The organism is Leptospira kirschneri serovar Cynopteri str. 3522 CT (assembly GCF_000243695.2).
GTDB lineage: Bacteria > Spirochaetota > Leptospiria > Leptospirales > Leptospiraceae > Leptospira > Leptospira kirschneri.
On record NZ_AHMN02000010.1, the window covers coordinates 1 to 230,686 of the forward strand.

A 230,686-nucleotide genomic window follows, 5' to 3' on the forward strand; every position below is an offset into this window, starting at 1 on the left:
ATTTAGATTTCAATATTAAATCTGTGGGAATTACGACAAATCCTCTGTAAAACTGAGTTCCCGCCTTATTTTTGGGTGGGGGCGGAGGTGGAGAAATTCGGAAGACTTTTCTCTATCAGAAAAACATGCTTTTTGCAAGTAAAAAGACTCATTCTTGTCGGAACACTTGAAAAATGTGCGTTTTTGAGCCTTCTTATTCTAAAATCCTATTCAACTTGTGGGTAAGGTTATGGCTCTCTATGGATCGCGTTTGAAACTCAGTAAAACGCTCTCTATGGATCGCGTTTGAAACTCAGTAAAACGCTCTCTATGGATCGCGTTTTAGGATTTAGATAAGAATTGTTTTATACGTTATATCAGTTATAGTTAAAGATTATTAATTTTGATTTCATTGTCAGGGATGTTATCACTACAACAAACATTCAGATGTGATGTTTTTATGAGAACTCCATATTTGATTAGAAATTTCTAAAGGATTATCGTTTATGTTTTTCGAGGTTTTGAGACATAGCTTTATTATAAAATATTAAATGAAGACTTGAAAAGAAGAGATAACTCCTACAAATTACGTCGCATTACACATTTTTAAATATTCAATCTTAGTGATTAGAGTTCCTGCATTTTTAAAATTTATCTGTAAAATTTAAATTTGTGAAAAAAAGTCGTTACGGATTCAGTCTTTCAAACGAATCCTTTTATCATCGAAATTTTTTATAGTAGTTCCCACATTTTAGTGCTTATGCGAAAAAATTAAGTTTTATAAAGCGGATTTCTTATACTCGAACAAGTTATTTGAACCTAAATTAACGTGAGCAGGGTGTAAGAAAATAAGAAAGAATTTTCTAAAAGTAGTAGTTCCCACATTTTAGAAAAAAATCTGCAGGTTCAGATTCCAATTTTTTTTCAGAAAAATGAATCATGGATTTCTTTACGAACTCACGTTAAAATATAAATTTGTGGTAGATTAAGTCGCATTACAGATCTTTAAACATTCATTTTTTGTGACTCGAGTTGGGGAGTTCCTCATTTTATTTTTTATGGAAAGATCAGGTTTTTATAAAACGAATCTCTTACGCCCTGCTCACGTTAAATTAGAAGACTCCACGTTCGTTGTGTTTTCAGACTTGAAACAATAGATCGGTTTGTTCTTATTTTTAGTTCTTCTGAAATAAAACTGGATTCTAAGTTTTCTAAATCTTAGTAATTGAATCACTTCTGGCGGTAATGTATTTTTAAAAAATGTGATTCTTTTTTATCCTGAAAAGTTTCTCGAATCAATCGTGTGGATTGTTGACCTGGGTCATTGTATCGAGTATTCTCTCATACAAAAATTTCCAGAAGGATGTTTGTATTCTTTTTTAAGAGTTGTACTTTTACCTACGGCTGCAGAACGAATTCCAAACTTATCCATCATTTCTTTTTGACCACAAGTGGGGGTAATTACAAGTGCGGACGAAAATTCTTCCCAGGATTTCCATTTGTGTCTTGAATCGTTTCTATATTTACCTTTTGAGAGAGTTTTCATTCTCATCAACAAATCGATTTCGGATGCAAGTAATCTGCCTTTTTTATCGAAGTTAAATTCTTCATGAAACCCATTGAATACGATGTATCTTCCATCTGGCGAAATTTTTTCTGTTAAATCTTTTGCGGGTTGAAATAGATCCGTCCTAAAACCTTTCAGACAAAAGTATTGAACCTTTTCAAAACTGTCGCTTAACAATCCGCCTTCTCTTACATACAAACTGCTGCTCCAAACGAACACTATGGTTCCGAACACGATCGCTGCGTATTTTAGTTTTTTAGAATCTTCTTCTATAAAACGGAAAACCCAAAGTGAAAAAATCGTAAACAAAGCGGGTAAAGGAGCAAATACGTGGCGTAACTGTTTATTACCAGTGGTGGCGTCTATAACCAAGTATTGCAAAAATAAAATACTAGTAACCGCGACTAATGGATCTTTCAATGTCTGAGAGATCGAATAAAAAAAGTTTCCTTTGTTTTTTATTCGGAAGAATATTAAAATTAAAGCAAATACTCCGAAAAAGAAAATTCGAAAAACCCAAGGTTCCTGGAAAACGTGGCTGACTGGGATTGTGGAAGAAGGAGAGGAAAATAAGGCTAAGATAAAACTTTTTACAAACTCGTTTACGATCATCTGAGCGTTGATCAGACTCATTACTCTGTCCGGATTACTAAAAATCCAAGCTAAAGAAGGAGCGATCGCATACAGATAAAATACTCGGATGGAAGATGGAGTGATCTTTCTCCATTCTTCCCTTTTGGAGTAGAGAAAAAGATTAAAATCGATGAATAATAACACAGTGCAGTAGTAGATTACGAGTTTGAATTTTCTTTGATCCAGGTTGATGTTTGTCGTGACCCTTAAAACGGGAAGGGAAAGGACGAGCAGAACGACAAATACTATAAAAACCCTTCTGGCACCTTTGTATCTTTCATTTAATAAAAATTTTAGAATATTATAATATTCTTTGTTTTTTGAAAGGAGTTCGTAGAAAAAAATTGCGATGAATAATAAAAGCCCGTATGGATATTTGGTAAAAAACAAACCAAAAAGGGAAAGGAAAACGGACAATTCGATTTTTTCCTTTTTTTCAAATGGATAACGAAACGGATCTGGATAGGTATAAGAATACACCTTATAAAGAGTATAATAAGTCCATAATAGAAAAAACATTCCTTGAGTTTCCAACATAGAGGATAAACTATAGGAAGGGGTTTCCGTAGTATGAAGAGTCAACGCCAAGGTTAAGATGGAAGTTAAGCCCGCTTTCCACAAGGAACCGGTGATTCTATAAACGATATAAAGAATGGAAGGAAAACAAAGTCCGTAAAAGACGAGGCCCAACAAAGAATCTTTTTCTGTGATCGACATATCTCCAGGGATGATTAAAAGAATCAGAGAGAATAAAGAACGAAGAGGGGGCCAAGTAGGGGATTCTAAAAATGGAAAAAAAGCCCTCCAAATTCTGAATTCTCTAAAATCTTGATACTGATCTAAAACTACGTTTAGGCGAATGTTTTCGTCCCAAGTCAAGATGTCCTTCAGAGTGCAGGTTCTGATGAAAATTTCCCAATGACGAAATCCCATATAAAATGTAAGACCCAAGGCAAACAAACACAACAAAATGCCCGGAATTAGGAATTTGTATTTTTTCATATTCAGCTCCAGAGTGGGAAAATCCGGAAATGTCTAGGATTTTCTCTTCTTAGTCTTTCGTTTTTGAGAATCGGAAGAATAGACGTCTTCGATCACGTATAAAGGTCTGTTTTTAGATTCGTCGTTTACTCTACTTAAATATTCGCCGATCATACCTAACGCGAGAAGTTGTATTCCACCTAATATGAGTACTACGATCATCATGGAACTCCAACCAGTGATCGTTTCGGAAGTGAAAATTTTCAGATAAATGACGTATAACGCGTATATTGCTCCGCAAAAAGCGGTAAAAAAACCTAGATACGAGGAAAGTTTAAGGGGTGCCGAGGAAAAGGAAGTAATTCCGTCTAACGCGAACTTGAGCATTTTAGCCACGGAAAATTTGGTGCTACCTTCGAAACGTTCTTCTCTTTCGTATTCAAGTCCTATCTGTTTGAATCCGATCCAAGAGATAAGTCCTCGGATATAACGGTGTTGTTCCCTCATGGAAGAAAGAACGTCCGTAACCCTGCGGCTCATGATTCTGAAATCTCCCGTATCGATCGGAATGTCGAACCGAGTGATTCCCTTTAGGATTCTATAAAATATGTGAGCGGTTAAAAGTTTAAACCAAGATTCTCCCTGTCTTTTTTTTCGTTTTGCATAAACTACGTCATATCCTTCGAGTAACTTAGAATATAGATCGCATACAAATTCAGGGGGATCTTGTAGATCTCCATCCATCACTGCTACGGAAGTTCCTAAAGCGGTGTCGATTCCTGCAGTAATCGCAGTTTGGTGGCCGTAGTTTCTGGAAAGATTGACTAGTTTATATCCTTGTGTTTGAGAGCAGAATTTTTTCAGAACTCCGAAACTTTCATCTCTCGAACCGTCGTTTACAAAAAGAATTTCTAGATCTTCTTTGCGAAAAGAATGTTTAGATGATAAAAGATTTTTTAAGATCTCAAGTCTTTTAGTAAGTTCCGGAATTGTTTTTTCTTCGTTGTAGATTGGAATGACTACGGAAAGGAGAGGAGGTCTTTCGGCCATAATATGTAACCGTAAGAATCACAGGAGTGGACTTTTTGTCCAGAAATATTCCCAGCGTTTCTAACAAACTATTGATTCAAAGGTTTTTGTCGTCATTTTTAGTGCTCCGCGAAAAATTCTCTTTACAAATTGTCAGGAAATTAAACTATATTTGCATCCAATATCCAAGTCAGGGTTATGAAAATTAAAGTCACCACTAAAAACGACGTCCACATCATCAAGATTGAAGGGCCGATAAAAGCGGGAAATGAGTTCGAGTTAGGTCAGAAGATAGAAGAATATATTTCCAAAGGTGACGTTCCTAAATTTATCATCGATCTGAAAAAAGTTCCTTTTATCAACTCAGCCGGTTTAGGTATGTTTTTGAATATATACAAACATATAGACGGCTTAAAAGGTAGAATGGTTTTTACCAATTTAAATTCCGATATTGAAAATCTAATGGAGATTACAAAACTTGCGAGCATCTTCGAAATTTATAAGACGCTCGAAGAAGCACTTGAATCCTTCGAATACTAATTGATCCTCTTTAAAAAAGTAAGTGGAAATATTTAAACTTCATTTTCAAAAACATAAAAAAGTTTATTTTTTCCTACTGAGTCTATTTATTATTTACAAACTTGTCTTTAACCGTTATGCGGGACAGTTCTTACTTTCTAAAGTATTGCAGGGTTCTATACGAGGCACCGCTAACTTTACGGTAACTCAATTTTCTCTTTTTTATGGAATTGCGTTTGAAGACTTAGTATTAAAATCGGATTCAACTTTTGAAGAACGTCCGGTTCTTTCCATAAAAGAGTTGGAACTTTCCTACAATCTACCTTTAATTTTATTGGGAAGAGCTAAGTTATCTAAAATCGCTATTGTAGGACTTAAGATAGATCTCAGACAAAAAGGTGGAGAATGGAATCTGTCAAAATTATTTCCTACCTCTTCTCAACCTTCCGAGGAAGAGGACAAGTCATCCTCTCCTTTAGAGGAAATATCTACGATCCTTCCTGTTAGCGCTTATCTCAATTTAGAACTAAAGGATATATTTGTACACGTTTCGTCCGAATCGGGTTTGTCTTCTTACAAAGCAGGATTGGAAGGATTTTTTCTTGCTTTCGAGTTGGATACGGTTCGGTTTCGAAAAATTCCTTTGAATGTTCGAATTTTTCAACTAATCGATGTTATACGATTTAGAATGAATCCTGAAAAAACGGTTCGAATCTATTTTGAAGACAATTCCAAGTCGTTAGATCAGCCTTTTAGACTTGGATTAGAATTATCCCGGAAGGTTCCAGGAGGAGTATTCGTATCCCAAGCGGATATAGGTGCGGATTCAATTCCTATAAAAGTACAAAATAAATTACTCGCTCCTTTTGGTTTTGGTTTCAGATATAAACTAGGTTATTTGGAAAAAGAAGACAAACTCAAACTGGAAACCTTAGAATTCAAGGTAAACGAAGACGTTTGGTTATCTGGTGCGGGAGAAATGACCGGGGTTTCCTCCAAAGAAAGAAACGTTCAATTTGGGATCCAAAAGTCTTTGATCCGTTTAAAACCACTTTCCGATTTTTTATCTACGGTTCCGGGGATTCCTAAGATGAAGTTGGACGGAGAGTTGAGTCTGGCTCCAATTACCATTTCCGGAAAGGACACTCGGTTGAAAGTGGAAGCGGATATTGGAGCAAAGGATCTTTTGATTTCTATCGGTGGGAAAAATCACAAAATTCCTAAGTTCAAACTTTTAGCTGATTTTATACTTCATCCGTTTACTCAAGAAACACCTAACGCTAGTAAACCGATTCCTATACTTGAAAGTCTTACGTTGAAGGAACTGTCGGTAGATTATAATGGAATTCAACTGGCGGCGACCGGAAACATACTGAAAGGTTCCCGGTTGGATTTGGATCTTACGGTTCAAAATCTAAATCTATCAGATTACGTAAAGACTCTAAACGGAGTTTTGGGTTTAAAAATGAATGTGGCTGGAATATTCAATTCTTTGAATGTAGTTGGAGCCGTTCAACTTTCTGGTTTTCGTTTCCCGATGGGAAGAGGAAAATCGTCTCCGATTCCGGTAAATCTGGATCTAATATCCAGAATTCAATTTTCAAAACCGTTTGTTCCGGATTTGGTTCGTTTAGATTCTATTTCTATTTCTACCAAAGGTCTGGAAGGAAAGGAATCTCTTAAAATTTCATCCGTAGGAAATTTGAGTTTGGAAAAAGGATTTAGGATGAATCTAAATTCTTTGATAATCAAAACGGAGTTGGATCGCCTAACGCCTACACTTCCGTTTTCTCTTAGGGAAAGTCTGGTCCCTGTCAGAAATAATTTAGGAAATCAGATCATTTTAACCGGAGGGATGGACTATTCCATTTTGGACGGCACTCAGTCTGTATCCGGTAAACTTCTATTTGATCTACCTGGAATTCAGGTAAGAGATCTTAGAATGGATTTAAATCTGAAGATAGCAAAAGATTCTTCCATTACTCTTTCTAATTTTGATCTTACCGCTTTTCAATCTAAGTTTAGAATCGTGACCAAAGGAGTTTTGAAAAAGGTTTCGGAAGGAGGAGAACTGATTCCCGACTTGGAGGGAAATATACAATTAGGATCGGATAAACCGACGTATCTTTTTAAGGGAATCAATTTCGAAGGGCTTTTTGCAATTCGTTTCCGGCTTAAAAATTCGATTGCAAGTGGAACTTTGATTTCTAAAAACTCTAACTTCGGTTATGCGAACGAGTTTTGTCCTGGAGAAGATTGTAAATTGTATCGGATTGAAGGTTTGGACGCGGAGTTTTCGTTTGTTCACGATCTTTCTGTTAAAACGACCCGCAATCTTATCGATGGAAACAAGGAAAAGTTTATTCGCACTTATGGAAGAATTCCCCCTTCTAACTTTACGATCAAACAAATCATCGGAACCCATCCTTCTATCAGTGGAATCCCTTTCGACTACGTAAAACCTAAAAACGGTCAACCCGGTTTGTCTGCCAGAATCGATTATTCCGAGAACTTTCTTAAATTAGAATATTTGAAAGTGTTTACTTTGGACGGTCTTGTCAACGGAAAAGACATACTCGTAAACGTAGGAGGAGGAGATCCGGAAAAGATGGAGTATAGCGCTGTCGTTCAGATAAAGGACATCGATTTAAAACAACTTCTTCCGGCTAAAAGGAGATCCAAGATAGACGACGGAAAGATCAAGGCGGATTTAAACGTCTCCGGTCGAAATTTGGCGGACCCAATTCCGAATGTAAATCTATTCTTCAGCGTTTTTCAAATAGGTCAGGATTTTGCAAAAAGTGCGGTAAATATTTTTACACCTTCGAATATATTCACCGATTTTATCTATAACAGTTATGCCGTGGACAAGATCGAAGTGGAGTTGTCAAAGGGACTAGTCTACGCGGTTATCGGTTTTAAACGTTCCGTTTTAAACACGATCATCAATTTAGAAAACAGCCAAATTTCTCAACAGAGAATGCCTCTCGCCAATTTTCTTAAAAGAGCAAGGTCCGAAGTGGATACGTATCGATGAGAAGGGGATAAAATTGAAAAATCAAAATATTCTAATATTATTATTTTTTATTTCTGGGATTTTTTTGACGGATTGTGTCATTAAATCTCCTTTGATTACGTTTACTCAGACTCAGACGGCCGCGGAAAAACAGATGATCGGAGAGGATCGTATCTTGGAAAAAGACGGTTGGCTCATTTCTTCCGTCAAAAATTCCTCTGCTGGCGCCGAAGTTTGGAAAAAGGATTTTTCGGGTGAGAATTACGCTTTAGGGGATAAGAATATTCTAATGTCCTTAAAAGCCCTCGCTTATTTGGCTCCGGAAATTAGAACCTGGAAAGAGGAAGGTTTTTTGGCGGAAGGATTGGACGGTAAACTTAGAATCAATCCGGCCGCTTCCGAAGCGGGAATTAAAAACGAACTTTCTAAGGCGGATATTAAGTCCAGACTTGAATCTTTGATTTCTCTTACCAATGAACATAGAAATAAAGTGGTTTTTGGTCGTTTTGAAAACGACTCTAAAGCCGTTTCTAAGGAAAAGTCGGAACATTTAAAACTGACTTGGTATCGACTTGTGGAAAAAGGGGAATTTTACGAAAAGTCTCCTGGCAAGTGGACTCGTAAGGAGTAGATTATGATTCGATTTGGAATCTGCTTCTTTAGTTTTTTCTTTTTTTATCATTGTTCTGTCTTTCGAGCGGCTTCCAGAATTAAACCTTTGGAATTCAATTATACTTCCATCGCCGTAAATTATTTTACTCCTGAAAACGAGAAGCCATTTCCTCTTACTGTGCAAAGGGGAAATAATTTATACAATTCTACCACGGCAGACGGAAGTTATCTTTTTTATACAACTGGTCAAAAGGGGAACTACGATATTTGGTTTAGAGATTTGAAAAGTTCGATTACGGTTCCGGTTACCACTCATCCCGCTCCTGAATATAAACCTGCAATCAGTCCGGACGGAAAAAAGTTGGTTTTCGTGTCAGAACAATACGATTCTTCTGGAGATTTGATTTTACTCGAGATGAATCCTAGTTTGTGGGCGGAAAAAATTCTTCAGGGAAAAAGGTTTATAAATTCAAACTTTATAATATTAACAAATTCTAATTATTCTGATGCCGGTAAAAGGGATTCTTACGTAGATACGGACCCTTTTTTTGCGCCGGATGGACGTCATTTGGTGTTTTCTACTGATCGCCTAACACCGGGAATACAGAATTTAGTCGTTTTGGATACGGAAGGTAAGGAACCAATGAAATTGCTGACTCAAAAAGGGGGAGCTTCTCCGTTTTGGTCCAGAGACGGTAAATCGATCGTTTATATTTCGTATCAGGATGGGGTTTTTGGAGACGTGTATCTTCTGGATCTTTCTTCCGGTAAAAACGAAAGACTCACCAAGGATTCTTACTTAAATTTTTCTCCGTCTCTTTCGGAGGATAAACGGTATTTGTATTATACTTCGATTCAAAACGATACAAATCGAAATAGCCGTTTGGACGAAAGAGACAATAGTCTGATTGTAAGAAAGGATCTGGAAACTGGCGCGGTTCGCAGGTTGACGTCTGGTAACGACTCTTTGTTCGATTCTAGATTTTCTTCGTTTAACGGCGGTTCTATTTTATTTACTGCAGCATATTATAATACTCTAAATATTTATTTTATTCCAGCGTCAGGTTCCGTATCCAAGGAGAAAGACATCATTTCCCAATACGAACTCGCATTGAAATACAAGGAAAAACAGAGTTTTGAGGATTTTCTTTTGGCGATAGACGCGATCGAATTTTATTTTTCGCAAGATCCGATTTATCCTTTGATTGCCTCCAAAGCCCTACTTTTAAAATATGAAGAGGCAAAAAACTCCGGAAGAACTACAATTGCAGAAAACGCAAAAAAAGAAATTTTGTCTTCCCGTTTAAACCCGGTTTATGGATTGGCCTACGGTTTATTTCTTTCCAATGAAAAAAAACTTACCGTTTCCATTCAAGAGTTGAGGAAATACTACGAACAAATTCGAACCGTTTCAGATACCGGAAAAAATTTATTGGCTTCTCTTTTAGAGGAAGAGGGGGATCTGGTTCGAAAATCGGGGGATTTTCAACATTCTTTAAAAGTATATGATGAAATTATAATTCATTATCCGGATTATTATCGGATTCGGGACGTTTATCGAAAGTCGGGAGATCTACAGTATAAAAATACCCATCTACATCGTTATAAAATTCCAGAACCGTTTTTCAGTGTGGCAAACGATCCTAACGCGCGAAAAGAGGACTTAAAACTTTTATACGAACGGATTGATGAGGAAGTGGTTGTTGGAAAAAGTTTTTCGGAAAAAATAAATGCCGCAGAAATTTCGATCGAATCTAATTCCCTTGAAAATAAATCTCCTAGGTTGTTTCAATATTTCTTATATATTAAATCTCTAGGTCTAAACGGAAAAGGTTCTTTCGAAGAAAGTAATTCTTTATTGAATACGTTTTTATCCAAGGTTGTAACAAGTGATCCTCTTTTTTTAAAAGTACATCTTCTAAAATCAAATAATTTTAAAGGACTAGGAGAGGTTCAAAAATCTTTTGATGAACTTAGGATCTACTTAGAAAAATACGATCCTCTTTTAGGCGTAGACTTGGAAGAAAAAGAAATAGAACGTTCTTTTATCTATTTTGAAAACAAAGCTAGGGATCACGATCGAAGAGGAAACCTTCAAGACGCTGCGTTTCATTATTTTTACAATACCGAAAATATGTTTTTAGTAAAAAGCAGAAACCTATTTCTGGAAAGTCTTTATAAGGAATTTGCGGTTTATTATCAAAGGATGATGGTGGACGCGGTATTTAAGTTGTCCGGTTCCTTAAGCGAAGAAAGAAAAAAAGCCGTTTTGAATCAACTAGACGTGATTGATATTGCTAAGGTCGATCCGCTTGCGGAGGAAGGACTTGTTTATATCAATCAATACTATAAAGAGGCCGTTCCTAGGGCCAGACCCGTTTTGGATCTGGCTACGTTATACGGTTATTCGTATTATCTGATCAACCGAAGTGTGATTCGTGAAACGTATTACAATTCTACTAAATCGATGACCTCTTCTAAAAAAGAAGAGATCCTCAGAGATTTTAAACAAGCTGAATATGAATTACGATGGATTATCTTTGCGGACCCGAGATATTACGAGGCTTATCAACTTTTAGGTTGGATGTATCAGTATGTGGATATATTAAAAAATAGGAAATCCGAGGAAGATCAACCCAATGACGAAGAAAAGTATATAAACGTTTATGAAAAATATTTTCCTGAAAAAAACTTCGAAGAAAACATAGAATTATACAGCCAGGTTCTGGAACTTTTAGGAGATAATTTCGAAAATAAAAAAGCCCTTTCCGATCTTAGATTGAATCTTGGAAATAATTATTTTCTACTGAAAAATTATCCTAAAGCGAACGAACAGTATTCCAAAGTAGATTCACTTTCAGATTATATTATTTCCAAAACACAGTTCGAAGATTATCGTCAAAAGGCGATCTTTCTTTTTAACTCTGCTAGGTCTTCCATTTATGTGGCCGATTATAAATCCGCGATTCAAAAATTAAAAGCGGCTTCTGATATCTACTTTAGAAACGAATCTAAAAAAACAATCGTTGGCAAAGATAGCGCGGAAAAACTAGAACAGTATAAATTCAAACTCGCTCTTTTATTCACGTTAACCGGTCTTTCACATATGGAAGCGGGGGAATATTTTAATGCGGTTCCTTATTACAAGGATGCGCTTTCTTTGAACGGAGAAAATGGATGGATCGATCCGGTTAATCTTCACAACGGATTGGCGCTTTGTTACCAAAAATTAGGAAAGTATAAATTATCAGAATTGCATTTAACCAAAGCGGACAAAATCGTCGCTGATAGGATTGGAACTGGTTGGATTCCAAAAGGAGTTAAACTCGCTTTTTGGGATTATTTTTGGGACTGGGTCTGGGAAGTCGCTCTGCCGGATGGAGTTCGTATTTCTGGAGAAGGAAGATTTCCGGAAGCTATTTCTCCTAAGTTTCAACCTTTGATGACCAGTGGAATCCGAGTAAATAATTTAATCGCGTCGATGGAAATAGAAGGAGCTATTGAAGAAATTAATTCCAGGCTTGCTTATGTGAAATCTAAGGGCCTGGGGGCCACGTTAGCCGGTTCTTTGATTGGAGCCAATTCTTTAAACGATTTAGGGTATTTACATTTTAAAAGGGACGAATTTCAAACCGCCATCGATGTTTATGAACAGGCCGAAAAATTTGAAACCGAAAAAGGATTTGCGGCTAAAGCTAGAACTTCTTTTAAAAGAAGACTTTATTCCTACTTTGGTCATTTAGAAAATACAAACGAAGATCCGGAACTTGAATTGAAAACTTTACGTTCCGCCGCGGAACGTCTTCTTTCCTCTAAATCTGATTTTATAAAAGTTTGTTTGGGAGATGTACGGTATCAAGAAGAGTTGATACATTCCGAGACTAAAAAATGTATATTAAAGTTTTATAATTCTTTTTCGGATCACGATCCTACTTTGGCCCTGATCTATTACTATCAGGGGGAACAATTTTCTAGAATGGGGGACGTAGTTTCCGCTTTTGAATTTTTTGGAAGGTCCGCGGGACTTTTGGAAAATCCGTCCTTGGTTCCTAAGGAAGTAGTGGGGCTGGCGGATGATCCGTATTCTCGAAAAGAGAGACTTTCCTATTCGATCAGCAGAGCTAATCTTTACGTTCGATTGGAGGATTCACAAAAAGCGATCTCTGCTTTAGAACTCGCATCCGAAACCGCAAACGAATTTTATTATATTCAAGAATGGATCGAGGCATTGGTGACTCAAGCGGAGATTTTTAGAAAGGAAAAAAACGATTCCAAAGCCAAGGAAAAAATCGACAGGGCTAGTGCTCTTTTATTGTCTCATCCTCATTTAATAAACGAGATTAAGTATTTTATAATATATAAACTTTTTAAAATTCAATCCGAGCTCAACTTTCAATCCGGAAAATTTTTGGACGGATTTAAGAGTTTGGACCGACTCCATAAATTAAAACTCTATCGTCAGTTTATTAAAATTCCGCACGAATCGGAAGATCCAAATTTTACGGAAAACATAACAAAATTACAGAACTTAGTCAGAAAACAGAAATTTTACTATTCGGCGATTCAAAACGTTTTGGAAAAAAAGGAAAAGTCTGAAAGTTTACTTAAAAACTACGTTCAACTTTCTAAGGATTTAGAAAAAGAACTGGGGACTATCAGTCGTACAAACCAGGACTTGGATGGTTATTTGGGAATATTTATCGAGGAACCTTCTACAACTTCTTTGTTAAATGTAAATGAAGGTTATCTTAGAATCGAGTCCTCGGAAGATAAGATAAGAATCTATCGAGCAACCTCGTCCTCGGAAGAATACTTAGATCACACCGGAAAGTTGGAAGACGTTTTGAGTCGGATTTCCAACTCTGGAAAAATTCCTTTTGTTTCCAAAAAAGTTTGGTTTGTTCAGCTCGGAGATCATATAGACTTCGAGAAAATTCGAAACTTTCTTCCGAAAAAATTTTCTTTGGTTTTTAGACCTTCTCATTTGAAACCGATCCGAGAAAAAGACCGGAGAAAGGCGCGTAACGTTGCGATTGTAGAAGGATCACCTAATTTTAAATCTTCTCTTTCTGTAAAAAAGATCGCTCCGAACCAGGTATTTTCTATACATTTAGATACGGATATGCTCGTATCTCCGTTTCCAAATATAAATGAAGATAATTCTTTCGGTGAGAGTTTATCCGAAAAAAAACTTGCGGTTCGGGATCTTTTTCACAATCAAAATGAAATTTCTTCGGCGCTTTTTTACGAACAAACAAAACCGCATCTTGGAAAAATTTCAGAACTGTACGAGGTGCTAAGCGCATCAGGAATTCGTAATGTTATAATTTGTAATGTGAATGACTCTTGTGGCACCGTCTTTCCCGAGAACGTGTTTTTAGGGGAAAATTCTGGAAGTTTATTTTTGGGTTCCAGTATATTAAGAAAAAAAGATGCACCTGTGTCTTTGGAAAATCTGCGTTTGTTGGCGAGGGAAAACGAAAGGAAAAACAACGTAAGAGAGGCATATACACACGCTTTTTCGTATCGGTCCTTTTTAAAAACGGAGGATGTATTTTTGTCCGGGGAATTGGATGTTCTTCGTCTCAAGTGGAAACTTTCTCCGGAAACTACGATGGAAGAAATTTACGGCGATCTTTTACAGGATACAAAGTCGAAAACCGTAAAAGATTCGATTTTATTTTCGGCGCTTTTGAACTGTTATTTAGATAAAAATCTTTCCGATTGTAGTTCTTATTCTTTCGAAGATATAATCGATCTTCAGAAAAAAAATCTTTTAAAAACTTTACATTTATTGAAGAGCGGTGTTTCCGTAGAACCTTTATCTTTAAAAGTTTCCGATAAAACTATTTTTTCTTTTTACGATCCTTATTTATATTATAAGAATATTCTAAAAATTGCAAGAATCAATTACGAGCCAGAAGTGGGTGAATTTGCCGGTAAACTCGCGCTTGAATTTACTAACGATCCGGACGAAATAAGAACTGTGGAAGAAATCCTTCAAGGATTGTACGCTCAAAAATATTTTTTACAAGGAAACGCACTTTCTAAAAATCAGATCCGCAGAAAAGAAGAATTATATTTGATTCTTTCGGGAAACTGGAAGGAAGCACTTAGAATTCTAAAGGAAAAAGAAGCCGAAGAAGACACTGGAAAATTTAGAGAAAGGTTATTCCAAAATTGGAGAAGGGAAATTACGGGAGCTTGGTTTTCTCCATATTCTCTTTATTCGGAGGTTTACGGAAATTCTTCTAAGTTGTTCGAGTCTTTGGATGCGGAAGAAAGAAGTCTTTTGTATCATTTGATTTTATATTCCGTTCCGTTTCAAGAAAACGAAGAATTGGATTTACTCGCCGAATCCTTGGTGGAATACGAGTGGAATACCGGAGCAAAGTCCAGGGCTCTGCGTATGGTACTTGGTTATTCTCAAGCCTTGTTTTCCAGGGGGGAGTTATCTAAAAGTAAGGATTGGATGGATAAAATTGGTTCCCGCTATAAAACGGAGTCCAAAAGTATATTCAAAGATAAGAATATTCTAAATAGTAAATTGTTATTTCATTTGGGTAAGATTGCAGAAGGAGGCGAAAAAAACGAATGGCTTTTGCTCTACGAAAGTGCGGCTTCTAAGTCTCCGAACGAGTTTATCGAATTTCTAAATTCTACGATCAGATCCAAACGTGGAAATCGTTTTAGTTCTAAGGAGAGAATGGAACTTTTGGATTGGATCGTATATTTGCAAAAACTTTGTTTTAAGAAAAACAATTCAGAAGTATTCTTTGATTTAGTTTTGGCAAAAGATCTTTTATCTCTTACTCGACCCGTGGTATTAAATTCCGTTCCCGATTATAAGGACATTCCTGTTTTTGTTTCCGTCTCTGATAAACTCAAAGAAAAACTTCCAGTGGATCAGGAATTTCTTGCCGTGATGGATTTAGGACTTGAGACCTTTTATATCCGTTTTTTAAAAGGAAAATCCAAAGGAGATCTTGCGTTTAAGGATAATCGTAAACTCAGGGCATCTTTGTTTCAATATTTAGAAGAGGCGGCGAAAGGTGGTTACGAGGTTCTACTTAGAGAAGAACTTGAAAACGAATATAGAAGAAACGTTAAACTTGCAAAAAATAAACTTACTTATCTTTATCTGAGTTCGTATCATTTTAGGATTCCTTTGGTTCCAAGAACCGAAGATAAATTTTATCTGGTAAATGATCCTCAGTCTTTAGTTTCCAATCCAGTCGTTTCCACAAAGGAAGAATTTAATCCGGAGTATCGAATTCAATTTTTAGAAAATTCTAAACTTTCAGAAAGTTGGAAGAAGTCTCTAAAAGAACTCGAGGTTTTTGAGGCGGGTTCCGGTAAGTTAGGTTCCGATTCTAAAAGTCGTCTTTATATTTTACAGGACCCTTTAGAAATCGTTGATCAGGTACATTTAAGTTTAGGCGGAAAGGCGCTCTCTGATTCTTATGACTCTCCGAAAAAAGGGAATTGGATTTTTACCTCTTCTTTTTTAGATGATGAATATTATGATATTCTAAATTATAGGGACTCTTTTTATTGGATCTCTCAGAATTTTCAAAGTCCTGGTGTGATTTTTATTGGAGAGCAGACAGATACGGCCCACGTTGACTTTTTGAAACGTTTTACAAAACGGAGCGTGGCCAAGGTTCCTCTTTATATCCGTTTTCAAGAGGCATTAGACGCAGTTAAAGAAGCATATCCTTTGGATCGGATTTGGAACGGTTATAGGCTTTATACGAATAGTCTTATATTAGAGGAATAAGTTTTAGATAGGGCTGGATAATATATCTGTTAGGTGTTGTTTTTATTATGCGTTTGCCCCAAAACCGCAAAATGTGGTAACTAACTACGGAAATTTAATGACATTAGAACTGCTTGAAAGTTCGCAAATTGCCAAATGTGACCTGTCGAGCGCCCATAGAAGCGAGACGCTGAGTTTCCACCGACCATAGAAGCGATGCATTGAGTTCCACAAAAATGTAGTAGCTACTACATTTGATTAAAAATTCCTAAAGAATTATTGTGTGAAATTTTCTTTGAGGTTTTGGAACAAGCTCTGATATAATTCGTGGCTCATGAAAAAATCAAAAACCAAGTTGAATATATTACTCATAACTATATAATAAAGTACCTAATATTTTACATAGAATCAGCGTTTTGTGATAGAATTAACGGTACTTAATTTTATAGAGATCAGTAACGTGAGCTCAGTATGACGCGAAAGGGATCGATGCGGGGTCAATAAATTGAAAGTAAAGATGAATATGTTATATAAAGTTTCCTATATACAATTTATTGACCAGAGCGAGAGCCCGGTCCGGCTGCCTGTGGCAAGCCGGATTCGCCCAGATCTCCTTACATGGAATTCACGTTATATTAGTCTTTTTTAATAATGTTTTCTGGGGATTATCTCTCACAAGGATTTGGCGCTACCTGATGTCCTACAATATCCACGAAATTGGATTTAATTTATTTTTTAGGCTCAATTTGCGAAATCCAGTTTTAACATATTTTGATTTTATATAAAGCTGTTTAGAATTTTAGGATTAAATGAGGATATGAAATATTTAACGGATTATTTTACTCTTATCTCATACAACGATTTAAACATTCGATACTTTTCACTTTTGTTGGTAAACAATTCTTAAAGAATGATAGTTTGGCAGTGTTCTAATTTTGTGTGAATTATGTTTTCTGAATATTAGAGATATTAGAGTTGTTGAAAAATTAATTCTTGATTTGTTTCTGTTGAATTGAAATGGACAATTGAAGCAATTTTGCGAATCTTCATTATGGAATTTTCAACAACTCTATTGTAAATTTAAAGAACGACCCTTCTCGTTTTAGAAAGGTCGTCTTATTGATATTAGTATCGCCTAATACTTATTAATCGCAAGGATTTGAAGCCAAAGAATATCCAGATATATCTATGGTTCCGTAAGGTCCCGGTCTGTATATATCAACTCCTTTTGGGAAATATTGTGAGGCTTCATAAGTCGGAGGATTGTGATCCAATTTGATATTTTGCGCATAAAGCCGTCTGTTTGTATCAAATAGAAACGTTAAGTCCATTTCCAAACTACAAGAGATAGTATTATTTCCAACGCTTTTTTGAGAACCTCCACCTAAATCCGCTTTACCTAATGGACGAATCACAACTCCGTACCGATTTCGATAAATTACATTATTTTCTATTTTATTTTCGTAAGTAGTTGTATCTACAAAGATACCTACCCCATAGTTATAGTTAGGTGCATTTTTGGAGCCGATAAAATTTCCGCTTATGGTATGTCCTCCTGATGGCACGTTAGATATATTTGCAGGAAAGATTCCAATTCCTTGAGAGATCGTATTGTTTCTAACTTTAGAACCGTATGCTCTCAAAGCGATTGGGTTCTGTAAATTGAATCCGGCTATGGTAGAGTTTTCTCCGAGTAGGATTATTTCTTTAAGATCATCTGCATGAAATTGAATTGTAGTCGGTTTTGGAACTGGATGGTTTCCTGATTTATCATAAAATAGGACGAAACCTAATCCTTTTCCTAATTCATCCCCAATCAGAGTGGCTCCATCCGGAATTCGAATTGGAAATTTTTCTCCAGTTTGTTCAGAGTATTCACCTGGTGCAACATGGACGTCGTGTCTATTTCCTGCCAAAGCAATCGCTTTGGTAAGTGTTCGAAGTGGTGCATCCTTAGATCCAGGCCAGCTATCATTTCCGACAACCTTATCTACATAGAGAGGTATTCGAATGGTTAGACTCAGAGAATCATTTTTATTTGGATTAGATATATTCAAATTCGTTGGGTCGATAACTCCGGATAGAAGTGCTAAGTCGGATTCTCCACCTTCTTTTTCGTTTGTACAACCGCCTAACAGTAAAATGATGCTAAGCCATAGCAATAAAAATCGTGTCATTGATTTCTCCTAATTGGGCGACGATAAAATTTTATGTTTCATCGTCAAATTAGCTCAATTAACAGAATTTGTTTGGATATTTTTCACAAAAGTGTAAAAAGTTCTGCTTTTAAGTTGTAAGACTATAAAAGAATTTATAAAATTATAAATATAAAATTTGTTTCTATCTTAAATAACGTGAGTTCGGTTGAGAAAGACTTCTCTAAAAGTATGAGTTCCTACAATTTTAGAATTTGTTTGTAACATCGTGATTTTGTGAGAGTTCCTACATCCATTTTTTCGCGGTAAAACAAAATTTTAGGGAACAGATTCCTTATGCCGAGCTCACGTTATTTAACTTGAGTTTGGTTGAGAAAGACTTTTCTAAAAGTATGAGTTCCTACAGTTTTGAATTTGCTTGTAACATCGTGATTTTGTGAGAGTTCCCACATCATTTTACAGACAAACCTAAATTTTGTGGTAGTTCCTGGCTTGAATACGACAGAACTACTCGGACTCATGAAAATAGTACCAAGTTATTAACCATAACCAACCCCACAAGTATTTAGATTTCAATATTAAATCTTGTGGGAATTACGACAAATCCTCTGTAAAACTGAGTTCCCACCCTTATTTTTGGGTGGGGGTAACTCAATGAATTGCTTCCCATGGGTCGCAATTCAGGTGGAGAAATTCGGAAGACTTTTCTCTATCAGAAAAACATGCTTTTTGCAAGTAAAAAGACTCATTCTTGTCGGAACACTTGAAAAATGTGCGTTTTTGAGCCTTCTGATTCTAAAATCCTATTCAACTTGTGGGGTTGGTTATGGTTATTAACGACTGAATTTGCGAAAAAAATAGCGGTACTTAGAAAATACTGCAAATTCGGGATTTACGGCATTTTAGAGTAAGACCCAAAACATTCAAATTTTTGAAACAATCTAACACAAGTATTCTATTTATGCGTCGGAGTAGTATAAACTTCTATTCTCTAAATTGTAATAGTTCCCACATTTAAATACTACAATTCTAATCATAAGAATCGAGTCTCTCCTGGCTTAATTTAACGGAATTTCAAACCGAATAAGAAGAATCGGATCTGGGTTTCAGATATTACTTTTTAAGATTTTTCTTTGGTTGGATTTACCTTTGTGTAATACTGGATTTTTATTCTCGGAAAGTAGTCGATTTTATATTCTAAGTCAGTATGAATTTGGTATATAACCAATGCGAAAGGGATCGGTGAATGAACTAAAGCACAACGCTTTCCTTAAACTCAATGCATCGCTCCCTGAATGCCGATCCTTAGAGAGGTATTCGCTGAGCTTCCTGGGTTGCTCGAAGTAACTCAGCGTCTCACTCCCTGAACTCAGCAAAACGCTTTTTACGAAAGCGTTGGAAACTCAGCGTCTCGCTTCTACGGTCGCTCGACAGGATCAAGTATTGGTATTTTATAAAAACTGAATCTAGTTCTGGAATTTCACAATAACTTGACCAGAGCTAAGAGCCTGGTCCAGCCTTTGCTTGCAAAGGTTGGATTCGCCCCCATTTTACATTATGGAAAATTTACAGTAGTCGGAGAAATGGTAAAAGTTTACTACTTTAGACACATGAAAATAATATTATTCTGAGTTTATTTCAAAACTTAAAATGTGGGATCTCACACAAAAAAGCTAATAATTTTGGATCAGACTTAATTTTTGAGAATTTCTGTATCTTTGGTAAAATTTCTTGTAGGTAAAACAAAGATCTTTAGACGGACTATTTGTTTGAATGTATTCTGTAAGAGTATATATAATTTTTATTATATAGGAAATGAAAGCCGATTCGATGAACGATTTCAGGATACGATCTAAAAATACTGACTCACGTTTTAAAATGTTGATTCGATTTCTCCGATTAACAAACCGATTTTTTCTTTGCCTTTGGTCCGGTGCCAGTCGTTTCTAGCATTGAAGTATAGAAACCATTTTTTTTCTATTGGATGAAACTTAACATCCATAGCATAAATATGGCTCTTCATCCAACCGCTTGAAGGAGAAAGGATCGGTTCTTGAGAAAGAAAATCCCATTCAATTCCATCGAAAGAATTTAAAAGATAAATCGAAGAACCGGAACGACCGTTAGTATCTTGATAGATACAGTTTTCAAAGCCTACAAAACCATTTTCTGTTTTTAAAACTTTAATGGATCCAGAGGCTAAGTTGCGATTGGAAGTATCAGGAAAGATTAAAGGGTTCTTTAAAGATATGTAGGGCCCCAAAATTTCATTCGATTCAGCAACGCCGATATAAGTAGGTTCACAAAATCCACAATCTGGAATTAAACTGAGAGACGCGCTGTAATAAAGTCTATATTTGTTTTCTATTTTCACGATACAAGGATTTCCGATCGATTTACCGTAACGTGTATGCACGTGCCAATTTAAGGAAGGTTCTAAAATCTTTTTTGGGGAGGACCAGGTTTTTAGATCCTTTGAAGTGCGTATTTCGATATGTGAGTTCCATTTCCAAAATGAAAACCAAGAAAAGATGATTTGGAACGGGGTATAGCGTTCATACAATAAATAGAATATATTATTTTCTTTATATATAAAAGATCTCATTCCGTGTCGGAATAAAAGTCTACCCGAATCCCACTTAAACCCATCTTCGGATTCATATCTATGTATTCCAAAAAGAGTATGACAAAAAAGATGAAATTTCCCATCCGGAGATTCGGTGTTTAAAAGTAACGAAGGATCTGCGATTAAAGGTGTAAAACGCGGGCTTTTGAGAATTGGGTTTTGGGGATATAATTTCCAATTGATCTTTTTGAAGTCTGATGTTTTCATAAAGTAGAGTTTTGAACTTTCAACATCTCATTGAAGAAAGGATTTCCATTTTTTTAATGCAGGATCTTTTTTACAGGACTTCAGTGGTTTTGTTCTTAACGTCTGAATTGTAATCACTGTATAATCTTTATGATTTACAACTGCATCCATACAAATACATCCATATCCGTAATGTATATTTGTGCTGACCCATTCTGAGGGTTTAAATTTGGGCCATTCCCAATCATCTTTTAACTGGTAACCACCTTGAACGCCAAGAATCCATTCGCCGTCACGATCGTATAAAGTAATGTTAGCTGGAGAGGGATTGTGAAACCATCCACAGCGTGTTTCTAATAAATCTTGTTTTGAGAAAAGTGGAAAGATGGAGATTGAAATGAATAAGATTAAAAATTTGTTTAACATACTACCTTTCCTAACTTATACTTTCATTACTGATGACTGTATAACAAAATATTTAATATTTTTACTTAAATAGGTTTTTAAAGACTGTGATATTCTATATTTCTAAGTAAAAATTCTTTAGAAATACTAACTTTTCATTGTGCCATAATAGAACCATAACTTTATTATGCGTTTATAATGCGAATGGTAGAGAATTTATTTGTATAGTTCAAAATTAAAAACACTCTAAAATCTAAGTAACGTGAGTTTGGCGTTAGAAAATTGAAGCCCGCTTGGGCTCTGGTCAATAAATTGTATGCAGGAAACGTTAGCCGCGCATATGTTGGATCAGGCTTTGAACGGATAGGGTCTGTATACGAACAGTTTTATATTAGAAGAATAGAATTTACTCGGTCGGTCCATTTTTCTGGATGGAATATTCCATGACGCGTAAGCTTTTTTATTAAAAAATCGATTGTCGGAACAAAGGAAACGGGCGGTTCCGCTTCGCGGACCGGGCTTTCCGCTCCAGTCAAGTTATTGGGAAATTTTCAAAAAAAGTTCTATTTTTCTTTGTTTTCAATAACTTGACTCCGCATCAATCCCTACCGCGCAGTGAATTCTAAATCTCGCAGGAGTTTCCACAGTTTGCAGTGAATTCCAAACTTCGTAGGAAGTTCCCGCAGTTTGCAATTTCTTCCGTGTCCACTCTTCGGGGGAAGTTCACCGTTCCTCGCTAGAACCTACGCGACGGACCTTGTCGTATCGCCCTAAGGATTTTTTTCCAGGATTTTCACCGCGTCTTGATTCAAAAGTTTTCTTGCGTGTTCTAAAGGAGTATGTCCCCATCGGTTCTTCAAGTTTCTATCGGCGCCATGTTTGAGAAGATATTGGATGGTCTCAATACTATTCCATCTGATTGCTTCAAATAAGGGAGTTTGTCCGTTGTCGTCTTTAGAGTTTATATCTGCACCTTGTTTGAGAAGATATTCGATGGTCTCAATCTCATTCCATTTCATTGCTAGATGCAAGGGAGTCTGCCCGTTGTTATCTTTAGAGTTTATATCTGCGCCGTGTTTGAGAAGATATTGGATGGTCTTAATCTCATTCCATTTCGTTGTTATATGCAAGGGAGTTTGTCCGTTGTCATCTTTAGAGTTTAAATTTGCACCGTGATGTACTAGGAATTTTACTACATCCAAATTCCATCCAATCGCGGCTTTGTGTAAAGGGGTTTGATCGTTTTCATCTTTGGCGTTTATATCCGCCCCGTGTTCCACAAAAGACTGAACCAGTTTTAAATTCCCATATCCCGCTGCTATATGTAGAGGAGTCTCTCCTTCGGAAGAGGAAATATCAAGATCCGCTTTCCCCTTTTCTACGAGTAGTCGAGTGATTTCGAATTTTTGAGTCTTATCCGTTTTGATTTCCTGATTTATGGCAAAGATTAACAGAGAGTGATTGTCAAACTCTGTGTTTGGGTCCGCACCTTTTTCTAACAGTAGATTTACGATTTCCACGTTTCCTTCTTGGACTGCGTAACCCAAGGGCGTTTTGTCATAGTATGGAAGATTTATATCCGCCCCCAAATCGATCAGTTTACGAACTCCGGCTATGTCGTTTTTTTTGATCTTTACGATCAATCGACCCGATCTCCAAGTACTCGGTAGTTTCCAGTAATAGTTTGCGGTCAACGGAATGGTAATCGGGAGTAAGACCGTATCCGCTACGATACAAAGTGGAAGATCAATGATTATAAATATAAGAGCTATTTCATTGGTAAAAGGAGCATCGAGCCAAAGTTGTACTCCTCCATAAATTAATTTCGGAAATTTTCGAGCGTCTCGGTTCGATGGAGAATCTAGATTGCTATTCATCGCTTTCGATACGAGTGTCTTATACGAAGTTTCGTATAACGAAGCGAATGAGAAGCAGTTCCAGGAACCCGTTATAGCTAAGATGAACATCGATCGTAAAAAGACTTTTAACATAGATTGATTATTCATTTCTGAGCGGGTTTTGTTTGAAGCAGTGTCTTACGTTCTTCGATGGAAAGATCGATGAGATTTTTCATCCTTTCCTGAAATTTTGAGAAATTACGGTCTGCTTTTTCAAACTCTTTATAAAAAAAATCTGAACCGGAATGATAACGAAGATAACCTACAAAATCTTCGTTGTTCCAATTTTTAGAGGCTAATTTTTCTATACGAATCGTTTTGAATTCTTCTTTGGAAACAAGTAGAGAGTTTTTGAATTCCTCCAGGATTCTTTTTTTACCTTCAAATTTTTTTTCGTCGTTTAGATTCGAATCGTATAACGTGCGTAATTTGTTTGCCGTGGAAACCAAAAGTTTTTTTAATTTTTGAGATTCTTCTTTTTTTAAAAGGATTTCTTTTTTGATCGGACTATCTTTACCTTCTACAGATTCCAAAAAATGAAAGGTTCCTTCTTCTTCTACAAAACTCGCATAACTCTCGTTAAAGATAGAATCTCCCGGAAAATAAACGGTGGCGTGCGCCATTTCGTGAAATACAAGTGAGGCGACTTCATAAGGTTTTGTGTCCTCAAGCTGAGAAGAAAAAATAGGATCTTCAAACCAGCCCAAAGTGGAATACCCCGCCGTGATTCGGATTCTAGTATCCAATCCTTTTTTTTGTAGTTCTTTTTCTTCTTCCTTTGTTTTGTCCAAATCAAAGTAACCTTTATAAGGAACGGTTCCGGCAATCGGAAACCACCAAGTATAAGATTCCAATTTAAGAGGATAACAAGCGGTTACGTGCCAACCGATTTCTTTTCGATCCAATTGAACAAAAGATTTAAAACCAGCAGAAGGATTGAGGGATAGTTCTTTGATTCCGTATTCTCGGAATGTTTCTACTTCTTGTAATTTGATTTTTAATTCTTCTTTTGTATTGGGATCTTGTAGAACGGATTGAATGGATTTTCGTTTTAATAAAATGTCTAGTTGTCCGGTTCCTAAATGCCAAAGATAACTTACACAATTTTCGAACGTGAAACAAAGTAAAGTTAAGAATAAGATATTATAGAATCGAATTGTAGTTTTAGATTTACGTTTGTTTATAGAAGTAAAAAAATTGAATTTAGGTTCTAACATGGAATGGATACGTTCTCTCCCCGTCTTTAACGGAATTCTTTTAGCCGTTCTGATTTTGATTCTGATTTTTCCAAAGGATTGTTCGTTGTCTTCTATTTTCTATGGTAAAAAACCGATCAGCCCTAGAGAACAGAAGAGCGCGATCGAAATTCAAAATTCTTTTAGAAATGTTTATCGTCTTGCAAAGGATTCCGTGGTTTCCATTCGAACAAAAAAAAGTGAATCGATTACAAGTCCTTATCACTATTTTGATTTTAGAAACGAAAGACTCGCTTCTTTTGGGAGCGGATTTTTTGTTCATGAAAAAGGTTATATAGTCACGAACTATCACGTGATCGAAGACGCGGAAAGTATAGAAGTAATTACTTCCAACGGAAGCGTTCATCCCGCAAAATATATAGGAAGTCACGAAAGGGCAGACATCGCACTTTTAAAAATCAGGGAAGGTTCTGGATTGCGCGCGGTTGTATTTGGAGATTCGGATCGGATTGAAGTAGGAGACTGGGCGATAGCGATTGGTTCTCCTTTTGGTTTAGAACGTTCCTTTAGCGTAGGAGTTGTTTCGGCCAAATATAGGGAGGATTTAGATGAGACCGGACAGACTCATATTCAAACCGATAGTATGATCAATCCGGGTAGCAGTGGCGGACCTCTTTTGAATATCTACGGAGAAGTTATCGGAATCAACCGATTGATTCGAAGTGAAACTGGTCGTAACTCCGGTATCGGTTTTGCAATTCCAAGCAACTATGCTTTGAAGATTATACGAATGATAGAGTCCAATCAAGGCAGACATATTCGTTCCGCGATTTTAGGAGTGATGGCAACTGTTCCACTTCCGGATCATAGAATTGCTCTTGGAATTCCAGAGTCTTGGAATGGGGTTCTCGTTTATGATATGGATCCACAGTCTTCTGCTGAATTAGGTGGAATTAAACGTTACGATTTTATTCTAGAAGCGAATGGAATACAGATCAAAAATATTAATGATTTACGAGAACAGGTTGGAATAGTAGGACTTGGGGGCAAGATCAAGCTACGTATCTACCGGGAAAAATCGATGCAGGAACTTTCGGTAAAGTTGATTCAGAAATAAATGGATAAGAATTTTTTAGAGGAAAAAGAGAAGACTGGATGAGAAGAAACATCGTTCACAGCGGAGCAGACGCTCTGATCTATGAAATCAGACAGATCGTAGCCGTCGCAAAAAAATTAGAAGCACTGGGGCTTCAGATTACTTACGAAAACATAGGAGATCCCATCTTAAAAGGAGAATCGATTCCAGATTGGATGAAAGAAATAGTTTCCAATCTGATCTTAAAAGACAAATCCTGGGCTTATACGGCCACACAAGGATATGAACCAACTCGTAAGTTCTTAGCAGAAAAAGTGAACGAAAGGAGAGGCGCTCAGATTACAGCGGACGATCTTTTGTTTTTTAATGGACTGGGAGACGCGGTCGCAAAAATTTTCGGTTTTATGAGAAGAGAGGCGAGGGTATTAGGACCAAGCCCGGCGTATTCTACGATTTCTTCTGCGGAAGCGGCGCATAGCGGATATGAACACCTAACGTATAACTTACTTCCGGAGCACAATTGGATGCCGGATCTAGAGGATATGGAAAACAAGGTGAAATACAATGATTCTATAGCTGGAATTTTACTAATCAATCCAGATAATCCTACCGGTGCAGTATATGATAAAAGTTTAATGAAAAAGATAGTGGCGATCTGCGAAAAATACGATCTGATGCTTATCTGTGACGAAACTTATGCACACGTAAATTATTCCGATCATGGTCCACTTCATCTTTCGGAAGTAATCGGAGATAAAGTCCCCGGAATGGCGCTTAGATCCATTTCCAAGGAATTTCCCTGGCCTGGAGGACGTTGCGGATGGTTGGAAATATTTAACAAAGAGAAAGATCCGGTTTTTAGTCGTTACGTAAAATCGCTGTTAGACGCAAAGATGCTCGAAGTATGTTCTACTACTTTGCCGCAGATGGCAATTCCAGAAGTGTATTCTCATCCTGGTTTTATTCCTCATTTAAAAAGAAGAAACGAAAAATTCAAAAAACGTGCACACGTCGCAACCGAATATTTTGCAGGATTAAAAGGGGTCAAGGTAGTAGAGCCAAAAGGAGCTTTTTATCTTACGGTCGCTTTTGACGACGGCGTCTTAAATTCTTTTATGAAGTTGAACGTTGAAAATAAAAAGGCGGACCAATTTATCCAACCTCTATTGGCTTCTGCGGCAAACGACAGAAGGTTTGTATATTATTTACTTGCGTCTACGGGTATTTGTGTGGTTCCTTTATCTGCGTTTTGTACTTTAAAGGACGGATTTCGCGTAACGTTGTTGGAGGAAAACGAGGAAAAATTCAACTGGATTTACAAAACGCTTCGGGATAAAATCGGCGAGTATATCGCTTCCGCCTAACGTATAACTGAAACCAAAATGGGGACTCGAGTTTGAAAGAGCCGCTCAAGATCGGTCTGATGGATTCTGGAATGGGCGGTTTGTCCGTTTTAAAGGAACTTCTAAAATATGATTCTGAATTGGAAATCGTATATTACGGAGATCTAAAGAACAGTCCTTATGGAGAAAAGGACGCTTCTAAAATTTTAGAACTTGTCAGAGGTGTTTGTAATCTTCTACAAAAGGAAAACGTAAGTGCGATTCTGCTCGCCTGTAATACCGCAACTTCCGCGGCCGCACAAACTCTCAGAAAGGAGTTTTCAATTCCTATTTTCGGAATGGAACCTGCAATTAAACCTGCAATCTTACAAAATCCAGGAAAGAAGGTGGCTCTACTTGCCACTCCGGTTACACAAAGAGAAGAAAAATTACAAAGGCTAAAATCCGAATTAAAGGCAGAAGAATTGGTTCTGTCTATTTCTTGTCCCGGTTTGGCCGGACTTGTGGATCAGGGAAATTTTGACGAAGCCGAAAAATATCTCCGACCCATATTAAAAGATCTGCAGGAGCGGAATGTGGAGAACTTGGTACTAGGTTGTACACATTACGTTTTTCTAAAACAGATTATTCTAAAAAACTTTCCGAATGTAAAAATTTACGACGGAAATTCAGGAACTATCAAACATTTATTAAATTCGTTGCAAGTTCCAGAAATTGTTTTAAATGGAAGTCAAAATACTCGGTCTATCTATAAATTGGTTCTGAACAGCGAGGAAGAGTTTCATTTTAGGTTGGCTTGCGAACTTTTATCTTTGAAAGAATAGAGTTGTTGAAAGTTCAGATTAACAGAACTGTTTCAATCGACCGTTAGAAACAGATGGAAAATGGATTTTTCAACAATTCTAATAAAAAAGTTTACTCTACAGCACAAAGGGAAATTTAATCTTAAATTCTATCATTATTTCCGACTTTTATTTGAATTATATTTTAACGTAGTTTCACGTAAAAAGTCTTGATTCTGAACAAAGTTGGAATCTGAACTTTACAGATTGATTCTTTAAATGTGGGAACTCTCACAAAATCACAATTTTACCAACCAATTCTAAAATTGTAGGAACTCATACTTTTAAAAAATTCTTTCTCTAACGAAATTACATTAAAATGAGATTTAAATTTTGATGATGAACGTAAAAACAGAGGTTTTGTGCAAAAAATCGGATTGGACGATGATTTTTTTACTGATCTTTATAAAATTGAGTACCGTTAATTTTATCACAAAACACTGATTCTATGCAAAATATTAGGTACTTCTATTATATAGTTATGAGTAGTATTTCATAGTAGTTCCTACAATTATCAAAGTTTAACTGGTAAGTCCACGATTTATAGTAGTTCCACATCTATTTTTTTACGAAAAAAGATAAAACGGATTTCTCCAAAAATTCACGTTATTGAAGTATAAACGATTTAGTATATTAAATTTTTGTTAATATAGGGTATTTTAACCTAACCTGATTCTATTATCTTTTTCGAATTATATGTTACGATATATAAAAATTTTGAATGGAGATATATGAAAATGATACAAAATATTTTGCGAAAGAAAAAATCTGAAAAATGGAACCAATTAAAAAACTCTAAATTTTTCAGAGGTTATTACCTGTTTGTTTTTTTGTTTCTATTTGATTGTTTGCCTGATCCACAATCTTCTGAAAATAATTTATTTCTATCTTTGCTTTCTCTTTCCAAGGACCAAAGTATAACACTAACAAACGATAAATCTACTGGAAAGTCTAAAGCGACACGGAAATATGGCTGGGTTACTTTTACATCCCAAGTAACCGGAAAAAAAATCCAAGCAGACCCTGAACGACCTGACGGATGGTTAAGAGTGAATGCTTCGAGTAACACGGATTTTACGACGTTCACTTTATATCAGGATGAAGGAAATCCAGATTGTATCCAAGGCGGCCCTATCCGGATCGAACCTACCGCGTATCGAAATTATTATTGGAATTGGTGGCTTGGAGGAGGTGCGGGTAATTACGCCTATTATCCTAAATATAAAGATGGTTCTAACAAACTTCAAATTTATGTTTTAAAAGTCAGCGGCTGTTTGGAATCAGGAGATAGAGTCTTATTTTCGGATTATGATACTATCACTCAGGATGATTATTTCGTCATAGATTGGGATGGAGGCAGCTGGAATGAATATCTTTTTCTTTGGAATAAATTTCCTAAGATTCAGAGAGGGTATTTTTATGTTCAATTGAACGGAGGTCCTGAGGAATAGAGAGAATAAGAATTCTAGAATATTATGAAATAAAGAAGAGGTGAATAATTTCGTCTCTTCTTTATTTTCTATTTTAATATACTGGCGAAAAAGGGAATGTATGTTTTATTTAGTTTTTTGAATCCACAGGTTTTAAACTATATAGAAATCCAATCATAGATACATAAACCGTCATAATAATCGGGCTAAACCACCAACCGAAACTTTCGAAATAAGAACCATCCGCGGTTATGATATAATACACGTGACCAGGAATACTTACCGTTACATAAGTCGTAATAAACCAATAGCCAATTTTATGACCTAATTTATTCGTAAATCCATATACTTTAAAAAATATCTTATGTTCCCAAATAAGAGCGAATGCACTGTAAAGCATTACTGCAAATAATCCTATATCAACAATTGGAGTCATAACTTGACCCGGATCGGCTTTTCCGTCGCGCAGATAATGAGCGAAGTTAATTAAATGAAGTGTAAAACCCATCGTAAACAAAAGTGGAAGAGATTTTTCGGCGTGAAATTTCAACATAGATTTCCTCATAGTTGATCACTCATTTTTTAAGAAAGGTAAGTGATCGTTACTTTTTTTAAAAAAAACACTTAGATTCGCTTGCTGTCAAAACTTTTAATCTACTTTTATAAAAGCATCAGTTGATTCTAAGTATAAAATATAAAAGTAGAACTCACTTATTATGACTTAATAAAGTGAGTATTGCTTACTGTTCTATAAATTAAAACGTTCGTTTTTAAGATAAATCTAGCGGAAATTTTACGGTTTGATTGCGGCTGTATCTACTAAAAATTCAAGAAAGAAACTTTTTGATAAGGCAGTTTTGATATTCAGTTGATTTAAGACAGTGATAGAAAATGTAAAAATAGTTGATTTCGTATTTTATTAGGGGATTGGTTTTAAAAATAAAAGTTTATACTGCGCTAAGAAAATTTAAAATTAATTATAATTTTATAATATTCTTTAAATATAAATTTAAAAGGATCAAAAATGACTCTTTAAATTTGTATTGAGTCGGGTTTAAATTTTTTTATCTCACAAAATTCAATTATTGAAGTATAAAAATTAATCTATCAAAAAGATTTGGCCGTCGTGATTTCCGACTAAAATCGGTATTAATTCTTTGTCTAGGATGATTATATCCTTTCCTTCCATTCGATCTATATTGAAGTTTTCTGTTATAAAACTTTGAATTTCTTTTTGATGAACATCGAATATTTTATTTTTAAAAGTTAAAATTGGATGTACTGATAAAAGATAATACCCTGGTTTTTCCAAAAATTGAATTGCGAGTTTTTTATCAATTTCGGTTCTACCTAAGTTTTTATTAATGTTTTCTATTATCGAGTCTATTTTTTTATAAAGTGGATGTTTTAGATTTACTTCATATCCTGGAAAATGTGGTTCTGTCATATTCGAATTCAATTATATACTTTTATTGACTTGTAGATATAGATTTTTAAACAACTCTAATATAAATTTGATAAGTACAGAAATTTTTTCTATAAAACACAGAACACTTGCAAGATTTTATGAACTCACGGCGTTTACAAGTTTCTTTTGATTGATATCTTCATACAAAATCTAAGTTTTATCCAATTTAAATCTTTAAAAGATCTGAAATCTATTTAGGAAAACAATCAAAACATTCTATTTTTTAAATCCTCAAATAAAATTAAATCGGACTATCGCTTTGGTATAAAAGTGTTTGATTTTTTACATTAGAGTTGTTGAAAAATTCCATAGTGAAGATTCGTAAAATTGCTTCAATTGTCCATTCAATCCAATACAAACAGATCAAGAATTAATTTTTCAACAACTCTATTCAAAAAAGACTTTGTAATAAAGATTCAAGATATTCTATTTTATAGGGATCAGTAGAATCTCTAAACCAAATAAAAAAATACTAAAATACTATAATAAATTTAAATTCTATAAAATAATATTTAATGAATATGTTCTAAAAACAAATATTTGAAATTTACAATTTTATTGAGTTTATCAAAAATGCCTCTTTGATTCAAATTATCTAATATTTGATTGAATAAATCTGGGCTTATCTCTCCTGCCTCGTAGGAGTCTAAGTCAAAAGCTTCTTCCGGAAATTCATAAAAACCTTGATACTTCCAAGAACCTGAATTATTCGGATCTTCTCCTTCTAGTCCAAAAGATAAAGTTCCGTCTTCAATTGCAAAAACGGCTACGGTTTTATCTCCGTGTTCGATGGAAAACTTTTGAATTCCTTCCTCAATTGCTTTTACAAGTTTTGGTGAAAATACTTTGTCTCTTTTTTTCAAATAAGCTACAATTTTTCCACAACCGTTCCCTTTAGCCCTACCTAAAGCGGTGTATCCTTCCTGATTTGGGGTATTAGGATTAGCGCCACATTCTAAAATAAAAGAGAAAGGTTCTAAATATTCGTTTTCGGATGCCAAATTTACAAGACATTCGCCTATAATGACGTTAGGCGTTCTTTGGATAATCTTTTGCATCATATCAATCGAATGCGAATCCGATTTTTGATACAAATACCAAGCCGCGGCTTGCGGTAAAAAAGCGGCAGAACCTTTGGGAGTTAAAATCTGCATGGATAAAAAAGAAGGAATCAAAGAAAGTATAGTTTCAAAAGTTTGAATATCTACGGTTTCTATCGCTTTTTGGACCTCGTTATTGATTACATGATATTTCTCCAGAGTTTCTATAAAATTAGAATCTTGAACCAAAGGTTGGAAGTTTTCATCTTGTAAAAAGCGATTTTTTGACGAACCCATGATTAAACAATCTCGGATTGAATTCAACATTTCCTCTTTATGATCGGTTACTGCGTAATAACGTGCTTTCTGAAAAAATATATTAGAATTTATGCAATTATCATCCTTTAAAAATGACATCGTTTCCATAATTTCATGATCTTTTAAAATTGCGGCCAAGGAAAACGAATCTGCAACAAATTCTTCGGCTCTTGTATCTTTTTTTCCCGCTTTTAATACTTTGATAAAATCATCTTTGCGAGAAATAAAAACTTCTCTCCAAATCTCTTTTGCTTTTTTCAAATTTCCAGAATTAAGAAATTGTGTAAATTTACCGTATTCTTTTTTACACCAGCTCGAAAGGATCGAGAATTCTCGACCTAAAGAATTTTGAATTTCATCGTAGCTGATTGCTAAAATTTGGTCTGGAAAATGGTTTTTAGATCTTTTTAGGCTCATATTTTTTAGAATCCTTATATTTTATTCTTTGTAAATTTATAATGTACTAAACTAAAGATTTGTTTTTTGCATTTTAAAAATCTAATCTTGAAACCACTTAAGTCTAAGTTTACAAATTTTTTTGTTTTTGCAATTATGCCAGAGTGATAAAAAGTTTTATTTTTTTCTGGTTCCATAAATAACCCGATTAAATGTATTTAGGAAAGATTGAATTATAATTTTTGAATGTGATTTTTTTAAAAAAATATCGTTTATTTCTTTTTCAATTTCAATTGGTTCTATACAAGTGGAATAAAACCATTTTTCATCTTTAACGGATGCACTGACGGTTATGAGTTTTTCCTCGGTTATATCTTGTATAAAATGGACCGCTTCTTGATACATTTCGTCGTAATCTCCGTAAAAGTGCGTATGGAAAAAGTCCATAAAAACGGATAATTCATCCCCTTCTGTAGTTAATAAAAATGTTTGGAAACCTTTTGATAAAAATTTTAGGTTTATAAAATACGAATCTTCGTACTGATTTTTTTTAAAGTTAATTTCTGAAAACCAGTCTGGTTTTTCTTCGGATAATTTCTGAATCAGATATTTGGATAAGTTATCATTTTTAAATTTTTCGATATTCATAATAATGATAGTAGCAATGTGTTAAAAAATCAATTCCATGAAACAAAATAGATGGAGAATTCGTTCTTCAACAATTTTATTATCTTAATTCAATAATGCAAAATCGATGTTATGCGATTGAGCGGTACCGAACTCAGATTTTAACCCTTCTAAAAAATACATCAGAATTTCTCCTTTGTTTTTTGCGGCAATTTTACCTCTGGATGTGAAGATAAAAAATGGACTTAGAAGTTTATAGCTTTCTTCCGAAACGTTGATTTTTCCCGCTTCTCCGGATGATTCCATTCGGCTTGCAATGTTTACCGTATCTCCCCAAATATCGTAGCTGAATTTATTTTTACCGATTACTCCTGCTGCAACCGGACCTGTATGAAATCCGATACGAACGTCCCAATAGGGAATTCCATTTTTCTTTTTTTCTTCTTTGAGTTTTTGAATTGCGTCGCACATTTTGAGAGCCGCAAGCGCTACGTCAAAAACGTGAGTCTGATTTACTTCCGGAACTCCTCCTACACACATAAAACTGTCTCCGATCGTTTTGATTTTTTCGAGACCGTGATCCGCACAAATCTGATCGAATAACGAGAAACATTCGTCTAGATTGGAAATCAATTCTTCGGGAGACATACTTTCTGAAATTTGTGTAAAACCTTTAAAATCGGTAAATAAAACAGTCGCTGAATTTATGGATACGGGCGCCACTCGATTGTTCTTTTTGAGTTCGGCTGCAATGGAAACCGGAAGAATATTGTGTAATAATCGGTCGGATTCGTCTCGCGCGTCTTGAAGCCTTTTTTCAAAAATCTCGTTTACGTTTTCTTGATAGTCTTTACTTTGTTCGAATATGATTTGCCAGGCTTCATTGCGATCTATATTAGGAATTGTAAAAATGATTTCTCGCATCAATTCGCGCATATTATTTTCTACTCGGATCAAAAAGGAAATGGAAAATCCAGTTCTATTATAATCAAATTGTCTAAAATTATTTAAAGTCGCTTCTTTAAAACGGGAATTGATTTCGGTCGTATTATTACGAAGTGCTAATATGCGTTCTATATAAAGTCGATTATAACGGTCAAAATTATATTCGTCGTAGTGAAATAAAAATCGATTTCTTTTTGCCCATTCTCGAATTAAATTAAAAGGAGGCTCTTCGGTTTGTTCTATTTTTGGAAATTCAATAGAAAGTCTGGATAGGATTTCACGATTGGCTTCTCCCGACGTTTTACCGTCGTAACCAATCTGAATTTGAAGTGGTTCCGGTTTGGAAAGCTCTTCAATTAGATGATGATAAAAGTAACGAGCTATTTCGTATGAGATTAAATTACGTAACGTTTCCATTTGTATTACCGAGTAAATAATTTTCTTTTAGACTTCCAGCCTTTTAATTTGACAAAAAAACTTTAAATAGATTCTGATCATTGTATTTATAGATTTAGTGTTTAGAAAAAATTTTTAGATGATTTTATTTACAATTTTATATTTTGATTTTTTGAGAATAGAGTTGTTAAAAAGTTAATTGTTTCCATTGCATTGAAATAGACGATTGAATCAGTTTTGTTAAACTGCGCTATGAAAATTTCAACAACTTTAATTGAATTTTAAATAAATCATCATTTATATACATAATTTTACTCAATTTACGGAGAGTCTCCATGAATATCGTTACTAGGTATCGGTTAACGCAAGTTCGGTAGAATCCAATGCGAAAGCGATTGAGGCGGGATGAACAAATTGAATTTAGGAAGAGATTTTGTCATTCCTCAATTTGTTCATCGGAGCTGAAAGCGCGGTCCGGCGAACGCCGGATTCGCCCAATTTTTTACGTAGAATCCTACGTTTCAAAGTGAAGTGATACTCATTATGAATTCTTTTTTTGTAAAACGTAAAATTATTCGTGAGAACACTTGTTTGAGAAAAGTTCTTTCTATTTTTTCAATTTCAAATTACGTTGAATGAAATCGATAGGAAAGATTAAATTAAAGGTAGAAAAATTTACATGGATTTTGTGATAAGAACCGAAAAAATTTCCGTTATGGAAACAAAACTAAAACTTCAAAAAAATAAAATGAATTCAGATTTTTATAAAATTATAATATTCGTATTGTTTTTTTCTACTTTTTTTAGCCCGGGGGTGGCGGAACAAAAACAAATCAAGAAATATGTTCTTATCTCGGAAGGTAAGTTGAACGTAAGAGATAAACCTAAAAATGGAAAAGTGCTGTTTCAATTGCAAAAAGGTGAATCCGTTTTTGTAAAAGAAAATTCGAGTTCCGATGGTTGGGTGGAAATATTTACAAAATCGGAAACGAAGGGGTTCGTAACTACTGAATTTTTAGGTAAAAAATCTCCGGAAGAATTAGAAAACGCAAAACTTTTCGGCTCGGTTTATACGGATACACAAGGTTCTAGATTTCGATCTTTGGCAATTCGAACAAAAGACGGATGGATTCCTGCTGGACCTGGAGAATACAAAGCGGAAACTCTCTTTTTAGAAAAAAAGATTCTTAAAACAAAAGAGAATGCAACCGTATACGAACAAACGAACGTGGCTGGAGAATTTGTCCCTGAAAAAAACGACAAAGCCGGTTGCGAAGAATATGACGTTTTAAAGGGGAATTTAAATTCTTATAAGAAAATTAATACTTTAAAATATTCTATATTTGGAATGTTTGGTTCTAAAATAGGAGATCAGGTCCGTTCTGAAAAATGGATTCCTTCTGAAAAAATTTCTAAGTTTTTAGAATCAACTGAAGGTTCGTTTTTTAAAAAACAACATCCTAAGTCGGAAGAGTTAAAATTTTTGAAACAAGGTGATTTGTATAAGATTGTTTCTCCAAAAAAAGAATACGTCGTAGTTCGATACTCTATTCAAATCGAAACGGAAGAAAAATCTTATCATTCCTCAATTTACGAATTAGAAAACGAAAGTCTGGGAAAAAAGATATTCGAAAAATTTGAAGTGTTGCCCAAGGATCAGTCAGTTTACGGTGGAAAATTTCATTTGATAGATGTTTTTGACTTAGACGAAGACGGTACTCCGATTTTGATTTGGCATCACAATGGATTTGACGGTTTTGTAAACGAGTTTTCTAAAATCAAAAACGGCAAAGTGGAACCTATGTTTTTGGCGGGTGGGGACGCTTGTTGAATTAAATATTGTGTTTGGATCTATAGTAATTTATTCTTAAGTTTACTCGATCCAAGTGCAACTAACGTTCACTTGGATCTTAGATCGTTTAATCTTCGTCGTCTTCTTCTTCCAGTTTTCCAAAAACCAAACCTTCTGGGTCCATAGAACAAGCCCAACCGTCGTGTTCACATACATATACTCTAAAGTTTTTTACGGTTTTTAATTTTTTAAATGACTTATCTTTTACCGCAAGAGAAACGGCACGTCCCATCGTCCTAGCCACTAAATTCCAAATATAGTTTTTAAGTAGCCCATATCCTTTGTCTTGATAACCTAACGAGTCGTAGGCGTCTGCCATAATTTTTCCAGGTTCGTGTAGACAAAATTCTCCTAAGGTTGGTCCTTCTTCGAAGTATTCGTCGTCATCTCCAATTCCGAAATAAAATTCGCTGCAACCGATTCCATATTCTCTAAAGTTTTGATTATTACATTCCGCTACAAAACCAGTTAGTCTTTCTTCTTCATCCTCCATTTCTTCTTTTGCGCTTTCAAACGATTCTACAACATTATGAAATAGTTGTTTTTCGTATTCGTCCCAAGGAAGTGCAGATAATTTTTCTAAAAACGGAGCTAATTCTGGCAACTGAGAAACTGCGGTTTTTAATTCCTCTACGTTTTTTTCGATTTCTTCTCTGGCTCTACCTTGAGGTGGAGCGGGAGCGTCTGCTTCTATATAACCTTTTTTTAATTTTTCAGAGAGTAATTTTTTGGCTTCTTTGAGACAGGTTTCTTCGTCGTCAAAGTTTTTAGTTTGTGTTTGCCCGGAAGAACCTGTTTTTCCATAGATTACGGTAAATGAATCTCCGGAAACTTCTATCTGCCAGAATTTATCCGAACCGCCGTCTTTGAATGTTAGGTAGTGTTTCATGATTTTTTCCTGTTAAAGATGTACGAATATATATACTTGTTATCTTTTAATTGAGACTTGTCTTACTGTAAAAAAAAAATGTATGGTGATTGATACTTTCTCACAAAGTTTTTATTTTTATTCGAACTGAATTTTCCAGGCTCGTGTTCTAAATTGAATTGTGGATCGATTTGAAAAGTATATCGACGTTAAGTATCACCAACGGCTCAAAATTTCTATTTTTGTTATAGGATTTCGATCTCCTCTGGGGTCTATAACTGTATCTGCATCCACTTCTACTGACTTTGGAATTCCTTGTTCGGAGACACACAGATCAATATTATTATCATTGTCGTCTATGTCCGCGATTTTAAACGGAGATACTGTAAAGGTTTCACTTCCGGAGATCATTTCGATTTTGAATTTGTTCAGATCTCTATCACCTAATTCTTGACCGTCGATTGCCCGAACTCCTCCGGCCCACACGGTTCTTACTACTACAGTTGTCTCTGATAGAGGACAATCCGCGCCGTATCCAGAAGCGTTATAAGGATATGAATCTTCGAATCTAAAGTATTCCGCATAACTGATAAAAGGTCCGGCGATCAAAGGAATGACTTGGATTTTTTGTCCGATTAAATTTTGTCCATCTCGGCTTTTGAGTTCACCTACGATTGCGACTTCATTAGGTTCGTTATCCGGATGGTCGCCGAATTGGCCGATCAACAAAATGGTACGCAACTCGAACTGCTCTAATGAAGGTACAAATGTAGTGAATAGAGGATATAAAATTTCTCCTTTTTTAGTAGTGATCTGAAAGTCGGAAAGGTCCACTGTTGTAGGATCGATTTCGTGTGAGAAAACGAGTGGCATTCCATCCTTTCCAGGTGCACTTCTCCACAGTAAGAACGAGCGCCATGGCAAAGAGTTATCTAAACCGAAAAAAGCCGAAATTAACCTTGCTTCGCGGTTTTTCTCAATTTGTGGTACATTCGAAGACAATTGATATTTCGGGATCGAAACGCAGTAGTTCAAAAGTAAAATAACGGTAACGAAGACGATTCTTTTTTTCATAAGCAACTCAGTTTTTAAACGATTGGATTCCTATTTTTTACAAAGTGAGATTGGGATTATTTGTTCGGATTCGAACGTAGAAGTTAACTTCAAATTCCATTAGAATATTTGCATACTCTAAACGATCTCCGAATTCTGCAATTCGTTTTTCTTTAAGAAAAACGGATGCGAACCTGTTTCCTAATTTAATATGAATTCGGTTTAAGAAAGAATTTTCTCAAAGTATGAGTTCCTACAATTTTAAGATTTGTTCGTAAAGCCGTGGTTTGTGAGAGCTCCCACAGATTAAGTCGCATTACAAATTTTTAATCATTAGAGTTGTTGAAAAATTTTGTAGTTTAATTAACAAAACTGATTCAATCGACCGTTTTCCATGAAATAGAAATAGATGGAGAATTTATTTTTCAACAATTCTATTTATTTTTTATAGAAAAATCAGGTTTTTATAAAACAAATCTCTTACGCAGAATTCACTTTAATTTAAAAGGAACGGTTTTTAGTTCGTTTTAAAATTATCAGGGAGAGGGTAAGTTTCACTTACTTTTTATATCAAAACACTGCCACTAAAATATCCGTTTCGGACCTATAAAAAATAAAGCTGCCGAATTGTAGTTTCTTTTTAATGGGTGATCATTAAAAGAGAGCGAAAGTAAATCAAAAACAAAATTCTCAAAAGAATTTAATTTGAAAGGAGAATTAAACAGAAATATGGATACGGCTGTATTATTCGAAGCGATTAGAAAGAAAAATTTAACTGCAATGAAAAAACTTTTAGACGAAGGTTGTGATCCTTCTTCTTACGAAGAAAATGGATATAATAACGCTCTGAGTCTTGCCGCTTATATGAGACAACCAGAAATGATAGAGTATCTTATTCAAAAAGGAGCTCGTATTAACGATAGAACCAAAGGAGGGCGTATCGCTTTGCACAATGCGGTTTGGCAATACAATAGAAGTTCTGTAGAACTACTTTTAGAGGCGGGTGCAGACGTTCACGCAGCCGATCAAGCCAACTGGACTCCTATTTGGTTAGCGTCTAAATGGGAACCGTTTATCTCTCTCATAGAACGAGGCGCTCTTGTAGAAGGTATAGATAAAGAAGGAGAAACTCTACTCAACAAAATAGCTTTAGCAACTGCATCTTTTAGTCAAGAAGACGGAATGAAAATGCTGACTAAACTTGTAGAGTTAGGTTTAAAAGTCTCTGATGAAAAGCCGGACTCCGATGGAGAAACTCTATTGATGAAAACGATAGAACGTACTTCAGATAGAAACAAAAATCAGATTGCTTACTGGTTGATCGAACAAGGAATGAATCCTTTACAAGTAAGCCATGCTGGATGTACTGCGCTCCATTATGCGTGTAAATCCGGGGATCTGGATATGGTTAAGACGTTAGTCTCTCTTGGGGCGGACGTAAATGCAGTCATAACGCAAGATGGATCCGGTTTTGAAGCGGGTATGAGTCCGCTTGATTGTGTGACGGAATATGGATCCAAGCGTAAGGCCATCTTATCAGAGCTGAAAAAGAACGGAGCGAGCAAGAAGCCTGCTATGAATCTGGAAATAGAGGATAATATAATACGACTGAAAGGTAAGGATCGCAAAACGATTTTAGAAAATATGCTGGAGATAACAAAAAACCTGCAAGAAAACGTATTTTCGCATTCCGATTATGAAAACCCGGATCACTGGCTCGAATGGGAATTTCCGGGAGAAGAAGTAGACGAAGCGGACTTCTTTTTAAAATGTATAAACGAACCGGAATTACGTCTACTCGTTGCACGTTATGTGTCACAGATATTGATCGCAAATGAAAGAGAAGGGGACACGATCTACGTGCATGAAGAGTTGGAGGCGGGAGGTTATGCGATGCAGGCGCTCGTTACGACCGGAGAGGCGGAATATTTGGAGGTACTTACTCAGTATATTCTTTCCATCGATATAGATCATACGGTTCATCTACACGAACTTATGGATGTAGCTCGCTCCAAGTATTCTCAGGAACAACTCGGTCCGATTGAAGATACTCTGGATGAATTGGGATTGGCTCGTTAGATTGCTTTTAATCCTGTAGAATCTTAACGTCGATACGAGGACCGAACGGTTTTTTCGCTTTACCGTTCGATCTACACTTTCCGAAAAAATGAATTTCGTTCTACGCTCAAAATTTGTGTCAAATCCATAAACCGGTGAGTTTTGCCAAAAAAGAAACGAGCAAAAATTTCAAAAAAGTAGAATATTCAAGAAAAATAAAGTGTTATTTTGGGGTTAATCACTTTTATCTTGGCTTCTACGCTTTCTGGGTTTTGTGCAATTGGATTGTTTCCGATCTTTAATTCTTTCAACTCCGTCATTTCCGAAAAAAATTCAGGTAACTCTGAAATTTGGTTTCCACTCAAAGATATGTCTTTAAGTTTTTTCAGCTCCTTTAAAATTTCAGGGATTTGTACGAACCGATTGTTTTTCAAGTATATGTTTTTTAAAGATTCTAATCGAGCAATAGATTTAGGAAGATCGGATAGTTGATTGTTACTTAATGAAAGAGTGTCCAATTTTGGAAAGGTTTCAAATAGATCGGCAGGTATTTCTTCAAGTTGATTGTCACTTAAACCTAAAGATTTTAGATTTGGAAATAATCGAGTTAATCCTTCCGGTATTTGAGTCAATTGATTTTTGTTCAGACTCAAACTGGTCACGGATTCGAAAGCAATTTCTATATTAGGAAAATTTGAAATTTTATTTCTCTCCGCGCTGATACGAGTTAGATTTTTTAAACTGGAAATTTCAGGTGAAATTGTTTCTAATTCGTTACCCCAAATCAAAAGCTCCTTCAGCTTGGGAAAACACCTAATTCCATCCAAAGAGACAAGTCGGTTATCATAAAGACCGAGCTCTCTGACTTCACTGAACTCACGGTTCAGATTGGAAATTTGAGCGATTTTGTTACCGGACAAATTCAAGTTTCGAAGAAATTTTAGATCCGCCAATCGATCCGGTAACTCCGTCAATTGGTTATCCATCAATAGTAATTCTTTTAGCCGCGGAAGTTGGAATACAAATTCTGGAATTGTGGTTAAGGAATTAGCATTTAGACAAAGTGATTCTAATTGCGAAGAATTGAATATACTAGTTTTATTTTCTATAGATAGGCTGCTATTTGTGAGATACAAAGATTTAAGAGATGGAAGATTCAGTAAAAAATCGGGGAACTCGGATAATTTTGCTCCTTTTATGGAAATACTTTGGATATTTTTTAATTCACTTAAACTTTTGAGAGAAATTATATTTTCACAATCGGAAATGTTGAAATTTCTTAAGTTTTCGAAAAGACTTATATCGGTAAGATCTATTTCCGAAACATTAGAAATGATTAAAGATTGCTCCCCGCTTAAAAAATATTTAAATAGCGGAGACTGACCGATTTTTAGTATTGAATAAAGATCTTTTTGTTCCTTTACGTTTGAATCGAAAAATACGGAAGCGTCTTCGTCGTGGTAATAGGAGAACATTAAAAAATACGGTTGTTGTTTTGGAATTTGTTTAAAAACTTCCACTTTTAAAGTTTGTAGGATTACTTCCTGAGTTAGTTTGCATAGTATGTCTTTTATCACCGAAAAGTCTTCGTCCTCCAATACTTCCCGGATTTTTTCTGGTTTTTGTTTGAGTTGATTTTTAATAAAATTAGAAAAATCGACTACAGGAACATTTCGAATAGCACCTTCTTCCATCGCATTTTTAGGATTGTTACTTTCTAAATCATAATCAAACTCTATGCAGTAATCCGTACTCGCGTCGTCCCATCTTATGTCAAAAATTCCTATCGGAGATTTTTCCTTTTTGCTTAGTTCTTCCCAATATTTATAAACGGAATCGAAAATATCTTCCGCTAAATTTTCCCAATCTATATTTTTAAGTATTTTAGAATATTTTGAAGAAGAAATGTCTTTGGATTTAATTTTTAAAAATTGATGGAATGTTTCCGAAGTCAGAGGGGCCGGTTTGTCTATCTTTGATTTTGTTTCGGCAGTTGTGGTTTTTGCGGAAGCCGAGGCTTTTTTATCGGAAGAACTTGGATTTATAGAAGAAGTAGGCGTTTCTACTTCTATATAACCTTTTTTTAATTTTTCAGAGAATAATTTTTTTACTTCTTTGAGACAGGTTTCTTCGTCGTTGAACGTTTTTGTTTGTGTTTGTCCGGAAGAGCCGATCTTTCCGTAGGTCACCGTAAATGAATTTCCGGAAACTTCGATTTGCCAGAATTTATCCGATTTATCGTCTTGAAAAGTTAGATAGTGTTTCATATTTTCCTGCTGGATTGGAGATTATATTAAAAATGATTCAGTAGTTCAAAACGACCCTAAAAAATAAAATGTTTCTGAGATTATATTTATATATATAGTGCGTTGTGATTGAGACATATTTAGGATAAATTTTTCGAATAGGATTGAATCTTTTTAGAAGCATTTGTTTTCCGTATTTTGTAAAGAACATACTTTTTTATATTTTGTAGATTTTTAATTTTTAGAGTTTATATGAACTTTTTAACGAAATATGATTCAACCTAAGAAAATCGGGGCGAATCCAGCTTGGTTATGGTAGCCGGGACTGGACTCTTCAGCTCTGATCAATCAAGTGCATGCAAGAAACGTAATACAATATATCGTCTTTAGATTCAATTTAAAACACGATCCGTAGAGAGCCATGACCAACCTCACAAGTATTTAGATTTCAATATAGATCTGTCGGAATCACGACAAATCCTCTGTAAAACTGAGTTCAAACGCGACCTGTCGAACGACCCATGGGGAGTGAGACACTGAGTTTCCAGAGCGACCCATGGGGAGTGAGACACTGAGTTTCCAGAGCGACCCATGGGGAGTGAGACACTGAGTTTCCAGAGCGCGACCCAGGAAGCTCAGCGAATGCCTCTCTAAGGATCGGCATTCAGGAAAGCGTTTTGCTTTAGTTCAATTTGATTCTAAAATCCTGTGGGGTTGGTTATGGTAGAGCGTTTTGCTGAGTTCAGGGAGTGAGACGCTGAGTTTGAGCATTTTGCTAAAGTTTCCTCACATCGATCCCTTTTCGCGTTATACCGAACGCACGTTTATATAGGTTTTAATTCTATTCATTTTAGTGCGAAATTTAACTTTTTAAAATGAAGTTCGGTTTGCAAAACTGAAGTTTTTCCGTAAAAAATGTGGGAACTCATATAAAATCTCAAAATTACAGTTTTAATTCTTATCTGATAAATGTGGGAACTACCACAAATCGCGATTTTACGAATAAATTCTTTCTCATTTCTTATACCGAACTCACGTTACTGACCTTAGAATTCACATTTTTAAGCTCAAAAAACGTGAAACTCCTCTTTAAAAGTGGGTTTTCTGCTCAATTGTGTGTCTATGTTATAACTTGAATCATTTTAGTTGTCCCAGTTTGTGATCAGGATTCGTTTATTTAGATAACAAAAATGCCTGAGGTATTTTTGAGGAGATTCAAATGAAAGAGTTTTTACAAAAGACGATGAGAGGGGCGAGCGTATTCCTAATAATGTATATGATTTGGAATTGCGGAGGAGAAAAACAAAACGATTCTTCCACTTTGTTAATGCTTTTGGGGCCTGGACAGTCTTTACAGACTGAGACTTATTCTATGGCTTCAGGTGATGAATTTCAAAATGTAGGTGTAAATCAAAATCAACCGGAATTCAATCCTGGATCTGAAATAGTCGGATATAATAATTCCTCGGAACCCGATCTTATGGTTTATGTTTATTTTCCTGGCTCGAGACAAATGAAACCGGGAGAAGATATCTCTCGAAAACTAAGTCTTCAAGTTGCCAATTTCGGAGGAAGTTTAGCGGCAGGAAGTGGTCCCGATCAAGAAGGTTATATGGTAGATTTGATTCTTTCCAAAGATAAAGAGATACCCGAAGGTTATGCTACTTACTCTTCCGATTTTAAAGAAGATGTATTGTTAGGCGGAGGAAGAATTAGTAATACTCCGGACCTATTATCAGGTGCTCTCAAATATGTAAGTGAAGGATCGAATATACTTCCTAAAAACATACCAACTGGAGATTATTATGTATGTGCGAGAATCGATATAGGATCTAAAATTGCCGAGTCGAATGAGGGCAATAATACGAATTGTTTTCCGATCTCGATTCAAATGGAAGAACTACTACCTGATTTAATCATTCCCCGCGCCTCTATTTATCCTAGTGGAATGAAATGTAGAGCTTATAAACCGATGATGTATGTGACTGCCGAGATCAAGAATATCGGACAGGGTGCAAGTCCTGCACTGCCAAACGTGGGCATTATAAACGCACTAGAACCAGATGGAATTCATGGAAATGGAATAGGATATGAATCTATAATCCAACCTGGAGAAACTGTCACGGTTACTTTTCCGATTTATTTTCCAATCAATGAATCTTTAGAAGTGGATATTTCTTTGATTGAAAAGAAGCATACATTTGATCTAAGGCTGAATCGTGGAAATTGGATACCCGAACTGAATGTTCAAAATAACGCATATACTAGAAAACCAATAGAGCTTACAATTCCAGAAGGTTATTGTAAAAGTCATTCTGGTTGATCTTTAATCCTTTGAAAAATTAAATTTGAAATATCCTCTTCGTCGGGCTGATTACAGCCCGGCGGAAATAAATCTTCACTCGCGAATTAGAAAATAAATATATTCTAAAAATTTTAAGTACTAAAGAAGCGACAGAATTGAGTTTTTATCGCCTAGATTTTCTTACGCCGAATTTGTGTTAGAATAACCCTGAAATCTGATTATAATTTCTCTTAAGAAATTCCTATCCGCCAAGTTTTATCCTATCTGTTTTCTTTCAGCATAAGTATTAGAGTTTTAAAATTTCAGAACAGGTTTTAAATCTCATTTTCGAGGTTTGCGTTTTTATGAAACTACGATTCGAGTGGGATCACTTTGAGGTTTTTATGATTGCTTGTGTAAGAATTGAGTAAAAGTTGGAAAGAGGTATGAGCAGCATTGCGGAAGTTCAGAAAGAAATTATATCCGAATTTTCGGAATGTACGGATTGGCAAGAAAGGTATCAACTTTTAATTGAAATGGGAGATCAACTTGGATCAATTTCCGATTCTGAAAAAACTATGGAACGTTTAGTTCCGGGTTGCCAGTCTCGGGTTTGGATCATATCCGAGGAAAAAAACGGTAAGATAGAGTTTCAAGCGGATAGCGATTCTGCGATCACTCGAGGAATGATTGCTCTTCTTATCCGTGTATTTTCGGGACGCACTCGGGAGGAAATTAAGAACGCTTCCCTTGAATTTTTAAAAGAAATTGGACTAGACAAACATCTATCTATGTCCAGGAGAAACGGCCTTTATTCTATGGTAAATATTTTGAGGAATAGTTGATTATTATATTCTATTTTTCTAAATACTACTCATAACTATATAATAAAATACCTAATATTTTGCATGACATCAGTGTTTTGTGATAAAATTAACGGTACTCAATTTTATAGAGATCAGTAATAGGAAAAAGCGTTTTCTGAGTTTCACAAAAATGTGGGAACTCATACGAAAATTTAACGATATTCAAACTGCTTGAAAGTTTGCAAATATGAGGGTTTTTGAAAGAATTTACTGCATCTAAGCAAAAATCCGGAAAAGTTATTTTTACTTCTTCAACTTTGCATAAAAGAACTGAGTCATTGATTCACTTTCTTTAATTTTGCGGGCAGTTTATCCCAAACGAGTTGATAAGAATTTTGAATTCTTTTTTGAAGCTCTTGGAATGGAAGCGTTTTTAAATTTTCACATTGAACCCAGTCGTATCTTGCGAGATAAGGAGCGGGTATAATTCCTTTTTTTTGAATTAAAAATTCTGCGTCCTGCGGACTACATTTAAAACTGATTGTAAATGGTTCTTCGATCATAGTGACACAAAACATTTTGTTATGAACAGAAAATACTAGATCCTTATCCCATTTAATATCTTCGGTCGTAACAGGAAGAGAAATACAAAACTTACGTATTGGTTCAAAAAGAGGGTTGTTTGTATGAATTTGAATCATCTTTTAAATTACTTCCGGTTTATCCGGTAGTTCGTTTGAATTTTGTTTTCCGGAAGGAAAGTATTTTTGAAGAAGGGAACTAAATTCTTCGATTGCAAAAAGAATACTTTTCAGGTAATGTTCTGAACGAAATCCGTTCTGCATTTCTTTACATATTTCGTCTAACGTGTTTTGGCCTATTTTTTTGTAAATTCCCCGATCCGCCAATAGTTCGATTTTACGGTCTATCAATTGAATGTATATTAAAATTCCTGTATTTTCTTCCGTGTCCCAAATTCTTTTTTGTGAAAATAATTCTTCGGCTCTTTGTTTTGCAGTAAGTCCTTGGATTATTCTGGAAACCGGAAGATTCAGTTCTAAAATGACTTTGATTTCACCTTTGTGTAGAACTTCCGATTTAGAAACCTCGGATTCTATTTTTTCTAAATCCTCTGTGCTAAAATATTTTTTAAAACGATAGGATTTGGATTTATCTTGTGAAAAATGGAAAAAAAACAAAAAGGATTCTAAAGTATGATTCCAAATTCTTAGGATGGCGGCTTTTTTGTTTGTATATTGATTTATCATAATATTAGATATTCTTTACCAACTTCCCGAAGCTCCTCCGCCTCCGGAACGACCCCCGCCGCCGCTCCAGGAGCTTGAACTGCTATTGGAGGAACTGCTCCAAGCCGAGGAGTTGTGCTTGTAACCGAACAGAATTTTGTAATTGTAACCGAACAAAATAATTCTCCAGAACGACTTGCTGGAGGTCTTTGACTTACGGATGTTCTTTGATTTATTGGAGGTTTTTGATTTATTGAAGATTTTTAAATATATCTCGTCCATGATTAGCTTGAATACAGTGAAAAAAATCCCAATACAAAAGTTGATGGGGAATGTTGAACGATAAGAAAAGAATACGAAGACTCCGATTAGCATAATCAAGCCTACGATTCCCGATACTACCAGAGTAGCTATTGCAAAGATTGCAACTATTACATACGGCACGAAGGCAACATATTTATCAAAATCGTTTTTTTGTTCTACAACCGGAAATTTTTCCTCTGCAATCTGGGATATATTTGTTTTAGGTAATTCTTCCTCATTGATTTTGGTTATAATTGTATCAATTCCATCTGCAATTCCTTGAAAATAATTTCCTTCTCGAAACTTAGGAATCATAAACTCTTCTATGATTTTTTTTGCAGTTGCGTCGGGTATAGTTCCTTCCAGTCCGTAGCCGACTTCTATTTTTGTTTTATGGTTTTGGATGGCTACTACGATCAATACTCCGTCGTCGATTCCTTTACGACCTAATTTAGTTTTTTCGAATACTTTGACCGCGTATTCTTCTATGGTCCATTCACCCGTAGAGCCTACGATCAATACTGCGATTTGATTTCCTTTTTCCGTTTCAAATGAAATTAACCTATTTGTGAGTTGAGTCTTTTGTTCTTTCGTTAGAGTAGAAGTAGTATCCGTAACCGGAGAGCGGAGTAGGGGAATATTCTGATCTTCTGTTTTCCATTCTTCTATGATAAAAATGGAATGTGAGTTTCCAATTTTTAAATGAGTTCCGGCTGTACATACTAAAAGAGATACAAAGAATAAGATTTTTGTAGTTACCGATTGAATCATTTGAGTTTTTAAAAGATTCATTTTTTACGCTTGTCATATTGGATCTAGATGAACTATCTAGATTGAATTCTGTTAATAGATTTATTAATCATTTTATTGGAAATGGAATAAAATTTAAATTTTTTGATGTTTCGGAAAATAGAAAGTGAAAAAGATGAATGTTTAATCATATTCAATTTTTTTAAAATTTAATCTCAGGCGGTTTGGAAATTTCTTTTTCGTTTTCTACACTAAAAGAAGGTTTGGTTTCAAATCCGAAAAACTTTGCAGTTAAATTATTTGGAAATTTTCGAATTGTGACGTTGTATTTTTGTATCGCTTGAATATATCTGTTTCTGGCTACGGTGATTCTGTTTTCGGTTCCTTCGAGTTGGGCTTGTAGATCTCTAAAGTTTTCGTTGGATTTTAATTCGGGATAGTTTTCTGTGATCACAAGCAGTCTAGAAAGTGCGGAAGTCATCTGTGTTTGTGCCTGTGAATATTTTCTAAAAAGTTCGGGGTTATTTAAGGTTTTTTCATCCGCTTGAATAGAACCTACTCCTGCTCTGGCTTTTGTTACTTCGATCAATACTTTTTCTTCTTGGGCTGCATAACCTTTTACTGTGTTGACTAAATTTGGAATCAGATCCGATCTTCTCTGATATTGATTGAGTATTTCCGCCCAAGATGCGTTGATCGCTTCATCTTCTTCTTGAATCGTATTATAACCACAATTGAAGAAAACTAAAAACGAAAGAACCAGAGCCATCATCAAAAAAAATTTAAAATCAAGTTTAATTCTCAAAAAATTCCTCTCTCTTAATTGGAATGGATTTTTTTATTTTTATACTGGGATGTAAATCGAATTTTTCAAAAAGGAAAATCCTCTTCTATATCCGTAAAATCGTTTCCGTCCGTTGCCGTTACGACTGAACTTCCTTCTGACTTTTTTTCAAGATTTGGTTCTGAAAGACTTAGGGAAAGATAGTTTTTTCCCGTTGCCGATTTGCGGATCCATCCGGCAAGTCGATATGTTTTACCTTCGAGAAGCACCTTACCGGTGTAATCTGGTTGAGTTTCTTTTTCCTTGGTTGCGTTGCTAAAGAGACTTCCTTTTTTTTCTTTCAGTGTGTATTCTGCCATTTTTTTATCCTCCTATCGTTTGGGTTTGAGATACGACTTGTTTTAAGCTGCTTCCGGTTGGTTTGGAAATTTTTCTTTTTCTAAGGTTCTTTTACGAATTTCTTCGATCAGTTGATCAGCGAGTATCTCCGCGATAATTTCGATTCTTTCGTTCATCCATTCTGTAGTTATGGTTTGCATGTTGTTTTACCTCTCAATTTGAGTTTTAGAATACTGCTTACCCTGGACAAAAAAACATAAGTGAGAGTATTTTTTTAAGTAATGCGAACTAGGCGTAAAAAAAATGAGAAAGAATTTTTTAAAAGTATGAGTTCCTACAGTTTAGGATTTGTTCGTAAAATCGTGATTTGTGGTAGTTCCCACAGTTTTCTGATTCTACGATTTTTATTGCTATAAAGTTCCTGTATGAGTTCCCACATTTTAAGATTTTGAATACAGTATTGGCAGGTTTCGTAAGTCTTTTGAAATTTTAAAATTAGGTCGTAAGACCGGCAGGTTATTGTTAATTATTCAAGCAATATTGTTTTATGAATCACTGCGTCCGATTGGAATTATACTCGTATATTTTGCGCGGGAAAGTTTTTCTAACCTTTTGTAATTTCAGATAAATGTGGGAACTCATACTTTTATTAGAGTTTGAGAAATTTTAATGTGGGAACTCATACTTTTATTCGAGCTTGAGAAATTTCTAATGTAGGAACTCTCACAGATTTTTCCGAATTAGAGATCCAGGACTTGTAAATTTTCCAAACCCAATCTGAGTTTTAAAAAAAGTTCCAATCGTTTTCTTTCTACACTTCCAACCTGATGTTTCCATTTAACGAGAACTGTTACTTCTTTCGAAGAAGAAAAATCTTGAACGTTTTGGACTAAAAAATCTCCCAAGGAAAACGAATCAACGGAAGGAAACAAAACGTTGATCTCTTTGGCAACGGATTGAGCCAGATGATCTTTATCTTTTAAAATCCTAAGTTCGTTTTCTAAAAGATGAATTTTTTCTTCCTGAATTTTAGAGCCCGTTTCGTTTTGGAAAGAAAAACCTGACTGTTGATTCAATTGAGAGCTATCTCTATAGGATTGAATGACTTTTAATTCCGTATCTTCCAGACCGTATTTAGGAAGCATCGTTTTCAATTGGGAAAGAACGTCTTCGGACAAGGTTTCTCCGATCATAGTGACTTCTATCTTTTTTTCACCACCTTTCCTAACAATATTAGCAGATAGAATTTTACTTTTTTCGAATGTAAATTGATTTTCTAGATAACTTTTGGCGTTCCGTTTAAAAGCAGAATCGACTACGATGTCGTAGGCGAAGTAGATGCTAGGAAGAATCAAACAGAAGGACAGCAAATACACATAACGGTAAATTTTTTTATCAACCGCCGGGTCCGTATAAACGGTGCGTTGAAATTTCAGATAACGGACGAAAATCAAGGTACTGATGCCTATAAAAACGCTGTTGATCAAATAGAGATAAAAAGCGCCTAAGAAAAATTTAAAATTCCAATTGGCCAAACCATAACCAGCGGTACAAAGGGGAGGCATCAAAGCGGTAGCGATTGCCACTCCCGGAATTGCATTTGAAATTTTATCCTTTCTGGAGCCGGCCACAATTCCGGTGGCCCCGCCTATAAAAGCGATTAACACGTCGTAGATGGTGGGAGATGTTCTGGCTAGGAGTTCTGATTGAGCGTCGGAAAGGGGTGAAATCAAAAAGTAAATCGCGGATGTAAAAAGACTTAAAAACGTCATTACTGCAAGATTGCGAAGTGATTTTTTCAAAAGTTCAAAATCATAAATTCCTAAAGCAAGTCCTGCGCCCATGATCGGGCCCATCAAAGGGGAAATGAGCATGGCTCCGATGATCACAGCTGTGGAATTGATATTGAGACCAATGGAAGCGATAAAGATTGCAAAAATCAAAGTCCATAAAGCGGAACCGGAAAAATTGACTCCTCGTTTAATCGATTCAATGGTTCCTGTTTCATCCGTATCGTTTCTGATATGAAACAAAGGATTTATAAATTCGAACAAAGGACCCAATAAATCCCAAAAGTTAGGTTCTGGATTATGAGAAGTTTTTTTTTGCATAAAATTTTTCTCCTATAAAACTGACGAAAACATCTGACAGATGTTAGATCTTATTTTGATTCTGCACAAGATTTTTTAGAATAGAATCGAATCTACAAAATCCAAACTCAAAAATTAAGTCTCTTTTCTTTTTTTAACCGTGTTCCGATAGTAAGAACATGGAATCTAAATCCAAAGAATTTAAATCAGCCTGGAATTTGCAAAATGGAAAGATGATTCTACCGTATCTACTTCTTTTTGCGGGGATTATATTAACTCTCTCTTTGGGTTCTTTCGATTCTGGCGAACACGGTGTGGAATATAATTTTTTCGGAAGACTTGGGTATTATATTTCTTATGGAATGTTTTTTATGTTTGGAGCGGCGTCGTTTTTGCCCGGGCTTTTTACAATCGGTTTGGGGTCTCTTCGACTTGTCAAAGAAGGATTTGAACTTACGAACAGGCTATTTTCTATTCCGGTTTTTTTATTGTGTTATACGGTAACCCTTCAAGTAACTGGGCATGTTTCGACGATTCCCTTTGCTTCTCAAGGAGGTTTTGTAGGACAGTTATTATCTTCTGGTCTAGAATTTGTATTTGGTTCCACGGGAAAAATTTTAATTCATCTAGTGTTCTATTTTTACGGTTTAATATTATTGTTAAACGAATCCCCGCTTCATTTTATTGGAAGGGCTATCGGAACCGCCGGAGCAAAATATAAAGAAGGATTTAAATCCGGATTTGGAAAACGGGGAGAAAATTTAGGTTCACTTTTTCAATCTGCAGTAGAAAAATTTCAAAGAAAAGAATCCGCTCCTCCTTGGATTTCCACGAACACAAATGATTGGAACGATTTACAGACTAAATCGTTGGGAAACCATAGATCCTCTGAGTTACAAAATACGCTCCATTCTACCTTTGGAAAAGAAGGAAAACTTTCCGATTTTTTGTCAAAGGTGGATAAACATTCTTTGGAAACTCCGAAAACGTCTAAGATTCGTTTTCAAAATCACGGTGCTTTTTCCGGAAACTTTGAGAAACAAGGAAAGGTGTTTCGTTTTGAATCGGTTTCTTCTTCCCTTTCTGAAAAAATTAGAGAAGAAAAAAACTTTCAAAAAGCTACTTCTCGTTGGGAGATTATAGACTTTAGAACTTCTAGTTTTTCTAATATTTCTTCTGAAAAAGAACCTTCGATTACGTTAGTCGTTCCTTCTGAGTCGGAAATAAAAAAAGAATGGAATCAGACTAATCTTATATTACAATCAGAGAAATCACAGGATAAATTTTCGTTCGAAGAGAAAGAAAGGATCGAACAAACGGATTCTGAACTCGAAAAAGAATTTTATGAGGAAGAAAGTGCGGATTCTGAAGAGGACTTCTCTGAAGAAGAAACTTTAAGTTCTGAAACTTCTATTGAAAAAGATATTTCTGAAAATCTTAAAACTTCTACGATTTCAAGTTCCAAAGAAGTTTCTACAAAACATACTTCTAGTTCTCCTGAAGAAGAAAAGTTAGAACCGGGATTACCTTTTCCGCCGACTACATTGGTTCCAGAAGTAAAATCAAAACGTTCTATCTATCACGTTCCTCTTAAAAGTTTAAAAACGACTACTACAAAAATTCAAGACCCTTTGTTTAAGATTGAGGCGGACAAAGTAGCTCGTAAGATAGAAGAAATAATCCGTCAATATGGTTATGAATCCCAAGTTGTTTCTATGGAAAGAGGACCGATCATTACTCGTTACGAACTCACTCCACCTTTAGGAGTCAAACTAGGAAGGATCACTTCTCTTTCGGATGAACTTCGTTTGTATCTAGCGGTAAAAAATATTCGGATCGTAGCGCCGATTCCGGGTAAATCTACGATCGGAATCGAAGTTCCTAACAGTATCAGAGAAGATGTATTTTTAGGAGATATTCTTCATCAAAACCTAAGCCTTCGTCCTAAAAAAGATTTATCTATTTTAATTGGAAAAGATATATCCGGTAAGTTAGTCGGAATCGATTTGAATAAACTTCCTCATTTGCTCGTCGCGGGAACTACGGGTTCCGGTAAATCGGTTTGTTTGAATTCTATGATTTCTTCTTTGGTGGTACATCTTTCTCCCGAAGAAGTTCGTTTTATTATGATCGATCCTAAAATGGTGGAACTCACGTTATACGAGGACATTCCTCATTTATTAATGCCTGTGATCACCGATCCTAAGAAGGCGACTCGCGCATTGGCTTGGGCTATTCAGGAAATGGAAGCAAGGTATCATTCTGTTTCCAAACTCAAGTGTAGAGATTTTAAAACGTATAACGAAAAAGTAGAACAGGGCGCTCACAGAGACGGATATAAAAAGATGCCTTATATAGTCATTTTTATAGACGAGCTTGCGGATCTGATGATGGTTTCTGGTAAGGATCTAGAAGATGCGATCACTCGGATTACTCAAAAATCAAGAGCGGTGGGAATCCATCTGATTATGGCAACACAACGTCCTTCCGTGGATGTGATCACAGGTTTGATCAAAGCGAACTGTCCCGCTCGTATGGCGTTTCACGTGGCTCAGAAAACGGATTCTAAAATTATATTGGATCAAAACGGCGCTGAATCTCTATTAGGAAAAGGTGATTTTCTTTATAAGTCTCCGACGGCGGCGGATCTAATTCGAATTCAATCTCCTTATGTATCGGAAGAAGAGATCGAAAAAATTGTAGAAGAAGCGCGTAAGTTTGGCAAACCTTCTTATGTAGATTTTGATTTGGATGAGGAAACCGAAAATTCTGTAGTGGACGAAGGGGACGAGGAACTTTTTGAACAGGCTTGGGAAATCGTTAGAACCGATCGAAAGGCTTCTGCGAGTTATTTGCAAAGAAGAATGAGAATCGGCTACAATAAAGCGGCGCGTTTGATGGAGTTGATGGAAGAAAGAGGTTACGTCAGTCCTCAGATCGGATCAAAAGGAAGAGAAATATTAAAATAACTTAATGCTCTAAAGAATCTATGGATCAATCAAATCGTACACGAATATTACTAAAATGGTTTTGACCGTGTTCAAATTCAGTGTTGTTTTCTGGGCTTGGAAACATACACTATGGATGATAACATAATGTGAGTTCAGCATAAGAAGAACTCACGATTCTGAAAAAAGTTGGAATCTGAACTTTACAGATTGATTCTTTAAATGTGGGAACTACCACTCATTTCCATTTAGAATTTAGATGATTCTCGCTGTCCTGAGTTTGAGAAATTACATAGATTATCCAAAACAATCTTAGAACGTGGGAACTATTACAAAAATCAAATTCTAAAAAAGATAAACGGTTTCTAAGCGACGTAATTTGTGGGAACTGCCACAATTTATAAAATAGAAGTTTATAACAATTGAATCTCAAGTGTGGGAACTCACATAAAACTTAGATTTGTCTGTAAAATGATGTGGGAGCTACTGCAAGTCGTGACTTTTACAAACAATTTCTAAAATTGTAGGAACTCATACTTTTAGAAAATTTTTACTCGTACCGAACTCATGTTAAAAACGGGGTTTAAATTTTGATGCTGACCGTAATTGTGCAAAAATCGGTTGGACGATGATTCTTTTTATATTTCCTAGTAGTTCCCACAATTTTCAAAGTTTACTGGTAAAATCCACGATTTGTGAGAGTTCCCACAGATTAAGTCACATTACAAATTTTTAAACATCTATTTTTTTACGAAAAAATTGACATAGGATAAAACGGATTTCTTATGTCGAACTCACGTTGGATTTAGAACTTGCCTCTAAAGATATAAACGATGATCTTTAGAAATTTCTAATAAAATAAATGTAGGAACTCCGCAAGAATTGTTCTATCTGTCACTTTAGTTCGTAAACTTTCCAGTAGTTCTCCGTTATCAAACTTTTGTAAAATCCTACATCTTTGGAATTGAGACAAACATTTGAAATATCAAAGGATCATCTCGAATTCGAATTTAAAATATTCTAAATTTCTAATGTTTTAAATAAAAAATTTAAACGTTAGATGTACTTTCTTTTTTCCAGAGTTTCCATTTTATGATAAAAAATGCACCTACTAAAATGATCGCAATAGAAACTAATTGGGATTGAGAAAAACCGTGCCAGTAATACTGAGTTAAAAATTCAGGATTTTGTTCTGCGTTCGGAATGTTTACGAGTGAAGGGGGATCCATCAAAGGAAACACCGCTTTATTGACTCTTAAAAATTCCACAAACAATCTTGCAAAACCGTGTAAGACTAAATATTGGGCTCCAATGGAAAATTTTTTAAAGTTCTGATTTCTAGCCCAAAACTGAAAATAAGAAAAGAATAAAAACGAAACGATCGATTCAATCAATGGAGTGTTCCAAACGGGCACACCGGAAGGATGAGCTCCGTGATAATCAAAAACTAAAAGTGGAATTTTGACGTCGGTTGCAAAACCATAACATCCGTCACCAGAAACCCAACAACCCAATCTACCAATTGCGTAACCGATTGCCATACTTGGAACCGCAGCGTCTAAGTAGGACGGAATGTCTAGTTTGAAGTATTTCATGTAAAGAGTGATAAAAAGAATTCCAAATAAAAATCCTCCGTAAAATACGAGTCCGCTTCCTGAAAATAGATTATCCCAAAGGGACATTCTTCCTGGAAAACCATACCAATGAGTGAGTGGGTAAATATATTTTCCATCAAAGCCGGGTGTTTCTACAAAGATCTGATCCCAAATTTCAAAGATAAAAAAGATTTTTGCTCCTACTAAAGTACCTAAGATTCCTAAAAGAAGTAACCAGTCGGAATGTTCTGGTTCTAACTTCCTACGTTTTAATTCTTTAGGAAGAAGATAAGATGCGGTTAAAAAACCGATCATCATTAGGATGCTGAATGTGGATGGCCCGTCCCATTCCCTATTGAATAAGAATTTGAATAAAGGGTTGAGAAACGGCACTGGGATTCTATCAATCATAGTGTAACCAATACTCTTGATTGCTGGGATGGATCAATCCATAATCCTTTTTTAAATATACAATAGATGATAAATTCAAATCAGAAAATTCACGTGGGAGATCCCACATTTACGGAAAGATTGGAATTACTACTCGGATGCATGAAAATAATACGTATTCTTAAGCCTGTTGCAAAACTTAAAATGTGGGATCTCACACAAAAAGCCAACAATTTCAAGTTAGATATAATTTTTTGAGAATTTCTGCGTCTTTGTAAAATCCCCATTCATTTTTTGATGCTATTTTCCATACGTTTAAGTAGTAAATCTTACCTAAAATTGATTTTCTCAGTAAGAATAAGCTGAAGTTCTTTTATTCCTACAAAAGTAAACTGTGGGAACTCTCACAAATTGAGACTTTACAGACTAATTTTAAAACTGTGGGAACTCTCACAAATTGAGACTTTACAGACTAATTTTAAAACTGTGGGAACTCTCACAAATTGAGACTTTACAGATTAACTTTGAAACTGTGGGAACTCTTGCGATCTTGTCTGCCTACTGAGAAAACTTATTCTATATTGATAAATTCGGCCGGATCTAAAGGAGGATCTTGACCGATATGAACTTCGTAATGAACGTGTGGACCTGTGGCCTTGCCGGTAGAGCCAACTAGACCGATCAGATCTCCGCGTTTGACGATCTGATTTTTTTCTACGAGAATTTGGGAACAATGTCCATAAACCGTAAAAATACCATTCAAGTGATTGATTTTAATATTCCTACCTAAACCGCCTGAAGATTGACCGGACTCTACAACGACTCCGGGTGCGGTCGCATAAATAGGAGTTCCTTCCGCAGAAGCAAAATCTACCCCGGAGTGATGTTCTCCTAATGTGACTAAACCAAAAGGATCCACTCTACCGCCAAACGTAGAAGATACGAAACCGACCCCAGGTTTGAGAGGACGACCTCTCGGAAGAGCGTATAGAATCGATTCTCTTTCTTCGAGATAATCGAATGCGTTTTCAAACGCCTGACGAATCCGAAATAGTTCAATATTCTGAACCGCAAAACCTTCTACTGTATTCTTATAAAGTTCTAGATTGGTTTCCGAATCCGGGATTTCTTTTTTAAGATGAAACTCCGGGATGACTTCATACGTCAGAATCCGTTTCCAAGGAACTTCGTCCCAAGCCACAAGGTTGAGTTGTTCGGTTTTTCTTTCTAAACCACGAATTTCCTTTTTAGCGTCTTGAAGGAGCATATCGTAGTAAAGATATTGACTGACGTTCTCGTCACTTTTTTGAAACAAGTCTTGATCGGGACGGTAGAAAAAGTTCAAATAAGAGAGAAATAGAAACGCTAAGATTAGAATGAGCCCTAAAAGAATTCCGAGGAACCAAGCCATAAAAACGTTAAGTTCGATGGTGATCACGTTTTCATGATTGTGAGGAACGAGTAAAAAAGAGATCTTCTTAGAACCAGATTCTTTGAATTTTCGAAGTCTGTTTTTGAATTTGAGAATTTTGACTTGCAGACGCTCGGAATGGGTCAATTTGAGATCATACTTTGCCGGACTTATCATAGATTTTTACTTGCAGGTAGGGGGATCGAAGGGATTATAGACCCATTCTTTATATGAAATTCCTGTCCAATCTGTTCAAGAAAAAAATAGGATCAGTTGAGGATATTCTCTCGCACCCGGACGGTAAACGTTATTATCGGGATGCTCATCTGATCCGTAAAAACATGATAGATGAGGACGCGGTCAAAATCATCCATAGGCTGAATAAATTTGGTTTTAAAGCTTATATCGTAGGAGGAGGGGTTCGAGATCTTCTTCTCGGAAGAAAACCAAAGGACTTCGATGTTGTCACTAACGCAACTCCGAACCAAATCAAAAAGATCTTCAATAATTGTAGAATCATCGGAAGAAGATTCAAAATTGTGCATATACTTTTTCGCGGGAAGGTGATTGAAGTCAGCACTTTTCGTTCTTTGCCTGATTATAGATTAGGAAAGGCTGTGGAAGATCAAGATTATCTTATCAAAAGAGACAATAAATTTGGCACACCTCAGGAAGACGCGGCTCGCAGAGATTTTACAATCAATTCTTTATATTATGATGTAAGAAACGACTCCATCATAGACTATGTAGGCGGCTTTGAGGATATTCGAAATAAAGTATTGAGAGTGATCGGAGATCCTGACATTTCTTTTAGAGAAGATCCTGTGAGGATGTTACGCGCGGTCAAGTTTGCTGAAATTTTAGGACTCAATATTGAAAAGACAACAGCCAAGGCGATTCGTAAACATAAGACAGAATTAGAAAAAGCTTCTAGTTCCAGAATGTTAGAAGAATACAATAAGATCTTTCGCACTTGGAAGACTTCCTTAATTTTTCAAGGAATGGCGGAGCATGGAATTTTAGAGGTTCTTTTTAAAGAAGCATTTGATAAGGAAAGAAAAAAGAATTCCAACTTTGGTGAAAAGTTTTTAGAGACCAATATCGGAAAACGACTCGCGATTGCGGATAAGTTGCTGACCGAAAGAGAGGAGATGACCCCTCATATATTTTATGCTTTGATTTTTTCGGATCTCGCTTCGGAAGCATTACAAAAAGAGAATATGCATTTGGTTCCTGCGATCAAAAACAGTTTAGAACTAATTTTCAAACGACTGGAAACTCCTAAGAAAGATAAAGATCGTTTAATTAAGATTTTTGCAAGTCAACAGAGGTTTTTAAGTACGGAAGACGAAAAATCTTCTCAGAATAATTTCTTTCGGATGAAGGATTATTTTTACGATGCCTTTATGGTGTTTAAGATTGGAGCGATCGCGGAAAACGATGAAAAAGCGATTCAGAGTGCATTTTTCTGGGAAATTTCTGTGAGAAAAAGGCCAACTCCCGTAAAAAAATTCAACGGGGCTCGCCCTAATAAAAATAGGAATCGAAATTTTCAAAAAAATCGCGAAGAAGATCGTACCAACCGAAGAGAAGAAATTCAAAATTCTCCCGAATCGGAAAAACAGAATCGCAAAAATCAGAAAGAAAATCCTCAAGAAGATTTTTCTTCTGAGGATTCAGGAAATGAATTTTAGTTAAATCAGTTCGTCTCAAATTCTGTCGAGCGACCCTAGAAGCAAAACGCTTTAGTTTCACAAAACTGTGGGAACTCTCACAGAAATTATAATAGCAAAGAACTGCCAAAACTCTATAGATCATACAATACAGCGGTTTGTGGGAACTCTCACATGGTTGGAGATTCAAAAATGATTGATTCTAAGTTTTTGGGACAGACTCAAAACAAATAGTTTTTCATTTTTGCGATGGTCGTAAAACCGCCATTTTACTTAAAAATTTGATTGGACGGCGTTTTTTGGGATTTCATAAAATTTAAAGTCTGTTTCAAAAGTTAAAAAGTACCTACGACAATTCCAAATATAGTCATTCTTGCAAATAGCTTCTTAATTTTTTTTATTAGAAAGATTGAATGTGGGAACTCTTACAAACTCGGATTTAACAGACTTACTTTGAAATTGTGGGAACTCTGACAAACTCGGATTTTACAGACTTACTTTAAAACTGTGGGAACTCTCACAAATTTAGAATTAATTTTCCGATTCTTGAAAGTAGTTTACTACGAATTGAAGGGAAGTTTTGGAACGAAAGGTAGACTCTTCCAAAGAACCCCATAGATCCAGACTTACCGACTTACTAATCAATTCTAAAAAATCTTTTCCACGATTCCAGATCAAACATTGGATCGATTCCGGTGCACCTAAGATTCTAAAACGAACGTGTTTTCCATCCGTCATCGGTTTTGTATGATAGATCTTAGCATTTTTGATCGAATACAATGGAATCGGGTTTTCATGGCCGAATGGTTCAAAGATAGAAAGTTCCTGAAAAATTTTAGAATTCAATTCTCCCGGTTCTAAAGAAATCAGACTTTCTGTTCGTTCTAAAGCCGAAGTCCTTTGTTCTTCTGCAAGCCAGCTGTCTGCGTTGTCAAAGATTAACTTGGCAAGTTCTGGTATTTTATTTATTTCTAATGAAAAACCACCCGCTTCTTTGTGCCCTCCAAATTGTAAAAAGACGGACTCGGCTTTTTTAAGAAGATTTAATACGTTTTCTTTGCCATAAGCGCGAATGCTTCCCTTAGCGTGACCATGATCCGGAGTGATAAATAGAACCGGTCTTTTGTATTCTTCTACAAGTCTTGTGGCGACGATACCAGAAACTCCTGGTTCAAAGTCCGGTTCATAACAGAAAAGAACCGATCTTTCGGTTCTCTCTTTTTTTCTTTTTAAAAAACTATCCACTTTGAAAATATTTCTTTTCGTTCTTTCTTTTCTTTCTTCGTTGAGTTTTTGAAGTTCTTTGGCGCCCGACTTTGCAAGTTCTGGATTTTCTTCTAACAAAAGATTCAGTGCTACGTCTGTACGATTCATTCTTCCGGCGGAATTGATCATGGGACCTAGTCCCCAACCTAGATCTTTTGAGGTAACACGATCGTTCGCAAATTCCATGAGTTGTAAAAGTTGGAAAAGACCTTCTCTGTGTGACGTGTCTTTTTTATGAAGTTTAAAAAGAATTTTACAACCTTCTCTAACAATGATTCTGTTTTCACCGTATAAAGGCATCATATCGGAAACGGTTCCAATGGAAGCCAAGTCGAAGTTCTGAAGGTATTGTTCTAAGATTGCGGGGTATTTTAGAAATTCCTGATAAAACCATTCTCTTTCGGGATAAGAAGATTGGAAAGAGTAACTTTCGTCTTGGATGGTAAGAGAAAATTTAGATTCCGCTTCTTGTCTATCACCTTGAAAAAGAAGTTTACCACGGTATATTAGAAAACCTGAAAATAAGGAATTACCGTCTCCGATCCAGGTTGCACGATTGTATTCTTCTAAAGAGGAATAGAGATAGGCCTGAATGAATTTTAAAGCCAAAACGGAAGTACAGATTTTTTCATTAGGATAGATAGAATCTGAACGTTTTGGGGAAATTAGATAACAATTTGGGATTCTTTCCGGGATCTCGTGATGATCTAGAACTATAACCTTGATTCCTATGGATGCAAGTTCGTCGATCTGAATGTGATTTGTAGTACCAAAATCAAGAGTGATCAAAAGATCTGGTTTTATTCTTTTAACGAAGTCGAGTGCTGCGGGACAAAGGCCGTAGTCTTCTTCGTTTGAGGTTTTAAGGATCAGTTTCCCTCGATGAATCTTTTTTAAAAAACTGCCGAGTAAACTTGTGGAAGATACACCGTCACAGTCTCTATCTCCGAATAGAAGGATCTTTTTTTCTTTTTGAATGAATTCTTTGAGAAGTTCTAAAGCGGGTTCTAAATCTGGGAGTAAAAAGGGGGAGGGAAGTTCTCTAAGACCGTGATAGAGAAGATGTTCTGGATGGGACTTTTCCCGTAGATGTGTTTCGTAGAATCTATGTTGAAGTGGACTGAAATGTGGACGTAAGCCCACAGGATGTAACTCCTTTAAGCCCGGACCGTGTGAAAAAGAGGAGGGTTGAGTCATTACATAGCGCTGTTTCCGCTAAATTTCGCTCCGGATTCGATTTCTAAATCGGGTGTGCGTATATCGCCGATTACTTTTCCTGTTTTTCGAATGGCTACTTTTTGATTTGCGGAAACGTTTCCTTTTAGATTTCCTTCTACTTCCAAAGTTCCTGTCTGGATATCAGCTTCCACTTCTCCAGTATCTCCTACTACAAGCTTTCCAGTAGTTTCGATTGTACCTTTAAAATTACCTTTAATTTTCAGGGAATTGTTGAATTTCAATTTTCCTCTGAAATGAATATCGTCTCCGATGACTGTATCGATTTGTTCGTCGTTCATACTGGCTCCAAGTTTTCGGGTTGGAGAAGCAGTTTCAAATGTTTTTTACGATTTTTAAAAGACACGAAAGCTCTATCTTTTGGGTTTCTTACAAGTAAAGTGATAGAATTAAAATTTTCTTAAATTTTTTGGTAGTTTTTATATTTTTTGACGTAACCTCAAAAATTTTCAAAGATTTTGAATGAAATAAAAAAAGCTTGAGCCAGAACACTTTCGGGCTTTTCCCAAGTTTTACTGTGAAATTTCAATTTGTGAGAGTTCCCACATTTTCAAAAGTTTTATTCGGAGTTTAATTGGTGCGAAGTAAGAATTTTAAGTTCTCCGTTCAGAACGTTCATGTCCACGGGACCGGAAATTCCAGGTAAACTTCCACGACTTTTATATTGCCAAAGGATCCATTTCTGGTTTGAAAACGTATTTGGATGTTTGAATAGATTCCGAATCCAAATAGGACGATCTTGAAAGTTGGGACCTATGTATCGATCAATAAATTCATAAGTCAGATAAAGGATCGTTTTTTTAGTGTAATACGAATCTACTCTGTTTAAAAAATCTTGAATTTCGTTAGAAACATTTTTCATAGAAGAATTTTCTTTACAATTCCCTAGAAATTCCAGATCGACAACAGGAGGAAGAGAATCGATTTCTTTCGGAGCCGTGGAAATAAAATTTTCCGCTTGTTCTTTTCCAGATGTGCATAACGTGAAAAAATGATACGCTCCGACTGGAAAACCTTGTGCTTTAGCGGATTTCCAATTGTAAGAAAAGGATTTATCTTTGAAGTTTCCTCCTTCACTTGCTTTGATATAAACAAAAGAAATTTCCGATTTTGGAACTAAGATCCAATCGATTTTTCCCTGATGATTAGAGACATCGATTCCTCGAATTGGATATTTTTCTCGAGAAGGATAAACGAACCAAATTTTTCCGGAATCCAAGGCTAGATACAATCCGATTCCTAAAAGAAAGAATGAAATGATTACGAATAAGAAAAGATATTTCCGTTTCATGTCTGTAAGATACGCACTGTAGCCTTTGAACTTAGAACCGGTCTCAAAACTATCTATCAAAAAAGTTAAAAGCAATGATAGAGCTTGCGAGATAAAGAGATGCAAGATAATTTTCAGATTTTCTTTCCCAACGAATTAAGATAGCCCTGAATCGATTGTGCCAACTGTTAGTTCTTTCAACGACCCAACGTCTAGGTTTTCCTTTATATTTACCAATGAGAGGCTTCTCACCTTTTTTCCGAATATGAGATTGAATGTTTCTTCTTTTTCCGGAAAATATTAGGATTGAATTCAACGTATCTTTTACACCGTGTTTATCATGAACATTAGCTCCAGTCAACGTAATTGCCAAAGAAATTCCATTTCCATCTGTAAGAATATGCCGTTTAATCCCTAATTTGGCACGGTCTGTAGGGTTTTTCCCAGTTAAGCTCCCCCGCTTTAACCATTGCTGAATCCATCGAAGCCCAGTCCCATGCTATTTGATTCCTTACATCATAATATTTTAAAATAGATTTATAAGAACCTATCCAGCTTGATCTTTCTGATAAAGCGAAAAACTAAAGCCGCCTCGCTTCTACGGTCTCTCGACAGATCGCGTTCTATATTAAAATTAAATACAATTATTGTATAATATTTATTGAATGTAATTTATTGACCGGCTCTTAGTGCTCGGTTCGATTGCCTTGGTGCTCTGATTTTACTACGTCGAATAAGTTCAATGTAGTATTATTTTTATGCGTCCGAATGGTGAAACTCAATAAAACCGTTTTTTGAAAATGGGACCCAGAGGAAAATACGTCATATTTGGTTCTTTTCCGACGTAGACTTATCTACTTAACTACCTTAAAATCACCACATCGAATTTTTGGAAACGTCAAATTTTGATGAATCGATTCCGAAATGAAATTTTTATATTATTATGTTTGAGTGTAATTACTCGATTTTTGTTAAAAGGGTAAATAAATTATGAATTTTGAATATATTGAATCTATTATGAATAAAATGGTTTCTGGAATTGTGGGAGCTGGGCAAACTATTTCCTTTATTCTTGCGGATCAAACTGTTTTTCCGTCCTCTTATCCTTATGGAACGTATAAGGTCATTCAATTGGTTCAAGACCCTATTGCAAACGCTTCTCGAAAGATTCAGAAATTAGATTCCTCTAATTTTAAAGAGATCGTTCGTATTAACCAGAGCGTATCGATCAACGTTACATTTTTACACGATAGTTCCATTGTGATTTGTTGGGAACTTTCAGAAAAGTCTATGGACTGGTTCGATTCAAAAGAAGGAACGATTGAATGTAATAAGTTTGGGATTACTCCGGTTCTGATTTTTCCTAACATTCAGGACAAAACCGTTTTAACGGAAAGTGGAGTTTATCTATATAAGGTTAGTTTTGACGTTTTACTTAAATTAAGAAAATATAATGAACAACAAGGCGAATCGACCGCGAGCGCACCAACGGTTGAATATCAGGAGGAAGCATGAGCGCACAAACAGTCTCTAAAATAGAGCCGATCAGTATCAATCTATTTCTTAGAAATACTCCGGTTTCTCAAATGGGATTCGGATTACCTTTGATTTTAGGAATCAAAGAACCAACCTATTCTCTACAAGTTTCCGGAAATTCCAGCGGACTTATTTGGAAATCCGTACATACTGGAATCGTATTTATACAAGTTAAATACGTGGTTTCGGGGAACAACACCAGTCTTAACGTCGTTCGTACTGGGACCGGCACAGAAAACGATCCTTATGTAATTTCGGTTAACGTTTCTACTGATGCAAACGGGGCGGCTACGTCTACAGCACATCAGATCAAATTAGCGGCTGAGTCTATTTCAAACATTGCGGGAGCGACTAAGATTGTAGACTTGATCGAAGTGGCAAACTCTGGCAGCGGAGTTGTTTCCGCGTTTGCACAAACCACATTGGGTTACGAAAGATACATGGAAATTTCTTCTTCCGATGATCTTTTGGAATTAGGTTTCACTTCTTCCGATAAGGAATACATTCAAGCCGCACAGATGTTCAGGCAAACTCCTAGACCGAAACGGGTTGCGGTATTTCTGCTTACTTCTTGGTCGTCTGCTTCAACCGAAATTTCCGCTCTTAGAAATTCTGGTAAAGACTCTTGGTTCAAAACCATCGCGACTACTCACGATAAAGAAACCATACACGCGTTAGGTGATTATCTCGCTTCTATCGAGAAGATGTTTTTTGCGTGTTCTGACGATATAAACGTTTTGACCGGAAGAAACTCAATCTGGGAGTATATCACTCTTCATAAAACTCCGGATTCTTTTCCGGAAGCTGCTTGGGTGGGAAATTCCGTTCCCCGCAGAGTCGGTTCGTATAACTACGCTTATTTGCCTTTGGACGGAGTGGAGAATTCGGGTTATACGAATTCACAAGTAAGTTCTGTATTTGCGGAAAACGGAAATCTGATCGTAGATTTCGGAGGAAAACAAGTTCCTTATCCAGGAATTTCCACCGGAAACGTCTACGCGGATGTGGTCGAAAATCGCTCTTGGCTTAAAGCTCGTCTGAAAGAAAACATCTCAAGTCTTTTTCTGAACTCGGACGTTGTGCCTTATACAATCCAAGGAATTCAGATGATCGAGGCGAAGATGAGAGAGGTTTTTGTTCAAGCCGGAGTTCAAGGTATCATCGCACCGGTTGAAACGAATGCGGATAAAACACGTTCCGATCTTGGAGATTATCAATATAAAATCAATCTACCAGATACGATAGACGAAATTACGACTAATGATCGTAACAACCGTGTTCTTCCTAACGTCACTTTTTCGTGTCGTTTAAGAGGAGCGATCAACGAAGTCGACATAGACGGAGAATTAACCTAAGGAGTAATCAGGAATGAACGGTATTTGGGATCCAAAGAAATTAAACGTTAACTGCAGCGGAAGAGACGTGTCGGGTATGAGTCAAGCGGACGGTTTTTTTAAAATCGAACCCGTAACCAAAGAATACATACTTTCTCAAGTAGGTATCAAAGGAGATTGGAACATCTCTGAAATATATGACGGAAGAGTAAAGTTGTCTATCGTACTGATGGGGGACTCTCCTGAAAACGAGCTCTTTTTTGCGATGGGTGAAGGACGTCTTCCTTGTGTATTCACTATTAAGGATAAAAGCGACGGTGGAATGCTTGGCTTTTCCGCACAGGGAAGAGTTTGGGAAAGACCAAACATAGAAAAAGGTAAGGAATACAAAGACAAAACCTGGGTGTTCCTTCTTCCGGACTATAAAGGAGTTTTGACGGCATGAGTGGAGAAAGTATCGTAAATATTTCGAATATTCATAAAGTAGAATATTCTAAGTTAAAAAATGGCTCGGAAGGCGAGACTCCATCTGAGCCCATTTTGGAAACCGTGGACGACGACGCCAAAGTCGCTCAGATCCTTTTTGTGGACGGTAAAAGATATAAACTTCAACATCCTGGTAATAGAAAGGCGCTTCGTTGGAGACAGGAATCTATTTCTCTTACCGAAGGATTGAATCAGGACAAACTTCTGGATAAGTTCTTTAAGTTTTGCGTAAAACCTGTGGATCATACCTTTGAACCTACGTTAGACGGAGTTGAACCAAATCACGTGGAGGTGTGGCTGTATATAGCGAACCGATTTCTTAAGTGGGAGTTGGAATAAAAGGTTCCCGGATTTTGGAGAAAGTCCTTCTACAGAAGAATGGATGAAGTGGATCGACGAAGAAGTGGATCGAGAGCTTTTCTTTTGGAGACCTTTTATTTTAGGTGCGGCGCATTTTACGACTAAAGAACTCGAAAATGCGTCCACCGTTCTTTATATGAAAATGATGGAAGTGGTAGATAGAAGAAAAAAAAGAGAAGCCGAAGAAAAATCTGAAGAACTTAAATTTTTGGCCAGGTTGATTCAAGGTTCTAGTTTTTAAGAGTTTCATAATATTTTAAATAATTTATATAAAAATAAAATAAGATTGGATGATAAAAAATATGGCAGAGCGGGAAGTAAATATTGCAATTAAAATAAATGTGGATTCTAAGGATGCTTTTTCTGTAATTGAAAAGGATCTGAAAAAACTAAAATCAGGGATCATAGACTTTTCGGACGCTACGAGTCTTACTTCTCAAAGAGGGATTAAGTCTTGGAAGGATTTGACGGATTCGGTTCAAAATTTTGTAAAAGGAGGGGCCGATTTATCTATTTTTGCGAGTCGTTTAAAAACGACCGAATCCAATCTCACCAGTTTGTATTTTAAATTAAAAGGAAATGCAAAACTAGAAACCGAGTTTTTTGGACTTGCTAAGTCTGCGGGTTTTAGCGAAAGACAAATCGCAAAACTGGATTTTCAACTCAATGCCAGCGCTAAAACTGCGACTTTGCTTTCTTCCGTATTCAAAGGTTTTGCTCAGATAGGTTCTTACGCTTTTAATTCTATCATTGCTCCTTCTTTTGAAACAGGAATTGCATTAGAAAAACAGATTGTAATTTTGAAAAACCTTTCTGGGAACGAATTTCCAAAACTACAAGACGCAATCAATAATACCATACGAACTTCTAGAGGACTGGCCACACAAAAAGAACTTACCGAAGCCGCAAACGAGGCGATCAGAGCCGGAGCTTCGGTTGAATTTATTTCTAAAAATCTCTCTGGACTCCAAAAAGTGTCCAGACTTACGAATCAAGATTTAACGTCTTCTATGAAAGAGGCTTATAAAGCAATTGAAGACGGTTCCGAAGATTTTTTAAAAAGTAACGGGGCTCTGTTTTCCAGTTATTCTGCCGAGTTTAAACAGATAAACGAATCCGGTATGTCTGCCGCTGATAAACGGTTAGCAAGGGAAAAATTAATTTCTACGGCTTTAAATGAAAATAGTATATTACAAAATACTTATGGATATCACGTTAAAGACGCTTCTGTAATTTTAGAAAGGTTTGATAAAACTATAGAAAGATTAAAGGAAAGTTTCGGACTTTTAATTGCACAGGCGCTAACTCCTTCTTTGAACGTGATCGGAGACTTGATCGATTATTTTACGATCGGTGGGGAAAGTTTGGAATATATGGAAGACGTATTGATCATTTTTGGAAGTATTTTGGTAGGGGTGTTAGGAGCAATTGCTGCTCAGATGATTGTTACGTCTGGAATTACTTTTGGAGCTATGATTCCTTCTTTATTGAGTATGGCGGCGGCCGGTTTTATGGCGATTGCTCCTTGGATTGTGTGGATTGCCATCGGAGTTGCGTTAGGCGCCATGTTTGCGATCATCATTTTAGTCATTAAGGATTTATACAAATGGTTTACCGGAAGTGAATCAGCGATCGGTAAATTTTTAGGACCTTTTGCGAATATTAAAAAAATGTTTAGGGATTTAATAGATTGGTTCAAAGCTCTTCCGGGAAAAATCTTAAATTCCCTCGGAGAACTCGGATCGGAGATTCAAAAGAAATTAGGTGGAATTTTTCCGCTACAGTTATTGAAAGTTCTCGGGATTACTTCTAATCAGTCCAGTGACGTGAAAAAAGTGGACGATGCACTCATTACAAAACAAGGCCAGATCGTACAATTTCACCCAGACGACAATTTGGTAGCCGTAAAAGATCTAGGAGTGTTGGGCGGATCCAAGTCAAAAAGCGGAGGTAATTCAGTTAACATCAACATCGCCAATGTAGTGTTAGGTTCTGCCTCTACAAAAGAAGATGCGAATGTGTTTGCATCTTATTTGGAAAAGGAATTGGAAAAAATTGCGATTAAAATCGGGCTCGGAGCGGGTATTTCACCGGAGGCGGTTTCATGAAAATTTTAAATGGTAGGGATAGGATCGCACTTACTGACGGAGACGAAGAAGTGGAATTGAATGTTTCTTTAGGTATTCAACACTCTTATCCGGTGGAGATTACTCGTCATACTGTAGAAAAAGAAAAAGGAATGACCTCAATTACAGATCACGTGATTCCCGGTCAAAGAGGTATTTCGCTTAACGTTTTACTTTCGTCTTCAACGGACTTGTTGGTCTTAAATAAAAAAAGCGTGGATGATAAATTGGAGACTTTGGTTCGTTGGCAGTCCCAAGGAACGTTAGTCACTTTGCTTGGATATTCTACGGGTGGAATTATTTCTAAAATTCTTTCTATGTTACCATCTTTGTTCCGTTTTGTGGAACCGGATGATCCTGATAAAAGATATCTAGGACGTTCTACGGATGAAATTCCAAATCTTTTGATCGGAGATTTGAATATCCAAGAAGCCAAGGAGACTGGAAACGACGTGTCTTTGAGTTTGTCTTTGTTTCCCGTGGTAATCGCGGAGGCAAAGACGAGACAATTGAATACGGTTAAATCCGCGGGTAAAAGAACTACACAGACTCAAACAAAATCCGGAACCCCGGCCAAAAAAATAAATTAACGAGGATTTATACTACTATGAAAGAATTCAAATATCTACCGATTGATCAGAACATATTCCCGATTTGTTATACGTTTATGATCGAGGAAACGGAATACGAATTTGAATTCTCGCATAACACAGAAGGAGATTTTATTACCGTATTGATCAGAGATCAGGACGGGAAAGATCTCTTCGCCTCTAAGCTGTTATACGGTGTTCCGTTAAATCATATGATCGTGGACGGTTTTAATAGTTCCATTCTTTTAACTCCTTTGGATTTGGACGATCTTTACAAAGATGAATTTGAAAACATTCCTGTTAATTTGGAAACTTTCGGTTCCAGAGTGAGATTGTATTTAGGAGAAAAACAATGATCGATAATCCTAAACTTTTTGGACGTACAGTTTCTTTGGAGATTCTTCCAACGACAGGAGCTGCCAAAGAGTTTTGTTATCCTCCTTTTAATTTCGAATTTGAAACCGAATTGGACGGACTGAATCTAACTCAGGTTACGATGTATAACGTAAACGAAGAAACGTTACGTCTTGTAAGCGCTCAGATGAAGGAAAAAAAATTCCAATATCCTTCGGCGTTATTAAATGCAGGTTACAAAGACGAAAACGGTCTAGTGGTTTCAGGAGAAATCATTTATCCTAAGTGGAGACAAGAAGGAACCGATAAAAAGTTGGAATTTCAGATCAGCGGAAGCGCTGGCGCTTGGACGAGAGCGTATATTATGAAAACGTACACAAGTCTCCCTGCAAGAAACGTGATCATGGATATTCTAAATCAGGGAAATCTAAAGCCCGGAAGGATTCAATTAGGAGTTAATAAGATCGTGAATTTTAGCGCCAATACGGAGTTAGGTGATTGTATTCGTCGTTTTTGTAATTTAACAAAATCTCAATATTGGTTTCAAGACGGTCAGATCCATTTTGATTCTCTCGATCCTTCTAAAAAAAACAGCGTCATTTTTTTGGATCATTCTTCCGGATTGATCGGAGTTCCAGAAAAAGGCCAGGATACTTGGAAGGTGACCAGTCTCTTCCGCCATAAGTTTAAGAAGAATATGATCGTATCTGTAAAAGGAGGAGGACTCGACTCGGAATGTAGAATCGTTCGTGGCAAACATAAATTTTCTACCTTGGCTACGGATTGTTTTTCGGAATTAGAGGTGAAGCCGATATGACTTTAGATAAAGCGATTTTAGCTGCTATTCAAAACAATGTATCTAAGATACAAATTGGTCTTCCTGGAATTATAGAATCTTTTCAGCCTCAAGAGATGACGGCTAACGTTCGTATCCCTCTAAAAAAGGAAGACGATTCCGGACGAGAAAGGTCTTTTCCTGTTTTGTCTGGTATTAGAGTCGGCACATACTGGGCCGGAGATTTTTATATCAAACCGGATTACAAAAGAGGAGATAAGGTTTGGATTTCGTTTTCTACACACGATATATCAGACGCAATTCGAGGAATCGAATCCGTTGCTTCGGATTCTCTTTTTGATCTTCAAAGCGCCTGTGTGGTTAGCGGTTATAAAGGGAAAACTGATATTCCTGCTACCACTTCTAATTTGTCCGGGCTTGTAATCGGTCATAAGGAAGGTAAGTCTTTGATCCAACTAGACGAAGATCGGATCAAAATTCAAGGTGGTATTGCCGACTTGACCGAATCAGCGGTGTTAGGTGAAACCTTGGTGGAGTTTATCAAATCTTTGATTGATGTATTTTTGAACAACGCGGCTACGTTTACTACCAATGCGGTTCCAGGTTCTCCTGCGGGACTTGCGGCTTCGGTGATTTCTCAACTCAACGTTCGTAAATCGGAAGTAGAACAGTTACTTTCCGGGAAGGTGAAATTAGGATGAAAGGAATTAAAATAGAGAACAAGGACATGGTGCTCGCCGGAGGACGGTCAGTGATCATTCAAGATTTAGAATATTATTCTCAAAGAATTAGACATTCGATCCGTTTGTTTCTGGGAGAGTCCGTCTATGAGCCGTTAAGCGGAGTGGACTGGAGAACCGTTTTTTCCACGAAGGTCTCTAGGGATCGGATTTTGACGGAAATTAAAAAGACGATCCAAAAAGATCCCGAAACCGTTTCGGTCGAAAAAGTGGAATTGGTAGAGAGGGAAAGTTCGAGCCGGGGAATATATATTCAATTTTCTGCAATTACAAAATATGGAATCGTTACGGGAGAATTATAATGGCAGGAGTCAGCGAACAAGGTTTTATCCGAAAAAGTAGAGAGGAAATTCTATCAGAATTGGAGGAAGGTTATAAAACTCGCCTGGGCGGGGACATTGATCTTTCTATCGTCAGTGAAGACGGAATTCGTATGAGGATTTTAGCAGATGAACTAGATAAAATTCACCAGCTCGCGGAAAAAGTGTTTTATTCTAATTTTGCACATACCGCTTTCGGTGTTTCTTTGGATCGGGTTTTAAATCCTCTAGGCTCGGAACGTCAACCGGCTAAACGTTCTATAGTTGTTCTTAGGTTTTCAGGAATGGATGGTGCAGTGGTTCCGGCCGGAGTTATTTGTCAAACCGGCAACGGGTTACTTTTTATCACGATTGAATCGGGGGTTTTATCGGGCGGACACGTAGACTTGAATGCACAAGCATTAGAAATTTCTTATGGAGTAAACGGAAACGTAAATGCCAATTCGATCACTACGATTAATACGGCGGTTAGTGGGATTGATTTAGTTACCAACCCGGAACCGTCTAGAGGAGGGCGCGCGATAGAAACCGACTCTGAATATCTGAATCGTTTTATTCAAGAAGGAGTAAACGGAGGTTCTTCCGCTGCAAATGTTCAAGGTGTTTTGAACAACGTTCCCTCCGTACTCAATGCGATTGTGTATGAGAATAACACCGATTTTACGGATGTGGACGGAAGACCACCACATTCTATGGAAGCCGTAATAGAAGGTGGTTCTTCTGAGGAGATCGGGGAAGTTTTTTTAAGAAATTGGCCGGGAGGAATCGAATCTTACGGTTTGGAATTTACTACCGCTTTTGACAATAAAGGTGTTCCCAGAACTTACTATTTCAATAGACCGACAGACGTTCTTGTTTATGTAAAAATTGATATTGTAAGAGATCTAAATCTTTGGGTGCAGGGTTCTGACTCGGTCGTAAAAACGAATTGTATCAAAGTGATAGGAGGAGTGGACACGATTACTTCTACTTCCACTTATTATAAAGGAGAAGGAACGGGTGCAGATGTATTTGCATGGAAATTGATCGCAGCTCAGAGCGCTCTTCAGGAATTCGATTCCGTAAAGGTATTAGGAATTAAATCCATGACCGTAAAGGTAGGTCAAACTTCTCCGGCTACACAAGATGTACTGCCAATCAATAGCAGACAACGTGCGAAGTTGATCACAGCCAATATTCAGGTGAATTTTATATGACCTATTTAAACGAAGTATTAGAAAAATATCCTTCCTCGATCTTTACGAGAGATTCGGATTCTACGATTGCAAAAAAGTGGGAAGTGGAACTTGAATTGTTAAACGAAGTCCGCTCCATATTAGAATCGATTTCCGGAATTACGGATTATAGGGTTCAAAACGGAACTGTTTTAGATTTGATCGGAAAGAATTTAAAACAACCTCGGAACGGAATGGACGATTTTCGTTATAAGATCTTTCTTTCGATCGCGCGTCAAAAACGTAAATCGAAAGGTGATATTTTTTCGATGAACGAAATCGGATCCCAAATACTTACCGGAATAGGAACGTTATACGAAATCAAAGAACTTTGTTACGGTGGTGTTCCGATGCTATTGGATGCTACGTATACTCTCAATGGGGAATATCCGCTTTCTGGAAGTACAAAAAGACCCGCTACGATTGAAGTAATTTTTACCGGTTCCATCGACGAACTTCCTGTAGTTCCGGAATTTAATCAAGCGATCGCACAAATTCGCCCCGGAGGTGTAAAGGCGATCATTCGATATCGTTTCGAAATGTCTACGTTAGGCGGAAGATTGTATGGAGAATCCATCCGTACTCCGTATTTGGATGGGAGTTGGTCCTTAAACGGGTTCACTCTTTTGTCCGGAGAAAAAGTTAAAATCCGACCTTATGAAATCGCTTTCGGGATCGGAGGATTGGAAGGAGGAATTCCCAGAGCTCCTAAAATCGGAGATACTGGTTTGCAGAATGAAATCTACCGAAAGTTAGTCGAAATCCGATCCGACTCGGATGGGAATCGTTATTTTCAAACGACAGTCAAACAGGGAGAGATGATGGGTTATGGAATTAATGAGATAGGACTTTTTGACGAGGACGGGGAGTTATTATATCTTAAAACTTTCCCTTCTAAAGATAAGGATCATCTCATAGTTTACGATTTTGTAATAAAGGAGGAGTTTCAGTGATTCAAATACTTGCAAGAGAAACCAATGTAGAATTTGCCGGAACGGGGAAATTCAGAATCGAATTACTTCCGATTGCACTGTTTAAAACACACGAAAGTCTTTTAGAATACTGCAATCGAAAAGGATATAAAAAAAACGGTTCTGGATTAGATGCTGAGTTTACGAGAGAAGAGGATTTAAAACCAGTTCGGAATCGTTTGAAGAAGTATGTAGACCAGCCTTTTAAAGTATATGAGAAGTTTATTATATTAGAACAAGAATTAAAGGAGTGATTATGGCGGTATTCAATCCAGTAAAAACAAGAACTTGGAGCAAAAATACTCCTGCGGATGGGGATCTAATCGACGACGAGTTTGATCGCCAATATGAAAATTTTCAATATTTAAAGGATCGGATCGATTCGACTGACATAAATTTGGCGAATTTTCTGATTCCGATCGGAAGTATCATCGAAGACGGTTTGAACCTGGCTCCTTCTGCTAACTTTAAGGACGCGAACGCCCAGGCAATTTCTAGAAACACATTTGTTACTTTATGGAACTCGGTACATCGAGCGATTACAGGGATCGTTCCCACAACGGATCGAATCAGTTGTACAAATCATGGATGTATAGAGGGTCAATTGGTAAAGTTTTCTTTTACAGGGGGAGGGATTACAGCATTAGTGAATTATTATGTACGAAATCCGACTACAAATGACTTTCAGGTTTCTTCAGCTTCAACCGGTTCGATTTTAGATCTAACTTCTTCTCAAACTGGAGAGATGATTATAAATATTGAATATGGATTTGGAGACGGTTCTACTACGTACAACATTCCAGATCGTCGTGGTATTTTTGCGAGAGGTGCAGGTATACATGGAACAAGAGCTAAAGCAGCCGGTGGGAATTATGACGGTGGTGCAGTTGGATATGCGGGGCAGGATCAAATGCAGCCTCACTTTCACGCCTCGCCTGCAAACGGAGGGCTACCATTTGCAGTAATTGGTAGTGGATCGAGTTGGCTAAACACAGGATCATCGAATTCCGGTGTAAGCTCGCAAACCGGAGTTATGGTCTCCGACGGAACCAACGGCACGCCTCGAACCGGAAACGAAACGACTCCCGCGTATATTGCCGTGAAATACAAAGTGAGGGTTCTATGAACATTAAATTCATAAATTATAATTTAAGAATATTTATATTTAAAGTTATGAAACTAAAACAAAAATCTCTAAAATACTTAAGAAAACCTGTTTTTTTATACAATAGAATCCGGATTTCGTTCCTATTCTGTTTAGGAGTTTATGATGGCTCTATTTAATTCAGCAAAAACTAGGGTTTGGAGTAAGAGCACTCCTGCGGATGGAGATCTAATCGATGAAGAAGTAGATCGGCAATACGAAAACGATCAGTATTTAAAGGATCGTATCGATCTGGCAGAAAGTAATTTTCTGGCGACTCAAATTCCTTTGGGTGGAATTATCGAAGATAATCTGAACATAACTTCTACCTCTAATTTTAAGGATGCAAATGGACAATCTATTTCTAGAACTAGCTTTTCGGCTCTTTGGAATTTAGTCAAAAGATCTATTACAGGGATCGTTCCCGCAACGGATCGAATCAGTTGTACAAATCATGGATGTATAGAGGGTCAACTTGTAAAATTTTCTTTTACAGGGGGAGGAATTACCGCATTAGTAAATTATTATGTACGAAATCCAACTACCAACGACTTTCAGATTTCTTCTACCTCTACGGGTTCAATTTTAGATCTAACTTCTTCTCAAACAGGAGAGATGATTATAAATATTGAATACGGTTTTGGAGACGGTTCGACTACGTATAACATTCCAGATCGTCGTGGTATTTTTGCGAGAGGTGCAGGTATACATGGAACAAGAGCTAAGGCAGCCGGTGGTAATTATGACGGTGGTGCAGTTGGATATGCGGGGCAGGATATGATGTTTGATCATCGTCATAATTTTAGCTATAACAATGTTTTCGGTATAATTGGAGGCTCTGGGGGCTACTGGCTTAACGGGGGTGGGACAAATGCGGGCAACGCAAATCTAGTTATACTAGAGCCAATGACCGACGGCGTTAACGGGACGCCACGCCGGGGCAACGAAACTACCCCAGCATTTATTGCAGTAAAATATAAAGTGAGGATAGCATAATGAATTATATATTAGAAAAATCGAATCAGAAAGTAATTTGGATCAACACGGATCCAAATCGACTCATCGGAGAAAAAGCCTGGGGGAACTTTAAACCCAACCAACACGAAATCGTATATTCTCTTCACTACAATCCAGAAATCGGAGAAACGTTTCTTGCGGAAATTAAAGACGGAGTAACACAAGATTTTATTCCCGAAAAAGTATATAACAAAATTACCGGAGAGGAAAGAGTTTTACAGAGTTGGGAAGATAAAATAGATTTAGATACAGAAACGGAGATGGAACCGTTAAAAGACTCTACCGGAAAATTGGCAGAGTATCAAAAATATACGGATTCCGGTTGGATAATAAACCAAGAGCGCAAAAAGGAATCTCTTTTAGAGAGGAATAGTCAGACTTTTTATTCCAAAATCAATTCTTATAGAAGTACGGTTAATTATCGTAACACATCTTGGGATTCCGGTAAAACGTATTTAGAGAATATTCAAAAAACATTAACTATTTATAACAAACAACGAATTAGTTCTATTCCGGAATGGAGGGATACAAATGACCAATTCCATTCTTTGAACGTAGAAGAATTATCGGAACTATCAGATTTAATCGAATTGGATCTTTTTAATGCGGGCAGAATTTTATACTCTAAAAAATGGGAAATGGAAGAAAAAATTCAAAATTTAAAACCCGAAGAGTTTCTAGATTTGTCTCTAACATGGGCCTTGAGTTGAGAATAATATAGAAAACCTATATTTGTAATCAGAAACTACAAGTAAAGGTTTTTGGGTGAAGCAAGATTTTTTCGATTTAACTTCTTTGAGCGGCTCTTGGAGTTTAGATTGTTCCAATCAATATGTATTTTTGTGTTTGGTTACGGTTAAAAATAATTTTGATACTTTCAAGTTCTAAGAGTCGCTTAAGGTTGCGTTTTATTTTTAGATTTTTAATAATATTACTAAATTATAATTTTCTAGAAAATTCAAACGAATGATCGTCCAATCAAATTTCTGTATAAAATCGCTGTTTTGCGAACTTTATAGACTCAAAAATTTATTTTTATATAAACTTTCGAAATAAAAAACCATCCGAGAGATTGATAAAAATTTATTATTTATAAACTCTATCCAATAATTCTTTTACTTCTCACTATTTTTTTATAACTGAACTGGTTTAAAGAATTTCATAATCTTTAAAGTTTTTTCGAAAAGCCCTGTAATTTCTAAAACTGTATTTGAATCGATTTTCTTAGCAGACATCTTACTCGTATCTTACAGCTTTCCTAGTTCAATGTCTTTGTATCTCTTTTAAGGTCAGTCTTTCTGCAGTAGTTATAGTTATGATTTCAATTTAGATCGAACAAGTTTATTTTAAAATCGGGGATAAAGTTTTTTAAAATATCAAGATCTTACTACTCGGACGCATAAATAGAATACTTGGGTTAGATTGTTTCAAAAATTTGAATGTTTTGGTCCTGCTCTAAAATGCCGTAAATCCCCAATTTGCGCCATTTTTTCGTAAATTCGGCCGTTAATAACTTGATACTATTTTTATACGTCTGAGTAGTAATTTGTTAAAATGAACTGATCTAAAAATCGATTTCCAACCGCGATCAAAAACGAATGGAATTACAACGGAAGTTGATTGTGTTGGTTACTATAGATTTTTGTAATATAACCGAGTAGTAAGAATAGATACAAGTTGGTTTTGTTTTCGAATTTAAAACAATAAATTGGTTTGTTTTTGTTTGAGTTCTTCGGAAATAAAATTGGATTTGGAAAGTTCTTACCGATCTCTATAAAATTGAGTACCGTTAATTTTATCACAAAACACTGATTCCATGCAAAATATTAGGTACTTTATTATATAGTTATGAGTAGTTTTCTAAATCTAGTAGTTTAGAAAGTAATGTGTTTTTAAAAAATATGACGGTTTCTTTTTTATTTTGGAACGTTTTCGAATCGGTTGATCATTAAAATTGTTTACTTTAGGTTTTTATTGAGTCTTTTAAATCACGAATAGCTACTTTGATTTGTAGTTGAATTTTTTTGAAAATTTATAAAGAATGTAACAACTTGTTCTAAAGTTTCAACGATACTTCTTTAGAAATTTTTAATAAAGCACAACAACTCTTATAAAAACCGTCGCATTTGACAATATATGAAATTTTAAACAGTTATAATATCTTTAAATTTTTCCATATTTTGAGATTTCGGAACAATTAGATATTCATTACATACGAATGATAACACAAAACGAAAATTACTCTATAAAAAACAACTAACGGTACTTAATGTGAGCAGGACGTAAAAAAACGGGGCGAATCCGGCTTTAGTTTGAAAGAGCGTTCTGCTAAAGTTTCCCCGCATTGATCCCTTTCGCGTTAACTCACATTAATTAGGTTAAATTTACTTAATTGATTCTAAAAAAATCTTTTCTAAAAGAATTTTTTGAGTCCAAGGAATAAAATGATCTTCTTTTTCTAATTCGATAGTAGTGAGTCTAGAAGAAGAAAATATAGATTTAAAGAATTCTAAATTATGAAAAGGTACTAAAGAATCTTCTTTTCCGTGAATGAGTATGATTTTACAGGGAATCAATTCCCAAAATTTTTCTAAAGATTCCAACTGGGATTTAAGAGGAAACATTTCGTCGTTGCTATTTTTGAGACTTGTTGGTAAAAGATTTTTAACCCAAACCCAGTTTGCGATTTGGTTATACCAACGAATTTCTTCTTCTTTAGAGCTTAGAGGTGCGGCGAGTAAAACGAGAGTATCAATTTTGTAAGAAAAAATTATGGAGATTCTTGCAGCAATTGGACCTCCGTAAGAATGTCCTACGAGAACGATTTTAATATTTTCGTCTAACGGAATCTGATTTAAAAAACTTTGAATTGTTTTTCCTAGGATAGAAGCTTGTTTTTCTATGTCCGGAATCGTTTCGTTTGGGTCTGAATTTCCAAAACCGGGTCTGTCCATGGCAAAAATGCAAAATTTTTTATTTAAGGTTTTATTTTCCAAATACCAAGAATAATTTTGCCAGCCTCCGGGGGAGCCATGTATGAATATTAAAATATTTTGATTTTTTAAATTACATCCTGATGCAACTCCGTAGATTTGTTTTCCTTCCACATTAAAATTAAATTCTTTGTAATTGATTCCAGAATTTTTGAAAAGAATGAGACTCTCTTTTGGTTTTTTTTTTCAGATCTTCCGGAATGTTACAAGAATTTCCCAAAAAAAGAAACAGAAAAAAAACAAAACAAATTCGGAATATACATCCGGAGTCTTTATAAGACATAAAGACAAAATTAAATTTGTGTATTGAATTCGATTTCTGAGAAGATCGTTTCATAAAAAAGTCATTTTATAAAAATCTATATCATAAATTCTTAAATCTTTTTTCTTAGAAGGGAAGTTCTCCATTTTGAATTTGAGAATAAAATCTAAGAAAAGTTTGATTTGGTTTTAATTCGTCTTCAGGATCATGTAGACCTTCTCGAATTTTTTTTACTAAATACATATCGATTTCTCCTTTGTTTTTCGCTTTAATTTTACCTCTATGATCGCAGATAAAAAAATCTTTAATTTTTTCAAAAGTTTCTTGGGATATATTTACTTCTCCCGGAATTCCGGAACTTTCCATCCGGCTGGCTGTGTTTACCGAATCTCCCCAAATATCGTATGCGAATTTTTTGGTTCCGACCACACCGGCTACTACGGAACCAGTATGAATTCCAAGTCTAAGTTCCCAAAAGGGAAGATGTTTATTTTCTCTTTCCTTTTTTTTGAGACGCATAAATTTTTGAAATTCAAGACCACATAACACTGCGTCTATGGAATGTGTGTTGTTCGAGATAGGAAGCCCACCTGCGGCCATGTATGAATCTCCTATGGTTTTGATTTTTTCCATACTGTGTTTTTTAGTTATAAGATCGAACTCTCTAAAAAAAAGATCAAGTTCACTTAACAAAATTTCCGGAGACATAGATTCCGCGATCTTTGTAAAACCCGCCATATCCGTAAAAAGAACCGTAACACTTTCGTAACGAATCGGAACCACAAAATCATTTTTTTTCAATTCCTCTGCGACAGATTCGGGAAGAATATTCAATAAAAGAGAATCCGATTTTTTTCTTTCTATATTCAAATTTCTAGTAAGAATAAAAATTAAAAGTCCTGTTAAGATTTGAACAAATAAGTAATTACCACCCGCGTCCAGATAACGTTCCGTATCATTGGAATATGATTTAACTAAATCTCTATGAAAAAATTCGATACCGTATAAAAGCGCGGTTGAGGCGGCGTAAATCAAATAAACGAGCCAAACGTTATGCCTTCTAAGTAGTATGGTTGCAATTACAAGAGCGGGAATAAAGTAATAATGATTACCACCTACAGGACCGCCGTTAAAAAACCACATCCAAGAAAGATAAATCAAAATGATAAGATTAAATGGCCAAAACAGAGAATGATAGATACTTTTTGTTCTGGAAATAAAATACATACCTATCAGTAAAATTCCGGAGATAAAGTTAAGAAGAAAAATCGCTAAAAAGTTTTCTAGATAAAAAGAAGAAAACGCGCCAAAAATGTTCAAGATTCCGTTCACAAAGGAGACCGTATTGAAGAGTCTGTGTTCGAGTGAATTTTTTTTAGGATCGCCGAACAAAAAATAGACGATTTTAAGGACTGTATCGGTCACGTTTTTTACCTCTTTTAACTACAGTTTTAATTTCATATTCATTTATAAGTATTTTAGAATATTTAAATTTTATACTATTTAAAAGTGATTCTAATAATTTTTTTAGTCTAAAATAATTTATCATCGGTTTAGAGTCTAAAAACAGGATCTACTGTTTAAAAACGCTCTCATTTTTGTAATAGTTCCTACAAATTATGTCTAATTATACAACCTATCGACTTTTGAGCCATTTTGCTGTCGTCAGAAATTGTAATAGTTCCCACATTTTTCAGTAAAGTTCTGATTTCTACCACGATAAAAACATTATAAAATTTCCAAAATTCTATTTTAGAATCAGTCAATTTTTTGTAACTACTCAGAATCATATAACAGAACCCCATTTTTTTGCACCAAAACAGAACTTTGTGATAAGAAATACTAAATTTTATCTATATTAATAAATTATAAATTAATTTATAGAAATAATTAAAAACGATTGAGTTGGTAATGTAAATTGAATTTAATATTTTTATTAAAAAAATTATAATATACTAAATATATATTATACAAATAAAAAAACAGAAACAATCCAAATCGATTTCAGAAAAGATCCAAATATATAAAAGATATTCTAGAAAATCAATCCGATCGAATATTAACTTTGCGATTTCCTCCGTAAAAATAAAAAATCGCCTTAGAAATTTCAATCAGACTTGCTTTTGGAACTCCAAGGTTGTTATTTTCAAAACCGATTTGAAAAAGTAGATTCCATTGATTAAAAAGAATTTTGTACATTTTCCAGATAGAAAAATTCGGATCATAAAGATTTGTAGATTCAGAAGTGATTCCGTTTAGTTCCACGATCGAAAAATCTTTTCCGCATTTTAACTTTTCATCTGACTTATAACGAACGTCGTATCGACCAAAAAAGAATCCGGAAAAAGTTTTTGAAATTTTGTCTATTTTTTTAGAAAGTTCTTCGGTGATTAAATAACTACCATCCGTAAAAAGGGTTCCTTGGGAATGATTTCCGGCTTCGGCTAATCTTTTTATTTCACCTTTCGAAAGGACCCTATCCCATTCTTTAAAAAACCTTTCTTGAAAAATCTTCCACTGAAATTGAAATCTAGGATGACGTATAATCAAATTTTCTAAAGTGTCGATCCCGTTTCCCTTTAAAATAGGAAATGTTTTTTTAGTGATCGATAAAATTCTACCATGGGTTTCGTAAGGAAAACGATAATAGAAAATCCCTGCTTCTTTCGGACCGGGGTGATATTCCTGAACGATCAGATCCACGTTGGTATTATTCCAATATTCAAAAACTTCGTTTTTATTTTTTACTAATCGAATTCCAGAGCCTCTTTGACCAGCGTCTGGTTTTAGTATATAAGGAAATTTGAATTTATTTTTCAAGATAATCTTATAAACTAAATCGAACCTACTTTCTGCTCTGGATAATTTTAAAAATTTTAAACTATGTTTGGAATTTAAATTATTAAAAATTTGTTCTTTAGATTCTCCCACTAAACCACCCAAAGGAATTCCCGGATTGGCGGCACAGATTGTTCCCAATCCTTTGTAACGAATTGTTAAAAAAAATACATAAGGAACAAGAGGAGAATAAAAAATCCAGGAAGGCCAAAATTCAGGTCGGATTAATTTTTTAAAACGAATTTTCCAAAGAATTATTTTACGGCTCATAGAATGATAGAAACGTTTCATAAAAAATTAAAATTTGCAGATTTTAGGGTTACGTATCAAAAATTTTTAATATACATGTCAAAAAAGAATTTATCTTAAAAAGTTAAACTTTTTTTAAAAAAAACTAACTTCTATGAATCCGAATTTTGATTTTGAGACCGGAATTGAATAGTTGATAATGCTAAACCAAATTCTTCTGGAAAAGAAACGTTGTGTAAAAAACATTCTGCGTAAAGTTTAATGATCGCCATATGATGAATCGTATGATCTTGGACATATAAAAATTCTCGTTTAACATTAGTTATAGTTTTCTCTTCGAGACCTTTGTGTGGATCGACCAAATATGTAAGTTTTAATTCTTTGTTTACGGTGATGGATTCTAATTTACCTAATAGTTCAAAAATTTTATCTCTAGCGGCCAGAGGAGAATTTTCATAAAGAGGATCTCGTTTTCTTTGATCGTAAGATATGTTTAAAGTTTCTATACCTAGGATTAAATTTTCTAAAATTTCAATACAGTGTCGAACGTGTTTTCCAACACTTAAATCCGAAAGTTGAGAAATATTTTTAGAATATTCTTTTTCTTCAATAGAGGAAAGAAGATCGGTCAATTGGTGGAAAGTATATTGTATATTTTTGAATTGAACGGATAACATCAAGTAGATCTTCGAAAAGTAAAGATTAAAGTTACAGAATACGAAATAATTTTAAAAAATTAAACCGAATGTTTAGACCGGAAAAACGATCTGAAATGCGAGGTTGACTTAAATACTATGGTATTACTTTTGATTGCTGGCGGTAATCGTTTGTAGAAAAGAAGTTTTTAACCCTAAGCCAAGGCGAATAAACGTAGTTATACGAATCGATTCCGTTGTTACAAAGACGCATAATAATACTGAAAATGAATGGCGAATTTTACGAAAATGTAAAATTTCTTACAGATTATACTATTTTGAAACATACAGCTTTTTTGAGAAAAATCCTACAGTATCAAGTCTTGAAATAAACTATCGTATTATTTTCATATGTTTTTGTAGTAATGCTCGAAGTTATATAATAAAGCACCTATATTGACGATCGATTAGTATATTCAATATTTATAAAATTATGATCTATATTGAGAAAAATACGTAAAAATTTATAGGTCAGAATTCAGCTATAATTCAAATTTAAGTCTAAAATAAACAAATTATCATCTGCCTTGATTAAAATACTTTGATCCATGAAAAGTATTGTTTCATTGAGAATAGAAAAGAAAGATAAAAGTGATTAAGAATTTTTTAACAATTCCAACTAGTTTCTCTTTATTACTCAAAACTATAAAGCCGAATACCTAATGTTTGCATTGGAATAGGAGCTTGAGATAAAAATTTAACATACTCTATATTTATAGAGATCGGTAAGTTTGTTTGTGGAAGAAGCGACTTAGGCTGGATTCTCTGATAAAAATATATTTATTTCATGTGTTAAGTTGTGTGTTTATTTAGGAAAATTTTTATAAAATCGATTTTTAACTTTTATGATAGTCGCAAAGCGATGATTAGACGCGAAGATTCGAATTTTGTAAAGACAGACCAGTAATTTAAAAAAAGAGGATTTGAAAAATGCAAAATTGGAAGAAAATTTTTATAGTGGTTCTGTTAATCTCTATCATGATTTACTTGGAGTATGAAATGGATCATACACTTGTACATGCGTCTTCTTCCTCAAAGACCGTTGACTCGATCATTCAAAAACCTACCGATCCACCAAAAGATAAACCAATCAAAGTCAATGTAAGTGGCGGAGGAACATTTTGTTATGGTCCTACTTTTAGCGGCGGTGAAAGTTACATCGTAATTGAACAGTGTTGGCAAATGCACGTTATGAGTGCAAGATACGACGTGTTCCAAAGAATTTCGTATAACGTCAATAATACGTGGTTATGTATCACTGCACCGGAGACAGTCATTAGAGGGGAAGAAAACTGGGACTATGTACATCTCAGACCTTGTACAACCAACGATCCTCTGCAAAGATGGATCGTAAAAGACAACTCGTTTTGGACTGCAGATGAGCGTTATCGATTGAAAGATACAAATTGGTATGCCTATATATCAAGAAATTCTAAAGATACATACAACCATACATTAGATTCTTCCATGAAAGATTGGATTCAAACAATAGCCACTCCTGGAAATATCAGCGTTCAAACTTCTATCGCTTGGGATTTGCAAACTACCGAGGGAAATGAACGTTATTTTATTCGCCGAGGAGGTTCGGATAAAAATACAACTCCTCTCTACTACAATCCAGAAAGTGGACATTTCGCTCAGTATGACCCGGTGAGTAGTTCTCTCTATTGTATGTATTCTAACGTGGGTAAATCGAATTGGGATTGGGTGACTTGGGCATCGTGTAGTGACGCAGCGATCAGTAAAGAGAATCCAACTTTTTGGAACGTCTCTTTTCAAACCGAAGAAGGGGGAATCATCACGGATTACAAGGGCAATTTACTCAGAGTAACCAGATATGGAAGCAATTGGGGAGTTGCCTATGCAGCTAAACCTTCTTATTTAGATAAGGATACCACCAATAGTCCCACTTCTTTGTTTGTAGTTGATAAAAGTTTACTGGATTGGACACGTTATACGTCATCTAATCTTGGAAAGACAGATCAGTATTGTCCAGCTGGTAATCACGAAAGTATTCTACATAAAAGAGTCAAAAGAACCTTACCACCCGACTTTCAATTGACCGAGGAATGGATTCAAAGACTTTATGAAATCACTAGGTCAACTACAGATCCTGGAACGATACGTGGGATATGTGGTATTTGTCTGATTCAAAGTTTTCAGATGATGGCAGAACTACAAGAGTATCATTCTCAAGGGCCTCTACAAAGTGGAGGTTATTTCTTCGATACGGCTCCTAATACGGATCCATTTATATCATTTAGACAACGTTATCCGTTATTGGACATGTTACTGGCGGATGTACCTACAGTATATGGTCCGGTCGATGACTCAAGCAGAATGTTGACATACGTGTCTGCTCAGAACATCTTGCCACAGTATCAATGGATACTCTCTCGTGAATTTGGCACTCAGTCTGAAATACGATCCCATATAAGATCACTCATCAATTCTCCACCTGGAAGCGTTTGGTTGGCGGTGATGATACAAATGCGTCCAGATAGAACTCCGGCGGGGCACGCGGTTCCAATACTTAGGACTTCTCAGGGATTAGTAGTAATTCCAACGAGATGGCCTTCGACACCATTTGACGTCTATAGACAAGTTTTAACACCAACCACGGACGTATCTCAGGTAGTTCGTAATCTTTTGTCAAGACCAGATAGAACTATAGAAAGACTTACGACGATACAGTTAGGAGAGTATTACCGCAATACTTTTGACTTTGTAATCTCTAATCGTAATTGTACAGGAGAAGGAGAGGACAGAAGAGGTACGGGACAATATCCAACAAGTACATCCGTAAATCAGTGTTCAAGAAGAAATGGAAGATGCGCACTGCAGTAAGAAAAATAAAGAACGATCTTCTTGAATAACGTGAATTCAGAGAAAGAAAACTGGGGCGAATCCGGCGTTGCCGGACCGCGCTTTCAGCTCCAGTTAATAAATTGCATAAAAGAAACTTAATATAATGTTTCGTTTTAAGTTACAATTTATTAACTACGCTTCAATCGCTTTCGCATCGGTTATGCCGGACTTACTTGAAATATCATAAAAAAAGAGTCGTTAGTCATAAATAGATAAAAATTTTGTAAAGCGCAAAAATTGAGGATGTCCTTGAATTTTTACTGATTTCTATTATAGAATAGCAACATAAAAATTATGAAACAAATAAAGTTTAGTTGTATATTAGATTTTTATGGTAATTTAATTTTAAGATTTTATAAAGGTTATTTTAGAAAATTTTTCGTTCAATTAAAGAATGGATTAAATTTGTAGAAAAATGAATCCTCCATTGATTTGAAATGGACAATTGAAGCAGTTTGTTAAACTACACTATGGATTTTTCAACAACTCTATTGTAGAAAGATTAGTTTTTTATTACTCAGAATTATAAAATAAAGTCCCCAGTATTTTGCATTGAAACAGTGTTTTGCGATAAAAATTAACGGTAATCAATTTGATAGGCACCAGTTAAAATGAATCAATAAAACCGTTTCGTTAATCGTAGATATGGAACTTTCATAGTCATTCGTGAAATTTATCTGGAAAATACTTTATCTTTGTTTAAAATGCCGATTTCAATTGTTTTAAGATGTAGTTGGATAACTTCTAGTTTAACATGAGTAGGGCGTTAAAAAATGAGAACGAATTTTCTAAAAGTGGTAGTTCCCACAGTTTAGTATTTACGGTAATTTCAAGGTTTTGTAAGAGTTCCCACATCTATTTTTTCGCGGTAAAACAAAATTTTAGAGAACAGATTCCTTATACCGAACTCACGTTAGTTTAACGTGAGCAGGGCATAATGCGAAAGGGATCGATGAATGAACTAAAGCACAACGCTTCCTCAAACTCAATGCATCGCTCCCTGAATGCCGATCCTTAGAGAGGCATTCAGGGAGCTTCATGGTCGTTCGAAGTAACTCAGCGTCTCACTCCCCATGGGTCGTTCGACAGGTCACGTTTGAAACTCAGCAAAACGCTTTCCTAAGGGTCGCGTTGGAAACTCAGCGTCTCGCTTCTACGGTCGCTCGACAGGATCAAGTTATTGGTATTTTATAAAAATTGAATTTGGTTCTGAAATTTTACAATAACTTGACCAGAGCTAAGAGCCCGGTCGGCTGCCTATGGCAGCCGGATTCGCCCGTTTTTTTTACGTCTTGCTCACGTCTCAACTACATTGAGAATTTGTTCTCCTAGATCAATTCTGCGATCCACACTACGAATTGTGGAGCGGATCACGTCTCCAGGGCGTAAGTATTGAATTCTTTTTTCTTGTCCTTTGATAAAAAGATTCCATTTCACTTTTTCGGGTAAAATACTTGCAATTTTTTGAATGAGTTTTCCGGGGGCTCTTAGCGCACATCCAGAAGGAGTTCCGGTCAACAATACGTCTCCTGGAGATATATTACAAAATTGTGATAATTCTAAAATACTTTCCGAAGGTTTAAAAACTAAATTGGAAGCGGAATCCTTTTGTCTAATTTGGCCGTTTACAAGAAGGGTCAATTCCAAAGAATCTAAAAGATCAAAATCTCCCGGATCTAAAACAGAAAGGTAAGGGCCTGCAGGGCAAAAGGTTCGATACGATTTACCTTTGTACCATTGCATTTGAGTAAGTTGAACGTCTCTAGCAGAAACGTCGTTTGCCATAAAGAAAGCCGCGACGTATTCTCTAATACTTTCAGAATTTAGTTTTAAAGTGGTATCGAAAGATTTTCCGAAAACAAAACCGAGTTCAATTTCATAATCCAAAAGTTTGACGTGACTAGGTCGGATGATTTCCCCGATTGGAGGAGAAAGTGAAGCGTCTGATTTTGTGAAAAATAAATTATAAGTTTTATCGTCCGGATCAAGTCCGGATTCGATCTGATGTTGTCTGTAATTGGCGCCTTGACAAATGATCTGGCAGGGGGAGGTGATAGGGGATAGGACAGAAACTTCTCGTATTGAAATCGATTTTTGTTTTAGATATTTTTTCTTTTTCTTTAGGAACTCTAAAAAATCCTTCGTAGAAAGATTATCACAGTCCAAAGTTAGAATTTTATCTTCTTCGATTTTTCCCCATTGAATCGAATTCTTTTTTTTGAATCGTATATAGTTAGTCGCCATTCAAAATACCTAAACGTATAATAAGAATTTTATAAAAATGCCATATTTGTGATTAATATATTTTTAAAATACAACAATCAGTAAAGAACATATTTAGTTGAACAACATTTTTTATTTGTTTTTATAGAAAACCCTATCTTTGCATAAATTAAGCGGTTTTTAGTTTCAGGATATTCTTGACTTTTAAGGGCCGATCCTTTTATGATATAACACTTTTTGCGAACCTGTTTTTCCCGATCCTTTGCGGTCGGTTCGCGTTTAAACGTTTGGTCTACGTTAGTCGATTTGACGGTTTTACTTAGTATTTGTATGGTATGCTCCGATTCGGTTCGCAATTATTATGTCTAGAAAGCTCAATAAAGCTTTTTCTAATCCATAAATTTGCACCTTTTCGGCCGCTATTTCTTTCTCTTATTAAAGAGGAAGTGGATTGAAACTAATATCGCATTCATTGCGTTTGCAATATCCGATAATTTCTTTCTCTTATTAAAGAGGAAGTGGATTGAAACACTTGAACTTGTTATACAGTATAACAAATAAATGATTTCTTTCTCTTATTAAAGAGGAAGTGGATTGAAACCTTTTTCGTTGCCATATCCTAAATCCATTATCGTATTTCTTTCTCTTATTAAAGAGGAAGGTTGTCAAAAAAACGATTTATTTAAAAAAAAATTTTATTTTAGGTTTTAAGGCGACCTCTTTATAAAAGTTTTCTCTTAAAGAGAAATCCTAGATATTCAATTATAAAATTCTAATTCATATAACGTGATTTAAATTCTAGATATTTATTTTATAAAACTGAATTTCTTCGTAAAAAATTGCGAGAGAACGATTTAAGCTCTACTGAAAAAATGTAGGAACTACTACATTTTATAGATTGAATAAACCATTGTTAAACTTTACAACAAAGTGTGACTATGAGAGGTAGTTTGTGGGAACTCATACAATCTGATTGCTGTGATGTAGGTTTATTTCAAGCAAGGAATTTGGTTCTACTACTGATCTCTATAAAATTGAGTACCGTTAATTTTATCGCAAAACACTGATTGCATGCAAAATATTAGGTACTTTATTGATAGTTATGAGTGATAATTATATAATAGAGTTGTTGAAAAATTAATTCTCCATCTGTTTTCTATTTCATAGAAACGGTCGATTGAAATAGTTTTGTTAATTGAACTATGGAATTTTTCAACAACTCTAATAGAATATTCAACATTTTTTAGTGATAAAAATTTATAGAACTTAATTTTATAAAGATCAGTAGAAATAAAAAAAATACTATTTAGAAATGTTTTTTCTAATTTCTTTATATGGAGATTCACGTTAATTTAAGTATCTTAAGGAATGTTTTTCCAATATTCTCCATAAAAGATCTTTTCAAATCACCGATTGAATTTATGGAAGGGTTTGAAAAAAAAGAGTTAGAGTTGGTTCGGAGAGCGTATCAAAATAGTAGTCAGTAATCTGATTGTAGTAAGTAAGTATAATTTAAAGTTCTAAATCAAGTAAGTTATGTTTTCTCTATTTCCTAAAGAGGAAATAATGTAGTTTTGTAAATCTAACGGTAAACCTTCGAATGATTCTTCAAAATAGAAAACACTTAGAAACGATAGCTCTACAGTAAAATACCATTGAAAAAATATAGATCTTTTCTAAACTTCTAAATTTAAAGTTTTACGAAAGATAGATTCGTAAAGTCTTAAAGATTTAATTCCTAAATCGGTCTATAAGATTTTAAGAATTTTGTCTTGGATAGAACCTTGTAATTCATTTATTTTTTGAATGAGACTTGACCCTTCTTCGTTGTATTCTTGTAAATTGATCATATAAATTTTTGATTGATAATTACTTGAGTCTTTGCAATTCATTTTGAATAATTAGAAAAAACTTATAAACAAAAATACAGATTTTTTAAAAGTGATTCAAAAGAATTTATTTTTGATTTTTATAGAAATAGGCTTTGAGACAAATCAATCTTAAGACGCGATGATTCTTATAGAGTTTAGTAGTCGTTTTACATTTTGAGTTTCATCATTTCTTTGAAGTTTGAGTTTGTAGGACTTATCATTATTTCTTAGAAATTGGAATTTAATAAATTAAGGGAAACCGCTTGACTCCAAAGAGGACTCACAGACATTGGAAGGACCGTCGCGAGTATGGTGAAATTGGTAGACACGCCAGATTTAGGTTCTGGTGCAGAAATGTGTGGGGGTTCGAGTCCCTCTACTCGCAAATTTATTTTTCTTACTAACCGCGTTTATACGGCGATTCAAATTACTCTTCAAACTTTTTTCTTAGAAAAAAATTATTTCCAAAGTGGCTTTTAAATTTAGGAATCAACTTATTTTTTTTGCATCGTAAGATGATTTTTAACGTGAGTTTGATGTAATAAAAAAGAAAGAATTTTCTAAAAGTATGTGTTCCTACATTTTTAGAATTTACTCGTAAAATCGCGGTAGTTCCCACATTTTAGAAATCGATCTGCAGAGTCAAAATTCAGATTTCAACTTTTTTTAAAAAACATGATTTCAGTATTAAAATTCTCTTTATAATGATGGATTGTTTTCGTAAAAAAAATTAGATGTGGGAACTCTCACAAAATTAAGATTTTACGGTTCAGTTCTGAAATTGTGGGAACTCTCACAAAATTAGTTCAGCAAAATGAAAAGATCTACTTTTACTTTTCCGACACCATCCAAAATTCTAGAGAAAACCTAAAACTATGTAAATTCGATATAACGCGAAAGGGATCGATGCGAGGTTAATAAATTGAAATTTAAGGTGAAATATTGTATTACGTTTTTTGTATGCAATTTATTAACCAGAGCGAAGAGCCCGGTCCGGCTGCCTGTGGCAAGCCGGATTCGCCCTGATTTTCTTACGCCCTGCTCAGTTGAAACTATCATTGTTTAGAAAGAATTTTGACGGTCCTTACTAAATCGTCACGGTGTTGTTTTAAATCTTTTTTGAGTAATGCCGGAAGTTCTTTTTGTTCCTTTAAAAAACGATTGGTTTTATCAACAAGAGACTGGTTCGGTTCCAATCCTGGAAATAAAATATTTCCAAACGCAGACGAAAAGTGAGAATCCCTGTCCTTGTAAATTCCAATCACGGACTGGAAATAAAGATCCTCGTAAATTTTTAGAATTTCTTCCTGATGATCCCAATAAAACCCCCTCATACCGAAACGAAGCATATCCGTAGAATGTTTAGTATTTGGATCCGTAAATTCTTTCCAAGCCGCAGCCTTGGACTTGGGATCCGGGAATGCAACTTTAGCAGTATATGCCTTTTTAGTTCCTAAGTCGGATGTGTCTGATTTTTCCTCCTTGGCAATGAGAACTAACGCGTCTTTTTCACCAAACGCGGAAAGTCGGGTTAAAATGCTCCATCTTCTTTCTTGATCGATTTTGATTCCGGGGATAATAACTTTTCCGTCTAAAAGATCTCTTAGATAAGAAAGTTGATCGGCGGTTCTAGAAGTTCCTTCCAACATTCTATACCATACGATTTTTTCCTCTTCTTGAATGGAAGGATCGGAAAGAAATTTTTTAGAAAGATCGTTTAACTTTTTAGACCATTCTTCTCTGTTTTCTTTTTTAAGATAACTGGTTACAATAGAAGAAGCTTTTGTAAGAATGTGACTGTTTCGAACAGAAAGGTCTACTTCATAAATTCCTTGAAGAAATACAAGATCTAAAAAATCCTTAGGCGAAATTTCAGCGTCACGCGTCATCTGCCACAGAGAACCCCAGAGGATTCTTCTTGCAAAACGATCCTTTAGTTTGTTGAAAGACGTTTTTAAGAGAGGAATTGCCTCCTTTGGAAGATACGTTTTTGCATAAGCGTAGTCATTCGTGTTGAGAACTACGATCTCAGATTGGATGGATTTTTTTGGATCTGAATTTTTAGTCTTTGCATTTTTGGGAACAGAAGAATCTGTTTTTACAATTGGATTGTAGGGGAGTATGGTTTCTTCTCCTTGAACGACTAACTTATCCTTCCATACCGTTTTGAAGGAATTAAGAACGGATCCGTCTTGTTTTTTTTCGATCTCATCTTCTTTCAGAGCAAAAACCGTAATTTCCAAGGCGTGGGTTCTAAGAAGTCCGTTCGTATCGGAAGGAAGTTGTCGGATGAAAAGACGGTTCTCTTTCCATATCGGAAGAAGGGTATTTACACCCGTAGTATCCAACCATTCCTTGCTCCAATTTCTAATATCGATGCCAGAAGATTCTGTCATCGTGTCTAAAAAATCGTTTTGAATCGTATTAGAATTTTTGAATTTTTGAAAGTATTTACGCATCGCATTTCTAAAGGAATCTTCTCCGATGTAATACATCAATTGTCTGAGTACCGAAGCTCCTTTAGAATACGAAATACCATCAAAGTTACTGATTGCGTCTAACGTGTTTTCGGCGCTTCCTGCTATGGGATGGGTCGTTGAAAGTTGATCCTCTCTGTAGGCCCATTCTTCACGAACATAAAAATGTTCTAAAGCGTCCGGAAATAGTTTTCCTTGAGACATTGCGTAATAGGAAAGATAATCCGCAAAACTTTCATTTAACCAGAGATCATTCCACCATTTCATGGTGACTAGATTGCCGAACCACATATGTACCATTTCGTGATAGATCGTGTTGGCTCTTCCTAAATATTCGGAATAAATCCTAGGACTTCTAAAAATATAGTGTTCCGAGAAAGTGACTGCTCCGACGTTTTCCATCGCTCCCATGTTGAATTCCGGAACGAAAATCTGATCGTATTTTCCGTAAGGATAGGGAAGATCAAAATACGATTCTAAAAATCCAAAAGATTCTTTTGTGATCGCAAAAATGTTTTCCGCATCCATATATTTAGAAAGAGATTTTCTGCACAGTATTCTGAGAGGAATATTTTTATAATGATCTTCCCAGACCTCATAAGGACCGGAAATCAAAGCGAACAAATACGTAGAAAACAACGCCGTTTTTTGAAAATGAATTTCGATTCTTTCTTTTTGAATTTTTTCTTTAATAGGCAGAGTGTTGTGAACGTATTTCCAATCTTTAGGGCCGATCAGAGAAAGTTCATAAGTCGCTTTTAAATCGGGCTGATCAAAACAAGGAAACATTCTATGCGCTTCAAACGGTTCAAAGTCCGTATGTAGATATTCGGAACCGTCGGAAGGATCTTGGAATTGATGGAATCCGGAACCGCTATGATTGTAATCGTTTGTATAAAGAATTTTAATTTCATTCTTTCCGACGTTTAAAGAATTAACCGGCAGATCCAAGAAAGAATCCATTTTTGTATAATCGGAGAAATCTTTTCCGTTTAACAAAAGCACTTCGATTTTCTTTGTAACAAAATCTATTTTGAGTTTTCCTTTTCCCTTTCCGGTATAAAAGAACGAAATTTTAGTTTCTCCCTGATACGTGGAAGAACCTGCTTTGAGATCTAAATGGATTTCATAACTGACTTGTTTGATTTGTTCGGCTCTTTCTATGGCTTCCGTTTGAGTAAGTATATTAGGTGCGTCCATTGGTTCCTTCTGTTATATTCGAAAATAAAAATATTCAAATATATGATTTATTTTAAATACTACGATTTTATGTAGAAATTTGACTTTTAGAATTCCTATTTTAGGTTTTCCGCAACAAAAATAATTCCTCAAAGAATATCTTTTAACTGCATCTTTCTAAGACGAGGGGCGATCGTACCTACAAGTCCTACGGTCAAAAGAGTTAAAATTCCTCCTGCTACGATGGAACGCCTGATTCCGAGCCATTCTGCGGTAACGCCTGATTCAAATTCTCCGATTTCGTTTGAGGAGCCTATAAAAATATGATTCACCGCAGAGACTCTACCTCTCATATGATCTGGAGTATACATCTGAACAATCGTATGACGAATGACTACGCTGACCATATCAAAGGCGCCCGCAGCCGCAAGACATAGAAATGAAATTCTATAGTCTTTGGAAATTCCGAAAAGAATGACGCAGATTCCAAAACCAAACACACAAGAAAGAAGAATCCAGCCGGAATGTTTTTTAGGAGGTTTGGCCGCAATCAAGAAGGCGCATAAAACCGCTCCGACTCCTTGAGCAGAACGAAGAACGCCAAAAATCTCAGGACTCTGACCTAAAATCTTTTCGGTAAAAGAAGGAAGTAAGGCCACCGCACCACCAAAAAGAACCGCAAATAAATCCAAAGAAATCGCCCCCAATATGATTTGATGAGTGGAGACAAATTTCCAACCTCCGCTTAGACTTTCCCAGATAGATTCATTCGATTCTGGTTTGGACGGAACCGGTTTCCCTTTTACAAGTAACATCATGATCAAACCCAAACTCATCAGAATCAGATCTACGGAATAGGCGAAGTAAAGACCCATTACGATCAATATACCTCCCGCAAGAGGGCCAAGAACCAAAGAAGTCTGCCAAGCGATTCCGCTCCAAGTGGCGGCGTTGGGAAAAGTTTCTTTATCTACTAACTGGGTTTGAAACGCTGCGGTAGCAGGATTTAAAAAACCTCTTGCGATTCCGGAAAGAAAAATCACGCCGTAGATTGGATAAACTCCAAAGTCTCTCAGAATCCAAGTGATATTAGGAATTACTAATATAAGTAACAATACGGAGCAGATCGACAAAAGACAAAGAGCCGAAACTATTATTTTTTTTCTAGGAAAAGAATCAATTACAAGACCCGAAAACAAAGCCATAGAGATGGAAGGAATCGCCTCCGCAAGACCGATAAAACCTACGTGAAGATTACTTCCTGTAAGATGATACATCTGCCAACCGACCACTGTGGTTTGAATGCTGATAGAAAGGGTCACCGTAAACTTACCAAAAAGAAAAGAACGAAAATCGGAGATTCTCAACGCTTGGAACGGGTCGTGTTTGATTTGAGTTTGAGTCATATTAATACCGGATTGGGTTTTTGATAAAATACATTCCAAAAGCGGCAACTACCATACCGTGATGAAGAATATGATCTGCTATCAGTTTAGGAATATTTTCAATGGGAGTTTCAAAAATTTCGATTTGTTCGCTGTCGTCTAGGTTTTGTTCGTGTAATCTACGCGCGTTTCTGGCGATGAAGGTATGGCACCAATTGTCTAAGATGGCGGGGTTTCCGGTTACCTTACCGAGATATTCCCAGTCTTGAGAAACGTAGCCGGTTTCTTCTATAAGTTCCGCTTGAGCGGATTCTAATAGAGAATTTTTTTCTGCGATCCCGCCTGGAATTTCCAAACTGAAACGATGGATTCCGTGTCTATATTGATCGACTAGAACGATTTTATTATCTGGAGTAAGTGCGATTATATTTACCCAATCTAAGGATTCTAGATGAAAAAAGTCTTTGGAAATTTTTTTATCGGGAGAAGTTATATTCCAGGAAACTAATTTAAAAATCGGAGTATTTACTAAGTCTTTTCGATTGATCTTAGACCAGAGATTGGAGTGAGGATCGTATTCTTCCGGTAGAAACGGTTTCATAAGAATTTCCTTTTTTCGAGACCGGATAGTTTGGGTTTTGGCTGCAATTTAAAGAAGTAGATTCGATTTAAAAACATTCAATTTTTCTAATAAAAAAGATTTTATGGATTTTTTCCCACAATGGATTTGAAGGATCTGGATGATTTATCTTCTGATTCCAAATAAGAATTTCCCCATCCGTACTGTCAAGTTAAGAGATGAAAAGTGGATTCAATCTAGTGTGACAAAAACATTCGAAGTAACTTGTATATAGGATTTGTTTTATGCGAAAAAAACGAACGGAATTGTATTCTATCGAATTTTAATTTGATAGAAGTCGTTTCCAAAAAGGATACAAATTGGAAAATTTTTGAGATGATCTTTTGCAATTTAAAAAGCGAAAAAACTATAACAACGATCAGACGTTGGATAAAAACAACTCATTTAAGAAACAGAAAACGGCGGGTATAAACGGAACTGGGCAAGGGTGTACATGATTGACAGAATCTTTCTTTCCCTAATTATGTCACATGTTTTATGAAACTCAGTCCTGAACAGGAAAAAGCGGTTCGTCACGTAGACGGTCCCATTCTAATTTTTGCAGGCGCGGGCTCTGGAAAAACCAGGGTAATTTCCAATCGGATCGCGCATTTGATCGAAAACGCGGGAGTTCCCGCAGGAAAAATCGTAGCCTTATCTTTTACCAATAAAAGCGCAAGGGAAATGGAAGAGCGGGTTCGAAAGATGATCCCAAGGCAAAAACTCAAGGGGATCGTACTTTCCACGTTTCATTCTTTAGGATTGAACATACTCAAAAAACACATAGGACTTTTGGGATACAAACATCCGTTTTTATTGATGAATCAGAATGATCAGGAAGGATTCTTAACGACATTATTGATTGCTAATAAAGTAGAATTAAAAAAAGCGAAAGTATCGGAGGTCCTCGGAAAAATATCCAGGATTAAAAATTCGGGACTCGCATACAGGGAATATCTGGATTCCTCTCTTGTAGAATCCGACCAGGTGGCCAATCTAGTTTATGATAGTTATCAAAAGTCTTTAAAAGAACAAAATTCTCTCGACTTCGATGATCTTATACTTTTGCCCGGAGTATTACTACGAGAGTTTTCGGAGGTCAGAGAAGAATATCATAAAAAGTATCAATACTTTATGGTGGATGAGTTTCAAGATACCAATCAAACTCAATATGTATTTTTAAGAGCTCTCATGGGAGAAAATCGGAATTTATGTGTGGTAGGAGACGACGATCAATCTATCTATGCGTTTCGAGGATCGGATCTAAGTCTGATTTTAAATTTCGAAAAAGATTTTCCGGAAGCAAATGTAGTCCGCCTTTTGGAAAATTACAGATCCACTTCCGTAATTATACAAGGAGCCAATTCGCTTATCAAAAATAATCTTTCTAGAAAATCGAAAGAACTTTTCTCCTCCATACCCGGCGGAAGAAAAATCCGTTATTTGGAAAGAATGGATGAAAAAGACGAAGCCGCATATGTGGTGGATTGTATCCGAGAAGAGATGATTAAAGACGCAAGGATCGGAAGTCAAATCTCTATATTATTTAGAACTAATTTTCAAACCAGACCCTTTGAAGAAGAACTCAGAAGTAGATCCATAGCGTATAAACTTGTGGGAGGATATAATTTCTTTGACCGAAAGGAAGTTAGGGATATGATTTCCTATATCCGATTGATCGCCAATACCAGAGACGACGCTTCTTTACTCAGAATATTAAATTATCCAAAACGAGGAATCGGACCTGGAAGTATTTCACTCATTCACGAGAAGGCTTCTCAAATGGGGGAATCTTTATACGAGATTCTTTTTAGGGTTTGTGAATCTCCAGATTTTATTCCTAACTTACAAAAAAAGATTCAGTCGGAGATTTACAATTTTGTAAACTTGATCGAAAGAACTAAGAAAAAATTTTCCACGGCGCCTAAGATGTATTATGCGTTCCGGGAATTTATCCAAGAAGTAGGAATTGAAAAGGAAATTCTACTCGAAGAAAAAGACGAGAAAGTAGCAAAGGCACGTACTTTCAATTTATCTGAACTAGTAAACATGATGTCTTACTTCGAGGAAAATCACGATTCACCCGAAAAACCAACGTTATTTGATTTTATCAATCGACTGAATTTACTCATGGAAGACGAAAATCCGTCCGATGAGGATAAGGAAGACAATCGTGTACAGTTGCTAACAATTCATCAATCCAAGGGATTGGAATTTGAATCGGTTTATGTTCCTGGAATGGAAGAAGGAATTCTTCCTAACTCTAGAGTATTGACTGAAGAGTCTTCCGTGGATGAAGAAAGACGTCTACTATACGTTGCGATGACTCGTGCAAGAAAGCATTTATGCTTGACAGGTGCCGCAAATAGACGAAAGTTTGGGGAGCAAATCGCTACCCAAGTTTCCCGGTTTCTGACTGAAATCGATCCGGAGACTATGGACTGGGTTTCCAATGATGAGGTTCGACAGCAAGAGACAGAAGATTTCTTCGCCGAACTGGAAAAATTGAAAACAGGATCGTAAGCATGACATTCAATACAACAATCATTACTGTAATAACGTTATTTCTATTTAACTGTACTAGCGGTCAAAAAACCGTGGATTCCGGACTTTCTCAGGAATTAGTGATCCGTTCCAAAATTCAATCGATTGATTCTCAACTTTCCTCTTCGCAATTAGATGAAAAAAAACGTTCTTCTTTGTTGATGGAAAAGGCGAAGTTACTGATTCAAATTGAATCTTATAAAGAGGCAACTGTTGTCTTAAAAGAGATTCAAAATTCCAAAGAAGGCAAAAGTCTAGAACATTTAGATCATTATTTAGGGACTGCTTATTTAGGAATCAATGATACTGAAAACGCGATCGTTCATTTTAGAAAGTCCGAGTCCGTAGATAAAAACTACGAATCTACAAATCGTAAAAAGATGTATGCAAAAGCTCTCTATCAAGAGGAAAAATACGGTTTGGCTCTGGGAATTTTAGGTCGTGCCTCCAGAGAAAAAGATTTCGAAAAAGATATTCTATTTTATGAAACCGTTGCAAATAGTTTTATGCGAATTAAGGAATTCAAAAGATGTCAGATGGTTCTGGAAGAAGGGCTTCAGAAATTTCCGGAGAGTCCGGTTCTGAAGGAAATTCAAGAGCAACTTTCTCAGGTTCTTCCAAGATAATTCAACACAGTTCTAAATTGGCCCGGGTTCGGAACAAAATCGTTCCCGGTGATCTCATCCGTTCTCTCGGGTCTTTTTTATTTTTTTTAAAAGAAAACCGAAAAACTAAAATCACACTTATCTTATTTATTCTCACGATTTCTATTTATACGATCTTAGTCGAGTCCGTCGGATATTACGTACGAAATTATCTTCTGGATCTGAGAGGAGTAAAGGAACTTTCCAGAAACTTTATCAACAAGGAACTAGGAAGGGCTGTGACTTTAGGCGTTGTGGAGTATGATTTTCCAAACGCCGTCGTATTTGAAGATTTTAGGATTTCTTCCGAAGAAGATTTTGCGCTTAACCATATCTTATTTCGAACCAATAAGATTCGATTTCGACTGGGAGGTTTGTGGAAAGGACGTCCTTTTGTTCGAGGAATTGTAGTAAAGGATTCCTCGATCAATATAGATCTGCAGGATCAGATTTCGGGAGAACTTATAGGTTATATCCAAAAAATTAATATTCCAGAAATTCGTTTGATGAATACTACGATAACAATTTCTCGCGATGGGGAAGAGATTCTAAATGCGTTAAAGGGAATCGATATAGTAATCACCAAACAGCCCGAAGGTGTAATTATCTCTGTTAGCGATTCCTTATTTCCGTTTCCGTATTCCAGATATATTCAGGGAACGTTCGAAACCAAGTTTCATTCGGACGAATCCAAAAGTAGTTTCCGTTTTCAGAATGTAAAAGCCGAGAAGGTTCGGGGAATTTATTCGCTGTTTGGAAAGATTGCCCCTAGTTCCGGAAAAATCTCAGGCGAATACGAGATTCTTTTAAACGGAAAGAAAGTCTCCGTAGTAGGTAAAAACCGATTCACCAATGTGTCGGGTAAAATTTTACAGGAACTCCCCTTGGGTTTGAAAATTCCGGATTTAAAAGACGCGGATCTGATTCATGAAATGGATCTAAAGTTAGACGAAATAGGGGAAAAACAAATTCATACCTTTACAAAAGAAGAAAACCTGTTTCGTATAACGTATAAAATGAATCCTAAAAAACTTTCCACTTGGGAGGTTTTTGCGGATTGGAAAAACGTTCGTGAATTAAAATCTATTTTTCAATTTCCGGGAGATCTGGAAATTTTAGAAGGTGGACTTGAGTTAAAAGGTAAATGGGAAGAGACAGGAAATTACGGGGATTGGATCAAAAGTGAAGTTTTTTTGAGTCTTTCTGGTTTTTATTGGAAGGATCCTTTTTTAGATTTCCGTTTGGATGAAGCAAAGGCCAACATTCTGACCGGAAATACGTTAGAGTTTAACGCAAAAGGAAGCCTGTTTCAAGAACCGATTCGGACTAAGATTGTCGGCAAAACCGGTTGGAAAAAATCGGTCAGAGGTAATGGCACTTTTTATTATCCTCTCTACAGCGATTGGAAATGGGAACTCGATCTGGATCGGATTTCTGTGAAGAATTTTCTTCCAGTTTATCATTTGTGGAAGAATTGGATTCGTACCGACATTAAAACTCGCCAAGAAAAATTAGTTCCGGAAATCCGTTGGACCAGAACACCATTTTACAAATATCTAATGGAATATACTACGTTTACGGTTCAATGGAAATCGAAGGCGTTTCGTTTTGGAGAAAAGGATTTAGGAAACCTTACTTTAAACGGTAAGGTGGTTCCGTTTTTTTCCAGATTGGATTTAAAAGGTTTTAGGGAAGGAAATCAATTTTTAGAAGCGTTTGCGAATTTCACTTTCGGTCAGGACAATCCATATATGGATCTTAGGATAAAAACTTCGGAAATGCCCTGGGAAGAATCTGTAAATGGTTTTTGCGGATCTTGGGTCGTTCCGGAAACGGTTACTTCGGATACTACGATTCGACTTTTCGGGGACGACTTTTTAGCACTTCATAATTCTTTAAATGTTTCGCATAACGTAATTTTTAATCGATCTCGTTTTCAGGATAAAAGATCTTTTCCTTTAAATCTTAGAGAACCTTTCGATTTTGGATACGAACATAATCTTTTGCCTACATTGTCATACTATAGAAATATCTTTTGGAAAAACGAAACGGCGGATTTAAAGGGTTATGGAGCCGTGGAAGGCAACCGAGTTAGAATCAGCGCCAATGGAATGTTGAACGATACGTTTATCAGTAGGAAGTTTAAGGAGGAGTCCGGAGAATGCAAACTGGAATCGGTCGGAGACAGATAATCTTAATTACGTTCGGAGTTTTTTTAACAATTTTACTTGTTTTCGGGATTTATCTTTTTATATTCAGAAGTCCTAATGTTTCAATTGTGAAAAATTCAGAAACAAAAATCGATCTGGTCGGAACTTGGAGGGTTTCTACCGTCGTTCCTGCGATACAAATTCGGTTTATCAGCGATAGAGAAGCGATTCTTTTGGGAGAAAGTTCGGAAACCAAGTTGTATCTTATGGAAGACGGAGAAGGGTTACAGTTGAGAAGAAGAGGGGAGGAAACCCCCATCGGTTACTTTTTATTTCGAGAGTTGAAAAAAGATTCGTGGCAAGGTCTCTGGGGAGACAATCTTGTCGTTTTAAAAAGGATTTCTGCAAATAACTAACATTTGTTAGCTGGTATTCAAAAAACTTTTATAAAAACTCGTCCTATTTCGCGATCATAGAGAGCAAAGTTGTATTCGGAAGCGTTTTGCTTTAGTTCTCTCGCATCGATCCCTTTCGCGTTATCCCGAATATGGAACGTTTACAAATCTTTAGCATTATAGTTTCTGTATGAGTTCCCACATTTCTAGGCTTTGAATATTTTACAGAACTATTACTTGGAATTATATAATAGAATAGTTGAAAAATTAATTCTCCATTTGTTTCTATTTCATGGAAACGGTCGATTAAAGCAATTTTGTTAATTGAACTATGGAATTTTTCAACAACTCTAATAAAGATAAGCACTTGTATTTTGATTTAAAACAGGGTTTTGTAATAGAAATTTACGGTATTTTCAATTTTATAAGAAATTTAGTAATCGTGAGTTTTAGAGATTTTTAAATAAAATTCTGTATCAAATTACGGTTTGTCTTTTTAGAATTGTTGAATTTTTTACTTTTGATGTGTTAGCTTTGTGAAATTTTATTATGAAAAGGAAAAGGTTAAAACATATAACGTTTACCGTCTGTCGGATGTTTTGCGGTTGGAGATTGATCAACTCTTCTACCGAGCTGAATCGACTGGGAAGTGGTGTTTTAAAATATGATTTTTTAACACAGCGATCTTTTTTTAACGATGATCTTATTCAAACCCCAAATATTTTAGAAGAAATTGAAATATTCTTTTCGGAAGAATTAGATCGTATGTCTCTTACAAGAGTTGCGTTTCATCTTGCATTTTTAAACGTGGAAATCATTCAAAACCTTGTTGAATCTAAAAATAGCAAAAAATTTGATAAGCACGCACATAAATCAGAATCTAATTATATATCCTATCAATATCGATTTGATTGTGAATGTAGAATTTTAACGGATGAATTTGAGTATATTGAAAAATACCAATGTTTTACTGGATTGCCAGATAGCTTTTGTTGATTAAGCTATTTATAATATTTTTATATTTTCTGAATTTTATTGTGAAATTATGATTTGTAATAGTTTCAACATTTTCAAAGTTTTACTGTAAAGTTTGATTTTTACGTGATTCTGAAATCAGTCTATTATGGATTCTAATTCATTTTTCCATCGAGTTAGTTTTTCCAAGGATGGTTGGGCATACTTACTAATCCATCGATCATAAATTTCCTGAATGGGGACATGGTCTAAATAATTCCATCGAATCCGTCCTACTTTTTTTACGATTAATAGTTCAGCGTGTTCCAAAACTTTCAAATGTTGCATCACAGTGCATCGATCTAAGGATTTAAAATGGGAACAGATTTCTCCAGTCGTTTTTGGTTTTGTACTAAGAAGATCCAAAATTTCCCTTCTTTTAGGATCCGAAAGCGCCTTAAAAACAGAATCTTGCTTGTCTAGTTTTAACATGTTGTTATAATATAACATATTAAAAATCTAATTTTTCAAGAGGAAATTATATGAATTTGAAATTTACGGTACAAACTAAAATTCAAAAATCTTTGGAAGTTGTTTTTCAAGCTGTGTATGACCCAAAACAATTAAGCGGTTATTTTACTACCGGAGGTGCCAGCGGACCTTTAAAACCTGGAACCGAAGTGATTTGGAAATTTGAGGATTTTCCTTCGGAAGAAGGAGTTCGTGTATTTGTCAAGGAAGTGGAAATGAATTCTAAAATTGTATTAGAATGGGATGCTCACGAAGGGGGATATGAAAGTCAAAATGAATTATTAACTACCGGTGGATACAAGACTCGTACAGAAATGATCTTTGAATCCTTAGATTCAAACAATACACTTGTAAAAATTACGGAGTCAGGATGGAGAGAATCCCAGGCTGCATTAGACGGTTCTTATATGAATTGTCAAGGTTGGATGAATATGAGCTGTTGTTTGAAAGCCTATTTAGAATACGGGATTAATCTTAGGAAAGGATTTTTTTGAGAGATTATATGAATTTTCTTTCCTAAGAACTAAAGTTTGCAGTAAAATAATAAAACTTTTATATTCCAATTTAGTAAAACTTTAGAGGGATAAATAAGAATTATTTCTTAGGCTAAATTATAGATTCTCTTTTGAATTTTTGAAATCAAATAAGCTTTTGGATTTTTGAAACTCAGCGTATAACATAAAGAATTTATTTATTGGTTTGACAAAAACTTCAGCAATTTCAGCGGGAAAAAAGCCTAACTCTGCCGCGTTTGTAAAACGTTTCGCTATAAATTCGGTAGAGTCTTTATCAATCGATAAGATTACTTCTTCTGGAAGACAATGAAATACATCTTCTTCTTCGTCAATTTTAACTAAAAAAGGAGTTAAAATGAAGCCGCGTTTTCGAGGACGATTATAAATTATGAGTTAGTTCTAAAATTTTAAAATCAATTCTATTTGAATATTCAAAAAATGTATAAGTCTTCAAAAAAATGGTCGCATTGTTGTGTAATTTCAACTTTTTTAATATACTATAAAATTACGTATCGTAAACTTATATTACAAAAATCTGTTTCAAAACAAAATTCTAAGTTTCTATTTGCTGTTCTGGGTTTCCGGATTCCTGGGTGGTCTTTTTTGTAATTCCTTTGATCAATTTTGTAATTTCTCTGGAAGCGTATCTGGATGAATTTTCACTGCCCAAGGCATCTTTCACTTTGCGAACGTCTTCGATTGTTTTATTTCTATACTTTTTGTTTTCTAAAAGCGCCAGAGTTTCCTCGACGATATTGTTCGGAGAACATTCCGCTTGAACCAGTTCTCTGCAAATTTCTTGACCGGAAAGAATATTTACAAGACCGATATGAGGAGTTTGGATAAAAAGAGAGCCGATTATGTAAGTGAACATGCTTACTTTGTAAAGTATAACCATCGGCTTTTCGAAATAAGCAACTTCTAATGTAGCGGTTCCGGAAGCGACTAAAACCAGGTCCGAGGCTTCGATTGCACGTAGTGAACGGTCGAATAGATATTCAATTGTTAAGTTTGGAAATTTGGATTTGGCGAGTTCTATTTTTTCTAAAATAAAAACTTCTTCTTTTTGATTGATGTTTGGTAAAAGAAAACGAATTTTCTTATTATCATTTTCATAATGATTCGAAAGTTGGCCCGCGGATTGCAAAAGATCATTTAAGATTCTTCTAATTTCACCACTTCTGGAACCAGGCATCAAAGTGATTGTAAAATGAAATTGAGTTTTGTTTTCCGGTTCCGGAATGACCGCTTCTTTACGGATTTTTTCTCTTAAACGAACTGCAAGAGGATGACCTACAAATTCACAGGGAACGCCGTAACGATCGTAGATTTGTTTTTCAAAAGGAAATAAAACTAACATCAAATCGATGTTATCTCGGATCGTATAAATCCGATCGAACTTCCAGGCCCAAAGTTGGGGAGACACATAAAAGATAACCGTAATTCCTAGTTTTTTCAACTCTTTGGCAAGACGAAGATTAAAACCTGGGTAGTCGATTAAGATGGCGTGGGAACAATTTTTTTCGACGGCGACGTGGATCAATCTTCCGATCAAGGATTTTAAAAATCTATATTTAAAAAGGATCGCGGAAAAACCGATGATCGAAAGTTCTTCCATGGACTCGATCGAAGTAAAACCTTCTTCGATCATTCTCTCTCCACCTACTCCGAAGGTTTCCAAATCGGGAAAGTTTTTTTTGAGTTCTCGAATGAGTTCACCACCCAGAAGATCTCCCGAATGTTCTCCGGCCAACATTAGAATTTTTGGATCTTCTTTTTTGGTCGTAACTACGCCCACCCGAGACGGTTGGCTACCGGATTTTTTGGATTGTAGAGTTGATTTTTTTAAGGTTGCCACTTCCGATACTCAAAATATTGATTTTAAATTTTTCTGCAAGGTTAATAAATTCTTTTGGATGAACGATGATCGTTTCACCTGTTCTAAGCGCTAAGGTTCCGCAGTTGTTTTCATACATCGTTTTTAAAGTGTTCTCGCCGACTGTGGGAAGATCGAAACGATGATCTTGATCCGGTTTTGAACTTTTACAAACGGTCGCCTTTCCTTTTTTGGCAAAAGAGCCACCTCTACAAATTGCAAGGTCGGTGCCTTCCACCGCTTCGACTGCAAGAACCGATTTATCTAAAACGACTACTGTCTGACCAATGTCCAAACCGGCCATCTTTTCGGCGTAATCCATTCCAAAGGCGATGTCTTCCAATTCTTTTTGAGTCAAAGGTTTTTTAGTAAACCTACCTTCCGGAAGAAATAGGGATTGAAGAAAAGTTTTTTGAGAAATGATCGCGATTTTTTCTTTAGCAAATTCGTCGGCAACGGTTTTAAAAATGGAATAATCGTGTCTGTTGATCATTCTGGCGAGAAGTGCTATTGCCTTCAGATCAAATTTCAAATTTTTGAATATAATCTCTTTCTTAACTTTGCCAAGTAGAAGTAATCGATCTACGTTGTGTCGTTTGCATAACTTCAGAAGAGTTCCAATTTTTACGATATGAATTGGAATGTTTCGATCTTCGTATATTCCAACGTGGAAATCGGATTCGATGATGGAAAAAAAAATAGGGTCTTCACCCGCCGCGAGAGCTTCTTTCATACCGATATGAGGGAGTTCTCCCGCACCGGCAAGAATACCTAGTTTTCCCAAACTAAAAACCCGTCAATCCGAGGAAGAGGTAGCGGAAGAAGTCGTAGAAGACGATTCTCCGGAGCCGCTCTTTTTATAATCGGTCACATAAAAACCGGTTCCTTTAAAGATGATTCCCGAACCGTTGGAAATCATCCTTTCCACTTCCCCTTTTTTACCACAGAGATGACAATCTTTGATTGGATCGTCTTTCATGGAATGGAATTGTTCGAAAACTTGACCGCAGGCTTTGCATTTATAGTCGTATGTCGGCATGGATTATCCTTTATTAGAATATTCTAAATTACTATTGCTCATGGAATAAATTTAAGTTGAAAGACGCTTAAATTGGAATCACCGTTTTCCCTAGCCATAGGAAGACAAAACCTCCATCGTATTCCGGAAGTAGGGTCTATTGTATTTAAAGAATCAATTCCGGAAAGGGCCATTTTTTCGGAAACGATCAAACCGGCTTGGAAACCGGAAGAGCCGTTTTGAACATTTAGGCGAAATCTTCTTTTGGAAAAATTGTCTCCGGTAATATATCGGTTTCGGTTGATAGAAATGCTTTCTTTGTCCATTTCTATTTCGAAAGTTTTACGTAGATCTCCGGGAGGACCGGCTAACAATGTAAAGACGGGAATCGTTTCGTCTCCTTCTAAAAAAGAAACGTAAAATTCTAAATCTCGGAAAGGTTCATCCACGGAACGGCAAATTAGATCGTATTTACTTTTGGAGGAATGTAGAACCATTCCTGAATCTCCGTCTAACGCGATTTTTTCGGTGGGATGATATTCTCCCTGAAATCCATTTGGAGGAGAAGATTCTTTCCAGGACTCAAAATCCCAGACAGGAGAACGGTCTAAAGCGCGGAAATATTCTTCCATCGTTTGAGAGATAGAAAGATCCGAAGAAACGTTTTTTAAAAAACCGGAAAAGATCCAACCTACGTTTCCGTTTCTCAGATCTACAATTTGGTTCCAACTTCCTCTTTTACCGGCTATCGTTTCGGTTCGTGAATCTCTATCGAGTATAAAAACGGTTTCTCCACCTTTGAACTGAAACGAAATCGGATTTTCGGTTCCGGGACCGGTTCTAACGTTTAGATTTTTTCCTTCGATTATCGCCTTACTACCATTAAACGGAGAATCTTCTTTTCCGGAAAAGTATTCTAACAATTTAGAAAGTTTAGATCTGCCGTTTTCATTCAATTCTTTTGCAGAACCCGCGGAAAGAGACTTGAGCAAGGCCTGATTGTATTCGTTGTAGAGTGGAAGTGGATTGGATGAAATTAGTTTCACTAAATATTTGGAAAGAACGTCTACGGTTTCGTATTCCGCGCCTAGATATAATTTTTTACAAAGTGCTCTCGTTTTAAGAAAGGAACCTTCCGGTAAAAAGGAAAAAAATCTATCTTCGAATGTAAAGATCGTTCTTCCCCCTACCTCTCTTTTAAAAAATTTAAGTCCTGATTTTTCCGCAAACCTGGAGGCTACTTTTTCTCTTTTTTCAGAAGGAACGGTTAAAAGATAGAAGTTAAATTCTGAGAGTGACATAGAAGCGTAGGAATAGTCTTCTAAGTCCGGATCTTTTTTGCTTAGAACTTCTAAAACTACGTCTTCCCAATTCGATTTAGAAAAGTTTTTATAAACGGAATCGGTTTTACGAGTAAGAACTTTCCAAACAAGAAAACCGAATAAAATGGAAGTGAAGATAAGACCGAGGACTACAAAAAAACTCTTTCTCAATTCCTACCCTCGGTTTTGGGAATATCAATCTAAATGCGGAATTAGTTTATCTCTATCCACTTGAAAACGTTCCATCAAAGCGTTTTTAGAGAGATAATAGCGCAACAAATCGATGTTAAAGTTTACTTTTGCCTGAGTCAGTCTGAGTTGATCTTGAACGTGTGTGTCTAACGCGTTTTTCACGGCAACCGCGTCCGCTCTACCTTGACGAAAACTTCTTAAAACCCCGTTGTAGTAGTTTGCGGTTTCTCTTTCAGTGATGATATTGTTTTTATAAATTCTGTGACTTGCTTCTAAAGCTTCAATTCTAGTTTTTACGTCGTCTCTTACTTCGTTTTTAAGCTCGTCTTCTTTGAGAGTCGCTTGACGCATCCCTATATTTGCGTCTCGAACACCCGCGTAGATTCCTTTATCCGCGATCGGATAAACAAAATTGACTTGCCCGGTCCATTCTTTATACTTTGCGGTTGTGATTCCTTGGTTGGTGTCGTTATAATTGTCTTGGGGAGAAATGATATTCTGAGCCTGACTTGCACCGGTTCCGGAAAGAGTCAGAGTAGGAAGACGATCGTTATTCGCGTTTTTTAAAGCCGCTTCTGCGATTTCTTTTTGTTTGAGAGCGTTTAAGAAGTCTGCTCTGTGTTTATAAGCATATTCTAAATCTTTTGTATATTCCGGTTTTTCTGTTAGTTCTTCTAAAAGATTTGTTTCTTCGGAAAGTGTAGTATCGTCCGGAATTTTAAGAGAACGGATAAGTTTGCGTTTTGATTCTTCTTTTTGAACCTGAGCGGTTTCTAATTGGTTTTGTGCTTGAGCCAGGAGAGCGTTCCACTGATTGACTTCAAAACTTTCAGAAAGTCCGAGGCTTTGTTTACGAGCGGTAAGATTGCGAATGTTTCTAGTGTTCTCAACGAGTTGTTTGTATGTTTTAACTGCTTGTGTTTTGATCGAATAGTCCCAGAAGTCTACGAGTGATTCTACGATCACTGAGGAAATCTGTTGTGATACTTGGTTTTTTACGATTTCCGCTTGGGATTCTAAAATCTTAACTTCGTTTCTACCTTTATATCCAAATGAGTTTTTCAGTAAGTCTTGGCTGATGGTAGCTCTTACAAATCCTGTATAAAGTGGAGGAATTCCTAAAGAACTAAATCCGGCTGGTGTGGTAGAAGGATTTTCAAATGCGTTCGAGTCGAATCTTCTGCTTCCGGCTTCTACCTTGAAATAAGTTCCAGTCGTTTGAAGAATCTTTTCGATTCCACCTTTGATAGTATCATCCGAAATTTTTGTTCCTGTAGAAAAGTTTGCTTGGTTAAAAGGAAGGATGGACTGACTGGATCTTCCGTCTGCTACTAATCTCCAAGAATATTTAGAGTCGTTTTTTAGAAAGTTCGTATCCGATTTTGCAAGTTCATAACGAAGGTTCTGAAGGTTATAATTACTTTCTAACGCGCGTTTGACGGTTTCTTCCGTGGTGAGTTTGAGAGTGGAACCTTCTGCAAAAAGTGTAGAAGATAGAAAAATCAAATTGCCTAAAAGAAATAGTGACAATTTTAGAATTCTTTGTTTCCAATTTTTAAACTTGTTTTCCATTTTGAATCTCCTTACTTTCTCTCAAACACTTTTGTTAAACCATTCCGAATTTGGACCTAGTTTTCTGTTTTTGATCCAGTAAACTTTAGTTTTGCACCACTCTAGAAAGAATCAATCCCACTTCCTCAAATACTGTCAAGCTAAGATACAAAGTAAAGAGGTCGAAAACTTTACTTATACTTTTAACAGCCCCATCTTTGAAAACCATCTTAAAAAAGCCGGAGAAATTCTTATTTCTTTTAAAATAGATCTCAAATCGGACAAAAATTAACCCAGAGCTTTCTTCATTTTTTCTCCAACTTCTGCAATGGATTGGCAAACTTGGATGCCTGCTTCCTGCATTGCTTTCATCTTAGAAGTTGCAGTTCCTAAACCACCACTGATGATTGCTCCCGCGTGTCCCATTCTTTTGCCAGGAGGTGCGGTTTGGCCCGCGATAAAACCTACCACGGGTTTTTTGACGTGATTTTTGATGTATTCTGCGGCTTCTTCTTCCGAAGTTCCGCCGATTTCACCGATCATCACGATTCCTTTTGTTTCAGGATCTTCGTTTAACAATTTAATCGCTTCTGTGTGGTTCATACCGGGAACGGGGTCTCCTCCGATTCCGATACAAGTGGATTGCCCCAGACCTTGTTTTGTGATCTGAGCCACCGATTCATACGTCAAGGTTCCGGAACGGGAAACGATTCCCACGCTACCTGGACTGTGGATAAAACCTGGCATGATCCCGAGTTTTTGTTTTGCACGAGGAGTGATCACTCCGGGACAATTAGGACCTACTAGTTTTGTTTTTGAATTTCGAAGTACACTGTAAACCTTCAACATATCGTGGGTCGGAATTCCTTCCGTGATACAGATTACGAGAGGAAGTTCAGCGAGAATTCCTTCTAAGATTGCGTCCGCTGCAAATGCGGGAGGAACAAAAATGACCGCTGCGTTTACACCTTCGTTTTTAATGGAATCCTGGATCGTGTTGAAAACCGGAACCTTGTCTTCCCATTTGCTTCCACCTTTACCGGGAGTAACTCCGGCTACGACCTTTGTGCCGTAAGCGAGCATTTGAGTCGCGTGGAAAGAGCCTTCTTTACCGGTGATTCCTTGAACTACAACTTTTGTATTTTCATCTACTAATACTGCCATGTATATTCTCTCTTACCCAATCAGTTTGGCAATGGTACTTGCCGCTTCTCGGAGATCATCTACTCCGGTAATTTTCAGTCCGCTTTTGTTGAGCACTTCTCTTCCCAGTTCCGAGTTGGTACCTTGAAGACGAACCACAAGAGGAACTTTGAGATCCACTGCTTTAGCCGCTTCTATAATTCCTTCGGCGACCATATCACAACGAACGATCCCGCCAAAGATATTTACGAAGATTCCTTTTACGTTTGGATCCCCTAAAATAATTTTGAATCCGTTGGTTACTGTGGTTTTGTTAGCTCCACCGCCTACGTCCAAGAAGTTCGCGGGTTCTGCACCTGCGAGTTTTACGATGTCCATAGTCGCCATCGCGAGTCCCGCTCCGTTGACCATACAACCTATATTCCCGTCTAACTTGACGTAGTTGAGATTAAATTCGGAAGCTTGAACTTCGAGTGGATCTTCTTCGGTGATGTCTCTGAATGCAGCGTTGTCCGTGTGTCTGTAGAGAGCGTTTTCGTCGAGGTCGATTTTACAATCTCCAGCGATGATTTCATTCTGCTTGGTAAGAATGAGAGGATTGATTTCTAACAGAGAAGCATCTTCTTTGATATAAGCTTCATAAATCGCTGCGAGAAGACTTTGGAAAGATTTGTGAGATTCAGTCGGAAGTCCGAGATCGAAAGCGAGTTGTCTGGCTTGGTTTACTTGCAGTCCGATTCCGGGATCGATTGCAATTTTTAGAATCTTTTCTGGATGAGTTTCCGCGACTTCTTCGATTTCCATCCCACCTTCTGTAGAAGCCATGATGATGGTTTTACGGATGGAACGATCGAGTAGGATACTCAGATAGTATTCTTTAGCAATATCAATTCCTTGTTCCAGATATACTTTGAGGACTTTTTTTCCTTCGGGTCCGGTTTGGGGAGTGATGAGCTGCATGCCTAGAATTTTATCTACGGCGGCGATAGAGTCTTCTTTGGTTTTAGTTACTTTGACCCCGCCGCCTTTTCCCCGCCCTCCGGCGTGAATTTGAGCTTTTACGACTACGACGGAACCACCCGTTTTAGAGGTAACTTCGTCATGGGCTTTGGAAGCGTTTTCTTTTTTATCGACTACGACTCCAAAAGGAACGTTGGCTTTGTGCCTTCTCAGGATTTCTTTTGCCTGATACTCGTGAATTTTCATGAATTAACCTTAGTTCAGTGCTTTGATAAGATGATAATTTACTCGAAATAGATACTGTTTTCGGTGCGAACTTTGGTGTCAGTAAAAAATTGGATCCTGGATTTTCTCTTTCTGATCCAGTAGAAATTTAGAAAATGTCCGTTCTTCAATTTGCTGAATGGAAAAACGGCTTCTTTTTTGTTTTGTGAGGTAAGTGAGAAGTTCTCGCTTGAAAGTTGTAATACGCCTTGTTTTACAAAACGTATAATCCGTTGTTTTTCTAAGAAATTATTTAAAGATCTTAAAAGGTGAAAGATAATCTTTTAGAAATTTCTAATAAAATGCTGAAGTTCTCACAGAAACCGTCGTTGCCGTAAGTTTACGAACTTTTAGTGCTCTTCTTTATCAGAGATTTTTAAGTTTTGAGAAAAACTCTAAAAAGAAACGGAAGAAATTTAATTTTTCAACAAATCGAATCGAAAAGAATACGTTTTTCTAAAAATAGTAGTTCCGGCTTTTCTCAAACAAGGAGAAAGTAAGCGAAGCTTATCTAATTTGAGAATAAGTAGATCCATTTTCGGCGTCTCGCAAAGTGAGAGTTCCCACGTTTTAAGAATTATCGGTAAAATTGATGTTTGTGGTTTTCTCGCGCGGAAAACTAAAAGAGTCTATTCCAAAACCGTCCAATGCGCGGGGACTCATACAGAAAAGATAATAACAAAAGAATGCTAAAAACTATACATCTGTGGGAACTAACACAGAATTCACATTAGAGTCGTTGAAAGTGTAGATTAACAAAACTGTTTCAATCGACCGTTAGAAGTAGATGGAGAATTTATTTTTCAAAAACTCTATGATTAAAATGTAAACTAAGATTGATTGGGTTCTTTATTATGTAGTTCTTGAGTAAAAAAATTCAAAGGTAGGGCTCCAAGTATTTTTTACCTTGTAGATGGCTTGGAAAAAAAATCGGAAATTTTTTACCGGTTTGTGCTCTGGATCTTCTATAAGATTTGGAAGAATTCCAGAATGTTTCATATTCTGAATCCAAACGAAAAAGAAGTTTTTCCCAAAAGATAAAATGAGAGTCAATAAATTCTTGACGAATGTCTTTAGCTCTCAATGTAAGTGGACATTTGCCTGTGAATTCTTTCATAAATACTAAACCGACTAAAACTCCTCTGGTATCTAAATAAGGTTCTAGTGGAAAGGTTCTACAACTGATAGAACGATTGTCTCTTTCGCAAAATTGGATTCCTTTACATTCACAAAATAGAGTCTCTTTAGAATCATACTCTGCAAGCATCTTCTTATCGACTTCCGTTTCCGGTTTCCAAACTTTCCAAAGGTCGGTTCTTTTTTTTAACATAGAAAATTCGGAAGCGTATAAAGTAGGAACTGCGTTATCCGCAATACAACAAAATGGAATTCCATCGTTGTCTGGTTTGCATAATTCTCCACAATCGAACTCGGTTAATTCCTCTTGGAGTAATGAATAATAATAGGAAATTTCATCTTCGGCGATATGTTTAGGATCGTTTTTCTTAGTTATCGTTTTCAATAGATGCGGTTCTCCGGTTCGGTGCGATTTTGGTTTTTTTCGAACTTAGAATTTTACGAAAGATTGCATATCCTAAAAATAGAATTCCGGAAGAACAAAGTATTCCCCACTTTCTGTAAAACAATTCAAGGTTAGGAGAAAGAAAATGGTTTTTTTGTGCCAATGCCATGAAAAGAGCAAAAATCGTTAAGAGAGAAAATGCGCTTAGAAAAAATAATACTGTGATTCTTAGATTTTTTAGAGTAGTTTCTAAATCTCTTTTAAATTCTAAAAAGCGAGAATAGAACTCTTTCGTTTCTTCTCCTTCGGACAATTTCTGCACGTTATAAAATGATTCGAACTCTTCCGGGACCTTGGTAGTATCTAAAAGTAGGAATTCATAATTTAGTGTTTTATCGTATTCTTCTCTTGCTTCTGGAGAACTTAATGTTAAGTAGGCTCTAATCCCTTCTTCTCGATCCAATTCTCTGGATGGGTTCCAAGGATCTGACTCCAACTTTTCTAAATAGTTTTGAAAAGCGGATTCAATTTTTTTTAGGTCGGAATTACGAGAAACCTCTAGAAGTTGATAGTAGTCCGGTTTTGTATTTACTGCCATAAAGATTCTGGAACGTAGGGTTTTTTGCTTCTTAAAACCCTGATTTTCCTATCTATGGAAAACCCCTTTACAGTCCGTCCTGCAAGCAGAAATTCAGTTCTATGAGCGTTCTGGAACAGGAAAAAAAGTCAGGAAAAGTCTATATCGAGACTTATGGCTGTCAGATGAATGAATATGACTCTGGGATCGTTTCCAGTTTAATGAAAGACGCAGAGTATTCTGCCTCTTCCGACCCCGAGAATTCCGACATTATTTTCTTAAACACCTGTGCGATCCGGGAAAACGCTCATGCAAAGATTTACAACCGGCTTCAATCCTTAGGATATTTGAAAAAAAGAAATCCGAATCTGGTAATTGGGGTTTTAGGTTGTATGGCTCAGAATTTGGGAGACGACCTATTTCATCAGGAACTTCCCTTGGATTTGGTCGTAGGACCGGACAATTATAGAAGTCTTCCAGAACTTATCCAAAGAATTCGGGGAGGAGAAAATTCGATTTCTCTAACTCGTCTTTCTAAAATTGAAACCTATGACGAAATAGAACCTAGGGTAGTCAACGGAATCCAAGCTTTCGTTACGATCATGAGAGGTTGTAATAATTTTTGTACTTTTTGCGTGGTTCCTTATACTCGAGGAAGGGAAAGAAGTAGAGATCCTAAAAGTATCGTTCGAGAAGTTCAGGATCTAGTGCAAAAGGGAATTCGTCAAGTAACCCTTCTTGGACAAAATGTAAATTCCTACAAAGAACAAGACACGGATTTTGCGGGTTTGATCCGGATGCTTTTAGATGAAACTTCCATCGAAAGAATTCGTTTTACTTCCCCCCATCCGAAAGATTTTCCGACACATCTACTTCAATTGATGTCTGAGAATCCACGTTTTTGTCCGAACATTCACCTTCCTTTGCAAGCCGGAAATACTAGAGTTCTAGAAGAAATGAAACGTTCTTATTCCAAAGAAGAATTTTTAGACGTAGTCAAAGAAATTAGAAATACCGTTCCCGATGTTGGAATTACGACAGACATCATCGTAGGTTTTCCGAATGAAACGGAAGAGGAATTTGAGGACACTCTTGCGGTCGTTCGGGAAGTCCAATTTGATATGGCATTCATGTTCAAGTATTCCGAAAGAGAAGGAACGATGGCTCAGAGAAAACTTCCGGATAACGTTCCCGAAGAAGTGAAGTCTGCAAGACTTACCAAACTAGTAGATCTACAAACTTCAATTTCTCATGAACAGAACCGCGCCCGGATCGGAAGAGTATATTCCATTTTGATTGAGAACATTTCCCGTAAGTCGGAAAAACAACTTTGTGGAAGAACCCCTTGCGGAAGAATGACGGTGTTTCCTCTTCCGGAAGGAACAAACGCTTTCGATAGGATCGGTTCTACGGTTTCTGTCCAAATCGAAAGTGCAACCAGTGCGACCCTCAAAGGAAGGATCGTTGTTTGAAGGATGGCGACAATCGCAAGAAGACTTCTGCTAAAAAGTCGACTGCGCGCGCGTCCTCAAAACAAACAAATTCTTCTGAAAACGATCCTAAGACAAAAAAAGTTTTTTCTTCTAAGAAAAATCAAGACGACTCACCTAACAAACAAATAACGAAATCCAAAAAAGATTCAGATTTTTCTGATTCTAAAAAAAAATCAGATTCTTCGCCTAACAAAAAAGACACGAAGACTAAAAAGGAAGTAGATTCATCATCATCTTCTTCTTTAAATAAAAATAATTCGGGTGTGGCAAACTCCGGAAAGGACTTAAGGACCGTTCGTTTGAGCAGTGTGGAAGATCTTCCACCCGGTTTTACAGTTCATACTGACAAACGTAAATTTTACATGGTCGTTCCGATTTTAGATCGGTATATTTTAAGAGAGATTCTTTCTCCTTTTTTAGTATCTCTTGCGTTTTTTACCATGGTATATATGGTTCTTGCGCTTCAAAAGATGATCGGTTTGTTTGTGGGAAAAGGAGTGGATCCTTTTCGACTTTTGGATTATTTCGGTTATCTTCTTGCAAACACTCTTCCTATGACCATTCCGATGGCTTGTCTTATGAGTGGAATCATGGCGGCTGGAAGGCTTTCCGGAGATTCTGAGATCACCGCGATTCGTTCCGCGGGAGTCAGTTTCCCTAGAATCTATATTAACTTTCTTGCATTTGGTTTCGTTATGGCTTTGTTAGTTGGTTATCTGAATTTTTATCTTTCTCCAGAAAATACTAGAAAGATGAACGAGTTCAACAAATGGGTTCTTGCATACAATCCTCTTCTTGCCATTACTCCAGGACAATTCAGTGGAGATAAAACCCAGGATCTTTTTGAAAAAAGAGCCAGAACCATGTATACCGAGGGAATGAATTCTAACACAGGAGAACTTAAAGGAGTTCAGATTCGGGAGTGGGAAATTTTTTTAGAGGGAAACGAATACTTTCATATCGGTGGAAAAATGATCCCTATGGGCGGTTCTAGAATCATACAGATCATCAACGCCGCTAAAGGGAATCTCGTGGAAAAACTAGGTCCTGATGGGGAATATGAAAAATCAATTCGTCTTAAAGATGGTTGGATTTTGGAGTGGAGCGACGATCGAAAGACATTTTCCATAACCGATTTCAGAAATGGAGAAATGGATTATAATATTCCTAAAGGAAAAGAGAAAAAAACTTTGGAGTTAAACGTAAAGCCGGAAACATTTTCTATGCCGGTTCTATTTCAAATTCGTAATAATATAGAAAGTGAGGGACTTGAAAAAATTCCAGGACTGGAAACCCTACAAGAGATGGGAGTTCAGATCAAAGGTTTAATCGGACTAAAACAAATGGTGGAGCAGATGAAAATCGAGCTCGCTATGGGAGCGGCTAACGGAACTTTGACTCCGGATCAGATGACTCAACAATATTCCGTTTTGACTCAGTTGATGGCTTTGATGCAACAGGGAAAAAAGGTTTTAACTGATTTTAATGTGGAGATTCACAGAAGAATTGCGATGCCTATTTCTTGTTTGATTTTTTTCTTTATCTCTTTTCCTCTAGGGCTTGTTGTTAAACGTTCCGGAAAGGGGATGAGTTTTACACTTGCAGTCGTTTTTTTAATGATCTATTTTACGTTTTTCACTTTAGGAAGTACGATTTCTTATAACGATAAGATTCCCGATTGGATCGGTCCCTGGAGTGCTAACATCCTAATCGCTCTTTTAAGTATCAACATCATGATTAAAAGAACAGATATGGATCTTCCAAAACCGATTCAAAAGATTCTGGATAAAATTTCAGATCTAAAATCAAAATTGACAGAGAGATTTGAAAGTTCAATTATATGGGGAAAGATAAAAAAGATTATAAAAAGAGGTCCCTGAACCTGGAATTATTTTCCAGGTTAGTGTTAGAATGAATACAATGAGTCAAAAAAACGCGATCATTTGGCATATTACTTCGGGGAAGGAATTCCCGATCCAAATTTGGAAACATCCTCGCGTAAACATAGAGTTGAGTAAAGTGCCTTTAGATGGTTTAGGAGCTATCGATCTATTGAAAGCGGATATTCATATCTTCTTTCTTTCCGTTAATTTAAAGGAATGGAACCAGGTTCGAGAATTTATCAGAAAGTTTGAACTTCATCCCTACGCCAGTCTGATTATAATCTACTCCGATGAGGCTGAAAAAATTAAGGGAGTTGTTCCTGAAAACGGTAAAATCGAAGTGTTGGAACATCCGGTTCATCCTAGAAATTTAAGACTTATATTGGATAGAACCATTCAATCCGAATTTTATAAACTCGCCGCAAACGAAATCGGTAACAGTTGTTTGACGAACATAGGATTTTTTGAAGGTGTTTTTGAATTGGCTCAAAAAGAATATAAGGACGCAACAAAAGCTAACGAAGCATTACAAGCCATTTTAGAATTCGAATCCAAGGTCAAAAAGAACAACGAAGAAATCAACAAGGCTTTGGAAAGAGTTAATGAACTCAAGAACAAAGAATTGCTGGCTCTGCATGAACGGTTGAAAGTTTCCGAGATTTTAGATTCTATGAAAACACAGGAATTAAAAGACGCTCTTGATTTTAAAAAGGCAACGGAACAAGCATTGAATTATTCTCATATTGAAGAGATTCAATTGGATAAGATTTTAGAAGCGCAGGATCGACTTTTTGCATATACGGAAAAAGAAATCAAAGATCTAATCGAAGAAAATCGAAATCTGAAAAAACGCTTGGGAATGTAATTAGTTTCCCATAAACAAAATTTAATTTTATTTGTGGGCGAAACTGACTTCTATAAAATCCTAAAATTTAAATTTTTTGAATATTCTATATTCAGAATGTAGTAAGAAGTTTTGATTTCTTGTGTTAGAAATTCAAATTTTGGAGGTTTTAGAAAATTAGAATTTTTTAAAGTATTTTTATCTTATGGAAAGGGTGGTTTACGAAGAGAAATTGAGAAGTGGTACCGCCAAGGGGAATTGAACCCCTGTTCCAAGAATGAAAATCTTGTGTCCTAACCACTAGACGATGGCGGCTAATAAGAACTTATCTTTGAGTCGTCGGGGATTCGAACCCCGGACCCATTCCTTAAAAGGGAATTGCTCTACCAACTGAGCTAACGACTCGAAGCGTTACGAAATACACGATATTTATCGAGTATCGTGGGTCAATCAAAAACGATTAAAAAAACTTCGATTCTTAAAAAGAATCTCCGTGAATCGTATCCTTTCTATCAGGACCGGTTGAAACCAAATTGATTTTCACTCCGATCCATTTTTCCAAAGCAGAAATATAATTTTTACATTTCTCTGGAAGTTTTTGAAATTCACAGATACCTGAAATGTCTGATTTCCATCCTGGAAATTCTTCATAGATCACTTCCACCTTATCCAAACCTTGAGATGGAAAACAATCTAAAGTTTTTCCATTCAGTTTATATCCGGTTGCAACCGGAATCATATCATAGTCGGAGAGAATATCTATCTTTGTCAAAGCGATCGAAGTGATTCCGTTAATCCGAACGGAATGTTTTAACATTTCTACATCGAACCAGCCGCAACGTCTGGGACGTCCCGTAGTCGCTCCAAATTCTCCTCCCTTTTGGCGAAGTTTTTCTCCAGCTTCTCCTAAAAGTTCAGTAGGGAAGGGACCTTCTCCAACCCTCGTGGTATACGCTTTTGTGATTCCGATCACATGTTTTAAATGTTGAAATGGAATTCCGGTTCCGATCAAGGCCCCTCCCGTAGTGGGATTGGAACTAGTCACGTAAGGATAGGTTCCGAAATCTACGTCTAAACCGGTACCTTGAGCCCCTTCCAGAAGAACCCGTTTTCCTTTTTTTAATTCTGTGTCTAAATAATATGCAGTATTTATAATATTCTTTTTGACTTTGGAAAGAAAAAATTTCAAACCTTCGTTAATGTCGTTGTAAGAAACTGGAGGCATTCCGTAGAGTTTGTCTAACTCCCTGTTTTTTTCTTCCACTAAATGTTTTAAACGGGTTTGGTAAGAATCGTCTAAAAGATCTCCTACTCGTAGTCCGGTCCTCATCATTTTATCCGCGTAACAGATCCCGATTCCTTTTTTAGTGGTTCCTATCTTGTGTTCTTGGCTGAGAGTAGTTTCTCTTGCGGAATCGATCTGAGAATGATACGGAAATAGAAGATGACAAGCATCACTTAACAAGAGTTTGTCGAAGACTGGAAATCCTTCTTTTTGAAGACGATCACATTCTTCTATAAAAAAAAGAGGATCTAATACAACTCCATTTCCGATCACACAGATCGTTTGGTCGTAGATCACTCCCGAAGGAACCAAATGAAACACGTATTTTTTTCCGTGAACTACAACCGTATGTCCCGCGTTTGCTCCACCTTGATAACGAACGATGATGTCCGTGTCCTTGGAAAGAAAATCGATTACCTTTGCCTTTCCTTCATCTCCCCATTGGGTCCCTACTACTAACGATGCGGGCATAATTTTTCCTCGAATGAATGTTTGGTATGAATACGTATCATGATGGAAGATTGAAAAAAGGAGTTTGTAAAGAGGATTCTAAAACATTTACCATAAGCGCGTAACCGCTCGCGTTTTTTTGTACCCCGGAAAACATTTCGTAGAGATGATCATAGGTTCCTCCGGTTAAAACCGGATCGGGAGAATCTTGCAGATAACCTTGGAAAACAAAACCGGTATAATAGTTCAGATCTCTCAAAAGGGAAAAATCGATACAAAGATCTATCTTTCTTTTTTTAGATTCCCAAGAATTGAAGATCCAGTATGTTTCTTCAAGAATCGAACTTAAACTTTTTTGAAGATTTTTAGAAAGTGAATTTATATTGAGAGAATTTTTCAAAGAATCCAGATCAAAATTTAAAACTAAGGAACTTAATAAACGAATCAAAGTGGTATGATTCTTTTTTTCTCCGAAAATTTCATCGATCTCGTTTACGTTTTTTTGATAGAGTAATTTAGAAAGAATTTCGATTTCATTTTGTTTGAGTTCGAACTCTTTTACGATGGATTGAAACAGATTTACGTTTCCTAAAACAAGAGTCAGTTTGTTTTCAAGAGGAAGTAAGGAAATGATTTCGTCCAGTTCTTCTAAAATTTTGAATGTATTTTCTTTTCCCGAAACTCCGATCGATTCCGCTCCGATTTGTAGCAGTTCTTTACGAGCGACACTTCCTTTTGTGCTTTCTCTGAAAACTCTTCCGATATAAAAGATATTTTGATTTTCTTTTTGGTGGGAAAAACCTGCCATCCCTTTGACTGCTTGAACGGTCAGATCAATGCTGGGAGAAATTTCATTTCCCGAAAGATCTCTGATTCGGAAAAGAGAAGATGAATCTGGGGCCGAAACGGTTTGAATAAAAGTAGAACTATAATCGAATGCGGGTAAGAATACTTCCGAGTACCCTTTTTTTTTAAGAACACCGGATATGGTTTCAAGTAAAGTCCTTCTATACTTGCTATCTTCGGGGCCAAGAAAATGAAATCCGTCAGGGATCCATTTTTTTTGATTAGGTTCTGGAAGATTTTGATTCATGTTTTGGAAAACTTCAGTTCCAATATACAGTTCAAAACCGAGACGTCAGATTTCAAACCTTTTTAAAAAAATAGAATGACAATTCCCCCGCAAACGAATGATTATCAACCGATATAAGTAAACTCTTTCAAAAGGGTTTTTCATCGAATTCTAAAGCCGGTATCAATCTGACTCGAAAATCGATTTCATTCAGAGTTAGCCGCAAACGATTTTGATTTTATGAAATCAATTGGAATACTAAAAGTCTCTTAGAGGCTATTATAAAGAATTTATTTTGGGACAGGTGTGATACGATGGTTGAAAAAGAATCCAGCGTAGGTAAATGGCAGAAAGAATTTTTTGAGAACATTCATCTATTTAAACGTTCCGGAATGACGGAAGACGAAGCCAAAAAAATTCTTCAGAAATTTTTATACCTTTCTTCTGTGACTCCTATGCCTCCGGTTATGGAAGTATTCAAAGAACCGAATCTTCTAGAATCCGTAGGAGTTTACACTTCTCCCGAACAAAGATCTAGAGAATTTATGATGGAGTTTCTTTCTCCGATCATGAAACAATTTACCGTTGAAGGTGTGGAAAATTTAAAAGCGGTAAAACCTTTGATCGGTAAATATCCAGTTACTCTGATTTCCAATCACTTATCTCATTTAGACGCTCCTGCAATTTTTCATCAGTTATACAATTGTTCTCCCGAAGGAAAGTCGATCGCAGAACAACTCGTTTTTATTGCTGGAAGATTGGCGTATGAACCTGACTTTACTAGACTCGGTCTGTATATGTTTGGTACTCTTTTGGTCTGTTCTAAAAGAGATATGGCGGATAATCCCTAGTCTTTCCGATTTGATGACTAAGATCAATATGAGGGCGTTTAGACATTCTCAAAAACTTCAGTCGGAAGGTAAGGTAGTTGCTATTTTTCCTGAAGGAACCAGATCTAGAGACGGTAGGCTGATGCCTTTTGTGGAAACGGTTTATCACTACGTCGCAAATAAAGTTATCATTCCTATTTCTCTGGAAAAAACCGATAAAATTCTTCCTACTACGAGTCTTCTTTTCAATCAGGTAAACGGTAGACTTGTCATCGGCAAACCTGTGTTAGTTGGAGAACTTTCTCGTAAACAGATGGATTCTTTTCCCAAAGAAGTGGAACAACTTCAGTTTCCGGAACACGGAGATAAAAAACAATTTTTGATCGATAACCTGGCTCTTCTTGTTGGTTCTAATCTTAATAAACATCAACACGGAACGTACAGAAATCTTTATAAAGGTGACATTCCTGGTAAAAATATTCTGATTAAAATTCCTAAGGAACCGGAAGAAAAAATTGTAGTGATCGGCGCGAGTAGTATGTCAATTGCTGTCGCTACCCTTTTAGCCAATAAAGATGTTTTGGTCTATTTATATCATCCAGATCAGACGTATACGGAACAATGTAACACCGAAAGAAGAGAATTAAAGTATTATCCTCTTTATAAACTTCCTCCTAATTTAGTTTTTACTTCCGATGCGGAAGTTTTAAAAACTGCTACTTTATTTATTCAAGGTACAAATCCTTGGGAACTCATCAACGTCTATCCAGAAATTCAACCGTATTTAAATAGAAACAAGGCTCCTTTCTTTAATGTGGTAAAAGGTTTTACTAGCACCGGTTTGATTTTAGATGAAGTACAAAACGCTTTCGGTTTAGAGGATGATCGTTTAGGTGTGATCGCCGGAGCTTGTTATCCGGATCAGATCATGGAAAGAAAAATTTCCGGTTTTGAGATAGCGGCGTCTAACGCGACTCTGATTCCGAGAGTTCAGAAACTTTTTACTACTGGGTATATTTTTCCGAGACCTGCTAGAATTCCTACAGACGTCAAAGGTGTTCAGTTAGGCGGAGCTCTTAAGACTATATATGCTCTTGCAATGGGAATTGTAGAAGGTTATTTCACTCAGACTCTAGGTGGTAACGTGGATAATTCTCTTTTTCACTTATCCAATCGTTTTTTTACGGAGATGACTTCGATCGGTACGAAGATGGGTGGTCAGCCCGAAACTTTTTTGGGTCTTTCTGGTTTAACCGACTTTATGCTTTCTTGTTTTGGAACGGATGCAAAGGACAGAAAAACAGGATACGACATTGCTTATGGTTCTTCTTCTGAGAAAATGTCGAATGGATTTTATGGTCTTAAAGTAATGCCTAACCTGATGAAAATTTCTGCTGAAACTCCGGTTCTTTCTGCGGCTTATGAGATCGTAATCAACAAAAAAGATGTAAATCAAATCATCGAGATGTTGGAAGGTAAGCTGGCAAGGGTTTAAAAAATTCTTTCTCGTTTTCTAGCGCCGAACTCACGTTAATTTAAGATTGTAGATTTGATTCAAAAGATAGAATATTCGCAGATTAAAAAATTCTGTTTTTTGAAAATTGCACTTGTTTTCTCTTAGGGAACGGAATTCGTTTTGCGAAACAGTATTTGTTTTCAAAAATCGATTCTCAAAATTAGTATAATAATTGTACGGAAAAAACATGTCTAAAATCAATACGAAAAAAACTCAAAGACCGAAGGGGTTGCCTTTTTCAGATACGATTTTGGATCGATTACGAAAACAATGTGAAATCGGACTTCCTGAAATTTCTGAAATGAAATTTCTACAAACATCCTCTCAAACTAAATTTTCGACGAATCGGTATCAGTGTTCTACTCTCTTTCAACAAGAATTAGATCTACTTAAAAAACGTCCTTATTTAGTGAGTTTTAGTGATCAAGTTCGTAATCCGGGTGATTTTATTTCCGGAAAATTTTTAGATCGCGAATGGCTTGTTTTGAGAAATGAGAATAAAAATTTACGGTTGTATCGAAACTCTTGTCTACACCGTGGAACAAGACTTGTTTCTAGAGGAAAAACTGGTTCGGTTAGAAAGATTGTATGTCCTTATCATTCATGGACTTACGATCTAGACGGAGATCTGTTGACTAAAGGATGTGAAACAATTCAAGAGAAACTTTATTCCTTTCCTGTTCTTGAAAAAGCAGGTCTTATCTTTTCCGGTTTTACTGAAAACGTTCTAGATTCACTTTCATCACTTTGGGAAGAATGGAAAGTTTACGAATTGGATTCTTACGTTCCTTTTGCAATTCAATCGGAAGAGGGTGCATACAATTGGAAGATAGGAGTGGAGATCTTTTTGGAATCGTATCATATTTCTACGGTTCATAAAAATTCGGTGGCACCCGTGGTCGAAAAAAACGTTTCTATCCTGGATTCTATCGGGGAACATGCAAGAATTCTAATTCCTAATCGAAGTTATAAAAATACTTCTCGACCGACTCGAAAGGATTTGATCATCACCTATTTTCTTTTTCCATCTACGATTCTTATTCTTTTTAGAGATCATTTCGGAATCATCCAGTTCCAACCTATTTCACCAGATCGTACTTTTTGTCTTAGAGCCATTCTGATTCCAGAAAAACCTAAGTCTTCTCGTACTATGCGTTTTTGGGAGGAAAATCGAGAGTTTTTCTTTCGTACTACTTCGGAAGATTTGGGATTGGCACCTGAAATTCAAACCGGTGCCCTTCAAAATGAGTGGATTCAACCTAGTTCTTTCGAACCCGGTATATTTCATTTTCATAATTCTTTAGCAAATGCGTTAATTTGAATATTCGGTAATTGTTGTGGTTTTACAGTATTGCTTACTGCTCGAACGTATAAAAGTAATACTTATAATAGAGTTGTTGAAAAATTAATTCTTGATCTGTTTTGTATTGGATTGAATGGACAATTGAAGCAATTTTACGAATTTTCACTATGGAATTTTTCAACAACTCTAATAAACTTATTTCAAAACTTAAAATGTGAGATCTACTTCAAAAAGCTAATCAATTAGAGTTAAATGCAATTGATTGAAAACGTCATATTTTTGATAAAATCGATCTGGAACTTTTACTCATAACTATATAATAAATTCATAATATTTTGCATAGAATCAACGTTTTGTGATAGAATTAACGGTACTCAATTTTATAGAGATCAGTAGTATTATTGAATAGTAACGTGAATTCTTGGAAGAATCTATTGATTCTGCAAAAAGTTAGATCTGAACTTTACAGATGGATTCCTAAATTGTGAGGACTCATACTTTAGAAAATTTTTTCTAATATTCTTATGCAGAACTCACGTTACTTTATGTTAGCCTGGGTATTTTATAGGATCAGTAATTTCATATTGGTTAGTTTTGTTTAGTTTCTCCGGAATCTGCCGAAAGCATTAAACTTTCTGAATCTACTGCTTCGAACTGATCTCCTAAAACTTTACCTAGTTTATGAAGTTGATCGTTGTTCCATTTTTCGTTTGGAGCGCCGGATAAAAACCAATCTGATCCGTTGTCGGCAAGTATCATTCCATATTTTTTTAATGCGCGTAGGATTACTTGGTTTTCTTTACTAAATCCATCTATGTTAAAACTTGCTTTTAAACGGAAACGAGTTCCCATTGGTGGAACGTTTTTGTCCGTGATTTTAGAAGCGTAGTGACGAGCGGGCCATAGATACGCTTTTTGTGTTTTTTTGGCCGTGAAACGGATTGCGTGTTTGATTTCTCCAGAGGCTATCTCTTCGTATCGTACTAAACCGGGTAAAATTGGTAATCCGGCTGCGTCCGCAGAAGTCCAGTTAGCCGGGCGAAGTTGATTGGACTTTAAATCAAAGACCGCGCCAGATATTGCAGTCCAAGATTTTCCTTTTTTCCTTGCGGAATACAATTCATATAATTTGCATGTTTTTTGTTCTACGACTAGAACGTGTCTGTCTCCGTCGCTCGTTTCTCCACCTTCTATAGGAGCGTTATGCGGAATCGGATAAGGTCCAGGTTCACTTTCCTCAGTATATTCAAAAGATACTGGAACGGGATTTGCGCTGGATGTTAGTATAAACGGAATTCCGATCGGCATTCCTTCCCAGAGTCCGGAACCAAAATCCGCTTTTAATTTTTTTTGTGCTCCGATACTTCGAACATAGGATTCTGAAAGAGGATGTAGAGGAAGTGTATCTACGGGAGTATTCCAGATATTATTTGCTGGAAATACTTCACAGTTGCCTAATGTAGGGTCGGAATTCAAAGGATTTAAGAATAAGGAGCTAAGTAAAAGCGCTCCCAAGAGGTTCATTTTTGGATGTTTCACGTTGTAATTCCTGTAGATTCTTTGTCGGAACGCAATCTCTTTTTTCAGGAAAGATATTGGATTTAAAGATGTCGAGCGCCAATAGAAGCGAGACGCAAAAATATAGGAACTACTTCGTTTTGTTATTAACGATTTAGTGATCTGGATCGTGGCTGATTTTAAATCTTTTGGAACGAGTTCTAAAAGATCAATGGGTTCATTTTATTTCTGATTTTTTCAAAACGAAAATAGTTTTTTAAAATATTACCTTATTTTTTTATAAGGTAAAAATGGAGCATTCTCATCTATGAAAATTTTTATTCAAAAGCTAAGACCAAACGCCGAACTTCCTTTATTACAAACAAAACAGGCGGCCGGTTACGATATTCATGCTTGTTTAGATTCAGAATTGATTCTAGAGCCTAGTAAAGTTGTATTAGTTCCCACAGGTCTTTCCTTTGCCATTCCTCAAGAGTTTCATTTTGAAATTAGACCTAGATCTGGTTTTTCTACAAAAAATAGAATCTTAATTCCAAATTCACCTGGAACCATAGACAGCGATTACAGAGGAGAATTGATGATTCCTCTTTTAAATTTAGGAGATTCTTCTTTTATAATTGAACATGGAATGAGAATTGCTCAATTATTGATCCGTAAAACCTGGTATGCGGATTGGGAGCTGGTCTCGGAATTTGCGGATCGGACGGAAAGAGGTGCAAACGGTTTCGGTTCTACTGGACATTAGAACTGTATTCAATTTGATATATAAAATTAGAAATTGTATTTTAGGAAATCTTTATAAACTTCAAAGATAAGTTTCTGATTTTTTCGTAAAGTAAGTGTTTGGCGACTTTCATTTGAGGAAGCCTCTAAAAATCCGAAAAGGATCGTCGTCCAATTCAATTTTTCATAAAACCGTTGTTTTACGGACTTCGCAAAGATTAAAATCGATTCAATTTCAGTGATTTTTATTATACTACTTATCCCTGTGAAAGTAAATATCGTGAATTTTTATTGCAAAGTCCTGTTTTAAAACAAAATTCTGGATATTTTGTTTTAAAGCTCTCAATAAAACTTAAAAATTACAAAAGTTTGATGTTGGAGAAATCTCCGAAGAATTCGCAAAATCCGTGGCTGTTTCTGTGGGAACTTCAGCAGTTTATCATAAATTTATAAAGTATTATCGTTTATATCTTTCGAAGTTTTAGGATGGATTTTCAATACTTAGGTCTAATTCATATTCAATTAATGTGGATTAATGCGAAAGGGATCGATGAATGAACTAAAGCACAACGCTTCCTATCATAACCAACCACACAAGTATTTGGATCTCAATATCAATCTGTGGGAATTACGACAAATCCTCTGTAAAACTGAGTTCCCACCCCACAACGCGACCCATAGGAAAGCGTTGTGCTTTAGTTTTCCCTATTTTTGGGTGGGGGTAACTCAATGAATTGCTTCCCATGGGTCGCAATTCAGGTGGAGAAATTCGGAAGACTTTTCTCTATCAGAAAAACATGCTTTTTGCAAGTAAAAAGACTCATTCTTGTCGGAACACTTGAAAAATGTTCGTTTTTGAGTCTTCTGATTCTAAAATCCTATTTAACTTGTGGGGTTGGTTATGGCTTTCTATGAGGCGCGTTTGAAACTCAGCAAAACGCTCTCCTGAAACTCAATGCATCGCTCCCTAAGGGTCGCTCTGCAGGTCGCGTTTGAAACTCAGCAAAACGCTCTCCTGAAACTCAATGCATCGCTCCCTAAGGGTCGCTCTGCAGGTCGCGTTTGAAACTCAGCACAACGCTTTCCTATGGGTCGCGTTGTAGGATCAAGTTATTGATATTTTATAAAAATTGAATCTGGTTCTGGAATTTCACAATAACTTGACCAGAGCTAAAGAACCTGGTCCGGCTGCCTCTGGCAGCCGGATTCGCACTGATTTTCTTACGTTGAATTCACGTTAAAATATTTTGTTTCTTTTAAATTTTTTTCTATAAATCGTTTACGTATACTTCGTATAATGTATGCTATACGAAGTTATTACGCGTTGAAACTCAGCAAAACGCTCNCCTGAAACTCAATGCCATCGCTCCCTAACGGGTCGCNCTGCAGGTCGCGTTTGAAACTCAGCAAAACGCTCNCCTGAAACTCAATGCATCGCTCCCTAAGGGTCGCTCTGCAGGTCGCGTTTGAAACTCAGCACAACGCTTTCCTATGGGTCGCGTTGTAGGATCAAGTTATTGATATTTTATAAAAATTGAATCTGGTTCTGGAATTTCACAATAACTTGACCAGAGCTAAAGAACCTGGTCCGGCTGCCTCTGGCAGCCGGATTCGCACTGATTTTCTTACGTTGAATTCACGTTAAAATATTTTGTTTCTTTTAAATTTTTTTCTATAAATCGTTCCGGTTGGAAAGTTCGAAGAACCGTTTTCTAGTATGGATATTCTTTTGTTGGATGACGGTCAAAAAATTGAATCTGCTTTGGTAGAAGATTCGTTTGGAACGGATTCTCTTTTGGTTCCAGATGTTTATTGGAATCGTTTGAATTTTCAAGAAAGAAAAGCTCTTCGGGGTAAACTTCCTTTTTTATTGAGGAAATATTCGAAGCAGATCGCTTCTATGAAACGCCTTCATGATCGGGCGGGTAAAATCAAATACAATCGGTGCGTTGGTAAAATGAAAAAGTTTAGCATTCGGGTTCATACTGGTGTTTGGGCGACTTTAGGTGTTTTAGCGGCGGCTCATGGTGTTTCGAGATGTTATCTTTTTAATTATATGCTTTGGTTGGAGGACCTGGGTGGAGAGGAGGATTTTTTTGTGAAAAGTTTAAACCCAGGAGTTCCTAGCTTTCACTGGACTTACAAAATGATCTGGAAAATTGACAGGAGACAAAATCTCATTTCGAGAGAATTACAATTTGAACCAAACCCAATGACGAATAAATATCCATACTATCTAAAAGAATAAAAATTATGATGACACATCAAATTTACGTTACTATATTTAAAAACAGATGATAGCAATAAAATGTTAATATATTTAAATATATTAATATACGAATTCCTTTGTATAGAAAGTTAAATTATTTAATGATAAATGGCGAAAAAATATTTACCCCTTCGGTTGGCACATCCCGTATAAGAACAGACTTTTAGAAATTTACACCGCCGAAAACAACCAATTCCAAAAAACCGAAATTTTGACTTGCCCTATCTTTAGAATGTCCGTTCGTAAAAATATTAGGAAGGTCTATATATCCTCCTTTACCACCGAGTTCGAAAAAAACGGATCGGAATATATCCGCACGAGCGGCAACATAACCCGAAACCCCGTAACCGGAAGTATGAAAGTGATTGTTTTTTCCTTCTCCGAAAAGGCGAACGTCACTTCTGCAAATGATCGGTCCGCCGCCTATGGACGAAACAAAACTGAGCGCATTTTCTCCGTTAGACGAAACCCATATAGGTTGAATCATACCAACATCTAAATAAAGAAAATTTAATCCATCCGTATGTTCGAATTTTAAAAAATCAGGAGTTATATTGACGGTTTCTCCGTTATGATAACCTTCCCATTTTTTATACGCGTCCGGAAATAAATAAAGATAAACCGAAGATTCGGGAGAAGTTGCAAAATGAGCTTTTTGAATAACAATCGGATCTATATAACCGTAGATATTAGAGGCCTGTCCTCGGCTCATCACATACTTCATGTGATCTTGACCGAACGCTACGAAAAATTTATCCGAAAAATAATAAGTCAAACGAAAGTTGTATTGTGGAATTTCCCAAAGGCTAGGATTCAGATAAACGGATGGATTAAATTTTTCCGGTTTATCTTTTGCAACCACGTCTTTTAAAGTGAAGTTATATCCAGGACCGTGAAAAGAAATATCGCTTTGAGTATAAGAATCTCGATTATAACCCCATTGAAAACTCCAAGTCCCCTTTCTTTGATCTACTCTTCTAGGCGTTTGTTTGGGGTCCGTTTTAGTATCCGAATTGATTTGTGCAAGTGGGATGGCTTCTTGTTTATCAGCGTTTTTCGTTTGAGAGAATACGCCAAAAGGAAAAATACAAAAAATAAAAATGTAAAACATTTTAAGAAACAAAGTATTCACGTTTTGTGTAGAGTTTGAATTCATAGAGGTAGGGAATAAAAAAATCCAAATTAATTTTTGAAAATACTAAATTGGAAAAGACTTCGAAGCTGGCTATGTTTTTTTCTTTAGAGTTTAATTATTCTATATACTTTCTATTTTTTGAATTTTGATCTGAATGTCGTTTATCAATTTTATGGTAAGTGATTCTTTTCATTATCCCGTCAAACTTGTTGATTCCTACACAATAAAATATCATAAATGTAGAAACGAGAATCCCAGTTTAAAGACAGAATTTTATGTATAGTCTACTAAATAATGTGAGCAGGACATAAGAAAATCAGTGCGAATCCGGCTGCCAGAGGCAGCCGGACCGGGCTCTTTAGCTCTGGTCAAGTTATTGTGAAATTCCAGAACCAGATTCAATTTTTATAAAATATCAATAACTTGACCTCGCATCGATCCCTTTCGCGTTAATTCACGTTATTAGAGAAGCGAGACGGCTAGAGAGTTCTGCTTTAGTTTTCTTGCATCTATCTCTTTCGTATCGGATACCAAACTTAGGTCTTTATAAAGATTTCAGTTTATAATAAGAATGTAAACTTATCGAAGTTGTAGAGGTTCTTGAATGACTTCTCCGTAAAAAGGAGTTTCCTTAATCTTTAAGTTGTATCCTTTTATAAATAAGATTTCAAGATTCACAGTGTCTTCCCGATTGTATTCTTCTAAAATTTTAAGCGCGTCCATATCGTCATAATCCACGTATTGTTTCCAAAGATTTACTGCTTCAATTCCAGTAATTGCTGCGGTTTCCGGCCTATGAACGCCTAACGTTTTTTCACATCCTTTGAGTCCCCCTCTGATTCCTAAGGATCTTAAGAAAAACATAATATCAATGTGATTGTTTCGGAAACGTACGTTAAATTCCTTTTCTAAAAAAGGAACGTCGAACGCGATCCCGTTATAAGAAACGAAAATTTGATCCTGACTTAGATTCTCCAAAAAAAAATCCAGATTAAAACCTCGAATATAAGAACGGTATTCGTATCCGTCAAAAGTTCCGATGACAGTAGTTCTGTCGTCGTTTCCTAAGCCAGTGGTTTCTATGTCCATGTAGAGAAGTTTTTTCCGAATTGTTGGAAAAAGTCTCCAGTGATGTTTTGGGGAAAATACGTGAAAAAAGTAGAAAAAATTCTCTCTCTCTAATTCTTTTTTAGAAAATTCTAATGCGTCTAAGATCAAATTTCGGATAGGAGCCGGTTCCGTTTTCAGATACATTTCCAGATCTTTCCAGTCGTAGATACCTTTTTCCCAAAGATTTTTTTCTTCCTTGGAATCGATTCCGGGAAGATGACAGAAGGTATGTCTCAACATCAACTTTTCCTTTTTATTCGTAACACGAAAATAAGACGAGAAATCAGGATCAAAACACAGAAGGGCCATAGAAAAGAATTTCCAAATCTGGTATAAATCGTAGATTCCACGGCGCCTAATCGGATCGAAAACGCTCTGGTTCCGGTTTCATGAAAACCCATTGGAGCGATCATTGAAATTCCTCGTGCGTCCCAGACTTCCGAAATTCCGGAAACTGCGGAGCGAATCAAAGGTAAACCGGTTTCGATCGCCCTGAGTCTAACGGCCCCGGAATGTTGATAAGCCTCTAATTCAGAATCGAACCAAGAATCATTGGTGATGTTGATTAGAATCTCCGGTTTTTGTTCTTTTTGAAAGTAGTCCAAAACAAGTTCCGTAAACATGGCTTCGTAACAAAGTAAAGGGAGGATCGAATAAGAATATTCTAAATTTCTAATTTTCTTTGTATGTTCTGCAAAGGATGAAAATTCGAATTTATACGATTTTGGTTCGTTCAATTTAGAAATTTCGGGAGGTAGGATCGGTTTTTGGTTTTGAATCTTATTTCCGATTAAAAGTTTTGGAGATTCTCCGGGTACGTATCCGGAAGTTTCTTGAAAGATAAAACGTAAAAAAGGAAAAATTTTTTCCATTGGAAGATATTCTCCGAAAGGAAGTAACCTTCTTTTATCGTATCTTTCGATTTTACCATCCAAGTTTTTAAAAAGACTGACCTGATTCTTGAGTCTGTTTTGATCCAAATTCAATTCGTTAAATAGAACGTCCGCTCCTGTATGTTTTGAAAGATATAAAATGATACCTTCCATTGTGGGAGAATATATTTTTTCTTTCCGATTTTCTTCGGAATCGATCGTACCATGAAACGGAATCGCAGATTCCGGAATTATGATCAAAGAAGGTGAATTTTCGAAAGTGAGTAGGGCTAAAGAAAATACCTTACTCATCGTAGCGCTTAAATAAGAGGTGTCTGCTTTTAAGTCCTTTGTGCCCGGAGACGTATCCGGTTGAACCATAAGCACAGATAGATCTTTGGGTTTTACTTCATTTTGTGATCTGTTTGTATATCCGATTTGATAGAGACCGTATCCGTATACAAACGCGATACAGACTAAACTTGCGATCGAAATTTTGAATTCTTTTGAATTTTTGATTTTATAAGAATTTAAGAATATTATAAAAGTGGATGATATAAATAGTAAAAGAAAACTCAATCCGTATACTCCGCAAATGGAGGCGAATTGTTCAAACACGATCGAACCTGAAATTAAATTTCCCCAGTACCAAGGGAAAATTTGGAACGTTATCATATCGGAGAGTGTTCCAGCGGCAGGAAATACAAGTAAGATACAAGTTTTTGAAACGGATTCTATTTTAGAAAAACGGAATAAAATATAAAACGGAAAGAATTTTAAGTGAGAGATCAGTCCGTATAATAAAAAGAAAAATGCGGAAACAAAAGTGTCTGCACCGGAAATTCTAGAAATCGCTCCTGGAATCCAGTAAAAAGCAGTGAAGTTTAAAATTTGAGAAAGTATCAAAAGCCACAAGAGAGATTTCCAGATAGAAATTCTATTGAGGGAAAAAAACAAAAAAATACAAGAGATAGAAGCGAATACACCTGCCGAAAAAAATGAAAACGGAGAAAGTCCAAACACGGTGCCGATTCCAATTCCAAAACACAGTATAAGTCGGTACAAAATCGAATCTTTAGAAATAAAACTGTAAAACATCTGTTTTTATTTTTTTATTTCCTCTTCATACTTAAGCCTTCTTGAATATTCTTCCGCTTCTTCCTTTCCTAAATTTTTAATCCGAATTTCCATCAGAGCTTTTTCCTTGGTTTCTACTTTGACGTTAGGATTTTTTCTGATCCAATCGGCTTCTTCTTGTGCGGTCAGTTTTTCCTTTTTTTCTTTTTCATCACTTTCTTTATAAACCGTTTCCATACGATCGGCGCCGTCCTTACCAAAATATTTTTCTCGAATGTATCTAGTTTTACTGTTACGTTCGGACGAACTCATTCTTTCCAGTTCCTTTTCCCTCAAAAACATCTCTGTCTCATAGGTATTGTATTTCGGTTCTCTTTTTTTGATCGTATTGTAGTATTGCCCGTAGACATTTTTTCTGAACTCTTCGTACTTTTGCATTCTTTGTTCGCCGTTTAATGTTTCCGTGTCTTTTAAAAAACCTCCCAAGGAATCCAGATAAGTTTCTTCCGCTTCTTCTAAACCAAAGATAAGTTTTGCTTCTTTATCAGAGAAAAATTCCCTTCTTTGTTTTTTGATGAGTTCGTATTTTTCAGCTCTATTCAATTTGTCTGGTATTTCTAATTCTTTCATTTTTGTTTCGTATCTTAAGTAACTGGAAAACAACTTCATTAGATATTCTGCATCTTTTCCAAAATAATGATCTGCAATAAATGCGCGAATAATTTCGTTACATTGTTCGTAGTGTATGTTTTCCGGACATTGTCTTCTTAAGCTAGAGAGTTCGGAGACTAGATTGATTTCTCCGTTTGACGCGTATAGTATCAATTCATCGAAAGAAAGCCAGTTTCCGTTTTCGTCGAAGATTCTACGCGAGGTATTTATGATCGCTTGATTTAAGGTCCATCCTCCGGATTCGGAACTGAATTCCGGATCTGGACTTGTTGAAGAATCTGTAGTGATTTTACTTCCGCTAAAAAATACGAACCAAATCAACACGATTAAAAACGCGGAGATCAAAACTACCAATGTGTGGAATGTGATTTTTTGCTGAAGCGTTTTCATAGGCCGTGATTTTTTAGAAAATCTTTTTCAAAGCAAACCTTTTTTGTTTTTTCTAAAAAAGAGGCTGGGATGGAATGACAAAGTAGTGGGACTAAAAAAACCGATTCTATATTATCCTGAAGGAACTACCGGGGCTAAGGAAATTTTTTCAAGTTTCGAAAAATTAGAAGTAAGATCCTATCCTAACGATCGAATCAAAGAAATTTCAAAAGAAGAACCCACGATTTTAATCGCAAACACTAGGTTTCAAGTAAATCGAGATAACATACAACAATTTCCTACGGTAAAAATTTTCGCAACCGTTAGCTCTGGAACGGATCACGTAGATTTTAATATACTTAAGGAATTTAGAAAAATTTTTTTAAACGCTCCCGGTTGTAATGCCGGTTCTGTCGCGGAATATTGTTTTGCGGGGCTTTTAAGTCGATTTGAGGAATCCGAACTTAAGAGATTGAAAGTTGGCTTGATAGGACACGGTCACACAGGGAAAGAATTTTATAAAATTCTAATATCTAAAGGAGTGAACTGTATATTTTACGACCCGTTTTATAAGACGGAATCCAGTCCTTTGAATGAAGTTTTGGACGCTTCCGTTCTTAGTTTTCACGTTCCACTGACCAAGGACGGGCCGGAGCCCACGTTTCAATTTGTAAGCGCATCTTTGATCGATTCTTTAAAGCCGGGCACGGTTTTTATCAATACAAGTCGGGGGGGAATACTTTCTCAAGAAGCTTTTGATCGATTGATTGCAAGAAATGATATATTCAAAATATTAGATGTATTTGATCCAGAGCCTCCAGCGTCGGAGATGGGAAGGAAACTTACAGAAATGAAACATTCCATTTTGACTCCTCACATAGCTGGTTACAGCCAGTTGGGTAGAATTGTCGGAACTTACCGAGTTGCGGAAAAGTTATCTATTTTATACCGGGACAAACCGTTGCCTTCTTTAAAATCTTTTTTACAAACATCCGGAGAATTTAAAACCTCTACTTTTTTAAAAGAAGAGGATCGTCTTTTGAGAGAGGCCTGGAGAAACGGGGATACAAATTATTTTGAAAAAAGAAGAAATACTTATCCGATAAGACTCGATTGGGGATTTTAGGAAGTTCGTTTAACAATCTATAGACGAGCATACTTTTAGGAAATTTTTTCTCTCAGAGCTTAAGTTATTTAGAATTGTATAATATATTAATGTGAATCTTTATCGTAAAAATTTGTTTGAATACAAAATATCATATACTTTGTTATACGTATCAGTAAAAATCATTCTTAGAGTTCAGTTGTCAAAATTCCTTTTTGTAAACCATATTTAGAACATAACTCGGAAGTTTTATGGTAAAGAGCGTTTTGATAGAAATTGGGCATTCTGAAATCTTTGGAAAAAAATTTTTGATATTTGGAAAGTAGATGAGGAAAGTGATTTTCGATCGCTTTAAAAATTAGATTTTTATGATCCGAAGGATCGTTTCCTCCAAAAAGAGTCAAACTCGCAGGGAAGATATATCGGATTCCGATCTCTTGAAAGGTTTGAAACATAAATTCTAAATTTTTTCCCGTATCCGAAATATGAGGAAGTAAGGGCATTAAACTCACTCCAGAAAAAAAACCTTCTTTTAAAATTTCCTTAAGTGCAGAGATGCGTAAACTAGGGGGAGTTGCTCCCGGTTCAAAAATTTTAGCAATAGAATCATCCAGAATAGAAAATGAAAACGTAATAAATGATTTACGGTTCAATCGATCCCGCAAATCTACTGGAAGAATTGCGTTTTTTTCAATTTCGCTTAACAAATCTAGGTCCCGTAAAATTAAATCTGATTTAGTAAGTATATGAACTGGAAATTTATATTTTAGAATTATTTGAAGTAATTCTCTGGTAAGACCGCGTTCTTTTTCAAGTTGTAAATAAGGATCCGTGGAAGAGGAAAGCACGATAATACCGTACCGATTCTTTTTAGCAAGATTAGATAGTTGTTTATCTAGAACTTCAACGGCGTTTTCTTTAATAGAAAGTTTATCCTCTACGTTCAGGCCGTATTTGCTGCCTTTCACATAACAGTATAAACAACGAAACGAACAACCACTGTATGGATTGATTGTATAGTCATCTAAAAACCAAGGATCTCTCCGTTTCGTTTTATTGAGAATATTTTTAATGCGAATATTTTGAGCCATACTTTGAAGATCTACTCAGGCCGATTTCTATTTTTTTTCTAAAAAACGACTGAATAAAAGGATTCGCTAATAAACTAGATTCAAATTTTTGAATAATATCCGGATGAAATTTAGAAATGGTTTTAAGCGCCCAACCAATTCCTTTTTTAGTATGAAAGTCTTTTGTATCCGCTTTAGATAAAAGGAGACAAAACGTAACTTCCACGTATTTTTTTCCAAGACCTTTTTTGACTGCATAATGAGACGCGACTCCCACGGAACGAACGATCCAACCGTCTTTATGGTTGATGTAATCTTTTAAAATCGGAAGGGTTTTTTCGGGTTCCTTGAGAAGAAAGTGACCCATCACTCTTTCTCCGATGATGTCGCACACGTACCATTCGTTTCCTAAAAGGATGTATTCAACGGCCTTATTTAAAGATTGTTCGAAATGTTTTTCCAAACGAAGCTGAAGAATGATCGCGGAAATGACGTAACCTCCCATATGCCCCAGCTCTATGATTTGATCTGTAAAATAGATCTGTTTATGATCGGGGATTTTAAAATAGAGTTCTTTTCCGACAAACTCAAGTAGTGGGAACTTTATTTTTTTCTTCAAAAGTTCCGATTCAATGACGGAAATCCAGAGGGATTCATCGGAAAGTTTTGAAAGAATCAATTTGATTTCTTTTTTAGAACGAATGGAATCCATGAAACTGATTTCAATTTACGGTTTTAAAGTATGACACTTTTTCAAAAGTGGAAAACTTTCTGGCTTTTCAGGTTAAACTCCGACATAAAATAAAACCCTTATATTATAAAAAAATAATTATACATACAGAACCGAACGAGGTTTAAGGAGCCATTTCATAAGCGTCTTTGTAAGAATAAACCTTTGTACAAACACGATTAAATAGTTCTTCGTTTTCAGCGGGTTTAAAAATCATAGCCAGACATTTTTCCATTTGATCTTGTGTACTACTTCTTTTAGAATAAAGTTGAAGAGCGTATTTGGAAAAATCACGCACCATAAAATCGAAAATTTGATCTAAAAGATCGTTATCTACTTTTTCAATGGCGGCGTTTTCGATCAAAAGTTGACCATAGGCGACTAACGTAAATAATTCCCCGAGAATCAGCATAAAGTCTAAATCCTTTGATTGTTTAGAATCGGGAGGAGTGGATTTTAGGAATTCTTTGAAGACCACAATTTGTTTTTTGAAAATTTGAACGTTCGGGAGATCTACGCTCGAATACACTTCATTATAATCTCTGAATGTGATTTTTTCAAAACCTTTAGAAGTAGTTCCTTGATTGAAAAGAAAGTCGTCGTTTTTAAAATCATCGATCTTAGGAATAACCGGAAGGGAGGAATTTGGCTCGAAGAAATAATTGTTCATGAATTTGATGATTAAGGCCATGTTTACGTGGGCGGTACCTTCCAACTTTGGAAGTCCTCTAATATCCTTGGCCGCCATTTCGAAATACATATTTTTTTCAAAACCTTTTGCAGCGATCACGTCCCAGAGAAGATTGATCACTTCCTCTCCTTGCATTGTAACTTTCATTTTTACCATTGGATTGAATAAAAGATAACGTCTGTCAGTTGCGGAGGCGGCTCTCATATAATCCTTAGCCCTAGCCGCAAAAAGTTTCATAGAAAAAAGTCTACAATATGCATCCACAAACATCTGTTTGATTTGAGAAAAATCTGTTACATTACGATTGAATAATTTTCTTTTAGAAGCGTGATTGAGCGCTTCGTAAAAAGAATGAGTACAAATCCCAATGGAAGCCCAGCCCAGATTGTATTTACAAACAGCGATTGTACTGAGAGAAGCATCCCAGGCCTCTCTGTCTTTGGAAAGGATTTCCTTTTCGGAAATAGGATAATCTTTCAAAGCATATTCTCCCACATAACTCTGAGAGTTGACTACGTTCTGAATCAGTTCGTAGTTTTTATGACCGGAGTTGACTGCAAAAAAAACGTAATTTCCGGTATCTTTCATTTTACCGAAAGTGGAGACGATCGCGGCCTTATTGGAATTTCCAATATAGTATTTTCTTCCGTTGGCGATGTAGTTACCGTTGCCTTTGTTTTCCAAAGACATATCACTGGAAATTAAATCTGCACCGTGTTCTTTTTCGGAAAGACCAAAAGCAAATATCTCACCATCTAACAATAATTTTGCGGTTTTGTGTTTGATCTCTTCGTTTTTACTGTTCCAGATCGGACCAAGTCCTAACATAGAAACCTGCCAAGTATACCAATAACAAAGACCGTAAAAACCAGCGATTTCGTTAAAGTCGCAGATTCGAGTCGTGTCCCATCTAGAATCGCTTTCGCCGTAACCGGAAGGAGTCATCAAAGTGGCGAAAATTTTTTCGCTCTTTTGAAATTCTAAAAAGTCTGCATACCAGGTTTGATTTCTGTCGTCTTCTTTAAGTTTGTTTTTTCCTTTCTTTTCAAAAAAGGCAATGGTACGTTTCATGATATTTCTAGATTTTTCGTCCAGATGTTTGAATTCGGTTTTTTTAGGGTTCAATAGATCCATAGTCGTTCTTCCTAAAGTAGATAGTGTTTCAACTTGCAAGCTTTTCCAAGATAGAAAAATATTTAAAAAAAGATTAAAAGAATTCTATCAACAATTTCAAAAATACTTTATCCTGCGAAAGAGAGTATTCGAAAGTATTTTTAAAATAATCCATAAAGACGCGGATACAAGTTAAAGTAAAGGAACAAATCGAACCCCACCTTTGGATTCAAAGGACCAATCCTTGAGATTTCTTTTTGCGAAGATCAAAGATTGATCTCGTTTTCCCATCGGAAAGATAAAAATTCCTCCCGGTATTAGAGATTGAAAGTAGGAACTTTTTGTGTCTGGTAGATCCGGAAGTGCCGCGCAAGAAATCATCTTATCAAATTGAAGTTCTGGTTTTAGGATTTCAGTCGCGTTTCCTATCATAAAACGATTTGTTTGAGTACAACCTGGATTCCAAAGTTCTAAATTTTGAGTGGCGGTTTTAGAAAGAGAATCAAAGAATTCAACGGAGAATAACGTGGCTTCTAAAAAAATTAAAACCGCACTTTGATAACCCGAACCGGTTCCGATTTCAAAGATACGATCTCCTTTTTGGACTTCAAGAAGTAAGGACATCCATGCCACCATAAACGGTTGAGAGATGGTCTGATTACGACCGATCGGAAGAGGTTTATCTTCGTATGCTTGTGAAAGATGAGAATCCGGAACGAAACATTCTCTTGGAATCGAAAGCATCGCGGAGAGAATTTTTTTATCTCGAATTCCTCGAGAGACGATTTGAAGATCGACCATACTTCTTCTTTCTTGTTCACGAAGAATCGGATTACAGACTTTAGACGAAGAAAACATAATGTCTTTCCCTAAACAGAATTTGGGAAGAGCGGCTTCGATCTTTTTCGTTGACAGTGTCGATCGTTTTTCTATTCTGTCCATGAGTTTGGCCTTGTAGCTCAGTCGGTAGAGCAGAGGACTGAAAATCCTTGTGTCGGGAGTTCGATTCTCTCCGAGGCCAAAACTCATTTCCTTTTATTTAGCTGCTTTTCTTTCTTCCCCTAATTTCCAGAGTTCCGAAAAAACAACTTCGTCAATCACCTTACAGAGTTCAGGTTTATATAGTTTTTTGACCGGAGGTTTTGGATAAATATGAATTTCGTCCGTGTTGGGAATATAAGTCATCATCTTCTGAATCTGATCTTCCCCTTCCACTTCATACATCGTATAAGACATTCCTTTGGAAGGAATGATTTGTTCTGTTTCTAAATATTTCATCCTAAACCCTTAGAGTTCCAGCTCTTGAATACAAAAGAATTTCTGCTGGATGTTTATTATAAGTTAAACAAATTCAACGTATTTGTAAAGTAAAAGAATGAATGAAGAAAAGTCACTGATCCTTTTGAGAGGATTGCCGGGTGCAGGCAAAAGCAGACTCGCTAAACTTTTATCCGAAAACGGAAAGTATCCTGTTTTTAGCGTGGATGACTATTTTACGGATTCTAAAACTCAAGAATACAATTTTGATTATAAAAAAAATCATCTCGCGTATAAACACTGCGAAGACTGTGTTCGAAAAGAAGCGGAACTTGGAACCTCTAAAATTTTTTCAGACAACACGTTTACACTTTCTTGGGAGATGGAACCTTACTTTCAGATTGCATCCGAATTCGGATATACGATTTTTGTAGTCACGGTGGAGAATTATCACAACGGAAAAAACGTTCATTCCATCGATGATGAATCCTTAAAAAAAATGGCTTCAAAGTATAAGGTTCGCCTTTTACCTGAAAGTATTTCGGAATAAATATTTTACATTGGGAATTTTTATCTAAATTCAAATTTTATAATTTTACTGATGCTATATATAGGAATACTTGATATTTTGCACTCAAATCTGCTTTTATGATTAATATTATAGGCATATCGTTTTGAATAAAATTAAAGTTTCCGCCAAATCGGAGTATGACGATTTTTCATTTGGAGCTCGCCCAAAACCTCAAAGAATTTTACACGATCATTCTTTAAAAATTTTTAATCAAATGTAGTAGTTCCCACAAATTAGGTTGTATTGGCAATTTACTAACTTTCTAACAGTTCTATTCTCATGTTAGTTCGACGTAAGGAATCCATGCTTGATTTTTCTAAAAAAGTTGTGATCTTGATTTCTAAAATGTGGGAACTCCCACCAATCACGAACCAATTCTAAAATTGTAGGAACTCATACTTTTAGAAAATTCTTTCTCGTTTTCTTATGTCGAACTTCACGTTAATCTCGTTAAATTTTCGTAATAGTTCCCACAGATTACGTCTCTTAGAACCGATCAAGGTTTTGTACAAAGTTAAAAAATGTAATAGTTCCCACATCTTAGGATTTTATCTGTAAAATCCAGATATGTAAAAATTAAAATACAACGTTAGACAATAGAGAGTTTTCAAAAGTCTAAAAAGAAACGGAGTACTCTTTTTGAAAGTAGATCCTAAATTTTTGTATTTAGAAGATAAGATAGAATAACGTAGACATAAGTAGGATTTAGAAATTCAACCTAAAATTTGAATCTATACATATCAAAAAGACGATTCTATAATTTGAGAATTCAAGCGATAAATTTTATATTTACCGAATTCGCAATCAATTTCATTCTACGCAGGAAGTTTATATTTTGTTTTGAGTTAAGGATTTGACGATGGGTGGAATAAAATTGAAAGAACGAGATTTAGATATTATCAATTCTCCGGAACAAAGAAAACATATTATTGAAAAACATCTACTCAATCAGAGTTTACGCATCAAAGGAGATCCAAATAGAGAAACGATCACGATTCAAAAATACGTGGATTCTGGAGAAAAAATTGTCGCAGGACTTTCAGATGAGATTCACTTTTCTGAAAATGATGAGATCGTATTATATAAGATACTCGCCAAGTATGTACAATTAGAATGTAGTTTTATAAGAAAAACTAGACCAGGAGTTGCGGAGTTTGTCGTAACTAAAGTATCCATCGCAAAATCCAACCGTGCTTTTCCACGTTACTCGGTTGCAGAAGACGCGGCTCACGTAACTAATATTAATTCTTCTAAAACGGTCATAGATGCGTCTTTATTTAACATTCCTACTTTGGTAAAGGTAAGTTTTGAAGACTATAAAACGAAATTAAAACCGGATCAATTGGGTTTGGTTGAAATAGACGTTTTTAAATCGGATCAAGATGAAAAGTTTGAATTGATCAAACGAACAAAAAAATACATCCATATTGAAAACACTTCTATAGAAGAATCCTATAAAACTAAGTCTGAAAACCAAGTGGATGTGGAAGACGAAATTCACGAAGAAATTCCTTCTTTGATGAGGAAATATAAGGATGAAAAAATCGTTTCAGAAATTATCTATCCGATCATCTATATCAATCATTCTAGACAATCCATTCCTCTTGGTTATATCTGGGTTCGAAACAAGGAAAAACCTCTTGGTAAAAATACCATCGAAAAGTTGGCCGAACTTTCGAAAGAGATGGTGGCTCGGATCAAGGAATCCAACACGGTTTTAACCACTGAAAAATTTCAGATTATCGATATTTCCAACAACGGAATTTGTATTAAAATTACGGAACCACATTTAATTCAAACCCTTCCTAAACACACTGGATTTGTGTTCGACATTTATATTCGTATGCAAGGTTATTTCAAAGTTTTTGGAGCAATCCGCTGGCTTTCTTACGACGAGGACGGTAGTTTGATTTTAGGAATGGAGTTGGTGGCTAAGTCTTCTTTTCCGGGAGAAAGAGAAAAGTTTCATAGAAACGTAGAACTTTTAGGTCAGGGAAAATTTACCGGTTTAAAAACGCATGCGATTTGATCTTTGTTTACTTAAGTATAGTATAATTTTTGAATCTTTCCTGCAGGTATAAGTTTGAATTGACGTTTGTTTCGAAAGTAATTTAATTTTTTAATCCTACATTCGTAAAACGAATTGGAAAAACCTTACAACACAAATCTATTCTATAAAACCGGTCCACTGAGTTTTTAGCCTAAATCTCTAAATCCCAAGTGTAAAATACGTTTTATAGGCCAGAACTGGAAATCTGGCGGTGACCTGGACCAGTAGAGCAAATTCTATGCGGAGTCTTCTTTCGGAGATCGGCGTTGGTTGTTATTTTCTAATACATCGATTTACAATTTTGTCTAAGAGTAGAAGAGGGCGTTGTATCCGTCTTTTAGTCACTGTCTTGAACCCAAAATTTATTCTGACTCCGTCTCTCAGAATTTAAAAAGTGACAAGGTTTCCAAGGCATCTGATCTTAGTAAAAAAATCCCGGGAGATCCGGTCTTTCTCATGAAAAAAACAATCATTCTTTCTTTTTTTATTCTATTTTTAGCCTTAGAACCTTCTCTACTGGCTCAACCCGCGCATAACTGGAATTCTCCTTCCGAAGTAGTCAAACAGGTAAAGAAGAAGTTCAGCGATTTGAATTCTTATAAGGCCGATTTTCAAATTCAGACAGTTTCCAATAAAAAAAGCAAAAATATGAAAGGTGTCTGTCTTTATAAAAAAGGCGGAAGAATCCGATACCAATTTAACGAACCTTCCGGAGACGAAATCGTTTCGGATGGAAAAACTTTATATATATACATTGCCCGCTTGAACGCGGTGGGTAAACAAGATCTTACATTAAATAAATCGAATAAATCGGGACCGATTTTTTCTAATTTTACGGACGAAGGTCTTTCTAGAATTTTTAGAAAATATCACTATAAGTTCGATTCCATAGAACAACCCCAAACCTCTTCTAAAGACGGACGTAAATACTTTGTGCTCAATTTGGAACAAAGGGAAAAAATCGGCGGTTTTGAAACGATGTTGCTTTATGTGGATGCACAGACGTATTTTATTCAAAAAGCGGTAGCAAGCGACGGAAGAGGAAAGGAAACTACAATCGAATTTTCTAATTTAGAAATCAATCCGGATTTGGAAGACGGACAATTTAACTTTCATATCGGTGGAAACGCAAAAATTATCAATAACCCGCTTGTGTCGGAACAATAGGTCCGAAAAGGAGAGAAACGTTGAATCAAAAAAGAGTTGGGCAGATTCTCCGTGAGGCGAGAGAAGAAAAAAAACTAAGTGTCAAGGACGTTGCCAGAGAAACTAATATTTCCGTAAAATACATTCTGGCTTTAGAAACCGAAGACTATTCTCAGTTTCCGGGAGAAACCTTTACCATGGGATTTTTGAAAAACTACGGAGGTTATCTGAAATTAGATACGGGACAGTTGATCAATTTATACAGAGGAGAAAAGATAGAAGAATCCCAAGCGCCTCTCGAAGAACTAACTCGTCCTACCGCTTCGTATTATACGAAGATTAACGTGGATAAAAATAAAATTTTTACGATCGCGTCCGTATTGATCATTCTTATATCTGCGTATCTTATCATTGATAGTTTTATCGGCCCTTCTTCCGATGACGACTCGGTGGAAGAATCCGGTAAAAAACTAGATATTCCGGAAAACATAGATTTTCTTTCTAGATCCATTCCGGAAAACAGAAGTGAATCCTTTATTCTTACTCCGGATAAAGGAGTTAGTTTTTCGGTAAGCAATCAACAGTGTAAACTATTTATAGATTCCGTAGAAAAAGGAGGCGCCGTTAACACCGCAGTACTTGCATTTAACGTTTATCCGGAACTGACCGTATATAAATTTCGTTTGAGTGAAGGACAGGAAAAAATACTCAGTTATACAATTCCGGAAATTTCTAGTCTCAGACGGAACGTTAGAATCATCTCCCAGGCGGTGACTGAAAATTCCGCGAAGGTTTTAGTCACGTTGAGCGACGAAGAGCAAAAACAGGAAAATAATAACTCAGTCGATAACACAAAAACGTTAGGCGACGTTCCGATTCAAGTGACTCTATTTTTTAATAAACCTAGTTATGCTGAATTCATCATAGACGGTCAGATGGGATTTAGAGGTCTTATACAAACGGGGGAAAACAGAAGTTTAGAAGCCAAGGATCGTCTGGAACTAAAAGTAGGAGACGGTTCCGCGGTGGAGATGATTCAAAACGGAAAACCTAAAATCACTTTGGGACGCCCAGGCAAACTAGTGAAGAAAATTTTTGTGAAAACTCAAAATCCTTATGATAGCACACAGTCCATCATCAAGGAGTTGGGAGAATAGGATTTTTTTTGGAGAAGAAGTTCTACATCACCACACTCGGCTGTCCTAAAAATACTGCGGACTCTATGAGTATGCATCATTCTCTTTTGGAAGAAGGGTTTACTCCTGCTTCTCTACCTGAAGAATCCGATTTCCATTTTATCAATACTTGTACGTTCATTCAATCCGCTACGGAGGAAACGATTCAGACCATTCTTTCGGCGGCCCAGGTAAAAAAACAAAATCATCAAAAGTTAGTCGTAGTAGGTTGTTTTGCGGAACGTTATCCGGACAATATACGTTCTGAAATTCCGGAAGTGGATTTGTTTTTTGGAACCGGCAAATATTCACAAGCTGGAAAAATTTTACGAGAAAAATTTCCGGAACTTTCTCCTTCTCGATTGGAATTTAACGATAGTTTATTAGAAAGATGGAAACTATCTTCCAAAATCGAAAACTATTCTAAACCGTATGCCTATGTAAAAGTTTCTGACGGTTGTAATCGAGGTTGTTCTTTTTGTATCATTCCTTCCTTTCGGGGAAAGTTCGTAGAATCTCCGTTAGACGATATTTTAAGAGATACAAATCGAGCGATACGCGCGGGCGCTAAGGAAATCTGTTTGGTTTCTCAAGATACGGTCTATTACGGAAGGGACTCCGAAATACTTTTGAATATGGTTCGTAAAGTTGCAGAGATCGATTCTCTCGAAATTCTAAGATTATTGTATTTGTATCCGGATAAAAAAACCGAAAAGTTAATTCGTTTGATGGGAGAAACTTCTAAGATCGCTCCTTATTTGGAATCTCCTCTACAACACGTATCTTCTAAAATTCTAAAGCTGATGAACCGAGTTGGAGAAAGTTCCTATTTCAAGGATCTATTTTCTCTTGCCAGAGAAGTTAAACCGGGTTTGGAAATTCGTACTTCGTTTATCATCGGTTATCCGGGGGAAGAACCCGAAGACGTGGATCAGATTTTACGTTTTATTGAAGATACCAGACCTGAAAAAGTGAATTTATTTTCCTATTCTCCTCAAGAAGGAACCAAAGGTGCCCAACTCAAACAAACCGTTTCCGAAAGGGAAAAATCGAAACGAATCAATCTGATCCGTGATTCTCATTTGCAGATCTTAGAGGAGATACACGAATCTAGAATCGGTCGAATCTACGATGCGATCGTGGACGGGGTGGAAGACGGACAAGCGCTGGTTCGTAGATTTCAAGACGCTCCCGAAATGGATGAAGTAGTTTACGTAGATGACGTTTCTCTCATTCCGGGTAAGATCGGAAAAGTGCGGATCGATTCCTTTTACGAATACGACATGAACGGAACTTGGGCATGAACAAGGCTATTTTCAATATTCCTAATATTCTTACTATGTTAAGAGTTGCTGCAGTACCTTTTTTTGTATGGTTTCTATTTCAAAAAGAATTGGAATATCATATTGCGGCTCTGATCCTTTTTTCGGTGGCTTCTCTGACCGATTTGATAGACGGTTATTTGGCCCGAAAGTGGAATCAGGAAACGGAGTTCGGTAAATTTTTAGATCCTCTTGCGGATAAGATCATCGTTACCGGTTGTTTTATTACGTTTATATTTTTACAAGAACAGATCGAATTTTGGATGGTTTGTTTGATCATCGGAAGAGATATGCTCATCACTTCTCTACGTTATCTTGCAATCCGCCAAGGACAGTCGATCCGTACTACGATGCTCGGAAAGGTAAAGACCGTTTTTCAAATGGGAGCCATCGTTTTGATTCTTGTGTTTTTTATTTTGATTTCTAGCAAAAAGAGGATTTTGATCAACCAAGAATACGCAACCGGAAAAGCGAATGGTCTGACCGTATTTGAAATCGCGACCAATAACGCGATTCAGTTCTTCCGAAATTTGGACCAAAATAACGGATTAGGAGACGTAGTTTTCGGTTTAGGAACGTTTGTTCCTTATTGGGGAATGTTGGTCACTACCGCGATCACTGTGATTTCCGGAATCCGTTATCTGGTTTCCAATAGTAAAGTTCTTTATCCTTCTAATCTCAAAAGGATGTTTCAAAAAAATGGAACCAAGAGCAGCCGTTCTTAAACTTATCGAGCGCAAACATTTAACCGCATTAGAGGCGGAATCTTTTATGAACCACGTGATGAAAGGAGAGGTTTCCGAAATTCTACTTTCTTCTTTTTTGACAGCGATACGTTCTAACGGAGAATCCGTAGAAGAAGTGTTAGGTTGTACGCTGGCGCTTCGTAAAAATGCTCTCCGACCCAAGACCGTTTTTCCATTTGATCTATTGGATACCTGTGGAACCGGAGGAGACGGACAAGGAACGATCAATATCAGTACTCTTTCAGCGATCGTTTTGGCTTCTTTAGGGATTAAGGTGGCTAAACACGGAAATCGATCCGTTTCTTCTCATACAGGTTCTAGCGATATATTGACTCGGTTAGGGTATCAAACCGAGACGACTCAAGAAGAAGTGGAAGCCCATCTTGTAAATAGAGGATTTACGTTTTTGTTTGCTCCTATGTGGCATCCTTCTATGAAACACGCCGGTCCGGTTCGAAAAGAACTGGGATTTAGAACCGTATTCAACATGATCGGTCCACTTTCCAATCCGTTTTCTCCTCAGTTTCAAATTATAGGAGTATATCAACCGGAATTGATGGAACTGTTTATTAGAGTATTACAATCTTTAGGTTTGAAGAGGGCTTTGGTATGTCATTCAAGGGATGGTTTGGATGAATTTTCAATCTTTCAGATTACAGATTATACTTTTTTAGAGAATGGAGTAATCAGTCGTCATTCGTTTGATCCTAAAATTTTAGGACTTTCTTCTTTAAACAAGGAGGAAGTGTATGCTTCATCCAGCGACCACGCAGAGGTTTTAGCGAGAAAGGTTTTGAATTCGGAATCGATTGCCGGAACACACGCGGTGGCATTGAATGCAGGAGCCGGACTTTTTGTAATGAGAAAGGTAGAAACGATCGAACAAGGGTATCAGATCGCCAAAGAAGCCATTCTTTCTGGAAAAACAAAAAAGTATTTCGAAGATTTAATTTCCAAAGAGTAAACGAGAAAAATACTGGTAAGAATTTGACGAAAAGAACCGAACAGGAAAGTAAACGATGACATTTTATATTTTACTACAGTTAGCTCAGGCCGCCGGAGAAGGAGACAAATCTCCTTTTTCTACTTTGCTTCTCATTCCGATCATGCTCGTGATCATGTATTTCCTGGTTATTCGTCCTCAAAGGAACGAAGAGAAAAAACGTAAGGAAATGATAGATAGTTTAAAAAAAGGAGACGAAGTAATCACTTCTTCCGGAATTCACGGAAAGGTAGTAGAGATCAAAGACAATAACGAAGTAGTGGTTCTAAATATCGCTAAAGATACCAACGTATCTTTTACCGCGAGTACGGTTCTAAAAAAGAAACAACAAGCGGACAAATGAAAAAAATTTCGGTCTTAATTCTAATCTTTTTATTTTTAGGGAATTTGGCGCTATTCTCTCAGGATGGGGAAGAGATTGACTTTTTAGAAAAGGTCACGGAGCCTAAAAAGACAGTCAGTAAAAAATCTTCTAATACTGCGGGCACTTCTTCGGGAACATCCACTCCTAAAAAAAAGGAAAAGAAAAGATCCAAAAAGAAAAGATCTAAAAAATCTTCCTCTTCCCTTCCAAATAATTTGGAAGAAACCCAAAAGAAAAATATTAATCATAACGAAACTTCTTCCGGAAATGATCATTCTAATTTGAATGGGGGCAATTCAGGTTCTTCTAATACACTTGAATCCGGAAATGTAGACGAACAACGCACGAGCGCTTCTAAGATTGATCTTAAAGATTTACCTAAACCGTATTGGGTTAACGAAGAAGTTAAAATTCATCCTAACAATTTACCTGGTTATACAGTTTCTCAAAAATCGGAACAAGGTTCCTCTTTTGGGAGCGAACTTTCCGAAATACTCAAGTTAGGTGAAGACAAAAAAAAGGAAGAGAACAAAAAGAAAGTTCAGGAAGTACAAAAATCAGGTTCTTTTACTGGATTTCTTTCTGAGTATAAAAAGCCTATTATCATCATAGTATTTATTTTATTATTTGCCTTATACCGATTGAAAGCGGGTAAATCACGCGGAAGTTCCAGCCGCAAATCCCCGGTTACGATCAATAAAATGAGAAGAGATTAGGAGTTTTTTTTTGAAATCTGCGACATGGATTTTTTTGCCGCTCTTGATTATTTTAGCGGCCACAGTGATACTTTATCCCAACTTCGCGACTAGAGAGTTGGAACTTGCGGTCAGAAAAGAATTTATTTCTATTCCTCCGGAACAAAAAAAGGCGATCCTTTCCCGTTTTGAAGAACGTTGGAACCGAGAATATAAACAATCCGATTGGGTCATTTCTCCTTCTCCTTCCGAACTTAAGGATGAACCTTTCTTGTTGGTAAAAGGAAGATTTATCACTTCTGCAAAGATCAACCAAATCTCTCAGGAAAATCCAGAACTGATCTTGGAAGCCAAGAACAAACTTCGTCCTACCTTGGTGGAAGAGTGGATCACAAAGGGACGTCCTCTGACGATCAAACTTGGTTTGGATTTGCAAGGTGGAATGAGAGTGGCGATGAAAGGAGATTTTGAAGACTATGCTTCTAAACTCCGGGAAAGTTATATTAGAGAAATTGAAAATTTAAATAAAACCGTGGCGGACCCTTCTGCAGACGAAAAGGAAAAGAAAAAAGCCAAGGACCGTTTGAGTGAAATTGAAAGTTACTTTGAACTTTCTCCGAGTCGAAAACTTTTAGAATTAGAAAAAGCGAAACTGATCATAGACAATCGTTTAACGAGCCAAAATTTGACCGAACCTCAGGTAAGGATTCAAAAAGATCAAGATTCCATAGAAGTTTCACTTCCGGGCGTAACCAATTCTTCCCAAATTTTGGAAATCATTCAAAATACTGAAACCGTGGAATATCGTTTAGAAGAACCGGAAAACTCTGCCGGAAACGGTTTGACATACGCCGCCATCATTCAACAAGAAGAGAATAGACTTCTCGAATTGAAAAGAAGGGAAGAGACGGATATAGTAGAATATCAGAATATTATAAAACAAAAACTTGGAAAGGCAGAGCAGGATAAGTTTCTGCAAGGTCTGGAAGAAAAGTATAAAATTCCGAGGGATAAATACAGGGTTTTTGCATATTGGGCCAGGGGGAATCATCAAAACTCCGCTTTACTTCCTAGAAAATTTGTTGTTTTAGAAAAAGCGATCGCTTTGGACGGAAGGGATATGAGGGACGCAAGGCCTTCCTTTGAAAATAATTCTTTTGGATATATCGTTTCTTTTACTTTGACTAGCAGTGGGGCAGAAAAATTCTTTGAGATCACTTCCCAAAACAAAGGTAGGAATTTAGCTATTGTTTGGGGAGATAAGGTTGTATCTGCTCCAACGATTCGAAGTGCGATCGCTGGCGGTGTGGCTCAAATAGACGGTTCTTTTACAAAGGAAGAGGCGGTCGATCTTGCAAACGTGATCAGTGAAGGTGCGCTTCCGATTCCTTTGAGAGTTTTGGAAATGAGATTTATCGGACCTACTCTTGGGATTGAATCTATCGAAGTGGGTATGAAGGCGGTTCTGATTGGATTTGTTCTAGTCATGTTCTATATGATTTTAATTTATCGTCTTTCGGGTATGGTGGCAAACATCGCACTTTTTGCGAATATAGTGATCTTAAGCGCTCTTCTATCTTTGATGGGATTTACTTTGACTTTACCTGGTTTTGCCGGGATCATTTTGACGGTAGGTATGGCGGTGGACGCTAACGTGATCATCTATGAAAGGATCAAAGAAGAATTACGTGCGGGTAAGTCCGCGACTGTCGCCGTGGCGCAAGGGTTTGACAATGCGTTTTGGACGATCATAGATAGTAACGTAACTACTTTGATTTCCGGGATTTTGATGATTCGTCTTGGAAACGGTCCGATCAAAGGATTTGCGATCACTTTGTGTTGGGGAATTATCACTTCTCTTTTTACGTCCTTGTTCTTAAGTCGTTTAGTGATGGATCTTTTGGTCAATCGTTTAGGGGTTCAGAAACTCCAACTTGGCTTTAAAAAATTGGAGTCCTAAAAGAATGTTTGATTTTATAAAATATAAATACGTTTCGATTTGTGTTTCCCTCGCTCTGATCGTATTCGGTTTTGGTTATACGTATGTGGTTCATGGGGGTTTTGCCAACTCTTTGGATTTTAACGGAGGTCTTAGAACCGTAATCGAATTTGATCAAAATACGGATCGTAGAAAGTTGGAAAATTACTTTGCCGAAAATAAGATCGAGGCGGTGCTTCTTCTTTTGGATAAGGAAAAACATCACTATCAGATTGATATAGGTTTAGGCTCCGTAGATTCAATTTTACTAAAATACAGAGAGAAAAACGGATTAAAACCTACGGATAAGGTGGAACTTTCCGGAATCGACGCTTTGATTTCGATCTTAATCGCAGATTTTGGAATTGATAAAAATAAAATACTCAGTGCCAACCAAGTAGGTGCGATCGTAGGAGGAGAACTTTCTTCCACTGGAACCACTTTGTTAGGGCTTACGATGGCGATCATACTCGCCTATATCAGTTTTCGATTTCAATTTAAGTTTGCTCTGGGAGCCATTTTGGCTTTGACGCACGATCTCATTTTGACGGTTGCGTTTATAGGATTTTTTCAAATTAAACCGAGTGTTCCTATCATTGCCGCCTTACTGACGTTACTCGGGTATTCGATCAACGATACGATCGTAGTATTTGATAGAATCAGAGAGAATGCCGCGGGAAATTTGAATCAAACTTTCGGACAGACGATTAATTCCGCGATCAATCAAACTCTGGGAAGAACGTTTAACACTTCTTTTGCGACGTTGATTTCTATCATAGCGATTATCATCGGAGGAGCGACCGAACTATTCGATTTTGCCTACGTTCTCACGTTTGGAATTGTGATCGGAACGTATTCTTCCATTTTTATCGCAGCCCCTCTTGTAGATATTTACGACCAAGTTATACGAAAGGCTCGCGGCTGATGACTTCCCTCCCGGAAAAGTTTCGGGAGGAATTGCGTAAACTTTCTTTTTTATCTATGGGAGAAAGTTCGCCGAACCCACCCGTTTCTTGTCTTATTACGGATATTGAAAACAAACGAATATTTGCCAAAGGCAGAACTTCGCCTACCGGTGGACCACACGCGGAAAGAAATGCATATTATGAATTTATTAATAACGGATTTTCGTCAAAACCGCATAACGTGTGGGTGACTCTTGAACCTTGTACACATCACGGTAAAACCCCTCCTTGTTTAGATTTAATTTTAGAACATAAACCGAAAACTCTTTACTACGGTTTAAAAGATCCTAATCCTCTCGTTCGTAAAAACGACGGTTTGGAAATTTGTAGAAATGCTGGAATTCAAGTGGTTTTAGATTTTGGTTTAAAAGAAATTGCGGAAGAAAGTTTATTTGGATTTATTTCGAGAATTGAAAAACAAAAACCTTCTATGATTATCAAATCGGCGGTTTCTAAAGAAGGTTTTTTTACCACCAAGGATAAGGCTACGGTTCGACTTTCTGGAAATTTATCAGATCGCCTAACTTCTATTTTGAGGGCAAAATGTGACGCGGTACTCATTGGCCCTAGGACTTTGTTCCAAGATCTACCTGGTTTGGATTTTAGGATCGGAGGCAATTGGGCTACCGATTTGGGAACCATTCAGGAAAATATTTTTGGTGAAAGTAATGGATTTGATATAAGCCGCTGGTTTGAAGCGGGAGTCGATTTGGAACGGGCAGGAGTTTTAAAATTTGAGCATGGGCCTTATTTTGAGAGAAGGGATAAAATCGAGGATTTAGAAAAAAATCTGGGAACAAGTTCTGAAATTACGAACCAAGGAACTTCCAGATTTTTAAAGAATATTTTAAAATACGGTTTTAATCCGGAAATTTCGGAAATTCATCGTAGGGATCAAGAAAGTTATCAACCATATCGTGTTTTTGTTATATTCGAAGAAAAAAATATACCTGAGGCTTGGATTGAAAAACAAAGAAGAATCAACAAAAAAAACGATTCTAAAAAATGTGTTTTTTTTCTAAAACGAAACGAATTTTTCAGCGAAAAAACCAAAGGGTTGCTCGAGTCCTTAACGGAGAACAAAATTTATACCTTTGATCCGGAAACGATGGCAGAGGAATGTCTGAACGTTCTATCTTCAATAGGAGTTAATCTGACACTAGTTGAAGGTGGAAATTTGATGTATGAAACTTTTTCTTCTAAAATGAGAGACGACGATCTCATTTTAAAAATTCGATCTATTTTTACCATACCAGAAGGTATAAGACCTAAGTTGATCACGGACTCTGAAACCTTAATTTGGAAAACGAATGTCGGAAAAGACATTTGGGAGGTGCACGGATGTTTACCGGTTTAGTCGAAACTACTGGAAGGATTTTTGAAATTCAGGAAACAACTGAAGGAAGAAGTTTTTTAGTGGAGACAAAGTGGGTTCACCCTGATCTTAAGTTAGGCGATTCGATTGCGGTGAATGGTTGTTGTCAGACGGTTACTGAGTTTTATGAAGAAGGGAATCGTTTTCGTTTTTATGCCAGTTTTAAAACATTAGAATTGACTAATTTCAAGTTTCTTAAAGTAGGAGAAGAAGTCAATTTAGAGAGGAGTGCACTTCCTACAACTCGTTTAGGTGGACATCTTGTAAGCGGTCATGTGGACGGGGTTGGAAAAATTCTGAACAAAGAAGAAAGAGAAGGTGGAAATGTGATTTGTTATACGGTCCGAAATGATTCTTCTCTTTCGAAATACATCGCCCCGAGAGGAAGTATTACTGTGGATGGTATTTCGTTAACCGTAGTTAATTCCCATTCTGATACGTTTGATCTGGTTTTGATTCCAGAAACCCTCAAAAAAACGAATGCTAAATCTTGGAATTCAAATTCAGTTTTAAACTTAGAAATAGATCTTGTGGCTCGTTATTTGGAACAACTTATTAAGTTTCAGTAATAGTTCCTACATTTTCAGAGTTTATCCGTATAATTGAGATTTGTGGGAGTTCCCACATTCATTTTTATTTTTTGCTGTAAAATAAACCTTTAAAAAATAGATTTTTTATCGAACTCACGTTAAAAATGTGGGAACTATTACCATTTTAAATTTATCCAAAATGAATTTATGGACAAAGAGGCGTAATTTGCGTGGGAACTACTTCGTTTTGTTAACGTGAATTAACGCGAAAGGGATCGATGAATGAACTAAAGCACAACGCTTCCTATCATAACCAACCCCACAAGTTGAATAGGATTTTAGAATCATAAGGCTCAAAAACGCACATTTTTCAAGTGTTCCGACAAGACTGAGTCTTTTTACTTGCAAAAAGCATGTTTTTCTGATAGAGAAAAGTCTTCCGAATTTCTCCACCTGAATTGCGACCCATGGGAAGCAATTCATTGAGTTACCCCCACTCAAAAAATAGGGAAAACTAAAGCACAACGCTCTCTATGGATCGCGTTGTGGGGTGGGAACTCAGTTTTATAGAGGATTTGTCGTAATTCCCACAGATTTAATATTGAAATCTAAGGTAAGGTTATGACTTCCTATGAGGCGCGTTTGAAACTCAGCAAAACGCTTTTTACGAAAGCGTTTTAGGATCAAGTTATTGGTATTTTATGAAAATTGAATCTGATTCTCCAATTTCACAATAACTTGACCAGAGCTAAGAGGCCGGTGGATTCGCTCAGATTTTTTTACACCAAACTCACGTTAAATTAGAGTTTAATCTGGAAGTTATGGCCTTTTTGAGAGAAAATCTACAATTTTATCGCCAATTCTGTTTGAGTAAAATATATACATACTCTATTATATAGTTCTGAGTAGGCACCGAGTAATTCAAATTTAGAATTTTAGAAAATTCTAAATTTCTGTTTGTGTTCTATAAAATTGTAGATTTTTGAAAGACTTATTTCAGGTATTACTATTCGGACGTATAAAAATAGTACCAAAAATTAACGGTCGATTTTACCAAAGACGCAGAGGTTTTCAAAATTGCCTTTCTTCCGGAATGATTAGCTTTTTTGAAGTAAACTCATCATAGTATTATTTTCATGTGTCAGGGTCTTAAAAGAAAACATTTGGGAGTTTAGACAGATTACGTCTCTTTTCGATAATTTAAAGTTTTTGTATTGTGAATCCTCGGATTCGGAAATTTTGTTTTCCTGAAAATAAAGTCTAAACGTTATATTGTTTTTGAAAAGTAAATGGTAAACTTGATATTTAAGTTTCTGTAGCCAAATTTTAGTCCAATAGAAGAGATGGTAAGAATAGATTTATGATTCAACCCATTGAAAATGCAATCGAAGAAATTAAGTCCGGTAAAATGATCATACTTGTGGATTCGGAAGACCGGGAAAACGAAGGGGACCTTGTAGTTGCGGCCGAATTTGCGGATAAGGAAAAAATCAACTTTATGGCTGCCTTTGGGCGTGGTTTGATTTGTATACCTATGGAAGTCGAACGTCTTAAAAAATTAGGGCTGAATCGGATGGTAGACGACTATTCCCTAGGAGATAAACATGGAACTGCGTTTACCGTTTCAGTAGATGCTAAACACGGAACTTCCACCGGAATTTCTGCACAGGATAGGGCGATTACGGTTCAAGTTCTCTTAGATGATAAAACAGTTTCAGCCGATTTGATGCGTCCTGGCCATTTATTTCCTCTACAAGCGGTACCGGGCGGAGTTTTAAGAAGGGCCGGGCATACCGAAGCGGCTGTAGATCTGTCAAAACTTGCTGGTTTGTATCCGGCGGGTGTAATTTGCGAAATTATGAACGATGATGGAACTATGGCTCGTTTACCTGATTTAGAAAAATTTGCAAAAAAACACGGACTGAATATTTATACGATCGAAGATTTGATCCGTTATCGAAGAGCCAAAGAAAATTTAATTCGTTTAGAAGTAGAATCTAAACTACCGACCGAGTATGGAGAATTTACTATCCGAGCGTATTCTACTCTAATAGACGATAAAATTCACGTAGCTTTGATCAAAGGAGATATTAAAAAAGAAGAAACTACGATGGTTCGGGTGCATAGCGAATGTTTGACCGGAGATATTTTTTCGAGCAATCGTTGTGATTGTGGACCGCAGCTTCATTCCGCTTTGGAAATGATTTCTAAAGAAGGGAAGGGGGTTCTTCTTTATATGAGACAGGAAGGAAGAGGAATCGGTCTAATCAATAAATTAAAAGCTTATAATATTCAAGATAAGGGATATGATACGGTCGAAGCCAACGAAAAATTAGGCTTTGCACCGGATCTTAGAGACTATGGAATTGGAGCCCAAATTTTGAGAGAAATAGGCGTGGGTAAAATGAAAATTTTAACGAACAATCCTCGTAAGATCGTGGGTTTAGACGGTTACGGTTTAGAAGTGGTAGAAAGAGTTCCGATCGAAATTCAACCTGGTTCCGACAATCATGGTTACTTGATGACTAAAAAATTAAAGCTTGGGCATATGTTAGGTCTTGGCTGAAGATTTTGGTTTTTTCTTTTTTAGAAGATTGATTTTATTCGCTTTTGTTTGAAGAATAGAGTTGTTGAAAAATTAATTCTTGATCTGTTTGTATTGGATTGAATGGACAATTGAAGCAATTTTACGAATCTTCACTATGGAATTTTTCAACAACTCTAATTATCTTTACTTAATGTGATAGCACGTAATCAAAATTAGGCGAATCCGTCTTGCCTTAGATCGGGCTCTTTAGCTCTGGTCAATAAATTGTATATTGGAAACGTTATATACTAATTCTCTTGAGTTTCCTCGCATTGATCCCTTTTGCATTGTATTCAATTCGCGTTACTAAATATAAGTGTTGAGATCTGAACTTTACAGATTGATTTCTAAAATGAGAGGAACTCATACAAAAAGCAAATTTTAAAAATTTATAATGTGATTTAATTCGTGGGAACTACCGTAAATTTCGATTTTACAAACAAATTTTAAAATTGCAGGGAATTTATACTTTTAAAGAATTTTTTCTCAATTTTTTCCCAGTTTATCTTCTTCGATATTTGATACAACGGGTGTCTAGGATCCAAGATCTGGTCTAATCGGTTGCGAAATAAATCACCTTGATTCTTCTGTTTTCATTTTCATCACGTTTTTTTTATGGTTTTCCCGAATCGTTTTTGAATGACGAGCTGAATCAGTATGGTATAGTGAACGATTCCGATCGAGTGTAGAAATCCAAAACTATTTGCTCTTAAATAACCTGGATGAGTACATGCTGATTGTCGTCTTTTTCACATCTGTAGATACAGAAGCCTTAGGAAGGGTGCGATAAAGGTATCCTGAAAAAAATTTGACATCTCAGTCGTTTTTGAAATTTTGAATTGCTCAGGATATGTACTATGTAATTGACTACTTAACCAATCCATCCGTTGAAGATGACGACGACGGCCCATTTCTGGAAATTCACGAGGAGCTTGTCAAAAGACCGGAGCCAATAAACTGGCATATGGGAAAACGTTTCGATATTGAAGTAACAGTTCCTATCGAAGTTCCCGTTTCCCCGCGTTTTGATTATGATGGACCGCCTCCTGATTTTTTTGACGGCTCTATCAGTCTTTTATCTCCAAGACTCGCTAAAGTTTTACAAGACAACGGTGTGAACAATTTAGATCTTTATGAAGTCGTTTTAATATACATGGATTCTGGTAAACGGGCCGAACATTACGCTTTCAATATTACGAATAAAGCATCCGTTATCGATTTTAAAAAATCTAATATAGAAAGTTATGATGAACACTATTCCAGTGATTCGAGTATAAGAGGTTTTGCAGTGGATGAGCGTAAAATACAGAACCTTCCTCCAATTTTTCGGTTGGAGGAGAACCTAATGACTATATTAGTACACGAACGTATCAGAAATGCGATCCATGCAGCGGGAATCAATTCGTTTGCTTTCGTCGAACCGAAAAATTGGATCCAGTTGTAGAATTTTGAAACGTCTCATCCGAGTTTACGATTGCGTTGATGGCATTTTATAGATGACAAAAGAAGATGAATACTATTTGGGAATGATTCAAGGTAGGGACCGACCGAAAAAAGATGTAATCTGAAAATTTCGGCATATTGAAAATCAGAGAAAAACTCTAGAGCGATCGTTTTCAAGCGTAAGGCACCTAATAAACCGTGTGGTCATCACTTATTTTAACGTGAACTCGATTTAAGAAAATTTGGGCAAATAATAAACTCAGGTGCAACGACTCCCTACGGGTCGTCGTCGCAGCTCGCAAATTTCATAATTAATATGCTCTCGACTTAAACGTGCTTTTGTTACGCCCTGCTCACGTTAAATTACAATTGAATTTTCTCTTCTCCAAAATTTCATGAACTAAATTAATTCTCCATCATGCTTAAGGAAATATTTTGAATTAATGGCGGGAACCCTAATCTACTTATTAAATGACCATCGATATAACCTTTATTTTTCAAATAATTTAGTTCGTTCAAAACACGATGATGATCCCTTTTGTATAATTTTTCGTGAGATCTCTCTGTGATACATTAGCAATTAAAGGTATATTGATATTTTAATAAAATATTAGATAAATTTCTATCTTAATTCATGTTAGTTTTACAATTGTAAATTATGCAACTTTCGTGAATTAGTAGTTAGGCGGCCATGTCTCAGCCCGTGCTGATAAATAAAAAGCCGATTAATGGTGCTTGAACTTTTCAGCGAACGCTATATAAACGGGTTTATGAGAAAAATTGTTTTCGCAATCAATATTACCACTGATGGATATTGCAGCCACACGGACATGATTGCCGATGAGGAGTTGCACAGATACTTTACTCGCCTATTGCATAGCGCGAGTCTCCTCCTCTACGGTCGAATCACGTATCAACTGATGGTACCATTTTGGCCCGATGTCGCTAAAGATCAATCGATGCCAGAGGCAATCAATGAGTTCGCTCGAGTGTTCGACTCGCTCGAAAAAATCATTTTCTCCACCACATTGAAACACGTTGAGGGAACAAACTCCAGACTTGCGCGCGCAGACCTTGCGGAAGAGGTGCTCACATTGAAGCAGCAACCTGGAAAGGATATTTGCGTGGGCAGTTTGAGTATTGCGTCCCAACTTTCGGAACGCCATTTAATTGACGAGTATCGTTTTGTGGTTCATCCGGTTGTTGCCGGAAAAGGACCGCGGTTATTTGATACCATGAAGCTGCAGGAAACGTTTAGGCTTGACTTTCTTGGTTCGGAAACTCTTCAATCCGGTGTAGTAGCTCTTCATTACAAAAAACATACGTGAAATATGAGTTAGGTGGTTTAAAATATAAAATTATAATAGAATGTAAAGACTATCTCTGTTGATAAAATCGATACATTCAATTATAAGAGAACTCATCAATAAGAAGCATAAATGGGAGAGTCTTTGTTGAAGGAATCAAATTGAGGAAAAATAGAAGATAATTAACAAAGATGAGCCGATTTTTTTCAGAATAAGTTTCAGGGGAATACTATCACTGTATAAACTTAAGTTAAAATGTATCAGAAGTAGTAGTTCCCACAACGATTCAATGTGAGAAGTAAGTAAGAAAATCCTAGATCAATTTTTCCGTAAAAAAATAGATGTGGGAACTCTCACAAATTGTGGATTTACAAGTTAAACTTTGAAAATTGTGGGAACTACTCGTTTCAGTTTATCGACACATTCGCATTTGGGAACGATTCTTAGTTTATTTTCAAATATTCTAATTCGTTTATAGGTGCTTTGTTTCTAAATTATTTTTTAGCCTATTTTTCAAAGTGAAATCTACAGACTGATTCTTTGGAGTCGTACCGGGAGTTATCAGAAACTCAACAAAATTCTTTACTTTTAGACAATAACCTAAGATATTGGATCAAATTATCTAATAAATTAGAAAAATTTTCGTTTTGTTGTAAGTTTTCCAGGGGAAGGCCAAATGAAATCCAAATCTTTAAGAATATTTTCATCGATTTTATGTTTTGTAGTTTCATTTTCTTTGTTTTCAGAAACCAAACTTTTAAATGTTTCCTATGATCCGACTCGGGAATTGTATTCGCAAATCAATAAATTATTTATAGAGCACTGGAAAAAACAAACCGGAGAAGATTTAGTCATTCATCAATCCCACGGAGGTTCCGGTAAACAAGCAAGAGCGGTCATCGATGGATTGGAAGCGGATGTAGTTACTTTAGCGCTTGCGCACGACATCGAGACGATCGCCGAAAAAACAAAACTTCTTTCTACTGATTGGGAAAAGTTACTTCCATATCAAAGTTCTCCTTACACTTCTACGATTGTATTTTTAGTTCGAAAAGGGAATCCGAAAGGGGTAAAGGATTGGGACGATCTTGTAAAACTGGGAATAGGAGTGGTTACCCCGAATCCTAAAACCGGAGGAGGGGCGCGCTGGAATTATTTAGCGGCCTGGGGTTATGCAAAAGAAAAATACGGATCTGAAGAAAAGGCAAAAACGTTTATGAAAAGTTTATATTCAAATGTTCTTGTATTGGATTCGGGTGCGAGAGGTTCTTTGACTACTTTCGTTCAAAGAGGAATTGGAGACGTTTTGATTTCCTGGGAAAACGAGGCGCATTTAGCACTTCAAGAAACCGCAAAAAATCCAAACGTGGAAATCGTATTTCCATCCGTAAGTATTTTGGCCGAACCTTCCGTTGCGGTCGTAACTAAAAACGCTGAAAAACACAATACTTTAAAAGTCGCTGAGAATTATCTGAAGTTTTTATATTCTTCGGAAGGTCAAGAAACGATTGCAAAAAACTACTACCGTCCCACGGATAAAAAAGTAGCGTCCAAATATAAAAGTATATTCAAAAATTTGAAACTGTTTACGATTAGAGACGTAGCCGGTTCTTGGAAAAACGCTCAGGAAAAACATTTTTCTGACGGAGCCATTTTTGATCAGATTACTTCAAAACGATGAATAAAAAAATTCTTAGATTTGAAAAGAGAAAACGTGGCCACTTTTAGGACAAAACCTTACGGAAAAACCGCCTTTGGTATTACATTAGGTGTAACAGTATCTTATCTGAGTTTGATCGTTATCATTCCGTTAGGTGCTCTTTTTTTAAAAAGTACTGGAATCGGCTGGGAAGGTTTTTGGAAGTTACTTACCCACGAAAGGATTTTAGCTGCCCTCTATTTAAGTTTTGGAGCGGGGGCGACGGCGGCGATTCTCAATTTGTTTATCGGATTTTTATTTGCTTGGGTATTAGTACGTTATAATTTTCCTGGAAAGTCTTTACTCGATTCTCTAGTGGATCTTCCGTTTACTTTGCCGACTGCGGTCGCCGGAATTGCTCTTACTACAATTTATACTCCGAACGGAATCATTGGAAAATTTTTTGAACCATTGGGAATCAAAATTGCATATACTCCGATCGGAATCGTTATCGCTCTCGTGTTTATAGGTTTTCCGTTTGTTGTCAGAACCGTTCAACCGGTTTTAGAAGAGTTTCCTAAAGAACTGGAAGAATCTGCCTATTGTTTAGGAGCAAGCCGCTGGCAGATATTTAGAAGAGTAATTTTTCCGGAGCTTGTTTCTCCTTTGGTTACCGGAGCCGCGATGGCGTTTGCGAGAGGAATTGGGGAATACGGTTCTGTAGTGTTTATATCTGGGAACCTTCCCGGTAAAACGGAAATTCTTCCCTTGTTGATCGTCACCAAACTGGAACAATACGAATACGAAGAAGCGACTGGAATTGCATTTATCATGCTTGTTATTTCATTTAGTATATTATTATGTATTAATGTTATTCAAAACATTGCCGCTAGGAGAAGCGAATGAAACAAGAATCGTTGATTGTTCGAAGTTTTCTTATCGGCGTCGTTTTTTTTCTCACCGGTCTGATCTTGATTCTTCCTATTTATACCGTTTTTCAAGAAGCGTTTTCCAAAGGTTTTAGCGCTTACTGGGAAGGAATTCGGGAACCAGATACCGTTTCCGCTTTCAAATTGACTCTTTTAGTGATCGGAATTGCCGTTCCTTTGAATACCATTTTCGGAGTTTTTGCCGCTTTCTCATTGACTCGTTTTGAATTTCCGGGCAAAAGCTGGATACTCACGATCATAGATTCTCCGTTTTCGGTTTCACCCGTGATCTCCGGTTTGATTTTTATTCTTCTTTTTGGAAGACAGGGGTGGTTTGGTCCTTGGTTGGAGGAATTAGATTTCAAAATTGTATTCAATACTCCTGGGCTTGTGATCGCTACGATTTTCATTACTCTTCCTTTTGTGGCAAGAGAACTCATTCCTTTATTGGACGCAACCGGTATGGAAGAGGAAGAAGCAGGGCTTCTTTTAGGAGCTTCTCCGATTAAAGTATTTTTGAAAATAGTTGCACCCGGTATCAAATACGGACTGTTATACGGAATTATACTTTGTAATGCGAGAGCTATGGGAGAATTTGGTGCGGTCTCCGTTCTTTCCGGACATATTCGAGGCCAAACGAATACGTTACCGCTACAGATCGAAGTACTTTATAACGAATATAATTCTGTGGCTGCTTTCTCCGCGGCTTCTCTTCTTGTGTTTTTATCCTTAATCACTCTCGTAGCTAAACAGATCTTGGAAAGAAAAATCAAAATTGTAAAAAAAGAGGAATTTCTCCAAGAGGAGGTATAACGTGGGAATCGAAGTTAAGAATCTTGTAAAACGTTTTGGAAATTTTACTGCCATCGACGATCTTTCGTTAGATGTTCCTTCGGGAGAGTTAGTCGCTCTTTTAGGTCCTTCCGGTTCCGGTAAAACTACCTTACTTAGAATCATCGCCGGTCTTGAAGACGCGGACAAAGGTCAGGTAATTTTTGAAGGTAGAGAAGTGGGTAAAAAAAACGCCAAAGATAGAGGTGTAGGTTTCGTATTTCAACATTATGCGTTATTTAGACACATGACGATTTTTGAAAATATTGCATTTGGTCTTGAAGTTAGAAGAAGAGCTGAAAGACCGAGTAAGAATGTGATTAAAGACAAGGTTATGAGTCTCTTAAAGCTCGTTCAACTTGAGAATTTTCATAATCGTTATCCTTCCGAACTTTCGGGAGGTCAAAGACAACGGATTGCCCTCGCTAGGGCTCTTGCTATTGAGCCTCGTTTTTTACTGTTAGACGAACCTTTCGGTGCCTTGGACGCAAAGGTGAGAAAAGAATTGAGAAACTGGCTTAGACGTCTTCATGATGAAATTCATATTACGAGTGTTTTTGTGACTCACGATCAAGAGGAAGCGCTCGAGGTTTCGGACAAGGTGGTCATTCTTAGATCTGGTAAGATAGAGCAGGTCGGAACTCCGGACGAGGTTTATAATCATCCTAAAAATTCGTTTGTGTTTCATTTTTTGGGAGACGTAAATCTGTTTCACGGAAGGGTTCAGGGTGGACAAACCCAACTCGGTGAAATTAAGGTAGATGCTCCGGAACATTCCGAAATTGAAAACGCTTCCGCCGTTGGTTATGTTCGCCCTTATGACGTGGAAATTTTAAGGGAACCGATCGAAGCACAAACGATTCCGGCCGAAATTCAATATATACATTCGACCGGTAGAAACGTAAAGATTGACCTTAAACGTTTAGATACCGGAACTATCTTGGAATCACAACTCAATTCTTCCGAGTTTCAATCTCTCAATCTACTTCCTGGTGAAACCGTTCATATCCGTTTTAAAAAGATAAAGGTCTATGTTGAGGATTATACAATTTAGTCGAGTCATCGGCTGAATTGTTTCTATGGAATCTTTTGACATGTTTTTTTATTTTGTGATATTCGAGAAACTTTATAACTTTATAAAAATAGAATATTATATTTTTAATTTCTAGAACAATAGTTGTTTGTTTTATGGATTCAATATTATGAAATGAATTTTTATTTCATGGGGTCTTAAAACGTCGATTTTATGTATAGATCTGATCTTAATGAATACTGAATATTTTGAACTCCAATAACATTTTGTAATCAAACTCATAGTATTTAATTTTATAGATTTTAATAAAAATCAGGGTTTGATTTATTTTTTAAAAGAAAACCGCAAAGAGATTGGGATAATCTATTTGTTCATAAAAGTAAAACGGTGAATGAATGTTTAAAATCAAATGAGAAAAAACTTCGAGCGGAATTTTTATGCGCCTGAATTCAACCCGCAAGAATCCATTTGGTAATAGGGATGGGTAGTTCTTTATATACTGTTATAGCTTTGATATTACAAAATCTGTAGAACCATTATATTAGAGTTGTTGAAAAATTAATTCTTGATCTGTTTGTATTGGATTGAATGGAAAATTGAAGCAATTTTACGAATCCTCACTATGGAATTTTTCAACAACTCTATTCATTTTTTCAATTACAGATTAAAATCCTAATATAATTCATATATAGGTTCAAAATAAACAGATAATCATTAATCTTCATTAGAATATTCCTAACAGTGAAAATTTTTGTTTTCACTGAGGAGCAAAAAAGATAATAGAAGGTGAAAATGATGAATATATTTTTAACGATTCTAACTAATTTCTTTTTATTAGAAACATTAGAAAATCTATATACAAGTTATGTAGAATATTTTCTAAAACAGACATCTTTAGATAACGTGCAAAAAATTTCCAAAACGAATCGAAAGCAGAACAAAATGCCAATTCTTCTAATCTTTAAAATTCTAATTTCTCCAATTGTTATCTAGTTAAGAAATTTCTTAGATGTATCTGATTATAAGATCAATCATAGATATCAATTATAAAAATTCGTATTAGAGTTGTTGAAAGGTATTAATAACGATCAAAAAGACGATGGTAAATGATACTGTATGTCTTCCATTTACTCGGATTTTCCCGACTTATTGACAAATCGATTCAAACAAGATGAGAGAAGACTGATCTATCTCATGTAGTTATGGATGTTACATGACCACGTCTTAATTTTTCAAAAAAGAGGAGGTAAGAATGGGTCGTTGGATAATTTTATTATTAGTTTTGTTGGTTTCGATTGGAGTTGGTTACTCTTACGGTGTAAATCCTGAAAGTGTTCCTATTTTATCGAATAAAATTCCTGGTTCGATCATTCAAAGACCTACCGATAAACCCAAAGATAAACCTATCAAAATCGTAATCCATGATGGAGGAACGTTTTGTTATGCTCCAGTTTTTATCGGAGGTAAAAGTTATATTCAGATTGAGCAGTGCTGGGAACAAGAAGTTAGTAATGCTAGATACGATGTATTTCAAAGAATTTCTTATTACATTAACAACACGTGGTTGTGTATTACTGTACCGGAAAGTGTAATTAAGGGAGAAACAAACTGGGATTATGTGAACCTACAACCTTGTACGATCAATGATCCTCTACAGAGATGGATCGTAAAGGATAACTCTTTTTGGACTGCAGATGAACGTTATCGGTTAAAGGATTATAAATGGTATGCTTATATCTCAAAAAACTCAGGGGATTACTATGACCATACCTTAGATTCTTCTATGGATGATTGGGTTAAGACCGTGGCCACTCCCGGAAACATTAGCATTCTGACTTCTATCTCTTGGAAACTGGGAAATGATCGTTACTTTATTCGTTCTGGAAGCTCGGATAAAAATACGACACCAATCTACTACAATCCTGAAAGTGGTCATCTTGCTCAATACAACCCAGTCAGTGGATTGCTCTCTTGTATGTATTCTCAGGTAAATAGTTATAATTGGAATTGGGTTAAGTGGTCATTGTGTAGTGATGCACCTATCAGTAAGGCTAATCCCGCTTATTGGAATGTATATCTTGAAACTGGAGAAGGCGGGATGATTACGGATTATCAAGGCAATATACTCCGAGTTACTAGATATGGACCGAATTGGGGTGTTGCCTATGCAGTTAAGCTCTCTTATTTGAAAGAAGATACTACCAATAGTCCTACTTCTCTGTTTTTTGTTGATAGAGATTTATTAAATTGGGCACGTTACACAGCTAGTAATCTTGGAAAGACAGAACAGTATTGTCCTGCAGGTAGGAAAGAAAATTATAATATAACAATAAAACGAACCTTACCGCCTGGCTTTCAATTAACCGAAGAATGGATTAGGAGACTTTACGATATAACGAATTCAACTTTATCTGTAGGCGAGGTACAGATTCGCGGTATATGTGGTGTTTGTCTGCTTCATACTTTTCAGATGTTAGCTGAGCTTCAGGAGTATCATTCCCACGGACCTATTCAGGGTGGAGGTTACTTTTTCGATACAGCTCCCAATAGAGATCCTTTTGACTCTTTTAGACAACGTTATCCGGAATTAGATACTTTGCTGGTAGATGTGCCTAACGTATATGGTTCTGCTGCTGGTACAACTAGACTACTAACATTAGCATCCGCTCGGATTATGTTGCCCCAGTATGGATGGACTCTCTCTCGTGAATTCACCACTCGGTCTGAAATCCTATCTCATGTTAGATCGCTCATAGGTTCTTCACCTGGAAATGTTTGGTTGGCGTTAATGCTAAGATATAGTCCAGACGCAAGAACTCTTATATGGCATGCCGTTCCAATTCTGAGAACCTCTCAAGGGTTAGTGGTAATTCCAACGAATTGGTCTTCACTGCCATTTAATATCTATAGAGGCTATTTAACTCCCACCACGGATCCTTTTCAGGTGATCAGTAATCTAGAAAGACCAGGTAGGCCCTTACTGAGATTTATCACAATAAGATTAGATCAGGTTTACCGCAATGTTTTTGATTTCATGATCTCTAACAGAGATTGTACTGGAGAAGGAGGAGATAGAAGAGGTACAGGACGGTATCCAACCAGTACATTAGTAAATCAGTGCTCAGGAGGCAGATGCACATTGATGTAAGTCAGTGATCTAGTGACTTAAAAAACGGACACCTTTTTCTCAGCAAATTGAGGATGAGGTGAAAATGAGTAAAAAAAACGTGAATTCGGTATAATCAATGCGAAAGGGATCGATGCGGAGTCAAGTTATTGAAATTAAAGAAATTGAATGTATTACTTAGCACACAATAACTTGACTGGAGCTAAGAGCCCGGTCCAGTCTTTGCTTGCAAAGACTGGATTCGCCCCCATTTTATTACGTTGAACACACTTTAAGTGAATGATACAACTGCTCTTTCCAAATCGATTGATTGCAGAAATTATCCTAAGGATTTAGTTTTTTATTTAGAAGTTCGTTTTAATAGAGGGTTATTTATATTAAAGATTTGTAACACAGATTCCGCTTGCTGCTAAGGTTTTTGTTAAACTCGATAAAATACCTCCATTAAAATTAATCACTAAACTTTCGGTTAGAGTTGCTTCGTTGGTTGTAGAAGTCCAGAATGTGGTGTTTGCGGGAAAGTTTGGAAATGCGGCTGGAATGGCTGGATTTCCAGCACCGGAGTGATCTACAATACTTAGTAGTTCATTTGCGTTAGGTAGTCTCCAGTTGTTTCTTCCTGCAAATACCGCTACGTTTAAGTTATTACATCCATTGAAAGCGGATTGTCTGTTTCCTGAAAATAAAACCCCCGCTGTACAATTTACATTTGATTTTCCTAATGCACATTTGGACCAGAGTAGTTTTGCGTTTTGATCCGTAACGGTTCCATTTCCGTTGTCTAAGAATGAAAAGGCGGGTAAGGGGTTTCCAGAAACACAGCGTAAAAATACGTTCGCGCCTACTTTTACAAATGGTTGAATTGGAAGTCCTAATGTTAAAAAATCAACAACCCAAATCTCCGCCACGTTGAGTGGATAAGTAGTGTTTGTCATATAGAGATTGGTTATATCCGCATTTGGAAATTGTACGTTTTCAGGATGGGCTGGATTTGTAGAATAACGATAAAGACTCATAAATTCTTTAAACTCTGGAATCCTCCAATTGGTTCTACCCGCATATCCGTTTCCTCCGTTTTGATTGTTTAGGTCGGAACAACTGCCAGGTCCTCCCACGTTAGTCGCCGTATCCCAATCCATCGCTGTCGCGGCTCCTAAAACACAAGTAGGTCCGCTTTGACCTTCGGGACAACTTTTCCAGACGAGTCCCCGTATGTTGTCTAAGGTCGTATAATCCGTTCCATATTGAGGATGTTGTGTGGGGCCTGTAAAGGAACGAGAATTTGGAGTGTTTATAAATTCTCCGTCTTGACCACTATTGGAACACGCAGTTAACACTCCGCCAGTTGTCCAACATTGAGTTTGTCCGGTATCACTAACAGCGCTTAGATTAAAGTTAGGTGGCGGTGTTACGACAGGAATTGGAGTATTATTGGAAGTAGTTGCCTGAGGTTCTTCACTTTCATTTGTATTCGGACTTAAAAAATATCTAAGGATTGCAAATGGAGGTTCTGGTTTGTCTGGAGGACTTACCATACAACTAGATACTATGGAAAAAAATAAAAATGCGGATCTTATATTCATAAAAATCTTATTTAAAAATAGACCGAAACTAAACCGTATAGAATCTAGAAGTCGTAATTCTAACTTGTAGATTTTTATAAAACAACTCATTTTATCGAATAGGATGGATTAAATGATAAATTTGTATTCAGATTTAAAATGATTGTTTTGTAATCATCAAATTACTCCGTAAAATTTTTAAAACCTATTTTTAGTGATTCGTATATATTTATCACATGATATTACTGATTTCTATAAAATTGAATATCTTTAATTTTTATTACAAAACACGATTTCAGTGCAAGATATTCGGTACTTTATTTAACGTAAGTTCTACGTAAAGGACCATAATTCTGAAAAAAGTTAGGATCTGAATTTTATAGATCGATTTCTAAAATGTAGGAACTCTCACAATTTAAAAAATAGAAGTTTATAATTTGTAGTATTTCAAGTGTGGGAACTATTACAAAACTTAGGTTTGTCTGTAAAATGATGTGGGAACTACCGCAAATCACGATTCTAAGAACAAATTCTAAAATGTAGGAACTCATACTTTTAGAAAAATCTTTCTCAACTGAACTTACGTTAAAACGAATTTAAATTTTGATGATGGCCGCAAAACAGCAGTTTTGTGCAGAAAATCGGATGGACGATGATTCTTTTTGTATTTTATAGTAGTTCCCACAATTTTCAAAGTTTAACCGGTAAATCCACAATTTGTGAGAGTTCCCACATCTATTTTTTTACGGTAAAATTGACCTAGGATAAAACAGTAACGTGAGTTCTACGTAAGAAAACCGGGGCGAATCCGGTTTGCCACAGGCAGCCGGACCGGGCTCTTCGCTTTGGTCAAGTTATTGTGAAACTCGAGAATCAGATTCAATTTTCATAAAATACCAATAACTTGATCCTGTCGAGCGACCGTAGAAGCGAGACGCTGAGTTTCCAGAGCGACCCTTAGGGAGCCATAACCTTACCCACAAGTTGAATAGGATTTTAGAATCAGAAGGCTCAAAAACGCACATTTTTCAAGTGTTCCGACAAGAATGAGTCTTTTTACTTGCAAAAAGTATGTTTTTCTGATAAAGAAAAGTCTTCTGAACTTCTCCACCTCCGCCCCCACCCAAAAATAGGGAAAACTAAAGCACAACGCTCTCTATGAATCGCGTTGTGGGGTGGGAACTCAGTTTTACAGAGGATTTGTCGTAATTCCCACAGATTTAATATTGAGATCCAAATACTTGTGGGTAAGGTTATGTTAGGGAGCGATGCATTGAGTTTGAGGAAAGCGTTTTGCTGAGTTCAGGGAGTGAGATGCTGAGTTCAGGAAAGCGTTGTGCTTTAGTTCATTTATCGATCCATTTCGCGTTATGCCGAATTAACATTAAATTATATTTTTAAAATATTCAAAAAATAATTGAATGTTCGTATTTATCCAGAGTTTTATAAAAAAGTCCTAATCTTTTATACGGAAACAGAACTTTATTATAAAAACTTACAGTATTCAATTTTGAACCTGTTTCAAAATATAGAAATAAACCTCTTGGAAATTTCTAATCCATTGTTGGAATTCCCACAAAAACCGTCCGTCGTTCCGTCCGTAAGTTTTTAAAAACGGAGTTTAACTCGGATTTGTTGTCTTTTTGAAGTAGATCTCACATTATTATAAGTTTTGAAATAGGATTAGTAGTAAGCAAAAATTTTTAACTCACTCGAACTTATAAGAAGCGCCAAATAAAATTGCAGGCACGTCCGATTGTAAAGATTGAGAATAATTTAATATTCGAATGTCATTTGGACCGAACGCGGAATGTAATACCGCCCAGTTGTTTCCTGGATCTGCGGAGACTTTTTTGGCGAATAAATAATTGATTGCAAGGTCAAAACTCCATTTCCCAGAAAGAAAACTCAATCCCAGGGTTGCCAGTTGTTGGACCATGATTCCTGCTTGTAAAGCGCTGATTCCTTCGGAACGCACCACACCTGTATTATAACGATAACCACCTCTATAAACAAAAGAATCCGATTTGTATTCTATTCCTATCGCTCCCGCCCAAGCGTCGTGATACGCTAGATTTTGGGTGATTGTATTCGTTTTTCCTAAAAAAGTTGGAAACCAAGGGTCTTCTAATCTCTGTTTAAACGTTTGATCATAGGAGTTGTAATTGTAATACAAAAAATCCAAACCGATTTTTAGAGATTCGTTTCCAAAAGAAAAACCTAATCCGTGTTTTTCGGGAAGATTAAAAGTGGCCGAAACTCCGGTTCTTCTGTAATTATTGACGTCTCCGATTCCTATTTGCATTCCACCATCCAAAGGAAGGATACTTCTAGTTTGGTAGGAATATGCGATTTTAAACAATTCCGTAAACGTATAAGAAAGTCCGAATATTCCTCCCATAGAATACGCGTTTTTACTTCTATAATCAAAACCCTGGCCCGGAATCTCCAAGGTATGGGTAATATCATAAAATTTTTGATTGGCGATTTGTTTGGAATAGATCGTTTCAATTCCCATACCTACGGAAAGATTTCCGAATCGATACGCTAAAGCGTTGGTCGCTTTTACTACATAAAATGTAGTGGATAAATCTTCTTTAATTTTTTTTGAATCTCCGATTGGTCCTGGAATATCTGCACCCGACCAATCTCTCAGGGATTGAGCGTTAGGAGTTAATCTGAGTATTCCGTTTACCTGACCACTTCCTCCTCCCGGAACATAAATTCCAACTCCGTAGCTCAACCGATCCGTGAGCGGAAGTGTCAAACCGAAGTAGGGTAAGGGCGCAAGAATATTATAATTTTGAGAATTATGATACTCGATTTCTGGATTGGTATCGGTTAGACGATCCTTATATTGGGAACGAATGTATGGCAGCCCGATTCCGAACTCAAGTCCACCTTTGGAATTGAGAACTAAATTTGCGGGATTGGTTGCTAGATCCATTGGAGAGCCTCCGATGGCAAGATTGACCCCTGCCATACCCGCATATCGAGCGTTATGAGAAGGTTGAAATACTCCCACGCCGAACAACGAATTTACGGATATAGGTCCGATCCAGATAAAAAATAAAATTTTAAAATAGAATCGAAATACGATTTTCGTTTTTTGCATGTGTAACACTTTATAAGATTTGAATTTCTGAAAAGTTATTTTTCTTTTCACATTTCGGAGGTTTCGTAAAGTTTGTGACTCCAATGAGGAAAATTGAATGCAGAATTTTATAAAATATAGATCCGTAACAGACGTTTATGCGGATCAGGTGATACAGGATTATTTTCAATCCGATAAAAAAGATAAACTGAGAAGTTTAGCTTTATTCAATATTCTAACGCAGAATTTCGGACCTATACCGACGGAACTTCCTTCTTACTTTAAGGAATATTTCGAAAAAACCAGTGTTCTTCCAGGCTGGGCCGATCTTAAAAAAATTCAAATTGCAGAACGTGTATTTGCTACATACGGACCGCAGATACTCATGATTCTATGTTGTAAATCTCTTCCTATGGCTTATACCTGTGGCAACGGAGCGGAAGTACTTGTTTATACGGGAAGACTCGTGGAAGAAAACGGCTCCACACAAAAAGTATTTAGAAGACTGATGGAAACTACACAATTTGTAGTTTCCGTTTTGAAAGAAGGAGGTCTTTCTCAAGGAGGAGAAGGAATCAGGGCCGCACAAAAAGTAAGACTGATGCACTCTTCGATTCGTCACTTTATACTTGAATCGAATCAATGGAAAGAAGAATGGGGCAAACCAATCAATCAACAGGACATGGCCGGAACCTTACAATCCTTTTCCAGCCTGATTTTAGAAGGTTTGGCTTTCTCCGGAATTACGTTAGACGAAGAGGAAAAAGATTCTTACATTCATCTTTGGAAAGTTGCGGGTCATATCCTGGGAGTACTTCCTGAATTATCACCCGATACATACGAAGATGCTTATGCTCTCGGACTTTCTATCTTTCAAGATCAAAGAAGAAAATCGGAGGCGGGAAAGATTCTCGCAAAATCACTGTTAGATTTTATGGAATATATGGTTCCAGGAAATTTGTTGGACGGAGTGCCCTTGTATTTTCTTCAGAAATATTTAGGTAAAGAAAATTGTGAAATTTTAGAACTTCCTTGGGAAGAAAAAGAAATCCTAGGAGAAATTCTAGAAAAAGTTATCACCGGTTTTGATCAGACATTGAGCGAGAATGATCATTTTCAAAAACTTGCCGCGCATTTTTCATCCAAACTGATTTTAGGAATGGATAATTTCTATTACAAAGGTAAGAAGGCTAAGTTTGAAATTCCACCTTCTTTAAAAGGAAACTGGGGAGTATAGATCTTATGGAACTCTTGGAAAAAATTTTAACGGACCCTTATTATTTGGGAAAGTTCACACTTCTTGAAAACGTATTTTTACTGATAGGAGTGGTTTTTTGGGCATACGTCTACTTTGCGTTAATCGTGGATTCAAATCGTAAACAGTTTGTGGAAATGCCCGTGTTTATTGCCTGTGGGAACATTGTTTGGGAATTTCTTTGGGGATTTGTCATCCAAGAGGATATGGGAATTGTTTTAAATTGGGGTTATAAACTTGCGTTTCTTTTGGACGTAGTGATTTTTTACAACGTATTTAGATACGGACAAAAACAATTCAAAATATCTATTAGTACATTAGAATATAGAATTTTACTTTTGGTATTATTATTGTCTTGGGGGGCTCTGATTTATACTTATTACGTAAATAGATACGACCTTTTTACCGGTTCCAATTCCGCTTATATACTGAATTTATTCATTTCCGCCATGTATCCGGTTTTGTTTTTATCCATGAATGACAATCGATTATTTTCTTATCCGATTGCGTGGTGTAAATTTTTGGGAACCGTATTCTTTACCGTATTTTTGTTTCTTTATTTTCCCAAAGAGTATTTTGTTTTATGTCTTGGAATATTGGTTTTTATAGCAGACGCTTATTACGTTTATCTATTTGCAAAAACCAGAAAGTAATTTATAAAAATGTCAATTAGAACCGAGACTTCTTTTCATAAAAAGGAAATCCTATTGGAGGATCACGTTTCTACGATTTACAGAGGGATATTAAAAGGTGAATCCGAAACTAAAATTCTTAGAATACAAAAGGAAAAAACTCGAGAAGAGGATTCATTTTATTTTTTAAATGAATATGAAATCGGTAAACTGATTTCAGGCGATCATATTCTGAAACCGGAACGTTTGATAAAGGTTCAAGATCGGTACTGTCTCGTTTATGAAAATTTAGAAAGTTCTCTTTTGTCGAATTATATTGTCAAGGTAGGTCAGTTATCGATTGAAGAATTTCTTCAAGTAGCCATTTCTATCACCGGAAATCTGGTTCATTTACATTCGCAAGGGGTTCTTCATAATCAGATTAGTCCTAGTTCCTTTTTTTACGATACGGATACTAAAACTTCTGTTCTTGCTTGGCTTGGTTCTTCTTCTTTACTTTTAGGAGAAAAAGGAAATTTAGCGCCCTTACAAATTTCTCCCACGTTACTCGCTTATTCTTCTCCGGAAAGAACTGGCAGGCTCAATCGTTCCGTCGATTTTCGTTCGGACGGTTATTCGATCGGAATTTTATTCTATCAATTCTTAACCGGAAAACCTCCTTTTGAATCGGATGATCCTTGGGAGATCATCCATGCCCATATCGCCAGAGTTCCGGTTGCGATTTCCGAAAAAAGAAAGGAAATACCAATTCCGATTTCGAGTTTAGTGATGAAACTTCTTTCCAAGATGCCTGAGGAAAGATATTTTTCTCTCGAAACTTTATTACACGATCTTAGGATGTTAAACGATTCAATTCGTTCTCGAAAAAGTGTTTTGGAATTTATCCCTGGTTTTACGGAAAAAAAAGATAAGTTTAGGATTTCTGAAAAATTATACGGAAGGGAAAAAGAAAAAGAAATTATAGAAGAAGCAATTTCCGCGGTTTATTCCGGAGTTAAGGCTGCCATACTCATTAAGGGAAAATCCGGAACCGGAAAAACTTCTTTAATCCAAGATACGATTCTTTCTAAAGAATTAAACACATTACGAAGTTTTAAAGGAAAGTTTGAAGAAGATAAAAAGGAAATTCCTTACTTCGCTCTTAGGCAAATTTTAGTCGAGTTATGCAATCATCTTCTAACTCAATCCGAATATGAAATTCGATCTTTTCGAAGAGAAATTCGAGAAAAACTAGGGGACAACATTCATCTTTTGACCCAATTTATACCGGAGATAGTTAATTTACTCGAAGTTCATTCCGTTTCTTCCGATTATCAAAGTCAAAAGGATGATCAGTTTTTATTCGTAGTCATATTAAGATTTTTATCCTCTTGTTTCAACCGGCATAATCCCGCCTTACTTATATTAGACGATATTCAATGGGCCGATTCGGCGTCTCTTTCTCTGATTGAATTTATATCCAGACAAACCGAATGGGAAGGTATGTTGTTCGTTTTTATCTGTAGAAACGAAGAAGAACATTCTGATTTTCTAAACTCTTTTCGGGAGAGAATTTTAAATTCGGAAATGCTTCTTCAGGAAATTTCCCTAAATCCTTTAGATCCTGTGATGATCCGAAGTTATGTGAATGATAGTTTAGATCTGCAAGAGGAGGACACTAAAAAACTTACGGAAATTCTCTATCAAAAAACGAACGGAAATCCTTTTTTTCTCAATCAGTTTTTCAACAATCTTTATACAGAATCCTATATACAATACCAAAAGAGTTCCGGGATTTGGAGTTTAGATTGGGATCAGATCATTAAAAAAACGGTAACCGAAAACGTATTAGATCTTCTTACGGAGGAGATTATTAGACTTCCAGAAAATACACAAAAACTTTTAAAGGTAGCCGCCTGTGTAGGAAACCTTTTCGATCTTTGGATTTTATATAGATACTTTCAAAATTCTCCAGAGATAATAGAAACCGGAATTCGAGAATGTATTAAACAAGGAATCGTAATCTACCAAGAATCTCAGGTAAGTCTTTATCCCGTTTTACAAATATTAAAAAAAGAGAATACAGAAGGATTAGATAAAAATAAACTTTTTGAAGGAATCATGTTCCGTTTTTCTCACGATAAAATCAATCAGGTCATCGTGGAATCGATCGCTTCGGATCAAAGAGCCGAAATTCATAAAAACTTAGCTTGGTTTCTGGTAGAATCGGATCTGGTTTCTTCTAAACAGGAGAGAATTCAGGAAATTGCAAATCATCTTGTTAAATCTCAAAAGATTATAAACTCTAAGGAAGACTTAGAAGTTTTTAATCGTTATCTCGTTTTGGCCGGAAATTCGGCAAAACTTTCTGCGGCGTTTAACACCGCTTATAACCTTTTCTCTCTCCTTAAGAAAAAAATTACGGAAGAATCTTGGAAGGAAAGAAAAGATCAATGTATTCAGATTTATAAGTCGTTTGCAGAGTCTGCTTATTTTCTTTCTAAAACCGCGGAAGCGGAGAACACGGTTCAGGTTTTACTTTCTAAACTTCATGATCGAATTGAAATCGCTGACGTTTATTTGATGCAATTGGAAGTGATGAACGCGAAAAACGATTTGGACGGTGCATACAAAGTCGGATTAAAAGCGCTTAAATCTTTAAACGTACAATTCCCCGAAAAACCCGGGATCTGGATTTTGGTTTTGGAATTTTTAAAGATGGTTTATTATCAAAGGGGAAGAAGTCCGGAACGTTTGAGGGAGGCGAAAAAAAATCAGGACCCTTATAAAATAGAAACCATCAATATACTTACGAATATGTTGAACTATGGAAAACATTCGGATAGTAAGTTATTCGTATTCCTTTTTTTGAAACTGATGAATATCACTCTTAAGGAAGGAAATTCTCCAGTCAGTTTTTTTGGTTATGCTGGTTTTGGTTCTCTTCTTTTTGCGATAACCGGAAATTTACGGACCACACTTAGATATTGGGATTTAGGAGAATACGTCATTCAGGTTTTTAACGCGGATCGAATGAAAGGCAGATATTTATTTGGAAAAAATATGCTACTTGATTTTTACAGAGAGCCTTTTTCCAAATTGACACTACTTTCGGAAGAGGCCTACGAAAAGTGTATTCAGTACGGAGATTATCTCTGGGCCGCGTTTTCTTTGATCGCACATACTATTTATCAACTTTATTCTTCGAATAATTCTGAATCATATTATGAAGTTCTAATTAAGGACGTAAAACGAGCGGAACAATTGGGTTACGAAACCGTCTACGTGATCGCCGCCAGTTCCGATTTTCTAATCCGAAGTCTGGGAAATCCTTTCCGGCCGAACGTAATCTACAAGGATCAGGAAATGTCCGTGGAAACTTTTGAACGGGAAGTTTTGATCCCGAATGCAAACGGAACCGCGAACACTTGGTATGCCGTTTTGAGAGGAAAAGAAACGTATTTACGTGGAGAGTGGGAAGAGGGTTTAAAAATTTTTTCGCAATTTGCAAACGATTTGGAAAGATCCAGGACAATTTTTATCTATTCCGAATATAGATTTTTCAAATCGCTTCATTTGATCCGTTTGAGCGAAACGGGAAAAAAATTAGGTTTTTCGGATTTATATTTTATCAAAAGATCTGTTTCTTTATTTAAAACCTGGTCTGAAACCTTTCCGGATAATTTTGAATCGTATTGGTATATTCTAAAAGCAGAATATAATAAATATAAGAAGAACTTTGCAAAGGCAGAAACTTTTTTCGAATCGGCTTTGTTTTCCCTTCAAAAAAACGATAGCAATCTAAGAAAAGCGATTGTTTATGAACACGCTGGAATGTGGGAGTTTGGAAGGGGAAGAAAACAATACGCCAATTATCTTTTAAAAATTGCGGAAAAACAGTATCGAACCTGGGGTGCTTTGGCAAAAGCGAATCGTATTCAGGCAATCAGACAACCCGATGAAGAGGCGGGAATTTTTTTACATACGAGAGAAGAAGCTCTTTTAGATACGATCCTTAAGTCCGCGGAAAATTTAGATCTAAGAAGTGTATTAAAATCTTCTCAATCCATCTCGGAGAGTATTGAACAAGACGAATTATTAAAAAAATTAATGCGAACAATTATGGAGAATGCGGGAGCCACGAGAGGATTTCTAATCCTTCCTAGAAAAAGTGGATTTTATGTGGAAACTGGACAAGATATTGAGGAGGAAAATATTCTACCTAGATCTTTGATTTTAGATTCCGCGTCCGAATTGTTGCCGGTTGAGATCGTATATTATTGTTATCGATCTGGGCAAAAGATACTATTGAATAATACCTCTTCCAAGGATTCTCTTCATTCCTTAAATCCGTATGTAATCGAAAAACAACCCAAGTCCCTTCTTTGTTTTCCGATTACAAAACAGGGAAAAATTTTGAGTGTACTTTATCTCGAAAACCGTCTCACCTACGACGTGTTTGACGAACATAGGTTGGAAATTTTGGAAATTCTTTCCTCTCAGGCTGCGATTTCATTAGAAAACGCTAAATTATACGAGGATATTACCGGTTTGAACGCGGAGTTGGAAAAAAAGGTGGAACTTCGTACTCAGGAATTAATGCAGTCTCTCAAAATCATACGAAAAGATCTTTTATATTCCAAAAAAATTCAACGTAGTATTCTACCGGATCATCCAAATCTTCCAGGAATTCTTTATGCGGTTTCTTATCAACCTATGGACGAAGTAGGAGGTGATTTTTACGATCTATTTGAAATTCGTCCAGGTGTTTATAGATTTTTTGTGGCGGATGCCACCGGACACGGAGTCCAGGCAGCTTTGATTACTATGGCAATTAAAAGTGAATATGAACACTTAAAAAAGACCGAAAAAAGTCCTTCTGATATATTAAAAGAATTGAATATAGTAATTTTGGAAAAGTTCAAAACTTTATATCTCACTTGTGTCGTCGCAGATATTAACGTAAACGATTATACTCTGGAATATTCTTCTGCGGGACATCCTCCTCAGGTTCTTTGGAGAGACGGTAAAGCGGACTTTTTACATAAAACCGGCGCGATTTTAGGTTTGAAAAAAGATTTTATATATTATTCTGAAAACGTGGAATTAAAACCGGAAGATAGGATTTTTCTTTTTACGGACGGGGTTTACGAACAATTTAACTCAAATAAAAGTGAATTTGGAGAGGAGCAGTTTTTGGATTCTATTCATTCTTCTAGTTTGTTGAATCCTGAAGAGCAGATTTCCAAAATGCAAAAAGATTTAAATTTGTTTTTACAAGGGGCACCGATTCAGGATGATTTTACTCTAATCGCAATTGAAGTATTTTAAACTCGCCTAATCGCGTTTAAAACTAAAGACGATTGTTATCCTGTTTACTGTATCAATTTATTGACCAGAGCTTAAGAGCCCGGTCCGGTTTTCTTACGTCGAACTCATGTTAAATTATATGTTTTTGTGGGAACTCTTACATTTGGTAAAAGAATGAGGTTTAAAAATAATGAATTCTGTGGGAACTACTACGAAAATTTAACAAGATTGAACTGCTCGAAAAATTCACAATTTGCCAAATGCGACCTAATTTGTAGGAACTACTACATTTTATTAAAAAATTTCTAAAGAATTATCGTGTAAAATTCTTTGGGGTTTTGGGACAAGCTTTAAGATTCAAAAATAATGAATTCTGTGGGAACTACTACATTTTTTAGAAACTTTGTTTGAGAAATTTTCTTTTACTTACAAAATGACGTTTATTTTTTTAAATCAATTTTATGGATCCTAAAATTTCAGAAATTAGAAAGAGTTACACACTATCTTCTTTAGAGATAGAAGATGCAGGGGACGATCCGATTTTATTTTTTCAAAAATGGTTTGAGGAAGCCGTCTATTCGGAAGTGTTGGAAGTCAACGCGATGACTCTCGCAACCGTTACTCAAGACGGAAAACCAGACGCTAGAATCGTTTTATTAAAAGGAATTTTGAAGGAATCGTTTCTGTTTTATACAAATTACGAAAGCAGAAAAGGGACGGAATTGGAAACAAACCCAAACGTTTGTCTCGTTTTCTTTTGGCCTGAATTAGAACGTCAGGTTCGTATCGAAGGAAACGTAACTAAAGTTTCCAGAGAAATCTCTAAAGAATACTTTCATTCAAGGCCTAGAGAATCTCAGATCGGTGCGTTAGCCTCACCACAAAGTCAAAAAATTCCTGATCGTAAATTTTTAGAAGAACGTTTTCAGAAATTTACCGATCAATATCAAAATAAGGAAGTGGATCTTCCAAATCATTGGGGAGGTTATGCGGTTTATCCTGATCGGATCGAATTTTGGCAAGGCCGTTCCAGTCGTTTGCACGATAGAATCGTGTTTGTAAGAAATATTTCTTCCTTTTGGGAAAAATTCAGAGTTGCTCCATAAGTATATTTGAATTTTAGAATATTCTTTTTGTTTGATTTTTTTTAACCACTAGGACTGTAAAATTAAATACCTTCGACTTTTATTGTAAAAAACTGTTTGAATGCAGAATGTCATTTACTCATTTATATGTTCTGAGTAATACTATACAAAAGCTCGGAGATCTATTTTGTTGTGCGACATATAAAATATTTACCATTTTTATTTCTAACGTTATTCTTTTTCCATTGTTTGAGACCTTGCAATTGTCCGGATAATGATAGCGAAGACGGAATTGCAATTTTATTTGCAACATATCTTTTAAATCCTCCTACTTTGAATGGAAGATGTGTATCTTCCTCTAGAAGTTATTGTCTTGAGTTTTCAAAAATTCAATACGAAGATGCGGTTGCGGTTTTTTGTAAAAATATGGGAGGTATTTTTGAAATAGATCAATCTTGTGTTCAAACAAATAAAGTAGGTCAATGTTCTTTTGATTCTCCATCTACAAAATCCACTCAGGTCAAATTTTATTATACAACGGTTCCTCAACGCTGGAACTATTCAACTGCAAAAGTAAATTGTGAAAGTAGTGGAGGAGTGTTTTTATGAGATTCAAATCGAAATTATTTTTTTCTTGTACGATCGTCTTTTTGATCACAACTCTGATCGCATATACAATTCTTCCATGTTCTTTTGGTTTAAGTGCCTGTTCTTGTAAACCGACTCGAGGAGAAACGTTGATTAACTCTTTATTATTTTTAACGACTAACTCCGTAAAAACGTCCTGTCATAATATTACGGATTCTGTATGTTATGAGAGTTTTTATTCCGATTCGTTTTCGATTTTATGTAAAATGTCTAATTCTGATGTTCGTTTAAATGACGTCTGTTCTGATCAAAATTCAGTTGGAGATTGTTATCTAGATACTTTACGATTGACGTTTTATAACGACGTCTATACTTTTGAGGCCGCTGAAGATTATTGTAAAAATCAATTGAGAGGTTTTTTTTACAAAAATAGATGATTCGATTTGTTGAAAAATTCCATATCTACGATTAACAAAATAGTTTTATCGATTCGTTTTGCTGATTTCTATAAAATTAAGTACCATCAATTTTTATCGTAAAACACCGCTTCAATGCAAAACATTGTAAACTCTGTTATATAGCTATAAAGAAGTAAAAAGAAGATACTATATCATAATAATATTTTAGAATTTTGCATTTTTACTATTCGAACAATTCTATTCTGAATTTGTTTCAATACTTAAAATGTGGGATCTCACACAAAAAAGTCAACAATCTCAAGTTAGATATAATTTTTTGAGAATCTCTACGTCTTTGTGAAATCGCTAACTTTGGTGATTCTTTCATTTTTTATAAATTAACGCGAGCAGTACGTAAGAAAATCAGAGCGAATCCGGCTTTGCCGGACCGGGCTCTTTGCTTTAGTTCTTTAACGCGACCTGTCGAACGACCGATGGGGAATGAGACGCTGACTTCATTTATCGATCCCTTTCGCCTTAACTCACGTTAAATTAATTTTTTTGAATGTATATATGGGTTATTCGAAATTGTAGATAGTATATTTTTTCAGAGAATACAATTTTTGAAATAAACTGGATGTAGAATCAAATTTTTATCTATCACAAGCGCTAGGGATGTGAAGCGTGCGAAGCAGTCGCCTAAAAGGCGACCGCAGCGCGTAACAAGCCCGGCCTGCGCCTTTTTTATTTTTTGTTTTATTTTTTACGTGTTTTATCAGGCGCAGGAAGCGCCCAAACTTTGAAAGTTTATCTAGATCCAAATATTCAAAAGATAAGCGGTCAAGATGATCGTATAACCTAAACTTAAAAAGAATCCGATCTTGATGGGTTGTGTATGGGTTTTATATCCGGAAAGAAATATATGGAGTGATAAAAATCCGACCGCGATCGTTTCCGCGATTAAGGTTGCAATGACCGGTGGTTGCGGCCCAAAAAATAAAATTAAAATCGCCGGAAGAAATCCTAAAAAACTCATAAACGCTCCCGTTGTGATCCACATCATTAGGATCAATCTGGATTGTCTTTCTTCCGGATATTGAAAAAAACCTACGGCGGCTCCTACGATCAATTGATGAATCAATCCGTGCAACGTATATATAATTCCAGATACAATCAAAATGGTTTCAGCAAAATGGATATGTTCGAATGAGTTCAATTGAATTTCTCTTTTTCGGATCTGTTTTTTCAAAACATAAACGGAGCGGTTCGTTCCTCAATCAAAATTCATGTTGACCCTAGCTTTCTAAAAAAATGATATAGTGAGCTAAAAAAACGGAATCGAGTTTTACATGGATCAATATTTATGGACGCCTTCCTCCGATCGAATTGAGTCTTCTAATCTAGTTCGATATTTTAAATTTCTTAAAGAAAAAAAGAATCTTTCTCTTTCTACTTTTGAAGAACTCAGAGTCTGGTCTGTCAATGAGATAGGATCATTTTGGGAAAGTATCTGGGAATTTTCAGAAGTTGTCCATAGTCAAAAATACGATCTTGTATATCGAAGCGGATCGAATTTTACCGATTCCAAATTTTTTCCCGGTGCGAAACTGAATTTTGCGGAAAATCTTCTTCGTAGAACCGATTCTTTTCCCGCATTGGTTTATAGAGGTGAGGACGGTTCTAAAAGAGAAGTAAGTTATGCGGAATTACGTTCTTACGTAGGTGCGGTCGCAAAGGATCTGAAAAAAAGAGGAGTGATTCCAGGAGATAGGGTCGTTGGTTTGATGCCTAACGTGCCTGAAACCGTGATCGCAATGTTGGCGACTACTTCTATCGGAGCGATTTGGAGTTCTTGTTCTCCCGACTTTGGTGTAAAAGGTGTTTTAGATCGATTTGGTCAAATTGAACCTAAGATTTTATTTACCACGGACTTATATTCTTTCAAAGGTAAACACTTATCTCTTGCCGAAAATTTGACTCAGATTCTTGAATCTATACCTTCTATAGAAGCGGTCATCGTATCTGATTATAAAAATGGAATTTTACATTTTAAAAATCGTACAAAAACGATTCTGCCGGAAAACTACCCTCAACAGAATATTCATTTTTTTGAAACTGTTCTTCTTGAAAATGAAGGAGCCTTTCCTGATTTTTATCAAACGAATTTCGATCATCCGGTTTATATCATGTATTCTTCCGGAACGACTGGTCTTCCTAAATGTATGGTTCAAGGAGTTGGAGTATTTATCAATCATTGGAAAGAATTGGCGCTTCACTGCGATTTGAAACCGGGAGAAAGAATTTTTTATTATACTACGTGCGGTTGGATGATGTGGAACTGGCTTGTAAGTTCCTTGTCGATAGGAGCCACCTTAGTGTTGTTCGACGGAAATCCTTTTTTTCCCACACAGGAAATTTTGTTCCAGATCGCTTCTGAAGAAAAAATCAACGTATTTGGCGTAGGTGCTAAATATATTCTTACATTAGAAAAATCTAAATTTCAACCTAAAGATTTTGACCTTTCCGCTATAAGAACCGTGTTGTCCACAGGTTCTCCTCTTACTACATCCGGTTTTAGATATGTATATCAACATTGGAAAAAGGATCTTCAACTTTCCTCTATTTCGGGAGGAACGGATCTAAATGGATGTTTTGCTTTGGGAAATCCGATTTTGCCGGTTTATGAAGGAGAAATTCAATGCAGAGGTCTCGGAATGGACGTGGAGATCTGGAACGAATCTGCAAAATCCGTAATAGAACAAAAAGGAGAACTAGTATGCAAACAACCTTTTCCTTCTATGCCTCTTTATTTTTGGAAAGATCCGGAAGGAAAAAAATATAAGTCCGCTTATTTTGAATCGTATCCATCGGTTTGGTGTCACGGGGATTTTGCGGAATTAAAAAAGTCCGGAGGGCTTGTGGTTTATGGAAGATCCGATGCAACTCTCAATCCGGGAGGTGTGAGAATCGGAACCTCGGATATTTACGGTCTGATTGAAACTTTTCCAGAAATCGCGGACTCTGTTATCATCGGTCAAGATTGGAAAGAAGACGTGAGAATCGTTTTGTTTTTGAAAATGATTCCTGGAAAAAAATTGGAAGATTCTCTTGTTCAAACTTTAAAAAGGGAAATTAAAGAAAAAATTTCTCCCAAACACGTCCCTTCTAAAATACTTGAGGTCCCGGACATTCCCTATACGATCAATATGAAAAAAGTAGAGATCGCCGTCAAAAAAACGGTACAAGGAGAACCGGTCACAAACAAAGAAGCCTTGAGTAATCCAGATAGTTTAGAATATTATAAAAATATTTTGGAATTAAAAGAGGATTAGAAATAAATTATGTATTTTATATGAAGACACATGAAATTGTATTTATTTTTGAGTTTTTTCGAGAAAAAACTTAGAATCAAAACCGGGACAGATTCTTAACGATTGGTCTTTTTTAGTAAAATAAAGTTGTTGAAAAATTAATTCTCTATCTGTTTTCGTTGTATTGAAATGGATAATTGAAGTAGTTTTGCTACTGATCTCTATAAAAATAAGTACCGTTAATTCTATCACAAAACGCTGATTCCATGTAAAATATTAGGTACTTTATTATATAGTTATGAGTAATATCTATTATAGAATTTTTCAACAAAGTATCGTTACCGTTTTAGTCATCTAGGATTTAAAAATCAAAGTCCAAAAATACTTTTCAAATTGAATATTGGAAAGAGAATCATTTGTGTGAATATAAAATGTCTATTTGAGTTGAGTTTGAAAAAAATCCCAGTGATCCATCAATTGATTACCGTGAATTTTTATTACAAAACACTGATTACTTTATTTTATAGTTCTGAGTAAAAAAAGAAAACGAACAAACAGGAGGAATCTAAATGAATTGGAAACATTTGTTTCTCATTGGAAAAAATATACGATACACTTTAAAAAAGAATCTATCTAGTAATTCGTATTCATCATTCTATATTTTAAGCCGTTTTCAAATCGATTTGAAAAATGGAATTTGGAAAAAACTTGTTTTGATCGGCTCGTTTTACATTTTGTACGGGTATTTTTACTTACAAGCGGAAGATGATACATTCAAATATTATAATTCGTCTAGGCTCAAGGAAATTTTGGAAAAAGGAGAATTAAAAGTTGCAGGAGATTCTTCTTATGAACCTTTTTATATCCCGAACTCTAAAGAAGGGTATCCGGGGTTTGATTACGAATTAGGAAAAGCCTACGCGGATTTTTTAGGAGTAAAGTATAAGTTCATTTCTTATCCGGAGTTCAACGAATTTGCGGAAGCAATTAAAAACAAAGAAGCAGATATTGCGTTATCCGGAATCTCTAGTAATTTAGAAAGATCTAAAAAACTAAAATTTAGCGAGGCTTATTTGGTGGCAACTCCTGCTGCTTTAATTCGAAAATCCGCTTTACCCCCGCCTCCGGAAGGGAATATTATTACGACCCAAAGTTTCAGAAGTATCCTCGATTTGTCCGATTTGAGCGGGGTTACATTTGCAGTTCGATCTTTTTCCAATCGTCACGAGTATCTTTTAAAGAAGTTCAAAAACAATCGAATTTTTACCTATGTGGATACACTTTCCGCTTGGGAAGCGGTCAAAAACGGAACCGCAAATTGTTTAGTCGCAGATTCATTTTATATCAAGGGTATTCTTCTCAAGGACAAATCGATCGCTTCTAATTTCAGACCGCTTTTAGAACCTGTACAAAGAGAAGATATTAGCGCGGCTTTTCCTCAAGGGGACATTTTATTTATTAGAAATTTTGAATTCTTTTTACAAGAGTTGAGTCGCACCGGAGTCCTTCGGGAAATGGAGGATAAGTATTTTAATAAATCGGAATGGGTTCCCGCGCAGTAATTGTTTTGACCGCCCCATTCAGTAAAAGATTTATTTTATAGAGCTTCTCTCGAATAAAAACTAAAAAATGAAATTCTTTCAGAATCGAAAAAACTTTCTTAAAGTTTTGTTTTGAATCTGTCATTGATTGATCCAGTTGAAACAATTCTATTTTAGTGGAATTGATAGATCCCGTTCTTGACAAGTTTGAGAATGGTTCCGACACTGGAAACATCTATGGGAAAAATTCAGGAACTAAGTCCGGAACTAATCAATCAGATTGCGGCTGGAGAAGTTATAGAATCCGCACACTCCGTAGTCAAAGAACTGATGGAAAATTCTATGGATGCGTGTGCCACCCAAGTGGACGTAGAGTCCAAAGACGGGGGACTTTCTCTCTTAAGAATCACCGATAACGGAACCGGAATTGAACCGGAAGATTTAGAACCCGCTTTAAAAAGACACGCTACGAGCAAGATCCAAGATTATAAAGATCTAGAAAGTGTATTGAGTTATGGATTTAGAGGAGAAGCTTTAGCTTCGATCGCTTCTGTATCCCGACTAACGTTAGAAAGTGGCACAAAGGAACAGAAGACTGCTTGGAAGATTGGTTCCATTGCGGGAAAAATTTCCGAAAAAGAGGAAATCCCTGGATTTATCGGAACTAAAATACTTGTAGAAGAATTATTCTTTAACACTCCTGTCCGAAGAAAATTTTTAAAATCCATTCGTTCCGAAGATAAAAAGATCAGAGACCGAGTCACCACCCAAGCACTTGCAAGAGAGGACGTTCGTTTTCGACTTTTTCAAGATGGAAAAGAAGTATTTGTTCTACCGGCGAGAGAAAATAAAAAAGAAAGGATTATAGATTTATTCGGTGAGAATTTTAGAGATCATCTCTTAGAAGTAAGTTTAGAACGCGGAGGAATCCAAGCTACGGGTTATATCAGTGATCCGGACTTTTATAAATCCAATCGAACTGGGCAATTTATATTTATTAATGGAAGGCCGATTGAGATAAAATATAGTTCCGTTCTATTAAAAAAAGCTTATGATGAATTATTGCCCCCGAACGGACATCCGTATTGTTTTTTATTTTTTGAAATTGATCCATCTAGAGTAGATGTAAACGTACATCCCGCAAAAAGAGAAATTCGTTTTTTAGATGAGGATGGATTTAACGGTTTTTTTCTCGCACTGATTCAAAAGGAATTGAGGTCCAGTACTCCTGTCAGTTTTTTAGAATTAAAAAAACGACTTTTAAAACCGGTTCCAGAAGTTCATTCTACTCATTCTTTTTACCAAGCTCGTTCCTCCGGAAAAAATCCTTTATTAGGTCGTGAACTCTTTTCCGGAGTTTCCAAACAGGAAGGATTTGAGTTAGATCGAATGGGGCCGGGAGTTTCTTTATCCGAACTGACGGACGAGAGAGTGAAACATTCTTCCTTCGTGCCTAAAAAACATTTCGGAGTATTGTTTGAAACGTTTATACTTGCAGAAGCCGAGGACGGATTTTATATCATAGACCAACATACAGCACACGAAAGAATACGATATGAAGAGGTTTTAAGAAAACTCGAAAAGAGAAATTACGGAATTCAACCGTTATTGACTCCGATTCGGATCGACGTATCTAAACAGGAACAAGAAGATATCCTAAATCGTAAACAAGAATATGAGGAAGTTGGAATATTCTTAGATCCTTTAGGAGAAGACAGCGTAGTTTTAAGGGAAATTCCTGCCTATATGGAGCCGGGACAAGAAAAAGAAATTGTACTCGATTTTTTAAATAGAACCGAAGGAAAAGAAACCAGCGAACCAGAGTTATACGACCTTATGGCCAAATGTGTGGCTTGTAGATCCGCGATTAAAAAAGGGGATCAACTTTCCGATCCTATTCTGGCGGAAATTTTAAACAGACTGAGTTATTGCGAAAATCCGTCCCGTTGTCCGCACGGAAGACCTACCCTAGTAAAGTTGAGCAGAGATGACCTCGAAAGAATGTTCCACAGAAAATGAAGAAGTTGCCGGAAAAGAACCGGACAGAGTTGTAAGAAAATTATTCCGACAAACGTTAGTCGGAATTGTGATTCTCGTATTAGGAGTGGTTTTTCTTGCAAGAGTGTTTCCGGAACCGGTGCTCGTTGTATCCCAGAAGTTTATAGAAATTACGGGAGTGTTTGGAGTAGGAGTGGGCATTATGCTCGCGGATTCTCTGCACGTATTTATACCGCCGGACGTATTTTTAATGCTCGCGGTGGCCGGAAAGCTCAATTCAGTACTTGTCATCGCTTCTGCTTCGATTGGAAGTTTGATCGGAGGAAGTGTTTCTTATTTAACGGGAAGAATTCTTTTACCGAAGATGGAACGAATTTCTATCTTCGTAAAAAGACACGAACAAAAATTGGAACACTATCTACATCGATATGGATTTTGGGCGGTTGTTTTGGCTGCTTTGACCCCTCTTCCTTATTCTTGGGTATCACTTGCGGCTGGGGCGATGAAAATGAAATATTCACTGTTTTTTAGAGGTTGTCTATTTAGAATTCCGCGTTTTATCATATTCTATTATCTGATTCAATTTGGATGGGTAGGCGGGGGAATGTAAAAGATTTTCATAATATCCTAAATCTTAAAAAATACACTGGTTTGTCCCAAAAAAACAAGATCGGGTTTTTATAATAAAACACATTCACAAAATAGTAGATGCAGTTTGTTACGTTATTCCTTTGTTATTTCGATAAAGTAAATACTTGCTTTGGGAAGTAATTTCTGAATCTTTTTTTCTTGAGACTTCAAAGCCGGTATATCATCTAAATTTAATGTATTTAACTTTTGTAATTTTCCAATTTCTTTTGGAAAAGTTGTGAACTGGTTGTTTTTTAAATATAACTTTTCTAGCTTTTGTAGTTTTCCGATTTCCTTTGGAAGAGTAGTGAGTTGATTCTTCCTTAAATCTAATAACCATAGTTCTTCTAAATATCCGATTTCCTTTGGAAGAGTTGTGAGTTGATTGTTAATTAAATATAACTCTTGTAGCTTTTTTAAATATCCGATTTCTTTAGGAATGGTTGTGAGTTGATTGTCGTTTAAATCCAATACTTGTAACTTTTTCAAATATTCGATTTCTTTTGGAAGAGTAGTGAGTTGATTGTTTCTTAAATCTAGTGATTCTAAATCTTTCAAATACTCAATTTCTTTTGGAAGAGTAGTGAGTTGATTGTTTCTTAAATCTAGTGATTCTAAATCTTTCAAATACTCAATTTCTTTTGGAAGAGTAGTGAGTTGATTGTGATCTAAATATAAGTATCTTAGTTTTTGTAATTTTCCAATTTCTTTAGGAAGAGTTACGAGTTGATTATTGCTTAAATCTAGCGATTCTAATTCTTTTAATTTTTCGATTTCTTTAGGAAGAGTTGTGAGTTGATTCTTACTTAAATCTAAAGTTTGAACATCCATTGGATTTTGAAGAGCTTTGTTTAGATTGTGATAGTGGCCTTTCTCTTCGGCTTTGAGTTGGCTCAAAAAGCAAAGAAGGATTAAAATTACTACTTTTTGTAAGTTCATGGTTTTCATAATTCTAGAGTCATTTAAAAAATCTTTTCTTTTTTGTTATTTGCCTATTGTTATAGTCTTTTTTCTAAAGCGACGGTCTTTTACAAAAATCAAAAGTCTAAACTTAGGTTCGAGATCAAAAAATTTGAGTTTTCGGAAACAAAAGAAAAGAATATTCTGTACTCAAAGGCAGATCTTAATTGGAAACCAATCAACCCAATCTATTTCCAAAAACAAAAGAGGAAATCATAAGAGAAAATTTGGATTTATTTGATCTTCCTATTCGTATCCAGGCATTGATCGAAAACATACTACAGGGGAATATCAGAGAACAATCCTTAGTTTGTTGTCATAGCGCCTGCGACGTATGTAACGCGACTATACGAACCTGTTTTCGTAAGATCAAAAATGAACTGGAACATTCGTGAGCGACCTTTTTACTAAAAAACCGATTCCACCTCTTGCTCATAAAATACGTCCTTCCAGTTTTGAAGAAGTGATCGGACAGTCTAGGGCCACAAAACAACTCGTCAATTACCGATTTCCGGTTTCTATTATCTTATACGGACCACCTGGAACCGGAAAATCCACGTTAGCCGGAATTCTATGCAGAAAATGGAATCTTCCTTTTGTGGAATACAATGCGGTTTCTACTGGAGTAGCAGAGATCAAAAAATTGTTGGAAAGGGCTGAACGAGAAGGAACCATCCTTCTTTTTTTGGATGAAATTCATCGTTTCAGTGCGTCTCAACAAGACAGCCTTTTGAAAGGAGTGGAAACCGGGCATTTAATATTGATCGGCGCCACGACCGAAAATCCGGCGTTTCGAATTACAAGGCCTCTATTGTCCAGATGCCAGATTCTTAAAATAGAACCTCTTAGTTTAGAGGAACAGTCTTCTCTTTTGGAAAGAGGAATTCAAAATATAGAATATTCCATAAATCTAAACAAAGATGCAAAAGAAACTTTGATCCGTTTTTCGGGAGGAGACGGAAGAAAGTTACTTTCTAATTTAGAGGGTTTGAGTTTTAGTTTTCCTGAAAATCATACGATCTCCAAATCGGACGTGGAAGAATATTTGGAAAGTCGTGTAATCGAATATGATAAAAGTGGGGAATCCCATTACGATGTGATTTCTGCGTTTATCAAATCGGTGCGAGGAAGTGATCCGGATGCTGCGTTGTATTATTTAGCCGTTTTACTCGAAGGAGGGGAAGACCCGCTTTTTATTATGCGAAGGCTGATCATTCTCGCGAGTGAAGATGTAGGAAACGCTTCCGTAAACGGATTACCTCTTGCTGTTTCAGGCTTACACGCGTTAGATGCAATTGGAATGCCGGAGGGAAGATTGATTCTTGCTCACGTGACTACATTTTTAGCTTCTTGTCCAAAATCGAATGCGAGTTACAAGGGAATTGGTGCTGCTTTGGCTTTTGTTCGAGAGCACGGAACGGGAATCAAAATTCCGAACCGGCTTAGAAACGCTCCTACCTTTCTTCATAAAAAAGAAGGTGCTTCGAAAGGTTATATTTATCCTCACGATTTTGGGGGATTTAAGGAACAAAATTATTTCCCGGATGAATTTGCCGACAATCCGCCTAAGTTTTATTTTCCAACTGGGAACGGAGCGGAATTAAAGCTGAAAGAATATCTGGACAAGGTTTGGGAAAAAACTCCCTGGAAAAAAGGAAATTAATTATTTATCATAGAGTTCTGGACGAACGATTCTGATTTGTTTAGTTTTGGATTCTGAATTTTCTGGGTCAAATTCGATTGAATTCCGATCTGAGTCCGAATTCTGGCGGTACATCGTCGTGTGTTGTGTTGGCTCTTTTATTTTTTTATATTTATATTCAGAATTGAACATTTTTCCTCATTGGGTCGTAAGACCGGCAAGGTTTAATAAATGTTTCGTTATTTTTGGTAAAAATCTGAATCTTTTTTTAAAGAGAGAATTATAATTCGATTTAAAAATTGCGAATTTTGAGTAGAAGGTGCGTGTGAGTTCCCACATTTTAAAAGTTGTGCCAGTCAAATTACGAAATCTAACGATATTGGCTTTTGGTTTATAGGATTCCCTCTTGATAAATTCGCATGAATTTTTTATAATCTAAGAACTGTATAAAGATTACAAACTGGAATAAATCATTTTTAAATTCTTAAAAAACATGGAGTTTTTACGGCTTAGGTCTCATTGTAAGATTTACGACTTTTAACAATTTAAATGTAAGAGATTCGCTTTATAAAATCCAGACTTTACAATAAAAGTAAAATGTGGAACTCACACAAATCGAGATTTTACAGTTTAATTCCAAAAATGTGGGAACTCTTACTTTTAAAAAATGTCCCAACTTTCTTATATCGAATTTACATTCAGTTATTGCTCGAACAATCTTAAAGAGAGATTGTTTCAAACGTTAGATACTTTAAAAAGCCAAGTAAGAGTCAATCTTTGAGAACTTCTGCATCTTTGTAAAATCGCCCTTAAATTTTTAATACGATTTTTATACATCTGAATCAAATAAACGGTCGATTCTTAATTAGTCGTCCCTGAAAAAGAGTTACAATAGCGAATAACGCAAAAGGGATCGTGTTAAAGAACTAAAGCAGAACGACTCCCTACCATAACCAACCCCACAAGTATTTAGATTTCAATATTAAATCTTGTGGGAATTACGACAAATCCTCTGTAAAACTAGTTCCCACTCCACAACGCGATTCATAGAGAGCGTTGTGTTGAGTTTCAAACGCGATTAATAGAGAGCGTTGTACTTTAGTTTTCCTTATTTTTGGGCGGCAACTCAATGAATTGCTTCCCATGGGTCGCAATTCAGGTGGAGACGTTCGGAAAAATTTTCTCTATCAGAAAAACATACTTTTTGCAAGTAAAAAATCTCATTCTTGTCGGAACACTTGAAAGATGTGTGTTTTGGGTTGCGTTCTATATTAAAACTAAAGGCGATTCTTATATAATGTTTTATGAATGCAATTTATTGAACAAAGCTAAAGAGTCCGACTTGCCTGTGGCAAGTCGATTCGCTCTGAGCCCTGCTCACGTTAATTAACGAAATTCTTTTTCTAAAGCTTCTAAAACTAGATCGTTTTGTTCCGGTCTACCGATCGTGATTCGGATCGCATTCAGGTCGTAACTTTTTAAATCTCGTAGAATAATTCCTTGTTTTAAAAGGGAATTGGAAATTTCGGAGGAAGATTTACCACGCTTTCTTGCAAAAAATGTAATGAAGTTCGCATAAGAATCAATAAACTCTATACTTTGTTCGGCGGCGAATTTTTCATATCGTTTCATCTCATTCCAATTATTTTCCAGATACGATTTCACGTGAGACTCATTTTTAAGCGCTTCCGTGGCGGCGAGAGCGGAAAGATTAGTTACACTAAAAGGAGGACGCATCTTATATAAATTGGAAATCAGTTCCCGGTTTCCGATCCCGTAACCGATCCTCATTCCACCCAGTCCATAAACTTTGGAAAAAGTACCCGTATAAAAAACGTTTGGAAAAAGATCAGTAACTTCCTTAGCAGGAATAAACTTATTCGGATCTTTTTTACTTCCGAATTCCATATAAGCAGCGTCAATTACGACTAACGTGTCTGGAGAAATTCTACTTAAAAACTCATAAACGTCTGATTTAGAAAGGGCGTCTCCGGCAGGGTTGGAAGGAGTACATAAGAAAATAATCTTAGGTCGAATCAATTTTGCCAAATCTAAGAAAGCGTTCAAATCGTGAGTAACGCTCTCTGTGGAATGAACTTTAGCTCCGCACTGTAGAGCGTAAATTTTATACATCGCAAAAGTAATGCGGTTGATCAGAACGGAATCACCCTGATCTAAAACACATCTGCAAACAAAGTCTAAAACTTGATCGCTTCCATTTCCCGGAATGATTCGATCCAAAGTAAGATCGAACTTAGAACAAAGGGCTGTTTTAAAATCCAGATAAGAATCGTCCGGATAAAAAGACATTTTCGAAGCTGCTCGCCGAACTACTTCCATAACGGACTCTGCACAACCGAACGGATTTTCGTTCGAACCTAATTTGATTATATGATTCGGATCAATCCCGAATTCTCGAACTACAAGTTCGATCGGTTTTCCGGCTTCGTAACTTTTGAGGGAGTTCAATATAGATCGAAATGAAATCATCACTCCCATGCTTTTGGATGGGAAAAATTTTGGAAATCGATTTAAGAATCAATTTGTATCGAACTCCGGAAAAAAATATTTTCATTCGTTATATTCCGAATTTTTTTTTCTTCTAATTCCGGGTATTCGTTAGAGAGCTTGGTGATAAAAATGAAAGACTCGTTGTTTCACGGAGATAATAAAGGAAAAGATCTGGAATATTTAAAAGATCTTTTAGACGGAGACCTCTTAATACAAGAGATATTGGAGTCGTTCGAAAATTTCGATCGCCTGGTAGGAAATGAAATTCAAGAATTTTTCCCGCCAAAAGACGATTTATAGATTAACTCGTAAGTTTTAAATATGTAGAAGTAAAGTCTTCGAAAAACTTAGATGGGTCCAGGGCATAATCCAACACAAAGGCTCTGGATTGGTCGTTTTTCAAAAGTTCTCTATCGTTCGGAATCAATAACGGGCCTTCTAATCCCGCTTTGAGAAGAACGTGAAAATAACTATTATCAAAGTTATAAGGGTTCGAAGTAAACGATTCTCCACCTAACCATCCGATTGTACGAGCTCCTGAAATTAGAACAACATCTCTAATATCTAGTTTCATTTTTTGAAGATATGGAAGTTGATCTTTTTGGGTCTGCATACTCAGAGGAAGAATCTGAAACACTTCGCTTAACAATTGATCTTTTCTTCCAGGTTGAATCTGGATTCTAGGCCCACCCGATTTTTCGATAGCGACCGCACCGGCGAGAGCTAAAAGATCTGCAAAGGAAAAAGAATTTTGAAATTGTTCGTTAAACGTATCTTTGATTTGATAAAAATTTTGAACCAAATCTCCGTTTTCCGGAAGTTTGGAAAACTTTTGAAAAGAGTTTGCAGCAGAAAGCCCGATCCAGTTTTGATTTTCGTCAAAAAGACAAGAAAGGTGATAAACTAGCTTCAACCAACTTCCTACTTCTCGAACGAGTATAATCCTTCGGAGAGAATTTTTGGCTTCTTCCCAGAGGTTTGCGTCAACTTTTTCCAAAATTTCTTGAATCTCGTAAAGTTTATGGTTTCCGGTTTTTCCTTTGAGTTGTGTGGAAAAAACTCTCCCTTTGACAACTCTTTCTTTTACTTGTCTGTAGAGAGATTCGGAAATCAAAACGGAAGCGCCCGATTTTTTGGTTTTAGATTCGATCCTGCTCGCCATGTTTACGGAATCGCCGATGGCCGTGTAGGACATATTTGCAGGATGACCTAATTGTCCTAATATACAATTTCCGTAATGTACTCCTACACCGATACGAAACGAAGTATGAAAATGAGATTTTAGATATTCGTTAAGGGAATAAAGTTCTAACTCCATCTCTTTGGCGGCGCGCAGAGCGGAGATACAAATTTCTTGAGGAGAACCACCGTCAACACCGAAGAGGGCCATAAGTCCGTCTCCGATGTATTTATCTATCTTACCTCCGTGTTTTAAAATCACATCCCCCATTTTATAAAAATATCGATTGAGTATATGGATGACGTCGTAAGGGAGGTGTGATTCGGAGAATAGAGTAAAGTCCCGAATATCGCTGAAAAGGATCGCGATTTCTTTTTCTTCTCCTGAAGTTGTGGCTGATCCTGGGATTGTAAGATTATAGTCTTCTTCGTCTAAAACGATTCTTCGAATTCGAACGTCGCCTAAAACTTTTGTCTGGCACGCAAGTCGAACGGATTTGGGAAAACCTTTTTTTTGAGAGAGTTCTTTCTCTTTTGGTTCCGGAGGAGATAGATGAGAAGGGTTTTCCAAAACCAGAACTCGACAAGTGGAACATCGAGCGTTTCCGCCGCAGGCGTGTGTATGTGGAATACCATTGTTTAGACTAATTTCTAACAGGTTCTGGGGTTTAGATAAACTAATTTCTTTTTCGTTTTCAAAATTTACAAGAATCATTAAAACCTACCGGATTTCACGAATATATAAAAAAATAATTGGCGTCCTATATGGAAGGGTAGAGAATTACAGACTCGCTTGTCAATAGAAGAACTCGGCAGGTTCTGTTCTAAAGGATCGTGAAAGTAGCGTTAAACGAATTGCCATTTTAGGAAAGTCGAATGGACGGAAATATAAATTCTCAGGAAGAAAATAGGGATTCTAGACCGATCATATTATTGGTAGACGATGAACCGATCATATTGAGAGGACTAAAAGAACAACTCAAACTTGCATTTGGTAAGGACTACGACATTGAAATCGCCGAAGACGCTGAAGCCGCCTGGGAAATTTTAGAAGAATACGTAGAGAAAGGAATCGATATTCCGGTTGTAGTATGCGATCAAGTGATGCCCGGAGTAAAAGGAGACGAGTTACTCATTCGGATCCACAATAAAAAACCGGATATACGAAAGATTATGCTTACCGGACAGGCTTCTGCGGATGCAGTGGGTAACGCTTTAAATCACGCAAATTTATACAGATATTTATCCAAACCTTGGGATTCCAACGATTTGATCCTTACGATCCGAGAGGCGTTAAAATCGTATTTTTCGGATCTTTCTCTTGTTGAACTCAATCGAAAATTGGAAACTACATTACTTTATAACCGGGAAACGGGTCGTCCCAATTTCGAAAGCCTAAGAAGAATATTAGAAGAAAGGGAGACCCAAGGAATCCAGTCTACTCTTGCCGTAATTCGAATCGAATCCTCTACGGCCACAACTCATCATTTTGGAGTAGGAGTATATCATAAAGTACTAAATCAACTTCTAGCTGCACTTTCTTCATTTATGGGGGATTCGGGCAGTTTGTTTCATCTTTATCAGGACGAGGTGGCCGTACTTTCCAACGTAGACGAAGATAGATTTCATTCTCTTTTGGTGGCGTTTAGAATACTCCTCAGATCGGAGTATATCCAAGCGGACGGGGTTGCCTTTCGAGTAAACGTATCTATAGGAGTGGCGACTCATCAACATTCTCTTTATTATAAGGCCAGGATAGCGATGATGCACGCGGCTCAAAACGTTGAACTTGAACTGATGAACTATTCACAGACGATGGAAGAGGGGGATCAGTATCAGATCAATCTTATCTTAGGAAGAAAGTTAAACGACGCGATACACGTAGGTAACGTAATACCTTATTTCCAAGGAATCTACGACAACGAATTAGAGAAGATTACAAAATTTGAATGTCTTGCGAGAATTCAGGATGGAGACAGGGTATATTCTCCGGCGAGTTTTATATCGATCGCGAGATCTACCGGGATCATCCGTCTTTTGACTCCTATCATGATCGAAAAATCGATTCGGTATTTTGCACAGTATCCCGAATATTCGTTTTCGGTGAATATATCGGAATCGGATCTGGAAAAAAAAGGTTTTGCTTCTTGGGTTATCAGTCGTTTAGAACATTATGAAATTGTACCGGAAAGATTTACTTTGGAAATTCTAGAAACGGATCGTTTGCGGGGAGGAGAAAGAGGACTTGAAACCTTAAAAGAATTGAAGGAATCCGGTTGTAAGATTGCGATAGACGACTTCGGAGTAGACCAATCTAACTTTGAGAGATTGATGGAAATCGATCCAGACTTTATCAAGATAGACGGTAAATTTATACAAGGGATTCATATGAGTAGAACTCCATATCTACTCACTTCTGCGATGACGGAGATGGCACATCGTATCGGAGCGAAAGTAATTGCCGAATTTGTAGCGGGAAAAGGAGAATTTGACACGGTTCGTTCCTTAGGTGTGGAATATTGTCAGGGATATTATATTATGCAGCCGGTACCTGAAATTTTTCCAGTTCCTCAAGTTTCTGTTTAAAGGATGAAAACGTTTTTTCTAAAATTCGCTTGTCATTATTTTTTTTCTAAATAATCTAATGCTTTGCGATTTTTGACGATTTAGCGAGTCGAATGAATTAGGTGAGGGTGAGTACTTCAATTGGATAAAGCGATTCTTTTTGTGGATGATGAGGCTCTGATCCTAATGAGCATGAAGTCTCAAGTGAAACGTCACTTTGGAGAAGGTTATAGATATGAAACCGCTCTTGATGCAGGTGAGGCGTGGCAAATTATTGAAGAATTGGTTCATGAAGATGTCAGAATTCTAATTATCATTTCTGATTGGTTGATGCCTAACGTCAAAGGTGATGAATTTTTAAGACAGGTTCATCATAAGTATCCTGATATACAAAAAGTGATCGTTACCGGTCATGCGGATGACTCTTCTATCGAAGCATTAAAAAAAGAAATCAATCTTCGTTCTTATCTGAAAAAACCTTGGGACGAAAGAGAATTGGTTTCAACGATTACTACTGCTTTGAGTAATTAGAGCTTAAACTCCAGATATTAAATTTTATTAATATATAATATATATTGTATTGGCATTTCTTTTCGTGGTAAAACTGGAACATCCATCTGGTTTGATTTAAAATTAAAAAATAGTTTCATTTTTAGCAATAAGGCTATTGAAAAATTAATTTTCCGTTTGTTCGTTGTATTGAAATGGATTATTGAAGTAGTTTTATTAATCGTTGCATAGAATTTTCAAAAACTCTATTTTATAAATGGACTTGACATTAGTTGTTGTAGTAAAGCTGAAACGTTCGTCTGATTTTGTTTAAAATTAAAAACGATTTCATTTTTACTCAAGAACTACATAATAAAATACTTATTTAATGTGAGTTCGATGTAAAGAATCCGTGATTCTAAAAAAAAGTTGGAATCTGAATTTTATAGATCGATTCCTTAAATGTGGGAACTACCACAATTTAAAAAATAGAAATTTATAACAATTGAACCTGTCATATTCAGGTGTAGGAACACCGTACAAAACTTAGGTTTGTCTGTAAAATGGTATGGGAATTCCTTTAAATCACGATTTTACGAACAAATTTAAAAATGTAGGAACTCATACTTTTAGAAAAGTTTTTCTCAACTGAACTCACGTTTACTACTCGAACAATACTACCCAAGTTTGTTTCCAAAGTTAGAATACTACCTCCTTTAAAAAACAGCCAATAGTTCCGAGTTAGATGCAATTTTTGAGGATTTCTGTATTTTTGCAAAATAGACGGTTCATTTCGGGTACGTCCGAGTAAAAAATAAGATTTAAGTTTTGATAATGGCCGTAAAACAGCGGTTTTATACAAAAATTGGATGGACGATGGTTCTTTATGGTAGTTCCCACAATTTTCAAAGTTTAACTGGTAAATCTACGATTTGTGAGAGTTCCCACAGATTAAGTTACATAATAAATTTTTAAACATTTATTTTTTATGGAAAAATCAGGTTTTTATAAGACAAATCTCTTACGACCTGCTCACGTTATGCTGGGATCATAAAATCCAAAGTAAAAACTACGGGCATTCTGTCTATAAGCCGGATTCTGTCCTCTCCGAAGAGATGGATGATCATTTATCTTGCTTCGAAAGTTACCGATCGAAGTCCTTGCTCTCTACCCGCAGCCCTGCGGAAACTACAAATAGGCTGCCTATTTGAGATTGCACCCGGGAGGGTTTACCATTCCCGATTTCTCTCGAAATCGTAGGTGGGCTCTTACCCCACCATTTCACCCTTACCTTGAATCAAGGCGGTATCCTTTCTGTTGCACTTTCCATATTCTTTACCCTGAGATTGCTCTCAAAGTAGAAAATTCCGGGGATTACCCGGTCCCGTGTTTCCAGGTGTCCGGACTTTCCTCACCCTTTTTGTTTCCAAAAAGAAGCGCGATCATCCGACAGAATGCTTGATTTTAACTATTTTTTAAAAGCTTAAAGAAAACGAGAAAAAAAGAAAGAATCTTTATAAATTTTGGCACGCGGCTTGCATATATCTATACAAGAACACTGGAATTGAGGTGATAAGATGAACAAGTTTGCGGCAATTGCTCTTTTTTTAAGCATTTTTACCGGACTTTATGCTACTTCAGAAGCCGAAAGGGTAGAGGAAGAGCTTAATAAGTTTACACCTCAGAACGAAATCCAACTTGCAAATAAACTCAGTGCTTTGGGAACTCTGAAACAAAAAGTGAGAGATTATCATTCTGCAATCGATCTTTATAACCAATCCCTTCATGTTCGTGAAAAGATGGGAGAAAAAGAATCCTCCGGTTACGCTCTGGTTCTCTATCTCAAATCCATTTCGGAGTTCCGCCAAGGAAAATATTGTTCCGCACTTGAGAACATCAAAAACGTAATTTCTATCTATCAAAAAATCGGAGATATCGATTCTGCTCTCAATGCGGAAGAAGAAGCCTACAAAAGATACCAAGAAGCTTGTTCCATTCATATGGAGAATGTTGCAAAGGCAGAATAATTTTAAGTTTCGAATTCATCCCATCTCTAGTTCTAACTGACTTGACCCCGCCCTGAAAAGGGCGGGATTTTTTTTGATTTGACTCTCTTCATTTCAAGACTAACCTGAAACTCCGGATGCTGTTATTTCAATAGATCTAAATACAAAAATAATTCGGAGCAGCGTATGAAAATAAATTATAATTGGAAAAACGTAGATCATTCTAAAGCCGCTGAAAAATATGCAAATAACAAACTAGATCGAGTTTCAAAATATCTTCATACGGTTCAATCCTTTGAAATTTCTTTCGAAATGATTCACGGAGAAGTCACCGCAAATCTGAATCTACACGGAGACGGTAATAAATTCAACGCACAAAATTCAGACAAGGATATATATGCTTGTATTGACGGTTTAGAAGATAAAATCGTTAAACAAGTCAGTAAACATCACGATAAGAAAGCGAATCATTAAATCGTCCGGTGGAGTCCTTCCGCCGGATTTCAAGTTAAATATCCGAATCTCATGTCGTTTTCCAGAAAACTAGAAGAAGCCAATCAATATCTATCGGACGGAGATTTTGATAAGGCCAAAAGAGTTTTTGATTTACTCCTGGGAGAAGATCCGGAGCACCCGGAAACGATCGCTGGTTATTTTATATCTTCCTATTGGGACAATCGTTTAGATCGGATTCATAATACAAAAGAAGGAAGAGATAGAAGTCACATTCTTGTTCAATATTTTTCAGAATTTCAAAACGCGTTCGAATTAAAAAAATTCACTGGAACTTCTTCTTTTCATGCGGTTTCGGAATCGGTTTTATCCGAAGCGGTGGATCAATTAAAAATATCGGTTCAAAGAGAAGGTCTTCACTTTCAAGATCCTTCCGCGTTATTGGGTTTGATACGAGAACTCATTCGTTTTAGGGATTATAAAAATGCGCTCGAAATCTTAAATTATTCTTCTTCGGTGGAAAAAAATTCTCCCGAGTTTCTTTATTTGAGAGCGGAATCACTTTTTCAAACCGGCGAAGAAAGAAAAGCCCTCCTTCTTTTTAGAGAAGCCTTTTTAAAAGATCCTTCCGTTGCCCCTCTGGCTGTTTTAAAATCGGGTCCAATTTCTTTTTGGGTCGAAAAACTAAAAGGTTCTTATCAGGATGAATCGGATCTAAAGGAGGTTCTGCCGGTCGTTTTGGCGGAGCGTGGTATTTTTGAGGAAACTAGGAATTATTCCGAAAAGGAAATTTTAGTATATTATAACAATTTAATTCGTTTGAAGGATACTCTGAATTCCAGAAAGGATTTATACGATTTTAAAATACGTTGTAGAATTTTACAACACGCCTGTTTGATTTTAGACGTATGTAGAAGTATGCAGTACGGAGAAATTTACCAGGAATCCAAAAGGATTCTGGATTCCGTAGATCCCGGTTTTTTTCAAAGAAGACAAAACGGGACCCGGGATTAAATCGAGTTTTTGTCGTTTTTTGAATATTCTTAAATCTTAAACTGATTGATAAGGCGTAATAATCCTTCCGATTGAGTATGCATATTTTTAGAAAATCCGGTCAAATCGTCTGCACCGCTTGCGATTTCTTGAGTTCCTTCTGAAATACTTAGGATCGTTTTTGCGATTTCGTCCGAAGCGCGTCTTTGCTCTTGTACGGCTTCTTCAATTTGAAGACTAAAATTCATGAGAGAGCTAGCACTGCTATGAATTTTTTCAGTATTCTTTTCTTGAGCGTTTACCGAATCCAAAACCGTTTTTGCCGAAACTCCGAACATATCCACAGAACTTCTAAGTTTTGCCAGGATTTCGGAAGCTTCCTTTACTTTTCCGGTTCCGTTCATTACGGCCCGATTTGTAGATTCTACAAGTTGTCCTATTTCTTGAACGCTATTGGAGGTTTGAGAAGCAAGTTTAGAAATTTCTTCCGCAACTACCGCAAAACCTTTTCCGGCTTCTCCCGCTCTTGCCGCTTCGATTGCGGCGTTTAACGCGAGTAAGTTGGTTTTTTCGGATATATCGGTGATGATCGATAGGATTTCGTTGATCCTGGAGGCGCTATCTCCGATTTCGTCCATCGCTTTTGTAGATTGATTCATCGAACCTTCGCCAGTAACGGCTTGTTGTTGTGATTCGTTTGCGAGAAAGGAAAGTGATTTCATCTCTTCATTAATTTTTGCGATCTGTTCTTTTAAAAGAATTACGTTTCCGTCTATATCTTTCATGTGTGAAATCGCCTTTTCCATCGACCTACCTACGTTTTCAGCGGAAGATGCTAATTCTTCGATCGCCGCCGAAGATTCTTCCGACGCGGAAGCTTGTTCCTGGGCTACGTCGTAAAAACTTTTAGAAGATTCAGCCATTTTATCGGAGGTAGAGTTGAGGGATTCGGAAGAATCTTTGATTTCAAATATGATTTTTTTGATGTTATTCTTCATCTGATTGAGAGAAATAAGAAGTTTTCCGATTTCGTCCTTTCGCTCGTACTGATTGGCTACGACTAGATTTCCGGAAGAAATTTCTTCGGAAAAGGAGATCGCGGTATTGATTCCATTTGTAATCAATTTTTGGAATATTAGATTTAATACAAGTAGGATCGCGACCATGGTGATTAAGGAAGTGGTAATCGTTTCCAAAATGATCATGGATAAATTCTTCCAAAAAATATCGTAAGGTACACTTACTTCTAAAATCCATTTCTTATCATAATTGCCTAAGTAAAAAGAATAGAAGAAATGTGTGGATTTGTCTTTTTCGTAGATTTGGATTTCTTGTTTCTGACTTCCTTCTAAGATTAGTTTTTTCCATTCCGGATCTGGGATTTGTTTTCCGACGAGTTCGGGTTGTAATCCATTTGCTGCATAAAAACCTCCGGGGGAAATCAAATTCAAATAACCTTTTCCTTGGTAGGGACGGATGGGAGCAATCATCTCCTGCATGTTTTTCATGGTTATATCCATGCCTACTACTCCGGCAAATTCCCCGTTTCTGCGTAACGGTTTAGCCACTGAAATCATCAAAACTTCTTTTCCGGATACCGGATAGGCGAAAGGATCTGCAATATAATCTTTTCCAGTTTTTTTGGGAATGTTATAAAAGTAACCGCTTATGTCTTGATTATCGTAATAGACTACTTGTTCCAATACGAGCGGTCTGTCCGCACCGGCGGATTTATTGAGGTATGGAATGAATCTTCCGGTTGAGTCATAACCTTGTTTATTTACATATTGTGAATCGTTCGAGTCGAACTTTCCGGGTTCAAATACCGACCAGGTTCCGAAGTAATTTGGATCCGAATCGGCCAGGTCTTTCAACGACTCGATCGTTTCTTCTCTTGTAGGTCTTGCATGAGAAAGTTGGAATTCTATTCCTCTTAATCCCCCCAATGCTTTGTCGAAAAAGTCTTGGATTTCGAAAGCGTATCTGGATGCTATCAAGGAGGAAGAATCTTTGATATCCTGTGTTAATTTGAAATAAGTTGAAACAGCATTGATGGCTGTGATAGCAATACTTCCTGCCATAAGCACGAGGGCAAGATACAGGGATATTCTAAACCGGATACTCATGAATTTCCTCCTCTTTTGTGTATCTTAAAAACTGTGGGAAAATCCGATGCTAAACCAAAATAAATGCGCCGGGATTTTCTGCAATAAATACGATTCTCGAACCATCTGTCTGAGCGAACCGTCTCCCGCGTCCGGAATTAAAGGACTACTCGCTATTTGATCCAATACAAATTGATTGAGAGGACCGTTTACTTTAGAAGGATCTACGATCAATCCGTCTTTTGTATTTCGGTTAACGTATCCTCCTGTGGCTCCGTAGTAGTTATCTGTGTCGTACATATACAGATTGGGTCTATAAACGTGGTTTCCTTTGATGAAAAATTTCCCAAAATAAAAAGTCAAACTGCTAGTGATGTCCTGAATTCCGTATCGGTTATCTACGATATTATTAGACATTGCGTATCCTACGTTCACTGCAGGTGTAATCCTGAAAAAATCTTCTTTGAAATATTCATGACTTATATAAAGGGAAAGGTAATTTTTCCCCGCCGCTAAACCAGAGTTTTCCTGACTCATCTGAGTATAAAAGGAAATGGTAGGAGTTAAATAAGCAATAAAAGGAAGAAATGAAATTTCCGGAAGTTGCCAAAAGATATAGTATTCCTGCCAAGCGAGCCTTGTTATCTGATTAGAAGTATTGTTGGAACTTGTAATTCCTTGTGCGGCAAGAGAATTAAAACCTCCTAATGGAGTCGAAACATAAGAAGGGTTTTTGTGAAACGTATTGTAGAACCAAGTTCCGACGGTGAATTTTCCCCAACTCGTTTTTTCGAAAGTATAATAAAACGCGTAGAACAAGCCATCGGCTCTTTTCATTCCGTTTTGTTCTTTATAAGATTTTGGAACCAGTCCTCCACAGGTTTGCCCGGTGGATAAGTTTCCATTCATTAAATTGTTTTGGGTGTCATACACACAACTTTGATTGAGAAGATCCGGGTCCGGTGCAGTAAATGGATTTCCTTGGCCCGGATAAGCAGGTCCCGGACCTCCCGGAAATAATTGGATACGCCCGTCGTTATCTTTGTCGTTTCTATCTGTTAGTTGAAAGTTACCCCAAAATTGAATCATAAATCCTTTGAGTGGAGTGTTGATATTGATGGTAGGTTGATAGGAAGGAATCACCGTTGTAGAAGGATAACTTTCGTTTCTACGACGATTGGCCATCTCACCTGAAAAACTGAGTCCTCTCCAGATAAAGTCTGTGACAATTTCGTGAGTTACGTCTATGGTCGTATCGGTTCCCTGAGGATGCGAATGAGGTGGTTCTCTTTCTATCGGAGCCGCGATTCCAGAATACTGATTGGAACTAGAAGTTGTTGAAGATTTTTCTTTGTCGGAAGTGAAAAACGCATTTTTATTTTTATCCTGTGATTTTTCGTACGTGATACTAACCACGTTATCTTTACTGATATAACGGATGTAGTCCTCGTGTTCTGCGAGAAAGACTTTTTCATTATCTTCTAAAAGGATCTTACCTCTATGTACAGAACCGTTTTTTAAACGTACTATGTCGGCTGCGGTTAAGTGAGACTCAAAACAAAAAAACAGACAGAATAAAAATAGAAGATAAGATTTAAGCTTCATACGTTAACCACTTTGTAAATTTTTTATTTCCTAATTTTCCAAATTTCAAGCAGAATTGAATATTTCCGAAGTTTATGATTTTTTAACTCCGACTCAAAACGACCCCGGAAAAAATAACAAAATAAAAGAGAAAGTTAGGAATCAACTCGGAAAAACTTTTTATTTTTTTTGAATTGGATTCAAAGAATGGATAAAGTAAATCTTAAGAAACCTATTTTCTTTGAGCGTTAAGTATATCTTGGCTTGGCTTTAAAACGTTTTTAATTTTTTGTTTTTGAAAATTTTTCGGAAATATAAAGAGAAACGTTAAGTTTTAAATCGGCCTCCATAGAAGTTTTTATAAAAAACGAATTTTATAATCAAAGAAATAGAATCTTTTCGATTTAACTTTCCATCGGATGATGTATCTAAAAACCGAATTGAGACAATTTTGCGTTTTTTAAGAGAACTTTTATACGAAATCTATTTTGAAACCTGTAGCGTTCTGTATAAGAAGACGGTTTTTTTATTTCTTAAAATTTTAATACAGTTCATAACTATAAAAAAGTAAGATTTATTAGTCTAAAAAATCTTAAGCGTTGTTTAAAAGATCATTTCTAAAAATTTAAGTTATGTCTCTGGAATCGTTTTTTAGAAATTAAGAATAAAATTATATTTAAGTATCCTTTTTTTATAATTGCAAAATAAAATCTAGGAATGGTTTTGAACGTATGTTTCAATTTTGTTGTAGATTTAGGCTAACGTGAGTTTGGTGTAAAAACTAAATCTTTCCATGAAAAAATTAAATGCGGTAGTTCCCACAGATTCAACAGTTTATGAGTTTGAAACTAGATTTTGTTGTTAAGTTCGTAACATTTTCAAAACGTTTCCGAAAAGATACTATCTAAATATTCTTTTTGTACTTTGCATCTGGGTTTTTGGATTCCGTTTTTCATCGTAAAAATTCTTTTTTTGTTTTGGAAGATTTCCAAGTTCCAGGTCTTTTTTTGTAATTTTGTATGTACGTAGGATACAAACGAATCCGCAAAAAAATCGTCAGCATTTGTAGCAGAATAAAGAGTAGGAAATGGAGTTTCCTCTAAAATGGGATAAATACGATCCCAATTTTTAGAAAGTTCAATCGGTTTAGATGTATAGAATTTGATTTCTTTTCGAACCGGAAAAAACCAATCTAAGAAAGAAACGTCTTCTGTTTCCCAAATTCCTTTTGAAAATTCAAATTCGCTAAAGTTTCTATGTTCTTCCCTAAAATCAGGCACGATTTTTTTTTGAACAGATACGATATGTCCTACTTCGTGTAACAGTATGTATTCGATTGCGGTTTCAATTTTGTCTTTTGTGTCCGATTCGATTCTCACTTTAATTTGAATATTGCCGGGAGTAAAAGGTGAATTTTCCTTTTGAGTGATCCATTGATTTGCGGTTTGATTCAATAGTTTTGTATCCAAAAAGACTATTCCACCTTTGGGTCCGGTGTTATCATAAACAAAGGAACTTAAGCCGCTACTTCCTAAATTTTTACAAAGTATTATTTTAAAAAGAGAACGATCAAGTATCGTATTTACTGAATTGGGTAGAGATTTTCTGACGGCGCTTAGACGTTCTTTCCAAGGATTCAATTCGTTTTCCGTTTCCGGTAAATCGGAAATACCGTCGATTCGATTCATTTCCTGAACGAAGTTTTGTTCTTCCGAGTCAAGTCCGGAAATTCTTTGTTCCCAACCTTCTATTGAAGAATAACGTTCTATTTGAGTAATCGGATGTTCTCTAAAGAGCCGATAATAAGGGTTATTTCCCTGAGAAGGTTTACAAAATAAGATTCCAAAAAAGACAAATACTTTCCAATTTGTTTTTAAATGTTTTACTAAGAACATAGTTAAAGATTTTTCTAAAATCCTTAAAAGTAAACTCGAATCGGAGTTGGGCTTTTGATTTTGAAAAAAAGATCGGAATGATTTGCGCTTATTTAGGATATTTGTAAATTTGGGCGACAAATTTCCCGGACGGAAATTTCTGAAACAAAAATGTTCTATTTTCTGTTACCTACACTTTTTTTATTCTGTCGTCTTGAGTCGGCCGAAACAAATCCTTGGAATCTTTCCATTGGTGAAAGAATTATCAATCGAAAACACGTCTCTCATATTGTAATAGAAACCAGAGTCGATCATTTTAGAGTTTCGATTTTGTTAAACGAACGTTTCCCTTATAACTACAAATCTAGGTCTGGTTCTTTTTTTATCAGGGTAAACGATGAAAAAGAAGCGCTTAAAATTTCGGAAAAGCTGGATCAATATTTAGAGTCCGGTTGGAATTTGAAAATTTATCTTTCCGGATCGGAAATTATTCGTTATGACTTGGATAAAACGATTCAGTAAATTCAAATCCGATTTTTTAAACCCTTTCACTTTTTTTGAAAGGGAATTCAATTATAGCGAGGCTCAGTCTTGGAAGGACCAGACTAGAATCGATCAGTCTTTTATTCGACTTGCGTTCCTTCTTCATTTTATGATGTATTCTACGCTTGCGATCCCAGAAGTCAGAAGTTCACAAAGAGGCGGTCTTTATTTAGGAATCATCTTTCTAGTCAACGTAATGGGTCTGGTTCTTTCTTTTCAGGAAAGGTTTCTTTCTTGGGTGATCCACGTCTCGAACATAGTCATCATTTTTCTGTTGATGAATTTATTTCATGAATCCTTCTATCATTTTAGGGATTTAGAAAGTCTTCAGATCTATAATAATTATTTTTTACTAATATCGTTTATTGTAATATTCCAAATGTTTCGTTTGAAAAAGGGTTCTTGTTTTTTAACCGGAACGGTTTCAATTTGTTTACATATCTTTTTCGTTTCTATTAAAAGAATGGAACTAGGACTAGATGATTTTCCTAGAATCCTTTTTGTGCCGGACGTGGTCTATGTTCTTTGTATCGTCATTGGTACTTCCTCCGTGATCATCGTAAAAAGGCTGATTTCTATTTCGTCTGAATTGGATCTAGAATATAAATTTATTCAACAGGATCTTATCGTGGCAAAACAAGTTCAGGAAAATTTATTTCCTGGAAAACTAAGTATTAAAGGAATTCGTTATGAAGTGATGAGGATTGCGCCCAATCATATAGGTGGGGACTTTTTTGATTTTGTACAACTCCGGGAAGGAAACACCGGGATTTTTCTTACGGACGTAGCGGGACATGGGATCGCTTCTGCTCTTGTTGCTTCTATGGTCAAGATTATGGTTTCTACGATGCCTTACATTTTGAAAGTACATCCTTCCCGTTTGATGGATTATATAGACGATTCTCTTCATAAACAATTTCAGTCTTATCACGCGTCTGCGATTTATATGTTTTTGGATTTTATTTCTAGGGAAGTTACGTTTTCAAATGCGGGACATCCGTATTTGATCCACGGTTCTTTTTCAAAAGAATTTCACGAAGTAGAAACAGAAGGCGCCATTTTAGGTTTTGGAATTAAAAAACCAATTGCGGGACAAGTCAAACTTCCTCTCGTCGAAAAGGATCGGTTTTTTTTATACACGGATGGTTTGATAGAAAACAAGAATCGAGAAGGAAAACTTCTTGGAACGGAAGGGCTGCTTGAAATATTGAATGCGAATCGATTTGAAAAAGATTTAGGCATCTTTAAGGCGAACGTACAAAAAACGGTCGAGAACTTTTTTGGAAACGTTGCTTTGGAAGACGATACACTTTTTTTGATCGTGGAAGTGGAGTAAAATAGAAATGAGTGAAAAATTAATCAGTATAACTAAAGAGGGGCAAATCGCAATTCTTACGATCCAAAGACCTTCCGCTTTGAATGCCCTCAATCGAGAAGTATTAACTCAAATCGGTCAGGAAGTGGATGCGCTTGAAAAAGATAAAAACATAAGAGTTTTAATTGTGACCGGTGAAGGTAAGGCGTTTGTTGCCGGAGCCGATATTGCCGAAATGAAAGACTTAAACGTTTCTCAAGGAGAGGAATTTTCTAAATTAGGAAATTCTGTATTCCAAAAATTGCATCAATCTAGAATCGTTTCGATCGCTGCGATCAACGGTTTTTCTCTTGGCGGAGGTTTGGAACTGGCTCTTGCCTGTGATATACGAATCGGTTCTGAAAAAGCGAAGTTGGGTTTACCGGAAGTTTCTCTGGGATTGATTCCAGGTTTTGGAGGTACACAAAGACTGGCCAGATTGATCGGCTATGCGAGGGCGATCGAACTTATTGTAACCGGAGAAATGATTTCTGCGGAAGAGGGTTATAGAATTGGAATTCTTAATAAACTCGTAAAAGAGGGAGAAAATATATTAGATTTTTCTAAATCGATTGCAAACTCGATTCTTAAAAAAGGACCTCAGGCGATTGAAAGAGTCAAAAAGACGATCCAACAGGGTTTAGATGTTTCTTTAAAGGAAGGAATTTCTATGGAAGAAAAGGCGTTTGGAGACTGTTTTGACGGCGGTCAATCCAAAGAAGGTATGGGCGCGTTTCTGGAAAAAAGACCGGCTCAATTTTAAGTGAGAGTTCCCACATTTTTGGAGTTAAACTGTAAAATCTCGATTTGTGAGAGTTCCCACATTTTCGGAGTTATAAAAAATTATGACTCAAAGTTTTCTGGCCAGAAAATAAGGGCTATCTATGGTCCGAAGCGATTTAAAAATCTATAAAATTACACAAAAAAATGTAGTTTGTGGGAACTAATACAATTTGCAGAATGATAGAAACCGTTACGTTGATATTTTGAAATCATGGATCATTCTTTTTTTGAAAAAATTCATGATCAAAAAAGATTCGCTTTTACACCAAACACACTTTAATTCATAAAAATAAAAAAACTTTTGCAATCGGATAAAAATGAAAGTGATCTTCTCCATGCTCAAGATGGGAATCAAATTACCCAAATCTAAAATTCTATTGATATTTAGTATCGCCTTATATGTTTCATACAACGTATATTCAAAGGATGTAGAAAAGATAACGATCTATGTGGACGAACATCCCCTACTTGTAGAAGTAGTAAATACTCCCGCAGACCGAGCTAGGGGGTTGATGTATCGAAAATCCATGGGAGAAAACGAAGGTATGCTTTTTGTTTTTGCAAAACCGGAATATTTGAGTTTTTGGATGAAAAATACTCAGATCCCTCTTAGTATCGCGTATTTTAACAGTGATCGAAGGATCACCGACATACATGATATGAAACCGAATCAAACGAAAGAATTGTATCATTCTAGCGAAAAAGCGTTGTATGCTTTGGAAGTAAATCAGGGTTGGTTTACTAAAAGAAAAATTGGCAAATACGGAGTGTTGAAAATTCCGGATCGGGTGAGGGCGGTTCAATAATCAACTTATTTTTGTAAATTTATCATAAATTTTGAATATTAAAAAATATGAATTGATGAACCCTAGGAGATTTTCCTAGGGCATTCCATGTTTTTTGTTTAGAGAGATTCGGAAACTAATTTTGCTTCTAAGTCGTTTAATGTTTTTGTATCTACAACTTTAGTGGATTTTAGTTTGCCTTGTTCCGCCATTTTTAAAATCGTTTTTGATCCTACCGTTTCCGAAGATACTACGATCTCTTCCAATTTGCCGTCTTTTTCAGCAAAGAATTTTCCGGGTTCGGCGCGAAACACAATCAGATTTTGAGAGTTACCTTCTTTTTCGAACTGAATGTCCAACCTTTTTCCGAAATCGGAATAACTCAGTAAAAGTTTTTCTCCGTTTTCCTCGTAGGCCTTAACGTACTTTCCATTTTCATCATATTCATTATAACCCACTGGATTATTACCGGACCAGAATTCGATTAAGTTAAATAGTATTAAATCGAAGAAAAATCCGACGAAATAAAGAATGCTGAAAGGAAAATACATGACAAGAGTTTTAATGAATTTAGCCAATAAACCGCTGCCAATATTAAAACCATCGTTTACTTCATACACTTTTTTAACGATTGCAAACTTACCGAAACAGTTTCCAAAAGAAACGAAAAGAATCATCGGCATAAGAATCGCTACAATAGCCTTACGAAATTTGTTTTGTTGCATGAAAGGACAACTCCTTGATCGAATTTTTGAAAATTGAATCCTTTCCTTAAAATTATGCAAGGTTTTTCTTTTTTTAAAAAGGAAATTCGAATTAGCGCTTACGGATCATCGTGGCATATTTCCTTGACCTGAGTTGCGTTTGAAAAAAGATAGAGGGAACATCGGGAGCGAAGGATTTGCTTTTTCCTACTTTAGAATTTTTCGTATTTTTTATCTTCGTATTCCTGGTTTATTGGTATTTCATTCCGTATTTCTTCGGAAAAGATACAAGGTCTCTTACTCTCACACATTTTTTTTTACTCGTAGTCAGTTATTATTTTTATATGAGTTGGGATTGGAGATTCGGTGGTTTGATACTACTTTCCACAGTCATCGATTTTATACTCGCCGATAGAATCCATTCATCCCAAAATCAAAGAATCAGATGGATACTGATTACTATCAGTTTGGTTTTGAATCTTGTATTCATTTTAGGTTTTTTCAAATATTATAATTTTTTTGCGGACTCTATCAATTTATTTCTTGGAAGTTTCGGTGTGAAGAATGCGCTTCCGGTTTTGCACATCATCCTTCCAGTGGGAATTTCTTTTTATACGTTTCAGTCTTTGAGTTATACGATCGACGTTTATCGCAGACAGATTCTTCCCGAAAAAAGTTTTTTAAGATTTGCTTTGTTCGTTTCTTTTTTTCCTCAACTCGTTGCAGGTCCTATTGTAACCGCAAAAACTTTTTTACCTCAGTTAAATACGATTAAAAATCTGACCGAAATTCGATTTAGAAAAGCGATTCGCTATTTTATATTAGGTTATATTAAGAAAGTAGTAATTTCGGATAACGCGGCTCCGATCGTGGAAAAAATTTTTGCAGATCCCACAAGTTTTGGAACCGTGGCTCTTTGGTTGGCGGTTACTTTATTTCTCATTCAAATATATTGCGATTTTAGCGGTTATACCGATATGGCTTACGCTTCCGCGTTGTTGTTAGGTTACGAACTTCCTGAAAATTTCCGTATGCCTTTTATTGCAAGAAGTGTTACCGAACACTGGAGAAGATGGCATATCACTCTTTCTACCTGGCTTAGGGATTACGTATATATTTCTCTGGGAGGAAATCGGGCGGGGGCATTTCGACATAGATTTAATCTTTGGTTTACTATGTTCGTAGCCGGTTTTTGGCACGGAGCCGCTTGGACGTTTATCATCTGGGGAAGTTGTCAGGGGACTATCTTATTGATAGAAGCGATCTATGGAAGTTTCAAAGAAAAACATTTTCCCAATTTACAGATCCTTCCGGAAAGAATTTTGGCTCCAATCCAAATTTTTCTGACCTGTTTCATTTCGGTAACGGTAGCAACTTGGTTTAGAGCGGAATCCGTCTCTAAAGGGTGGATCATGTGGAAGAAGATGTTTTTCTTTAACGAAGGAGGTTTACGTCCCTATATGTTAAAGACTGGAATTCCGGTTATACTTTGTGTGATCGTAGGACATTGGTTAGGTTATGTGATCTTTGAAAAAAAGAAAGAATGGAACCCTCCCGTTTGGCTTGAGTTTTCCTTTTATCCTGTGATTGCCGTAGGTTTGGCTCTTTTGACTCCGGATCTGGAACTTCCTTTTATCTACTTTCAATTTTGATTATGGAATCAATTCGTTTAATCAGAGTTTTATTAATGCGAATGACTCTAGTTCTACACTTATAAATGAATACCTATAAAAATCCTTCTCGACAAACATTCATTCTATGTCGACTCTGATCCCGATATGTCCGGCAATCCAGACAAACAACCCAGAAGTCATAGATACCATCCCGGAGTTTACGCGGACTATATCATACAAATTGAATTTGGTTTAATCACTCTTCATGCAAAAATAGGAAATATTTCCGAAACCGGAATTTGTCTGATTTTAAACGGAGAAGATTTGAATATGACTGAATCGGTTTACGGTTCGGTTATCGAAAAAAAATCCGGAAAACGTCTCGAATTTGAAGGTGACATTATATGGGCCGAAGAAGAAACGATCGACGATAAGATACGATTTGTCTACGGTCTTAAATTTAGAGAACCTCTCATTTTGACCGAATCCCTGGTTTTGATCAATCTTTCCTTACAGGATCCGTGACTTGTAACCTTTCATTTTAAGTTTCCGGATTGCCATATTCGGTTCTTCGAGGATCTTTGAATCATGGATTCTTCTACAAAAAAGGAACAAAAACAAATTGTTCCTAAAAAGCCTACTTTAAGAGAGATCGAAATCGGTCTACTCAAGAAGATCAAAGAAGGGGACGATGAAGCGTATATTCAACTTGTCAGTCCGTTCCGAGAAAGACTTTATCGTAAGGCGATTTCGATGGTAAAAGACGGAGACGACGCGGAAGACATCGTTCAAGACGCTCTCATTTCCGGTTACAGATCCATTCGTAATTTTAGAGCGGATTCCGGGGTTTACACCTGGCTTTATCGGATTGTAGTTAACAAATCCAAGGATATGTTAGCGAAACGAAAACGAGCTAAAGAAAATTCTATGGATGATAAAGAATATCAGGTGACGGACGATCGCTTGGGGTTCGAAAAAAAAATTGAACTTAGTGATGAATCCAACTATCTAATTAGCAAAATCAACGGCTTGGAAGATCTCTATAAAGAGGTAATCGAACTCAGATACTTTGAGGAAATGTCCTACGCGCAAATTGCGGAAGTTCTGGGAACGAATGTAGGAACCGTAAAGAGTAGACTCTTTAAGGCTAAAGAATTCTTAAAACATTTGATTCTACAAGACGGTAAGGGTGAAGGATACTTTAGGTAAAAAAAATGGAAAAATTACATTCAAAATTTAGAATTCCGCTTTTCCTTCGAAAGGAAGACGGAGATCTACTTAAAATTGAAAATTCGCTTGTAAAAACTATGTCTGAACTTAGGGACAAGGAGTTGAGTCATATTAATTTGAGTCAGGAATTTTCGATTCGATTGAAAAATCAGCTCAAAGCCGTTCAACTCGAACCTGAAAATGGATGGAAAAGAATTTGGGAAAATGTTCTTTCCAATCGAGGTTTACAGTTTTCGTTTTCGGGTGTTTTGGTATTTGCAATTGTATTCATAACTTATAATCGAATCCAAAGTTCTGTTATAGAAAATCAATCGGAAAGGGCTGGTACTTTATTTGGACAATCAGAAACCGGAAATTTTCAGGACATTCCTTCTTCTGGTAAGTTTCAATCCGAGTTAAAGGAAGAACTTCTCAAACAAATTTCTTCTACTTCTGAATCCAGAAAAACGATTTTATCTCTTCGGAAATATTTTTTTGAAAGAGGGGATATTCGGATTGTAGAAGAATTGGATCGAATTTTAGAACAGACTAACAATCCATAAACGTGATCAAATATAATGACGTATAACGTTATTTTTTATAAAATTAATCTAATATTAGATTTTTTTCTCTGAATTCACATAATTAAAGTATAAATTATTTAATAAGTACTTTATTATATAGTCTGAGTAGGTCAAACAAAGAATCACTTCTTGTCAATAGAATTGTTGAAATTTTTACATAGTGGAGATGAGCTAAATTACTTCAATCGACCGTTGTAATGTAACGGAAACAGATGGGGAATTGAACTCTATTGATTTAAAGACAGTGATTTTCAATTGAATATAACGTGAATAAACGCGAAAGGGATCGATGAATGAACTAAAGCACAACGCTTCCTCAAACTCAATGCATCGCTCCCTGAACTCAGCAAAACGCTTTTTACGAAAGCGTTAACTCAGCAAACGCTCTCTACCATAACCTTACCCACAAGTTGAATAGGATTTTAGAATCATAAAGCTCAAAAACGCACATTTTTCAAGTGTTCCGACAAGAATGAGTCTTTTTACTTGCAAAAAGCATGTTTTTCTGATAGAGAAAAGTCTTCCGAATTTCTCCACCTCCACCCCCACCCAAAAATAAGGGCGGGAACTCAGTTTTACAGAGGATTTGTCGTAATTCCCACAAGATTTAATATTGAAATCTAAATACTTGTGGGTAAGGTTATGGCTCTCTACGGGTCGCGTTTTAGGTCGTTCGAAGTAACTCAGCGTCTCGCTTCTACGGTCGCTCGACAGGTCGCGTTATTGGTATTTTATAAAAATTGAATCTGATTCTGGAATTTCACAATAACTTGACTAGAGCTAAGAGCCCGGTCCGGCTGCCTGTGGCAAGCCGGATTCGCCCTGGTTTTCTTACACCTGCTCACGTTAATGTAGTTTTGTTTTATTGTTTTTGAATATTATTGTAATTTAAAGTGTTTAATTGGGGCGAGGTTGTAAATTAGGGACGGCTTAAAGTTCGCTCCAAAACCAGAATATGCGAGAATTCCTACAAATCTTGTTATTGAAAAAAAACGTACAACCGATGAAATGCGTTTTATATCCGAAAAATTGAAATCGATAAATTTTTAAAATAGGATTTTAGCCGATGCCAAAACCGATTCGTTATTCTTACAGTTATTTACAAAAAGTCGCTTGGGGAGATATGGATGCGTTTGGGCATGTCAATCACGTGGTTTATGCAAAGTATTTTGAAAATGCAAGGGCAAATTATTTCACCGATTTAAAACTATGGGACACTCCGGATACGTCTTCGCAGACAGGTCCGGTCATTACACACATTCAAGTGGAATATAGAAAACAAGTTCGTTATCCGGATACGTTGGAAATTACGATGCAGGTGGATTCTGTTTCTTCTCGTTCTTTTAAAATTTCATGTACGATGTGGAACCAAGAAGGGGATTGTGTGGCGACCGCAAGCGGGGAGTTTCTTTGGCTGAACTTTGTAACTCAGAAACCGACTCAACTTCCTGAAATCTACAAAAGTTTATTTGTTCAAAGTCGCGTTTGAATTTTACTTTTTCAATGATGACTTGAAAATGATCCATTTTTTAATTTGTAAGAGTTCCCACATTTTCAAAATTGAATTGCAAATTTTCTGAAACTGAACTTGTGAGAAATAGCAAAAAACGACTTGCCAATCCGCTTTTACAGAAAAACTTCAAAACCCATGTGTGATACTTTTGTTGCCACTCCTTCATTTACTGGAACCAGTTCTATGATTTTTGGAAAAAATTCAGATAGAGAACCAAACGAGGCACAGTCCCTTTTGAGAGTTCCGGCCAGATCCAAAGAGTCTAAGACGTTTTGTACTTATATCCAAGTTCCAGGAGCAAAACAAACTCAGGAAGTGATTCTATCAAAACCATTTCAGATGTGGGGCGCTGAGATGGGAGCCAATGAGTCTGGTGTGGTGATCGGAAACGAAGCGGTCTTTACAAAAATTCCTTTTGAAAAGAAAAATCAAGGATTGACCGGTATGGATCTGCTTAGACTTGCATTGGAAAGAAGTAAGGATGCAGAAACAGCAAGAGAAACCATCCTTCAATTTTTGGAAAAATTTGGCCAAGACGCTTGTGGTGGTTATACAAATCCTTCTTTTTATTATCATAATAGTTTTATAATCGCCGATTTTAAAAATGCGTTCGTATTGGAAACCGCAGGAAAATTCTGGGCTTGGAAAAAGATAGAAGGTTTTTATTCTATCTCCAACGGGTTGACTCTTGAAGATAACTACGATGCGATTCACCCTAACGCGATCGATTTCGCTTATCAAAATGGATGGACAAAAAAAGGAAAACAGTTCTCGTTTCGAGCCTCGTTTTCCGATTCCTTTTTTACTTTTTTCAGTAAGTGTAAGGTTCGAAGAAAGATCACTTCCGATTTAGGCACGGATCAAAAAGGAAATTTAGGTCCAAGAGAAGCGATGGAAATACTGAGACAGGAAGGAGAGCCGGGAACTACCAAACCATTTCTTCCTTCTAGATCCAATATGGGTTCGGTTTGTCTTCACGCGACCGGTCCGATTACGCCTAACGGTACCACAGGTTCTATGGTAGCCCAACTGAATCCGGACGTTTCCCAAAATCGTTTTTGGTTTACCGGAACTTCCATTCCCTCGATTTCGCTTTTTATTCCGGCTGGTTTTTCAGGAACGAGTTTTTTGGAAAAAAATTTCGAACAACCGGGAGCGGCGTTCGATACTTCTCTTTGGTGGACTCACGAAAAATTCTACCGGAAAATACAGGGATTTTATCCGGAGGCAAAACGTGCGGTTCAACAAAGGATTCTTGATTTAGAGAATTTGTGGTTTGAAGAATCGAATCGGATTCTAAAAAAGAAGAAAGGGAAAAAAACTTTAGACACGTTAAGCGAAACTGCAATCCACACAACGTTGCAGGAATATCGTATTTGGAACAGCTCTTTGTTAAACGAACTCAAAAGTAAAAATCGGCAACGAACATTTGCTCCTTTTTACAATTTGCAGTGGTCCGTTTGGAATTCCAAAGTGGGTATCAGTGTTTCTTAGAGTTTGCCTTTCGAATTCTCATATTGACCAGTTCCACTCCGAGAGAGAATGCCATGGAAAAATAAACGTAACCTTTTGGAATATGAAAGTGCAATCCGTCCGCAAATAACATCGCTCCGATCATAATCAAAAAAGAAAGAGCTAAAATTTTCATAGAAGGATGTTCGTTGATAAAATCGCTGACAGTTCCGGAAAATATAAGCATCACAACCATGGAAAGGATAACCGCGGCAACCATAACTTGAAACTGGCCCGAAAGTCCGACCGCTGTCACAATCGAATCCACGGAAAAAATAATATCTAGAAGAATCAATTGAGCGATCACACTCCAGAAAGAAATTTTTTCCTTCTTAGATTTAGAATGATCTTCGTCGATACTTTCCACCTTACCGTGTATTTCGCTTGTACTTTTTGCGATTAAAAACAAACCACCTCCGAGCATGATCAAGTCTCTGCCTGAGATTGCAAAATTTGCAATTGTAAAAAAGGGAGCCGTTAAGGATGCGATCCAACTAACTGCGAATAACAGAGCGATTCTAAAACCCAAGGCTAAAGTAAGACCTAAACTTCTTGCTTGATTTTGTTTATTTTTAGGAAGTTTTCCGGAAACGATCGAAAGAAAAACAATATTGTCGATCCCTAGAACAATTTCCATGAGAGTAAGAGTAAGAATTGCAACAACTTTATCGAGAGAAAGTAATTCCATCCTTGCAGTTAATTTTTCGAAAAGGAATAAATCAATCGATTTACAAAGAAACTTAAGAAGGCATACTGTAGGTATGGAGTTTCTTCCGGAAAGTTTTAAAACGAGAGAAGCGTTCGGAATTCATTTGAGGGGAAAGAACATTCTTACTTATTTACCTCCTCGTCTCAGTCTTTTGGTTTTTTTAAGACATTCAGGATGTATTTTTGTTAAGGAGGCGGTTGCTGATTTGAAGGAGATGTTTGAAAGTTCTCTTTCTTTTCCTTCGATCTTATTTTTTTTTCCTGAAGATTTAAAAAACTGCGAAAAATTTTTTAAAGAAGTTTGGAAGGATGCTTGTGTGGTTTCCGATCCGAATACTGAATTTTATCAAGACTTGGGATTACAAAATGCAAATTTAATCCAACTTGTTGGCCCCGAAGTATGGATGGGAATTGCAAGGGCTACTCTTAAAGGACATTTTTATGGAATTCCCGGAAGTAATCCTTTGCAGATGCCTGGAGTATTTCTTGTAGTTCAGGATCGTATCGTATGGGAACATAGATACAGACATATAGGAGATCATCCCGATTGGAAAAATCTTCCCGGAATCACTCTTATACCGGGACCGGAATTTGGACCTGGGGTTTTACCCGCTTAGTTTAACGAACGACCGTCACCGAACAAGTAGCGTGATGAACGATTCGATCGGAAACGGAACCTACTAAAAATCTTCCTACTGCGGAAAGTCCTCTCGAACCGATTACAATCATATCATAATTTCCTTTTGTAGCCGTTTCTACGATTGTATCTGCTGGATAACCTTCTAGAACCAAACGGTCCCATTTGATTTCTGGGGATTCATCTAAAGGAGAATGAATCTTTTCGAATCTTTGTTCCGAGATCCATTTTACTCTGTCCTTTCCTTCGGGAGCTTTTTCATAATAACCTGGAAGAGGACCGAATTCCTCTATCACTTCTAAGATCGTGAGGTTTGCGTTTGCCGCTTTTGCGATCGCAATTCCCATTTCCAAAGCTTTTTTAGAACTTTCCGAACCGTCTACAGGGACTAAAATTTTTTTGATAAATCTTTGCATGTACTTTCTCTTTGCCAAAGAGTGTATCCTTCTCAAGTTGGTTTTCCAATCAAAAAATCTTAAAATTTAGGTTGGTACGATTTAATTTTGATTTATCGGAGAATTTTGATTTTATAAATGACTTAGACAAAAAAATTGCAAATCAATTAGCTTGCGATCATGGAACAAAAAACGGAACTAGATCGTATATTCCTAAATTCTTATTTAACATATAAGAATCTAGGAGATCCAAAAGATTTAATCGAACAGGCGGCGTTTTGGATTGGTAGAATTGCGGTGCGCAAGTATTCCCTTGGCGAAGACGAGAGAAGCGAAGTTCTACTCAAGTTCATTCAAAAAATAGAATATTTTTCTAAATTATACGAAACTAAAAAATTCAATAATTTTTCGGCGTTTGGGATCGTGTTTTTAAAACATCTCGTTTTGAATCAATGGAAAAAGGAAATCAATTCTTTAAAAAAAAATCCTATTTTTTTGGAACCGGATAGTTTGCCTGGATCTGTGGTTTACGAGCCAGACTATGATTGTGAACCTTCACCGCATAAAATTTTCTTACAGGAAATTTTACAAAATTTAGATCCGAGAGGAGTTTTGATCTTTAAGCTCAAACACAATCTGTTTTTGGAAAGAAAGGATATTCTACTTTTGAAAAGTATTCTTGCTTCGTCCGGAAATTCGATTCGGGATTTTTTAAAAGAAAAGGCGGAAAAAACATCTTCCGTTCGATGTAAAGAAATTACGATTTTAGAAAAGATGGAAGTCACACATCAATTGATTTTTTCTAATCGAAAAAACGCGGCGAACTTCTCTTCTCAAAAGAAACTGAAACTCAGAAAAAAACTTTTAAGACCAGAAATCATTTATACTTATGAAGAGATTTCCAATTGGTTTGATTGGAAATGTTCCGTGATCAAAAGATTATATCTACAAACCATGAACTCTTTAAAGAATTCTGGTGGTATTCAATTCAATTTCAAAGGAAATAAATCGAAGGCGTCTTACTGATTTGAATCACTTAACGTGAGTAAGGCGTAAAAAAACCAGGGCGAATCCGGCTTGCCACAGGCAGCCGGACCGGGCTCTTAGCTCTGGTCAAGTTATTGTGAAATTCCAGAATCAGATTCAATTTTTATAAAATACCAATAACTTGATCCCACAACGCGACCCATAGGAAAGCGTTGTGCTGAGTTTCGAACGCGACCTGCAGAGCGACCCTTAGGGAGCGATGCATTGAGTTTGAGGAAAGCGTTGTGCTGAGTTTCGAACGCGATCCGTAGAGAGCCATAACCTTACCCACAAGTTGAATAAGATTTTAGAATCATAAGGCTCAAAAACGCACATTTTTCAAGTGTTCCGACAAGAATGAGTCTTTTTACTTGCAAAAAGCATGTTTTTCTGATAGAGAAAAGTCTTCCGAATTTCTCCACCTCCGCCCCCACCCAAAAATAAGGGTGGGAACTCAGTTTTACAGAGGATTTGTCGTAATTCCCACAGATTTAATATTGAAATCTAAATACTTGTGGGTAAGGTTATGGTAGAGAGCGTTTTACTGAGTTCAAGAAGTGAGACGCTGAGTTTCCAGAGCGACCCTTAGGAGCGATGCATTGAGTTTGAGAAAGCGTTGTGCTGAGTTCATTCCTTTTACGTTCATTCACGTTATTTTACATTTTCAAAGTCTGGTCGTAACACCTCTAAATTTCCCACATTGATTACTCGAACGCATGAAAATAGTATTAGAAAATGAATAGGTGATTTTACAAAGACTCAGAAATTTTCAAAAAATTATATCTAACTTGAAATCGTTGGCTTTTTTGTGTGAGATCCCACATTTTAAATTTTGAAATAGTCTTAACGTGAGTAGATCATAACGAATCCATGATTCTGAAAAAAGTTAGAATCTGAACTTTACAGATCGATTCGGGAACTACCACAATTTATAAAATAGAAGTTTATAACAATTGAATCTGTCTCAGTGTGGGAACTATTACAAAACTTATGTTTATCTGTAAAATTATGTGGGAGCTCTCACAAATCACGATTTTATGAGTAAATTCTAAAATTGTAGGAACTCATACTCTAAGAAAATTTTACTCAGCCAGAACTCACTTTAAAATGGGATTTAAATTTTGATGACAGCTGTAAAACAGCGGTTTTGTGCAAAAACCAGATGGGCGATGATTCTTTTTGTATTTTATAGTAGTTCCCACAATTTTCAAAGTCCAACTGGTAAATCCACGATTTGTAAGAGTTCCCACATCAAAATTGACCTAAGATTTTCTTATGTACTGCTTACGTTAACTTAAGTTGGATCTCTAAAAACTATTCATTTTTTAAAATGGTGAGCATACTATCTAAAAAATTTTGTTTCAGAGTTTTATATTTTAAACTTGGTTCGGATTCTAAGTTTTTAAAGAAATTTTTTCTAAGGAGTAGTTACTGAAAAAGAACTTTATGTAGGTCTTTTGGTTTTTAAAGACTTAAAAAATGCAATAAACTCTTACGTTTTACTTTTTTATGAAAAAATTAAGTTTTCTAAATAAGATTTCTAACTATCGAACTCGTTTTTCATTTTGTGAAAATAAAGTAAAAAATAATTTTCGGAAGATACTTTTCTTTCGGAGTAGTATAAAAAAATGAGTTCAGTAGATAGTTTGTAAATGGAAAACATTTATATTCTAACTCGATTTAATCAGTAGAGTACATTATGAATCAATTTGAATCTAAAAAGCTGCGATGGAAATTAACGATAGGTTTGGAGTTATTGACTTCAATTTTGGCGGTTCCTTTGGCGGTTTTGTTCGTAATTTCTGCCGGAGGTTACGATTTCAATCAATCGATAGGGTTGATTATTTCTTCCACGATTTCTTTGACCACTTCGTTTGTGGTTCCTTCCGTTCGTTTTGTGATCCTTGGGAAACTTTTAAAAAACTTAGAAGATAAAAATTGGTTTGTTTTAAATTCCAAAGAAAAATCCGAAATTAAAATTAAAATTCTCAACTTTCCTCTTTATAATTCTTGGTTTTATATGATTCAGTGGAGTTACGGAATCTTTGCCGCTTGGAGAATTATGCATTTATTTTTTGTTCCGAAAACGATCGAGTCTCTTCCGTTTGCTTTTTTGCCTGCAATCATTTATCCAGTTTTAGGAGTTTCTCATTTCTTTTTAACGGAATCCACACTTGTGGCTCTTTTAGAATCTGATCGTTTGGGTGACGTTTATACCGATCCCAAAAAAATAAAAACCGTCGGAATTCATACAAGAATTTTCAGCACGATTTCTGCGATCGCTATTCTTCCAATTGTAATTTTAGGTTATCTTCTATTTGAAGAAACTTCCGGCTGGATCAAGTTAGGCGATGTTACAATTCCATTGATTCTTACTCTGATGTTTATGTTGATTGCAGTTGGGGTTGCGTCTTTTCAGCTTTCTTATACGATCCGAAGAAATTCAGAAAACATGATTCAAATTTTTGCAAAGATGTCGGATGGAAATTTAACTCAGGTTCTTCCTACCGTTTCCAGTGACGAATTAGGTTCTAATACCAGAGCCTTAAGCGACTTTGTTAAGCGACTTCGTATTATTGTAAAAAGGGTTTCTAAGGAAGCGATTAAACTTTCCGAAAGTTCTAAAACTTTAGGAGAAAATACGAGTGAGTTATCTAGAAAGATGGAAGATCAGGCGGCCTCTTCCGAAGAGATGAGTTCGGCGGTTGAGGAAATTTCGGCTTCGATTCATTCTACTGCTTCTCGAGCAGAAAGCCAAACTCTGATTGCTAAAAAAGCGCAAACTTCTCTCGCGGAATTAGAAGGAAGGATTCGCCAGGTTCACTCCGCTCTTGTGGAAACCAAAGCAGACGCGGATCGAATGAAAGGTGAAACTAAAAGTGGAGAAGAAGCTTTGAAGGGAACTCAAAAAGCGATGGAAGCAATCGATGAAAGTACTACAAAGATGGGCGCCACCGTAAACGTGATCAGAGAGATTACAGATAGAATCGGTCTTCTTTCTTTGAACGCTTCGATTGAAGCGGCAAGAGCGGGTGAGGCCGGAAAAGGTTTTGCGGTTGTAGCACAAGAGATTGCAAAACTAGGAGAACAGACTCAAGAGAATGCTAAAAGAATTACTTCAGCGATTTCGGAAGCTTTGAACGCCACAAAAAGCGGTAGAGAAGTGATCGAGTCTATGCAGACCGTTTTTCAAAGAATCGGAAATACTGTAGGCACTACTCTGGATCGTATTTCGGAAGTAGCGTTACTTTCCGATTCTCAGTTAACCGCGAGTGATCAGGTAAAATCCGCGTTTACTGAATTTTCTATCTCTTCGGACGAAATTAGAAACCATACTCAAGAACAGGCTAGAACTTCTGAAGAGTTTTCAAAAACGATCGTTTCGATTTCTGAAACGACTGAGTTTTTAAATAGTGTGGTCACTCAGATTGACGAATTGTCTATTCGTTTAAATGAACAAGCAGACAAACTGAAATCGGAGATGGATTTTTTTGAAACTTGAGTTATTTTTTAGAAAATTGATGACAGAAGATGCTCTTTTTTTTCTTCTAAAAATAATAATTGATCCATATTTTAGAAAATTAAAATATACTTTTTGTTTAAAGAATTCAAAAAATAGAATATTCTGAAAATTAAGAGTCTATTTCAATACCTATCTATACATTAGAGTATCATAACTTTTGAAAATAAGCTTCCTTTTGAGGACGAAATTTTATGTATCCTATGTAGTTATTGAATAATATTTTAACGTGATCAGGGCGTAATGCGAAAAGGATCGATGAATGAACTCAACACAATGCTCTCTATGAATCGCGTTAACTCAGCAAAACGCTTTCCTAAGGGTCGCGTTTTAGGATCAAGTTATTGGTATTTTATGAAAATTGAATCTGATTCTGTAGTTTCACAATAACTTGACCGAAGCTAAAGAGCCTGGTCCGGCTGCCTGTGGCAAGCCGGATTCGCCCTGGTTTTTTTACGTCGAACTCACGTTATTTTAAGTTTTTGGTCTTTTTGAATTTTGTTTTTAGAAAAGTTGTATAAGTTTTATCTGGATTTTCTTTCTAATTTGAATTTTAAATGTGATCGGGTGGTAGGCCATTCACTTGAGATGATACTGTAAACGGCTGTGTCTCTCAGAGTTCCGTTTGGCATAGTTCTATGATTACGTAAGATTCCGTCTAAAGTTGCTCCTAATCTTTCTATGGCTTTTCTTGAATTTTGATTGAGTCTATGCGTTCTAAATTCTACGGCGATACAATCTAAATTCTCAAATGCATGTTCTAAAAGAAGAAATTTACATTCTGTATTTACAAATGTTTTTTGGTATTCTTTAGAATACCAAGTCGAACCTATTTCAAGTCGTTTATCCGTTTTTTCTATGTTCATATAACGTGTACTTCCGATGATTTTTCCATCGACTTTACTTTGTACAACAAAAGGAAGTGAACTTTTTTCTTTTTCTTCTGTCAGAGCCTTTTCGATCCACTGTTTCATAGCTTCAGGAGAAGGTACTAACGTGAACCAAAGTTTCCATAGTTCTCCGTCTAACACTGCTTTAGTTAATGTTTCACAATGTTCCATCTTGAGAGGATGAAGTTCTACATGGTTTCCGATCAGTGAAATAGGTTCAGGGGGAAAGTGATGTTTCATTTTTGAATTTTGTTTTGAACTTGTCTCAAAAACTCCAAAGATACAAACGATAATTCTTTAGAAGTTTCTGATAAATTCTGTAGCTCCTACAGAAGACCGCACAGTCTGGAGGATATTTGCGAATTTTTCTAATCGTTTTTTATATCATCAAATATTTGTAAATTTTAGGTTTTAGAACAAGTTCTTTGTTGAAATTGAAAATTTATAAAGATTATTCAAAATTTACAAGTAGATTTTAGTGAATCATAAAAGTAGAACATTTTGTTGAGTTCAGTGAGCAAGACATTTTCGTTTTACAAAATTGTGGGAACTACTACTTTTAATGTGGGTTCGGTATAAGAAATAATTTTCTAAAAGTATGAGTTCCTACAATTTTAGAATTTACTCATAAAATCATGATTTACCGGAGTTCTCACATCATTTTACAGACAAACCTAAGTTTTGTAATAGTTCCCACACTTGAATACTACAGTTATAAACTTCTATTTTATAAATTGTAGTAGTTCTTACGGATTACGTCTGTTTTTATCTTTTTTGCGATTTTAAATCATACTTTTCTGAACGAAATTTTGCAGTAGTTCCTACATTTTAGGAATCGATCTGTAAGGTTCAGATTTCAACTTTTTTCAGAATCACGAGTGCTTACGCTCTGCTCACGTTACTTTTAGAAAATTCTTTCTCATTTTTTTAAATCGAGTTCACGTTTTCTAATATTAGAAAAACAAATATTATCTGCTCACTTTACCCATCCCTATAAGATAGAATACCTTAAATGTTGTGATAAAAAATCGATTAACGAGTGTCCAATGCTAAAGCGATTATTATGCTGCGATCCATAACCAACCCCACAAGTATTTGGATTTCAATATGAATCTGTAGGAATTACGACAATCCTCTGTAAAAACTTTCACTTGCAACGCGATTCATAGAGAGCGTTGTGTTGAGTTTCCAACGCGATCCATAGAGAGCCATAACCTTACCCACAAATATTTAGATTTCAATATTAAATCTTGTGGGAATTACGACAAATCCTCTGTAAAACTGAGTTCCCACCCTTATTTTTGGGTGGGGGTGGAGGTGGAGAAATTCGGAAGACTTTTCTCTATCAGAAAAACATGCTTTTTGCAAGTAAAAAGACTCATTCTTGTCGGAACACTTGAAAAATGTGCGTTTTTGAGCCTTCTTATTCTAAAATCCTATTCAACTTGTGGGTAAGGTTATGATAGAGAGCTTTGTATGAGCTTTTCCTAATTTTGGTGGCAACTCAATGAATTGCTTTCCATGGGGCGCAATTCAGGTGGAGAAGTTCGGAAGATTTTTATCTATTAGAAAAACATACTTTTTGCAAGTAACAAACCTCATTCTTGTCGGAATACTTGAAAAATGTGCGTTTTGCTTGAGTTCAATTTTGATTCTAAAATCCTGTGTGGTTGGTCATGATAGAGAGCCGCACCTGAGTTTGAAAAATTCCGAAGGAAATTGGAGCAGAAAGTGCGGTCCGGCAACTCCCAAACCTTTTAACGCTGAATTTACGGGATTGATATGTAAAAACGATTAATTGGTTCTCTGTTATATAGTTCCGGGTAAAAATCAATCTTCCGAATAATATTTACTAGATGCTTCTTTCAAAAATTTTTTTTCTTTTCTGGAAAGAGAATTCATACCGGATTTGGAAATTTTATCTAGTAATTGATCCACTTCTTCCCTGACGTGAATTTTACGATTCATTTCTTCTTGCCATTTTTTCATCTTTCTTTTTTGAAGATAACGACTGAGAGATAATGAAGCAGGAATTTTAGATTTTAGTTTATTATAATAAAAGAAATAAACCGCTCCACCGATCGCTCCTCCCAAATGAGCCATGTGTGCGATGTTGCTACCCGAGCCGGAAAACGCAATGATGAGCATAAGAATTACAACCATATACTTCGCTTTGAGGGGAAAAAAGCCCATAAAAAGAAGTTCCTGGTTAGGCCAGATCAAAGCGAAGGCGATCAAAAGACCATAAATTCCACCAGAGGCGCCGATGATAGTACCTTGATGAAATCCAACGTTATGCAAAATCCAAGGAAAAAAACCTCCCATAAAACAAGAGAATAGATAAAACTTCAAAAAATTTCTACTACCCCAGTAACTTTCCAGTACCGAACCAAACATCCAAAGAGAAAACATGTTGAATAAGATATGAAAGAAATTTTGAACCGAATGTAGGAATGCGTATGTCAGAAATTGCCAAATAAAAAAACGGTGAGTGATCATATCGGAAGTCATTCCAAAATAAAGAGTTAAGTAATCTCCTACCGTCCAGGAAAGTAGAAGTTGAACCGCAAAGACGCTCCCGTTTAAAATCAATAAGGTGCGGACTACTGGAGTCAGCTCCGGACCGATTCGATTGTAGATTCCTGTCATAGAAGAACATGATTTCTCTTCGGAATCCAAAGACAACCGTAAAACGGAATTTCTTGTTTCTCTTCTCTTTGACAGAAAATTTCGGAAGTTAAATACTGGGCCGGATATGATCGTTCAGTTATACGGAACCAGAGGTTCGATTCCTTCTCCTCTCCGCACCAAAGAATACATTCAAAAAGTGACTCAGATTTTGGAAATCGTCCGAGACAAGGGTCCAGAAGTTCTTACCAATATTCAAAAATTTATTTCTAATTTGCCTACCTATTTATCCCACGTAGTAGGCGGGAATACTACCTGCGTTTCGGTCACAACTTCTTCCGGAAAAAGATTGGTTTTTGATTGTGGAACCGGACTTAGAATTTTAGGGGACGAGTTGATGCGGAAAGAATTTCAGAACGGAGAAGGAAAGCTTTCTTTATTTTTTTCGCATACTCATTGGGATCATATCCAAGGAATTCCATTTTTTAAACCGATCTATATACCCGGAAATGAATTTCATTTTTATTCACCTTTTCCGGATCTGCAGGAGCGTTTAGAAAAACAACATTCTCCCGAATACTTTCCCATCCCATTTTCCGGACTTGCTTCCACGAAAATCTTTACCTGTCTGAATCCGGGCGAAACGTTGGATTTGGAAGTGGATTGTAGGATCAGTTTTTATCCTCTCAAACACCCGGGCGGGTCGTATGCCTACCGAGTGGAGGAAAAAGGAAAGGTATTTATTTTTGCTACGGACGCGGAGTTTACAGGGGAGGATTTCGATTCTATTTCGGAGATGAAACCTTTCTTTGAAAACGCAGACTTACTCGTTTTAGATGCCCAATATACTTTGGACGAATCCTTCCAAAAATTTGACTGGGGACATACATCCTACACGATGGCCGTAAACTGTGCGGTCGCCTGGAATGTGAAAACTCTCGTATTGACCCATCACGAACCCGTTTATTCGGATGACGTGTTGGATCTCATTCTGGAGGAAGCTAAGGCACACTCGGTTTCGCTCGGTAACTCTTCCATGAAAATAGAACTCGCCGTCGAAGGAAACGTATATAAATTAATATGAAAAGTATCGGACTTCATAGAACTTCTAAAACCTTGCTCGTCATAGCCCTCTTAGGAGGACTTTTTTTTGGTTATATTCTTTCGGAGGTGGACGAAGGAGGAGAACTCGCGATGCTTGCTTCTTACCAACCTACAACTCCTACTAGACTCTACGACATCAATGGAGTTGTATTCGCGGAACTTTATAAACACAAACAACAGCTATTGAAATACCAAGATATTCCGCCTCACGTTGTGCAGGCGTTTTTATCCGTGGAAGACAATAACTTTTTCAATCACTTTGGGATCGACTTTATGGCGATACTTAGAGCCGGGATCGTAAACGTGATTTCGGGTAGAATCAAACAGGGAGGTTCTACTCTTACGCAGCAGCTCGCCAAAACGGTTTTACAAAATAGAAAAAGATCCTTTGCGAGAAAATTTATAGAAGCGTTGTTTACCCTTCAGATAGAACAGGAATATTCAAAAGAAGAAATATTAGAAATTTATTTTAATCTAATTTATTTGGGACACGGAACCACTGGGCTGGCTTCCGCCGCGGATGTATATTTTCAGAAAGACGTAAGCGACTTGGACGTAGCCGAAGCGGCGCTTCTTGCCAGATTGCCTAAGGCTCCCGTAAAATATTCCCCCTTTAAAAATCCGGCCATTTCCAAAGGTGCACATTTAAGTGTTCTAAGGCTTATGGCGGAACAAGGTTATATCCCCGCGGATAGGGTTCAAACCATTCACGACGATTTTTGGAATAAATACTGGCCCGTAGTTATCACTCAATCTCCTTCTCAATCCACTTGGGGGAATCGTTTGAACAAGGCTCCTCATTTTACGGAGTATGTTCGTCAAAAACTAGAAAAAGAGTTAGGAGAAGACAAGGTTTATACGGGTGGATTGAAAGTATATACTACTCTTGATGCTCGCAAACAAGAGATTGCTCAAGAGGAACTATCCAAGGCGATTAAAAAACATGACGACCTTGTTTCTGGAATTACGGTCAATTATTCCGGAGGAGCCGATAGAGGACTTGTAGGTCTTTATTATTTGATGGGTTCTGTGTTTCCCATCGGAATGCCTTTTATTAGCAAGTTAGACGACAAAGCAAACTACAGAGTGGCTTTGGAACGTGAACTTATAGACGCAGTAGACATTCTTACCATTTTAACTCCTGGAGAAAATGAATCCGCCGCGATTTCGGAATTTCAAAAACAAACAGCGATTTTTGGAAAAAATCTACACGTAGAAGGAGCCGCGATTACGATCGAACCTTCTACCGGATACATACAAACGATGGTAGGTGGTTACGAATTCACTCCCAAGAATCAGTTCAATCGAGCTACAATGGCAAGACGTCAAACTGGCTCTGCGTTTAAACCATTTGTTTATGGAGCCGCGATTCAGGAAAGGGTGGTAGGAAGTGGAACTGGAATTATGGACGCACCTCTTACTACTTTAACGGAAGAAGGAGAAGGTTGGTCACCTCAGGATTTTGACGGAGACTTTTTAGGAATGGTTCCTCTATCTAGGGCTTTATCTTTGTCGCTTAACATCGTTTCGGTGCAGGTTTTTTTACGAACTGGTCCGGATGCGGTCATCGATTTTTCTTCCAGACTTTTAGGAGTTAATCCGAATCGTTTTCCGCCTAGTCCAGCTTTGGCGCTTGGGATTGCGGAACTGACTCCTTTGGAAATGGCGCTTGGATACGCTACCATCGCCAACAATGGTAGAAGGGTAATTCCGTTTTCTGTTCGTTATGTGATCGATCAAAGTGGGAACGTAGTTTATAACGAAGAAGTAAAGGTGCAAGAAGAGTTACAAAGACAAGCCAAAGACGGAAGTATCCAAGTAATTTCGGAAGGAACCGCCTACATTCTGAAAAAAATGTTAACCAATGTGGCTATGGCAGGGACCGCCGCAATGGGACTCAGAGATCCGGAGAAAGGAAATTATAGAGGAATCGCTGCGGGAAAAACGGGTTCTACTTCTTCTTTTACAAACGCTTGGTATTGTGGATTTGATCCGAATTATACGACCGTAATTTGGTTGGGATTTGATAAAAGTTCTATTTCCTTGGGAAGAGGACAGGCCGCTTCTGTACTTGCGGTTCCGATTTGGGGAAGGATGTACAATCGATTCTACGGAGGACAAAACTATCCTACTTTTGGAGAAGATGTAATTCCAGAGGAAGTACAAGGAGGAGGTACTTGCGCTTACAACGGACTTTCACCAAAGCCGGGAGTATGTCCCGTAACTCAGAATCTGACACTCAAACCGATCACGGTAGCAGGAGTGACCAAGGCTGTAATGGGTAATCGTCAGTGTGATGGAGAAAGGGATCATCATAAGTCTATGGATTTTAGAGAATTCTTACAGAAAGAATATCAGATTAGCGATGAAGAATTAGGAAAAACGGATCGAAAATTCAAACCCAGAACAGAATAATTTCGTTTTGGAGAATTTCGTTTACAGAATTTTTTCATTTAGAAGGATTGAAACCGAGATGGCGTTGTCTCTCGAAAGG

The 230,686-nt window shown here is 36.4% G+C and carries 175 protein-coding genes, 4 tRNA genes, 1 other RNA gene and 9 pseudogenes; 109 read left to right on the forward strand and 80 right to left on the reverse strand.

What is annotated here, in order from left to right; all coding sequences use genetic code 11:
- Nucleotides 1–1,300: 1,300 nt before the first annotated feature.
- The gene (locus LEP1GSC049_RS214340) at nt 1,301–3,181 is read right to left on the reverse strand and encodes a hypothetical protein (protein WP_016560891.1); all 1,881 of its coding nucleotides are present in this window, start codon (nt 3,179–3,181) and stop codon (nt 1,301–1,303) included.
- A 33-nt stretch (nt 3,182–3,214) separates the two neighbouring features.
- Complete coding sequence (locus LEP1GSC049_RS214335; RefSeq protein ID WP_004750398.1) at nt 3,215–4,210, reverse strand: glycosyltransferase family 2 protein; 996 nt, start codon at nt 4,208–4,210, stop codon at nt 3,215–3,217.
- A gap of 177 nt (nt 4,211–4,387) precedes the next feature.
- On the opposite strand from LEP1GSC049_RS214335, the gene LEP1GSC049_RS214330 reads away from it, so the two are divergent.
- From LEP1GSC049_RS214330 to LEP1GSC049_RS214315, 4 genes are read left to right on the forward strand one after another with little or no spacing between them, the layout of a single operon-like run.
- Nucleotides 4,388–4,729 carry an STAS domain-containing protein gene (locus tag LEP1GSC049_RS214330; RefSeq protein WP_000695903.1) on the forward strand — a complete coding sequence of 114 codons (342 nt, stop codon included), beginning with the start codon at nt 4,388–4,390 and terminating at the stop codon, nt 4,727–4,729.
- Between the two features lie 22 nt (nt 4,730–4,751).
- Entirely contained in the window at nt 4,752–7,745 is a 2,994-nt protein-coding gene (locus tag LEP1GSC049_RS214325) for an LIC_11026 family protein (protein WP_016560890.1), read from the forward strand.
- A gap of 13 nt (nt 7,746–7,758) precedes the next feature.
- Nucleotides 7,759–8,355: a hypothetical protein gene (locus tag LEP1GSC049_RS214320; RefSeq protein WP_004759624.1), complete on the forward strand. Its 597-nt coding sequence runs from the start codon at nt 7,759–7,761 to the stop codon at nt 8,353–8,355.
- A gap of 3 nt (nt 8,356–8,358) precedes the next feature.
- Nucleotides 8,359–16,116: a PD40 domain-containing protein gene (locus tag LEP1GSC049_RS214315; protein WP_016560880.1), complete on the forward strand. Its 7,758-nt coding sequence runs from the start codon at nt 8,359–8,361 to the stop codon at nt 16,114–16,116.
- 859 nt (nt 16,117–16,975) lie between these two features.
- Here LEP1GSC049_RS214315 and LEP1GSC049_RS2000000229080 read toward each other — a convergent pair.
- Nucleotides 16,976–17,155: pseudogene (locus LEP1GSC049_RS2000000229080) on the reverse strand (hypothetical protein); the annotation flags it as partial.
- A gap of 85 nt (nt 17,156–17,240) precedes the next feature.
- On the reverse strand, nt 17,241–18,272 hold the full coding sequence (locus tag LEP1GSC049_RS214310; RefSeq protein WP_004750334.1) for an LIC10774 family surface protein: 1,032 nt from the start codon (nt 18,270–18,272) through the stop codon (nt 17,241–17,243).
- 1,004 nt (nt 18,273–19,276) lie between these two features.
- Here LEP1GSC049_RS214310 and LEP1GSC049_RS2000000226385 point away from each other — a divergent pair.
- Nucleotides 19,277–19,437: pseudogene (locus LEP1GSC049_RS2000000226385) on the forward strand (IS3 family transposase); the annotation flags it as partial.
- Nucleotides 19,438–20,124: 687 nt separating this feature from the next.
- Here the strand turns inward: LEP1GSC049_RS2000000226385 and LEP1GSC049_RS214305 are convergent.
- From LEP1GSC049_RS214305 to LEP1GSC049_RS214290, 4 genes are all read right to left on the reverse strand, one after another.
- Nucleotides 20,125–21,084, reverse strand: a complete 960-nt coding sequence (locus tag LEP1GSC049_RS214305) for a glycoside hydrolase family protein (RefSeq protein ID WP_016560872.1) — start codon at nt 21,082–21,084, stop codon at nt 20,125–20,127.
- Between the two features lie 27 nt (nt 21,085–21,111).
- The gene (locus LEP1GSC049_RS214300; RefSeq protein ID WP_004750365.1) at nt 21,112–21,489 is read right to left on the reverse strand and encodes a DUF4087 domain-containing protein; all 378 of its coding nucleotides are present in this window, start codon (nt 21,487–21,489) and stop codon (nt 21,112–21,114) included.
- 749 nt (nt 21,490–22,238) lie between these two features.
- Nucleotides 22,239–23,345 carry an ankyrin repeat domain-containing protein gene (locus LEP1GSC049_RS214295; protein WP_016560887.1) on the reverse strand — a complete coding sequence of 369 codons (1,107 nt, stop codon included), beginning with the start codon at nt 23,343–23,345 and terminating at the stop codon, nt 22,239–22,241.
- Between the two features lie 125 nt (nt 23,346–23,470).
- On the reverse strand, nt 23,471–24,583 hold the full coding sequence (locus LEP1GSC049_RS214290) for an aminopeptidase (protein WP_016560864.1): 1,113 nt from the start codon (nt 24,581–24,583) through the stop codon (nt 23,471–23,473).
- Here LEP1GSC049_RS214290 and LEP1GSC049_RS214285 point away from each other — a divergent pair.
- The 4 genes from LEP1GSC049_RS214285 (at nt 24,582) to sph (ending at nt 29,294) form a co-directional block, all read left to right on the forward strand.
- Nucleotides 24,582–25,679 (forward strand): S1C family serine protease, encoded by a 1,098-nt coding sequence (locus LEP1GSC049_RS214285; RefSeq protein ID WP_004750849.1) that lies wholly within the window; start codon nt 24,582–24,584, stop codon nt 25,677–25,679. The two genes, LEP1GSC049_RS214290 and LEP1GSC049_RS214285, sit on opposite strands and share 2 nt — an antisense overlap.
- 38 nt (nt 25,680–25,717) lie before the next feature.
- Complete coding sequence (locus LEP1GSC049_RS214280) at nt 25,718–27,022, forward strand: pyridoxal phosphate-dependent aminotransferase (RefSeq protein WP_016560866.1); 1,305 nt, start codon at nt 25,718–25,720, stop codon at nt 27,020–27,022.
- Between the two features lie 32 nt (nt 27,023–27,054).
- Nucleotides 27,055–27,825, forward strand: coding sequence for a glutamate racemase (gene murI, locus LEP1GSC049_RS214275; protein WP_004768690.1), 771 nt, complete (start codon nt 27,055–27,057; stop codon nt 27,823–27,825).
- A 749-nt stretch (nt 27,826–28,574) separates the two neighbouring features.
- Nucleotides 28,575–29,294, forward strand: a complete 720-nt coding sequence (gene sph / locus LEP1GSC049_RS214270; protein ID WP_004773491.1) for a sphingomyelinase — start codon at nt 28,575–28,577, stop codon at nt 29,292–29,294.
- 109 nt (nt 29,295–29,403) lie between these two features.
- Here sph and LEP1GSC049_RS214265 read toward each other — a convergent pair whose 3' ends face one another.
- The 5 genes from LEP1GSC049_RS214265 to LEP1GSC049_RS214250 form a co-directional block, all read right to left on the reverse strand.
- Nucleotides 29,404–29,826: a hypothetical protein gene (locus LEP1GSC049_RS214265; protein WP_004750336.1), complete on the reverse strand. Its 423-nt coding sequence runs from the start codon at nt 29,824–29,826 to the stop codon at nt 29,404–29,406.
- Nucleotides 29,827–30,372: 546 nt separating this feature from the next.
- The gene (locus LEP1GSC049_RS2000000228775; RefSeq protein WP_004759543.1) at nt 30,373–30,720 is read right to left on the reverse strand and encodes a hypothetical protein; all 348 of its coding nucleotides are present in this window, start codon (nt 30,718–30,720) and stop codon (nt 30,373–30,375) included.
- Nucleotides 30,721–31,253: 533 nt separating this feature from the next.
- Entirely contained in the window at nt 31,254–32,516 is a 1,263-nt protein-coding gene (locus LEP1GSC049_RS214260; protein WP_004762619.1) for an ankyrin repeat domain-containing protein, read from the reverse strand.
- 156 nt (nt 32,517–32,672) lie between these two features.
- The gene (locus LEP1GSC049_RS214255) at nt 32,673–33,143 is read right to left on the reverse strand and encodes a hypothetical protein (protein WP_004759627.1); all 471 of its coding nucleotides are present in this window, start codon (nt 33,141–33,143) and stop codon (nt 32,673–32,675) included.
- A gap of 84 nt (nt 33,144–33,227) precedes the next feature.
- Nucleotides 33,228–34,058: an adenylate/guanylate cyclase domain-containing protein gene (locus tag LEP1GSC049_RS214250; protein WP_411776361.1), complete on the reverse strand. Its 831-nt coding sequence runs from the start codon at nt 34,056–34,058 to the stop codon at nt 33,228–33,230.
- A gap of 810 nt (nt 34,059–34,868) precedes the next feature.
- Between LEP1GSC049_RS214250 and LEP1GSC049_RS2000000229090 the strand changes: the two are divergent.
- A pseudogene (locus LEP1GSC049_RS2000000229090) lies at nt 34,869–35,058 on the forward strand (hypothetical protein).
- Between the two features lie 84 nt (nt 35,059–35,142).
- Nucleotides 35,143–36,294 carry an SH3 domain-containing protein gene (locus tag LEP1GSC049_RS214245; RefSeq protein ID WP_004759534.1) on the forward strand — a complete coding sequence of 384 codons (1,152 nt, stop codon included), beginning with the start codon at nt 35,143–35,145 and terminating at the stop codon, nt 36,292–36,294.
- 88 nt (nt 36,295–36,382) lie between these two features.
- On the opposite strand, the gene LEP1GSC049_RS214240 is transcribed toward LEP1GSC049_RS214245, so the two are convergent.
- Together LEP1GSC049_RS214240 and LEP1GSC049_RS0206200 are read right to left on the reverse strand one after the other, a co-directional pair.
- A complete protein-coding gene (locus tag LEP1GSC049_RS214240) occupies nt 36,383–37,204 on the reverse strand; it encodes a WGR domain-containing protein (RefSeq protein ID WP_004759535.1) in 822 nt (273 codons plus the stop codon).
- A 195-nt stretch (nt 37,205–37,399) separates the two neighbouring features.
- Nucleotides 37,400–38,257, reverse strand: a complete 858-nt coding sequence (locus LEP1GSC049_RS0206200; RefSeq protein WP_016748119.1) for a hypothetical protein — start codon at nt 38,255–38,257, stop codon at nt 37,400–37,402.
- A gap of 708 nt (nt 38,258–38,965) precedes the next feature.
- Between LEP1GSC049_RS0206200 and LEP1GSC049_RS214235 the strand changes: the two genes are divergently transcribed.
- Nucleotides 38,966–40,315 (forward strand): ankyrin repeat domain-containing protein, encoded by a 1,350-nt coding sequence (locus tag LEP1GSC049_RS214235; protein WP_025186054.1) that lies wholly within the window; start codon nt 38,966–38,968, stop codon nt 40,313–40,315.
- A gap of 185 nt (nt 40,316–40,500) precedes the next feature.
- Here LEP1GSC049_RS214235 and LEP1GSC049_RS214230 read toward each other — a convergent pair whose 3' ends face one another.
- The gene (locus tag LEP1GSC049_RS214230) at nt 40,501–42,561 is read right to left on the reverse strand and encodes an LIC_11051 family fibronectin-binding protein (RefSeq protein ID WP_016560857.1); all 2,061 of its coding nucleotides are present in this window, start codon (nt 42,559–42,561) and stop codon (nt 40,501–40,503) included.
- A 1,198-nt stretch (nt 42,562–43,759) separates the two neighbouring features.
- Here LEP1GSC049_RS214230 and LEP1GSC049_RS214225 point away from each other — a divergent pair.
- Nucleotides 43,760–44,863, forward strand: a complete 1,104-nt coding sequence (locus LEP1GSC049_RS214225) for a hypothetical protein (protein WP_004750729.1) — start codon at nt 43,760–43,762, stop codon at nt 44,861–44,863.
- A gap of 407 nt (nt 44,864–45,270) precedes the next feature.
- Nucleotides 45,271–45,669 (forward strand): SufE family protein, encoded by a 399-nt coding sequence (locus tag LEP1GSC049_RS214220; protein ID WP_004750486.1) that lies wholly within the window; start codon nt 45,271–45,273, stop codon nt 45,667–45,669.
- 296 nt (nt 45,670–45,965) lie between these two features.
- Here the strand turns inward: LEP1GSC049_RS214220 and LEP1GSC049_RS214215 are convergent, their stop codons facing one another.
- The 7 genes from LEP1GSC049_RS214215 to LEP1GSC049_RS214190 all read right to left on the reverse strand — a co-directional run bounded on the left by LEP1GSC049_RS214215 (nt 45,966) and on the right by LEP1GSC049_RS214190 (nt 51,164).
- Nucleotides 45,966–46,331, reverse strand: a complete 366-nt coding sequence (locus LEP1GSC049_RS214215) for an MmcQ/YjbR family DNA-binding protein (RefSeq protein ID WP_004759649.1) — start codon at nt 46,329–46,331, stop codon at nt 45,966–45,968.
- 3 nt (nt 46,332–46,334) lie between these two features.
- Entirely contained in the window at nt 46,335–46,898 is a 564-nt protein-coding gene (locus LEP1GSC049_RS214210) for a TPM domain-containing protein (RefSeq protein ID WP_004750302.1), read from the reverse strand.
- A gap of 15 nt (nt 46,899–46,913) precedes the next feature.
- Nucleotides 46,914–47,972: a TPM domain-containing protein gene (locus tag LEP1GSC049_RS214205; protein WP_016560868.1), complete on the reverse strand. Its 1,059-nt coding sequence runs from the start codon at nt 47,970–47,972 to the stop codon at nt 46,914–46,916.
- Between the two features lie 160 nt (nt 47,973–48,132).
- On the reverse strand, nt 48,133–48,735 hold the full coding sequence (locus tag LEP1GSC049_RS214200; RefSeq protein WP_004750441.1) for a LemA family protein: 603 nt from the start codon (nt 48,733–48,735) through the stop codon (nt 48,133–48,135).
- A 65-nt stretch (nt 48,736–48,800) separates the two neighbouring features.
- A complete protein-coding gene (locus tag LEP1GSC049_RS214195) occupies nt 48,801–49,073 on the reverse strand; it encodes a DUF736 family protein (protein WP_004765043.1) in 273 nt (90 codons plus the stop codon).
- A gap of 42 nt (nt 49,074–49,115) precedes the next feature.
- Nucleotides 49,116–49,253 (reverse strand): hypothetical protein, encoded by a 138-nt coding sequence (locus tag LEP1GSC049_RS2000000227520; protein WP_004750400.1) that lies wholly within the window; start codon nt 49,251–49,253, stop codon nt 49,116–49,118.
- Between the two features lie 540 nt (nt 49,254–49,793).
- Nucleotides 49,794–51,164: a DUF389 domain-containing protein gene (locus LEP1GSC049_RS214190; RefSeq protein ID WP_004750294.1), complete on the reverse strand. Its 1,371-nt coding sequence runs from the start codon at nt 51,162–51,164 to the stop codon at nt 49,794–49,796.
- A 158-nt stretch (nt 51,165–51,322) separates the two neighbouring features.
- Between LEP1GSC049_RS214190 and LEP1GSC049_RS214185 the strand changes: the two genes are divergently transcribed.
- Nucleotides 51,323–54,112 (forward strand): FtsK/SpoIIIE family DNA translocase, encoded by a 2,790-nt coding sequence (locus LEP1GSC049_RS214185; RefSeq protein ID WP_004759551.1) that lies wholly within the window; start codon nt 51,323–51,325, stop codon nt 54,110–54,112.
- A gap of 1,028 nt (nt 54,113–55,140) precedes the next feature.
- On the opposite strand, the gene LEP1GSC049_RS214180 is transcribed toward LEP1GSC049_RS214185, so the two are convergent.
- The gene (locus tag LEP1GSC049_RS214180; protein ID WP_004750345.1) at nt 55,141–56,097 is read right to left on the reverse strand and encodes a prolipoprotein diacylglyceryl transferase; all 957 of its coding nucleotides are present in this window, start codon (nt 56,095–56,097) and stop codon (nt 55,141–55,143) included.
- Nucleotides 56,098–56,647: 550 nt separating this feature from the next.
- Complete coding sequence (locus LEP1GSC049_RS214175) at nt 56,648–57,664, reverse strand: M23 family metallopeptidase (RefSeq protein WP_004759581.1); 1,017 nt, start codon at nt 57,662–57,664, stop codon at nt 56,648–56,650.
- Nucleotides 57,665–57,717: 53 nt separating this feature from the next.
- Here LEP1GSC049_RS214175 and pcnB point away from each other — a divergent pair, with 53 nt between their 5' ends.
- Nucleotides 57,718–59,181 carry a polynucleotide adenylyltransferase PcnB gene (gene pcnB / locus LEP1GSC049_RS214170; protein ID WP_004750480.1) on the forward strand — a complete coding sequence of 488 codons (1,464 nt, stop codon included), beginning with the start codon at nt 57,718–57,720 and terminating at the stop codon, nt 59,179–59,181.
- Between the two features lie 510 nt (nt 59,182–59,691).
- Here pcnB and recJ read toward each other — a convergent pair.
- The 4 genes and pseudogenes from recJ to LEP1GSC049_RS2000000229095 form a co-directional block, all read right to left on the reverse strand.
- Complete coding sequence (gene recJ / locus LEP1GSC049_RS214165) at nt 59,692–61,623, reverse strand: single-stranded-DNA-specific exonuclease RecJ (protein WP_004759545.1); 1,932 nt, start codon at nt 61,621–61,623, stop codon at nt 59,692–59,694.
- Complete coding sequence (locus LEP1GSC049_RS214160) at nt 61,623–61,943, reverse strand: bactofilin family protein (protein WP_004750521.1); 321 nt, start codon at nt 61,941–61,943, stop codon at nt 61,623–61,625. The genes recJ and LEP1GSC049_RS214160 overlap by 1 nt, the downstream gene beginning before the upstream one ends.
- A gap of 278 nt (nt 61,944–62,221) precedes the next feature.
- The gene (locus LEP1GSC049_RS214155; RefSeq protein WP_004750809.1) at nt 62,222–62,953 is read right to left on the reverse strand and encodes a glycoside hydrolase family 25 protein; all 732 of its coding nucleotides are present in this window, start codon (nt 62,951–62,953) and stop codon (nt 62,222–62,224) included.
- 49 nt (nt 62,954–63,002) lie between these two features.
- A pseudogene (locus LEP1GSC049_RS2000000229095) lies at nt 63,003–63,389 on the reverse strand (transposase); the annotation flags it as partial.
- A gap of 533 nt (nt 63,390–63,922) precedes the next feature.
- Here LEP1GSC049_RS2000000229095 and LEP1GSC049_RS214145 point away from each other — a divergent pair.
- The 17 genes from LEP1GSC049_RS214145 to LEP1GSC049_RS214065 all read left to right on the forward strand — a co-directional run bounded on the left by LEP1GSC049_RS214145 (nt 63,923) and on the right by LEP1GSC049_RS214065 (nt 76,630).
- Entirely contained in the window at nt 63,923–64,447 is a 525-nt protein-coding gene (locus tag LEP1GSC049_RS214145) for a phage neck terminator protein (RefSeq protein ID WP_004761891.1), read from the forward strand.
- On the forward strand, nt 64,444–65,823 hold the full coding sequence (locus tag LEP1GSC049_RS214140) for a DUF3383 family protein (RefSeq protein ID WP_004750736.1): 1,380 nt from the start codon (nt 64,444–64,446) through the stop codon (nt 65,821–65,823). Before LEP1GSC049_RS214145 ends, LEP1GSC049_RS214140 begins: the two co-directional genes overlap by 4 nt.
- A 13-nt stretch (nt 65,824–65,836) precedes the next feature.
- Entirely contained in the window at nt 65,837–66,247 is a 411-nt protein-coding gene (locus tag LEP1GSC049_RS214135; RefSeq protein WP_004750799.1) for a phage structural protein, read from the forward strand.
- On the forward strand, nt 66,244–66,627 hold the full coding sequence (locus LEP1GSC049_RS214130; RefSeq protein ID WP_016560892.1) for an LIC_12613 family protein: 384 nt from the start codon (nt 66,244–66,246) through the stop codon (nt 66,625–66,627). Before LEP1GSC049_RS214135 ends, LEP1GSC049_RS214130 begins: the two co-directional genes overlap by 4 nt.
- A 43-nt stretch (nt 66,628–66,670) precedes the next feature.
- Nucleotides 66,671–66,889: a hypothetical protein gene (locus tag LEP1GSC049_RS214125; RefSeq protein ID WP_016560852.1), complete on the forward strand. Its 219-nt coding sequence runs from the start codon at nt 66,671–66,673 to the stop codon at nt 66,887–66,889.
- 61 nt (nt 66,890–66,950) lie between these two features.
- The gene (locus LEP1GSC049_RS214120) at nt 66,951–68,756 is read left to right on the forward strand and encodes an LIC12611 family phage tail protein (protein ID WP_004763137.1); all 1,806 of its coding nucleotides are present in this window, start codon (nt 66,951–66,953) and stop codon (nt 68,754–68,756) included.
- Nucleotides 68,753–69,364 (forward strand): phage baseplate protein, encoded by a 612-nt coding sequence (locus LEP1GSC049_RS214115; protein ID WP_004763139.1) that lies wholly within the window; start codon nt 68,753–68,755, stop codon nt 69,362–69,364. Before LEP1GSC049_RS214120 ends, LEP1GSC049_RS214115 begins: the two co-directional genes overlap by 4 nt.
- Before the next feature lie 17 nt (nt 69,365–69,381).
- On the forward strand, nt 69,382–69,720 hold the full coding sequence (locus LEP1GSC049_RS214110; RefSeq protein WP_004750399.1) for a phage baseplate plug family protein: 339 nt from the start codon (nt 69,382–69,384) through the stop codon (nt 69,718–69,720).
- On the forward strand, nt 69,717–70,535 hold the full coding sequence (locus LEP1GSC049_RS214105) for a phage protein (protein ID WP_004763053.1): 819 nt from the start codon (nt 69,717–69,719) through the stop codon (nt 70,533–70,535). The genes LEP1GSC049_RS214110 and LEP1GSC049_RS214105 overlap by 4 nt, the downstream gene beginning before the upstream one ends.
- Nucleotides 70,532–71,215 (forward strand): Gp138 family membrane-puncturing spike protein, encoded by a 684-nt coding sequence (locus LEP1GSC049_RS214100; RefSeq protein ID WP_004763103.1) that lies wholly within the window; start codon nt 70,532–70,534, stop codon nt 71,213–71,215. Before LEP1GSC049_RS214105 ends, LEP1GSC049_RS214100 begins: the two co-directional genes overlap by 4 nt.
- A complete protein-coding gene (locus tag LEP1GSC049_RS214095; protein ID WP_004763049.1) occupies nt 71,212–71,556 on the forward strand; it encodes a contractile injection system sheath initiator in 345 nt (114 codons plus the stop codon). Before LEP1GSC049_RS214100 ends, LEP1GSC049_RS214095 begins: the two co-directional genes overlap by 4 nt.
- On the forward strand, nt 71,556–72,770 hold the full coding sequence (locus LEP1GSC049_RS214090) for a baseplate J/gp47 family protein (protein ID WP_004759538.1): 1,215 nt from the start codon (nt 71,556–71,558) through the stop codon (nt 72,768–72,770). Before LEP1GSC049_RS214095 ends, LEP1GSC049_RS214090 begins: the two co-directional genes overlap by 1 nt.
- Nucleotides 72,767–73,741 (forward strand): phage tail protein, encoded by a 975-nt coding sequence (locus LEP1GSC049_RS214085; protein WP_004759647.1) that lies wholly within the window; start codon nt 72,767–72,769, stop codon nt 73,739–73,741. The genes LEP1GSC049_RS214090 and LEP1GSC049_RS214085 overlap by 4 nt, the downstream gene beginning before the upstream one ends.
- Entirely contained in the window at nt 73,738–74,013 is a 276-nt protein-coding gene (locus LEP1GSC049_RS214080) for an LA_1064 family peroxide-responsive upregulated protein (RefSeq protein ID WP_016560881.1), read from the forward strand. The genes LEP1GSC049_RS214085 and LEP1GSC049_RS214080 overlap by 4 nt, the downstream gene beginning before the upstream one ends.
- A 2-nt stretch (nt 74,014–74,015) precedes the next feature.
- Nucleotides 74,016–74,885: a hypothetical protein gene (locus tag LEP1GSC049_RS214075; protein WP_016560847.1), complete on the forward strand. Its 870-nt coding sequence runs from the start codon at nt 74,016–74,018 to the stop codon at nt 74,883–74,885.
- A gap of 144 nt (nt 74,886–75,029) precedes the next feature.
- Complete coding sequence (locus LEP1GSC049_RS214070) at nt 75,030–75,899, forward strand: hypothetical protein (RefSeq protein ID WP_016560889.1); 870 nt, start codon at nt 75,030–75,032, stop codon at nt 75,897–75,899.
- A complete protein-coding gene (locus tag LEP1GSC049_RS214065; RefSeq protein ID WP_016560878.1) occupies nt 75,899–76,630 on the forward strand; it encodes a hypothetical protein in 732 nt (243 codons plus the stop codon). The genes LEP1GSC049_RS214070 and LEP1GSC049_RS214065 overlap by 1 nt, the downstream gene beginning before the upstream one ends.
- 1,674 nt (nt 76,631–78,304) lie before the next feature.
- On the opposite strand, the pseudogene LEP1GSC049_RS214060 reads toward LEP1GSC049_RS214065, so the two are convergent.
- The 4 genes and pseudogenes from LEP1GSC049_RS214060 to LEP1GSC049_RS214045 form a co-directional block, all read right to left on the reverse strand.
- Nucleotides 78,305–79,196, reverse strand: a pseudogene (locus tag LEP1GSC049_RS214060) (alpha/beta fold hydrolase).
- Nucleotides 79,197–79,301: 105 nt separating this feature from the next.
- A complete protein-coding gene (locus LEP1GSC049_RS214055) occupies nt 79,302–80,600 on the reverse strand; it encodes an adenylate/guanylate cyclase domain-containing protein (protein WP_016560854.1) in 1,299 nt (432 codons plus the stop codon).
- 618 nt (nt 80,601–81,218) lie between these two features.
- The gene (locus LEP1GSC049_RS214050) at nt 81,219–82,304 is read right to left on the reverse strand and encodes a hypothetical protein (protein WP_016560877.1); all 1,086 of its coding nucleotides are present in this window, start codon (nt 82,302–82,304) and stop codon (nt 81,219–81,221) included.
- A 110-nt stretch (nt 82,305–82,414) separates the two neighbouring features.
- Nucleotides 82,415–82,939 (reverse strand): hypothetical protein, encoded by a 525-nt coding sequence (locus LEP1GSC049_RS214045; RefSeq protein ID WP_004750830.1) that lies wholly within the window; start codon nt 82,937–82,939, stop codon nt 82,415–82,417.
- A gap of 948 nt (nt 82,940–83,887) precedes the next feature.
- On the opposite strand from LEP1GSC049_RS214045, the gene LEP1GSC049_RS214040 reads away from it, so the two are divergent.
- Nucleotides 83,888–85,804 (forward strand): DUF1561 domain-containing protein, encoded by a 1,917-nt coding sequence (locus LEP1GSC049_RS214040; protein ID WP_016560869.1) that lies wholly within the window; start codon nt 83,888–83,890, stop codon nt 85,802–85,804.
- A gap of 1,059 nt (nt 85,805–86,863) precedes the next feature.
- Nucleotides 86,864–87,019, forward strand: coding sequence for a hypothetical protein (locus LEP1GSC049_RS2000000227925; protein ID WP_004776721.1), 156 nt, complete (start codon nt 86,864–86,866; stop codon nt 87,017–87,019).
- 102 nt (nt 87,020–87,121) lie between these two features.
- Here LEP1GSC049_RS2000000227925 and LEP1GSC049_RS214035 read toward each other — a convergent pair whose 3' ends face one another.
- Together LEP1GSC049_RS214035 and LEP1GSC049_RS2000000227930 are read right to left on the reverse strand one after the other, a co-directional pair.
- The gene (locus LEP1GSC049_RS214035) at nt 87,122–88,069 is read right to left on the reverse strand and encodes a fumarylacetoacetate hydrolase family protein (protein WP_004765974.1); all 948 of its coding nucleotides are present in this window, start codon (nt 88,067–88,069) and stop codon (nt 87,122–87,124) included.
- 1,727 nt (nt 88,070–89,796) lie between these two features.
- Nucleotides 89,797–89,940 (reverse strand): hypothetical protein, encoded by a 144-nt coding sequence (locus tag LEP1GSC049_RS2000000227930; RefSeq protein ID WP_157755913.1) that lies wholly within the window; start codon nt 89,938–89,940, stop codon nt 89,797–89,799.
- Between the two features lie 282 nt (nt 89,941–90,222).
- Here LEP1GSC049_RS2000000227930 and LEP1GSC049_RS214030 point away from each other — a divergent pair.
- A tRNA-Leu gene (locus tag LEP1GSC049_RS214030) sits at nt 90,223–90,304 on the forward strand.
- A gap of 670 nt (nt 90,305–90,974) precedes the next feature.
- Here the strand turns inward: LEP1GSC049_RS214030 and LEP1GSC049_RS214025 are convergent.
- From LEP1GSC049_RS214025 to LEP1GSC049_RS214015, 3 genes are all read right to left on the reverse strand, one after another.
- Nucleotides 90,975–93,596: a M1 family aminopeptidase gene (locus LEP1GSC049_RS214025; RefSeq protein WP_016560893.1), complete on the reverse strand. Its 2,622-nt coding sequence runs from the start codon at nt 93,594–93,596 to the stop codon at nt 90,975–90,977.
- Nucleotides 93,597–93,724: 128 nt separating this feature from the next.
- Nucleotides 93,725–94,981, reverse strand: coding sequence for an MFS transporter (locus tag LEP1GSC049_RS214020; RefSeq protein ID WP_004750455.1), 1,257 nt, complete (start codon nt 94,979–94,981; stop codon nt 93,725–93,727).
- Between the two features lies 1 nt (nt 94,982).
- The gene (locus LEP1GSC049_RS214015) at nt 94,983–95,561 is read right to left on the reverse strand and encodes an NUDIX hydrolase (RefSeq protein ID WP_004750456.1); all 579 of its coding nucleotides are present in this window, start codon (nt 95,559–95,561) and stop codon (nt 94,983–94,985) included.
- A 243-nt stretch (nt 95,562–95,804) separates the two neighbouring features.
- Here LEP1GSC049_RS214015 and LEP1GSC049_RS2000000229100 point away from each other — a divergent pair, with 243 nt between their 5' ends.
- The 6 genes from LEP1GSC049_RS2000000229100 (at nt 95,805) to LEP1GSC049_RS213985 (ending at nt 102,308) form a co-directional block, all read left to right on the forward strand.
- Nucleotides 95,805–96,011: a hypothetical protein gene (locus LEP1GSC049_RS2000000229100; protein WP_004750606.1), complete on the forward strand. Its 207-nt coding sequence runs from the start codon at nt 95,805–95,807 to the stop codon at nt 96,009–96,011.
- Nucleotides 96,012–96,077: 66 nt separating this feature from the next.
- Nucleotides 96,078–98,102, forward strand: coding sequence for an ATP-dependent helicase (locus LEP1GSC049_RS214005; protein ID WP_004759554.1), 2,025 nt, complete (start codon nt 96,078–96,080; stop codon nt 98,100–98,102).
- 2 nt (nt 98,103–98,104) lie between these two features.
- On the forward strand, nt 98,105–98,749 hold the full coding sequence (locus LEP1GSC049_RS214000) for a tetratricopeptide repeat protein (protein WP_004760213.1): 645 nt from the start codon (nt 98,105–98,107) through the stop codon (nt 98,747–98,749).
- A 17-nt stretch (nt 98,750–98,766) separates the two neighbouring features.
- Nucleotides 98,767–100,959, forward strand: coding sequence for an LIC_12586 family protein (locus LEP1GSC049_RS213995; protein WP_004750815.1), 2,193 nt, complete (start codon nt 98,767–98,769; stop codon nt 100,957–100,959).
- On the forward strand, nt 100,929–101,333 hold the full coding sequence (locus LEP1GSC049_RS213990) for a hypothetical protein (protein WP_004750310.1): 405 nt from the start codon (nt 100,929–100,931) through the stop codon (nt 101,331–101,333). The genes LEP1GSC049_RS213995 and LEP1GSC049_RS213990 overlap by 31 nt, the downstream gene beginning before the upstream one ends.
- A 573-nt stretch (nt 101,334–101,906) precedes the next feature.
- Nucleotides 101,907–102,308, forward strand: coding sequence for a hypothetical protein (locus tag LEP1GSC049_RS213985; RefSeq protein WP_000458636.1), 402 nt, complete (start codon nt 101,907–101,909; stop codon nt 102,306–102,308).
- Nucleotides 102,309–102,425: 117 nt separating this feature from the next.
- Here LEP1GSC049_RS213985 and LEP1GSC049_RS213980 read toward each other — a convergent pair whose 3' ends face one another.
- A complete protein-coding gene (locus tag LEP1GSC049_RS213980) occupies nt 102,426–102,758 on the reverse strand; it encodes an ArsR/SmtB family transcription factor (protein ID WP_016560888.1) in 333 nt (110 codons plus the stop codon).
- A 50-nt stretch (nt 102,759–102,808) separates the two neighbouring features.
- On the opposite strand from LEP1GSC049_RS213980, the gene LEP1GSC049_RS213975 reads away from it, so the two are divergent.
- Nucleotides 102,809–103,291, forward strand: coding sequence for an SRPBCC family protein (locus LEP1GSC049_RS213975; RefSeq protein WP_001049451.1), 483 nt, complete (start codon nt 102,809–102,811; stop codon nt 103,289–103,291).
- A gap of 117 nt (nt 103,292–103,408) precedes the next feature.
- On the opposite strand, the pseudogene LEP1GSC049_RS2000000227530 reads toward LEP1GSC049_RS213975, so the two are convergent.
- The 10 genes and pseudogenes from LEP1GSC049_RS2000000227530 to LEP1GSC049_RS213930 all read right to left on the reverse strand — a co-directional run.
- Nucleotides 103,409–103,705 (reverse strand): annotated as a pseudogene (locus tag LEP1GSC049_RS2000000227530) (hypothetical protein); the annotation flags it as partial.
- 160 nt (nt 103,706–103,865) lie between these two features.
- Nucleotides 103,866–105,170, reverse strand: a complete 1,305-nt coding sequence (gene lpxB, locus LEP1GSC049_RS213970; protein ID WP_016748103.1) for a lipid-A-disaccharide synthase — start codon at nt 105,168–105,170, stop codon at nt 103,866–103,868.
- Nucleotides 105,124–105,972 (reverse strand): LpxI family protein, encoded by an 849-nt coding sequence (locus LEP1GSC049_RS213965; protein ID WP_004759607.1) that lies wholly within the window; start codon nt 105,970–105,972, stop codon nt 105,124–105,126. Before LEP1GSC049_RS213965 ends, lpxB begins: the two co-directional genes overlap by 47 nt.
- A 12-nt stretch (nt 105,973–105,984) precedes the next feature.
- Nucleotides 105,985–106,227 (reverse strand): FmdB family zinc ribbon protein, encoded by a 243-nt coding sequence (locus tag LEP1GSC049_RS213960; RefSeq protein WP_004750353.1) that lies wholly within the window; start codon nt 106,225–106,227, stop codon nt 105,985–105,987.
- Between the two features lie 38 nt (nt 106,228–106,265).
- Nucleotides 106,266–107,699 (reverse strand): SH3 domain-containing protein, encoded by a 1,434-nt coding sequence (locus LEP1GSC049_RS213955; protein WP_016560867.1) that lies wholly within the window; start codon nt 107,697–107,699, stop codon nt 106,266–106,268.
- A 24-nt stretch (nt 107,700–107,723) separates the two neighbouring features.
- Nucleotides 107,724–109,292 (reverse strand): TolC family protein, encoded by a 1,569-nt coding sequence (locus LEP1GSC049_RS213950; RefSeq protein ID WP_016560882.1) that lies wholly within the window; start codon nt 109,290–109,292, stop codon nt 107,724–107,726.
- 267 nt (nt 109,293–109,559) lie between these two features.
- Nucleotides 109,560–110,435, reverse strand: coding sequence for a succinate--CoA ligase subunit alpha (gene sucD, locus LEP1GSC049_RS213945; RefSeq protein ID WP_004508512.1), 876 nt, complete (start codon nt 110,433–110,435; stop codon nt 109,560–109,562).
- 12 nt (nt 110,436–110,447) lie between these two features.
- The gene (gene sucC / locus LEP1GSC049_RS213940; RefSeq protein ID WP_004750381.1) at nt 110,448–111,620 is read right to left on the reverse strand and encodes an ADP-forming succinate--CoA ligase subunit beta; all 1,173 of its coding nucleotides are present in this window, start codon (nt 111,618–111,620) and stop codon (nt 110,448–110,450) included.
- Nucleotides 111,621–112,515: 895 nt separating this feature from the next.
- On the reverse strand, nt 112,516–113,160 hold the full coding sequence (locus tag LEP1GSC049_RS213935) for a hypothetical protein (protein WP_004759540.1): 645 nt from the start codon (nt 113,158–113,160) through the stop codon (nt 112,516–112,518).
- Complete coding sequence (locus LEP1GSC049_RS213930; RefSeq protein WP_004750344.1) at nt 113,144–113,758, reverse strand: molecular chaperone DnaJ; 615 nt, start codon at nt 113,756–113,758, stop codon at nt 113,144–113,146. The genes LEP1GSC049_RS213935 and LEP1GSC049_RS213930 overlap by 17 nt, the downstream gene beginning before the upstream one ends.
- 101 nt (nt 113,759–113,859) lie before the next feature.
- Here LEP1GSC049_RS213930 and miaB point away from each other — a divergent pair, with 101 nt between their 5' ends.
- The 3 genes from miaB to LEP1GSC049_RS213915 are packed head-to-tail and all read left to right on the forward strand — an operon-like array spanning nt 113,860 to nt 117,978.
- Nucleotides 113,860–115,209 (forward strand): tRNA (N6-isopentenyl adenosine(37)-C2)-methylthiotransferase MiaB, encoded by a 1,350-nt coding sequence (gene miaB, locus LEP1GSC049_RS213925; RefSeq protein WP_004760212.1) that lies wholly within the window; start codon nt 113,860–113,862, stop codon nt 115,207–115,209.
- A complete protein-coding gene (locus LEP1GSC049_RS213920) occupies nt 115,206–117,110 on the forward strand; it encodes an LptF/LptG family permease (RefSeq protein ID WP_004750414.1) in 1,905 nt (634 codons plus the stop codon). Before miaB ends, LEP1GSC049_RS213920 begins: the two co-directional genes overlap by 4 nt.
- Before the next feature lie 40 nt (nt 117,111–117,150).
- On the forward strand, nt 117,151–117,978 hold the full coding sequence (locus LEP1GSC049_RS213915; RefSeq protein WP_004750819.1) for a hypothetical protein: 828 nt from the start codon (nt 117,151–117,153) through the stop codon (nt 117,976–117,978).
- Nucleotides 117,979–118,197: 219 nt separating this feature from the next.
- Here LEP1GSC049_RS213915 and LEP1GSC049_RS213910 read toward each other — a convergent pair.
- The 4 genes from LEP1GSC049_RS213910 to LEP1GSC049_RS213895 all read right to left on the reverse strand — a co-directional run bounded on the left by LEP1GSC049_RS213910 (nt 118,198) and on the right by LEP1GSC049_RS213895 (nt 120,785).
- Nucleotides 118,198–118,272: transfer RNA gene (locus tag LEP1GSC049_RS213910), tRNA-Glu, on the reverse strand.
- A 17-nt stretch (nt 118,273–118,289) separates the two neighbouring features.
- A tRNA-Lys gene (locus LEP1GSC049_RS213905) sits at nt 118,290–118,362 on the reverse strand.
- Between the two features lie 73 nt (nt 118,363–118,435).
- Complete coding sequence (locus tag LEP1GSC049_RS213900; RefSeq protein WP_016560876.1) at nt 118,436–119,713, reverse strand: adenylosuccinate synthase; 1,278 nt, start codon at nt 119,711–119,713, stop codon at nt 118,436–118,438.
- Between the two features lie 37 nt (nt 119,714–119,750).
- Nucleotides 119,751–120,785 (reverse strand): ATP phosphoribosyltransferase regulatory subunit, encoded by a 1,035-nt coding sequence (locus LEP1GSC049_RS213895; RefSeq protein ID WP_004750825.1) that lies wholly within the window; start codon nt 120,783–120,785, stop codon nt 119,751–119,753.
- 293 nt (nt 120,786–121,078) lie between these two features.
- Here LEP1GSC049_RS213895 and LEP1GSC049_RS02000000224705 point away from each other — a divergent pair.
- Nucleotides 121,079–123,089: pseudogene (locus tag LEP1GSC049_RS02000000224705) on the forward strand (1-acyl-sn-glycerol-3-phosphate acyltransferase).
- A 208-nt stretch (nt 123,090–123,297) separates the two neighbouring features.
- Nucleotides 123,298–124,431, forward strand: a complete 1,134-nt coding sequence (locus LEP1GSC049_RS213890) for an aromatic ring-hydroxylating oxygenase subunit alpha (RefSeq protein ID WP_016560885.1) — start codon at nt 123,298–123,300, stop codon at nt 124,429–124,431.
- A gap of 570 nt (nt 124,432–125,001) precedes the next feature.
- Here LEP1GSC049_RS213890 and LEP1GSC049_RS213885 read toward each other — a convergent pair.
- The gene (locus LEP1GSC049_RS213885) at nt 125,002–125,952 is read right to left on the reverse strand and encodes a hypothetical protein (protein ID WP_004759605.1); all 951 of its coding nucleotides are present in this window, start codon (nt 125,950–125,952) and stop codon (nt 125,002–125,004) included.
- 286 nt (nt 125,953–126,238) lie between these two features.
- Between LEP1GSC049_RS213885 and dut the strand changes: the two genes are divergently transcribed.
- Together dut and LEP1GSC049_RS213875 are read left to right on the forward strand one after the other, a co-directional pair.
- Entirely contained in the window at nt 126,239–126,676 is a 438-nt protein-coding gene (dut, locus tag LEP1GSC049_RS213880; protein ID WP_004750838.1) for a dUTP diphosphatase, read from the forward strand.
- Between the two features lie 1,695 nt (nt 126,677–128,371).
- Nucleotides 128,372–128,902: a DUF1564 domain-containing protein gene (locus LEP1GSC049_RS213875; RefSeq protein WP_004760541.1), complete on the forward strand. Its 531-nt coding sequence runs from the start codon at nt 128,372–128,374 to the stop codon at nt 128,900–128,902.
- Between the two features lie 184 nt (nt 128,903–129,086).
- Here LEP1GSC049_RS213875 and LEP1GSC049_RS213870 read toward each other — a convergent pair whose 3' ends face one another.
- From LEP1GSC049_RS213870 to LEP1GSC049_RS213855, 4 genes are all read right to left on the reverse strand, one after another.
- On the reverse strand, nt 129,087–130,079 hold the full coding sequence (locus LEP1GSC049_RS213870) for a hypothetical protein (RefSeq protein WP_004760554.1): 993 nt from the start codon (nt 130,077–130,079) through the stop codon (nt 129,087–129,089).
- 558 nt (nt 130,080–130,637) lie between these two features.
- A complete protein-coding gene (locus LEP1GSC049_RS213865; protein WP_004750541.1) occupies nt 130,638–131,408 on the reverse strand; it encodes a ribonuclease H-like domain-containing protein in 771 nt (256 codons plus the stop codon).
- The gene (locus tag LEP1GSC049_RS213860; protein WP_025186055.1) at nt 131,408–133,138 is read right to left on the reverse strand and encodes an apolipoprotein N-acyltransferase; all 1,731 of its coding nucleotides are present in this window, start codon (nt 133,136–133,138) and stop codon (nt 131,408–131,410) included. Before LEP1GSC049_RS213860 ends, LEP1GSC049_RS213865 begins: the two co-directional genes overlap by 1 nt.
- Nucleotides 133,139–133,144: 6 nt before the next feature.
- Nucleotides 133,145–134,179: a lipase secretion chaperone gene (locus LEP1GSC049_RS213855; protein WP_004759296.1), complete on the reverse strand. Its 1,035-nt coding sequence runs from the start codon at nt 134,177–134,179 to the stop codon at nt 133,145–133,147.
- 85 nt (nt 134,180–134,264) lie between these two features.
- Between LEP1GSC049_RS213855 and LEP1GSC049_RS213850 the strand changes: the two genes are divergently transcribed.
- Complete coding sequence (locus LEP1GSC049_RS213850; protein ID WP_016560865.1) at nt 134,265–135,284, forward strand: NAD(P)-dependent oxidoreductase; 1,020 nt, start codon at nt 134,265–134,267, stop codon at nt 135,282–135,284.
- Nucleotides 135,285–135,451: 167 nt separating this feature from the next.
- On the opposite strand, the gene LEP1GSC049_RS213845 is transcribed toward LEP1GSC049_RS213850, so the two are convergent.
- The 3 genes from LEP1GSC049_RS213845 to LEP1GSC049_RS213835 all read right to left on the reverse strand — a co-directional run bounded on the left by LEP1GSC049_RS213845 (nt 135,452) and on the right by LEP1GSC049_RS213835 (nt 138,888).
- Entirely contained in the window at nt 135,452–136,354 is a 903-nt protein-coding gene (locus LEP1GSC049_RS213845; RefSeq protein ID WP_004750308.1) for an SPL family radical SAM protein, read from the reverse strand.
- Nucleotides 136,332–137,045, reverse strand: a complete 714-nt coding sequence (locus LEP1GSC049_RS213840; RefSeq protein ID WP_016748096.1) for a DNA alkylation repair protein — start codon at nt 137,043–137,045, stop codon at nt 136,332–136,334. The genes LEP1GSC049_RS213845 and LEP1GSC049_RS213840 overlap by 23 nt, the downstream gene beginning before the upstream one ends.
- Nucleotides 137,046–137,187: 142 nt before the next feature.
- Nucleotides 137,188–138,888: an acyl-CoA dehydrogenase family protein gene (locus tag LEP1GSC049_RS213835; RefSeq protein ID WP_004750840.1), complete on the reverse strand. Its 1,701-nt coding sequence runs from the start codon at nt 138,886–138,888 to the stop codon at nt 137,188–137,190.
- On the opposite strand from LEP1GSC049_RS213835, the pseudogene LEP1GSC049_RS2000000226440 reads away from it, so the two are divergent.
- Nucleotides 138,824–139,032 (forward strand): annotated as a pseudogene (locus tag LEP1GSC049_RS2000000226440) (hypothetical protein). The gene LEP1GSC049_RS213835 and the pseudogene LEP1GSC049_RS2000000226440 overlap by 65 nt on opposite strands.
- A gap of 27 nt (nt 139,033–139,059) precedes the next feature.
- Here LEP1GSC049_RS2000000226440 and LEP1GSC049_RS2000000226445 read toward each other — a convergent pair.
- A complete protein-coding gene (locus LEP1GSC049_RS2000000226445; RefSeq protein ID WP_004773055.1) occupies nt 139,060–139,809 on the reverse strand; it encodes a protein-L-isoaspartate O-methyltransferase family protein in 750 nt (249 codons plus the stop codon).
- Nucleotides 139,810–139,815: 6 nt separating this feature from the next.
- On the opposite strand from LEP1GSC049_RS2000000226445, the gene LEP1GSC049_RS213825 reads away from it, so the two are divergent.
- Nucleotides 139,816–139,888: transfer RNA gene (locus LEP1GSC049_RS213825), tRNA-Phe, on the forward strand.
- 14 nt (nt 139,889–139,902) lie between these two features.
- Here LEP1GSC049_RS213825 and LEP1GSC049_RS213820 read toward each other — a convergent pair.
- On the reverse strand, nt 139,903–140,145 hold the full coding sequence (locus LEP1GSC049_RS213820) for a hypothetical protein (protein WP_000876121.1): 243 nt from the start codon (nt 140,143–140,145) through the stop codon (nt 139,903–139,905).
- Nucleotides 140,146–140,242: 97 nt separating this feature from the next.
- Here LEP1GSC049_RS213820 and LEP1GSC049_RS213815 point away from each other — a divergent pair, with 97 nt between their 5' ends.
- From LEP1GSC049_RS213815 to LEP1GSC049_RS213715, 22 genes are all read left to right on the forward strand, one after another.
- On the forward strand, nt 140,243–140,674 hold the full coding sequence (locus LEP1GSC049_RS213815; protein ID WP_004750789.1) for an AAA family ATPase: 432 nt from the start codon (nt 140,243–140,245) through the stop codon (nt 140,672–140,674).
- Nucleotides 140,675–141,554: 880 nt separating this feature from the next.
- A complete protein-coding gene (locus LEP1GSC049_RS213810) occupies nt 141,555–142,724 on the forward strand; it encodes a DUF1577 domain-containing protein (protein ID WP_004759278.1) in 1,170 nt (389 codons plus the stop codon).
- A gap of 345 nt (nt 142,725–143,069) precedes the next feature.
- On the forward strand, nt 143,070–143,912 hold the full coding sequence (locus tag LEP1GSC049_RS213805; RefSeq protein WP_004750478.1) for a LolA family protein: 843 nt from the start codon (nt 143,070–143,072) through the stop codon (nt 143,910–143,912).
- A 20-nt stretch (nt 143,913–143,932) separates the two neighbouring features.
- Nucleotides 143,933–145,048 carry a helix-turn-helix domain-containing protein gene (locus tag LEP1GSC049_RS213800; protein WP_004750693.1) on the forward strand — a complete coding sequence of 372 codons (1,116 nt, stop codon included), beginning with the start codon at nt 143,933–143,935 and terminating at the stop codon, nt 145,046–145,048.
- 8 nt (nt 145,049–145,056) lie between these two features.
- Nucleotides 145,057–146,370 carry a 30S ribosomal protein S12 methylthiotransferase RimO gene (rimO, locus tag LEP1GSC049_RS213795; protein WP_004750297.1) on the forward strand — a complete coding sequence of 438 codons (1,314 nt, stop codon included), beginning with the start codon at nt 145,057–145,059 and terminating at the stop codon, nt 146,368–146,370.
- A complete protein-coding gene (pgsA, locus tag LEP1GSC049_RS213790; RefSeq protein WP_004763080.1) occupies nt 146,367–147,113 on the forward strand; it encodes a CDP-diacylglycerol--glycerol-3-phosphate 3-phosphatidyltransferase in 747 nt (248 codons plus the stop codon). The genes rimO and pgsA overlap by 4 nt, the downstream gene beginning before the upstream one ends.
- Nucleotides 147,088–148,098 carry an anthranilate phosphoribosyltransferase gene (gene trpD / locus LEP1GSC049_RS213785; protein ID WP_004750775.1) on the forward strand — a complete coding sequence of 337 codons (1,011 nt, stop codon included), beginning with the start codon at nt 147,088–147,090 and terminating at the stop codon, nt 148,096–148,098. Before pgsA ends, trpD begins: the two co-directional genes overlap by 26 nt.
- 55 nt (nt 148,099–148,153) lie before the next feature.
- Nucleotides 148,154–148,480 carry a preprotein translocase subunit YajC gene (yajC, locus tag LEP1GSC049_RS213780; protein WP_004750391.1) on the forward strand — a complete coding sequence of 109 codons (327 nt, stop codon included), beginning with the start codon at nt 148,154–148,156 and terminating at the stop codon, nt 148,478–148,480.
- Nucleotides 148,477–149,217 carry an SRP-less Sec system protein gene (locus LEP1GSC049_RS213775; protein ID WP_004750585.1) on the forward strand — a complete coding sequence of 247 codons (741 nt, stop codon included), beginning with the start codon at nt 148,477–148,479 and terminating at the stop codon, nt 149,215–149,217. The genes yajC and LEP1GSC049_RS213775 overlap by 4 nt, the downstream gene beginning before the upstream one ends.
- Before the next feature lie 10 nt (nt 149,218–149,227).
- On the forward strand, nt 149,228–151,156 hold the full coding sequence (secD, locus tag LEP1GSC049_RS213770) for a protein translocase subunit SecD (RefSeq protein WP_004750705.1): 1,929 nt from the start codon (nt 149,228–149,230) through the stop codon (nt 151,154–151,156).
- 4 nt (nt 151,157–151,160) lie between these two features.
- Nucleotides 151,161–152,099, forward strand: a complete 939-nt coding sequence (gene secF / locus LEP1GSC049_RS213765; RefSeq protein ID WP_004750680.1) for a protein translocase subunit SecF — start codon at nt 151,161–151,163, stop codon at nt 152,097–152,099.
- Nucleotides 152,099–153,496 (forward strand): bifunctional diaminohydroxyphosphoribosylaminopyrimidine deaminase/5-amino-6-(5-phosphoribosylamino)uracil reductase, encoded by a 1,398-nt coding sequence (locus LEP1GSC049_RS213760; protein WP_004763083.1) that lies wholly within the window; start codon nt 152,099–152,101, stop codon nt 153,494–153,496. Before secF ends, LEP1GSC049_RS213760 begins: the two co-directional genes overlap by 1 nt.
- Nucleotides 153,481–154,083, forward strand: coding sequence for a riboflavin synthase (locus tag LEP1GSC049_RS213755; RefSeq protein ID WP_004750655.1), 603 nt, complete (start codon nt 153,481–153,483; stop codon nt 154,081–154,083). Before LEP1GSC049_RS213760 ends, LEP1GSC049_RS213755 begins: the two co-directional genes overlap by 16 nt.
- A 1,321-nt stretch (nt 154,084–155,404) precedes the next feature.
- Nucleotides 155,405–156,610: a bifunctional 3,4-dihydroxy-2-butanone-4-phosphate synthase/GTP cyclohydrolase II gene (locus LEP1GSC049_RS213750; RefSeq protein ID WP_004750307.1), complete on the forward strand. Its 1,206-nt coding sequence runs from the start codon at nt 155,405–155,407 to the stop codon at nt 156,608–156,610.
- Nucleotides 156,611–157,481: 871 nt separating this feature from the next.
- The gene (locus LEP1GSC049_RS213745; protein WP_004750378.1) at nt 157,482–158,075 is read left to right on the forward strand and encodes an imm11 family protein; all 594 of its coding nucleotides are present in this window, start codon (nt 157,482–157,484) and stop codon (nt 158,073–158,075) included.
- 727 nt (nt 158,076–158,802) lie between these two features.
- The gene (locus tag LEP1GSC049_RS213740; RefSeq protein WP_004759270.1) at nt 158,803–159,402 is read left to right on the forward strand and encodes a dihydrofolate reductase family protein; all 600 of its coding nucleotides are present in this window, start codon (nt 158,803–158,805) and stop codon (nt 159,400–159,402) included.
- 655 nt (nt 159,403–160,057) lie between these two features.
- Nucleotides 160,058–161,062 (forward strand): sulfate ABC transporter substrate-binding protein, encoded by a 1,005-nt coding sequence (locus LEP1GSC049_RS213735; protein ID WP_016748092.1) that lies wholly within the window; start codon nt 160,058–160,060, stop codon nt 161,060–161,062.
- Between the two features lie 18 nt (nt 161,063–161,080).
- Nucleotides 161,081–161,926, forward strand: a complete 846-nt coding sequence (gene cysT / locus LEP1GSC049_RS213730; protein ID WP_004750842.1) for a sulfate ABC transporter permease subunit CysT — start codon at nt 161,081–161,083, stop codon at nt 161,924–161,926.
- The gene (cysW, locus tag LEP1GSC049_RS213725; protein WP_004750577.1) at nt 161,923–162,762 is read left to right on the forward strand and encodes a sulfate ABC transporter permease subunit CysW; all 840 of its coding nucleotides are present in this window, start codon (nt 161,923–161,925) and stop codon (nt 162,760–162,762) included. The genes cysT and cysW overlap by 4 nt, the downstream gene beginning before the upstream one ends.
- Before the next feature lies 1 nt (nt 162,763).
- Nucleotides 162,764–163,834, forward strand: a complete 1,071-nt coding sequence (locus LEP1GSC049_RS213720) for a sulfate/molybdate ABC transporter ATP-binding protein (protein ID WP_004750725.1) — start codon at nt 162,764–162,766, stop codon at nt 163,832–163,834.
- Nucleotides 163,835–164,608: 774 nt separating this feature from the next.
- Nucleotides 164,609–164,806 (forward strand): DUF1563 domain-containing protein, encoded by a 198-nt coding sequence (locus LEP1GSC049_RS02000000224710; protein WP_004770319.1) that lies wholly within the window; start codon nt 164,609–164,611, stop codon nt 164,804–164,806.
- Nucleotides 164,807–165,065: 259 nt separating this feature from the next.
- On the forward strand, nt 165,066–166,961 hold the full coding sequence (locus tag LEP1GSC049_RS213715) for a DUF1561 domain-containing protein (RefSeq protein WP_016560855.1): 1,896 nt from the start codon (nt 165,066–165,068) through the stop codon (nt 166,959–166,961).
- A 356-nt stretch (nt 166,962–167,317) separates the two neighbouring features.
- Here LEP1GSC049_RS213715 and LEP1GSC049_RS213710 read toward each other — a convergent pair whose 3' ends face one another.
- Complete coding sequence (locus LEP1GSC049_RS213710; RefSeq protein ID WP_016748091.1) at nt 167,318–168,523, reverse strand: Lcl C-terminal domain-containing protein; 1,206 nt, start codon at nt 168,521–168,523, stop codon at nt 167,318–167,320.
- Nucleotides 168,524–169,919: 1,396 nt separating this feature from the next.
- On the opposite strand from LEP1GSC049_RS213710, the gene LEP1GSC049_RS2000000228795 reads away from it, so the two are divergent.
- Complete coding sequence (locus LEP1GSC049_RS2000000228795) at nt 169,920–170,114, forward strand: hypothetical protein (protein WP_004762918.1); 195 nt, start codon at nt 169,920–169,922, stop codon at nt 170,112–170,114.
- Nucleotides 170,115–170,210: 96 nt separating this feature from the next.
- On the opposite strand, the gene LEP1GSC049_RS213700 is transcribed toward LEP1GSC049_RS2000000228795, so the two are convergent.
- On the reverse strand, nt 170,211–171,617 hold the full coding sequence (locus LEP1GSC049_RS213700; protein WP_004759253.1) for an OmpP1/FadL family transporter: 1,407 nt from the start codon (nt 171,615–171,617) through the stop codon (nt 170,211–170,213).
- 97 nt (nt 171,618–171,714) lie between these two features.
- On the opposite strand from LEP1GSC049_RS213700, the gene LEP1GSC049_RS213695 reads away from it, so the two are divergent.
- The 6 genes from LEP1GSC049_RS213695 to LEP1GSC049_RS213670 all read left to right on the forward strand — a co-directional run bounded on the left by LEP1GSC049_RS213695 (nt 171,715) and on the right by LEP1GSC049_RS213670 (nt 180,882).
- The gene (locus LEP1GSC049_RS213695) at nt 171,715–172,833 is read left to right on the forward strand and encodes an oxygenase MpaB family protein (protein ID WP_004759333.1); all 1,119 of its coding nucleotides are present in this window, start codon (nt 171,715–171,717) and stop codon (nt 172,831–172,833) included.
- Between the two features lie 5 nt (nt 172,834–172,838).
- The gene (locus LEP1GSC049_RS213690) at nt 172,839–173,504 is read left to right on the forward strand and encodes a transmembrane-type terpene cyclase (RefSeq protein WP_004750688.1); all 666 of its coding nucleotides are present in this window, start codon (nt 172,839–172,841) and stop codon (nt 173,502–173,504) included.
- A gap of 9 nt (nt 173,505–173,513) precedes the next feature.
- Nucleotides 173,514–178,793 carry a trifunctional serine/threonine-protein kinase/ATP-binding protein/SpoIIE family protein phosphatase gene (locus LEP1GSC049_RS213685; protein WP_016560856.1) on the forward strand — a complete coding sequence of 1,760 codons (5,280 nt, stop codon included), beginning with the start codon at nt 173,514–173,516 and terminating at the stop codon, nt 178,791–178,793.
- 440 nt (nt 178,794–179,233) lie between these two features.
- The gene (gene pdxH, locus LEP1GSC049_RS213680) at nt 179,234–179,878 is read left to right on the forward strand and encodes a pyridoxamine 5'-phosphate oxidase (protein WP_004750417.1); all 645 of its coding nucleotides are present in this window, start codon (nt 179,234–179,236) and stop codon (nt 179,876–179,878) included.
- A gap of 171 nt (nt 179,879–180,049) precedes the next feature.
- A complete protein-coding gene (locus LEP1GSC049_RS213675; protein ID WP_016560874.1) occupies nt 180,050–180,466 on the forward strand; it encodes a hypothetical protein in 417 nt (138 codons plus the stop codon).
- Nucleotides 180,463–180,882 carry a hypothetical protein gene (locus LEP1GSC049_RS213670; RefSeq protein ID WP_004762902.1) on the forward strand — a complete coding sequence of 140 codons (420 nt, stop codon included), beginning with the start codon at nt 180,463–180,465 and terminating at the stop codon, nt 180,880–180,882. Before LEP1GSC049_RS213675 ends, LEP1GSC049_RS213670 begins: the two co-directional genes overlap by 4 nt.
- Nucleotides 180,883–181,654: 772 nt before the next feature.
- On the opposite strand, the gene LEP1GSC049_RS213665 is transcribed toward LEP1GSC049_RS213670, so the two are convergent.
- The gene (locus LEP1GSC049_RS213665) at nt 181,655–182,059 is read right to left on the reverse strand and encodes a hypothetical protein (protein ID WP_025175826.1); all 405 of its coding nucleotides are present in this window, start codon (nt 182,057–182,059) and stop codon (nt 181,655–181,657) included.
- Between the two features lie 133 nt (nt 182,060–182,192).
- Here LEP1GSC049_RS213665 and LEP1GSC049_RS213660 point away from each other — a divergent pair, with 133 nt between their 5' ends.
- The 4 genes from LEP1GSC049_RS213660 to LEP1GSC049_RS213645 all read left to right on the forward strand — a co-directional run bounded on the left by LEP1GSC049_RS213660 (nt 182,193) and on the right by LEP1GSC049_RS213645 (nt 188,303).
- Nucleotides 182,193–184,175 carry an acetoacetate--CoA ligase gene (locus LEP1GSC049_RS213660; protein WP_004776913.1) on the forward strand — a complete coding sequence of 661 codons (1,983 nt, stop codon included), beginning with the start codon at nt 182,193–182,195 and terminating at the stop codon, nt 184,173–184,175.
- Between the two features lie 548 nt (nt 184,176–184,723).
- On the forward strand, nt 184,724–185,716 hold the full coding sequence (locus LEP1GSC049_RS213655; protein ID WP_004750306.1) for a substrate-binding periplasmic protein: 993 nt from the start codon (nt 184,724–184,726) through the stop codon (nt 185,714–185,716).
- 216 nt (nt 185,717–185,932) lie between these two features.
- Nucleotides 185,933–187,714, forward strand: coding sequence for a DNA mismatch repair endonuclease MutL (gene mutL, locus LEP1GSC049_RS213650; RefSeq protein ID WP_004759250.1), 1,782 nt, complete (start codon nt 185,933–185,935; stop codon nt 187,712–187,714).
- Nucleotides 187,683–188,303, forward strand: a complete 621-nt coding sequence (locus LEP1GSC049_RS213645) for a YqaA family protein (RefSeq protein ID WP_004759318.1) — start codon at nt 187,683–187,685, stop codon at nt 188,301–188,303. The genes mutL and LEP1GSC049_RS213645 overlap by 32 nt, the downstream gene beginning before the upstream one ends.
- Before the next feature lie 113 nt (nt 188,304–188,416).
- Here LEP1GSC049_RS213645 and LEP1GSC049_RS213640 read toward each other — a convergent pair whose 3' ends face one another.
- Nucleotides 188,417–189,262: a leucine-rich repeat domain-containing protein gene (locus LEP1GSC049_RS213640; protein ID WP_016560861.1), complete on the reverse strand. Its 846-nt coding sequence runs from the start codon at nt 189,260–189,262 to the stop codon at nt 188,417–188,419.
- Nucleotides 189,263–189,450: 188 nt separating this feature from the next.
- Between LEP1GSC049_RS213640 and LEP1GSC049_RS213635 the strand changes: the two genes are divergently transcribed.
- Both LEP1GSC049_RS213635 and LEP1GSC049_RS213630 read left to right on the forward strand, forming a co-directional pair.
- Nucleotides 189,451–189,678 carry a hypothetical protein gene (locus tag LEP1GSC049_RS213635; protein ID WP_004750327.1) on the forward strand — a complete coding sequence of 76 codons (228 nt, stop codon included), beginning with the start codon at nt 189,451–189,453 and terminating at the stop codon, nt 189,676–189,678.
- A complete protein-coding gene (locus LEP1GSC049_RS213630) occupies nt 189,675–190,946 on the forward strand; it encodes a replication-associated recombination protein A (RefSeq protein WP_004750374.1) in 1,272 nt (423 codons plus the stop codon). Before LEP1GSC049_RS213635 ends, LEP1GSC049_RS213630 begins: the two co-directional genes overlap by 4 nt.
- Here the strand turns inward: LEP1GSC049_RS213630 and LEP1GSC049_RS2000000228325 are convergent, their stop codons facing one another.
- Entirely contained in the window at nt 190,947–191,117 is a 171-nt protein-coding gene (locus tag LEP1GSC049_RS2000000228325) for a hypothetical protein (protein WP_016748086.1), read from the reverse strand.
- Nucleotides 191,118–192,311: 1,194 nt separating this feature from the next.
- Nucleotides 192,312–193,424, reverse strand: coding sequence for a histidinol-phosphate transaminase (hisC, locus tag LEP1GSC049_RS213625; RefSeq protein ID WP_004750487.1), 1,113 nt, complete (start codon nt 193,422–193,424; stop codon nt 192,312–192,314).
- A 141-nt stretch (nt 193,425–193,565) separates the two neighbouring features.
- On the opposite strand from hisC, the gene LEP1GSC049_RS2000000227545 reads away from it, so the two are divergent.
- Nucleotides 193,566–193,736, forward strand: a complete 171-nt coding sequence (locus LEP1GSC049_RS2000000227545) for a hypothetical protein (RefSeq protein ID WP_004766434.1) — start codon at nt 193,566–193,568, stop codon at nt 193,734–193,736.
- Between the two features lies 1 nt (nt 193,737).
- Here the strand turns inward: LEP1GSC049_RS2000000227545 and LEP1GSC049_RS213620 are convergent, their stop codons facing one another.
- Nucleotides 193,738–195,330, reverse strand: a complete 1,593-nt coding sequence (locus LEP1GSC049_RS213620; RefSeq protein WP_004750525.1) for a peroxidase family protein — start codon at nt 195,328–195,330, stop codon at nt 193,738–193,740.
- 161 nt (nt 195,331–195,491) lie between these two features.
- Between LEP1GSC049_RS213620 and LEP1GSC049_RS213615 the strand changes: the two genes are divergently transcribed.
- Together LEP1GSC049_RS213615 and LEP1GSC049_RS213610 are read left to right on the forward strand one after the other, a co-directional pair.
- Entirely contained in the window at nt 195,492–197,201 is a 1,710-nt protein-coding gene (locus tag LEP1GSC049_RS213615) for a GGDEF/EAL-containing response regulator (RefSeq protein ID WP_004759284.1), read from the forward strand.
- Nucleotides 197,202–197,321: 120 nt separating this feature from the next.
- Nucleotides 197,322–197,711: a response regulator gene (locus tag LEP1GSC049_RS213610; protein ID WP_000356374.1), complete on the forward strand. Its 390-nt coding sequence runs from the start codon at nt 197,322–197,324 to the stop codon at nt 197,709–197,711.
- 1,029 nt (nt 197,712–198,740) lie between these two features.
- Here the strand turns inward: LEP1GSC049_RS213610 and rnpB are convergent.
- Nucleotides 198,741–199,127: RNase P RNA component class A (gene rnpB / locus LEP1GSC049_RS2000000225130), an RNA gene on the reverse strand.
- Nucleotides 199,128–199,246: 119 nt separating this feature from the next.
- Here rnpB and LEP1GSC049_RS213605 point away from each other — a divergent pair.
- From LEP1GSC049_RS213605 to LEP1GSC049_RS213595, 3 genes are all read left to right on the forward strand, one after another.
- A complete protein-coding gene (locus tag LEP1GSC049_RS213605; protein WP_004759324.1) occupies nt 199,247–199,696 on the forward strand; it encodes a tetratricopeptide repeat protein in 450 nt (149 codons plus the stop codon).
- Between the two features lie 165 nt (nt 199,697–199,861).
- Entirely contained in the window at nt 199,862–200,149 is a 288-nt protein-coding gene (hpf, locus tag LEP1GSC049_RS213600) for a ribosome hibernation-promoting factor, HPF/YfiA family (protein ID WP_004750477.1), read from the forward strand.
- A gap of 51 nt (nt 200,150–200,200) precedes the next feature.
- The gene (locus LEP1GSC049_RS213595; protein WP_004750504.1) at nt 200,201–201,142 is read left to right on the forward strand and encodes a tetratricopeptide repeat protein; all 942 of its coding nucleotides are present in this window, start codon (nt 200,201–200,203) and stop codon (nt 201,140–201,142) included.
- A 29-nt stretch (nt 201,143–201,171) separates the two neighbouring features.
- On the opposite strand, the gene LEP1GSC049_RS213590 is transcribed toward LEP1GSC049_RS213595, so the two are convergent.
- The 3 genes from LEP1GSC049_RS213590 to LEP1GSC049_RS213580 all read right to left on the reverse strand — a co-directional run bounded on the left by LEP1GSC049_RS213590 (nt 201,172) and on the right by LEP1GSC049_RS213580 (nt 206,705).
- Nucleotides 201,172–203,247: a methyl-accepting chemotaxis protein gene (locus LEP1GSC049_RS213590; protein WP_025177895.1), complete on the reverse strand. Its 2,076-nt coding sequence runs from the start codon at nt 203,245–203,247 to the stop codon at nt 201,172–201,174.
- A 24-nt stretch (nt 203,248–203,271) separates the two neighbouring features.
- Nucleotides 203,272–204,831, reverse strand: coding sequence for an LA_0442/LA_0875 N-terminal domain-containing protein (locus LEP1GSC049_RS213585; protein ID WP_004762906.1), 1,560 nt, complete (start codon nt 204,829–204,831; stop codon nt 203,272–203,274).
- A gap of 857 nt (nt 204,832–205,688) precedes the next feature.
- Nucleotides 205,689–206,705, reverse strand: coding sequence for a hypothetical protein (locus LEP1GSC049_RS213580; protein ID WP_004750767.1), 1,017 nt, complete (start codon nt 206,703–206,705; stop codon nt 205,689–205,691).
- Nucleotides 206,706–206,855: 150 nt separating this feature from the next.
- Between LEP1GSC049_RS213580 and LEP1GSC049_RS213575 the strand changes: the two genes are divergently transcribed.
- From LEP1GSC049_RS213575 to LEP1GSC049_RS213560, 4 genes are all read left to right on the forward strand, one after another.
- Nucleotides 206,856–207,206, forward strand: coding sequence for a hypothetical protein (locus LEP1GSC049_RS213575; RefSeq protein WP_004750292.1), 351 nt, complete (start codon nt 206,856–206,858; stop codon nt 207,204–207,206).
- Nucleotides 207,181–208,563 (forward strand): PP2C family protein-serine/threonine phosphatase, encoded by a 1,383-nt coding sequence (locus LEP1GSC049_RS213570; protein WP_004759272.1) that lies wholly within the window; start codon nt 207,181–207,183, stop codon nt 208,561–208,563. The genes LEP1GSC049_RS213575 and LEP1GSC049_RS213570 overlap by 26 nt, the downstream gene beginning before the upstream one ends.
- A gap of 7 nt (nt 208,564–208,570) precedes the next feature.
- Nucleotides 208,571–209,344, forward strand: coding sequence for an enoyl-CoA hydratase-related protein (locus LEP1GSC049_RS213565; protein ID WP_004750582.1), 774 nt, complete (start codon nt 208,571–208,573; stop codon nt 209,342–209,344).
- Nucleotides 209,345–209,708: 364 nt separating this feature from the next.
- Nucleotides 209,709–210,170, forward strand: coding sequence for a DUF192 domain-containing protein (locus LEP1GSC049_RS213560; protein ID WP_085977180.1), 462 nt, complete (start codon nt 209,709–209,711; stop codon nt 210,168–210,170).
- A 98-nt stretch (nt 210,171–210,268) separates the two neighbouring features.
- Here LEP1GSC049_RS213560 and LEP1GSC049_RS213555 read toward each other — a convergent pair whose 3' ends face one another.
- Nucleotides 210,269–210,874: a DUF3332 domain-containing protein gene (locus tag LEP1GSC049_RS213555; protein ID WP_004750644.1), complete on the reverse strand. Its 606-nt coding sequence runs from the start codon at nt 210,872–210,874 to the stop codon at nt 210,269–210,271.
- Nucleotides 210,875–211,050: 176 nt separating this feature from the next.
- Here LEP1GSC049_RS213555 and LEP1GSC049_RS213550 point away from each other — a divergent pair, with 176 nt between their 5' ends.
- The 6 genes from LEP1GSC049_RS213550 (at nt 211,051) to LEP1GSC049_RS213525 (ending at nt 217,266) form a co-directional block, all read left to right on the forward strand.
- On the forward strand, nt 211,051–212,505 hold the full coding sequence (locus LEP1GSC049_RS213550; protein WP_016560851.1) for an MBOAT family O-acyltransferase: 1,455 nt from the start codon (nt 211,051–211,053) through the stop codon (nt 212,503–212,505).
- A 126-nt stretch (nt 212,506–212,631) separates the two neighbouring features.
- Nucleotides 212,632–212,991, forward strand: a complete 360-nt coding sequence (locus LEP1GSC049_RS213545) for a PilZ domain-containing protein (protein WP_004762901.1) — start codon at nt 212,632–212,634, stop codon at nt 212,989–212,991.
- A 63-nt stretch (nt 212,992–213,054) separates the two neighbouring features.
- Nucleotides 213,055–213,675, forward strand: a complete 621-nt coding sequence (locus LEP1GSC049_RS213540; protein WP_000378484.1) for an RNA polymerase sigma factor — start codon at nt 213,055–213,057, stop codon at nt 213,673–213,675.
- Nucleotides 213,676–213,680: 5 nt separating this feature from the next.
- Complete coding sequence (locus LEP1GSC049_RS213535) at nt 213,681–214,238, forward strand: LIMLP_12425 family protein (protein WP_004750445.1); 558 nt, start codon at nt 213,681–213,683, stop codon at nt 214,236–214,238.
- Between the two features lie 1,087 nt (nt 214,239–215,325).
- Entirely contained in the window at nt 215,326–215,748 is a 423-nt protein-coding gene (locus LEP1GSC049_RS213530) for an acyl-CoA thioesterase (protein WP_004750277.1), read from the forward strand.
- Nucleotides 215,749–215,907: 159 nt separating this feature from the next.
- Complete coding sequence (locus LEP1GSC049_RS213525) at nt 215,908–217,266, forward strand: acyl-CoA--6-aminopenicillanic acid acyltransferase (protein ID WP_004750588.1); 1,359 nt, start codon at nt 215,908–215,910, stop codon at nt 217,264–217,266.
- Here the strand turns inward: LEP1GSC049_RS213525 and LEP1GSC049_RS213520 are convergent.
- Entirely contained in the window at nt 217,253–217,972 is a 720-nt protein-coding gene (locus tag LEP1GSC049_RS213520) for a TerC family protein (RefSeq protein WP_004750313.1), read from the reverse strand. The two genes, LEP1GSC049_RS213525 and LEP1GSC049_RS213520, sit on opposite strands and share 14 nt — an antisense overlap.
- Before the next feature lie 73 nt (nt 217,973–218,045).
- On the opposite strand from LEP1GSC049_RS213520, the gene LEP1GSC049_RS213515 reads away from it, so the two are divergent.
- Entirely contained in the window at nt 218,046–218,609 is a 564-nt protein-coding gene (locus LEP1GSC049_RS213515) for a peroxiredoxin-like family protein (RefSeq protein WP_004750719.1), read from the forward strand.
- 1 nt (nt 218,610) lies between these two features.
- Here LEP1GSC049_RS213515 and LEP1GSC049_RS213510 read toward each other — a convergent pair whose 3' ends face one another.
- Nucleotides 218,611–219,045: a universal stress protein gene (locus LEP1GSC049_RS213510; protein WP_002154824.1), complete on the reverse strand. Its 435-nt coding sequence runs from the start codon at nt 219,043–219,045 to the stop codon at nt 218,611–218,613.
- Between the two features lie 159 nt (nt 219,046–219,204).
- Here LEP1GSC049_RS213510 and LEP1GSC049_RS213505 point away from each other — a divergent pair, with 159 nt between their 5' ends.
- Complete coding sequence (locus LEP1GSC049_RS213505) at nt 219,205–220,050, forward strand: hypothetical protein (RefSeq protein ID WP_004750387.1); 846 nt, start codon at nt 219,205–219,207, stop codon at nt 220,048–220,050.
- Nucleotides 220,051–220,510: 460 nt separating this feature from the next.
- Here the strand turns inward: LEP1GSC049_RS213505 and LEP1GSC049_RS2000000229365 are convergent.
- Nucleotides 220,511–220,582 (reverse strand): annotated as a pseudogene (locus LEP1GSC049_RS2000000229365) (Imm7 family immunity protein); the annotation flags it as partial.
- A gap of 1,167 nt (nt 220,583–221,749) precedes the next feature.
- Between LEP1GSC049_RS2000000229365 and LEP1GSC049_RS213500 the strand changes: the two are divergent.
- The gene (locus tag LEP1GSC049_RS213500; protein ID WP_004768315.1) at nt 221,750–223,552 is read left to right on the forward strand and encodes a methyl-accepting chemotaxis protein; all 1,803 of its coding nucleotides are present in this window, start codon (nt 221,750–221,752) and stop codon (nt 223,550–223,552) included.
- Nucleotides 223,553–224,094: 542 nt separating this feature from the next.
- On the opposite strand, the gene LEP1GSC049_RS213495 is transcribed toward LEP1GSC049_RS213500, so the two are convergent.
- Nucleotides 224,095–224,700 (reverse strand): GNAT family N-acetyltransferase, encoded by a 606-nt coding sequence (locus LEP1GSC049_RS213495; RefSeq protein ID WP_004762898.1) that lies wholly within the window; start codon nt 224,698–224,700, stop codon nt 224,095–224,097.
- Nucleotides 224,701–226,290: 1,590 nt separating this feature from the next.
- Nucleotides 226,291–227,109 (reverse strand): rhomboid family intramembrane serine protease, encoded by an 819-nt coding sequence (locus LEP1GSC049_RS213490; protein WP_025175829.1) that lies wholly within the window; start codon nt 227,107–227,109, stop codon nt 226,291–226,293.
- 106 nt (nt 227,110–227,215) lie between these two features.
- Between LEP1GSC049_RS213490 and LEP1GSC049_RS213485 the strand changes: the two genes are divergently transcribed.
- Both LEP1GSC049_RS213485 and LEP1GSC049_RS213480 read left to right on the forward strand, forming a co-directional pair.
- The gene (locus LEP1GSC049_RS213485; RefSeq protein WP_004767063.1) at nt 227,216–228,172 is read left to right on the forward strand and encodes an MBL fold metallo-hydrolase; all 957 of its coding nucleotides are present in this window, start codon (nt 227,216–227,218) and stop codon (nt 228,170–228,172) included.
- Complete coding sequence (locus LEP1GSC049_RS213480; protein WP_004762910.1) at nt 228,169–230,607, forward strand: penicillin-binding protein 1A; 2,439 nt, start codon at nt 228,169–228,171, stop codon at nt 230,605–230,607. The genes LEP1GSC049_RS213485 and LEP1GSC049_RS213480 overlap by 4 nt, the downstream gene beginning before the upstream one ends.
- Nucleotides 230,608–230,686: the final 79 nt, after the last annotated feature.

What these genes read in the sequence shown, in the direction of transcription:
- LEP1GSC049_RS214340 (WP_016560891.1), bottom strand. Translation starts at nt 3,181, where the DNA reads ATGAAAAAATACAAATTCCTAATTCCGGGCATTTTGTTGTGTTTGTTT.
- LEP1GSC049_RS214335 (WP_004750398.1), bottom strand. Translation starts at nt 4,210, where the DNA reads ATGGCCGAAAGACCTCCTCTCCTTTCCGTAGTCATTCCAATCTACAAC.
- LEP1GSC049_RS214330 (WP_000695903.1), top strand. Translation starts at nt 4,388, where the DNA reads ATGAAAATTAAAGTCACCACTAAAAACGACGTCCACATCATCAAGATT.
- LEP1GSC049_RS214315 (WP_016560880.1), top strand. Translation starts at nt 8,359, where the DNA reads ATGATTCGATTTGGAATCTGCTTCTTTAGTTTTTTCTTTTTTTATCAT.
- LEP1GSC049_RS214310 (WP_004750334.1), bottom strand. Translation starts at nt 18,272, where the DNA reads ATGACACGATTTTTATTGCTATGGCTTAGCATCATTTTACTGTTAGGC.
- LEP1GSC049_RS214305 (WP_016560872.1), bottom strand. Translation starts at nt 21,084, where the DNA reads ATGAAAACATCAGACTTCAAAAAGATCAATTGGAAATTATATCCCCAA.
- LEP1GSC049_RS214300 (WP_004750365.1), bottom strand. Translation starts at nt 21,489, where the DNA reads ATGTTAAACAAATTTTTAATCTTATTCATTTCAATCTCCATCTTTCCA.
- LEP1GSC049_RS214295 (WP_016560887.1), bottom strand. Translation starts at nt 23,345, where the DNA reads ATGAATAGCAATCTAGATTCTCCATCGAACCGAGACGCTCGAAAATTT.
- LEP1GSC049_RS214285 (WP_004750849.1), top strand. Translation starts at nt 24,582, where the DNA reads ATGGAATGGATACGTTCTCTCCCCGTCTTTAACGGAATTCTTTTAGCC.
- LEP1GSC049_RS214290 (WP_016560864.1), bottom strand. Translation starts at nt 24,583, where the DNA reads ATGTTAGAACCTAAATTCAATTTTTTTACTTCTATAAACAAACGTAAA.
- LEP1GSC049_RS214280 (WP_016560866.1), top strand. Translation starts at nt 25,718, where the DNA reads ATGAGAAGAAACATCGTTCACAGCGGAGCAGACGCTCTGATCTATGAA.
- sph (WP_004773491.1), top strand. Translation starts at nt 28,575, where the DNA reads ATGAAAATGATACAAAATATTTTGCGAAAGAAAAAATCTGAAAAATGG.
- LEP1GSC049_RS214265 (WP_004750336.1), bottom strand. Translation starts at nt 29,826, where the DNA reads ATGTTGAAATTTCACGCCGAAAAATCTCTTCCACTTTTGTTTACGATG.
- LEP1GSC049_RS2000000228775 (WP_004759543.1), bottom strand. Translation starts at nt 30,720, where the DNA reads ATGACAGAACCACATTTTCCAGGATATGAAGTAAATCTAAAACATCCA.
- LEP1GSC049_RS214260 (WP_004762619.1), bottom strand. Translation starts at nt 32,516, where the DNA reads ATGAGCCTAAAAAGATCTAAAAACCATTTTCCAGACCAAATTTTAGCA.
- LEP1GSC049_RS214255 (WP_004759627.1), bottom strand. Translation starts at nt 33,143, where the DNA reads ATGAATATCGAAAAATTTAAAAATGATAACTTATCCAAATATCTGATT.
- LEP1GSC049_RS214250 (WP_411776361.1), bottom strand. Translation starts at nt 34,058, where the DNA reads ATGCGCGAATTGATGCGAGAAATCATTTTTACAATTCCTAATATAGAT.
- LEP1GSC049_RS214245 (WP_004759534.1), top strand. Translation starts at nt 35,143, where the DNA reads ATGGATTTTGTGATAAGAACCGAAAAAATTTCCGTTATGGAAACAAAA.
- LEP1GSC049_RS214240 (WP_004759535.1), bottom strand. Translation starts at nt 37,204, where the DNA reads ATGAAACACTACCTAACATTCAAAGACGGCGGTTCGGATAAATTCTGG.
- LEP1GSC049_RS0206200 (WP_016748119.1), bottom strand. Translation starts at nt 38,257, where the DNA reads ATGAAAAAAAGAATCGTCTTCGTTACCGTTATTTTACTTTTGAACTAC.
- LEP1GSC049_RS214235 (WP_025186054.1), top strand. Translation starts at nt 38,966, where the DNA reads ATGGATACGGCTGTATTATTCGAAGCGATTAGAAAGAAAAATTTAACT.
- LEP1GSC049_RS214230 (WP_016560857.1), bottom strand. Translation starts at nt 42,561, where the DNA reads ATGAAACACTATCTAACTTTTCAAGACGATAAATCGGATAAATTCTGG.
- LEP1GSC049_RS214225 (WP_004750729.1), top strand. Translation starts at nt 43,760, where the DNA reads ATGAAAGAGTTTTTACAAAAGACGATGAGAGGGGCGAGCGTATTCCTA.
- LEP1GSC049_RS214220 (WP_004750486.1), top strand. Translation starts at nt 45,271, where the DNA reads ATGAGCAGCATTGCGGAAGTTCAGAAAGAAATTATATCCGAATTTTCG.
- LEP1GSC049_RS214215 (WP_004759649.1), bottom strand. Translation starts at nt 46,331, where the DNA reads ATGATTCAAATTCATACAAACAACCCTCTTTTTGAACCAATACGTAAG.
- LEP1GSC049_RS214210 (WP_004750302.1), bottom strand. Translation starts at nt 46,898, where the DNA reads ATGATAAATCAATATACAAACAAAAAAGCCGCCATCCTAAGAATTTGG.
- LEP1GSC049_RS214205 (WP_016560868.1), bottom strand. Translation starts at nt 47,972, where the DNA reads ATGAATCTTTTAAAAACTCAAATGATTCAATCGGTAACTACAAAAATC.
- LEP1GSC049_RS214195 (WP_004765043.1), bottom strand. Translation starts at nt 49,073, where the DNA reads ATGGCAGAATACACACTGAAAGAAAAAAAAGGAAGTCTCTTTAGCAAC.
- LEP1GSC049_RS2000000227520 (WP_004750400.1), bottom strand. Translation starts at nt 49,253, where the DNA reads ATGCAAACCATAACTACAGAATGGATGAACGAAAGAATCGAAATTATC.
- LEP1GSC049_RS214190 (WP_004750294.1), bottom strand. Translation starts at nt 51,164, where the DNA reads ATGCAAAAAAAAACTTCTCATAATCCAGAACCTAACTTTTGGGATTTA.
- LEP1GSC049_RS214185 (WP_004759551.1), top strand. Translation starts at nt 51,323, where the DNA reads ATGGAATCTAAATCCAAAGAATTTAAATCAGCCTGGAATTTGCAAAAT.
- LEP1GSC049_RS214180 (WP_004750345.1), bottom strand. Translation starts at nt 56,097, where the DNA reads ATGATTGATAGAATCCCAGTGCCGTTTCTCAACCCTTTATTCAAATTC.
- LEP1GSC049_RS214175 (WP_004759581.1), bottom strand. Translation starts at nt 57,664, where the DNA reads ATGATAAGTCCGGCAAAGTATGATCTCAAATTGACCCATTCCGAGCGT.
- pcnB (WP_004750480.1), top strand. Translation starts at nt 57,718, where the DNA reads ATGAAATTCCTGTCCAATCTGTTCAAGAAAAAAATAGGATCAGTTGAG.
- recJ (WP_004759545.1), bottom strand. Translation starts at nt 61,623, where the DNA reads ATGACTCAACCCTCCTCTTTTTCACACGGTCCGGGCTTAAAGGAGTTA.
- LEP1GSC049_RS214160 (WP_004750521.1), bottom strand. Translation starts at nt 61,943, where the DNA reads ATGAACGACGAACAAATCGATACAGTCATCGGAGACGATATTCATTTC.
- LEP1GSC049_RS214155 (WP_004750809.1), bottom strand. Translation starts at nt 62,953, where the DNA reads ATGAAACGGAAATATCTTTTCTTATTCGTAATCATTTCATTCTTTCTT.
- LEP1GSC049_RS214145 (WP_004761891.1), top strand. Translation starts at nt 63,923, where the DNA reads ATGAATTTTGAATATATTGAATCTATTATGAATAAAATGGTTTCTGGA.
- LEP1GSC049_RS214140 (WP_004750736.1), top strand. Translation starts at nt 64,444, where the DNA reads ATGAGCGCACAAACAGTCTCTAAAATAGAGCCGATCAGTATCAATCTA.
- LEP1GSC049_RS214135 (WP_004750799.1), top strand. Translation starts at nt 65,837, where the DNA reads ATGAACGGTATTTGGGATCCAAAGAAATTAAACGTTAACTGCAGCGGA.
- LEP1GSC049_RS214130 (WP_016560892.1), top strand. Translation starts at nt 66,244, where the DNA reads ATGAGTGGAGAAAGTATCGTAAATATTTCGAATATTCATAAAGTAGAA.
- LEP1GSC049_RS214125 (WP_016560852.1), top strand. Translation starts at nt 66,671, where the DNA reads ATGAAGTGGATCGACGAAGAAGTGGATCGAGAGCTTTTCTTTTGGAGA.
- LEP1GSC049_RS214120 (WP_004763137.1), top strand. Translation starts at nt 66,951, where the DNA reads ATGGCAGAGCGGGAAGTAAATATTGCAATTAAAATAAATGTGGATTCT.
- LEP1GSC049_RS214115 (WP_004763139.1), top strand. Translation starts at nt 68,753, where the DNA reads ATGAAAATTTTAAATGGTAGGGATAGGATCGCACTTACTGACGGAGAC.
- LEP1GSC049_RS214110 (WP_004750399.1), top strand. Translation starts at nt 69,382, where the DNA reads ATGAAAGAATTCAAATATCTACCGATTGATCAGAACATATTCCCGATT.
- LEP1GSC049_RS214105 (WP_004763053.1), top strand. Translation starts at nt 69,717, where the DNA reads ATGATCGATAATCCTAAACTTTTTGGACGTACAGTTTCTTTGGAGATT.
- LEP1GSC049_RS214100 (WP_004763103.1), top strand. Translation starts at nt 70,532, where the DNA reads ATGACTTTAGATAAAGCGATTTTAGCTGCTATTCAAAACAATGTATCT.
- LEP1GSC049_RS214095 (WP_004763049.1), top strand. Translation starts at nt 71,212, where the DNA reads ATGAAAGGAATTAAAATAGAGAACAAGGACATGGTGCTCGCCGGAGGA.
- LEP1GSC049_RS214090 (WP_004759538.1), top strand. Translation starts at nt 71,556, where the DNA reads ATGGCAGGAGTCAGCGAACAAGGTTTTATCCGAAAAAGTAGAGAGGAA.
- LEP1GSC049_RS214085 (WP_004759647.1), top strand. Translation starts at nt 72,767, where the DNA reads ATGACCTATTTAAACGAAGTATTAGAAAAATATCCTTCCTCGATCTTT.
- LEP1GSC049_RS214075 (WP_016560847.1), top strand. Translation starts at nt 74,016, where the DNA reads ATGGCGGTATTCAATCCAGTAAAAACAAGAACTTGGAGCAAAAATACT.
- LEP1GSC049_RS214070 (WP_016560889.1), top strand. Translation starts at nt 75,030, where the DNA reads ATGGCTCTATTTAATTCAGCAAAAACTAGGGTTTGGAGTAAGAGCACT.
- LEP1GSC049_RS214065 (WP_016560878.1), top strand. Translation starts at nt 75,899, where the DNA reads ATGAATTATATATTAGAAAAATCGAATCAGAAAGTAATTTGGATCAAC.
- LEP1GSC049_RS214050 (WP_016560877.1), bottom strand. Translation starts at nt 82,304, where the DNA reads ATGAAACGTTTCTATCATTCTATGAGCCGTAAAATAATTCTTTGGAAA.
- LEP1GSC049_RS214045 (WP_004750830.1), bottom strand. Translation starts at nt 82,939, where the DNA reads ATGTTATCCGTTCAATTCAAAAATATACAATATACTTTCCACCAATTG.
- LEP1GSC049_RS214040 (WP_016560869.1), top strand. Translation starts at nt 83,888, where the DNA reads ATGCAAAATTGGAAGAAAATTTTTATAGTGGTTCTGTTAATCTCTATC.
- LEP1GSC049_RS2000000227925 (WP_004776721.1), top strand. Translation starts at nt 86,864, where the DNA reads ATGGTCGTTCGAAGTAACTCAGCGTCTCACTCCCCATGGGTCGTTCGA.
- LEP1GSC049_RS214035 (WP_004765974.1), bottom strand. Translation starts at nt 88,069, where the DNA reads ATGGCGACTAACTATATACGATTCAAAAAAAAGAATTCGATTCAATGG.
- LEP1GSC049_RS2000000227930 (WP_157755913.1), bottom strand. Translation starts at nt 89,940, where the DNA reads ATGAATTGCAAAGACTCAAGTAATTATCAATCAAAAATTTATATGATC.
- LEP1GSC049_RS214025 (WP_016560893.1), bottom strand. Translation starts at nt 93,596, where the DNA reads ATGGACGCACCTAATATACTTACTCAAACGGAAGCCATAGAAAGAGCC.
- LEP1GSC049_RS214020 (WP_004750455.1), bottom strand. Translation starts at nt 94,981, where the DNA reads ATGACTCAAACTCAAATCAAACACGACCCGTTCCAAGCGTTGAGAATC.
- LEP1GSC049_RS214015 (WP_004750456.1), bottom strand. Translation starts at nt 95,561, where the DNA reads ATGAAACCGTTTCTACCGGAAGAATACGATCCTCACTCCAATCTCTGG.
- LEP1GSC049_RS214005 (WP_004759554.1), top strand. Translation starts at nt 96,078, where the DNA reads ATGAAACTCAGTCCTGAACAGGAAAAAGCGGTTCGTCACGTAGACGGT.
- LEP1GSC049_RS214000 (WP_004760213.1), top strand. Translation starts at nt 98,105, where the DNA reads ATGACATTCAATACAACAATCATTACTGTAATAACGTTATTTCTATTT.
- LEP1GSC049_RS213990 (WP_004750310.1), top strand. Translation starts at nt 100,929, where the DNA reads ATGCAAACTGGAATCGGTCGGAGACAGATAATCTTAATTACGTTCGGA.
- LEP1GSC049_RS213985 (WP_000458636.1), top strand. Translation starts at nt 101,907, where the DNA reads ATGTTTTGCGGTTGGAGATTGATCAACTCTTCTACCGAGCTGAATCGA.
- LEP1GSC049_RS213980 (WP_016560888.1), bottom strand. Translation starts at nt 102,758, where the DNA reads ATGTTAAAACTAGACAAGCAAGATTCTGTTTTTAAGGCGCTTTCGGAT.
- LEP1GSC049_RS213975 (WP_001049451.1), top strand. Translation starts at nt 102,809, where the DNA reads ATGAATTTGAAATTTACGGTACAAACTAAAATTCAAAAATCTTTGGAA.
- LEP1GSC049_RS213960 (WP_004750353.1), bottom strand. Translation starts at nt 106,227, where the DNA reads ATGCCGACATACGACTATAAATGCAAAGCCTGCGGTCAAGTTTTCGAA.
- LEP1GSC049_RS213950 (WP_016560882.1), bottom strand. Translation starts at nt 109,292, where the DNA reads ATGGAAAACAAGTTTAAAAATTGGAAACAAAGAATTCTAAAATTGTCA.
- sucD (WP_004508512.1), bottom strand. Translation starts at nt 110,435, where the DNA reads ATGGCAGTATTAGTAGATGAAAATACAAAAGTTGTAGTTCAAGGAATC.
- sucC (WP_004750381.1), bottom strand. Translation starts at nt 111,620, where the DNA reads ATGAAAATTCACGAGTATCAGGCAAAAGAAATCCTGAGAAGGCACAAA.
- LEP1GSC049_RS213930 (WP_004750344.1), bottom strand. Translation starts at nt 113,758, where the DNA reads ATGGCAGTAAATACAAAACCGGACTACTATCAACTTCTAGAGGTTTCT.
- miaB (WP_004760212.1), top strand. Translation starts at nt 113,860, where the DNA reads ATGAGCGTTCTGGAACAGGAAAAAAAGTCAGGAAAAGTCTATATCGAG.
- LEP1GSC049_RS213915 (WP_004750819.1), top strand. Translation starts at nt 117,151, where the DNA reads ATGAGTCAAAAAAACGCGATCATTTGGCATATTACTTCGGGGAAGGAA.
- LEP1GSC049_RS213900 (WP_016560876.1), bottom strand. Translation starts at nt 119,713, where the DNA reads ATGCCCGCATCGTTAGTAGTAGGGACCCAATGGGGAGATGAAGGAAAG.
- LEP1GSC049_RS213895 (WP_004750825.1), bottom strand. Translation starts at nt 120,785, where the DNA reads ATGAATCAAAATCTTCCAGAACCTAATCAAAAAAAATGGATCCCTGAC.
- LEP1GSC049_RS213890 (WP_016560885.1), top strand. Translation starts at nt 123,298, where the DNA reads ATGTCTAAAATCAATACGAAAAAAACTCAAAGACCGAAGGGGTTGCCT.
- dut (WP_004750838.1), top strand. Translation starts at nt 126,239, where the DNA reads ATGAAAATTTTTATTCAAAAGCTAAGACCAAACGCCGAACTTCCTTTA.
- LEP1GSC049_RS213875 (WP_004760541.1), top strand. Translation starts at nt 128,372, where the DNA reads ATGGATATTCTTTTGTTGGATGACGGTCAAAAAATTGAATCTGCTTTG.
- LEP1GSC049_RS213870 (WP_004760554.1), bottom strand. Translation starts at nt 130,079, where the DNA reads ATGAATTCAAACTCTACACAAAACGTGAATACTTTGTTTCTTAAAATG.
- LEP1GSC049_RS213865 (WP_004750541.1), bottom strand. Translation starts at nt 131,408, where the DNA reads ATGTTGAGACATACCTTCTGTCATCTTCCCGGAATCGATTCCAAGGAA.
- LEP1GSC049_RS213860 (WP_025186055.1), bottom strand. Translation starts at nt 133,138, where the DNA reads ATGTTTTACAGTTTTATTTCTAAAGATTCGATTTTGTACCGACTTATA.
- LEP1GSC049_RS213855 (WP_004759296.1), bottom strand. Translation starts at nt 134,179, where the DNA reads ATGAAAACGCTTCAGCAAAAAATCACATTCCACACATTGGTAGTTTTG.
- LEP1GSC049_RS213845 (WP_004750308.1), bottom strand. Translation starts at nt 136,354, where the DNA reads ATGGCTCAAAATATTCGCATTAAAAATATTCTCAATAAAACGAAACGG.
- LEP1GSC049_RS213840 (WP_016748096.1), bottom strand. Translation starts at nt 137,045, where the DNA reads ATGGATTCCATTCGTTCTAAAAAAGAAATCAAATTGATTCTTTCAAAA.
- LEP1GSC049_RS213835 (WP_004750840.1), bottom strand. Translation starts at nt 138,888, where the DNA reads ATGGATCTATTGAACCCTAAAAAAACCGAATTCAAACATCTGGACGAA.
- LEP1GSC049_RS2000000226445 (WP_004773055.1), bottom strand. Translation starts at nt 139,809, where the DNA reads ATGGACAGAATAGAAAAACGATCGACACTGTCAACGAAAAAGATCGAA.
- LEP1GSC049_RS213820 (WP_000876121.1), bottom strand. Translation starts at nt 140,145, where the DNA reads ATGAAATATTTAGAAACAGAACAAATCATTCCTTCCAAAGGAATGTCT.
- LEP1GSC049_RS213815 (WP_004750789.1), top strand. Translation starts at nt 140,243, where the DNA reads ATGAATGAAGAAAAGTCACTGATCCTTTTGAGAGGATTGCCGGGTGCA.
- LEP1GSC049_RS213810 (WP_004759278.1), top strand. Translation starts at nt 141,555, where the DNA reads ATGGGTGGAATAAAATTGAAAGAACGAGATTTAGATATTATCAATTCT.
- pgsA (WP_004763080.1), top strand. Translation starts at nt 146,367, where the DNA reads ATGAACAAGGCTATTTTCAATATTCCTAATATTCTTACTATGTTAAGA.
- trpD (WP_004750775.1), top strand. Translation starts at nt 147,088, where the DNA reads ATGGAACCAAGAGCAGCCGTTCTTAAACTTATCGAGCGCAAACATTTA.
- yajC (WP_004750391.1), top strand. Translation starts at nt 148,154, where the DNA reads ATGACATTTTATATTTTACTACAGTTAGCTCAGGCCGCCGGAGAAGGA.
- LEP1GSC049_RS213775 (WP_004750585.1), top strand. Translation starts at nt 148,477, where the DNA reads ATGAAAAAAATTTCGGTCTTAATTCTAATCTTTTTATTTTTAGGGAAT.
- secF (WP_004750680.1), top strand. Translation starts at nt 151,161, where the DNA reads ATGTTTGATTTTATAAAATATAAATACGTTTCGATTTGTGTTTCCCTC.
- LEP1GSC049_RS213760 (WP_004763083.1), top strand. Translation starts at nt 152,099, where the DNA reads ATGACTTCCCTCCCGGAAAAGTTTCGGGAGGAATTGCGTAAACTTTCT.
- LEP1GSC049_RS213755 (WP_004750655.1), top strand. Translation starts at nt 153,481, where the DNA reads ATGTTTACCGGTTTAGTCGAAACTACTGGAAGGATTTTTGAAATTCAG.
- LEP1GSC049_RS213750 (WP_004750307.1), top strand. Translation starts at nt 155,405, where the DNA reads ATGATTCAACCCATTGAAAATGCAATCGAAGAAATTAAGTCCGGTAAA.
- LEP1GSC049_RS213745 (WP_004750378.1), top strand. Translation starts at nt 157,482, where the DNA reads ATGTACTATGTAATTGACTACTTAACCAATCCATCCGTTGAAGATGAC.
- LEP1GSC049_RS213740 (WP_004759270.1), top strand. Translation starts at nt 158,803, where the DNA reads ATGGTGCTTGAACTTTTCAGCGAACGCTATATAAACGGGTTTATGAGA.
- LEP1GSC049_RS213735 (WP_016748092.1), top strand. Translation starts at nt 160,058, where the DNA reads ATGAAATCCAAATCTTTAAGAATATTTTCATCGATTTTATGTTTTGTA.
- cysW (WP_004750577.1), top strand. Translation starts at nt 161,923, where the DNA reads ATGAAACAAGAATCGTTGATTGTTCGAAGTTTTCTTATCGGCGTCGTT.
- LEP1GSC049_RS02000000224710 (WP_004770319.1), top strand. Translation starts at nt 164,609, where the DNA reads ATGAATATATTTTTAACGATTCTAACTAATTTCTTTTTATTAGAAACA.
- LEP1GSC049_RS213715 (WP_016560855.1), top strand. Translation starts at nt 165,066, where the DNA reads ATGGGTCGTTGGATAATTTTATTATTAGTTTTGTTGGTTTCGATTGGA.
- LEP1GSC049_RS213710 (WP_016748091.1), bottom strand. Translation starts at nt 168,523, where the DNA reads ATGAATATAAGATCCGCATTTTTATTTTTTTCCATAGTATCTAGTTGT.
- LEP1GSC049_RS213700 (WP_004759253.1), bottom strand. Translation starts at nt 171,617, where the DNA reads ATGCAAAAAACGAAAATCGTATTTCGATTCTATTTTAAAATTTTATTT.
- LEP1GSC049_RS213695 (WP_004759333.1), top strand. Translation starts at nt 171,715, where the DNA reads ATGCAGAATTTTATAAAATATAGATCCGTAACAGACGTTTATGCGGAT.
- LEP1GSC049_RS213690 (WP_004750688.1), top strand. Translation starts at nt 172,839, where the DNA reads ATGGAACTCTTGGAAAAAATTTTAACGGACCCTTATTATTTGGGAAAG.
- LEP1GSC049_RS213685 (WP_016560856.1), top strand. Translation starts at nt 173,514, where the DNA reads ATGTCAATTAGAACCGAGACTTCTTTTCATAAAAAGGAAATCCTATTG.
- pdxH (WP_004750417.1), top strand. Translation starts at nt 179,234, where the DNA reads ATGGATCCTAAAATTTCAGAAATTAGAAAGAGTTACACACTATCTTCT.
- LEP1GSC049_RS213670 (WP_004762902.1), top strand. Translation starts at nt 180,463, where the DNA reads ATGAGATTCAAATCGAAATTATTTTTTTCTTGTACGATCGTCTTTTTG.
- LEP1GSC049_RS213660 (WP_004776913.1), top strand. Translation starts at nt 182,193, where the DNA reads ATGGATCAATATTTATGGACGCCTTCCTCCGATCGAATTGAGTCTTCT.
- LEP1GSC049_RS213655 (WP_004750306.1), top strand. Translation starts at nt 184,724, where the DNA reads ATGAATTGGAAACATTTGTTTCTCATTGGAAAAAATATACGATACACT.
- mutL (WP_004759250.1), top strand. Translation starts at nt 185,933, where the DNA reads ATGGGAAAAATTCAGGAACTAAGTCCGGAACTAATCAATCAGATTGCG.
- LEP1GSC049_RS213645 (WP_004759318.1), top strand. Translation starts at nt 187,683, where the DNA reads ATGACCTCGAAAGAATGTTCCACAGAAAATGAAGAAGTTGCCGGAAAA.
- LEP1GSC049_RS213640 (WP_016560861.1), bottom strand. Translation starts at nt 189,262, where the DNA reads ATGAACTTACAAAAAGTAGTAATTTTAATCCTTCTTTGCTTTTTGAGC.
- LEP1GSC049_RS2000000228325 (WP_016748086.1), bottom strand. Translation starts at nt 191,117, where the DNA reads ATGTTCAATTCTGAATATAAATATAAAAAAATAAAAGAGCCAACACAA.
- hisC (WP_004750487.1), bottom strand. Translation starts at nt 193,424, where the DNA reads ATGGGAGTGATGATTTCATTTCGATCTATATTGAACTCCCTCAAAAGT.
- LEP1GSC049_RS2000000227545 (WP_004766434.1), top strand. Translation starts at nt 193,566, where the DNA reads ATGAAAGACTCGTTGTTTCACGGAGATAATAAAGGAAAAGATCTGGAA.
- LEP1GSC049_RS213620 (WP_004750525.1), bottom strand. Translation starts at nt 195,330, where the DNA reads ATGATTCTTGTAAATTTTGAAAACGAAAAAGAAATTAGTTTATCTAAA.
- LEP1GSC049_RS213615 (WP_004759284.1), top strand. Translation starts at nt 195,492, where the DNA reads ATGGACGGAAATATAAATTCTCAGGAAGAAAATAGGGATTCTAGACCG.
- LEP1GSC049_RS213605 (WP_004759324.1), top strand. Translation starts at nt 199,247, where the DNA reads ATGAACAAGTTTGCGGCAATTGCTCTTTTTTTAAGCATTTTTACCGGA.
- hpf (WP_004750477.1), top strand. Translation starts at nt 199,862, where the DNA reads ATGAAAATAAATTATAATTGGAAAAACGTAGATCATTCTAAAGCCGCT.
- LEP1GSC049_RS213595 (WP_004750504.1), top strand. Translation starts at nt 200,201, where the DNA reads ATGTCGTTTTCCAGAAAACTAGAAGAAGCCAATCAATATCTATCGGAC.
- LEP1GSC049_RS213590 (WP_025177895.1), bottom strand. Translation starts at nt 203,247, where the DNA reads ATGAGTATCCGGTTTAGAATATCCCTGTATCTTGCCCTCGTGCTTATG.
- LEP1GSC049_RS213585 (WP_004762906.1), bottom strand. Translation starts at nt 204,831, where the DNA reads ATGAAGCTTAAATCTTATCTTCTATTTTTATTCTGTCTGTTTTTTTGT.
- LEP1GSC049_RS213580 (WP_004750767.1), bottom strand. Translation starts at nt 206,705, where the DNA reads ATGTTCTTAGTAAAACATTTAAAAACAAATTGGAAAGTATTTGTCTTT.
- LEP1GSC049_RS213575 (WP_004750292.1), top strand. Translation starts at nt 206,856, where the DNA reads ATGTTCTATTTTCTGTTACCTACACTTTTTTTATTCTGTCGTCTTGAG.
- LEP1GSC049_RS213570 (WP_004759272.1), top strand. Translation starts at nt 207,181, where the DNA reads ATGACTTGGATAAAACGATTCAGTAAATTCAAATCCGATTTTTTAAAC.
- LEP1GSC049_RS213565 (WP_004750582.1), top strand. Translation starts at nt 208,571, where the DNA reads ATGAGTGAAAAATTAATCAGTATAACTAAAGAGGGGCAAATCGCAATT.
- LEP1GSC049_RS213560 (WP_085977180.1), top strand. Translation starts at nt 209,709, where the DNA reads ATGGGAATCAAATTACCCAAATCTAAAATTCTATTGATATTTAGTATC.
- LEP1GSC049_RS213555 (WP_004750644.1), bottom strand. Translation starts at nt 210,874, where the DNA reads ATGCAACAAAACAAATTTCGTAAGGCTATTGTAGCGATTCTTATGCCG.
- LEP1GSC049_RS213545 (WP_004762901.1), top strand. Translation starts at nt 212,632, where the DNA reads ATGTCCGGCAATCCAGACAAACAACCCAGAAGTCATAGATACCATCCC.
- LEP1GSC049_RS213540 (WP_000378484.1), top strand. Translation starts at nt 213,055, where the DNA reads ATGGATTCTTCTACAAAAAAGGAACAAAAACAAATTGTTCCTAAAAAG.
- LEP1GSC049_RS213535 (WP_004750445.1), top strand. Translation starts at nt 213,681, where the DNA reads ATGGAAAAATTACATTCAAAATTTAGAATTCCGCTTTTCCTTCGAAAG.
- LEP1GSC049_RS213530 (WP_004750277.1), top strand. Translation starts at nt 215,326, where the DNA reads ATGCCAAAACCGATTCGTTATTCTTACAGTTATTTACAAAAAGTCGCT.
- LEP1GSC049_RS213525 (WP_004750588.1), top strand. Translation starts at nt 215,908, where the DNA reads ATGTGTGATACTTTTGTTGCCACTCCTTCATTTACTGGAACCAGTTCT.
- LEP1GSC049_RS213520 (WP_004750313.1), bottom strand. Translation starts at nt 217,972, where the DNA reads ATGGAATTACTTTCTCTCGATAAAGTTGTTGCAATTCTTACTCTTACT.
- LEP1GSC049_RS213515 (WP_004750719.1), top strand. Translation starts at nt 218,046, where the DNA reads ATGGAGTTTCTTCCGGAAAGTTTTAAAACGAGAGAAGCGTTCGGAATT.
- LEP1GSC049_RS213510 (WP_002154824.1), bottom strand. Translation starts at nt 219,045, where the DNA reads ATGCAAAGATTTATCAAAAAAATTTTAGTCCCTGTAGACGGTTCGGAA.
- LEP1GSC049_RS213505 (WP_004750387.1), top strand. Translation starts at nt 219,205, where the DNA reads ATGGAACAAAAAACGGAACTAGATCGTATATTCCTAAATTCTTATTTA.
- LEP1GSC049_RS213500 (WP_004768315.1), top strand. Translation starts at nt 221,750, where the DNA reads ATGAATCAATTTGAATCTAAAAAGCTGCGATGGAAATTAACGATAGGT.
- LEP1GSC049_RS213495 (WP_004762898.1), bottom strand. Translation starts at nt 224,700, where the DNA reads ATGAAACATCACTTTCCCCCTGAACCTATTTCACTGATCGGAAACCAT.
- LEP1GSC049_RS213490 (WP_025175829.1), bottom strand. Translation starts at nt 227,109, where the DNA reads ATGACAGGAATCTACAATCGAATCGGTCCGGAGCTGACTCCAGTAGTC.
- LEP1GSC049_RS213485 (WP_004767063.1), top strand. Translation starts at nt 227,216, where the DNA reads ATGATCGTTCAGTTATACGGAACCAGAGGTTCGATTCCTTCTCCTCTC.
- LEP1GSC049_RS213480 (WP_004762910.1), top strand. Translation starts at nt 228,169, where the DNA reads ATGAAAAGTATCGGACTTCATAGAACTTCTAAAACCTTGCTCGTCATA.